This window comes from uncultured Aquimarina sp. (assembly GCF_947495315.1).
GTDB lineage: Bacteria > Bacteroidota > Bacteroidia > Flavobacteriales > Flavobacteriaceae > Aquimarina.
In genome coordinates this window covers 115,344-346,029 of the sequence record NZ_CANLYD010000003.1, presented here as the reverse complement: position 1 = coordinate 346,029, position 230,686 = coordinate 115,344, and the positions used below count along the sequence as shown (strand labels likewise).

General features: G+C 33.2%; 205 protein-coding genes and 1 pseudogene (1 of these 206 running past the window's edge). 75 read left to right on the top strand and 131 right to left on the bottom strand.

The window, feature by feature from the left end:
* Nucleotides 1-233: 233 nt before the first annotated feature.
* The 14 genes from Q0910_RS07370 to Q0910_RS07305 all read right to left on the bottom strand — a co-directional run bounded on the left by Q0910_RS07370 (nucleotide 234) and on the right by Q0910_RS07305 (nucleotide 13,179).
* Entirely contained in the window at nucleotides 234-2,078 is a 1,845-nt protein-coding gene (locus Q0910_RS07370) for a PLP-dependent transferase (RefSeq protein WP_299214250.1), read from the bottom strand.
* Nucleotides 2,079-2,236: 158 nt separating this feature from the next.
* Nucleotides 2,237-2,713 (bottom strand): nucleoside deaminase, encoded by a 477-nt coding sequence (locus tag Q0910_RS07365; protein WP_299214247.1) that lies wholly within the window; start codon nucleotides 2,711-2,713, stop codon nucleotides 2,237-2,239.
* A gap of 93 nt (nucleotides 2,714-2,806) precedes the next feature.
* Complete coding sequence (locus Q0910_RS07360; protein WP_299214245.1) at nucleotides 2,807-3,757, bottom strand: XdhC/CoxI family protein; 951 nt, start codon at nucleotides 3,755-3,757, stop codon at nucleotides 2,807-2,809.
* 28 nt (nucleotides 3,758-3,785) lie between these two features.
* Complete coding sequence (locus Q0910_RS07355; RefSeq protein ID WP_299214242.1) at nucleotides 3,786-4,286, bottom strand: hypothetical protein; 501 nt, start codon at nucleotides 4,284-4,286, stop codon at nucleotides 3,786-3,788.
* A 5-nt stretch (nucleotides 4,287-4,291) separates the two neighbouring features.
* Complete coding sequence (locus Q0910_RS07350; protein ID WP_299214239.1) at nucleotides 4,292-6,553, bottom strand: molybdopterin cofactor-binding domain-containing protein; 2,262 nt, start codon at nucleotides 6,551-6,553, stop codon at nucleotides 4,292-4,294.
* Nucleotides 6,550-7,956 (bottom strand): FAD binding domain-containing protein, encoded by a 1,407-nt coding sequence (locus Q0910_RS07345; protein ID WP_299214236.1) that lies wholly within the window; start codon nucleotides 7,954-7,956, stop codon nucleotides 6,550-6,552. Before Q0910_RS07345 ends, Q0910_RS07350 begins: the two co-directional genes overlap by 4 nt.
* 51 nt (nucleotides 7,957-8,007) lie before the next feature.
* Nucleotides 8,008-8,661 (bottom strand): toxin-antitoxin system YwqK family antitoxin, encoded by a 654-nt coding sequence (locus tag Q0910_RS07340; protein ID WP_299214234.1) that lies wholly within the window; start codon nucleotides 8,659-8,661, stop codon nucleotides 8,008-8,010.
* 101 nt (nucleotides 8,662-8,762) lie between these two features.
* Nucleotides 8,763-8,927 carry a hypothetical protein gene (locus Q0910_RS07335; RefSeq protein WP_299214231.1) on the bottom strand — a complete coding sequence of 55 codons (165 nt, stop codon included), beginning with the start codon at nucleotides 8,925-8,927 and terminating at the stop codon, nucleotides 8,763-8,765.
* 153 nt (nucleotides 8,928-9,080) lie between these two features.
* The gene (locus tag Q0910_RS07330; protein WP_299214228.1) at nucleotides 9,081-9,437 is read right to left on the bottom strand and encodes a hypothetical protein; all 357 of its coding nucleotides are present in this window, start codon (nucleotides 9,435-9,437) and stop codon (nucleotides 9,081-9,083) included.
* A gap of 104 nt (nucleotides 9,438-9,541) precedes the next feature.
* On the bottom strand, nucleotides 9,542-9,700 hold the full coding sequence (locus tag Q0910_RS07325; protein ID WP_299214226.1) for a hypothetical protein: 159 nt from the start codon (nucleotides 9,698-9,700) through the stop codon (nucleotides 9,542-9,544).
* A gap of 207 nt (nucleotides 9,701-9,907) precedes the next feature.
* Nucleotides 9,908-10,375, bottom strand: a complete 468-nt coding sequence (locus Q0910_RS07320; protein WP_299214223.1) for a hypothetical protein — start codon at nucleotides 10,373-10,375, stop codon at nucleotides 9,908-9,910.
* A 157-nt stretch (nucleotides 10,376-10,532) separates the two neighbouring features.
* On the bottom strand, nucleotides 10,533-11,537 hold the full coding sequence (locus Q0910_RS07315) for a hypothetical protein (RefSeq protein WP_299214220.1): 1,005 nt from the start codon (nucleotides 11,535-11,537) through the stop codon (nucleotides 10,533-10,535).
* Between the two features lie 198 nt (nucleotides 11,538-11,735).
* The gene (locus Q0910_RS07310) at nucleotides 11,736-12,467 is read right to left on the bottom strand and encodes a hypothetical protein (protein WP_299214217.1); all 732 of its coding nucleotides are present in this window, start codon (nucleotides 12,465-12,467) and stop codon (nucleotides 11,736-11,738) included.
* Nucleotides 12,468-12,666: 199 nt separating this feature from the next.
* On the bottom strand, nucleotides 12,667-13,179 hold the full coding sequence (locus tag Q0910_RS07305; RefSeq protein ID WP_299214214.1) for a VOC family protein: 513 nt from the start codon (nucleotides 13,177-13,179) through the stop codon (nucleotides 12,667-12,669).
* 154 nt (nucleotides 13,180-13,333) lie between these two features.
* On the opposite strand from Q0910_RS07305, the pseudogene Q0910_RS07300 reads away from it, so the two are divergent.
* Nucleotides 13,334-13,504 (top strand): annotated as a pseudogene (locus Q0910_RS07300) (winged helix-turn-helix transcriptional regulator); the annotation flags it as partial.
* A gap of 111 nt (nucleotides 13,505-13,615) precedes the next feature.
* On the opposite strand, the gene Q0910_RS07295 reads toward Q0910_RS07300, so the two are convergent.
* From Q0910_RS07295 to Q0910_RS07185, 23 genes are all read right to left on the bottom strand, one after another.
* Entirely contained in the window at nucleotides 13,616-13,924 is a 309-nt protein-coding gene (locus Q0910_RS07295; RefSeq protein ID WP_299214211.1) for a hypothetical protein, read from the bottom strand.
* Between the two features lie 85 nt (nucleotides 13,925-14,009).
* The gene (locus Q0910_RS07290) at nucleotides 14,010-15,320 is read right to left on the bottom strand and encodes an MFS transporter (RefSeq protein WP_299214208.1); all 1,311 of its coding nucleotides are present in this window, start codon (nucleotides 15,318-15,320) and stop codon (nucleotides 14,010-14,012) included.
* 65 nt (nucleotides 15,321-15,385) lie between these two features.
* Nucleotides 15,386-16,387 (bottom strand): LacI family DNA-binding transcriptional regulator, encoded by a 1,002-nt coding sequence (locus Q0910_RS07285; protein ID WP_299214206.1) that lies wholly within the window; start codon nucleotides 16,385-16,387, stop codon nucleotides 15,386-15,388.
* A gap of 362 nt (nucleotides 16,388-16,749) precedes the next feature.
* Complete coding sequence (locus Q0910_RS07280) at nucleotides 16,750-17,076, bottom strand: hypothetical protein (RefSeq protein ID WP_299214204.1); 327 nt, start codon at nucleotides 17,074-17,076, stop codon at nucleotides 16,750-16,752.
* A gap of 251 nt (nucleotides 17,077-17,327) precedes the next feature.
* Nucleotides 17,328-18,461 (bottom strand): glycosyl hydrolase, encoded by a 1,134-nt coding sequence (locus Q0910_RS07275; RefSeq protein ID WP_299214201.1) that lies wholly within the window; start codon nucleotides 18,459-18,461, stop codon nucleotides 17,328-17,330.
* Between the two features lie 114 nt (nucleotides 18,462-18,575).
* On the bottom strand, nucleotides 18,576-18,950 hold the full coding sequence (locus tag Q0910_RS07270; RefSeq protein WP_299214198.1) for a hypothetical protein: 375 nt from the start codon (nucleotides 18,948-18,950) through the stop codon (nucleotides 18,576-18,578).
* Nucleotides 18,951-18,969: 19 nt separating this feature from the next.
* Entirely contained in the window at nucleotides 18,970-19,395 is a 426-nt protein-coding gene (locus Q0910_RS07265) for a DUF2262 domain-containing protein (RefSeq protein ID WP_299214195.1), read from the bottom strand.
* 209 nt (nucleotides 19,396-19,604) lie between these two features.
* Nucleotides 19,605-20,276, bottom strand: a complete 672-nt coding sequence (locus tag Q0910_RS07260; protein WP_299214192.1) for a hypothetical protein — start codon at nucleotides 20,274-20,276, stop codon at nucleotides 19,605-19,607.
* A 290-nt stretch (nucleotides 20,277-20,566) separates the two neighbouring features.
* Entirely contained in the window at nucleotides 20,567-21,247 is a 681-nt protein-coding gene (locus Q0910_RS07255; protein WP_299214188.1) for a hypothetical protein, read from the bottom strand.
* 385 nt (nucleotides 21,248-21,632) lie between these two features.
* Nucleotides 21,633-22,910: a sigma-70 family RNA polymerase sigma factor gene (locus Q0910_RS07250; RefSeq protein WP_299214185.1), complete on the bottom strand. Its 1,278-nt coding sequence runs from the start codon at nucleotides 22,908-22,910 to the stop codon at nucleotides 21,633-21,635.
* Between the two features lie 9 nt (nucleotides 22,911-22,919).
* Entirely contained in the window at nucleotides 22,920-23,264 is a 345-nt protein-coding gene (locus Q0910_RS07245) for a YciI family protein (protein ID WP_299214182.1), read from the bottom strand.
* Between the two features lie 28 nt (nucleotides 23,265-23,292).
* Nucleotides 23,293-23,640, bottom strand: a complete 348-nt coding sequence (locus tag Q0910_RS07240) for a YciI family protein (RefSeq protein WP_299214180.1) — start codon at nucleotides 23,638-23,640, stop codon at nucleotides 23,293-23,295.
* 118 nt (nucleotides 23,641-23,758) lie between these two features.
* Nucleotides 23,759-24,991, bottom strand: a complete 1,233-nt coding sequence (locus Q0910_RS07235; RefSeq protein WP_299214177.1) for a DUF3999 family protein — start codon at nucleotides 24,989-24,991, stop codon at nucleotides 23,759-23,761.
* Nucleotides 24,975-27,293: a DUF2339 domain-containing protein gene (locus Q0910_RS07230; protein ID WP_299214174.1), complete on the bottom strand. Its 2,319-nt coding sequence runs from the start codon at nucleotides 27,291-27,293 to the stop codon at nucleotides 24,975-24,977. The genes Q0910_RS07235 and Q0910_RS07230 overlap by 17 nt, the downstream gene beginning before the upstream one ends.
* A gap of 188 nt (nucleotides 27,294-27,481) precedes the next feature.
* The gene (locus tag Q0910_RS07225; protein WP_299214171.1) at nucleotides 27,482-28,243 is read right to left on the bottom strand and encodes a hypothetical protein; all 762 of its coding nucleotides are present in this window, start codon (nucleotides 28,241-28,243) and stop codon (nucleotides 27,482-27,484) included.
* Nucleotides 28,240-29,004, bottom strand: a complete 765-nt coding sequence (locus Q0910_RS07220; RefSeq protein ID WP_299214168.1) for a YARHG domain-containing protein — start codon at nucleotides 29,002-29,004, stop codon at nucleotides 28,240-28,242. The genes Q0910_RS07225 and Q0910_RS07220 overlap by 4 nt, the downstream gene beginning before the upstream one ends.
* A gap of 178 nt (nucleotides 29,005-29,182) precedes the next feature.
* Nucleotides 29,183-30,064 (bottom strand): hypothetical protein, encoded by an 882-nt coding sequence (locus tag Q0910_RS07215; protein WP_299214165.1) that lies wholly within the window; start codon nucleotides 30,062-30,064, stop codon nucleotides 29,183-29,185.
* Nucleotides 30,065-30,297: 233 nt separating this feature from the next.
* The gene (locus Q0910_RS07210; RefSeq protein WP_299214162.1) at nucleotides 30,298-30,714 is read right to left on the bottom strand and encodes a nuclear transport factor 2 family protein; all 417 of its coding nucleotides are present in this window, start codon (nucleotides 30,712-30,714) and stop codon (nucleotides 30,298-30,300) included.
* A 68-nt stretch (nucleotides 30,715-30,782) separates the two neighbouring features.
* The gene (locus tag Q0910_RS07205) at nucleotides 30,783-31,535 is read right to left on the bottom strand and encodes a DUF6503 family protein (RefSeq protein ID WP_299214160.1); all 753 of its coding nucleotides are present in this window, start codon (nucleotides 31,533-31,535) and stop codon (nucleotides 30,783-30,785) included.
* A gap of 489 nt (nucleotides 31,536-32,024) precedes the next feature.
* Complete coding sequence (locus Q0910_RS07200; protein ID WP_299214158.1) at nucleotides 32,025-32,531, bottom strand: ferritin; 507 nt, start codon at nucleotides 32,529-32,531, stop codon at nucleotides 32,025-32,027.
* A gap of 234 nt (nucleotides 32,532-32,765) precedes the next feature.
* Nucleotides 32,766-33,272 carry a cupin domain-containing protein gene (locus tag Q0910_RS07195; protein ID WP_299214156.1) on the bottom strand — a complete coding sequence of 169 codons (507 nt, stop codon included), beginning with the start codon at nucleotides 33,270-33,272 and terminating at the stop codon, nucleotides 32,766-32,768.
* 80 nt (nucleotides 33,273-33,352) lie between these two features.
* Nucleotides 33,353-34,546: an ADP-forming succinate--CoA ligase subunit beta gene (sucC, locus tag Q0910_RS07190; RefSeq protein WP_299214153.1), complete on the bottom strand. Its 1,194-nt coding sequence runs from the start codon at nucleotides 34,544-34,546 to the stop codon at nucleotides 33,353-33,355.
* Nucleotides 34,547-34,701: 155 nt separating this feature from the next.
* Nucleotides 34,702-35,337, bottom strand: coding sequence for an LON peptidase substrate-binding domain-containing protein (locus tag Q0910_RS07185; protein ID WP_299214150.1), 636 nt, complete (start codon nucleotides 35,335-35,337; stop codon nucleotides 34,702-34,704).
* 180 nt (nucleotides 35,338-35,517) lie between these two features.
* Here Q0910_RS07185 and lysA point away from each other — a divergent pair, with 180 nt between their 5' ends.
* On the top strand, nucleotides 35,518-36,750 hold the full coding sequence (gene lysA, locus Q0910_RS07180; RefSeq protein WP_299214147.1) for a diaminopimelate decarboxylase: 1,233 nt from the start codon (nucleotides 35,518-35,520) through the stop codon (nucleotides 36,748-36,750).
* An 81-nt stretch (nucleotides 36,751-36,831) separates the two neighbouring features.
* Here the strand turns inward: lysA and Q0910_RS07175 are convergent, their stop codons facing one another.
* A complete protein-coding gene (locus tag Q0910_RS07175) occupies nucleotides 36,832-38,403 on the bottom strand; it encodes an amidohydrolase family protein (RefSeq protein ID WP_299214144.1) in 1,572 nt (523 codons plus the stop codon).
* A gap of 391 nt (nucleotides 38,404-38,794) precedes the next feature.
* Between Q0910_RS07175 and Q0910_RS07170 the strand changes: the two genes are divergently transcribed.
* On the top strand, nucleotides 38,795-39,307 hold the full coding sequence (locus Q0910_RS07170; protein WP_299214142.1) for an SRPBCC domain-containing protein: 513 nt from the start codon (nucleotides 38,795-38,797) through the stop codon (nucleotides 39,305-39,307).
* On the opposite strand, the gene Q0910_RS07165 is transcribed toward Q0910_RS07170, so the two are convergent.
* From Q0910_RS07165 to guaA, 4 genes are all read right to left on the bottom strand, one after another.
* Nucleotides 39,308-39,532 carry a DUF3820 family protein gene (locus Q0910_RS07165; protein ID WP_298313270.1) on the bottom strand — a complete coding sequence of 75 codons (225 nt, stop codon included), beginning with the start codon at nucleotides 39,530-39,532 and terminating at the stop codon, nucleotides 39,308-39,310.
* A 24-nt stretch (nucleotides 39,533-39,556) separates the two neighbouring features.
* Nucleotides 39,557-40,090 (bottom strand): DUF922 domain-containing protein, encoded by a 534-nt coding sequence (locus Q0910_RS07160; protein ID WP_299214139.1) that lies wholly within the window; start codon nucleotides 40,088-40,090, stop codon nucleotides 39,557-39,559.
* 362 nt (nucleotides 40,091-40,452) lie between these two features.
* On the bottom strand, nucleotides 40,453-42,621 hold the full coding sequence (locus tag Q0910_RS07155) for a LysM peptidoglycan-binding domain-containing protein (protein ID WP_299214136.1): 2,169 nt from the start codon (nucleotides 42,619-42,621) through the stop codon (nucleotides 40,453-40,455).
* Between the two features lie 59 nt (nucleotides 42,622-42,680).
* A complete protein-coding gene (gene guaA / locus Q0910_RS07150) occupies nucleotides 42,681-44,213 on the bottom strand; it encodes a glutamine-hydrolyzing GMP synthase (protein ID WP_299214133.1) in 1,533 nt (510 codons plus the stop codon).
* A gap of 134 nt (nucleotides 44,214-44,347) precedes the next feature.
* Here guaA and Q0910_RS07145 point away from each other — a divergent pair, with 134 nt between their 5' ends.
* Nucleotides 44,348-45,124 carry an alpha/beta fold hydrolase gene (locus tag Q0910_RS07145; RefSeq protein ID WP_299214130.1) on the top strand — a complete coding sequence of 259 codons (777 nt, stop codon included), beginning with the start codon at nucleotides 44,348-44,350 and terminating at the stop codon, nucleotides 45,122-45,124.
* Nucleotides 45,125-45,210: 86 nt separating this feature from the next.
* Nucleotides 45,211-45,756 (top strand): pyridoxamine 5'-phosphate oxidase family protein, encoded by a 546-nt coding sequence (locus Q0910_RS07140; RefSeq protein ID WP_299214127.1) that lies wholly within the window; start codon nucleotides 45,211-45,213, stop codon nucleotides 45,754-45,756.
* Here Q0910_RS07140 and Q0910_RS07135 read toward each other — a convergent pair.
* The gene (locus tag Q0910_RS07135) at nucleotides 45,753-46,763 is read right to left on the bottom strand and encodes a ThuA domain-containing protein (RefSeq protein ID WP_299214124.1); all 1,011 of its coding nucleotides are present in this window, start codon (nucleotides 46,761-46,763) and stop codon (nucleotides 45,753-45,755) included. The two genes, Q0910_RS07140 and Q0910_RS07135, sit on opposite strands and share 4 nt — an antisense overlap.
* 318 nt (nucleotides 46,764-47,081) lie before the next feature.
* On the opposite strand from Q0910_RS07135, the gene Q0910_RS07130 reads away from it, so the two are divergent.
* From Q0910_RS07130 to Q0910_RS07085, 10 genes are all read left to right on the top strand, one after another.
* Nucleotides 47,082-47,519: a hypothetical protein gene (locus tag Q0910_RS07130; RefSeq protein WP_299214121.1), complete on the top strand. Its 438-nt coding sequence runs from the start codon at nucleotides 47,082-47,084 to the stop codon at nucleotides 47,517-47,519.
* Between the two features lie 217 nt (nucleotides 47,520-47,736).
* On the top strand, nucleotides 47,737-48,198 hold the full coding sequence (locus Q0910_RS07125; protein ID WP_299214119.1) for an SMI1/KNR4 family protein: 462 nt from the start codon (nucleotides 47,737-47,739) through the stop codon (nucleotides 48,196-48,198).
* A 228-nt stretch (nucleotides 48,199-48,426) separates the two neighbouring features.
* Nucleotides 48,427-48,879, top strand: a complete 453-nt coding sequence (locus Q0910_RS07120; protein ID WP_299214116.1) for a MarR family transcriptional regulator — start codon at nucleotides 48,427-48,429, stop codon at nucleotides 48,877-48,879.
* Nucleotides 48,880-48,945: 66 nt separating this feature from the next.
* Nucleotides 48,946-49,686 (top strand): SDR family oxidoreductase, encoded by a 741-nt coding sequence (locus Q0910_RS07115; protein WP_299214113.1) that lies wholly within the window; start codon nucleotides 48,946-48,948, stop codon nucleotides 49,684-49,686.
* Between the two features lie 59 nt (nucleotides 49,687-49,745).
* Nucleotides 49,746-50,135, top strand: a complete 390-nt coding sequence (locus Q0910_RS07110) for a DoxX family protein (RefSeq protein ID WP_299214110.1) — start codon at nucleotides 49,746-49,748, stop codon at nucleotides 50,133-50,135.
* Nucleotides 50,136-50,138: 3 nt separating this feature from the next.
* Nucleotides 50,139-50,924 (top strand): class III extradiol ring-cleavage dioxygenase, encoded by a 786-nt coding sequence (locus Q0910_RS07105; protein WP_299214107.1) that lies wholly within the window; start codon nucleotides 50,139-50,141, stop codon nucleotides 50,922-50,924.
* 112 nt (nucleotides 50,925-51,036) lie between these two features.
* A complete protein-coding gene (locus Q0910_RS07100) occupies nucleotides 51,037-52,179 on the top strand; it encodes a helix-turn-helix domain-containing protein (protein ID WP_299214104.1) in 1,143 nt (380 codons plus the stop codon).
* A gap of 96 nt (nucleotides 52,180-52,275) precedes the next feature.
* Entirely contained in the window at nucleotides 52,276-53,481 is a 1,206-nt protein-coding gene (locus tag Q0910_RS07095; protein ID WP_299214101.1) for a serine hydrolase domain-containing protein, read from the top strand.
* A 241-nt stretch (nucleotides 53,482-53,722) separates the two neighbouring features.
* Entirely contained in the window at nucleotides 53,723-54,274 is a 552-nt protein-coding gene (locus Q0910_RS07090) for a DinB family protein (RefSeq protein ID WP_299214098.1), read from the top strand.
* A gap of 231 nt (nucleotides 54,275-54,505) precedes the next feature.
* Nucleotides 54,506-54,964, top strand: coding sequence for a DUF1801 domain-containing protein (locus Q0910_RS07085; RefSeq protein ID WP_299214095.1), 459 nt, complete (start codon nucleotides 54,506-54,508; stop codon nucleotides 54,962-54,964).
* Between the two features lie 96 nt (nucleotides 54,965-55,060).
* On the opposite strand, the gene bshC is transcribed toward Q0910_RS07085, so the two are convergent.
* Nucleotides 55,061-56,656, bottom strand: coding sequence for a bacillithiol biosynthesis cysteine-adding enzyme BshC (bshC, locus tag Q0910_RS07080; protein WP_299214092.1), 1,596 nt, complete (start codon nucleotides 56,654-56,656; stop codon nucleotides 55,061-55,063).
* A gap of 212 nt (nucleotides 56,657-56,868) precedes the next feature.
* Here bshC and Q0910_RS07075 point away from each other — a divergent pair, with 212 nt between their 5' ends.
* The 15 genes from Q0910_RS07075 to Q0910_RS07005 all read left to right on the top strand — a co-directional run bounded on the left by Q0910_RS07075 (nucleotide 56,869) and on the right by Q0910_RS07005 (nucleotide 71,451).
* The gene (locus tag Q0910_RS07075) at nucleotides 56,869-59,349 is read left to right on the top strand and encodes a M14 family metallopeptidase (protein ID WP_299214089.1); all 2,481 of its coding nucleotides are present in this window, start codon (nucleotides 56,869-56,871) and stop codon (nucleotides 59,347-59,349) included.
* Nucleotides 59,350-59,525: 176 nt separating this feature from the next.
* On the top strand, nucleotides 59,526-61,694 hold the full coding sequence (locus Q0910_RS07070) for a M3 family metallopeptidase (RefSeq protein WP_299214087.1): 2,169 nt from the start codon (nucleotides 59,526-59,528) through the stop codon (nucleotides 61,692-61,694).
* A 45-nt stretch (nucleotides 61,695-61,739) separates the two neighbouring features.
* Complete coding sequence (locus Q0910_RS07065; protein WP_299214084.1) at nucleotides 61,740-62,390, top strand: DinB family protein; 651 nt, start codon at nucleotides 61,740-61,742, stop codon at nucleotides 62,388-62,390.
* 8 nt (nucleotides 62,391-62,398) lie between these two features.
* Nucleotides 62,399-63,121 (top strand): hypothetical protein, encoded by a 723-nt coding sequence (locus Q0910_RS07060; protein WP_299214082.1) that lies wholly within the window; start codon nucleotides 62,399-62,401, stop codon nucleotides 63,119-63,121.
* Nucleotides 63,122-63,129: 8 nt separating this feature from the next.
* Complete coding sequence (locus tag Q0910_RS07055) at nucleotides 63,130-63,585, top strand: tRNA (cytidine(34)-2'-O)-methyltransferase (protein ID WP_299214079.1); 456 nt, start codon at nucleotides 63,130-63,132, stop codon at nucleotides 63,583-63,585.
* 85 nt (nucleotides 63,586-63,670) lie between these two features.
* Nucleotides 63,671-64,183 (top strand): GTP cyclohydrolase, encoded by a 513-nt coding sequence (locus tag Q0910_RS07050; protein ID WP_299214076.1) that lies wholly within the window; start codon nucleotides 63,671-63,673, stop codon nucleotides 64,181-64,183.
* A 625-nt stretch (nucleotides 64,184-64,808) separates the two neighbouring features.
* Nucleotides 64,809-64,961, top strand: coding sequence for a hypothetical protein (locus Q0910_RS07045; protein ID WP_299214073.1), 153 nt, complete (start codon nucleotides 64,809-64,811; stop codon nucleotides 64,959-64,961).
* A 47-nt stretch (nucleotides 64,962-65,008) separates the two neighbouring features.
* The gene (locus Q0910_RS07040; RefSeq protein WP_299214071.1) at nucleotides 65,009-65,173 is read left to right on the top strand and encodes a hypothetical protein; all 165 of its coding nucleotides are present in this window, start codon (nucleotides 65,009-65,011) and stop codon (nucleotides 65,171-65,173) included.
* A gap of 153 nt (nucleotides 65,174-65,326) precedes the next feature.
* Complete coding sequence (locus Q0910_RS07035; RefSeq protein WP_299214069.1) at nucleotides 65,327-65,950, top strand: hypothetical protein; 624 nt, start codon at nucleotides 65,327-65,329, stop codon at nucleotides 65,948-65,950.
* Nucleotides 65,951-65,979: 29 nt separating this feature from the next.
* Nucleotides 65,980-66,846, top strand: coding sequence for an AraC family transcriptional regulator (locus tag Q0910_RS07030; RefSeq protein WP_299214067.1), 867 nt, complete (start codon nucleotides 65,980-65,982; stop codon nucleotides 66,844-66,846).
* Nucleotides 66,847-66,940: 94 nt separating this feature from the next.
* Nucleotides 66,941-67,654: a pirin family protein gene (locus tag Q0910_RS07025; protein WP_299214064.1), complete on the top strand. Its 714-nt coding sequence runs from the start codon at nucleotides 66,941-66,943 to the stop codon at nucleotides 67,652-67,654.
* A gap of 11 nt (nucleotides 67,655-67,665) precedes the next feature.
* Nucleotides 67,666-68,295 carry an NAD(P)H-dependent oxidoreductase gene (locus Q0910_RS07020; RefSeq protein ID WP_299214062.1) on the top strand — a complete coding sequence of 210 codons (630 nt, stop codon included), beginning with the start codon at nucleotides 67,666-67,668 and terminating at the stop codon, nucleotides 68,293-68,295.
* A 623-nt stretch (nucleotides 68,296-68,918) separates the two neighbouring features.
* On the top strand, nucleotides 68,919-69,410 hold the full coding sequence (locus Q0910_RS07015; RefSeq protein WP_299214059.1) for a hypothetical protein: 492 nt from the start codon (nucleotides 68,919-68,921) through the stop codon (nucleotides 69,408-69,410).
* A 131-nt stretch (nucleotides 69,411-69,541) separates the two neighbouring features.
* The gene (locus tag Q0910_RS07010) at nucleotides 69,542-71,023 is read left to right on the top strand and encodes a PAS domain-containing sensor histidine kinase (protein ID WP_299214057.1); all 1,482 of its coding nucleotides are present in this window, start codon (nucleotides 69,542-69,544) and stop codon (nucleotides 71,021-71,023) included.
* Entirely contained in the window at nucleotides 71,023-71,451 is a 429-nt protein-coding gene (locus Q0910_RS07005; RefSeq protein WP_299214054.1) for a response regulator, read from the top strand. Before Q0910_RS07010 ends, Q0910_RS07005 begins: the two co-directional genes overlap by 1 nt.
* A gap of 21 nt (nucleotides 71,452-71,472) precedes the next feature.
* On the opposite strand, the gene rimO is transcribed toward Q0910_RS07005, so the two are convergent.
* Nucleotides 71,473-72,774, bottom strand: a complete 1,302-nt coding sequence (rimO, locus tag Q0910_RS07000; RefSeq protein WP_299214052.1) for a 30S ribosomal protein S12 methylthiotransferase RimO — start codon at nucleotides 72,772-72,774, stop codon at nucleotides 71,473-71,475.
* A 141-nt stretch (nucleotides 72,775-72,915) separates the two neighbouring features.
* Here rimO and Q0910_RS06995 point away from each other — a divergent pair, with 141 nt between their 5' ends.
* Nucleotides 72,916-74,013 carry a serine hydrolase domain-containing protein gene (locus Q0910_RS06995; RefSeq protein WP_299214049.1) on the top strand — a complete coding sequence of 366 codons (1,098 nt, stop codon included), beginning with the start codon at nucleotides 72,916-72,918 and terminating at the stop codon, nucleotides 74,011-74,013.
* 9 nt (nucleotides 74,014-74,022) lie between these two features.
* Here Q0910_RS06995 and Q0910_RS06990 read toward each other — a convergent pair whose 3' ends face one another.
* The 3 genes from Q0910_RS06990 to Q0910_RS06980 are packed head-to-tail and all read right to left on the bottom strand — an operon-like array spanning nucleotide 74,023 to nucleotide 78,009.
* Entirely contained in the window at nucleotides 74,023-76,566 is a 2,544-nt protein-coding gene (locus Q0910_RS06990; RefSeq protein ID WP_299214046.1) for a TonB-dependent receptor plug domain-containing protein, read from the bottom strand.
* Nucleotides 76,526-77,440, bottom strand: a complete 915-nt coding sequence (locus Q0910_RS06985; RefSeq protein WP_299214044.1) for a FecR family protein — start codon at nucleotides 77,438-77,440, stop codon at nucleotides 76,526-76,528. The genes Q0910_RS06990 and Q0910_RS06985 overlap by 41 nt, the downstream gene beginning before the upstream one ends.
* A gap of 50 nt (nucleotides 77,441-77,490) precedes the next feature.
* Entirely contained in the window at nucleotides 77,491-78,009 is a 519-nt protein-coding gene (locus tag Q0910_RS06980; RefSeq protein ID WP_299214041.1) for a sigma-70 family RNA polymerase sigma factor, read from the bottom strand.
* Nucleotides 78,010-78,120: 111 nt separating this feature from the next.
* Here Q0910_RS06980 and Q0910_RS06975 point away from each other — a divergent pair, with 111 nt between their 5' ends.
* The 4 genes from Q0910_RS06975 to Q0910_RS06960 all read left to right on the top strand — a co-directional run bounded on the left by Q0910_RS06975 (nucleotide 78,121) and on the right by Q0910_RS06960 (nucleotide 82,545).
* Nucleotides 78,121-79,194 carry a hypothetical protein gene (locus tag Q0910_RS06975; RefSeq protein ID WP_299214039.1) on the top strand — a complete coding sequence of 358 codons (1,074 nt, stop codon included), beginning with the start codon at nucleotides 78,121-78,123 and terminating at the stop codon, nucleotides 79,192-79,194.
* 19 nt (nucleotides 79,195-79,213) lie between these two features.
* Nucleotides 79,214-79,948 carry a hypothetical protein gene (locus Q0910_RS06970; protein WP_299214036.1) on the top strand — a complete coding sequence of 245 codons (735 nt, stop codon included), beginning with the start codon at nucleotides 79,214-79,216 and terminating at the stop codon, nucleotides 79,946-79,948.
* A 643-nt stretch (nucleotides 79,949-80,591) separates the two neighbouring features.
* Nucleotides 80,592-81,620: a zinc metalloprotease gene (locus Q0910_RS06965; RefSeq protein ID WP_299214034.1), complete on the top strand. Its 1,029-nt coding sequence runs from the start codon at nucleotides 80,592-80,594 to the stop codon at nucleotides 81,618-81,620.
* Nucleotides 81,621-81,714: 94 nt separating this feature from the next.
* Nucleotides 81,715-82,545: a M57 family metalloprotease gene (locus Q0910_RS06960; RefSeq protein ID WP_299214031.1), complete on the top strand. Its 831-nt coding sequence runs from the start codon at nucleotides 81,715-81,717 to the stop codon at nucleotides 82,543-82,545.
* A gap of 61 nt (nucleotides 82,546-82,606) precedes the next feature.
* Here the strand turns inward: Q0910_RS06960 and Q0910_RS06955 are convergent, their stop codons facing one another.
* From Q0910_RS06955 to rpmB, 5 genes are all read right to left on the bottom strand, one after another.
* Complete coding sequence (locus Q0910_RS06955; RefSeq protein WP_299214028.1) at nucleotides 82,607-84,277, bottom strand: amidase family protein; 1,671 nt, start codon at nucleotides 84,275-84,277, stop codon at nucleotides 82,607-82,609.
* A gap of 101 nt (nucleotides 84,278-84,378) precedes the next feature.
* Nucleotides 84,379-85,332 (bottom strand): signal recognition particle-docking protein FtsY, encoded by a 954-nt coding sequence (ftsY, locus tag Q0910_RS06950; RefSeq protein WP_299214025.1) that lies wholly within the window; start codon nucleotides 85,330-85,332, stop codon nucleotides 84,379-84,381.
* Between the two features lie 127 nt (nucleotides 85,333-85,459).
* On the bottom strand, nucleotides 85,460-85,612 hold the full coding sequence (locus Q0910_RS06945; protein ID WP_081415706.1) for a DUF4295 domain-containing protein: 153 nt from the start codon (nucleotides 85,610-85,612) through the stop codon (nucleotides 85,460-85,462).
* A gap of 4 nt (nucleotides 85,613-85,616) precedes the next feature.
* Complete coding sequence (rpmG, locus tag Q0910_RS06940) at nucleotides 85,617-85,799, bottom strand: 50S ribosomal protein L33 (protein WP_118461813.1); 183 nt, start codon at nucleotides 85,797-85,799, stop codon at nucleotides 85,617-85,619.
* 24 nt (nucleotides 85,800-85,823) lie between these two features.
* A complete protein-coding gene (gene rpmB / locus Q0910_RS06935) occupies nucleotides 85,824-86,063 on the bottom strand; it encodes a 50S ribosomal protein L28 (RefSeq protein WP_118461811.1) in 240 nt (79 codons plus the stop codon).
* A gap of 499 nt (nucleotides 86,064-86,562) precedes the next feature.
* Here rpmB and Q0910_RS06930 point away from each other — a divergent pair, with 499 nt between their 5' ends.
* The 4 genes from Q0910_RS06930 to Q0910_RS06915 all read left to right on the top strand — a co-directional run bounded on the left by Q0910_RS06930 (nucleotide 86,563) and on the right by Q0910_RS06915 (nucleotide 88,608).
* The gene (locus Q0910_RS06930; protein ID WP_299214021.1) at nucleotides 86,563-86,964 is read left to right on the top strand and encodes a hypothetical protein; all 402 of its coding nucleotides are present in this window, start codon (nucleotides 86,563-86,565) and stop codon (nucleotides 86,962-86,964) included.
* Nucleotides 86,965-87,099: 135 nt separating this feature from the next.
* Complete coding sequence (locus Q0910_RS06925; RefSeq protein ID WP_299214019.1) at nucleotides 87,100-87,513, top strand: hypothetical protein; 414 nt, start codon at nucleotides 87,100-87,102, stop codon at nucleotides 87,511-87,513.
* A gap of 169 nt (nucleotides 87,514-87,682) precedes the next feature.
* Nucleotides 87,683-88,006, top strand: a complete 324-nt coding sequence (locus tag Q0910_RS06920) for a hypothetical protein (protein WP_299214016.1) — start codon at nucleotides 87,683-87,685, stop codon at nucleotides 88,004-88,006.
* A gap of 200 nt (nucleotides 88,007-88,206) precedes the next feature.
* Complete coding sequence (locus Q0910_RS06915) at nucleotides 88,207-88,608, top strand: hypothetical protein (protein WP_299214013.1); 402 nt, start codon at nucleotides 88,207-88,209, stop codon at nucleotides 88,606-88,608.
* A 5-nt stretch (nucleotides 88,609-88,613) separates the two neighbouring features.
* Here Q0910_RS06915 and Q0910_RS06910 read toward each other — a convergent pair whose 3' ends face one another.
* The 5 genes from Q0910_RS06910 to Q0910_RS06890 all read right to left on the bottom strand — a co-directional run bounded on the left by Q0910_RS06910 (nucleotide 88,614) and on the right by Q0910_RS06890 (nucleotide 92,371).
* Nucleotides 88,614-89,855: a CinA family nicotinamide mononucleotide deamidase-related protein gene (locus tag Q0910_RS06910; protein ID WP_299214010.1), complete on the bottom strand. Its 1,242-nt coding sequence runs from the start codon at nucleotides 89,853-89,855 to the stop codon at nucleotides 88,614-88,616.
* Between the two features lie 2 nt (nucleotides 89,856-89,857).
* A complete protein-coding gene (locus Q0910_RS06905) occupies nucleotides 89,858-90,196 on the bottom strand; it encodes an Hpt domain-containing protein (protein ID WP_299214007.1) in 339 nt (112 codons plus the stop codon).
* Nucleotides 90,197-90,808, bottom strand: coding sequence for a fumarylacetoacetate hydrolase family protein (locus tag Q0910_RS06900; protein WP_299214004.1), 612 nt, complete (start codon nucleotides 90,806-90,808; stop codon nucleotides 90,197-90,199).
* Nucleotides 90,809-90,826: 18 nt separating this feature from the next.
* Nucleotides 90,827-91,606, bottom strand: coding sequence for a 3'-5' exonuclease (locus tag Q0910_RS06895; protein WP_299214001.1), 780 nt, complete (start codon nucleotides 91,604-91,606; stop codon nucleotides 90,827-90,829).
* An 81-nt stretch (nucleotides 91,607-91,687) separates the two neighbouring features.
* Nucleotides 91,688-92,371 carry a metal-dependent transcriptional regulator gene (locus tag Q0910_RS06890; RefSeq protein WP_299213998.1) on the bottom strand — a complete coding sequence of 228 codons (684 nt, stop codon included), beginning with the start codon at nucleotides 92,369-92,371 and terminating at the stop codon, nucleotides 91,688-91,690.
* A 51-nt stretch (nucleotides 92,372-92,422) separates the two neighbouring features.
* Between Q0910_RS06890 and Q0910_RS06885 the strand changes: the two genes are divergently transcribed.
* The 6 genes from Q0910_RS06885 (at nucleotide 92,423) to Q0910_RS06860 (ending at nucleotide 98,105) form a co-directional block, all read left to right on the top strand.
* Nucleotides 92,423-93,217 (top strand): transporter, encoded by a 795-nt coding sequence (locus Q0910_RS06885; RefSeq protein ID WP_299213995.1) that lies wholly within the window; start codon nucleotides 92,423-92,425, stop codon nucleotides 93,215-93,217.
* A 40-nt stretch (nucleotides 93,218-93,257) separates the two neighbouring features.
* Nucleotides 93,258-94,172, top strand: coding sequence for a zinc ABC transporter substrate-binding protein (locus Q0910_RS06880; RefSeq protein WP_299213992.1), 915 nt, complete (start codon nucleotides 93,258-93,260; stop codon nucleotides 94,170-94,172).
* On the top strand, nucleotides 94,172-94,909 hold the full coding sequence (locus Q0910_RS06875) for a metal ABC transporter ATP-binding protein (protein ID WP_299213990.1): 738 nt from the start codon (nucleotides 94,172-94,174) through the stop codon (nucleotides 94,907-94,909). The genes Q0910_RS06880 and Q0910_RS06875 overlap by 1 nt, the downstream gene beginning before the upstream one ends.
* Nucleotides 94,910-95,072: 163 nt before the next feature.
* Nucleotides 95,073-96,203 carry a metal ABC transporter permease gene (locus Q0910_RS06870; RefSeq protein ID WP_299213987.1) on the top strand — a complete coding sequence of 377 codons (1,131 nt, stop codon included), beginning with the start codon at nucleotides 95,073-95,075 and terminating at the stop codon, nucleotides 96,201-96,203.
* The gene (locus Q0910_RS06865; RefSeq protein ID WP_299213984.1) at nucleotides 96,196-97,359 is read left to right on the top strand and encodes a metal ABC transporter permease; all 1,164 of its coding nucleotides are present in this window, start codon (nucleotides 96,196-96,198) and stop codon (nucleotides 97,357-97,359) included. The genes Q0910_RS06870 and Q0910_RS06865 overlap by 8 nt, the downstream gene beginning before the upstream one ends.
* A gap of 74 nt (nucleotides 97,360-97,433) precedes the next feature.
* Entirely contained in the window at nucleotides 97,434-98,105 is a 672-nt protein-coding gene (locus tag Q0910_RS06860; protein ID WP_299213981.1) for a hypothetical protein, read from the top strand.
* A 490-nt stretch (nucleotides 98,106-98,595) separates the two neighbouring features.
* Here Q0910_RS06860 and Q0910_RS06855 read toward each other — a convergent pair whose 3' ends face one another.
* The 7 genes from Q0910_RS06855 to Q0910_RS06825 form a co-directional block, all read right to left on the bottom strand.
* On the bottom strand, nucleotides 98,596-99,426 hold the full coding sequence (locus Q0910_RS06855; RefSeq protein WP_299213978.1) for a DUF2306 domain-containing protein: 831 nt from the start codon (nucleotides 99,424-99,426) through the stop codon (nucleotides 98,596-98,598).
* Between the two features lie 107 nt (nucleotides 99,427-99,533).
* The gene (locus tag Q0910_RS06850; RefSeq protein WP_299213975.1) at nucleotides 99,534-100,013 is read right to left on the bottom strand and encodes a hypothetical protein; all 480 of its coding nucleotides are present in this window, start codon (nucleotides 100,011-100,013) and stop codon (nucleotides 99,534-99,536) included.
* A 56-nt stretch (nucleotides 100,014-100,069) separates the two neighbouring features.
* The gene (locus tag Q0910_RS06845) at nucleotides 100,070-100,747 is read right to left on the bottom strand and encodes a DUF4386 domain-containing protein (RefSeq protein WP_299213972.1); all 678 of its coding nucleotides are present in this window, start codon (nucleotides 100,745-100,747) and stop codon (nucleotides 100,070-100,072) included.
* 95 nt (nucleotides 100,748-100,842) lie between these two features.
* Nucleotides 100,843-101,385, bottom strand: coding sequence for a DUF2807 domain-containing protein (locus Q0910_RS06840; RefSeq protein WP_299213969.1), 543 nt, complete (start codon nucleotides 101,383-101,385; stop codon nucleotides 100,843-100,845).
* Complete coding sequence (locus Q0910_RS06835) at nucleotides 101,372-101,752, bottom strand: GntR family transcriptional regulator (protein ID WP_299213966.1); 381 nt, start codon at nucleotides 101,750-101,752, stop codon at nucleotides 101,372-101,374. The genes Q0910_RS06840 and Q0910_RS06835 overlap by 14 nt, the downstream gene beginning before the upstream one ends.
* Nucleotides 101,753-101,754: 2 nt before the next feature.
* Nucleotides 101,755-102,507: a hypothetical protein gene (locus tag Q0910_RS06830; RefSeq protein ID WP_299213963.1), complete on the bottom strand. Its 753-nt coding sequence runs from the start codon at nucleotides 102,505-102,507 to the stop codon at nucleotides 101,755-101,757.
* Nucleotides 102,491-103,342, bottom strand: coding sequence for an ABC transporter ATP-binding protein (locus tag Q0910_RS06825; protein ID WP_299213960.1), 852 nt, complete (start codon nucleotides 103,340-103,342; stop codon nucleotides 102,491-102,493). Before Q0910_RS06825 ends, Q0910_RS06830 begins: the two co-directional genes overlap by 17 nt.
* A 327-nt stretch (nucleotides 103,343-103,669) precedes the next feature.
* On the opposite strand from Q0910_RS06825, the gene Q0910_RS06820 reads away from it, so the two are divergent.
* Nucleotides 103,670-104,752 carry a serine hydrolase domain-containing protein gene (locus Q0910_RS06820; RefSeq protein WP_299213957.1) on the top strand — a complete coding sequence of 361 codons (1,083 nt, stop codon included), beginning with the start codon at nucleotides 103,670-103,672 and terminating at the stop codon, nucleotides 104,750-104,752.
* A 155-nt stretch (nucleotides 104,753-104,907) separates the two neighbouring features.
* Here Q0910_RS06820 and Q0910_RS06815 read toward each other — a convergent pair whose 3' ends face one another.
* The 10 genes from Q0910_RS06815 to recR all read right to left on the bottom strand — a co-directional run bounded on the left by Q0910_RS06815 (nucleotide 104,908) and on the right by recR (nucleotide 113,710).
* The gene (locus Q0910_RS06815; protein ID WP_299213954.1) at nucleotides 104,908-105,618 is read right to left on the bottom strand and encodes a metallophosphoesterase; all 711 of its coding nucleotides are present in this window, start codon (nucleotides 105,616-105,618) and stop codon (nucleotides 104,908-104,910) included.
* 59 nt (nucleotides 105,619-105,677) lie between these two features.
* The gene (locus tag Q0910_RS06810; protein ID WP_299213951.1) at nucleotides 105,678-106,157 is read right to left on the bottom strand and encodes a hypothetical protein; all 480 of its coding nucleotides are present in this window, start codon (nucleotides 106,155-106,157) and stop codon (nucleotides 105,678-105,680) included.
* Between the two features lie 100 nt (nucleotides 106,158-106,257).
* Nucleotides 106,258-106,470, bottom strand: a complete 213-nt coding sequence (locus tag Q0910_RS06805) for a hypothetical protein (protein WP_299213948.1) — start codon at nucleotides 106,468-106,470, stop codon at nucleotides 106,258-106,260.
* 77 nt (nucleotides 106,471-106,547) lie between these two features.
* Complete coding sequence (locus Q0910_RS06800) at nucleotides 106,548-107,489, bottom strand: peptidase (RefSeq protein WP_299213945.1); 942 nt, start codon at nucleotides 107,487-107,489, stop codon at nucleotides 106,548-106,550.
* 44 nt (nucleotides 107,490-107,533) lie between these two features.
* Nucleotides 107,534-108,076: an HD domain-containing protein gene (locus Q0910_RS06795; protein ID WP_299213942.1), complete on the bottom strand. Its 543-nt coding sequence runs from the start codon at nucleotides 108,074-108,076 to the stop codon at nucleotides 107,534-107,536.
* 5 nt (nucleotides 108,077-108,081) lie between these two features.
* On the bottom strand, nucleotides 108,082-108,639 hold the full coding sequence (locus Q0910_RS06790) for a hypothetical protein (RefSeq protein WP_299213939.1): 558 nt from the start codon (nucleotides 108,637-108,639) through the stop codon (nucleotides 108,082-108,084).
* Between the two features lie 394 nt (nucleotides 108,640-109,033).
* Nucleotides 109,034-110,131 carry a T9SS type A sorting domain-containing protein gene (locus Q0910_RS06785; RefSeq protein WP_299213936.1) on the bottom strand — a complete coding sequence of 366 codons (1,098 nt, stop codon included), beginning with the start codon at nucleotides 110,129-110,131 and terminating at the stop codon, nucleotides 109,034-109,036.
* Nucleotides 110,132-110,509: 378 nt separating this feature from the next.
* On the bottom strand, nucleotides 110,510-111,844 hold the full coding sequence (locus tag Q0910_RS06780; RefSeq protein ID WP_299213933.1) for a dihydrolipoamide acetyltransferase family protein: 1,335 nt from the start codon (nucleotides 111,842-111,844) through the stop codon (nucleotides 110,510-110,512).
* Between the two features lie 90 nt (nucleotides 111,845-111,934).
* On the bottom strand, nucleotides 111,935-113,044 hold the full coding sequence (locus tag Q0910_RS06775; protein WP_366142648.1) for a glycosyltransferase family 2 protein: 1,110 nt from the start codon (nucleotides 113,042-113,044) through the stop codon (nucleotides 111,935-111,937).
* 45 nt (nucleotides 113,045-113,089) lie between these two features.
* Entirely contained in the window at nucleotides 113,090-113,710 is a 621-nt protein-coding gene (gene recR, locus Q0910_RS06770) for a recombination mediator RecR (RefSeq protein ID WP_299213930.1), read from the bottom strand.
* Nucleotides 113,711-114,201: 491 nt separating this feature from the next.
* On the opposite strand from recR, the gene Q0910_RS06765 reads away from it, so the two are divergent.
* From Q0910_RS06765 to secA, 3 genes are all read left to right on the top strand, one after another.
* Nucleotides 114,202-114,777, top strand: coding sequence for a cob(I)yrinic acid a,c-diamide adenosyltransferase (locus Q0910_RS06765; protein WP_299213928.1), 576 nt, complete (start codon nucleotides 114,202-114,204; stop codon nucleotides 114,775-114,777).
* A 141-nt stretch (nucleotides 114,778-114,918) separates the two neighbouring features.
* A complete protein-coding gene (locus Q0910_RS06760) occupies nucleotides 114,919-115,140 on the top strand; it encodes a DUF2795 domain-containing protein (protein WP_006989959.1) in 222 nt (73 codons plus the stop codon).
* 236 nt (nucleotides 115,141-115,376) lie between these two features.
* The gene (secA, locus tag Q0910_RS06755) at nucleotides 115,377-118,733 is read left to right on the top strand and encodes a preprotein translocase subunit SecA (RefSeq protein WP_299213923.1); all 3,357 of its coding nucleotides are present in this window, start codon (nucleotides 115,377-115,379) and stop codon (nucleotides 118,731-118,733) included.
* An 81-nt stretch (nucleotides 118,734-118,814) separates the two neighbouring features.
* Here secA and Q0910_RS06750 read toward each other — a convergent pair whose 3' ends face one another.
* Nucleotides 118,815-119,423: a hypothetical protein gene (locus Q0910_RS06750; RefSeq protein ID WP_299213920.1), complete on the bottom strand. Its 609-nt coding sequence runs from the start codon at nucleotides 119,421-119,423 to the stop codon at nucleotides 118,815-118,817.
* A complete protein-coding gene (locus tag Q0910_RS06745) occupies nucleotides 119,420-119,758 on the bottom strand; it encodes a PadR family transcriptional regulator (protein ID WP_299213918.1) in 339 nt (112 codons plus the stop codon). The genes Q0910_RS06750 and Q0910_RS06745 overlap by 4 nt, the downstream gene beginning before the upstream one ends.
* Before the next feature lie 117 nt (nucleotides 119,759-119,875).
* Between Q0910_RS06745 and Q0910_RS06740 the strand changes: the two genes are divergently transcribed.
* Nucleotides 119,876-120,454: a DUF4377 domain-containing protein gene (locus Q0910_RS06740; protein WP_299213916.1), complete on the top strand. Its 579-nt coding sequence runs from the start codon at nucleotides 119,876-119,878 to the stop codon at nucleotides 120,452-120,454.
* A gap of 84 nt (nucleotides 120,455-120,538) precedes the next feature.
* On the opposite strand, the gene Q0910_RS06735 is transcribed toward Q0910_RS06740, so the two are convergent.
* The 5 genes from Q0910_RS06735 to Q0910_RS06715 all read right to left on the bottom strand — a co-directional run bounded on the left by Q0910_RS06735 (nucleotide 120,539) and on the right by Q0910_RS06715 (nucleotide 124,601).
* Nucleotides 120,539-121,180 (bottom strand): hypothetical protein, encoded by a 642-nt coding sequence (locus Q0910_RS06735; protein ID WP_299213914.1) that lies wholly within the window; start codon nucleotides 121,178-121,180, stop codon nucleotides 120,539-120,541.
* 356 nt (nucleotides 121,181-121,536) lie between these two features.
* Nucleotides 121,537-122,226: a peptidoglycan DD-metalloendopeptidase family protein gene (locus Q0910_RS06730; RefSeq protein ID WP_299213911.1), complete on the bottom strand. Its 690-nt coding sequence runs from the start codon at nucleotides 122,224-122,226 to the stop codon at nucleotides 121,537-121,539.
* Nucleotides 122,226-123,554: an NAD(P)-binding domain-containing protein gene (locus Q0910_RS06725; RefSeq protein WP_299213907.1), complete on the bottom strand. Its 1,329-nt coding sequence runs from the start codon at nucleotides 123,552-123,554 to the stop codon at nucleotides 122,226-122,228. Before Q0910_RS06725 ends, Q0910_RS06730 begins: the two co-directional genes overlap by 1 nt.
* 89 nt (nucleotides 123,555-123,643) lie before the next feature.
* A complete protein-coding gene (locus Q0910_RS06720) occupies nucleotides 123,644-124,030 on the bottom strand; it encodes a hypothetical protein (RefSeq protein ID WP_299213905.1) in 387 nt (128 codons plus the stop codon).
* A complete protein-coding gene (locus Q0910_RS06715) occupies nucleotides 124,014-124,601 on the bottom strand; it encodes an RNA polymerase sigma factor (protein ID WP_299213903.1) in 588 nt (195 codons plus the stop codon). The genes Q0910_RS06720 and Q0910_RS06715 overlap by 17 nt, the downstream gene beginning before the upstream one ends.
* A gap of 148 nt (nucleotides 124,602-124,749) precedes the next feature.
* On the opposite strand from Q0910_RS06715, the gene Q0910_RS06710 reads away from it, so the two are divergent.
* Nucleotides 124,750-125,100 carry a DUF6249 domain-containing protein gene (locus Q0910_RS06710; RefSeq protein WP_299213901.1) on the top strand — a complete coding sequence of 117 codons (351 nt, stop codon included), beginning with the start codon at nucleotides 124,750-124,752 and terminating at the stop codon, nucleotides 125,098-125,100.
* 100 nt (nucleotides 125,101-125,200) lie between these two features.
* Here Q0910_RS06710 and Q0910_RS06705 read toward each other — a convergent pair whose 3' ends face one another.
* The 5 genes from Q0910_RS06705 to Q0910_RS06685 form a co-directional block, all read right to left on the bottom strand.
* The gene (locus Q0910_RS06705) at nucleotides 125,201-125,839 is read right to left on the bottom strand and encodes a hypothetical protein (RefSeq protein ID WP_299213899.1); all 639 of its coding nucleotides are present in this window, start codon (nucleotides 125,837-125,839) and stop codon (nucleotides 125,201-125,203) included.
* A 363-nt stretch (nucleotides 125,840-126,202) separates the two neighbouring features.
* Complete coding sequence (locus Q0910_RS06700) at nucleotides 126,203-126,502, bottom strand: hypothetical protein (protein WP_299213896.1); 300 nt, start codon at nucleotides 126,500-126,502, stop codon at nucleotides 126,203-126,205.
* 264 nt (nucleotides 126,503-126,766) lie between these two features.
* Nucleotides 126,767-128,146: a hypothetical protein gene (locus tag Q0910_RS06695; protein ID WP_299213893.1), complete on the bottom strand. Its 1,380-nt coding sequence runs from the start codon at nucleotides 128,144-128,146 to the stop codon at nucleotides 126,767-126,769.
* The gene (locus tag Q0910_RS06690; protein WP_299213890.1) at nucleotides 128,118-128,729 is read right to left on the bottom strand and encodes a hypothetical protein; all 612 of its coding nucleotides are present in this window, start codon (nucleotides 128,727-128,729) and stop codon (nucleotides 128,118-128,120) included. The genes Q0910_RS06695 and Q0910_RS06690 overlap by 29 nt, the downstream gene beginning before the upstream one ends.
* On the bottom strand, nucleotides 128,713-129,204 hold the full coding sequence (locus Q0910_RS06685; RefSeq protein WP_118464003.1) for a sigma-70 family RNA polymerase sigma factor: 492 nt from the start codon (nucleotides 129,202-129,204) through the stop codon (nucleotides 128,713-128,715). The genes Q0910_RS06690 and Q0910_RS06685 overlap by 17 nt, the downstream gene beginning before the upstream one ends.
* A 279-nt stretch (nucleotides 129,205-129,483) precedes the next feature.
* On the opposite strand from Q0910_RS06685, the gene Q0910_RS06680 reads away from it, so the two are divergent.
* Nucleotides 129,484-129,708 (top strand): hypothetical protein, encoded by a 225-nt coding sequence (locus Q0910_RS06680; RefSeq protein WP_299213887.1) that lies wholly within the window; start codon nucleotides 129,484-129,486, stop codon nucleotides 129,706-129,708.
* A gap of 5 nt (nucleotides 129,709-129,713) precedes the next feature.
* On the opposite strand, the gene Q0910_RS06675 is transcribed toward Q0910_RS06680, so the two are convergent.
* Nucleotides 129,714-131,312 carry an NAD(P)/FAD-dependent oxidoreductase gene (locus Q0910_RS06675; RefSeq protein WP_299213884.1) on the bottom strand — a complete coding sequence of 533 codons (1,599 nt, stop codon included), beginning with the start codon at nucleotides 131,310-131,312 and terminating at the stop codon, nucleotides 129,714-129,716.
* Nucleotides 131,313-131,398: 86 nt separating this feature from the next.
* On the opposite strand from Q0910_RS06675, the gene Q0910_RS06670 reads away from it, so the two are divergent.
* Together Q0910_RS06670 and meaB are read left to right on the top strand one after the other, a co-directional pair.
* Nucleotides 131,399-131,959, top strand: coding sequence for a DUF2911 domain-containing protein (locus Q0910_RS06670; protein WP_299213882.1), 561 nt, complete (start codon nucleotides 131,399-131,401; stop codon nucleotides 131,957-131,959).
* Nucleotides 131,960-132,037: 78 nt separating this feature from the next.
* A complete protein-coding gene (gene meaB / locus Q0910_RS06665; protein ID WP_299213879.1) occupies nucleotides 132,038-133,108 on the top strand; it encodes a methylmalonyl Co-A mutase-associated GTPase MeaB in 1,071 nt (356 codons plus the stop codon).
* Between the two features lie 123 nt (nucleotides 133,109-133,231).
* Here the strand turns inward: meaB and Q0910_RS06660 are convergent, their stop codons facing one another.
* Complete coding sequence (locus tag Q0910_RS06660; RefSeq protein ID WP_299213825.1) at nucleotides 133,232-135,805, bottom strand: M4 family metallopeptidase; 2,574 nt, start codon at nucleotides 135,803-135,805, stop codon at nucleotides 133,232-133,234.
* 344 nt (nucleotides 135,806-136,149) lie between these two features.
* A complete protein-coding gene (locus Q0910_RS06655; protein WP_299213822.1) occupies nucleotides 136,150-136,440 on the bottom strand; it encodes a hypothetical protein in 291 nt (96 codons plus the stop codon).
* A gap of 294 nt (nucleotides 136,441-136,734) precedes the next feature.
* On the opposite strand from Q0910_RS06655, the gene Q0910_RS06650 reads away from it, so the two are divergent.
* Together Q0910_RS06650 and Q0910_RS06645 are read left to right on the top strand one after the other, a co-directional pair.
* Nucleotides 136,735-138,996: a transglycosylase domain-containing protein gene (locus Q0910_RS06650; protein ID WP_299213819.1), complete on the top strand. Its 2,262-nt coding sequence runs from the start codon at nucleotides 136,735-136,737 to the stop codon at nucleotides 138,994-138,996.
* A gap of 56 nt (nucleotides 138,997-139,052) precedes the next feature.
* The gene (locus tag Q0910_RS06645) at nucleotides 139,053-140,003 is read left to right on the top strand and encodes an expansin EXLX1 family cellulose-binding protein (RefSeq protein WP_299213816.1); all 951 of its coding nucleotides are present in this window, start codon (nucleotides 139,053-139,055) and stop codon (nucleotides 140,001-140,003) included.
* Between the two features lie 21 nt (nucleotides 140,004-140,024).
* On the opposite strand, the gene Q0910_RS06640 is transcribed toward Q0910_RS06645, so the two are convergent.
* The 21 genes from Q0910_RS06640 to Q0910_RS06540 form a co-directional block, all read right to left on the bottom strand.
* Nucleotides 140,025-140,591 (bottom strand): phosphatase PAP2 family protein, encoded by a 567-nt coding sequence (locus Q0910_RS06640; RefSeq protein ID WP_299213814.1) that lies wholly within the window; start codon nucleotides 140,589-140,591, stop codon nucleotides 140,025-140,027.
* 41 nt (nucleotides 140,592-140,632) lie between these two features.
* Complete coding sequence (locus Q0910_RS06635; protein ID WP_299213811.1) at nucleotides 140,633-140,860, bottom strand: hypothetical protein; 228 nt, start codon at nucleotides 140,858-140,860, stop codon at nucleotides 140,633-140,635.
* 117 nt (nucleotides 140,861-140,977) lie between these two features.
* Nucleotides 140,978-142,048 carry an OmpA family protein gene (locus Q0910_RS06630; protein WP_299213808.1) on the bottom strand — a complete coding sequence of 357 codons (1,071 nt, stop codon included), beginning with the start codon at nucleotides 142,046-142,048 and terminating at the stop codon, nucleotides 140,978-140,980.
* A gap of 142 nt (nucleotides 142,049-142,190) precedes the next feature.
* The gene (locus Q0910_RS06625) at nucleotides 142,191-143,582 is read right to left on the bottom strand and encodes an MATE family efflux transporter (RefSeq protein WP_299214599.1); all 1,392 of its coding nucleotides are present in this window, start codon (nucleotides 143,580-143,582) and stop codon (nucleotides 142,191-142,193) included.
* A gap of 418 nt (nucleotides 143,583-144,000) precedes the next feature.
* The gene (locus Q0910_RS06620; RefSeq protein WP_299213806.1) at nucleotides 144,001-146,172 is read right to left on the bottom strand and encodes a glycoside hydrolase family 9 protein; all 2,172 of its coding nucleotides are present in this window, start codon (nucleotides 146,170-146,172) and stop codon (nucleotides 144,001-144,003) included.
* A 357-nt stretch (nucleotides 146,173-146,529) separates the two neighbouring features.
* A complete protein-coding gene (locus tag Q0910_RS06615; protein WP_299213804.1) occupies nucleotides 146,530-148,800 on the bottom strand; it encodes a carbohydrate-binding protein in 2,271 nt (756 codons plus the stop codon).
* Between the two features lie 220 nt (nucleotides 148,801-149,020).
* Nucleotides 149,021-152,911: a carbohydrate-binding protein gene (locus tag Q0910_RS06610; RefSeq protein ID WP_299213802.1), complete on the bottom strand. Its 3,891-nt coding sequence runs from the start codon at nucleotides 152,909-152,911 to the stop codon at nucleotides 149,021-149,023.
* A gap of 341 nt (nucleotides 152,912-153,252) precedes the next feature.
* On the bottom strand, nucleotides 153,253-156,654 hold the full coding sequence (locus Q0910_RS06605) for a PKD domain-containing protein (protein WP_299213800.1): 3,402 nt from the start codon (nucleotides 156,652-156,654) through the stop codon (nucleotides 153,253-153,255).
* A 205-nt stretch (nucleotides 156,655-156,859) separates the two neighbouring features.
* Nucleotides 156,860-163,807: a PKD domain-containing protein gene (locus Q0910_RS06600; RefSeq protein ID WP_299213798.1), complete on the bottom strand. Its 6,948-nt coding sequence runs from the start codon at nucleotides 163,805-163,807 to the stop codon at nucleotides 156,860-156,862.
* Nucleotides 163,808-163,937: 130 nt separating this feature from the next.
* Nucleotides 163,938-166,325, bottom strand: coding sequence for a cellulase family glycosylhydrolase (locus tag Q0910_RS06595; protein WP_299213797.1), 2,388 nt, complete (start codon nucleotides 166,323-166,325; stop codon nucleotides 163,938-163,940).
* 198 nt (nucleotides 166,326-166,523) lie between these two features.
* A complete protein-coding gene (locus Q0910_RS06590) occupies nucleotides 166,524-173,147 on the bottom strand; it encodes a glycoside hydrolase family 48 protein (RefSeq protein WP_299213795.1) in 6,624 nt (2,207 codons plus the stop codon).
* 1,078 nt (nucleotides 173,148-174,225) lie between these two features.
* On the bottom strand, nucleotides 174,226-175,614 hold the full coding sequence (locus Q0910_RS06585; protein WP_299213793.1) for a M20/M25/M40 family metallo-hydrolase: 1,389 nt from the start codon (nucleotides 175,612-175,614) through the stop codon (nucleotides 174,226-174,228).
* A 47-nt stretch (nucleotides 175,615-175,661) separates the two neighbouring features.
* Nucleotides 175,662-176,540, bottom strand: a complete 879-nt coding sequence (locus Q0910_RS06580; RefSeq protein ID WP_299213791.1) for a PPK2 family polyphosphate kinase — start codon at nucleotides 176,538-176,540, stop codon at nucleotides 175,662-175,664.
* A gap of 230 nt (nucleotides 176,541-176,770) precedes the next feature.
* Nucleotides 176,771-177,292 carry a hypothetical protein gene (locus Q0910_RS06575; protein WP_299213787.1) on the bottom strand — a complete coding sequence of 174 codons (522 nt, stop codon included), beginning with the start codon at nucleotides 177,290-177,292 and terminating at the stop codon, nucleotides 176,771-176,773.
* 48 nt (nucleotides 177,293-177,340) lie between these two features.
* A complete protein-coding gene (locus Q0910_RS06570; protein ID WP_299213785.1) occupies nucleotides 177,341-178,504 on the bottom strand; it encodes a sigma-54 dependent transcriptional regulator in 1,164 nt (387 codons plus the stop codon).
* Nucleotides 178,504-179,406, bottom strand: a complete 903-nt coding sequence (locus Q0910_RS06565; protein ID WP_299213783.1) for a DUF6268 family outer membrane beta-barrel protein — start codon at nucleotides 179,404-179,406, stop codon at nucleotides 178,504-178,506. The genes Q0910_RS06570 and Q0910_RS06565 overlap by 1 nt, the downstream gene beginning before the upstream one ends.
* A gap of 34 nt (nucleotides 179,407-179,440) precedes the next feature.
* Nucleotides 179,441-180,337 (bottom strand): mechanosensitive ion channel domain-containing protein, encoded by an 897-nt coding sequence (locus tag Q0910_RS06560; RefSeq protein WP_299213781.1) that lies wholly within the window; start codon nucleotides 180,335-180,337, stop codon nucleotides 179,441-179,443.
* Between the two features lies 1 nt (nucleotide 180,338).
* The gene (locus tag Q0910_RS06555) at nucleotides 180,339-181,640 is read right to left on the bottom strand and encodes an ABC transporter permease (protein WP_299213779.1); all 1,302 of its coding nucleotides are present in this window, start codon (nucleotides 181,638-181,640) and stop codon (nucleotides 180,339-180,341) included.
* A complete protein-coding gene (locus Q0910_RS06550) occupies nucleotides 181,633-182,562 on the bottom strand; it encodes an ATP-binding cassette domain-containing protein (RefSeq protein ID WP_299213777.1) in 930 nt (309 codons plus the stop codon). The genes Q0910_RS06555 and Q0910_RS06550 overlap by 8 nt, the downstream gene beginning before the upstream one ends.
* A gap of 340 nt (nucleotides 182,563-182,902) precedes the next feature.
* A complete protein-coding gene (gene dnaJ, locus Q0910_RS06545) occupies nucleotides 182,903-184,021 on the bottom strand; it encodes a molecular chaperone DnaJ (protein WP_299213775.1) in 1,119 nt (372 codons plus the stop codon).
* Between the two features lie 9 nt (nucleotides 184,022-184,030).
* Nucleotides 184,031-184,573, bottom strand: coding sequence for a nucleotide exchange factor GrpE (locus tag Q0910_RS06540; protein ID WP_299213773.1), 543 nt, complete (start codon nucleotides 184,571-184,573; stop codon nucleotides 184,031-184,033).
* 161 nt (nucleotides 184,574-184,734) lie between these two features.
* Here Q0910_RS06540 and Q0910_RS06535 point away from each other — a divergent pair, with 161 nt between their 5' ends.
* Complete coding sequence (locus Q0910_RS06535; protein ID WP_299213771.1) at nucleotides 184,735-185,406, top strand: YceI family protein; 672 nt, start codon at nucleotides 184,735-184,737, stop codon at nucleotides 185,404-185,406.
* A gap of 77 nt (nucleotides 185,407-185,483) precedes the next feature.
* Here the strand turns inward: Q0910_RS06535 and Q0910_RS06530 are convergent, their stop codons facing one another.
* The 3 genes from Q0910_RS06530 to Q0910_RS06520 all read right to left on the bottom strand — a co-directional run bounded on the left by Q0910_RS06530 (nucleotide 185,484) and on the right by Q0910_RS06520 (nucleotide 187,687).
* Nucleotides 185,484-186,386 carry a TIGR01777 family oxidoreductase gene (locus tag Q0910_RS06530; RefSeq protein WP_299213769.1) on the bottom strand — a complete coding sequence of 301 codons (903 nt, stop codon included), beginning with the start codon at nucleotides 186,384-186,386 and terminating at the stop codon, nucleotides 185,484-185,486.
* A 108-nt stretch (nucleotides 186,387-186,494) separates the two neighbouring features.
* Entirely contained in the window at nucleotides 186,495-187,181 is a 687-nt protein-coding gene (mnmD, locus tag Q0910_RS06525; protein ID WP_299213767.1) for a tRNA (5-methylaminomethyl-2-thiouridine)(34)-methyltransferase MnmD, read from the bottom strand.
* Complete coding sequence (locus Q0910_RS06520; RefSeq protein WP_299213765.1) at nucleotides 187,181-187,687, bottom strand: DUF4920 domain-containing protein; 507 nt, start codon at nucleotides 187,685-187,687, stop codon at nucleotides 187,181-187,183. The genes mnmD and Q0910_RS06520 overlap by 1 nt, the downstream gene beginning before the upstream one ends.
* Nucleotides 187,688-187,870: 183 nt before the next feature.
* Here Q0910_RS06520 and Q0910_RS06515 point away from each other — a divergent pair, with 183 nt between their 5' ends.
* Nucleotides 187,871-188,938 carry a branched-chain amino acid aminotransferase gene (locus tag Q0910_RS06515; protein ID WP_299213763.1) on the top strand — a complete coding sequence of 356 codons (1,068 nt, stop codon included), beginning with the start codon at nucleotides 187,871-187,873 and terminating at the stop codon, nucleotides 188,936-188,938.
* Nucleotides 188,939-189,081: 143 nt separating this feature from the next.
* Here Q0910_RS06515 and Q0910_RS06510 read toward each other — a convergent pair whose 3' ends face one another.
* Entirely contained in the window at nucleotides 189,082-189,468 is a 387-nt protein-coding gene (locus Q0910_RS06510) for a nucleoside triphosphate pyrophosphohydrolase family protein (protein ID WP_299213761.1), read from the bottom strand.
* A 186-nt stretch (nucleotides 189,469-189,654) separates the two neighbouring features.
* On the opposite strand from Q0910_RS06510, the gene Q0910_RS06505 reads away from it, so the two are divergent.
* The 4 genes from Q0910_RS06505 (at nucleotide 189,655) to Q0910_RS06490 (ending at nucleotide 193,053) form a co-directional block, all read left to right on the top strand.
* Nucleotides 189,655-189,846 carry a hypothetical protein gene (locus Q0910_RS06505; protein WP_118461629.1) on the top strand — a complete coding sequence of 64 codons (192 nt, stop codon included), beginning with the start codon at nucleotides 189,655-189,657 and terminating at the stop codon, nucleotides 189,844-189,846.
* A gap of 191 nt (nucleotides 189,847-190,037) precedes the next feature.
* A complete protein-coding gene (locus tag Q0910_RS06500) occupies nucleotides 190,038-190,526 on the top strand; it encodes a hypothetical protein (protein WP_299213758.1) in 489 nt (162 codons plus the stop codon).
* A gap of 95 nt (nucleotides 190,527-190,621) precedes the next feature.
* Nucleotides 190,622-192,430: a sensor histidine kinase gene (locus Q0910_RS06495; protein ID WP_299213757.1), complete on the top strand. Its 1,809-nt coding sequence runs from the start codon at nucleotides 190,622-190,624 to the stop codon at nucleotides 192,428-192,430.
* Nucleotides 192,427-193,053, top strand: a complete 627-nt coding sequence (locus Q0910_RS06490) for a response regulator transcription factor (protein ID WP_299213755.1) — start codon at nucleotides 192,427-192,429, stop codon at nucleotides 193,051-193,053. Before Q0910_RS06495 ends, Q0910_RS06490 begins: the two co-directional genes overlap by 4 nt.
* 175 nt (nucleotides 193,054-193,228) lie before the next feature.
* Here Q0910_RS06490 and Q0910_RS06485 read toward each other — a convergent pair whose 3' ends face one another.
* Nucleotides 193,229-195,280: a dihydrofolate reductase gene (locus Q0910_RS06485; RefSeq protein ID WP_299213753.1), complete on the bottom strand. Its 2,052-nt coding sequence runs from the start codon at nucleotides 195,278-195,280 to the stop codon at nucleotides 193,229-193,231.
* A gap of 186 nt (nucleotides 195,281-195,466) precedes the next feature.
* On the opposite strand from Q0910_RS06485, the gene Q0910_RS06480 reads away from it, so the two are divergent.
* The 4 genes from Q0910_RS06480 (at nucleotide 195,467) to Q0910_RS06465 (ending at nucleotide 198,932) form a co-directional block, all read left to right on the top strand.
* Nucleotides 195,467-196,501 (top strand): GyrI-like domain-containing protein, encoded by a 1,035-nt coding sequence (locus tag Q0910_RS06480; protein WP_299213751.1) that lies wholly within the window; start codon nucleotides 195,467-195,469, stop codon nucleotides 196,499-196,501.
* A gap of 85 nt (nucleotides 196,502-196,586) precedes the next feature.
* The gene (crcB, locus tag Q0910_RS06475; RefSeq protein ID WP_298543795.1) at nucleotides 196,587-196,952 is read left to right on the top strand and encodes a fluoride efflux transporter CrcB; all 366 of its coding nucleotides are present in this window, start codon (nucleotides 196,587-196,589) and stop codon (nucleotides 196,950-196,952) included.
* A 193-nt stretch (nucleotides 196,953-197,145) separates the two neighbouring features.
* Nucleotides 197,146-197,484 (top strand): P-II family nitrogen regulator, encoded by a 339-nt coding sequence (locus tag Q0910_RS06470; RefSeq protein WP_299213749.1) that lies wholly within the window; start codon nucleotides 197,146-197,148, stop codon nucleotides 197,482-197,484.
* A gap of 323 nt (nucleotides 197,485-197,807) precedes the next feature.
* Nucleotides 197,808-198,932: a porin gene (locus Q0910_RS06465; RefSeq protein WP_299213747.1), complete on the top strand. Its 1,125-nt coding sequence runs from the start codon at nucleotides 197,808-197,810 to the stop codon at nucleotides 198,930-198,932.
* Between the two features lie 66 nt (nucleotides 198,933-198,998).
* Here the strand turns inward: Q0910_RS06465 and Q0910_RS06460 are convergent, their stop codons facing one another.
* A complete protein-coding gene (locus Q0910_RS06460; protein ID WP_299213745.1) occupies nucleotides 198,999-199,613 on the bottom strand; it encodes a DUF1684 domain-containing protein in 615 nt (204 codons plus the stop codon).
* A gap of 126 nt (nucleotides 199,614-199,739) precedes the next feature.
* Between Q0910_RS06460 and Q0910_RS06455 the strand changes: the two genes are divergently transcribed.
* The gene (locus Q0910_RS06455; RefSeq protein ID WP_299213743.1) at nucleotides 199,740-200,969 is read left to right on the top strand and encodes an MFS transporter; all 1,230 of its coding nucleotides are present in this window, start codon (nucleotides 199,740-199,742) and stop codon (nucleotides 200,967-200,969) included.
* Between the two features lie 11 nt (nucleotides 200,970-200,980).
* Nucleotides 200,981-201,742 carry a DJ-1/PfpI family protein gene (locus tag Q0910_RS06450; RefSeq protein ID WP_299213741.1) on the top strand — a complete coding sequence of 254 codons (762 nt, stop codon included), beginning with the start codon at nucleotides 200,981-200,983 and terminating at the stop codon, nucleotides 201,740-201,742.
* A 725-nt stretch (nucleotides 201,743-202,467) separates the two neighbouring features.
* On the opposite strand, the gene Q0910_RS06445 is transcribed toward Q0910_RS06450, so the two are convergent.
* The 5 genes from Q0910_RS06445 to Q0910_RS06425 form a co-directional block, all read right to left on the bottom strand.
* The gene (locus tag Q0910_RS06445; protein ID WP_299213739.1) at nucleotides 202,468-203,853 is read right to left on the bottom strand and encodes a hypothetical protein; all 1,386 of its coding nucleotides are present in this window, start codon (nucleotides 203,851-203,853) and stop codon (nucleotides 202,468-202,470) included.
* Between the two features lie 115 nt (nucleotides 203,854-203,968).
* Nucleotides 203,969-204,787, bottom strand: a complete 819-nt coding sequence (locus tag Q0910_RS06440) for a mechanosensitive ion channel family protein (protein WP_299213737.1) — start codon at nucleotides 204,785-204,787, stop codon at nucleotides 203,969-203,971.
* A 214-nt stretch (nucleotides 204,788-205,001) separates the two neighbouring features.
* Nucleotides 205,002-206,600, bottom strand: coding sequence for an alanine/glycine:cation symporter family protein (locus tag Q0910_RS06435; RefSeq protein WP_299213735.1), 1,599 nt, complete (start codon nucleotides 206,598-206,600; stop codon nucleotides 205,002-205,004).
* 104 nt (nucleotides 206,601-206,704) lie between these two features.
* Nucleotides 206,705-207,850, bottom strand: a complete 1,146-nt coding sequence (locus Q0910_RS06430; RefSeq protein WP_299213733.1) for a hypothetical protein — start codon at nucleotides 207,848-207,850, stop codon at nucleotides 206,705-206,707.
* A 50-nt stretch (nucleotides 207,851-207,900) separates the two neighbouring features.
* The gene (locus tag Q0910_RS06425; RefSeq protein WP_118461594.1) at nucleotides 207,901-208,347 is read right to left on the bottom strand and encodes an Lrp/AsnC family transcriptional regulator; all 447 of its coding nucleotides are present in this window, start codon (nucleotides 208,345-208,347) and stop codon (nucleotides 207,901-207,903) included.
* Between the two features lie 105 nt (nucleotides 208,348-208,452).
* Here Q0910_RS06425 and Q0910_RS06420 point away from each other — a divergent pair, with 105 nt between their 5' ends.
* Entirely contained in the window at nucleotides 208,453-208,836 is a 384-nt protein-coding gene (locus Q0910_RS06420; RefSeq protein WP_299213731.1) for a hypothetical protein, read from the top strand.
* Nucleotides 208,837-208,839: 3 nt separating this feature from the next.
* Here Q0910_RS06420 and Q0910_RS06415 read toward each other — a convergent pair whose 3' ends face one another.
* The 3 genes from Q0910_RS06415 to Q0910_RS06405 form a co-directional block, all read right to left on the bottom strand.
* Complete coding sequence (locus tag Q0910_RS06415) at nucleotides 208,840-210,018, bottom strand: hypothetical protein (protein ID WP_299213729.1); 1,179 nt, start codon at nucleotides 210,016-210,018, stop codon at nucleotides 208,840-208,842.
* Nucleotides 210,015-211,343, bottom strand: coding sequence for an amidohydrolase family protein (locus tag Q0910_RS06410; RefSeq protein WP_299213727.1), 1,329 nt, complete (start codon nucleotides 211,341-211,343; stop codon nucleotides 210,015-210,017). Before Q0910_RS06410 ends, Q0910_RS06415 begins: the two co-directional genes overlap by 4 nt.
* Nucleotides 211,344-211,723: 380 nt before the next feature.
* The gene (locus tag Q0910_RS06405) at nucleotides 211,724-215,158 is read right to left on the bottom strand and encodes a methylmalonyl-CoA mutase family protein (protein ID WP_299213725.1); all 3,435 of its coding nucleotides are present in this window, start codon (nucleotides 215,156-215,158) and stop codon (nucleotides 211,724-211,726) included.
* A 275-nt stretch (nucleotides 215,159-215,433) separates the two neighbouring features.
* Here Q0910_RS06405 and Q0910_RS06400 point away from each other — a divergent pair, with 275 nt between their 5' ends.
* Both Q0910_RS06400 and purU read left to right on the top strand, forming a co-directional pair.
* Nucleotides 215,434-218,046 (top strand): zinc-dependent metalloprotease, encoded by a 2,613-nt coding sequence (locus Q0910_RS06400; RefSeq protein WP_299213723.1) that lies wholly within the window; start codon nucleotides 215,434-215,436, stop codon nucleotides 218,044-218,046.
* Between the two features lie 207 nt (nucleotides 218,047-218,253).
* Nucleotides 218,254-219,108: a formyltetrahydrofolate deformylase gene (purU, locus tag Q0910_RS06395; RefSeq protein WP_299213721.1), complete on the top strand. Its 855-nt coding sequence runs from the start codon at nucleotides 218,254-218,256 to the stop codon at nucleotides 219,106-219,108.
* Between the two features lie 146 nt (nucleotides 219,109-219,254).
* On the opposite strand, the gene Q0910_RS06390 is transcribed toward purU, so the two are convergent.
* Together Q0910_RS06390 and Q0910_RS06385 are read right to left on the bottom strand one after the other, a co-directional pair.
* A complete protein-coding gene (locus Q0910_RS06390) occupies nucleotides 219,255-220,718 on the bottom strand; it encodes an ankyrin repeat domain-containing protein (protein WP_299213719.1) in 1,464 nt (487 codons plus the stop codon).
* Nucleotides 220,719-220,922: 204 nt separating this feature from the next.
* Nucleotides 220,923-221,879, bottom strand: coding sequence for an MBL fold metallo-hydrolase (locus tag Q0910_RS06385; RefSeq protein WP_299213717.1), 957 nt, complete (start codon nucleotides 221,877-221,879; stop codon nucleotides 220,923-220,925).
* A gap of 36 nt (nucleotides 221,880-221,915) precedes the next feature.
* Here Q0910_RS06385 and Q0910_RS06380 point away from each other — a divergent pair, with 36 nt between their 5' ends.
* From Q0910_RS06380 to Q0910_RS06365, 4 genes are all read left to right on the top strand, one after another.
* Nucleotides 221,916-222,635 (top strand): DUF4197 domain-containing protein, encoded by a 720-nt coding sequence (locus tag Q0910_RS06380; RefSeq protein ID WP_299213715.1) that lies wholly within the window; start codon nucleotides 221,916-221,918, stop codon nucleotides 222,633-222,635.
* Between the two features lie 275 nt (nucleotides 222,636-222,910).
* The gene (locus Q0910_RS06375; protein ID WP_299213713.1) at nucleotides 222,911-225,925 is read left to right on the top strand and encodes a TonB-dependent receptor; all 3,015 of its coding nucleotides are present in this window, start codon (nucleotides 222,911-222,913) and stop codon (nucleotides 225,923-225,925) included.
* 46 nt (nucleotides 225,926-225,971) lie between these two features.
* On the top strand, nucleotides 225,972-227,336 hold the full coding sequence (locus Q0910_RS06370; RefSeq protein ID WP_299213712.1) for a RagB/SusD family nutrient uptake outer membrane protein: 1,365 nt from the start codon (nucleotides 225,972-225,974) through the stop codon (nucleotides 227,334-227,336).
* Between the two features lie 146 nt (nucleotides 227,337-227,482).
* Nucleotides 227,483-227,659, top strand: a complete 177-nt coding sequence (locus Q0910_RS06365; protein ID WP_299213710.1) for a Lacal_2735 family protein — start codon at nucleotides 227,483-227,485, stop codon at nucleotides 227,657-227,659.
* A gap of 6 nt (nucleotides 227,660-227,665) precedes the next feature.
* Here the strand turns inward: Q0910_RS06365 and Q0910_RS06360 are convergent, their stop codons facing one another.
* From Q0910_RS06360 to Q0910_RS06345, 4 genes are all read right to left on the bottom strand, one after another.
* Nucleotides 227,666-228,451: an alpha/beta hydrolase gene (locus Q0910_RS06360; protein WP_299213707.1), complete on the bottom strand. Its 786-nt coding sequence runs from the start codon at nucleotides 228,449-228,451 to the stop codon at nucleotides 227,666-227,668.
* A gap of 91 nt (nucleotides 228,452-228,542) precedes the next feature.
* Complete coding sequence (locus Q0910_RS06355; protein ID WP_299213705.1) at nucleotides 228,543-229,325, bottom strand: helical backbone metal receptor; 783 nt, start codon at nucleotides 229,323-229,325, stop codon at nucleotides 228,543-228,545.
* Nucleotides 229,326-229,675: 350 nt separating this feature from the next.
* A complete protein-coding gene (pyrF, locus tag Q0910_RS06350) occupies nucleotides 229,676-230,497 on the bottom strand; it encodes an orotidine-5'-phosphate decarboxylase (RefSeq protein WP_299213703.1) in 822 nt (273 codons plus the stop codon).
* 29 nt (nucleotides 230,498-230,526) lie between these two features.
* A protein-coding gene (locus tag Q0910_RS06345) for an NAD(P)-dependent oxidoreductase (RefSeq protein ID WP_299214595.1) crosses the window boundary here: on the bottom strand, nucleotides 230,527-230,686 show its final stretch. 1,049 nt of this gene lie beyond the right edge of the window; only the last 160 of its 1,209 coding nucleotides appear in the window; its start codon lies off the right edge, out of view; its stop codon occupies nucleotides 230,527-230,529.

Here is a 230,686-nt window from a genome sequence, read left to right as displayed (position 1 = left end):
TACTAAATAATCGACTAATCTGTCAACACTTTCCTTTGATAAAAATTTAAAAGCTCCTCCGATAAAGACATGTATGTCTAATAACCAAAACTTGTGCAATCGAAACTAAAGCAACAACTAGTAGCTCATAAGTTTCCGAAAAATATAGTTGTAAAAAAGTCCAATAATTGAAAACATAGAAAAACACTCAATAATATGAATACCTTGGAAAGCTCTCACCGCCTTCATTATAATTAAATTTTTCCGACAAAATCTAAAAAAACTTTTTTATGAAGTTCAAGATCCATATTTGGTGAAAGTGCTACGCGGGCAATATAATCTTTGTCACCTTCTTTAGTTGTCCCTTGAGTAGATGTTGCTGGTATCGTCCAGTAACATCCTTTTAACTGGCCATAGCTCACACAGTATTTACTTTCATTGGGAATCTCTGTAATCATTAAATTGATTAATTTATGATTTAGCGCTCGTTTATAAGATTCTTTTTCTTCATCAGTAGTGCCTTTAGTTGGAAGATCTAATGAAAATACTGATGGGGTAAATCCTTGCTGTGCCAATGCTGACGAAACAAAATTAATTTTCGCCTCTGGTAAAGTATCATTGATGAAGTTTACAAATTCGCGTGTATTCTTGTAGGCATCACTAATTCTTTGATTCATTGAAGGCAGCTGTTTGGCTAATATCTCATATTGTAGCGCTGTTGCTTCGTTATCACAAAGATTAAGATGCAATTCTATTTTCTCCATTAAAGAGTTCGCTTTTTCATTACCTACAATATAACCAGCTGTACATTGTCCACCACTTGGAAATTTCGATCCACTAGCGTACGAAATAGCACGAACGGTTGAGAGTATTTCACCTTCTCCCAGAAATAGCACATTAGGACAAAATGTTTGATCCAAAATAAAAACGGGATCGACAGCAATTTCACCAGCTGCAGTTTTACGTACTTTACTTAAAGCATCTTTTAACTGTATTAGATCAGGAACTTCGACTCTAGGATTCGTTGGAATTTCAGCAATGATATAAGGGATAGCATCTTCCTTAGCAATTTTATCTAAAACTAAATCTATACTTTGTACCATATCATTATCACCATCCACTGGTAAGTCCACCACTTCCACATTATCAATACAAGCAGCAACTCGTCTTGCCTGATCATTTGTACCACCGTAACAATTTGGTGGAACAACAAATTTGATAGCCTTTCCTTTATGTTTTTCTTGTGCATCGTGAACTAACCCCATCATAATCGCATATTGAATAGATAGGCCGCTAGAACCAACTAGTGGTTTTGTGTTTGTACCGGTAATTGCTACAATTGAATCTAGGACACTTGTTTTGTTTGTCTCGACATTATTTTTCTTACTATCAAAAGAAGACTTCTTTATTAGAGCACGCAATGCAATAAGACAATTGGCTGGTGTCATAGCAATGGTCTCTCTTCTTCTTACATGTTGAATTTCTGAAATGTAACTTTGATTTTGTTCGCCATTTACTAATAAAATACTTCCTAAATCAGAATAAACACTTATAAAAAAGTCGACATTTGGAATAAGACCAATAGTTTTAATTTCATCTTCTTCAGAAATTAAAATGGTACTTCCGTTAAAGTCAGGAATGGCTGACACATCCTCAACATGCTTTAAATCAAACTTATAACCATAAACATTCTTTAATACTTCAGCATCAAAAAAATGAGGTAATTCATCTGTATAAATGATTTGGGTGTTTTTATCATCTAACAAATTTTTCCTTAGAATTGCCAAAATAGGAATCGTCTTTGATGAAAAACTGATTACATTTTCTGGTTTTAAACTATTTAAGTTAGCGATCCCCCATTCTAGTACACAAGATAATGGGTGACCTAATCGAATATAGTCATAAGCCGTTGGTAATTCAGCTAGTATTGATGTTTCAGAATTATTGTCATTAAATAAGGTTTCAAACTGTTCTAAGAATTGAGTTTTTGCCAGTTTTTCATTATAAATATCTAGTCGATGCGTAGTTAGATTCAACCAGTCAGTTGGCATATTATCTAATACATCTTTAATATAATTTAGCATTTTATTTACTCCCATAAATTTGACCTTTGGATAGGCTATCAATATACATTAATTAGATTTTTTCTTAAAGTGTTACCGAACGTTTTGTCAGTGTCTCATACAGTAAGATCCCTAACAATACATCTGTCGGTTTCGAAAATCTTTCTTACACGATTCCTTGATTTAAATTTTTATTAATATTCGGTTCTGTCAGTTTTCGAATCCCATTTTTGAAAAACTTTTATTGCTTCATCACGTAGTCCGTTGGTAAACTCTATTTGTCTATTACCAATGCCTACTGCAATCTCATCATAAATTAATTGATCATCAAATTCGATATCCGCAGCATCTTCACGGGTACAACCATAAAAAACTTTTTTAGGTCTAGCCCAATAGATAGCTCCCAAACACATTGGGCAAGGTTCACAAGAAGTATAAATTATACAATCTTCTAACTGAAAAGTATTTAATTTTTTGCAAGCTGTACGAATGGCATCTACTTCTGCATGCGCAGTAGGATCATTCTGCGAGGTAACCTTGTTACATCCTTCCGCTATTATTTCTCCATTTTTTACAATCACCGCCCCAAATGGACCTCCTGTATTAGAATCCATGCCATTTTCTGCAAGTTCAATTGCACGCCTCATAAATTTCTTATCCTCTTCTGTCATTTCTATATAATTTAATGTTTTTAGTCTATCTCTTCAACCACGAATTAAAATCGGATGGAAATGTATCTTTTTTAGGTTAAGAAACAAAATATATTATTGGTTCATGTTTTTGATTTTAATAACCTGAGCAGCAATACTTACTGCAATTTCATTTGGGGTTTGACTTTTTATAGCAAGCCCTATAGGTGCGTGAATCTTGTTTAATTGAGACGTTGTAATACCTTCTTTTTGTAAAACCTCCCACATTGTTTCTAATTTTGCGGTACTCCCAAGTACACCTATGTACGAATAGTTATTTCTAATAAGTTTACTCAGCACTAATTTATCATAAGTGTATTTGTTGGTCATAATTGCGACATAACTCTCTGAACCTTCTGAAATGTAATCCGCTATTTCGTTGAAGTCTATTATTAGCTTTTGATGTGCACTTGTGTTTAGCTCAATCGTATTTAGATGTTCTCGATTATCAAAAACCACAACATGAAATCCAAGAGTGACAAACAATTCAGAAACGGCCACACTTACATGTCCTCCACCAACAATATATAATGTACTTCTAAATCCTATATATTCTTTATAAAACCAATCTTGAGATGACGTTATCTTGTATTCAAATTTATCTTCTTGCTGTTCATTAGAAAAATTGATTGATCTAGGTGTTAGTGTTAGTGTTCCTTTAGCATTAGCCTGCAAACAATCCAGAACTCCTTCAATAACCGAAACGTGATTTGTATCTAAAGGATGAAAGACCACCGTCTGCTCTCCTGAGCAAATCATTCCTGAGCCATCTTGTTTGTGGCCTTGATGTATTTGTTTTTTCAAGAATATTTTCAAATCCCCATCTTGTAGCATTTTTTTGGTTTCTTCAACCAATGAAAATTCCATAACGCCTCCTCCAATAGAACCAAAAATAAAACCGTCTTCAGCAACCAGCATTTTAAATCCTTTTCTGCCAGGAGAACTACCAATGTTTTCTATAACAGTTAGTACATATACGTTTTGGGTATCTCGTAATTTTGATAAAAGATGTTGCCAGAATTTCATACGTTTTATTAAAAAATATAACCCACTTTTAATTAAAAATCACTTCACTTAATGCATAATAAATAGCCATTAATGCAGAGAATATAGCACTAGCCAAAAATCGCCAAGGTAAGTTTACTTTATTTTGAATTAAATAATTAGCCACAAACGATATAGGGATATTGACCAAAAATGATAACCATGCTATTTTCAGTAAATTTAAGTCGATTTGATTAAAATTTCCTAAGAAAAGTTTGATAAACAACAAATGACGAGCGATCCATAAAGGATTAAAATACAGTATCGCTAATCCTGTTTTAACAAGCGTTTTTTTAGTTCCAGTTATATCCCTTGTTTTAACCTCTATCCAGGCAAAATAATTCGGGATTTCTAAAGCATATAGTGTTGCTCCCAATACGATCATACCTAATAATCGATAAACAGAAAATTCTCCTAGTAGTATTGAAGCGATTAAATCACCAGAACTATAGATAATAGCCCCTCTTAGAATATTAGCTTTAGTGTATTGTAGTTTTATGGTTTTGCTCAAGGTTATTACTTTTCGTACAATCCCATTAATACCTTTTCTGGTGTAAACGGCGAATCAAACTTTAGTTTATAATTTTTATTGAATGCTTTTACGGCTTGCTGAATGGCAAAGTATGTTCCAATTCCATACATTAATGGAGGTTCACCAACCGCTTTAGATTTGTGGATCGCCATATCGTTCCCATCGGTTTCTACAGCTATAGTTTCTATTGTTTTTGGAGCAGAAAATATGTCTGGTACTTTGTAGGTCGACAATGCATTCGACAATAATCGTCCATCGTTATTATAAGAGATTTCTTCCATAGTCATCCAACCAATTCCTTGTGCGAGCGCACCTTCTACCTGTCCTATATCTACACCAAAATTCATGCTTTCTCCGAAGTCATGTACAATTTTCACATAGTCAACTTCATAGATTCCTCTCACACAATCCACGGTAACTGATGTAATTGCAGTACCATAAACGTGGTATGCAAATGGATGCCCTTTTTCTTTTGTTTTATCAAAATGAATAATGGGTGTTGCATAATGTGCATTTTCTGACAAGGCAATTCGTTCAGCCATGGCCTGAGCAATGATTGCTTCCCAAGTTATATTTGATTTTTTGCCATCTACGAAAACATAATCCTCATTAAAAGAAATTTTAGCTACCTCTTCAGTCATCATTTTAGCAGCTACTTTTGTTAATCTTTCTAGTAATGCAGTACAAGCTTTTTGCACAGCTTTTCCGTTTAAATCTGCTGTCGAACTTGCCGCAGAAGGTGAAGTATTGGCGACACGAGTGGTATTGGTTGTTTCTAATTTTACTTTATTAGCGGAAATACCCAACGCATTCTGAGCGACTTGTAACATCTTCGTATTAACGCTTTGCCCCATTTCTACCGCTCCTGTACTCACGCCAACGCTACCATCCTGATAGATATGAATCAATGCTCTTGCATGATTCATCATCGTATTCGTAAATGAAATCCCGAAGGTAACAGGCATTAACGAAATTCCTTTTTTGAAATGATCATTATTAGCGTTAAAATCAGTAATCTCTTTCTCTAGTATATCAAGTTCAAACTTTTCTTTTGCGGTAAACCAAGTATTTTGGGCTTCAACGTTGGTCGCGATTTGTCCGTAAGAGAACTCATCATTTTCTGCCAGTAAATTAGCTTCCTGAATTTTTCGCCTGTCAATACCTATTTCATCTGCTGCTTTGGCAATAGCAGATTCAATGACAAACATTCCCTGAGGACCACCAAAACCCCTAAATGCTGTATTAGGAGGTAGGTTTGTTTTACAGCTATACACCGTTGTACTGACATTAGGAACAAAATAACTGTTAGTGGCATGAAATAATGTTCTCTCGGCTATTGCAGGTGATAAATCTGCTGCTGCACCAGAGTTTTGTAGAAACTCAGCTTCAAAGGCAATTATTTTTAAGTTCTTATTGAGTCCAATTTTAAAAAAAGAGGAATACGGATGACGCTTTCCGGTCATACGCAGATCATCATGACGATTAAGAATGTATTTTACAGGTTTGTTTAAATGTTGTACGGCAACTGCTGCCATAACAGACCAAGGTGTGGCTTGATCTTCTTTACCTCCAAACCCTCCACCTAGTCGAATGACATCTATTTCAATCTTATGCATGGGTACTCCCAAAACTTTAGCAGCCGTTTTTTGAACTGCTGTTGGGCCTTGTGTAGACGATGTGATCTTGATACTTCCATTTTCTTGCGGAACAGCATAACAACCTTGTGTTTCTAAGTAAAGATGCTCCTGACCGTTAGAAAATGTTTCACCTTCGATTACATAATCACAACCTGAAAAAGTAGCATTGGTATCTCCTAGTGTAAAGGAACGTGGCGCATTGATAAAGCTTTTTTTCTCTTTAGCTTCTTTTGCCGTTGTAATTAGAGGTAGTTCTTCAATTTCTATGTCAATAAGCAGACGTGCTTTTTTCGCAATAGCTTCAGATTCTGCAACGATAAATGCAATCGGTTGTCCCCAAAAATGAACTTCGTCTTCAGCCCATAAAGGTTCATCTGGAATAATCCCACCGATTTGATTTTCACCCAAAACATCTTTGTATGTAAATATTTTTACAACGCCATCTACTTGTTCTGCCTTCGTATAATCTATGTGTTTTATTTTTCCGTGCGCCTTTGGTGAATCAAACACCAATCCATACAACGTATCTTGTCTGGTAATCAAATCATCTACAAATAGTGATTCTCCACGAACATGAGTAAAACTGTCAATATTTTTCATCGTCTTCATCGTGCTGTCAGTTTTTGAAGTTCAACCTTTGTTGGAAATAATTCAATGAAATGTGCAAAGAACAACTGTTTGGCTAATAAACGCTTATACTCTGATGATCCTCTTACATCGCTAATTGGTGCAATTTCAGATTGTAAAAGTGTTTCTGCTTCTTTTACGGTTTCCGAATCAATTGTTTTTCCGATTAAGAAATTACTGGTATTGAATGCATATTTTGGGATTGGAGCGGTTCCTCCTATAGAGAAATGTGCGGTTTTTATCACATCGTTTTCCAAAGTGATTCTTGTAGCGGTATTTACACTTGCTATATCTAAATGTGTTCGTTTACTTACCTTTTCAAAATTATAAAAGTCTCCGTCCTTAAGGATGTCAAAAGAAATACTTTTTAAAATTTCTCCTTTTTGTAAATCATACACTTTATAATCTTTATAAAATTCTTGAAAAGCTAGTTGTCGTTCTGATCCTGTTTTGGTTTGAATCGTTAAGGTTGCGTTGAGTGCCAAAAAGAAAATTGTCATATCTCCAATAGGAGAAGCATTGACAAAATTCCCTCCCAAAGTTCCCATATTGCGTATGGGTTCAGAAGAAACTAGTGTAAGAAATGAGGTTAACTTCGGAAATAGGATTTGTAATTTCTCGTTTTCTAAAAGTTCTGTAACCGTGGTATTAGCACCTATAGTACAAGTTGAATCTGTAAACTCAATCCCTGTCAAAGTTTTATGACCTGCAATTAAATGAACTTGTTCTTCAGCAAGTTGATCTGCATTATGCACGTATAGGTCCGTTCCACTAGCAACTATTTTTCCTTCGCTAGCAATAGATTTTTGCTCTAGGCCTTTCAATTTTTGTGGAATGGTTTCAAAATAATCAGGAATAAACTCCTCTTTGATCAACCAAGCCATGGTGTCATTAGTGTCTTTTTCTTGCAGTTTCTCTTCTATAAGCAACCCTGCTTTCTCAATAGATTTATATCCGGTGCATCTACAAATATTACCACTTATGGCATCGTTACAAGAATTTGAGGTTGCTTGGCTTTTTCCTATGGCATACCCAGTCATAGAAACCACAAAACCAGGCGTACAAAACCCACATTGCGTAGCATAGTTATCAGTCATTGCTTGTTGTACTGTATTCAATGCTGTCGGCAAATTAATCCCTTCGATCGTAACAATATGTTTTCCGTTGGCATTTCCCAAAGGTGAAATGCAGGATGTAATACTTTGATAAGAGATCTTGTCCTCATTTAGTTCTCCAACCAAAACTGTACAAGCACCACAATCTCCTTCACGACAACCAATTTTTGTTCCTTTTAATTGCTTGTGTTCTCTAATAAAATCTAGAAGCGTTATTCCTGCATTTGCAGTTGTGCGAATAATCTTATTATTTAAAATAAATTGAATCATATGTAAAAGGCAAGGTACTAAAAAGTTATACCAAATTTTACAAATTAAAAATCAATTATCAGCTTCACTAGCGCGAACTGCTTGTATTTTTTTTCCATTTTCATAGGTCTCAGTTAACAACAAAACTCCTTTATCATCATAGATTTTCCATATTCCATCTTGTCTACCTTCTATTTTCTCTCCAGTCTTATAGATCTGACCATTTTTATAAAAATCGGTCCACAAACCGTGTGGTTTGCCTTTTTGATAGTTTTCTACAGAAGCTAATTCACCAGAATCATAATAGCTTTTCCATTCTCCTATACTTCCCTCTGTATCATAATGCTTAATATATTTAAGGGTTCCATCATCCAAATAGTGCTTCCAAGTTCCTATTTTGGCGTTTTGTTGATGTGCTCCGTCCATATATAATTTCCCCGTTGGGTAAAATACCTTCCAAGTGCCTTCCAATTTTCCATCTTGGTAGTTTTCTATTTTTGACGGCTCTCCGTTTTTGAAATAGCTTATCCACTCCCCTACTTTTTTATCATCTTCATACTGCCCTGACACAAGTAGTTCTCCACTTTCATAATAATCCTTAAAGACTTTTACACTTTTTTCATAACTGATATTTATACCATTGTCATTTGACTGATTAGAATTTTGCTTACAAGCTAAAAGCAAACACATCATCATGAGAAATAATATGTAGGTTCTTTTTTTCATGTTTTGTAGTATTTTATTAATGGTAATGGTTTATATAGGATCAGTTACGGAAAATCAGCTGTGATTTTCAGACGTAGAGACAAGTTAATTAATTCAAATGACTATGTATTTTTATCTTCTGAGTTCTTCAATTCTTTCAAATCCTTATATCCTTTATATGCAAGTCCGGCACTAGCAATAGAGCCAAAACTTCCAATGAGTATATTCCCACCTAATAATAGTCCAATTCCAGCAAGAAATCCAATAATTCCAAATGTTAAGGTCATTTTAGCCGGACTTTTTTCTTTTTTATCCATTTATAATCAATTTTCTAAATATTTTATTTTGGAACCTTCTGAGGTTTTAGTTAATATGTTTGCTAACTGTGAGTATAAAATGTGTTTCAATGCATCTTTAAAAGCACAGTGTTTAGTTAGTTTTTATTTTCCGTCATATCGCTGAGGAACTTGAGGATCATAAAGCGGACAATCGTATTTATCCATTACATCAATAATTCGATTCATATCTTCCCCTTCCATTCCATAGCAGTCAAATCGAACAAATTGCTTTGTAGTAAATATTTGAAAGGCTCCTTTTCCTTTTGGATTTTCATAATCAATATTACTTTCTTCTATTTTCCAATCAGTAAATTCAGTTTGAATGTCTTTTAGAATTAAATCAATTGGTAAATCTTCTAAACCATTAACAATTTCTTCTTCAGAACATTTTTCATATACTTCTTGGTTATTTAAATATGTATCTTTTTTGTATTTCCAAAAATCCAAATCGTAACTCATTTCTTTTTTACTTTAATTAACTAAACAGTTAGTATACCATGAAGCATAGTCTACTGATAAGTGACTATGATTTCATATACAATGGTAATGGTTGGTATTTTTATTTACCAAAACTTCCACCAAGGTTTTGATAATTGTTTTTCATTTTGTTCTTTTTGCGTTTCTTCTTCTAACCGCCAAAAATTTTCGGATTTAACAAGATGCCATCCGTTACAGTTATTTCCCCAATTATAATGTTCGCTATTTTCTTTAGATTTCTTCATTTCGGGTATTAATACTAACGCCAAATATATGAATCGGAGCAACTCAAACACACCTAAAACAATCGATTTATCTGCGTTTTTTATTTCTTATTCAATTTACAAAAGCTTGTACCCAGCTTCAATAGGTATTTAGTACCATTGCAAAAAGGAAATAACTTCTTAATCTAGCACTAAAGTGCTCTGATATCATATGATGTTATCTACGGCTTAATTTATTTCTTTCATTGTTATCTTATATAATAACTCATCAAAACTTTTACATAAAAACTTATAACTAGTATTTTTTTTCTCTGAGCTTTCTTTTATGTAAATATCCATCGCTTTTTTTGTATTAAAAACAAAGTCGTAAAATTTATTTTGCTCAGGTAATGATAAATGACCAAATAAGAAATAACCTTTAGAATCAAGAAAAGGTTCATTAAAATAATCTTTATCGCTAAATTCAATTCCACTATTGTTAAAACCATATAAAGTAAGATCTTCATCCGTTTTATCATCAAAATATGATAGCCCAGAGTATATCAGAAGAAAATTAACATAAGAGATATTAGTTTTAAGAAAGGAATTTTCATCAATGAACGAGTCAATTTCTCTCTGTTTATTTTCGGATAAAATTATTTTATCACTAATACAGTTTGGAAATCTTGAACTTATTTTTTCAATTAATTCATTCAATAGTTTTATTATTTTGAAGTTACACACGACGTTTAGTATCTGAACAGGAGGTGGTTAAAAAGCACAGAACTTGCAATTTTGCACAAAGTTTGACAAGAACTAAAAGCCCTAATTTCAATGACATTTCGCCTATCTTTATTACATTGTTGGCAGTTCGTCATTTTGTTTTATCTGTCCATTTAATAAATTTCATAAACTGCTCATTCCAATGTGATTTTTGTCCATCTGCTGTTTTCTCCTTATATGAATGATCGCAACTAATACAAACTTCAAAAGTCAAATTCTCTTTCCTATTCTCAATAAATTTCACAGGAAGTAAGTAAGCAGTTTCAATAGGTGTGCTTTCATCTTCAGTTCTAAACAGTGCATATATCGGAATAGTCAGTTCAGTTAAATAATCTATAGGAGCCTTTTCATAAGAAGACCAGCGTTTGTTAGTGAATCCAAAATGGTCAATTTCGGTTGAATTTGGGTTTTTAACCACTGATTCGTACCATTCTAGAATACCCATTGCATTTTCATGAGCAGCCTTATCAGAGATATCACCTTTTAACGATTCAATTCTAGTGAAAAGTGAAAATTCATAAAAATTATTTAGAACATTTCCTGACCAAAACCCTAAATGAGTTATTTTTTCGTTCATTGTAGCAAGTGCAGCTCCAATTACAGCACCTTCTGAATGACCATAAACGATTATCTTTTCAGGCTTGACAAGATGATTCGTGATTATATGATTAATTGATGCATCTATTTGTTTTACTCTATAATCAAGGTAGTTTTTTTCATAGTAGCTTTCTGGAATAATTATCTCACCATCTTTGTAAATCCCATCCATTCCTGGCTTTGGAATGATAGCATACGTATAGGTTGAATCTAAATTTTTATAATCATCTCCAAACCAACGGTAAAAAGTAGTTTTATCGTTTTCTAAGGAATAGGAAAAAATCGGATTGGCATCTGTACCCTGAATGAAAACAACTAAATTTTTAGGGCTTACTTTGTAATTCTTAAGATAATAAGTAATGGTATCTTTATTTTTAACCAGTTGTTCTTGAATAAAATCATATTTCAAAAGAGCGTCATTAATAGTTGGGGTATCATTTTTTTGAGCTAAACAAATCGAGAAAATGGAAGAAAAGAAAAGAGCGAAAAATATTTTCATTGATTTAAGTTTAATATTTGACGATTCATAAGCTATGATGTTACAGTTTGATCACAAAGATTACCAACAGTCTCGACTATAAGTAGTTGCTTAGTTTAGTACTTGTTTGCAAGTATACACCAAACTGAAAATCCGCTAGAATTTTCAGAATTAGACCAGAAGAAACAATTACTTGTAGCCATCTTTGTTGTGCGTTCATTATTCAATTTCCGTTTCTAATGACTCCAAAATTGAATTAAGTTCTTTCATTAGTGGTTTATAGTGTGATGTTTCAGTTGCCTTACTGGTCAAATGAAACATTAAGATATTGTTTTCAAATTCTAGCGATTCTAATAAATTCAAATTGCTAACACTACTTTTCGTCTTCTGAAAATTTATTTCGGAATTAGGATGCGTTTGTTCAAAAATAGTTTTAATACTGTTTTTATTTGTTCTAAACATATCTAGCACTTTTACTCTTTGATTAGCGAGTTCTTTCTCTTGTCTAGCTATATCTTCTAAGGTAGCTTCCCAATTTGTTAATCGTATTCTAAGTTTAATGTTTCTAATATCTTTTAGACTACCGGAGTTAATAATCTCATTTAAAAGCGAATTATTAGCGTTAAAATAAATATCTGAAGAAAAAGAACGAAATAATAATTCTGAGAATTGTTTTTCATTTAATGACTTATTTGGATTAGAAATGTTTTCCATTATCGTTTTAGCACCCAAATAGTTTTGTTTATTAACTTCTAATAGCTCATTTAGTTTTAGTTTACTCGTTTTGAATTCTTCCTGTAATCCTTTAAGGTACGTTTGTTCTTTTTTTAGTATTATTTTATTCTGCTGACTATTGTTGATAGTAACAGCTATTAAAATTCCAATTACAACTAGTATTATTTCTCCAAGTGCATATAGTAGATATTTGCCGAATTTAGTTTCAGTCAGCATTTTTTGGCGAATTTTTCTAAAGAATTTTATCATTGGTTAATGGCTAATGATAATGAAACACAAGGTGTTTTGTATGATATGTTGCGTTGGCTAGCTTAAAAATAATAAAAGAAAACGAACCTGTGGAAAATTCCTGCGGATTTTTCCAAGTAGACAATGACTACAGCAATTAGTTACATACCTTATTACCCACTAGTTTTTATTTTGAATATGCACCTGAAGAATATGTCAGTTCATAACTATGCGTGTAGATTTCAAAAACAATTCCAAATGGGTCTTCTACATAACACATTTTGAAAGGTTTTTCATTCGGATAGTATTCTCTGATTGGCATTCTCTGTTTTCCGCCATAAGACAAAATTTTATCTATGAGTTCCTCAATATTTGGGTCTTGTACACAAAAATGAAATAGACCCGTATTAAAAGGATTAAATTCAGGTGCTTCTTTAATTCCATTCGGAAAGGAAAATAATTCAATTCCAATTCCGTCTGAAGTTGCTAAATGAGCAATTTCAAATTCTGTCCAATCGTTTCCGAAAACATCAATACACATTTGACCTATAGCGGTTTCCTTTTCCTTTTTGACTTTTGAAGGTTCCATAATTATGTACCAGCCCATTACCTCCGAATAGAATTTTACTGCCTCCTTTATATTTGGAACTGTTATTCCGATATGTGAAAATGATTTTGGATAATTGTTACTAGTCGTCATAAGTTATATTTTAGATTTCTAAATTAATCTATATTTCATTTACTGATTGTCAATAACTTAATAAAAAGTAGTATCGTTATTAAAAACTAGTAAAACATGGAAAATCAATAACATAAATTTGAATAAAGAAAATAGTTATCCATTAAATTATATAATGAATTTTATAGGGACAAAATGGAATCCTTTGATTTTGTTTTATTTATTAGAAGACGATTTGCGTTCAGGAATATTATAAAAGAAAATTCCTGAGATTTCAAGTAAAATGTTTATTCAATTGGTAAGGGATTTAGAAAAAGACAGGCTTATTTCCAGAAAATTTTTCCAATAGAGTTTCTCCTAAGTGGAATACAAATTAACTAAAAAAGAGGAATCTTTGAGGATATTTTAAGAAGTGGGTTAACTTAAAAAGACTTGTTTTTCTATTCAAGTTCATTGCTCATTCCACCAATTTTAGAAATTCACTCGGAACATCCAATAATTCTTGATAGCACCAACTATTTGGACAATCATCATTTAATTCTGAATGTTCTGCAATTCTTATTATTATCATACCATTACCTTGGTCAGTTCCAGTATAAATTTCTCCAATTTCAAAAGTTCGTTCAGATATTCCAACTATACCACCAACAGTAACAGCGGTTGAATATTCCGTTATAAATTCATATCCATTATTTTCGATTTCATCGTCGGAACTACAAGAAATTATTCCGAAAGCTAGGACGAGAAGATAAATCAGTTTTTTCATGAATCTATTTTTAAGTAGATGTCCAAATTCCCATTTGGTTGCGTTAAATTACACACAACGGTTAATGTAAAAATGCATTTTCACATTAACCAAGAGTATCAACCGTTTTGGAAATGCGCAAGGCCAAAGGGGCTGCAATAATCCATAATATTCCCGCAAGGAGCAATGCATTGCGTGGGTCTCCACCTAATCCAGGCTCATAATAAAGAGGAATTGTCAACATACTTATAATCTGCGGAATACATATGAAAGCATTTAATAGTCCCATGTAAACACCAACCCGCTCTTTTGGGACTGTACGCGTCAGCATCAAATATGGGAGTGTACAAACGCCCGAAAACCCTATTCCTATTAGGAAACAGAATACAAAAAGCCAAGGTAGAGAATTGGTAAATTGAAACGCGATAAATCCAAATCCACCAATGACCTGAAATAAAGCCCAAAGTTTACGCGTTCCGTATTTTGAAATCAACCGATTAAAAATAAAAGACATAAAAATTGGTGCTGAACAATAAATAGCCATACCTACTCCACCCATAGCTACTCCATCGGAAAACCCCTCTACTTCAGGGTTAGGAGCATCATAGACATGTCTTGCAAATGATAAGGACATATATTGCCACATCAATGGAAACCCGTACCAAATTGTCAACTTCACCCACCAAATTTGTCTCAAGACTAAAGGCATTTCTTTTACGGCTTGAAAAATTTCTTTAAAAGTATTGAGTAAACCACCACGTTCTGTTTTCCTTTTTTTGAAGGCTTCCATATCTTCTGGTGGATATTCTTTCGTGGTATAACCTGTCCAAAGAATAGAACTCAAAATAATGAATGCTCCTGCCATAAAAGCATATTTTACAAAATCCGGGACGGTATTAGATTCGGCCATAATTGCTACGCCAATAAGGGTCAACAAATAGGGCATTACAGCAGAAAATAATTGACCTACTCCGATCATAAATGTTTGGACAGAAAACGTAATAGATTGCTGCTTCTTTGGTACCATGTCACCTACCATAGCTCTAAAAGACTCCATTGACGTATTAACTGCGCCATCTAAAAACCACAATAACCCTGCGGCAACCCATACTGTTGATGAATGTGGCATAGCTATAAGACAAATACTTGCTATGATAGCACCAATAGTATAATAAGGTCGGCGACGTCCCCATTTACCCCAAGTATTATCACCCATAGCTCCAATAATTGGTTGAATTACCAACCCCGTAATAGGTCCAGCTAACCAAAGAATAGGAAGGCTCGCTTCATCTGCTCCAAGATATCTGTAAATGGGGCTCATATTGGCTAAAGTCAAGCCCATTCCAAATTGAACACCTAAAAACCCGAAACACATATTCCAGATTTGTCCAAAGGTTAATGTTGGTTTTTTATTCATTTTATTTTGTTTAAACGATTAAACGTATTATTAAAAAAATATTTATGACCCAAAGCAGCTTTTTCTCAACCGACTAATTTTCCTTTTACTATTTCTTGGATAGTCTGAGATTTATTCCCTTCAATTTTTGACATTAGAAACTGAACTGCTTTTTGTCCCATTTCGGCCAGTGGTTGCTTATAATATTGAATAGGAGAAGGGTAAATATTATAAAACCTAGCCTCATCAACTGCCATTAATTCAATTCTATTCTCTACATATAACTTATACTTTATGGCATATTGTAAACCACATAGCATCAAGTTATCTGTTGAAAACAATAACGCATCTAAGTTGGAATATTTTTGTTTTATGTTATTTATTCCGGCTCTCACTTCCTTGTCTAACTGCTCTAATGTAGCTTCTACAATACAATCTGTTATGTCTATTCCTGCTTCCTCACAGGCTTCAATAAACCCACGTTTTCTTTCAGAAATATGAAAGAGATTAGTTTTTAAAGTAATAAAACCAATTTTTCTCTTACCTCTTTTTATCAATCGCTTAGTTGCTGAAAAAGTCGTAAAATAATTATCATTAACTACAAAATTGAAAGCAGTATCTCTAAAATATCTGTCTATCAATACATATGGAAAACCAGATTCGTGAAGTTCGGTAATTACTTTCTCGGAATTTTCAGTAGGTAAAATAATTAATCCATCTACCTGACGGCTTCTAAAAACGTCTATCAAATTTCTCAACTTATCTCCATTTTCATCTGTACTCCCTATTAGTATATTGTACTGATGATTGTTCAGTTCATTTTCAATCGCTCGTGTGATTTGAGTCGAAAATGGATTCGTTAAATCTGCCAAAACAAGTCCTATGGTATAACTCTTTTGTGTTTTTAACCCTTTAGCAAAATAATTAGGCTGATAATTCAACCGCATAGCGGCTTCTTTTATACGTTCGGCAGTTTCTGGTTTAATTCTGTTAGTATGTCGTCCGTTCAACACATAAGATACCAATGCTACAGAAACATTTGCTTCTTGTGCTATATCTTTTAATTGAACTTTTTTCTTTTTATACATACTACTATTTTTATGGAAATTTTCATAAAAGTAAACAAGTTTAAACGTTTAAACAAATTATTAAATTGAATAACTCAGTAATATATTTGTCATTTTTTAATAAACAAGATGATGCTTTTAGGTTTTTACTGAAGAATAATGGCAAATATATGAACCGTAGCAGGGCAAAATGTTACCAAACTATCGACAAATCCGCATTGATTTTATAACTTTTTAATCCTAAAATTTTTGCGTCTTAGCAAATACATAAAAAACTTTGGTTTGGTCGAATTACTACCAACATCTAGATCCAGTATAAGCGGTCCTTTTAATTCCGCCTAACATTGTTGTGTGTAGCTTTATTTTTTCTATTTAGAAGTTTTTTATGCATCATTAATACAATAATTTAGTAATATTTCAGCAAGTTTTATGTCAGTCATATTTTCATTCTTTTTCTTTTTAGAGTCTTCTATAAAGTCAATAAAATAATAGAAATCTATAAGATTAAAGTATTTGACATTATCTATTTCATATTCAACCTTACCTCTGGATTTTTCTATTTCGAAAAACTTTATTTCATTTTCAAGAGAGAAAGGTTTTTGCATATAAATTTCAACAACTTCAGATTCAGTATCTAGAGAATTGTTTTTAAAGAATTCGTCTTGATTTCCGTTTGTCCTAAAATAATGTATTAGTTCTATTAGAGTCATTTTTGATAATTACGGGTAACAGTACAGTGTATGAAACGTAGCGTGTAAAAAGATACTACATTTTGGGTTTATCACAGAGCCAAATTTTTATATTTTGTTTTTACTTTTTAGTTCTAAAGCCAAATTAAAAATTTGGCGGTTTTTGAAAATAAGTACAAGTCTTTCGATTTAGTACTTATTAGCTATGTTTTATACTCGTTGTCCGCACTAGTATTTCTATAGCGTATAAAACCAATACATCGAATGATTAACTATTTTTGTTTTTTATATCCTAATTGTTCATAGAGTTCAGGCGATTGTTTTAAATACATATTTTTATTGGTTTCCATAAACCACGCCCTTGATATTTTTTCATTATTAAAAAGGCGAGAATCTTTCCAATTAGAAATTCCTTGAATGTAGAGTCTTTTCCAATCTTCGTTTATGAAACTAACGGCTTTGACATTCTTATTATAAATGAAGCTGAAAAAATTAACAAACCACTGATCCCAAACATCAATATTGTCATTATAAATACCTTTGATTGGATTAGATTCAGCAATCATTACAGGTTTTTTCTTTAGTTTGGCAAATTGTAGAACGTCATTACAATATGTACCAAAATCAGAATTACCGTATGCCTGACCAAAAACTGAGATGCCTATCCAATCCACATAATCATCACCAGGATACCAATCAGATAGTTTGTAGTTTTTGAAAGGTACAGAAGCGTAAGAGTGCCAAACAAATGCAATATTATTCACATCTTCTTCTCGTAAAAGGTCAACGATATGCCTGTATGCTTTTATATATTTCTTGGGTTCTAGTTCGTTATGAGGTCCATCAAATTCGTAGCCTATTCTTAGGTAAATAGGTCGATTAGTAGATTTTGCCCAAGCACCATATTTTTTGATAACCTTATCATAGTCTCCTTTGCCAGCTTTTTTTGCGACATCCCATTTGCCTACCATCCACATTGCACTTTGTATAACTGTATTAGGAAAGCTATCAATTAACATTTGATGATTTTGTGTACTGCCAGTATCGTTTTTATGAGACTTAGTAATACCTTTAAATTCAGTTACTCCCCAATAAGCTGACCAACCACTTGGAACTGGTTCATTTTGAAAGTTATCTTTATACTCTTTTATACTTTCAACAGTTTGTCCCATGATAAGTAATTTTCTTCCCTGTTGAGGAACAAATTTTGTCTTGTCATAATCGTAAACAAATTTAGGATTAACTTCAGTATTAATTTTTGATACCATCTTTTCAATTTCTGGTTCAGCTAATTCTGAACCTTTAGGCTTTTTTTCTTGAGACATAACAAATGATGATAAAAATAACATTATGGAAGTCATGAAATATAAAGCATTAGGTGTAAATAATTTTTTACTAAAAATCATATCTATGGATTTTTTATTTTATTAACACTTTTACTGTATTAGTGCCAACGTATCGTGTATGAATCGTTGTGGCAAAGTCACAATGCTTTCATAAAACTTGTTAGCTAACATTTTTTAAGGTTTTTCATATTCAATTAAGTTCGACAACCTTTTTGGCATTTCCTTCACTGTTTTCAATTCCACATTACCAAATTGTGTAGATAGAGGTTTTTTAAAGTCCACAAAATGAAGAAAAAAGACAATTCTGGTAAAATCAGAATTGTCAATTGGTGAATTTATCCAGTCTCCAATTATTTTTATCCCGCTATCGTTCAGAAACTTTTCGTCCCAAGGAGTTTGCCAGTTCAATCGGTCAATTCTGTGCTGCTCTTGCGTAAATTCCCCAATATCTATATTCTTATGATTAGTTTTAATTCCTAATTCAATAAGGTGAACATCTTTTCCCGATTCCACCTTGTAAATTCCGATTAAATCAATTTCCGTAGTCATTTTGTTAGCTGACGTGTTTTTATCCATACATTGTTGAATCATCAAAATTTTCTCCATCAAATGATTGCGCAATCAAGGAGTGATTTCCAAACATTCCATTTTCATTATAAAATATATCTATTGAATCTTTTGATAAGAAATTGATAGTATTTAACTCTAAATTATTCCGAAATCCTTGTTCATCTAGTTGCGAAAATCCATCTTCATCATCTGCCCAATTCTCGTTATAATTATCTAAAAAATCTCTTATAATAATATCCATCGCTTTTTTCTCATAGTACTCAAAATTATCTAAGAATTTGTTAGCTAATGATATAGTTTCTTCGATTGATGCATCATCAGGATCTAGCCTCAAATCGATTTTTTTAGTTTTGAGTTTTACAGTTATTTTATAAGAACCTTCAATATGTAAATCTTTTTCAAGTTTTTCTTTTGTTATTACCATTTAGTTTTTTGTATGACAGCTAACGGTTAATGTAAACGTCTGTGCGCGTAGAAAGTAACTAACTTTCGGCAGCCCAAAAGGCATTGCACTTTTTAGTTTTTAAATTTAGGAATTAAAATAATAAAATTTGTGACGCCGACTTTCCAAATACACAACTAACTTTGGGTAAAGCACTAAAAAGTATTGAGTTTACATCGTGTTAGCAATTGTTATTTTTTTACTCGTTTCAATGCAGACATTTCTATATCTAAATCGTCAATATGATATATTACTCTAATCGTATTAATATTATTAAATTCTTTTTTAGACGGAATTTTAATTTTATTAGGTATTGATTTATTTATCAATTTTATTATTCTCTTCAGGTTTTCATATCTTTCATTTTTTGTAGTGGGATTTTTTTTTGAAATATCAGCTTCTATTATGGCCTTTTTAAAATCATAAGATAGATATTTAACATTTCTCGATTTACTTTTAATTATTGATTTTTGAGAGTCTTCTTCTAAAAAATCTTTGATTAGAGAAAATTGCTTTTCCGAAAAATCAGATAACCAATATAAAAAGCTTTGATTAGGGTTATTATGACCACTTCTCAGATATATTTGTCTTGGAGTAATCACTAGCATATAAAATCCATCAATATAGTAGCTTCCCCATTCTATTTTGATTACATTTTTATTTTCCCCCTTAGTTAAGTCAGAATTAAACCCTGTAATTAGAAGGTTATACTCATCCGAAAAGGCTTTTTCAGGTAATACTTTAACATTATGTATTGTGTCATTTACAGCTCTTATAATTTTAAATTGATCATTATTATTTGATTGGGCATAAAGCCTAAACATTGAAATAATAGAAAAGATTAGTAAAAGTTTTATTTTCATTTAATAATTGCTAACGTCTCGGCTATGATTAGTACAGGAATTAAAAGTAGTGAACTTTCGAATTTGCACTTAGCCAAAGTTTATATTTTGTTTTATATTCTTTGTTATAAAGTCATACTTCGACAAGCTCAGCAAAGGCTTTAAAGATTTACGGACTTGGGTTAAAGCTATAAACATTGGGTTAAACACCAAAACCCGTATTAATTATAGCATTGTTATGTTTTCGATATTTCCTCTTTTTTAGTTCTGTTTCTATCAGTAATATCATTTATTTTAGTTCCTCAATTAAATTACTCTCTATCTTCTGGTAAAGGAGAAATCATAATGTGTGCTCTATGTGTTCCGGGATTCATAATCCAAGGATGGTTTGGAGCCATTGGGACTTCTGGCAAACCAGTAGATTCTGATGTGGCCCATGGCATATATACCACATAACGGAGTTGAGCACCTTCAACTTTTAAGGTTTCAAGGTCATACACTGTTTTTTCCCCGTAGTAGATGTGTAAAGTCGATCCAGGAGTTATTTTAATTTGACCTGATTTCATTTCTGCTTCACGGATAGCAAAGATTTCTTCTCCTGTCTTTCCTTCTGCTCTCAAGGCTCTTCCTCTTGCCATAAAGGGTTCAAGGTCTTTGTGATAACATGCGGCACTAAATCCATCTTTATTAGGATTATCTGCTAGAACAATAAACTCATTATCTCCTTCTCTCAGCGTCACAAATTCACCAGCCATATTATATCCAATAACTTTACATCCCGATCTGCTTTCCTTGGGAGCAGCCATTAATGCTGTTGCAATTAAAGCTTCATCAGTATCAATAGCGCTTAATTGTTTCTTGACATCATTTGATGTACTATCTGTTACAGTTTCTATTGTAAAGGATTCCTGTATTGCGTTTTTAGTTTTGTCTGATGAATTACAAGAAATCAAAATTCCTGTAAAAACAAATGCTATAATAATACGTTTCATTTTTTGACGAATTTTTCTAATGAATTTTATCATTAGAGGTTAGTTTCTCTAAATGTATGATTTTAAATTTAATAGGTGGGTTTCTGAATAATGAAGCACAACAATTGTATATATTCTATTGGGTATATTTATATTATACATTCAATTGTAATCGTTTGTAAGTCTATAATTACATATTTACAAACAAGCATTTTCTTACAATTCTTAAAATAACGGAATATTCCCTAAATAAAAAAGTAAAATGTATACGGATGAACTATTTATTGATCAAAAAACAGCTTATCTTCGATGCACCACGTAAAAAAGCGTACCACTCAGACAGGCCCTATTTTCTTAGAAACTCTGAATTCCAAATCAGGTCTGGAATGACAATTCAGAACATTCTTTAATTAAGAATACGGGATATTTTTTGTTGTAAGCAATGTTGCTCTGGTTTCGATTGGGTAAGTTGTATTGCTTGTTGATAATACTCCACTGCTTTATTAGGTTGCATCAAACGTTCATGGATCTCCCCCAGAATCGCATGATATAGATAATACTTGTTTAGTAATTTATGATCTTTGATCTCTTGTATCGCCAGTAATGCCTTTTCAGGGCCGTTTAACTCTAATAATACTAAGCATCGGTTCAAAAACACAATAGGATCATTTTCTATTCTTAATAAAAGATCATAATACGTAAGAATTTCTTTCCAATCTGTAGTTGCATAGCTAGAGGCGGTACAATGCTTATAGGCAATCGCAGCTTCTAAATGATATGTAGTTAGTGCATCGCCAAATGCAGCTTGATTAAGATAGTTACCTCCCAATCGAATCAGTTCTGTATTCCAGGTACTTCTGTCCTGATCTGGTAATAGTATGAGCGCTCCTTGTTTGGTAATTCGACTATCTACTCTAGCGGTATGAAAACACATCAACGCCATCAATGCGTATGCTTCTGGCAATTGGGTACGCTCACTATCTAACAATGATTTGCATAACCACATGGCTTGTGAGATCAGATCTTTTCGTATTAATTGATCATCATGGGTAGAATTATATCCTTCATTAAACATCAAATAGATCGTACTTAATACAACAGAAGTTCTAGTGCCAATTTCTTCCGGAAATGGTATGCTTGGTCGTATCTTATGTTTTCTGAAATATTCTTTAGTACGATATAATCGTTTAGAGATGGTATCTTCTGAGGTAAGAAAAGATTTAGCAACTTCTTTGGTACTAAATCCGCAAAGAGATTTAAGAATAAATGTAATCTGGTTTTCCTGCGAAATATCCGGATGACAACATGCATACATCATTGCCAAAAAATCATCTTGTATATGTTGTTCTTTCCAGAAATCATTCATGGTACTGGCTAATGTATATTCTGAGGTCAGTAGTTTACGTTCGGGATCAGAGAAGTCAATGGTTTTACTGTGCTTTTTTCTTCTGATAATATCTATTGCTTTGTTGCGGGCTGTACGATATAACCATGCTCTTGGGTTATCCGGCATTCCTCTATACTTCCAGGTTTCTAATGCACTCACCAATGCATCTTGCACTACATCTTCTGCAAGTTCTATGTTTTCTGTACCGAAGATTTTGATCAAAACAGCAACCATCTTTCCGGACTCTTGTCTAAAAAGATGGTTTATTGTATTGTCTATGTGATCTTTTGATTCCAATATGATCGTTTAATCCATCGGAGCTATTTCACGAACTTCTACACTACAATCATACTCAAAACTAGGGCAGTCTTTTGCGATCTCTGTAGCATGCGCTAGAGAATCTGCTTTAATAAGCAGGTATCCTCCTACCAATTCTTTTCCTTCTGCAAATGGGCGATCAATGACTTTCTTTCCTCCTTCTGTCATGGTACTTCCTTCATTCATTAAAGGTTGTCCTCCTACTAATTTATCTTCTTGTGCCAAGCTTCCCATCCATTGTTGCCAATGTTCCATATGCTTTTGCATACCTTCTGGAGATACCGAATTATATTTTTCCTGTCCTCCTCGTATCAACATTAAAAATTCTTTCATCGTTTATGATTTTTAATTACACTTGCGATTAAGCCTCATCTGGCCAAACTTCTCTAACTTCTACAGAAGATTCCCATTGTAATCCAGGGCATCCTTTTGCCATTTCGGTTGCTTCTTCTATTGTTTCTGCCATTACGGTGATATAACCTCCTACTAATTCTTTAGCTTCAGCAAAAGATCTGTCCGTAACTTTCGTGCCTCCAGGGTGAATGGTTTTTATGGTTGGATAAAGACGTTCACCTCCAACATATTTTTCTTGTTCTGCCATTTGCCCAATCCATTGCATCCACTTTTCCATGTGTGCACTTTGTTCTTCCTCGGATTTTGCATCCCAAACGTCGTCTCCACCTTTAAAAAGGAACATAAATTGTTTCATAAGTCTATTTATTTATTGGTTTATATGGTTCTATGACGAAGTAGTTTTTAGTATTTGGACAGCCATCCATTTTTTTTCGACGCACGTCCTCCTAATGGTTCTTATATAGCTGGAAGCCTTACTTCTTTTTCATCATCATCAGTGTAAACCCTCCAAGTAATGCGATAATAACACCCATCACTGCCCACAACCAGATTTTGTTTTCAAAAAGTGGTGCAACAACCTTCTCGCCTTTCTTTTCAATACCTTCTTCTGTTCCTAATTGTATTGTTTTCAGTTTCTCCGGAACTATATTAGACATATATTGTAGATCATACGAAGGTTTACCAATCCTAGCATTTCCGTAGACAAGATAATAGGTGGCAGGTGTTGTAAATCGCGTGATTAGTTCATGCGTATATCCTTTTATCTGGATAGCACCGATTGTGAGTGGTTCATTATCTTGATTGTTAATAATTACTCTTAATTTTTTTGTAATCGTACTATTACATCTAAATTCATTTTCCTCTATAGAATTTAGAATTCCAGAGCTAAGATTTTGATAGTTATAACGCCATCCTTTTTCTCTTTGTATACTATCCCTAAGATATTCTATACGTACCGATCGATAATAATCAAAATTGTTACCACCCTCTATTTTTATATAACTTACTGGAACCGCTGTTTGCAAATCGATATCTATTACGGTACTTCGATTTTGTTTTTTCTCCTGTGTACGCATCGATTTAATCGCATGCATCTTATAATCACCTTCTGTTGTTTCCTTTAAAGTTATCTGAGCATTCTTTAGTTCTGGTGCGGTAGTCCCTTTGATAAAAAGGCGATAATATTGATATTTAGAATCAGGAAGCTTAAGACTTGTGAATGTATACGCCGTTAGTTCATTTCTAATCGAAAGAATACGATAGCTATCTACAATCGAATACCATTCCTTAAGATTTTGGCTTCCTTCTAGGTTAACTAATCTATCAAAATTATCTTCTTTAAAGAATAGTTTGATCTGATTAATTGCCTGGTCAGATGATATTTTGAAGGTTATAAAAGATCCTTTGCTGGTTGTTGCTTTATTTATAATTTCGAAATTAACTTGTTTACTAGATCTTTTCTCCTGATTTTTTTTCAAAATATAAGGAGCTTCTACCGTATCATTTTCTTTTGTAATCCCATAAATTCTAATATCCGAAAGATCAGATGATACGTTTTTAAATAGTTCATCGGGCAACATAATACGATGCCAACTATCGGTAATGCCTTTTAGCTCTCTTTTATACTCATATTTATCGATCTGTCCATATATAGTAGAACAGATTAAAAAAAGTACACAACCTAGTATATTAATCTTTGACCTCATCTGTAATGATATGTTTGTATTTATTATATAAGAAAGAAATAACCAATAATAACAACCCTAAGGACACAAATACGATGGTCTTAGAAATCGTATTAAGGTGCGAAATATCATAGAGGAATAGTTTTATCAATGTAACTCCAAAAAGTGTAAAAGCGATAATCCGTATATGCTTTATCTTTTTCCAAAACCCTAAAATAATCAATAGCAATGAGTACAGACCCCAAAGAATACTTAATCCCAGCTTATCCGAAGATGCGTAGCCAGCCATATCCAACCAATGAATCAACTCACTGCTAATCATCCAAAGAATAGCAATTTGTAATATAATATCAAAGGCTATCTTAAATGTTCTTCCTAGAAACTCTTGTCTCACATATTGATAACAAGCTATCAATAAACCAATACCAAAAGCTAATGAAATATACCGGATACCAATGTGATAAAAACCTGCTTCACCAGATTCGAGAAGCGTTGGACTCAAATAACTTTCTCGTAACTCACTCAATATATAAAGTCCTCTCGTCAAGAAAATAAGTAAAGTAAATAGATTAAGGAATATATTAATATACCCAAAAACCATATTTTTAAACTTCTTGATATTTACAAAAGACAAGACTGTTAAGAAAATTAGCGTATAATTTATTAACCAAATTCCTCGAAACTCTGATCTATTACCCTCAAAAGTATTCCAATATTCTATGATTTCTAAGAAAAAGGCCATGTATAAAATGAACAAAAACATAGCCGAAATCCATAAAGAGATTAATTGATACCAGGTTTTGTAATTCGACCAAGGAAATGGATGTTTATCACTACGATGTACATACAAAATATATCCAAATGAAACTGCACATAGTAAAGATGTGAGCATAGAAATATTAAAAAACGGGATCATTCCGGTTTCTGGTTCTAATGAAGCATGCGAGTATTCTACATAATAAAACCACCAATCCTGAATCAGACTAAAAAAGGTTAATGCAATAATTGGATATGCTAATTTTTCATAAATAGGAACTTTTTTAGTTCTACCTATCCAAAATAATAAAGCAGCTTCTGTAGCCCACAATAGTGTTACCCAATTACCATCTAATTGCACGGGGAATGCAATACTGATAAAGACCAATACCATTCCTGACGTAAAGTAAAATAGATTGCGATCTGCTAACTTTAATCTGTAAATAACAACGCTTACCACAAAATGTATGATCGCATTCACCAAAGTAAATATTCCTAATAATTGTTCTCCTATAGGATGATCATTTAGTATAGAAAAACCAATTCCATAAAAAACAAACGCATTAATCAACTGAAGTATAACATCTCCTGTACCAAACTTCTCTTTTTTCCTGAGTTTATATACTAAGAATATAGAGTAGAATGTAGCAAAAAACACTAGTAAAAAGATAGATGCCAGCTCAAAATGAATGTCAATTTCATAATCTGAAGCATACCACCCAAAATAAATCAACCAAGTAAGGAAAAAAGAGGAATAATACAATGGTTTCCAATATCGCTGCAACGCTATGAATAGAATCCCCAAATTAATGATCGTCATATAACCGAATAGCACTGCTACTTGTCCCGATCCATCGCTTAATAAAAACGGAACTGCATACGCTCCTACTAATCCTATATGAGCAATTACCTGTTTATTATATTGGATTGCTGCAAATACTGTGAAAATGGTAAACAAGACCATTAATACAAATGCGAATAATTGTGGAAAGAGATCATATAAACTATACGCTAAAAAGGTAATAAAATATAATATCGCAATGGCACCACTGACCAAAACCGAGCTAAAATTATGATACTTCTTTTTTAGCTTCATCCCAACTGCTATCAGACCAATACCAGTAAGATATCCTAGTATAATCCTAGTTAACGGGCTTATTAAATCATTATCAATAGAATATTTGGCTCCTATGGCTACCCCAATTATTAAAATAATTACTCCTATTTTACTAATCAGATTTTCACCTATGAATTTTTCTAGATTGGATTTCCCTTTTGGTTTAACAACTTTTTTAACCACAGGTTTCGAAGCTGGTATAACAGGTTGTTTCTGTACTATAGGTTCAATGGGTTTAGATGTATCTTCTGTTGTTTTTAGAGCTGGTTCTGCAATGGGTAAAATTGTTTTTTCTTCTACAATTGGTTTCTCTTTTTGCTCTTCAGAAGTCTTTAACTGATAAATTTCGTGTTTTAAGTCTAGTATTTCTCTATGAAAAACTTCCTGTTTTTTCGAAAGAATCTCCAGCTTTTGAAGGAGCTCATTGATGTACTGTTGATTGTCGGCCATTATTTTTTCAATATAAAAATGAATACACGATTTCGATATTCATCATAGAAATATAGGTAAAAAAAAGAGTCTTCTTAAAATATAAGAACATCTTCTACCTTTTTGATACTCAAAAATATCATTAAAAGAAATCAATTAGCCCCCTGAAAAAAGGGTATTATCCGAATGGTTTGCAGTGTTTATGAATCCTAAAAACCTGTAGTAAATAAATTTCTAGCTCCTCTAATACCACATTTTTGATATTTATGGTATGATTGAGCAGCTCTTTCATCAATCTGACTTCCTGATTCTTTCCTAACCCATCCATCGATTGCAGCCTTTAACGTATATGCTTCAGGAGCCATAAGATGTGTTGTCCACAATATCGGATTAGCTTTTGCTTTTTTAACCTCAGGAGAAAAATAACTTTTACTATAACAAGCCAGAATAATGACATCTCTTGTTTTAGTAACGGATTCTTGATAAGAAACATTCACATCAAAATCCATTAAACCATCATGCCCAACATATGCTAATAAATCTGATCCACCTCCAAAATCTAATACACTCTCTTTTTCTTTTATCTGTATCGGAATCTGACCATTAGATGATTTCAAAAAATCTTCTATACTTGTTTTGATTTTAGCTCCATCATATGCATCTGCTAACATGTAAACGTCTTTAGTAGCGTGTTTAAACAATAATCTTTCTAAAACATTAGAATCTTTAGAAGGAATGCTTCTTAGCAGTGTCCAGTCTCTGGTTTTAACTTTAAAAAACGTCTTTACACCATATCCAGCTCCCCAATATAAATTATTTTTAGGATCCTGACCGTTTCCAATGCTCTTCGGAACGGGAACAATACCTTGATTTATATTATCACACAAAGCAACAAAAACGTGAATGGTTTTTGTCTGACCAAAACATGCTTTTGAAAATAATATAAATATAAGTATCCCTATTATCCTCATTCTTTTATACTTAAAATCAATTCTATATTCTTTTTTTCTATTTCTGTCAACTTGCTGATAGCATCATCATCTGAAGGCATATACCAGGATTTTGATTCGAAATAATCTTGCCACTTTTCTGTTGTAAACATATACCCGTGCGAAGCGAAAATCTCATTTTTAATAATCGCTAATTCTTCTACAGTCTTCTGATTAAGTTCGCCCAGCGTAAAAACTCTATGAGAAAATATATAATTATCTCGTTCAATTGCTTTTAGATCTGTATACGGTTTTGAGAATGTACCATTTTCTTTTATTGGCTGAAACTCCAACCACTCCTTTATCCCAATCTGCTTGCCGTCTCCTAAACAATCCAATTTTTCTCTTGTCTCTTTAAAAACCAATAAATCACTGGAGATAAAAATGGATTCTCTTTTATCATCAAAAGAGCAATCGGCCATTTCTCTTTCATAAGCTATAGTATCAATTCTTTCACCATTATTACTAAATGAAGTTATGGAAGATTGTTCGCAACGGCCTCCTGCACTACATTCTAAAACGGTAGATACAATGATATATTCGTCCGTTTTTGCAACTATTTTTCCTGCAAATAATTTCTCAGATCTTTCCGTAGGACTAAAATCAAAATACTTCTTTGCTAACGCTAACGGAATTTCTTTTTTGGACGAATCAAAAAACAAGAGAAGCCCATTAAAATCATTTTTCTGGGCATAGTTTTTAGAAGAAAGGAAAACAACTATGATTAACAAATATCTTATCATAAACGATATTACTTTTTTAAAAATTAATATAACAGGTTAATCATCAGAAAAAGGGAGGGTAAAGTACAAATCTAAAAAAAAGCCTATCGAAAATTAACAGGCTTTATGATTTTTTTGGAATAATATTTAATTATCATCTCTATCTCACAGTAATAAACAACAAAACTACTTATTATTTCTATCGATATTGATCAATAATGGAAGCATCAACCCAATAAATATCTTGATTACTAGTATAGAAAAAGTATTTCTCATCTTTGGTAACAAATGGACATAATTCATGTCCTTTGGTGTTAATAGAAGCCCCCATATTCTTAGATGTAGTCCAGCTACCATCTTCATTCTTAAAACTGATATACAAATCTCCTCTACCCAATCCTTCTTTGCGTCTCGCGCAAAAAATAACATAAGATTCATCTGGAGCTACAAATACATCTGCTTCGTAATTTTTCGTATTTATAGCATCACTCAATTTCTCTGGTTTCTGAAATTCGCCATTTACTTTTTTTGAAGCATATATATCAAAATTACTATTTTCTGAGATCCCATTTGAACTAAAATACATAGTACCACTATCCGTAAAGGAAATATAATATTCCTCCCCTTTAGAATTAATATTAGATCCGGCATTTATAGGGTCAGACCATCCATTTTCTTCTTTCTTCACATACCAGATATCTATATCTTTTTTATTCCCTTTTCCTGTTAAGGGTCTATCTGATATAAAATAGAGCTCTGTTTCATCAGGCGAAAGAAATGGGTCATTACCACTATATACCGGGTGCGATATAATAGTTTTTGGTACGGTCCAAGAATCTTTTTCTAATTTAGTATACCTGATCTCGGGTCTTCCATTAATATCTACTCCGTAAAAAAATTCTTTTCCATCTTTAGAGAAGATAGATCCAAATTCTGATTCTGAAGGTTTAGAAATTATATTAGGAGCAAATATTTCTGGTTGTAATCCAGGAGGTTTTTGATTTAAGTATAAAATAGATTCTTCATTGTTTTGAGCATATCCTAATATAGGTAGTATAACAAAGAAAAAGAGTGTTCTCATAATTTTTAATTTCATCATTGTTAAATCTTGACAGTTTTTAAAACGTGATTAATACTACTTCTTAATCGCACTAAAATCTTTGCTTCAATTATTCCATAATATTTTGACCATGAAATTCATTAAAATCAAACAGAGTTTTTCATTTAATGCAATTTAAAACTAATGTACATCTATATATACTATACCTGTTTAAACGTATAATGTTACATAATACCTCGATTTTTCTTTATAAATTACTTTTTATCGTGTGGTTTTCTGTAGAAAATTTTACTAACTATTTTCCATTCACCATCAATTTTCAATAAATTCATGTAATCAATGAATGAAAAAGTAGCATACTCTATTTCTAATCTGGCACTGGCAGCATGACCAGAAATATCAATATTTGTAATTTTAGTTTTTCGATTCTGCTTAGGTCCGGGTTTCATCCCTTTCTTAAAAAACTCAATCGCATTAACTTCCTGATAACCATTACTAATATATTTCATGGTAGCATTCTTATGAAATGCTTTTTTAAGGGTTTCAAAATCGTTTTTTGTGCCTCCTTCTAAATAATAGTTTACCGTTTGCTCTACCAGTTTGCGATCTGATTCTTGAGCAACTGTAATGGAAATTGTGAGTAATAAAAATAATGTTAGAAAATTTTTCATGATGCCTGATTTTAAAGGTATAATTTATTTAAATCCGATTATGATTTTAATTAGATTCTACTGAATTATCACTCAATACTTTTAATAATTATATCTGATCCAGAATAGCTATCATCATGATATTCATGCCAGTGTCTAATTCTTGGTATAATAACTCCTTTGTAATTAAAATCTTTTTCAAAATATAATCGTTCTCCTTTTTTAGATTCATTCGGAAATATAATCTCTAACCCTACCAATTTGTAATCTGAAGTTCTTATATATAACTTCCAAAATTTAGAAAATATCGCTTTCTTTAATTCTAATTCAACTCCATAACTCTTTTCATTATTAAAATCTACAACTGTAGTAGTATCAATACTTTTTAAGGTTTGATCATTCAATGTCATTGGTAAGCCATACATTATTTGATAAAATTCCTGATACACACTACTTCTTTCTGATTGTAATCGATATTTAGCAACCAATACAGAATCTATAGTTTCAGAATTATTTAGTAATACCCTGGTAAGTCCATTCTCTTCTACGATATGGGTAGACACATATTGATCTCTATTCCGCTGAAGTTCAAATGAACCAGTAGTGTTATTCATTTTTATAATAGAATATCGAACCGGATTTGCTATTCTAGGTTCTTGGATATGAACTTCAAAACTTATTTCCCCCCAAACATTCGAAGGATCATGATATTTTTTACTTTTTTGTAAAATTTCTCTTCCGTTTAACTCTTCTACAGGTACAGAACATCTAATTAAAAAGAACAGTGACCCTAAAAAAATACTTTGAAAAAATATTGTCTTTATTGTTTTCCTAGCAATCATTCTAAAGGATTAGTTATTTACACACTACTAATCTATAAAATCATTTTTGCAATCTATCCTAATAAACTCTTAATCCATTACAAAATTAAATTCATCAGGTGCGGTATTTCTAGTCTTATTTATTTAAAAAATGAGTAAAAAAAATAAGCATGCGATCACATGCTTATTTAGGAGTTTATTCTATAATTCTAATACTCGATAATCGAGATTTGAATCGTTCGAGCTGGTTTACCTAACTTATAACTTAGGGCATCTTTTACAATTACTTTTACCCTTCTTCTTATATTTCTTGCAACATTTTTTCTTTTTCCCACCACAACTAACTTCGCAATTCATTGCTGCACAAGGTGAATATAATGAGGTCATTCCGGAATTCTGCACTAGTATTTAATTTTTATTGAATCTAAATAAAGCGCAAAAATATAAAAAAAAGACTCTCAAAAAAAGAATCTTTTAATTTTATTTAGTTACTTATTAACAACCAGTTACCTACTCCTGTTGTGAATTACTTATCTGAAAGGTATTAATATCTCTATCGAATAAATAATGTCCTGATTTATCATCACCGATAATTTTTAATTTATCTAATAAAGTTCTCGCTACTGCTTCTTCTTCTAATTGTTCTGCTACATACCACTGCATAAAATTATGCACATTATAATCTTTATGTTCTAGACATTGAAAAATAACATTATTGATCTGCGCAGTTACAAACTCTTCACTTTCTAAGAAAATTTCGAATAATTCTCTTAATGAATTAAAATCATTTCTTGGTTTTTCGATAGCAGGTATTACTGCTTGTCCATTTCTTTCATTAATGAATTTGACTAGCTTAGTCATATGAACACGTTCTTCTTCAGATTGCGTATAAAAAAAGTCGGCTATCCCATTATAGCCGTTTACATCAGCCCAACATGCCATAGAAAGATATTGTGCAGACGCCGTAGCTTCATATCGTACTTGTTCATTTAATGATTTCTCTATTTCAGGTATCATATTTCTTTAATTTCTTGTAATTTATAATATTATTTAAATGTGAAAAGGAACTCGCCAATAATCATCTCCGATGTGTATCAAAAGTTTTGTTGCGGCTCGTTTCATTTTAATGAACTAAAAGTACATAATTTATAGTCTTTTCAATAGTTTTGACTAGTGTTTTCAGCTAATTTAAAATAAGACTATTTAATAATCCAAGAATCATAAACAGTTCTCTCCTTTTTCTTTATAAAACTATTGGCGAGTATATTGTGTAATTATCTCCGAATGATCAGGATATTGATTTACCAAAACATCCCTACCAGCCAGCTCAAAATCGGCAAAATCAAAACCAGGTGATACCGTGCAGCCCACAAAAGAATAGCCTTCTGCGTCTTTTACACTAGAAGCAAACCAACAACCCGCAGGCACTACCAACTGAGGAGATTCTCCTTGATCCAGATTCATTCCTACGGCATATCTAGTATACACTCCTTCTGGAGTAATCACATGTACATACAACGAATTTCCTCCATAAAAATGCCACATCTCATCTTGTTTAATACGATGAAAAGCTGAAAAATTTTCTGAAGTAAGTAGAAAATAAATTCCTGTACAATAATTACGATCTCCAGAGAATTGATCTTTTAAAACTGCTTTCGGAATAACACCATCACTTCTATAAGTCTCCTTATAAAACCCACCTTCGGGATGTGGTGTCATATTGAGCATAGTAACTATTTGTTCTACTTTTTTATCCATATTACTAATCTTTCGCAAAAAAAAAGAAGCGACCCAACGTATGAATCGCTTCAAAATATATTATAAATCTTTGTTAGATATTATGCTAATACTGCTTGCACTTTATCTGCAGCCTCCTGGAACTGTACAGCACTCTGTACATCCAATCCACTGTTATCGATTAATTCTTTAGCAATATCTGCATTGGTACCTTGTAAACGAACAATAATAGGAACATTAATAGCATCTCCCATATTTTTATACGCATCCACTACACCTTGAGCTACTCGATCACAACGAACAATTCCTCCAAAAATATTGATTAAAATTGCTTTTACGTTCTCATCTTTAAGGATAATTCTAAACGCTTCTTCCACACGTTTAGCATCCGCTGTTCCTCCAACATCAAGGAAGTTAGCCGGTTCTCCACCAGCTTGTTTGATCAAATCCATTGTTGCCATCGCAAGACCAGCACCATTTACCATACATCCCACATTACCATCAAGATCTACATAGTTAAGTCCTACTTCATTCGCTTCAACCTCAATTGGGTTTTCCTCGCGAATATCTCGCATATCCACATAATTCTTATGACGGTATAATGCGTTATCATCAATTGTCACTTTAGCATCAACTGCCATGATCTTATCATCACTTGTTTTTAAAACAGGATTGATCTCAAACATAGAAGAATCTGATTTTACATAAGCAGTATATAATGCCATTACGAATTTAGTCATCTCTTTAAACGCACCACCGCTTAATCCTAAGTTAAAAGCAACACGTCTAGCCTGAAATGGTAATAATCCTACTGAAGGATCTACTTCTTCAGTAAATATTAAGTGTGGAGTTTCTTCTGCAACAGTTTCGATATCCATTCCACCTTCTGTAGAATACATAACCATATTTCGTCCAGTAGTACGATTTAATAATACAGAAATATAAAATTCGTCTGGTTCACTATCTCCAGGATAATATACATCTTCTGCAACTAACACTTGATGTACTTTCTTTCCTTCTGCTGATGTCTGAGGAGTTATTAAATTCATCCCGATGATCTGTCCTGCTATATCCTCAACTTCCTGAAGATTCTTAGCAAGTTTTACTCCACCACCTTTTCCTCGACCACCTGCGTGTACTTGTGCTTTGATCACGTGCCATCCAGTACCTGTTTCTGCAGTTAATTGTTTTGCAGCAGCAACTGCTTCTTTTGCATTCTGTGCAACAATACCGCGCTGGATACGCACACCAAAGCTGCTTAATATCTCTTTACCTTGATATTCGTGTAAGTTCATAGTCTTATTTTTTGCCTTTTGAATAGGAGTCCCAAAAATAGGAAAAGTGAAGTTACTGTGCCAATCTTTTGTGGTAAAAAAAGTTATATTAAAATAGGAGTCTTCTAATCTAAAAAGTAACCCTATAAATTATCTGAAATTGAAGGATCACTTAATTATAGTTCGAAATCCTCGAAATCCAGTGGGTCAAAATTTTTAAAGTGGCCATTCATTTTAATTACTTCCTTAGCACGATTCATTTCTCTAACTACAGGAATCGTAATTTTAAGATGACCAATCAGGTAGTTCAGTCGCTCCAGTTCACTTCTTAACTTTAGTAGATGATATTCCTGATGTAACGCTAACCCAACCTTATGTGCTACTTGATAACTCACAAATGGAATATTAAAAATAGGAGGTTTTTCGATGGTTAGTTCCACATACAAAATAGCAATATTTTTCAACAATTCTTCCTGGAGTTCTTCTGCTCCATTCTCCCTATCTTCTAAATATTCAACATCTCCTCCTGCATATAGTTTACCTGGTAATTGTTTATGAAAACTCTTGATTCTAAAAACTCTCGTACCCACACAAATCACATCACTGGCGCCATTAGGATGTCTTTTTTCTACTTTTTGCAGGGTAACCTCGGTACCGTATTCCAATTTTTTGTCAATATAGGCTGGTACCCCAAACGAGATCCCCTCAGTTTCGCAATCAGAAATCAACTGCTGATATCTCTTTTCGAAAATATGAAGAGGTAATCGCTCACCTGGATACACTACTAATTGTAAAGGAAAAAGTGCTAACATTTTTTATTTTAAAAATACTAAATAAAACGCCTACTCTGTGTATAATATCTGTTCAAAAATTAAAAATTCGTTATTTAAAGCCAATTTTTTTCAAGTTTAGATAATTTTATACTAATTACGCGGCGCTTAGAGGTAATCTATAGTAAAAACAGTAATTTCGTACCCTTAATTTTAATTAAAATGGAAAACGCAAATTTATTAGCAATCGCAAAAGAGTTTGGGAGTCCTGTATATGTCTATGACTCCGAAAAAATTGTTTCACAGTACGAACGCCTAACCAGTGCTTTTAAACAGGTGAAACATGTAAAACTTAACTATGCTGTCAAGGCATTGTCTAATCTTGCGATATTAAAGCTAATGAATTCATTAGGTGCCGGATTAGACACCGTATCCATCCAGGAAGTTAAATTAGGATTATTGGCCGGTGTAGAACCCACTAATATCATTTTTACTCCAAACGGAGTTTCCTTAAAAGAAATTGAAAAGGTTTCTGAAATGGGTGTACAAATAAACATCGACAACCTATCTATTCTTGAGCAGTTTGGAACAAAACATCCTGATGTACCTGTTTGCATTAGAATTAATCCACACGTTATGGCTGGAGGAAATAGTAAAATTTCTGTAGGTCATATCGATAGTAAATTTGGTATTTCTATTCATCAGATTCCACATATTCTCAGGATTGTGGAAAATACAGGAATGAATATTAATGGTATCCACATGCATACGGGTAGTGATATTTTGGATATTGATGTATTTCTATATGCCAGTGAGATATTATTCGAAACTGCCAAAAACTTTAAAAATCTGGATTTTATAGATTTCGGAAGTGGCTTTAAAGTTCCTTATAAAGAAGGAGATATTGAAACTAATATTGAAGAGTTTGGTGAAAAACTCACAAAACGTTTTAATGATTTTTGTAAAGAGTACGGAAAAGAATTAACCCTTGGTTTCGAACCAGGTAAATTCTTAGTGAGCGAAGCTGGATATTTTCTAGCAGAAGTAAATGTTGTAAAACAGACAACTTCTACTGTTTTTGCAGGAATTGATAGTGGTTTCAACCATTTGATAAGACCAATGTTTTATGACTCTTATCATGAAATCATAAACATATCGAACCCTAAAGGTAGAGAGCGTTTTTATTCTATCGTAGGATACATCTGTGAAACCGACACTTTTGCTACTAACAGAAGAATTTTAGAAATTACGGAAGGTGATATTCTAGCTTTTAAAAATGCCGGAGCTTACTGTTTTTCTATGGCTAGCAATTACAATTCTCGTTTTCGTCCTGCAGAGGTACTTTGGCACAATAACGAAGCACACCTGATCCGTAAACGTGAAACTTTTGAAGATTTAACCAAGAATCAGGTAGGTGTAGATATATTTAACAAAGTTGAAGTGTCCGCTTCATAAAGCAATGCAATTTTTTATATAAAAAATGCATCTGGTCAATTCCAGATGCATTTTCATTTTCGTTCAATAGTAGAAATAAGTCTACTCTTTTATACCTGGTTGAATTATAGAAAAGTTTTCAGTTTTTTTAGCCTCATCAACTATTCTTTTTACATCAGCAAGCAATTCTTTCGCATTATAAATAATACCATCTTTAATAGTATATTGAACACCTCCCGCTCTAATCACTTCATTTTCTTTTGTTAATCTAATCGCACCAGTACCATATAGTACTTTTAGGTTTTTAAGAGGGTTTTCTTTTACCAATACAAAATCAGCTAATTTACCGACTTCAACAGATCCAATTTTATCCGAAACTCCTAAAGCTTCAGCACCATTTAATGTAGCAGCTCTAATTACTTCCATAGGATGAAAACCTGCCTCTCTTAAAAGCTCCAATTCTCTGACATAGGCAAAACCATACAACTGAAATATAAATCCAGAATCCGAACCGGTAGTAACTCTTCCACCACGATTCTTATATTCATTTATAAAAGTCATCCATAAACGATAATTCTCTTTCCAAGCTACTTCTTGTTCGGTTCCCCAATCATGCCAATACGAACCATGTGAAATCTTACTAGGTTGATAGAATTTCCATAGAGAAGGTAATGTATAGGTTTCGTGCCACTCTGCTCTTCTAGCTCTTTGTAAATCTCTACTGGCTTCATAAATATTAAAAGTAGGATCTAATGTAAAATCCAATTCAAGAAGTTCATTCATCACCTTATTCCAATGATCGGAATATGGTTTTGCAGCTTGTTTCCATAGTTTTCCAGCTTCCTCAAATCTATTTTGTTCATTCTGGTAATTATAATCTAAAGGATAATGCTGAATGGTTTTATCTTCAAACAGCGCTTCGGGCAATCCATACCAATGTTCCATGGTTGTTAATCCGGCTCTGGCAGAATTAAGGACATTCCAGCGAGCAACATCGGTTTGGGCATGATGGCAAGCAGAGCCTAATCCTAATTTTTTATTCTCATCTAATGCAGCTTTCATAATTTCTGGAGCAGCACCAAAAAACTTTATTCCATCGGCTCCTTTTTCAGCATTTTCTCGAACCCAATTTCTAGCCATTTCTGCCGTGCTTATGGGTTGCTTACTTCCTTGTCCAAAACCAGTATATGCATAAATACGTGGCGCTATAATTTCATTTCTTTCGCCAGCTTTTTTGAGTTTCAATGTCCAATCAATTCCTCTTCCGCTTGGCTCCCTAACTGTTGTGATTCCGTGAGCCATCCATAATTTAAACACATAGTCTGAATCAGCTCCTTGTGCAACTCCTCCAATATGACCGTGCATATCTATAAAACCAGGTAAAAGATACATTCCCTGAACATCTAGCTCTTTACCTCCTGGTTTCAGTTTTGGTCGTTTAGCATCATCTATATCGACTCCAGGATACCCTACCACTATAATATCTTTAATGATATTTTTTTCTACAACAATATCTACAGGACCTCTTGGAGGTGAACCATTACCATTAATCAAGGTGACACCTCTAATAATAAGTTGAGAAAATGGTCCTTCACTAAATTCTTGTGAGTAAACCTGTCCTTGAAAAACGATACAACAAATAAAAATTCCGATAGTTAGTTTATATATTTTCATGTAATCAATGATTTATGAGATGTCAAATAGATAATAATTCTCCTTTAGAAAATAAACTACCTCGATGCAAGCATACGAGGTATTCAATGGAAAATAGTTTTTAAGGTTCCGAAGCAAGCTTCGAGGTATTAGACCTGAGATCCCGCTGAAAAAGCGGGATTAGTTCAACTATCTATTTTGAATGCATTGCTATGCAACTTTTCAAAACAGAGTTTCACTAATAAAATTACCCAATTCTTTATGGAATCAAAGAATTTCTAATTAAAGTTTACTTAAACTCGCATAAAACAAATCATAACCTTCTAAAAAACAATACTTTTAGCATGTTATCATTAACAAGATTTAAGATGAATTTTTCTTATTTTTATCAACACATCAAATCATCTGTATCATGAAAAAGCTACAATGGAACTCGTTTACAAAAAAGATTTACATCCATACTTCCGCAGAGAAACTATATGATTTATGGACAACCACAGAAGGAATCACATCCTGGTTCTTAAGAGAAGCTGAATACATTTCTTTAAAAGGTAAAAAAAGAGCGCCCTCAGAACATTTTCAGAAAGGAGACTCATATTCATGGTACTGGCATAACTGGGACGACAAAGAAGAAGGAAAGATTCTTGAGGCTAATGGACAGGATTATATTGAATTGTTATTTGGTGGCTGTAAAGTATCAGTGAAACTTGAAGAAAAAAATAACATAACCATCGTAGTACTTACTCAATTTGAAATTCCGGAGGATGACGATAGTAAACTAAAATTACATTTCGGTTGCAGCAATGGATGGACCTTTTGGCTTACCAACTTAAAAGCCTATGTAGAACACGGAATTTTACTAAACGAAAAAGAGATTGATTTACGAGAATACGAACTTGGAGAATATCAATTTGTAAATATGTAGCTATAGCTTTCTAATATTTCTTATCAAATACTCAAGACCATTTAGTTTTAGTTCGTAAACAGTTTGCATTTGCTGACCAAGAGTTCCTTTTGGAAATCCTTTGTTATGGTACCAAACAATATAATGTTCTGGTAAGTCGATAAGATATCTGTCCTTATATTTACCAAAAGGCATTTTGGTATTGGCGAGTTTGACTAAAAAATCCTTTTGGGATTGTTGATCCATAAATTCTTAGGGGATGAAATGAACCTATTTGGTATAAGCTTTATAGTATCGCATTAAACTCTTGACCTTCTTTTCCCATTTTTTCTGACTAGTTTTATTTTTGGAATGGTCCGTTTCTAAATCATACTGTTCCTGCATATTAATTCTCATTCGCTCCACCCTTTTATACATCTTATTAAGATCCTTACGAACGTTCTTACCGGGTTTGTACTCTTTTAATTTCTTACGCATGATTCTTGCGTGCAATTCGGAAATATCAAAATGGAGTTGTTCGTGCAATAGCAGGTATTTAGTAGACTGCCCTTTTTTAACCCATGATAATGACGGGTAACAAAAGCTGTCCACTTCGTACTTCAATTCAGTTTTTCCGTAATCCTTACTTATAGACCATTGATAAGTTATACCTGTATTGACACTAGCATCAAAATCACTGTCTGTTTTAGGTTCTCCTCTAAAATCTGACCAATCTAACTTACTCTTTTCTGCATAAGAAAAACGCTCTACATATCCGTGATTAGCAAAAACTAAAACTAAGAGAATAGTAAAAAATTTACCCATAATTGCAATAATTATGCCCGGCTAAAAGTTGTTGTTTTCTATTTCAGCATCCAAATATATAATACGGGGCTAAGTATTAATAATCTTTACTAAAATAGATTTTATTTATATTCAGATATAAAAATTTATATCTATCCCAATCTAAACAATTTTTCCAAAATTCAGTAATTACTTTAGTTTATCAAAATCGTCTTTTAAACTCTATATCAATTTCCATACCACGAGTTTAAAATTAACTGAAAATCTAAACCAAAGTTTACCTCTGTTTTATTTTCGTATTAAAAACAAAACAATTCAGCATCTAAAAATAAAAAAAATGATTTTAAAATCAGCTGTAAAATTGATTATTGATGAAATAAATTTTATTCTATCACAGTGAGCTTCAATTCATCATCAAATTTAATAATATAGGATGCTTTGTTATAATAGCCTCCCAAGAGCTTTTTAGCATAATTAAATTTATTTTCCACATACTCTGTTGTTCCTTCAAAAGTTGCTGCGTGATACAAATCATCTGCTGAACCTAATCGCATTAAAATATCATACGTAATATCAAAACCTCTTACTGCATACTTACTCGGAATAGTTCCATATTCCTTTTTATATCTTGCTACAAAAGGAGTCATATTATTCTCATCGTAGTTATCAAATTCTTTATCTATTGACGGATAATGTAAATGTAAATTAGATAAATATTCATTTTTTATATTGTCGTCATCAAATGCATCATCTTTATCTGTAGTAAATAATGTAATCTTATGGCTCTCTGCTTTAGCATTGAGCAAAGGAGTTACATTACTAATCATTGCTACATCATCCGACTCCAGAAAAACCCAATTTGGTTTGTTTTTGTCTAAAACTTTATTCAAATGTAGTTCATATAAATAATTACCTTCTTCTATCCTTGCAATTTTAGCATCTGGAAATTTGGCAATCAACTTATTCTTTATATCCTCGTGTTTCTTTTTTCCTTGCTGCACAACAATAATGATATTCTTATCAGTAGAATCCTTTTCTACATAATTAATCAATTTATCCTGAAGCATTATGTCTGTCGGTATCGTCTGAAAGAAATTACTATAGAGTTTAGATTCTTTATTAGACAAAGGAGAAAGCACTGGCGTTTCATACTTTTTTAATTCTGCAGTTGCAGCTTCTACATTTGTCTGATACAAAGGTCCAATCACGACATCCATTTCATCAAAATTATTTTGATCAATTAGTTGTTTTATATAACCCGCATTATTATTTCTTTGGGTATCAAAAACGGTAAGATCGACACTAAGTCCTTTTGTCTTCGCCGAATCAACAGCCATCTGAACTCCTTTGTAAAAATCAAGAGCAACTCTTACTCCTCTCGCTTTTCTGCTTTTTAAGAACTCTTCTGTCTCTTTTCTGGCATTAAGATCCAATGTATCCAACCCAAAAGGTAACATTATTGCTAGTTTCTTTGTCTTAAAATTATATAACATATTCTCAAGCGGCACTACTTTTCTTTCTGGAAAATCAATAGCCAATGAATCAGCTTGATCTCTTTTAGGGATTGTTATTACCATACCTGCTTTAAGACCGTCTCTTAAGTATGGATTCATATTAAACAAAGAATCCGATGAAATTTCGGTTCGTTTAAGAATACTGTATATAGTTTCTTTTGGTTGAACTTCATACAATTCGAACTCAGGGTCTATAACTTCTCGTAATGGAACGAAAATAGTAGTTGGCACAATAATTTCCATACCTATAGGAAAATTAGGGTCCAATTCCGGATTGAGTTGATTTAATTCTCCAACAGTAATACCGTGTCTTCTAGCGATACTATATCTTGTATCCTTTGGTTTTACAATATATTTTGTGGTGGTAGAAACTCTGCTACTTAAAGTATCTTTAGGAGTTTCTGTTTCCGCAACGGCTTCTTCTGCGTATATTGGAATTCGGAGCTTATCACGTTTTCGAATTTGTTCAGAGTACAATCTTTTATTATGCTTTTTGATGTCATCTACAGTGATATCATACTTCTTTGAAATACTGTATAAGGTTTCTTTTCTTCTTACCTTATGTGTTTTAAATCGAACAATTTGTCGTATTTCTTCTAATGGCTTGATACTATCTAAGATTGGATCACTCACATTTTCCGTAGCAATATTCTTATCAGCCTCATCTGTTTTTTCCAGTTTAGCTACGCGTAAAATTTGTCCAAGATTAATTCCGTTAACGGCATCTGGATTTAAATTGTAAATCGCCTCTGGAGTTGTGTTGTACTTCTTAGATAAACTATACACAGTATCATCTTCTACAACGACATGAATTTGATATTCTTGATCATCAATCACAGGAATAGCCAGAATTTGTCCTTCTTTAATTCCTTCTTTTGCTGTTGGGTTTATTTTATAAATTGCTTCTGGAGTTGTATTATATCGTTTTGCAATTCTATATACATTTTCTCCTTGAGCAACTTTATGACTTTTATACTGCTGAGCAAAACCAATATTGGTTAGAAGAAGCACAAAAAAGAACAACAATACTTTTTTCATTCGATTTAATTTTTATGGATCTGATTCTTAAAGAACCAAAGCGTTAATACCTTGCTAAATTACTCCCATTCTATGGTTGCAGGTGGCTTTGAGCTGATATCATACACTACTCTATTAACGCCTTTTACCTTATTTATTATTTCATTAGAGGTTTTTTGTAAAAACTCATATGGAAGATTTACCCAATCAGCAGTCATTCCGTCTGTACTTTCTACAGCTCTTAATGCCACACATTTTTCATAGGTTCTTTCGTCTCCCATTACTCCAACACTTTGCACAGGTAACAACATAGCTCCTGCTTGCCATACTTTATCATAGAGACCATTATCTTTTAGTCCATTGATAAATATAGCATCAACTTCTTGCAAAATACTAACTTTTTCTGGAGTAATATCTCCCAATATACGAATTGCTAGTCCAGGTCCAGGAAATGGGTGTCTTCCTAACAACTCAGGATCAAGTCCCATAGACCTTCCTACTCTCCTTACTTCGTCTTTAAATAACATTTTTAAAGGTTCCACTACTTTCAATTTCATAAAATCAGGTAATCCACCTACATTATGATGTGATTTAATCGTAGCCGATGGACCTCCATTTACAGAAACAGATTCGATTACATCTGGATAAATAGTTCCTTGCGCTAACCACTTAGCATCTTCTATTTGGTGAGCTTCATCATCAAAAACTTCTATAAATACTCTTCCTATTATTTTTCGTTTTCCTTCAGGGTCACTTTCTCCAGCTAAGGCATCCAAAAAACGTGCCGAAGCATCCACACCTTTTACATTAAGTCCCATTCCTTCGTATTGATCCAATACAGAAGAGAACTCATTTTTACGAAGTAATCCGTTGTTTACAAAAATACAGTGAAGATTACTTCCTATTGCCTTATGAAGTAATACTGCAGCTACAGTAGAATCAACTCCACCACTCAATCCTAAAACAACTTTATCATTTCCTAGTTTTTCTTTCAGCTCTGCTACCGTAGTATCTACAAAAGAACTTGGTGTCCAATCGGGTTGAATACCTGCAATACCAATTAGAAAATTATCTAATAATTGTTTACCGTCGGTAGAGTGATATACTTCTGGGTGAAACTGAATCGCATAAGTTTCTTCATTTTCAATTTTATAGGCTGCATTTGCTACATCTCCAGTACTTGCTAATAATACTCCTCCTGCAGGTAATGACTTTATAGTATCGCTATGGCTCATCCAAACTTGTGAACCTAAAGATATATTTTTAAAGAATTCCTCATCAGGTTTTATAAAGGATAGATTTGCCCTTCCGTATTCACGTGTATTAGATGGAGCAACCTCACCTCCACTGAAATGAGCTAAATATTGAGCTCCATAACAAACCGCTAAGAGTGGCTTTTTTCCTCTTATCTCTGACAAATCAGGATGTGGTGCATCCTCACCTCTTACAGAAAATGGAGATCCAGAAAGTATAACTGCTTTAAAATCTGATAAATTACCTGGTAATTTATTGAAAGGATGGATTTCACAATAAATATTTAATTCTCTTACTCTTCTTGCAATTAGTTGAGTATACTGTGATCCAAAATCTAAAATGAGTACGTTATTTTGCATAGGCAAAAATAAAATTAAATTACAACCCTCGAAATCCTGACTGATATAATTTTCAACTTCATTGATTATTTTACAAACACCTTGTTAATTGTCCCAAAAAACAACCACTTACTTAGTATATTTATAGAAAAACTATGAAATATTCATTTTCATACCTCTTATGTTTTGGTATTCTCACTATTATCACTTCGTGTAAAAGCGGATTGGATACAAGAGGCTCTAAAGATTACATAAGTAGCATAAATGCAGAATCTTTTAAAGCAATCCCACTAACTCCTGGCAATAGAATTAGTACTATCAAAGTCAATGATAAAGAATCAGAATGGAAATACGATCTTACCATTCCAAAAATTAAAGAAGGCGAGAAAGTACCACTATTTGTTTTACTACATGGAGGCGTAGGTAGCAAGAATTACATGAAGTTCAGCAATTGTCTTGTCGCTCCTGCATTACAGAATGCTGGAGGTATCATTTTTAGCCCATCTGGAGCCTGGCGCAACTGGACATTAGATTATCTCGAGAAAAGAATTTTGGATTTTATTGATCTGGCTAAAGAACACTGGCCAATAGATCCTAACAAGGTTGTACTGGTAGGTTATAGCAATGGAGCAATTGCAGGATGGCAATATGCTAAAGATTATGAAGGGGTTTTTTCTGGAATGGTACTCATGGGATCTAATTGTAAGGTAGAAGAAAAATTAAATATCCCAATTTATGTAATCCAGGGAACAGAAGATAAATTTTTTCCTATTAAAAAAGTAAGAAAACGGGTTACTGAAGCCAAAGCATTAGGTTGTAATATAACTTTTGTGGAAGCTGAAGGAAATACCCATTTAAAAGCTTGTGAATATCAAGAAGTATTAAAAACAACTATTCCGTGGATGGAAAAAGAGGTATGGAAAACTAAGTAAACCTTGCCTAAGATTAGCATCTGCTTTTTTGAGGTTGGTCTATAAATTGATTAACTTTATAATATTCTTAATAAACCTAACGACCAATGACCGATATTATATTTTCATCTATTAAAGTTGACCTAAAAACAGCTATTGAAACTAAGACACATCCGTTTCGATATTTCACACTAGCCACTTCTGATTTCAATAGTATCCCTAGATTAAGAACTGTCGTTCTAAGAGATGTGGATGATGATTTAAATATGATGGTATACACCGATGAAAGGTCCAAAAAAATTGCAAATATCCAAGCAAATAATCGAGTAAGCCTTTTGTTTTATGATCAAGAACGGTTATTACAAGTCACTATAAAAGCCAAAGCAGAAATTGTTACAGATGATAAAACTATACAACAAATATGGAAACAAATTCCGGAACAATATAGAAAAGACTATTCAACAGAATTATCACCTGGAATAGAAATCAAAAACCCTGATAACGTTGATTACTTAGAAGGAACACATTTTTTTTCTGCAATTAGGATTATTCCTATGCGTATAGAATATTTACGTTTAAAAAGACCTAATCATATTCGAGTTGTCTTTAAAAAAGAAACCGGTAATTGGAAAGGAACTTATATCGTACCTTAATTCTTTTTTACCAATTTGAAATTACTTTGTTGATTCCCTGATATTATACTTCCTATGTATAATCCATTCGATAAGTTCTCGATATTAATATCAATAGAAGCAACTGCGGACGGAATTTCGTCCTTGTATACTAATTGTCCATTAATGTCATAAATCCTTAAAGATTTTGTTCTAACCACATCAGAAGTAGAAAATCTAAAAACATCACTTACCGGATTGGGAGTAATCTGAAAAGGTATTTCTTGATCTAAATCTCCTATACTCAGCGTATTTCCAATAACATATTTTATACCTTCTTCTACATGTTTTATAAAATCAGTATCATTTGTATAATCGTTAGAATTATGACCTAAAGCTGTATAAAAAGAGCGTCCACCTCCGTATTCTTTATACCATGAAATAGGTCTGGCTTCATCATAATCATTAGATCCGGTCGACTCTACCATCAATAGATCTATATTGCCCGAAAATAATTGGCCTCCGTTATTTTTCCAATAATAATATTCTTCTGATTTATTCCAGGTAGTTCCAAGGAAATCAACAGATGGATGAGAATTTACAACGGTCATATCTGCATTAAAATTATTACTGGTATGATTAGGACTAGTCTGAACAATTCCTCCTACAAGTTCATTGTAGAATGGCCAACTTCGATCTCTGTAGGTATCCGTAGCCGCGTGGATACCTAAAAAACCACCGCCAGCGGTAATAAAATCTTCAAAAGCCTGACGTTGTGAAGCATTTAATAAATTATTACCACTAGTATTACACCAAATTACAGCACTATATTGTGCTAAATTATTTGCGTTAAAATCATTAGCATTATCCGTTTGATCCGTTGTCCAAAGCCCATTGGTATTTCCAAGATTCGTTATCATGGTAACACCCGCTCCGATGGAAGGATGTGTAAAACCATTAGTTTTGGTAAATACTAATACTTTATCCTGAGCAGAAAGATAAAAGATCGAAAAAAGAAATAGGGTTGTTAAGAGAGTTTTTAATTGCATGACGTTAAGAGTTTGTTAGTCAATAACGTTAGGTATTGCTATAAAATTATAAACTCTTCTAATTAGTTTTATGATAAGACCTGACACCCCTAAAATTAGCAGTTATAAATCCCAGGTTCACTGATAATCTTGTTTATTAATCACCACCTACTTTTTGTGTAGTCGCTTTTATATCTGGGTAATTTTATCTTTCTTTAAGAAAAATAATTGTAGCCGTAGAATTAAACGTTTATAAACAGTTGTTATAAAAGAAATAAGCACAATTGCTGTTATATAGTAGTTAGCAAACATTATTATTACGTATTCAAAAACATCCTCATGAAACCATTAAAAATAATCGCATTAATATTCATAATTTTGGCTCTTACGCTCGGAGTTTTATTTTATTTAGAAATTGAATTTCCTGTGGGTATAGAAGCCTATTTAAAAAAAGAATATTATACCCAATTCGGCCCTTTAGCCATTAGCATTGAGCTTTTGATTGCGGGCATTTATCTCTTTAAAAGACATGTAAACGCTAATTTTACATTAGCATTATTTGGGTTTACCGTTCTATTAGATTCTATTTTTAATTTACTAGGACTTTTTTCAAGCATGTTACCAATCTACGCAATGATACTCTTTATTTGCTGTGCTTTATTATCACTTTGGTTAGCTTTTACGGATACTTTTAAACTTGGACGGATTTCAATTATTGGAGCTTTGATGAGTTTCATTATTGGAAATACTATAGAACTCTTTTTTAATTATTGGTAAAAACGGATTTTACCAATATCTTGAATCTCTGTAAACCGGAAACAATTAAACGTTTGCTAACAACGTGTCCTATAAGTAATTGCTGGTTCTCGCCTACTTCTGAAAATCCTGCTGATTTTCCTAAGGTTCAGTTTCCTTTTGCTATTTTAGTTGCGCGAGCCACGCAATTAACCATACACAAACCGTTAGGGATAATTGAATAAAATAAGACTCAAAAATGATTGACGATCTAATTCAAAAATTTAAAGAGCAGGACGAAATAATCTACACTTCGGACCCCGCAACGAACACGAGATTGGAAAAAATTTCTAATGACCTGAATATTGAACTTCCCGAAGATTTTAAAAACTATCTTGCCAAGTTTGGTTCTCTTTCAGTAAAATCTGTAGAAATAAATGGATTAATAAACATTCCAGATGATTTTGATCCTGTTCATCAAAATTTTGTTGGTTTAAGTCTTGAAAGTCAACAAGAATATGGCTTGTTTAAAAAATATGTCCAACTAGGTGATGCAGGACTAGGAGATCAATGGGTTTTATGTTGTGATCCTGAATCAGATAGATTTGGAAAAATGTTTTACTGGAATCCTGGTATTGAGGAAATATCAGATATGGAGCAATGTTATTCAAACTTCAAGGAATTTCTTAGAGATAGATTAACCAGAGTATTGGATGATTAATCCGCTATATAAAAAATAAAAACAATCCCTAACACTATGTAAAAATGCATTAAAACGCATTTTGCATTAAACGTTGTAGTACATTAGACAAACCAACGAACTTGAAATCTAAAAACGAATTTTCTTCCTTCATATTGACTTGATTTTTAACAGTTTTGGTTATTATTCTTAATAATATTTTCAGATTTATTTGGAGAATCAAATAATTGTTGTATATTTGCAACAGTTATGAATAACAACAATCATATTAATTACAACAGAACAACCTCTTTAGGTCAGTTATCTGGTTCTATTTTCAACTTGCTTAAAAAAGAGTTACAACTTCAATTTGATAATAGAAGTATTCCTTTAAAAGTTGAATATTTCCCTATTATAAATAGGTTGTTAGAACAAGATCAAGTTCCACAACAAACAATTGCCGAATGGTTTGGATATGATCGTCCAAGAACCTCAAGAATTATTGACGAGTTGGAAAAGTCTGGTTTTGTAACTAGAAAAGACGACCCAGAAAGTCGAAGAACAAAGTTGGTATGTTTATCAGATTATACAAAAAGGAATGAAAAATTAATCATTCAAGCAATAGAATCTTCCTTTGAGACTGCGTATAAAGGAATGTCAAAAGTTGAAATTATTAATAGTATTGAAAGTATGAAAAAAATTAAAAATAACTTAAATAGATAGAAAAAAATTTAACCATATTGTTGTAAAAAACAACAGTTGCAATTAACAATTATAAAAATAGAAATCATGAAAAATTTATTAGAAGGAAAAAGAGTATTAGTCGCAGGCGGAAGTAGAGGAATTGGAAAAGCGATTGTCATTGAATTAGCCAAACAAGGTGCGCATGTATTATTTACCTACCGTAGTAATGAGAAAGAAGCTAAGGTTACAGAAACCGAGGCCAAAGAGTTTAGTCCTTACATTTTAGGAATGCAGGCAGACATTACCAAAAGAAAGGATATGAATAAAGTATTTGACTACGTGCCAGAGAATTTTGGAGGTAAACTGGATATTTATATTGGTGTAGCATTCTCACAAAGTATTTTTATGCCAACGGCTATAATGACAGAAGAAGGTTATGATAGCATGTTTGCAGCGGTAAAAGGGCATTTTTTTTCCCTCCAAAAAGCAGCTCAAAGCCTAAGTAATGGCGGGAAAATTATTGTTTTTAGTAGTGGCGCAGCGGCTATGCCAACACCTGCCAGTGGTGCTTATGGAGGTGCTAAATCTGCAATTGAAAAGTTCGCCTTGTCATTATCTAAAGAAACCGGTGATCAACAAATTACAGTAAATGTAGTTTCACCAGGCGTAACACAAACAGATGGACTGGTAGCACCACAAGAAATGATTGATATGTTGGTTCAACAAACACCTTTAAATCGTTTAGGGACCACTCAGGACGTTGCAAAGGCGACAGTAAATTTAGTTACCCCTCAAATGGATTGGATAAATGGACAAGTCATTCAAATAAACGGAGGGATTCTTTAAAAAATTAACCACTTAAAATTTTTAATCAGTAAATAATAATCATTTTAAAATTTAAAATTATGAGCATAGTAAAAAACATTCTCGTTTACCTCTTAGCTATTCAATTTGCTGGAATTGGTTTGATGAAAGTAGTAATGCCTTTTTTTGGGATAGATATGTTTCTAGAAAGTATGGCAGCTATAAATTATGATCACACTTGGACAATAATTATAGGACTAATTGATCTTATAGGAGGTATTGCTTTAATCATTCCGAAATTAAGAGGATATGGTGCATTAGGGTTAATTTTCTTAATGCACGGAGCAATAGGTTCCCACATTACAAATAATGATAGTTTTATGACGATTGCTGGTGGCGCTGGTTTATCGATAGTTCTTTTGGTAATACTTTTGCTAATAGATAAACCTTTCTCAGTAAAAAATAATAAGACTGGTAAACAAATAGTTTAAATTATGAAAACCAGACAACCATCACTTTTTATATCTCACGGAACAATTTATGAAGCATTTAAAAGTGAACAATTAAAAAGAGATTTTGAAAAACTTCGAAAAAAATATCTTACAGTTTTACCCGATGCCATAGTAATCTTATCAGGTCATTGGCAAACTAAAAACATTAGAGTTACTGCAAATTCAACAATGGTGCAACTAGATGAAGGATTTCCACAAGAGTTTCAGTCCAATTATAAAACTATTGGGAATCCTGATTTGTCAAATCGTATTATTAGTTTGCTTAATACTTCGGGTATAGAAGCATCGATCGAGCCCAAACGTGGGCTTGACCACGGTGCATTAATTCCTCTGATGTTATTGTTCCCAAAAGACAATATACCCGTAATACAAATTTCACAAAACTCTAGTCTTGACCCTATCTATCATAAAGAAATGGGTGAAGTATTGAGAGAATTACGTAATGAGCATATTTTATTTATTGGAAGCGGTGGATTGGTTCACAACACAAACCGAATAGAAAAGTTTGGTGGACATCATTTAATTCCTGACCATTGGGCGAAGACCTTTGATAACCTAGTTACTAAGGAATTATTGGAAAAGACATTTAGTGGACATTCCCAAAAGATGATTGATGTCTACAAAAATGAATTATTTGATATATCACATCCTACTACTGAGCACTTTTTACCTTTAGTTTTTGCTAGTGCTTTAGGAGATAAACCTACTAAAATATACGAAGGGTTTCAATGGAAAAACATTTCAATGAGTGCCTTTATGTTTGAATAAATATAACGTAGTATAACATACTCTGAAAAACATAAAGCGTAATAAAAATGTTTATGAGAGAATGTTAAAAATCAAACTCTGAATTAAATTATATTTGCTTGTATACATTTAAATGGATTTTTCAATCTTAGGAATAACAACAATATTTATACTATTCATTTCTCTTTTGTTAGCATTATTTGTTTTAACGGTTAAAACGGCTAACAAAAAAGCAAATACATTTTTAGGTATTTATTTTTTAATTTTTGCAATTCATATAAGTGTTTTCTTTTATTCTAAATATATCAGTTTACCGCATGCAACCGAAATGTTACGAAACCATATCGCATACTTTACAAGTCCTTTATTATTTTTATATATAATATCATCTATTTATTCAGATTTCAAACTAACGTATAGACATCTTTTACACACTATTCCTTTTATTATTATAATTTTAATATTTGCACCTAGATTTTACCTTGTTGACGATTTCAATCAGTCCCAATTCTTAAATAATTTCAATGCAACTCTTGAACGAAAAGCAGATATATTTTTCAGTCTAGTTGCGCAATTATTTTATTTAACTCTATCCTTCTTAGAATTAAGAAAATACAAAATATTATTATTAGAAAATTATTCGGAAAAATCTACTTTTAACTATAAATGGCTTTATCAACTACTGGTTTTATTAAGTGTTATTTTCTGTATTTCTTTTTTTAAACAGATGTATAAGGTTTTTGGAACAGATGTAGATATTTTAAACTCATTAAGAGTGCTAATTACATTAATTTTAGTATTGTTTTTAACTTGGATTGTTTTAAAAAGCATGTATTATCCAAGGCTTTTTAGAAATATAAATTCAGAACATTTATTAGTGAAAAAAATATTAGAAGAAGAGGATATAATTAATCAGCAAAGTAAAAGTAAAGAAGAGATCAATCAATTGTTACAGTTTATGAAAAAAGAAGAACCTTATCTTGACGCTTCTTTAACTTTAAATAAACTAGCTGATAAAATAGGTTTGCCACATCGTGATGTCTCCATCTTAATTAATAGTAATTTAAATCAACATTTCTTTGATTTTGTTAATCAATTTAGAATTGATAAAGCAAAAGAAATGCTTCTAAACTCAAAAGACAAAAAATTGACTATCCAACAAATCATGTACGATGTTGGGTTTAATTCTAAATCGTCTTTTTACACTGTATTTAAAAAGCAAACAGGTGTAACACCTTCCGAATATAGAAAAAGAGGAATTTCAGATAATAAATAATCAATACCTAAGAATAATAAAGGGTTCGACTTTATGTAATCGAACTAATCTTTTGTGGAATATATTTTCATTTGTATAAATCAAAATTATTATAAAATGAAAAACCTTTTTGCAAAAACATTAGCCTTATTTCTTATCTGTTTAAGTTGTATATCTCAAGAAAAAAAAGTAAAAAGTATTGTTGCTAGTCACAATCAACCTGTTGAAATCACTTATAGTGATAAATCTGTCGAAATCATCTATAGCGATTCGATGGGCAAGAATGTTAAGCAAATTATAGATAAAAATGCAAAAGAAACATTAAAAGATTCTTTGATAAATTCTTTGTCTATTGGGATCTATATAAATAATGTTTCCTATAATTTTCATTATGGTGAACTAACGAAAGGAAAAGGAAACGTTGCAACAAATGAAACTATATATGAAATTGCCTCAGTTACAAAAACATTTACAGGCACATTAGCATCCAAGGCCGTTTTAGAAGGAAAATTGAGTTTAGAAGATGATATACGCGAGTATTTACCTAAAACATATCCTAATTTAGAATATAATGGTCAACCAATAAAAATTAAGCATCTATTAACGCATACAAGTGGGCTACCAGGAGAGGTAATAATTCTGAATAATAAAATAGATCAAAACTTAAATGAAATAGAATTTAATAAAATAGTTGTTGAGCACGAAAACAAAAAGACAAAACCCATTTTTTTTGAAAGCCTTTCCGAAATTAATTTAACGGAAAAACCTGGAACAACATTTAACTACTCAAATGCTGGTACAAATTTAATGGGGTACATTTTAGAAAAAGTATATAAAGAACCTTTTCAAAAATTAATAATGAATGAAGTAGTTGCAAAGGCACAAATGAAAGACACCTATTTCCATACTCCCAAAAACAAACAGTATAGACTAGCGAATGGTTATTTATTAGGAACACCAATGCCTGAATCTAAGCTAGCCAATACGCTTTGGGGCGCAGAAGGTGCATTAAAATCTACAATACCAGATATGCTAAAATATATCCATTATCAGCTTAAAAATAATTCCATTGTTGAAGAATCTCATAAAAAATTATTCGAAATTGGTCCCGATTATTGGATAGGTTATTTATGGTGGAGTATAGAAGATCAAAATTACGATTTACATTATAGACACGATGGAGGTATATCTAGAGTAAAAAACGTATTAGCTATTTTTCCTAAAAAGAAAATAGGGATTTCAATTTTCACTAATGAATCTTCAATAAAAGTGAATCAAAAACTTAATGACTTAACTCATAAAATATATAATGATCTTAATTAATAAAAATAAAATTGAATATCCGTAATCTGTCATAACCCATTGTCTCCTCGAGCGCAGTCGAGAGGTCATTAAACCTAAAGTGTTAAAAATAAGGTCTCGACTGCGCTCGACCCGACATTCATGTTATTATTATGAGACATTACGGACAATCAAAAAATAAACAAGAAGAATTTAGTTTAATTGCTTGAATTGAGCAGAATATTATAATTTCGAAAACAACAGAAATTTAAAATCTGAAGAAATGAGAATAAAAAGAAGTATATTAATTCTGACATCTATAATGCTATTATCCTTATTTGTATCGCCTCTGATTGCTCAACAGAATGATTTTGTTAATGAATATTTGGAACGATTAGAAAATTCAAGAAAGTATTTAATTCTTGTTGCGGAAACCATGCCAGAGAACAAATACGGATTCAAAGCAACACCTGAATCATTGAGTTTTGCCGAAAATTTAATGCATATTAGTTGGGCTATGGATTGGCATAGTCAATCATTAATGGGTGGACGTGAAGCAAGAGATTGGAATACCGACACAGAACTTAAAGTTGATAAGAAATCGAAAAAAGAAATGATTGCTACACTAGACAAGACTTTCGAAAAAACCATAGAATTTATCACAAAATTTGACACAAATAAACTTGAAGATAGATTAGACTATTTCGACTTAAATAGAACAAAAAGACAAATTTTATTATTGCTTGCGGACCACATAACACATCACAGAGCACAAATGCTAGTTTATATGCGACTTAACGGACTTATTCCTCCAAGATATGTTTTGTTTCAATAATTTACTCTACCCTAATAGAATAAAAAAATAATAAACAAAGATGTAACTCTGGAAGTGGAAGAATAAAGCAGTTACAACAATACCTATATAATAAATTGCTAGTTCTCTGTGTACTCGGAAAATCCTACAGATTCTCCTCTACTTTTTATTTTTCTATTTATTACCTTAGTTCTAGCCTCTGCAATTAACCATACATGAGCACTTTACCTAAAAGCTTCAAAAAAACATAAAATGAAAGCAAATCCACAACTAAAAAAATTCATAGAACCCTACGATCAGGGAATTCAAAAGTTGACATTAGAATTGCGGAATTTTATAACAGAGTTAGTACCGCAAGCCAATGAGTTGATTTGGGATGATTACAATGCCGTTGCAATAGGGTATTCAAAATCAGAAAAACTTAAAGACGCATTTTGTCATATTGCACTTTACTCACAACACGTAAATTTCGGGTTTAATCGGGGAGTAGAATTAACAAATACTAGTATTAAGCTGAATGGAAAAGGAAAACTAATAAGACACATTAAGGTAAAAGACTTCGAATTTTTCCCTAAAGAGGATATTAAAAAAATGATTTGGGAAGCTGTTGGGATTTCTGAGAAAATGAATACTAAATTGATCGAGAAAAATACACCTCCCAGAAGTATCGTTATGTCCATTTCTGAAAAGAAAATAAGACCAAATAAATGAGCTAGTAAGTAAAATAGTAATAATTCTATTTTCTTGCATTAAAAATCATAATAGATAGCTAGTTTATATAAAACATCAGATATCTGTAACTATGCCCTACTGTTTTAAAACCATAAACTCCCCACATAAAGGATCGAGCTGTTTTATCAATTCCGAAATCAATTCCTCCCCATATTCCAGATACATTTCAGAGAAATTGGTGTTTCGTTCTTGTAAACTTTGATTAGGAAATAGTTCGTTTTGGATTGTAGTCAATCGCTGTACCTGATCACTAAGTTTTATTCTTTGGGCTTTTAGCAATCGTTTTTCTAACATATCTAATCCTTTGATTTGCTTTACTTCTTGAGCCTTCACAGCATTTACAAAAGTAACATCCGTTTGCTCAGCTAACTCATACATTCCTTCAAACTGTTCTTTTAGAAGTTTACGCTGAGGATCAAAATTAATATCAATATTGGATATTTGTCGCACCTTTCGATTAATCAGCTCATATTGTTTTAAAAACAATTCTGTATCCGTAATAGCTAACTTCTTGATTTTATCTGCTTGTTTTTCGGTTTGAATTAAAACAGAATTACGCAATAACAACATCGGAAATGGAATCTCCACAGCTTCAAAATAATCTTTTAACTCTAACCAATATGCTAATTCTCCTCCTCCACCGATGTAGCAAAGATTTGGTAAAATCACCTCTTGATACAAAGGCCTCATCATTACATTAGGACTAAACCGCTCCGGGAACTCAGAGAGTTCTTTTAGTAGTTCACTCTTGCTCCAGGAAATCTCTGTATCATTAACAAAATAACTACCTTCCTTTTCTATAATGCGTTCTCGTAATCCTTCAGAAAGATAAAACAGATTAATTTCTCTGGGATTAACTTGTACCTTATATCCTTTTGCTTCTAATTTTTCTGCTTTTGGCAATACACTATTATAAGAAACTTGTTCCTCTAATTCTTTCTTTACATATGGAATAAAAAGACTTTTCAGCTCTTTATCATCCCCATCTACAACCACCAAACCATATTCTCTAAATAACTCATTAGCCAAGTACCTGGTAGCATCAGCCAATGTATTATGTTTCAAATAAGCTTCTTTGAAAAGAGACTTTAATCGTTCTGCATTTCGTCCAGATCCAATTTCTGAAGAAAAAATCTCAAAAACTTTATCTAATCCTTCGGTATCAAAAACTCCTACTGCACCACCATCTTTGCGATTCCAATGAATTTTTTTTCCTTTAAAATTAAAATAGTTGATTTCATCAAAATCATGATCCTCCGTTGCCATCCAATATATCGGAACAAAATCATATTCTGGATGCTTTTCTTTTAATATACTCGTAAGATTAATCGTAGAAACTATTTTATATAAAAAATATAAAGGACCTGTAAATAGATTCAATTGATGTCCAGTAGTGATGGTAAAAGTGGTATCCTTATCCAGAAGATCGAGATTCTTTTGAGTAGCTTCAGAAATATCGACATTTCCATATTGAGAAGACAAAGACGCTTTCAATACAAGACGGTTTTCCATCGGAAAAGATTGTTGTTTTTCCTGGAGTTGATCCTTAAAATTATCCAGCTTTGGAAATCGATGATAAAATTCTTTTAGTTCTGGTTTTTCGTCTAAATAATCACAAATAAAAGATGAAAAGTAATTTGTTTCTCTAAACGGAATACAGTCACTAGGCATAGGGTGGTCTTTTTAGGTCGATAAATATACGGTAGATTGTGATTGCATCTATTTTTTTATATTTTTTTTAATAGTCACTCGATTAACTTTATTTGATAATATTCGATAAACCTAAATTTATAAATATAGGTTATCACAAATCCTAAAATTTAGTTAATACGATTTATATCCTAAATTTAAGGCGGTATTTTACCGAAATTAAAAGTTCATCAATGAAAAAAATTCTCTTAACGCTCCTTGTTGTATTCACAACTTGGGTATCTGCACAAAACAGTGTTCAATCTCCGGCTTCATTTTTAGGATATGAAATTGGCAGTCAGTTTACACGTCACGCAAATGTAGTAAACTATTTTAATCACGTTGCTGCCAACTCTGATTTAGTTACTTATCAAACCTATGGAAAAACAAATGAGCGAAGACCATTAACTTATGCTATCATCACTAGTGCTGAGAATCAAAAAAACATTGAAAACATTCGTCTTGATCACCTTAAAAATACTGGTATCGTAGTCGGAAGTAGTAATGCACAAATTGCGGTAGTATGGCTTAGTTATAATGTTCATGGTAATGAAGCTTCGAGTACTGAAGCTTCTATGAAAACTATTTACGAGCTTATTACTACAAAAAAAGAATGGTTAAACAATACGGTAGTTATTATGGATCCTTGTGTAAATCCTGATGGAAGAGATCGTTACGCCAATTGGTACAACCAAACCAAAGCTACACCTTATAATGTAGATCAGAATGCTACAGAACATAACGAACCTTGGCCGGGAGGAAGACCTAATCATTATCTTTTTGATCTTAATAGAGATTGGGCTTGGGCAACACAAGTAGAATCCTATAGTCGCTTAACCGCTTATAATAAATGGATGCCACACGTTCATGTAGATTTTCATGAGCAAGGTATTAATGAGCCTTATTATTTTGCGCCAGCAGCAGAGCCATTTCATGAAATTATTACACCTTGGCAAAGAGATTTTCAAACTCAAATTGGTAAAAATCATGCCAGATACTTTGATGCAGAAGGTTGGTTATTTTTTACCAAAGAACGTTTTGACCTACTATATCCTAGTTATGGAGACACATACCCTACTTTTATGGGAGCAATCGGTATGACTTATGAACAAGCAGGTCACGGACGTGCAGGATTGGGTATTCAAACTGATGAAGGATATGTATTGACATTAAAAGATCGTGCTTTACATCATACAACAACAGGATTATCCACTGTAGAAATATCTTCAAAAAATGCTACAAAGTTAAACTCAGAATTCAAAAAATTCTTTAATAACTCATCCTTAAAGTATAAAAGTTACGTGCTTAACGGTCATGAAGACAAAATCAAGGCCCTAACAGAACTATTGGACAAGCACGAGATAAAATATGGATACACCAATAGTGCTAAGATATCCGGTTTTAATTTTAGAGAAAATAAGCAAGGTAGTATCAATGCTAATGGAGCATTAGTTGTAAGTACAGACCAACCTAAAGGTAAAATGGTGAAAGTACTATTCGAACCAGATGCAAAATTAAGCGAACCTCTCACCTATGATATTACTGCCTGGAGTATTCCGCATGCATATGGATTAGAAGCTATCGCCTCTACTTCTTTAATACCTGCGAATGGAAGTAAAAAAAGCAATCAAATTACTAATACTGCCAATCCATCTGGAGCAGGATATATTGCAAAATGGAATAGTCTGGATGATGCTGCTTTTCTGGCTGATCTTCTAAATAATAAAATCAGAGTGCGATTTAGTGAAAAAAACTTCGAGAATAATGGAGAAAAGTTCAAAAAAGGGAGCCTGATTATAACCAAAAGTGATAATCGTAAAACAAAGGATTATAACAAAACTGTAATTGATATTGCTAACAAGCATGATCGTAAACTATATACTACAACCTCTAGTTTTGCTTCAAATGGAGTTGACTTTGGATCACCTGATGTAAAATTGATTAATAATCAGCGTATAGCGGTATTAAAAGGAAACTATACCTCATCGCTAAGTTATGGAGAAATCTGGCATTTCTTTGAGCAACAACTACAATACCCAATCTCTTCTATTGATACAGATTATTTCAAAAGAGTTAATCTTGATAAGTACGATGTATTAATACTTCCTAATGGATATTATGGTGGATATTTGGATAAAAACTCACTCGATAAGTTAAAGGAATGGATTCGAAGCGGAGGAAAAGTAATCGCAATTGCTAATGCAGTAAACGCCTTTGCTAACAAAGACGGTTTTGACTTAAAAAGTAACAAACCTGAAGAAGAGAAAAAAGATTCCATTGGAAATCTAATACCTTATGACAAACGTGAACGTGAAAGAGTTAAAGACTTTATTACTGGAAGTATTTACAAAACTAAAGTAGACACTTCGCATCCATTAGCCTTTGGATATGAGGACATCTATTTTAGTTTGAAATTAGGAAGCAGTTCTTATAAGTTTTTACAAGATGGATATAACGTAGCCTATATCGAAGAGCCAACAAGTGTTTCAGGTTTTTCTGGCAAAGATGCTTTTAAAGGACTTAAAAATTCATTGGTTTTTGGTGAAGCCAGAATGGGTAGTGGAAGCGTAATTTACTTGGTAGACAATCCATTATTCAGATCTTTCTGGGAAAACGGAAAACTGTTTTTTGTAAATGCAATTTTCCTTACTAATAACAATAAGTTTAGATTGTAGATTAGTTGATAGTAGAATACTTATAATGACGTTCCTGCTTCAGGCAGGTCGGGCTATTCGTTATATCTTTTTACTTGTTCTCGATACATCCGCCTAAGGCGGACACTCGAACTGACATAAAAAGGATGCCACTGCTATCCCTAACGCAAAAGAATTAAAGAATTAAATATAACAACATGAATACTCAGCACATCTCAAAAACACTCCAAACTATAGTGATCTTCTCCTTGATCGCTATGACCAGTTGTAATAAAAAGAAAGAAACCGTGGAAAACACACATCCAAAAGAAAAGATCTCAAATACATTATTAGCGGAATGGACAGGACCTTATAGTGGCACTCCTGCTTTTGACAAAATGAATATTGCCGATATCAAGCCTGCTTTAGAAAAAGGTATGGAATTGAACCTAGCGGATATTGATGTTATTACAAGTAATAACGAAGCTCCAACTTTTGAAAACACTATTGTTCCGTTAGAAAAGTCAGGACAAGAACTGAACAGAGTTTTTACATATTATGGAATTCTAAGTAGCAATATGTCATCTCCTGAGTTTAGAGAGATTCAAAAGGAAATGGCTCCGAAATTATCTGATTTTCGTTCTAAAATATCTCAAAACGAAATTTTATTCCAAAGAATTAAGACAGTATATGATAATGCTCAGAAACAACCCTTGGAAGCAGATCAACAACGCGTAGTGCAATTGACCTATGAACAATTTGCTATGAATGGTGCTGAATTAGACACAGAAAAAAAGAAACGCTACGCAGAAATAAATAAAGAATTATCCGAATTATACACCAATTTTTCGAATAACATTTTAGCAGACGAGGAAGGATATGTAATCTACCTTACTAAAGATCAATTAGGAGGATTATCGGAACCTTTGATCAACGCATATGGTAAAGCAGCTGCAGACAAAGGACAAGAAGGTAAATACGCCGTAACCAATACAAGATCTTCTATGGATCCGTTCCTCAAGTATTCTACGGAGAGAGAACTACGAGAAAAAGTCTGGAAAAACTATTACTCCAGAGGTGATAACGGAGATGACAAAGATAACAATGAGAATATTGCTAAAATTCTAAAGTTAAGAAAAGAGCGCGTAGCCTTATTAGGATATGATAATTATGCAGATTGGCGATTACAGAATAGAATGGCGAAGAATCCTGAGAATGCTATGAAATTAATGAATGCTGTGTGGCCAGCTGCTATTGCCCGAGTAAAAGAAGAAGTAGCCGATATGCAAGCTGTAGCGGATGCTAATAAAGATAATATTACTATTGAACCTTGGGATTATAGATATTATGCAGAAAAAGTTAGAAAGAAAAAGTATGATCTCGATTCTGACGAGGTAAAGCAATATTTACAATTAGATAAGCTTAGAGAAGCTATGTTTTTTGTTGCTGGAGAATTGTTTAATTATGAATTTACTCCAGTAGCAAAAGGAATCGTTCCTGTATTCCACGAAGATGTTAATGTTTGGGAAGTAAAGGATAAAACTTCTGGAGAACATATAGGTTTATGGTATTTGGACCCTTTTGCCAGAACAGGAAAACGTTCTGGAGCCTGGGCAACAACCTATAGAAGTCATACCACTTTTGATGGTAAAAAAACAGTATTGGCATCTAATAATTCAAATTTTGTAAAACCGGCTCCAGGAGAACCGATTTTAGTATCCTGGGATGATGCAACAACATTTTTTCATGAATTCGGTCACGCACTACATTTTTTCTCTTCAGAAGTACGATATCCAACTCTTAATGGTGGTGTTAGAGATTACACTGAGTTTCAATCTCAATTATTAGAACGTTGGTTATCTACAGATAAAGTAATTGATACTTATTTAGTTCATTATAAGACAGGAGAACCTATGCCAAAAGCATTAGTTGCTAAAGTGAAGAAAGCAGCTACTTTTAATCAAGGGTTTGCTACTACGGAGTATTTAGCATCTGCATTGATGGACATGAAATTTCATTTAGCAGATCCATCAAATATTGATGTGGATGCATTTGAAAAAGAAACCTTAGCAGCACTAGATATGCCGAAAGAATTAGTAATGCGTCATCGTACTCCTCATTTTGGACATGTATTTTCTGGAGAAGGATATGCAACTGCCTATTATGGATATATGTGGGCAGATGTATTAACATCGGATGCAGCAGAAGCCTTTGCTGAAGCTCCTGATGGATTCTATGACAAAGAAGTTGCAGCCAAATTAGTTAAGTATCTCTTTGCTCCTAGAAATGCAATGGATCCAGCAGAAGCCTATAGATTGTTTCGTGGTCGTGATGCTAAAATAGAAGCCTTAATGAAAGATCGCGGGTTTCCTGTTACAGTTAAATAAAAACAAGGGTATCAGCTTAATTATTCATTCTAAAATATTTTAACGATGAAAAAAGAATCCAACAAAACAAGTAGAAGAAAATTCATCAAAGGTTCGGCAATACTTACAGCAGGACTTGCAGCTACTCCTTTGATCAGTTTTACAGATGAAACTGCTTCTATAGACACTTCAGATAACATCTATTTAGTCGGCCCTCAAAAAGGATATTCTCCACAAATTGGCACATTATTATCTACGATGACCATGATGAGAGCTTGGGTTGTTAGAACCGTTAAAGGTCTTACGGTAGCGCAATTAGATTTTCAAATTGATGAGCAATCCAATTCAATTGGTGCAATGCTATTACATCTAGCAGCAACAGAAAGATATTATCAGCTTAACACCTTTGACGAAATAGAATGGGGCAAGTGGGATGAAGACATAAAAAAAGAATGGGATATTGCCAGTGGTTTAGGTAAAAAAGGAAGAGAAATAATTAAAGGAAACTCTATTGATTATTATCTTCAAACACTTGAGGAGGTTAGAGAAGTAACAAAAAAAGAATTTGCCAAAAGAGACGACGAATGGATCATGAAGTCTGAGCCGTTTTTTGGCAATCAACCTACCAATAATTATGCTAAGTGGTTTCACGTATGTGAGCACGAATCCAATCATCGTGGGCAGATGAAGTTTATTGTTAAAAGGCTTCCTGTATAATTAAGAATATGAGTAACCCTTTAAAACTGGATCCCGAAAAAATCATTGATACGATCTCTTTATTAGAGAAACGAATCTCTGATAGATTTCCTGATTCGGGACTTAAAAAAGTATGCCATAATTTTTTGCAAACCGCTCAAGATAGTAAACAAAATATAGATTGGATTTCCAAACCAAACCTATCTTTGAGAATTTTCGCATACTTGGTGATATTAATTGGATTAGGTGGATTAATCTATAGTATTACTTATATTGACTTACGAATAGAAAACACGACACTTAGCAATATTGTTTCTATATCAGAAGCTATATTTAATGATATCATCCTATTAGGTGCAGCTATTTTCTTTTTAGTTTCATTAGAGTCCAGGTTAAAGACAAAACGTGCGCTTAAATCTCTCAATGAACTTAGAGTTATTGCTCATGTGATTGATATGCATCAGTTGACCAAAGATCCTAATCTAACCGATTTACCAGAATCTGCCACAGAAAATTCACCTAAACGAACGTTTACCAGATTCGAACTGCAGAGATATCTGGATTATTGTTCTGAAGCTACCGCTCTCGTTGGCAAAGTAGCTGCTTTATATTCTCAAAGTTTACCGGATGAAGCAGTTGTACGAGCAGTAAATGAGATTGAGGTGCTTACAACAGGCCTAAGCAGAAAAATATGGCAAAAACTTATTATTTTAAATGAATCAAATACAAATAAAAGTAAAGGGATAAAATAATATAATCAATGGCATATAACATAGTTCTTATAGAACCAGAAATACATACAAACACCGGAAACATTGGAAGATTAAGTCTAGCATCAGGATCAAATTTACATCTGGTAAAACCGTTTGGTTTTGAATTAAGTGATAAAAGATTAAAACGTGCCGGACTGGATTATTGGAAACATATTTCTTTAAAAACTTATGAAAGTTTAGATGAATTCTTATTGATACATAAAGGAAAGAAAATGGCTTTTTTCTCTAGCCACGGAAAGACAGATCATTGGTCCGTTGATTATGAAGATGATATGTTTCTTATTTTCGGAAAAGAATCAGTGGGTTTACCCACAGAGATCACTGAAGCTAATCCGGATAAAACATACAAAATACCAATACTTAACGAACACATTAGAAGTTTAAACCTGGCCAATGCAGTTAGTATAGTGGTGTATGAAGGGCTGAGAAATCTGAATAGATGAAATATTTTTAAAACCATTATAATTATACTATAAAACGAAATAGTTATAGTTAACACACTTAAAAAAGGATATTAAAAATAGGATTATGATAGTTAAACTAGCCGAAACTAATCTAAAAACCAAGTTTGGTGAGTATCGTGAAATTCTGTTTTACGATGGTCAGAAAGAATCCTTTGCACTGGTTATGGGCGATGTAAAAGATGAAGAAAATGTATTATGTAGAGTACATTCTTCTTGCATTTTCGCCCATCATTTTAATAGTATAGAATGTGACTGCAGGGAACAAATGGAAATCTCACAACAACTTATACAAAAAGAAGGTAAAGGAATTATTATTTGGTTAGATCAGGAAGGCAAGTCTAATGGGCATCTTGCTTTACTTAAAAGTATTGAATATAAAAACAAAGGATTCTCGCAAGCGGAAGCTTATGAAGCTGCTGGTTTTAAAAAAGATGCTAGAGACTTTTCTCCGGCTGCAAAAATTTTAAATGAATTAGGGGCAATATCTATTCGAATGCTAACTAATAACCCTAAAAAAGTAACCACTTTAAATGAACTTGGTATTAAAGTTACTAGCACACAACCAACAGTTTTATGATTTAAAATATCCCAATATCAAAACTGTTGCAAGTACAAATTCTAATAATTACCCTACAAAACTGTGATGGACACCGTTAATAAAACAAAAGCTAACCATAAGAGAAAGTAAGAAAATCTAAATAAAACTTATGACTCCAAATGCAATAAATATCCAGTCATAAAAGGCTCTTATTCTCAAATCACAACTTTTACTCAACATCAAGATTAAGAACTACATAAACAGTTGTTTCTTTCACTGAACAAAACAGTGTCTCACACAACTTATTATTAAGTTATTCTCACAAAAAACATAATTTTATAAAAAAATCATCAAAACAAACATTGATAACGGCTCTAATGTTATCAAATTGTTAATTTGAATCATATACTATTTTTATTCAATTTCTAACATTTCCCTCAAAAGACTGCACATAATTTATCAATCTGTTTAAATATGATATCATATATGTAAACTTCTCTCTTATTTATTAAAGACTAAGCACCACTCATGTTGTCAAAACCCCCATACACCAAGAGTTGTTAAGATATTTTTAAGAGTTTGGATTCTTTTTTTAGATACATTTGCACCCGTTTTGAAAAAATAAGAACATTTAAAAGTAAACACATAATTAATTTTTATTAAAATGATCAAAAGAATCCCATTTCTATTTATGCTTGTTATTGCTTTAGCATCTTGCGAAAGCACATCTGTAGAAGACGAAACATTCAATGCAGAAAATGATAAGCCAGAAATCATCGATATTTATGAAGATGACAGTCATGGTTTAGGAAACTAAAAAATAAAATATCCCAAAATAAAATTAAAATAATAAAACAAAACAAAATGAAAAAAATTACATTATTATTAGTATTAGTATTAGCTACAGTATTCGTTTCTTGTGAAAACGAAACTATTGAAAGTCAAGTTTTCAACGAAGAAAATAACGATAACAATACAGAAGACGAAAACACCGAAGATGACGAAATCATAATAGGTGGTAATGAATAATTACAACAAATCTCTTTTATAGATTAGAATTAGCAAATAAGAAGAGTAAATCTTATTTTGAAGGGAAAGTCCAAACGACTTTCCCTTTTTTATTTGTATTATTATTAACTAATTAAAGAAAACGATTAGATAAATGAACTGAAAAAAAGAATTATGAAACTGGTTTCTTTTTATGGCAATCTTCTTTACCAGACAGATCAATATTCATTGATCAAAACTCACTTGTCCAAAATTGCAGATCGCATGCTAGAAGGTGTACAGGATAACCAGGATTTTATTTTTCGAGAAATAAATAATTACCATATAGATTATTTAGGAACACCTGCAGAGGAGTTGAAAAAGATCAAGTTTACTGGAGAAGATTGTCGAACAACCATTCCTAATGAATATGGTTTTAAGAATTGGCAAATCGTTGAACAACTAGAAGATCATTATGACCATAATTTTGAGAAAGCTGTCAATTTTCTTGTTCATGGTGATTTTAAAGAGCTCAAAAAAATAGTCGAGCTTGATCCTAAATTAGTTACCAAAAAGTCAAAATATGGTCATCAAGCTACATTACTACATTATACCGCTAGTAATGGTGTAGAAATGTGGAGACAAAAAGCACCACTTAATCTTCCTGAAATAACAAATTTTTTAATCGAGCAAGGTGCAGACCTTAATGCAACCATGAAGGTATATGGTGGTAGTTTTAATACATTGACTTTATTAAAATCAAGTATACACCCTTTTAATGCAGGTATTGCAGAAGAAATGATCAATATATTACAATAAAAAGAAATCGCATATATTTAAATCAACAAATGACTTCCATCAAAACATACAAACTAACAGATGAAACGGAAAAACAGATCGTTTTTGATATAAAAAAAATGCAAGATATTTATGATAAAAATGGAGGTAAAATTGACACCCCACATCGACACGATTTTTATATTATTCTCTTAGTATCTAAAGCCAAAGGAAGTCATATTATTGATTTTAATGAATTCTTACTTAAAGATGGTCAAGCCTTTTTTCTTAGTCCCGGACAAGTACATCAAATCAAGGAAGAACAGAAATCCTATGGTTGGGTAATTACATTTTCTAGACAATTTCTTGCTAAAAACAACATTGATTATCGTTTTATCGAAGACATCAACTTATTTCAAGATTATGGTTACACTCCACCCCTTCCTTTAAATGAAATACAATTGAAAAAGTTGAATACATATAGTACCCAAATTTTTGAAACCTATCACGCTGATTCGAAATTTAAATTGGAAGCCATTGGAGCTTTATTAAAGCTTCTTCTAATTTATAGCAATAATGTTTGTGACATTGATAAAAAAGATCCTCAACAACTACACGTGGGGTCAATTATACTCAAAGAATATAAAAACCTTGTAGAAGATCATTTTTCGGATTGGCATAAAGTACAGCAATATGCCGAAGCATTGCACGTCACACCGGATCATCTAAACAGAACTATCAAATCACTTATCGGAAAAACCGCCAAAGAGTATTTACAATCCAGAATTATTGTCGCTGCAAAAAGGCTTTTAAGCTTTTCGGACAAAACCACAAAGGAAATCGGGTATGATTTAGGGTTTTCCGAACCTGCTAATTTCAGCAACTTTTTTAAGAAATGTACCGGCTTCCCACCTTCTCAGTTTAGACAACAACACTAACATCGGATTTTTATAACTTTCTTCCGTATTCTCATATTTTAGATCATTGTCTAAAAATCGAACTTTGTATTCAATTATAAAGAAAGGATATATTATGAAAACGATAATGCATAAATCAGACACCAGAGGGAAAGCTAATTTTGGATGGCTAAACTCCTATCATACTTTTAGTTTCGGAAATTATTACAATCCAGAAAGAATGAGTTTTGGCGCTCTAAGAGTTCTTAATGATGATACGGTATCATCTGGAATGGGATTTGGTAAACATCCTCATGACAACATGGAGATTATATCTATTCCTTTGGAAGGAGATTTAGAACACAAGGATAGTATGGGTAATACAACCGTAATAAAACAGGGGGACATTCAAGTAATGAGTGCTGGAACAGGTGTCTTTCATAGCGAGTATAACAAAAATTCGGATAAGGAGGTAAAGTTTCTACAAATATGGATAACTCCCAATAAGAAAAATGTAGCTCCCAGATATGATCAGATTGTGATAGAGAACAAAAACATCAAAAATGAATTGTACCAAATTCTGTCTCCTAATCCAAATGACAATGGAGTTTGGATTCATCAAGATGCTTGGTTTCATCTTGGCGAGCTAGAAACTGAACACCCACAAACCTATACTTTGAAAAATAAGAAAAATGGTGTCTACGCCTTTGTTTTAGAAGGAAGTGTTACTATCGAAGATAACGTACTAGAAAAAAGAGATGGGTTAGGAATCTGGGATGTAGAACGAATTAAAATTAAATCAAACGGTTCTTCTAAAATATTACTTATGGAAGTTCCTATTACACTATAAATCATATACATATGCAACTATCAAAAAATTTAGAGTGGCGTTATGCCACTAAAAAGTTTGACCCCAGAAAAAAGATTTCTGAATCTGACCTTGAAAAAATTAAGCAAGCTATTTCACTATCTGCCTCATCCTATGGATTGCAGGCGTACAAAGTTTTGATTATAGAAGATCCTGAGATTCGCAAACAATTACAACCAAAATCTTGGGGTCAATCTCAAATTGTAGATGCATCACAATTGATTGTCTTTTGTAATTACATAAAAGTGGATGAAGAAGTAATTGATGACTATTTAAAATTAAAAGCGACTATACAAGATTTAAATTTTGATGATTTAAAAGGATATGGTGATTTTATGAAGTCCAAAATCAGCGAGTTCAGCGATGAAGCTGCAAAATCTTGGACCGCTAAACAAACCTATATAGGTTTAGGAAACCTACTTGCTGCCTGTGCAGAACTTAAGATTGACGCATGCCCTATGGAAGGTTTTGAACCAAAAGCCTATAATGACATATTAGGATTATCCGAAAAAGGATTATCCGCTGCAGTAATTGCAACAATAGGATACCGATCCGAAGAAGATTTGACTCAACATAATAAAAAGGTTCGAAAACCTATCAATGAGTTATTCGAAACTATATAAAATATTAACTTTAAGTATAAGTATAAAGAGGTTTGAAACTATTAAAATTCAAGCCTCTTTTTTTATTATAATAATAGATCTAACCAAAATAGACCCAATTAAATATCTCAAACTCACTTATTAGATTATAATGAACTTATCAGTATTTTTTTTTAGAAAAATTATCACAATAGAGTTTTTAACCTCTAATATTACCAAATTGTTAAGTTTATACTGTATTAGATAAAAATAGCAATGAATATATTTCAATAAAAACCTAAAAATAATACATTCAAACAACTCATTATTTCATAACACTATTAATATCTCAACCCCTGCCTTTCCTGAGTTACGAAAATCTCAAGTTATCATTTCTCTTAATTATAGAACCGGAATAAACACCCCCTTACATTAAGAATTTCGTATCTCTTTTTTAAATACTTTTGCGCCCGAATAAAATTAAATTAAAAATAAAGCGTTTAACATAAAACTTTGTCCCTTAACAAAATAAAGAAATAAAGTTCTCTCTTATATTAGAATTAGCCAAAAAATCTAAAGAGTATTACGCAACAGAATCGAGGATTATAATAATCCTCGATTTTTTTTTTATCTTTAAAATCATTCCATATTCAACAATTCTAAACATGACTAAACTCAGTGTATTTTTTCTATTAGTATTTATGACAACTATGTTGTCTGCACAAAAAAATATTGATCATAAATATGCGGAATTTAATTTTTGGATTGGAGAATGGAATGTCTATAAACATGATACTGACACAATCGTTGGTAAAAGTAAAATTGAATCGATTGTTGATCATACAGTAATAAAAGAAACCTATCGTTCTACCACATCTAAATATCACGGAACAAGTTTAAATAAATACAATCCCAGAACAGATCAATGGGAACAGTTTTGGGTAGATAATTCTGGACTAACATTACATATTCAAGGAAACCTTAAAGATGATAAAATGGTATTACAGAATCAGATCGATACTGAAAAAGGTACATTATCTAATAAAATATCCTGGCAGAAAAATCCTGATAATACTGTTAGACAAACTTGGTCACAAAGTACCGATCAAGGTAAAACATGGAAAGTAGTATTTGATGGTGATTACCGAAAAAAATAAAGCCTTTAAAGTCAAATTTATTCAGCAGGGAAATCTCTCCACTATTATAAATAATTATTATATTTGAAATACGATTACTTTGATCTATTCAAAATAATTTTTAGTCAGTCTTCATATAAAACAAAGCTATTTTGAAGGACAATTTAGAGAGCCCTTATAAGTTCAACGAACTTACTTTTCAGGTAATGGTGGATGCTTCACCCAGTGCGTTAATACTCGTAAACGATGAGGGTAAAATTGCATATGTAAATCATTATACCGAAAAACTTTTTCAATATTCACGATCCGAAATTATTGGTCAAAAAGTTGAAGTATTAATGCCTGCAAGATTCGAAAGATACCATCCAGGTTTTGTTCAATCTTTTTTTCAAACTCCTCAGTTTAGAAGAATGGGAGAAGGCCGTGAATTATTTGCACTAAAAAAAGATAAGTCAGAGTTTCCTGTAGAAATTGGTCTAAACCCTATTGTTACCATGAATGGTAATATGGTATTAGCTTCAATTATCGATATTTCAGAAAGAAAAAAAGCAGAAGAGCGATTCCGACTTGTGGTGGAATCCGCACCAAGTGCCATGGTGCTAGTTAATAAAAAAGGGGAAATCGTATTGGTAAATACACAAACGGAAAAGTTATTTGGATATCATAGAGGAGACCTTATTGGTCAAAAAATTGAATTACTGATTCCGGATGAAATAAAAAAACAACATCCAAAATATCGCAAAGAGTTTAACAAAAACCCTCAAACCAGAGCAATGGGTGCTAGTAGAGATTTATTTGCTATAAATAGAGATGGTAAAAAGTTTCAGGTAGAAATAGGCCTCAATCCGTTGGATACTTTTGATGGTAAAATGGTACTTGCTTCTATAATAGATATAACCGAAAGAAAAAACAATGAAGAAAATACACGGAGATATACTAAAAAACTAGAAGCAAAGAATAAAGAATTAGAGCAATTCTCATATATAGCTTCACATGATCTTCAAGAACCTCTTAGATCAATCACTGGTCTAACACAAATTCTCAAAGAAGACCATCAAGGTCAATTAGATGCTGAAGCTCAAAATATCTTATCTTATCTTCAGGAATCTACAAACCGGATGAATGAATTAATCAAAGGATTATTGGATTACGGTAGATTAGGAAAAAAATCAGTAGTTGAGGAAATAAATTGCAATGAACTAATTGATACTGTATTAAAGGATATGAAAATATCTATTGAAGAATCAAACACATCTATAGAGGTAGAACAGCTTCCTGTTTTATTTGGATATAAATTAGAGCTTAGGTTACTTTTTCAAAATTTAATCAGTAATGCTATTAAATTTAAACGGAATACTACAAATCCCAATATCACTATTTCCGCAAAAAAGAAAACGCCTGGATGGTTGTTTTCAATTGCCGACAATGGAATCGGAATCGATATGAAGTTTAAGGAAAAGATTTTTACAATCTTTCAGCAACTAAACCCAAAAGAACTATACAAAGGTACAGGAATTGGATTATCTCACTGTAAAAAAATAGTGGATCTTCATGATGGAGATATTTGGGTAGAATCCCAATTAGATGAAGGTAGTACCTTTTATTTCACCATAAATACAAAAGTCCCAAAATAATGAAAAAAATAGCTGGCTTGGATTGTATTATATTGGTTGATGACGATAAGATTACTAATTATATTCATCAAAGAGTTATCAAACGTTCTGATATTGATGTATCTATAAAAATTAACAAAACAGGTTCTGAAGCCTTGAGTTATTTAAAAAACATGAGTAATTATCCCAATGATGTATACCCAAAACCAGGCATTATTTTTTTGGATATCAATATGCCAGGTATGAATGGATGGGATTTTATAAATGAATACAGAAAGCTTCCTGATGAACAAAAAAGAAGGATTATAATTGCTATGCTTACAACAAGTACGAATCCGGATGATGAATATGCAGCAAAGCAGACACCGGAAATTAACATGTTTCTGAAAAAACCACTTACTGCAGAAAAATTAGAAACTACTATAAACTCTTATTTTCCTATAGTATAATATGTTATACTTTTTTTTTGGCTAAATAACCTCACCATACAGATCAAAATCCTCTGCTTCATAAATTTTAACGGTAGTATATTCTCCAGTTTTCAAATAAAACTTAGATGCGTCTATTAACACCTCGTTATCTACATCAGGAGAATCAAATTCTGTTCTACCTATAAAATACGGTCCTTCTTTTCGATCAATAACAACCTTAAACTCCTGTCCTATTTTCTGTTGGTTCAATTCCCAGGAGATTTGTGATTGTATTTCCATGATTTCATTGGCACGATCCATTTTCACCTCTTCCGGGACATCATCTTCTAGATTGAAAGCGTGTGTATTTTCTTCATGAGAATAGGTAAAACATCCAAGACGTTCAAAACGCATTTCTTTTACCCAATCTCTTAGTGTTTCAAAATCTTCCTGTGTTTCACCTGGATACCCAACAATTAATGTAGTACGTATTGTCATTTCCGGTACTGCTGCTCTAAACTCATTAAGAAGCTTAGTAGTTTTAGCTTTGGTTGTACCACGACGCATTGACTTAAGAATTGGATCTGCTATGTGCTGTAATGGTATATCAATATAATTACAGATTTTAGGTTCTTTTCGCATTACCTCTAATACTTCCATTGGAAATCCTGTAGGAAATGCATAATGTAAACGTATCCACTCTATACCATCTACTTTCACCAATTCACGTAATAAATCTGCTAACTTTCTTTCTTTATAAAGATCAAGTCCGTAATAGGTTAAATCCTGAGCAATTAACACTAATTCTTTCACTCCGTTAGCTGCTAACTTTTCCGCTTCAGTGACTAATTCTTCAATTGGTGTTGACTTATGTTTACCACGCATCAATGGAATTGCACAAAAAGAACAAGGGCGATCACAACCTTCTGCTATTTTTAAGTACGCATAGTTTTTAGGAGTCGTAGTTAATCTTTCTCCTATTAATTCGTGTTTATAATCAGCTCCCAATGCTTTTAACAAGCCGGGAAGTTCTGTAGTACCAAAATATTGATCTACATCTGGAATTTCTTTCTCTAAATCTGGTTTATATCGCTCAGACAAACAACCAGTAACAAAAACTTTATCTACTATGCCTTGATCCTTTTTCTGCACATACTCTAAAATAGTATTTACAGACTCTTCTTTTGCATTGGCAATAAAACCACAAGTATTAATAACCACAACATTTCCTTCTTCTTCATGAACAACCTCCTTGTTATTTGCTTTCAGTTGTCCCATAAGAACCTCACTATCATACACGTTCTTACTACAACCTAATGTAACTACATTGATCTTATTCTTTTTTAAAGTCTTTGTTCTCATATCTTCTGGATAAAGGTTTGCAAAGATACAATGAATAACTAAAGTTTAGCGTATTATTATTAATAACTCTGTATGCTAAAAAAATCAATTATTTAAACCTTTTGTATATTGTATTGTCTAAATCTACATAACCCCCAACTTATGAAAAATATAATGACTTTATTTTATTCTTTACTACTTAGCTTTACCCTTTCGTGTTCTGATGATTCTAATGAAATAATAGATGAAGTTATTATCGAGAATCCAGATGAAATATATTTCCCTCCAGTTAATTCTGATGATTGGGAAACCACTGCTATTAAGGGTCTAGGATGGAATACTGAGGCGGAACAACCTCTTTATGATTTTCTTGAAGAAAAAGACACCAAGGCTTTTATTATTTTGAAAAACGGGAAAATTGCGGTCGAGAAATACTTTAATGGAAGTTCAGCTTATGATAACAATCCTTGGTATTCTGCAGGAAAAACATTGACTGCCTTTACTGTTGGACTAGCTCAACAAGAAGGTTTATTAGATATTGACGAACCTTCTACAACATACCTAGGAACTCAATGGGCGGATATCACAACGGATCAAGAACAAGCAATTACAGTCAGAAACCATTTAACGATGACATCAGGTTTAGATTATAATGTATCTAATCAAAACTGTAACGATTTTGATTGCCTTACGTATCTTAATGAACCAGGAAATTTCTGGTATTATCATAATGCTACGTATACACTACTAACAGATATCGTTACTGGAGCTACAAACATAGATTACAATACTTATTTTGATACTAAACTAAAAAACAAAATTGGGATGAATGGAACATGGGTGAGTATTGGATACGCCAATATATACTATAGCACAGCCAGAAGCATGGCTCGTTTTGGACTATTAAATCTTAATAAAGGCACTTGGGATAACACTAAAATTTTCACAGATCAAAACTACTTTACCGAAATGACTACTACTTCACAAAACCTAAATCAATCTTATGGATATTTATGGTGGCTAAATGGTAAATCAAGCTTTAGAGCGCCAGCATTCGAAAATGAATTTCCTGGAGAATTAATGCCGGATGGGCCAGATGATCTTATCGCCGGTTTAGGTAAAGATGATCAAAAACTCTATGTAGTTCCTAGTCAGAATTTGGTAATTGTTAGAATGGGTGATGATACTGGCCAAGCTTTATTAGGCCCATCAAGTTTTGACAATGATCTATGGATAAAAATTAATGCGCTTATTGACTGAAAACAGATACTAAAATGACACTCTAAATGTTACATTAGGAGTAACTCCTAATGAAGACTTGAGAACTTCTTGTGGCCTATTTTCTTGATTAACCCGATAATAATTATTGATTGTATTGTTCTGATCAGAAAGATTCCAAACAGAAATACCGGTATGAGCTTTTACTCCCTTAGCTATTACAAAATCATACGTAGCAGAAATATCCAATCGTAAATACTCATTTAGTCTATCACTATTTGCCAGATCATAATTAATTTCATCACCTTCTACTTCATTCATAAAAACCGGTCTCGTTGTAGGTAAACCAGAGTGCCAATTTAAACCCGCAGATATTCTTAAGTCTTTCATTGTGTATGCAACTCCTAATGTTAGAGAATGTGCTATATCCACATTATTAGGAAATTGTTTCTCATCGAAGTCCTCAAAAGTATATTCATTATTCACGTACGAATAACTCAGCCAGGTGCTGACTTCACTAAATCGTTTATTTACTAGAAAATCTACCCCACTTACTACATAACCTCCTATCGATTGTATGAATTCATATTGATTCTGAAATCCTTGGCTACGTGCGGTAATTCCTTCCACCATTTTATAATATCCTTCAGAACTAATAAGCCATCCTTTTCTATTGTATTGTAATCCTAAAGAAACTTGTTTGCTTTTAATAACTGGAATGTCATCATTATTTGCCAAAATCCATCTTCGCTTTTCTATTCCCAAAAAGTCATTCTGAAAATTGATGATCTGAGATGTATTCTGATGTTTAAATTCTCCTAATACTTCAAAATTAAAATAGTCAAGAAACTTTTGATTATAACTTAATCTTGGCTCTATTAAATGTGTTCTAAATTTTTCGTTATAGCTATATTTTACGCCAAAATTGACTGAATTCTTTGCTTTCAAACCTTTATAGCCTATTTGCGAAAAGAGGCTATGATTGCGAATTACCCTTACTCGATTTTCCCGAAAAACAGGATTATCAATATCATTAAGATTAGATACACCCGTTTCTGTAAGTTGATACCCATTAAGCCAGTTAATATTCGCTCTGGGCATATAATGAGTATTTAACTTTATTCCTGTTTCGGACACTATATTTTCTTGCAAAAACCGTTGCTGATCCTGAAGATTGGCGTTCACGGATTGTAACTTATAATCTGTTTCATATACCTGGAGCGATGTTGTAAACTGATTACTCCAATGCCTCTGATACCAAATTCCCCCTGCAATGCTATTCTGAACCAAATTACTTTGTTTGGAACTATTGATATTTCCGATCATTTCATTTTCTGTAAAAACCAATTCGTTATTTATTCCTAAAAAATTTATTCTAAGCTTATCTTTTTCAGAAATTTTCCAGTTCCATCGAAGATTAATATCATAAAAATCAAATTCTATATCCGTTTCATCATTACTACCTATCTCACTATCCTGAGAAATTCTATCAAAATATTGTTTGTAGGTAGGTGTTTTTACAAAATCACTTATTGACTTTCTGGCAGAAAGCTGTAACGATGATTTTTTTCCAATCGGAATATCTGTAAAGGCGTCTGCATTGATAAGATTAAACCCAATACTACCCCTAAAATCTGTATTAATTTCAGTATCCGTATTCATTAAAATTGTACCTGAAACTCCATCCATAAACTCAGCCCCGGTTCCATTTTTAATCAAAACTGCTTTTCCTGTAATCGACGGATTAAAGATTGATATTAGTCCGAAAAAATGTCCTGATTGATACATTTTGATACCATCCCAAAGAATTAAGTTTTGATCGTGAGTACCACCTCTGATGTTAATATTAGAAACTGTTTCATCAACACTTTGTATACCCGGAAGTGCCTGTATAGTTTGTAGCACATCTGCTTCAATTAAACCCGGAAGTATTCCAAAATTATCATATTCTATCTGAAAAGCTCCATCATCTGTTTTGCTAATTCCTTGGGTTAGATAGTCTTTAAGAATAACTTCTGCTAAAATTTCAGTTTTGGGCTCCAGATAAATAGGAGCGCAATTTTCTTTTGTAAAAGAGTTAGAAAGTCGATAGGTAGTTCTAAACCCAAGATGACCAATGATTATGGTTTCTTTATCACTAAAAACCTCTAATTGAAAATATCCGTCTTTATCACTTATCATTGATGATTTCTTTCCTCGAATAGTGGCTCCATAAAGAGGTTTTTTTGTTTTTATTTCCTTGATAAATCCACAGAGTAACAGAGATGTATCTCCCTTGTTTATAGAAACAAAGTTATTGTTAATAACAGTAAAGACAAGACTAGTTTTTTGTCTTAAAAAATCAAGAACTTGATCAAATGAAAATTCCTGTGGAACACTACTGACAAAAACATTTTCTATGGTATCATCAGCATAGGTAAACTTATATGGAAATTTCGCTTCTAGCTGAACTAATTGATCAACTAAGAGAGTTGAATCCTTTTCCTCTTTGGTTTGGCCAATTAGAGGAACATAAAAAATAGTAAATAAGAGAAGTAAAAGTACTTTACATATCTTATTTATTATAACGCAAGGTGATGTTATTATTGATATCAATGCTATAAGTCAGATCTAGAGGTAAAGTTATAGATTTTAAGCCTTCTTGAAGGTTATTATGAACAAAACCTCCTGTAAAAAGACGTTTAGTATCGATACCATTCATCATAGTCACTTTGATATCATATTGTCTTTCGAACTCATTTATAACCTCATAGAATGGAACACTTTTAAAACTACTAATATTACTTATCCATTGGGGGCGATTCAAATTAACCGTTTCAAAAGTAAGATTCCCATCTATAACTCTTAAAGTATTACCTGCTGGCAAGTTCTGTGTATACTCTCCATGTTTGACTCTTACAAGGCCTTCATAGCATTTAACTTCGAAATAATTTTCCCTGTTTTTTACATTAAATTGAGTACCTAAAACAGTTACCTTACCATCCTGTGTAATTACATCAAAGGCAGATCCTTTTTTTACTTTAAAAAAAGCTTCTCCAGTAAGATTCACTTCCCTTTTAGTCTCCCATTTGTTTTCATTAAAAACGACTATGGATTTTGAGTTAACCACAACCTCTGAAGCGTCAGGAAGTTCAACAGTTAGCTTTTGATTAGCTAGTGTCTTAATTGTACTATCATTATTGGTAAAGAAAAAGAAAGAAACACCTAATAACACAACAAATATAGCGGCTAATTTTAATAATGGTCGATACCAATTAGTTTTTTTAGAAACAGCATTAGGAGCGTTTTCCATTCTGGCATACATATCATTTATATCGCTAATTTGGAAAACGTCAGAAGCTTTAAAATACTGAGCACTTTCAAGAATTTTGGTATGCATATCGTAATCATCCAATTTCTTAAAAGCCTCAAGTTCAGCATCCGTTAATTCGTCTGCCAACCATTTCTTTATTAAATATTCTTTATCCATTTTCATTCTTTCTTCTATATATAGAACAACTAAGTTTTAAAAACTCCTTTTTATTTAAATCCTTCCAGTTCACTTTTTAGCTTATTATAAGCAGTATAAATTCTATTCTCAGCAGCTTTTCTGGTAATTCCAAGCATCTCTGCAATCTCAGCATGTTTTTTTCCTTCTACCTTATTTAGTAAAAAAGCGGTTCGTTGGTCTTCTGTCAATTTACTCAGTGCCTGCTGGTATCTTTTCAAAAATTGCTGATGTTCTAAAATAAATTCAGGAGATTCGTTTGTATAATCTTTTGGTTTTATTTCTCTGTGTTTGAGCACCACTTTTTTATGTTTGATAGCATTAAGCATCATATTCTTTGCTACTTTAAATAAAAAACCTTTCGCCTTATCAGGAGTCACCTCTTTACAATGAGACAGTAGTTTGATAAACACATCCTGCATCTTATCATTTGACTCTAATGTCTCTCCATATTTATAATAAAGAAAATTATATATGTCCTTAGAATACTTTCGGTAAATCATCGAAAATATCTTTTCTTCACAAACGTTTTCCTGCAATTCTTTTGACATATTCAAAGAAGATTTGGCGGTAAATGTAGAAAAAAAGAAAAATAATAAAGGAGTTTTTAAAACTTAGTTGTTTTAGTATTCAGAAGACCAACTTAAAAAACCTGAAATATCATGAAAACACAAATCAAATCAATAATTAGTTTTTTAATGCTTTCTTCAATCATTCTTGTTACTGGTTGTAGATCTGAACTTGATGAAGAAATTGGATCCCCACAAGATCAAACGCTGGAAGCAAATTCTAAGGTCGCCGATCTTATATTAAAAACAGTCATGAATGATGGTTCTGGAGATAATATATTAGATGGCTCCAGTTGTTTTGATATTGAATTACCTGTTACTGTGAATGTAAATGGTATCGATGTATATATTGATTCTGAAGAAGATTTCGAACTTATTGAAGAAATTTTTAACCAACTGGAAGATGATATTGATGATCTGGATTTCATTTTTCCAATAACCATAATTTCAAGTGATTTTTCTGAAATGATCATCGAAAATGAGGATCAGCTAGAACAATTAATTGAAGATTGTGAAGAAGAAGATGAAGACGACGATATAGAATGTCTAGATTTTCAATATCCATTTTCTGTTTCTGTATTTGATTCTAATAGTGAACTGTTAGAAACCATTACATTTAATAGTGATAGAGAACTACACGATTTCATTAGAGATCTTGACGAGGATGACATTGTAAATGTTAATTTTCCTATTACGGTAGTACTTTCAGACAACACTGAAATCGTTATAAACAATCTGGACGATCTCGAGGATACTATTGAAGATGCTATAGATGACTGTGATGAAAACGATTTGAGCGAAGAACGTTTCAATCAAGTGATCACCAGTAAACTTTTAGAAGTTCAGAAATACAAAGACAACGAAAGTAACGAGACTAATAATTACAGAGACTACACTTTTGATTTTTCTGAAGACGGCACTGTGCTAATTACATTAGAAGACAATGATGGAGATGACAGCAATAATATCATAACCAATGGAACTTGGTCAGTTAACACAAGGTCTGATGGTGGATTAAATGCTACGCTTGATTTTGGAACAGAAGAACCATTAAATAAATTAAGTAACGAATGGAACGTTAAGAAAATAAAAGAAAAAAGAATAATGCTGGATGACAAAGATGATGAAGGAAACAGTAAAGATGAATTATTCTTTGATGAAGCTTAAACCCCCTAACCAATAAATTATGAAAAGTTTATTTAAAACCATTGCTAGTTCACTTTTTATCGTATGCATCATTTCATTAGTAGCTATATTATTAATAGGCTGCGAAAACGAAGCATTCACATCTTTTGAACAATCAAATGAGATTAAAACAGGTGTAAATGTAAAAATGCTCAAGGTATCTGTAGATGGAACAGCACTTCCTTTTACGAGCAATCTAATAGCTGGACAACATCATGTTGTTGGCACTGTTACTGCTACTTCTGATGGAACTAACTTATATGTAACTTATAAAACTGATTGTAGTGATACAGACACAGATGATGAAGATTCTTTTACAGAAAAATCTTCAGGAGGAAGCTGGACATTAAAAGCAACACATCTATATGTTGGTAATTGTGCTGATATGCCTATAACCAATAAAGGAAATCCTAAAATCGGTAAGTTCCCCTACAAATCAGAACATCCAGAAGGAGTAAGTGAATACACGTACACTATTCCTTTATCTTTAGTTGGAGAATGCTTTTGTCTTGCTGCTCATGCAGAAGTTGATTGCGGAGAGTGTACTGAAGATGACAATGACGATGATACAGATAGTCTACAAATTACAACATTAAAATCAAACGACGATGGTGATAATTATTGTAGTGAAGAGACAGCTTGGGCTGAAGGAGATGGGTTTCCTGGAAACAGCTGGGCTATGTACGTTGAATTCTGTTTGGATGATGACACTGACGATGATGATGGCGACACATGATACCATAACAATAATGGTAAATAAAGGTTGTTATAACCACGAACCACTACAATAACAGATCATCGTTAAATGAAGTACACCTTATGTTCATAAATACTCCAATAAAACAATTATCGAACATAAGTAGGGGCTTATCGAACTAAACTTAATAATATCATTACCCAATGTTTAAATTAAAAATAATTAAAAAACACGGAATACTAATTTACGGGGCATCTATGATTATATATTGTATTTTACTACTGATAATTGCTTTAAGATTATCATTCGCATAATCAAAGAAGAGAAGGAAAAAAAGTAAGTTGAGTTTGTGTAGTAGTAATTCAACTTAAAAACCCTCTGCTAATAGAGTTAATTTTTCATACGTAAGACCAATTTATCTATCCCAGCAGAGGTTTGAATTATTTTTTATTTTGGTAGAAAGGGAGTTATTCGAAAGAATATCTCCTTTTTTTTATTAACAATTTATTAATAGTAAAAATACTACATTTTTTTAATAATATAAATATCTTATTTTCAAGTAATTATACTTATAAAATTAAATTAAATATTGAATAATTAGCAAGTTTTTAATAAATTAATTGTGTATTTTATATTCTTTTATTTACATTTGAACGAATCATTCAATTCAATTTATATTTTTATGAAAAAAGTATTTTTGGGCTTTACAGCCCTTGCACTAATCGTTACGGCTTGTTCTAAAGATGAAATTTCTGAACAAGAGATCACACAACAACAAATCATCAAAGAAAATGGGGAGAAAACAGGCGAATCCAGAATGTGTCATTCTGATTACAACCTAAAAAAACAACTGGAAGAAAACCCCGAACTTGCTAATAAATTAGCAACTATCGAATCTAAAACAAAACGTTTTATAGATTCCAAAAGACCTGGAAATGGAAATGGAAATGGAAATGGTGGCGGAGACACCGACGAACCAGCAACTGATTTTCCTGTAGTTAACATCCCAGTGTATATCCACGTAATCTACAATACTAATCAGGAAAACATTAGTGATGCTCAGATTAATTCTCAGATCGCAGTTCTAAATGAAGACTTTAGAATGACTAATTCTGATGCTAATCAAATTCCTAGCGAGTTTACTGATAATGCTGCTGATACTCAAATCAACTTTACACTTGCCGGAGTTACAAGAACATTCTCTACCAGAACTTCCTGGGGAACCAGAGATGATATGAAAAAATCCAGTCAAGGCGGAGTAGATCCAATAGATCCTGCTAACTACCTTAACATTTGGGTATGTAACATTGGCGGTGGGATCTTAGGATACGCCCAATTTCCAGGTGGTAGCGCAGCTACTGACGGAGTTGTGGTTGGTCCTCAATATTTTGGAAGCACAGGATACCTAACTGCTCCTTTTGACGGTGGTAGAACAACCACTCACGAAGTAGGCCACTACCTAAACCTAAGACATATTTGGGGTGACGGCCGTTGCAGACAAGATGACTTCGTAGTTGATACTCCATCTTCAGACAGAGCAAATTACGGATGCCCAGCATACCCTACAACACATTGTAAATCTACTGACATGACCATGAACTATATGGATTATGTAGATGATACTTGTATGTACATGTTCTCTAACGGTCAAAAATTAAGAATGAGAGCCGTACTTGAAGCTGGTGGTGCCAGAGAATCCTTGGCCAACTAACAAAACCTCCTAAAAAGGCGTCAGTCAGGCGCCTTTTAACACTAAAACAATTTGCTACCATAGCAAACTTTTTATAACTCAAAACACTCAACTTATGAAAAAAAGTAGATTATTACCAATGTTCGGAGCTGCATTACTAACAGCATCCTTATTCGTTTCTTGTGATTCTGATTCTACAGAAGAAATACAATCAATAGATCCATTAGTAAAAGCTAAATTAGAAACCTTAGGTTTTGATACAGAAACTGCTTTTGAGGACACTTTTGACGGCAAACAAGGTATCGCAGTAGAAGATGTTTTTTTGACCGAAAAACAAATCGAACAAATGCTACCAACTGTTGACTTTGGAAACGAAAACAACAAACACTACAGAACAACTAATATCGTAAGTACTCCAAGAGTAGTAAATGTATACATGGATTCAAAATTCAACTCCACAATGCAAGCTGCTTTTGATGATGCTTTAAATCGCTATAACTCTTTAGGACTAGATATTTCTTTCCAAAGAGCCAATAGCGCTGGTGCTGATATTGACATTTTATCTCAAAAACTAAAAAGAGCACCCGGCGGAGGCATCATCCTTGGTCGTAGCGCAGGCTTCCCAGATGCAAATGGAGATCCAGCTACCCCTATTGTTTTAAATTCTGATATATACAATCCACGTAGAGGAGGAATTCCTGCAGATGCCGCTACAGTAGTTGCGCATGAAATTGGACATGCCATTGGATTTCGCCACACAGATTATGCAGATCGCTCTTTTAGTTGTGGAAGAGGTGGTGACGAAGGTGATGGAGGAGTTGGCGCTATCTATATTCCTGGCACCCCTGAAGGGCCAGAAAATGGTTCGTGGATGCTAGCTTGTAGCGGCGGAACAGACCGCCCTTTCACTTCTGGAGACAGAACAGCTTTACAGGCAGTGTACTAAAAAACTCTATCATTGCTTAAAAAAACCAAAGGTCGCTGAATTGGCGGCCTTTTTCATACACTCAATCTACATATTTAACAGGCATCTTGCGCTCTTTGGATATCGATTCATAGCCATACCCTAATTGCAACAACTTATCTTCCAACAAAGGCTTTGTGATAAAAGTCAGACCTTTAGGCTCACCTTTATCCGTATACCCCATTGGCACTGTTAAAGCGGGATATTTAGCCACTGCAGCATAACCAGCATGATAATTATTTATAGACAACACAACATCTAGACTATGTTCGTCAATTTGAGAATCAAAATACTTACGAGCAGTAATTTTAAGATCTTCTTTTATTTTTTCCAGATCTTCTGTAGTAGTGCTATCTTTTACAATTCCTTCAAATATTCCTTGTCCATATGGAATCCTGACAAGTGTATCTTGTAAATTAAATGCAATTGCATCTTCTATTGTTTTTATATTGACATTATCACTGGCGTTCAAATCAATATATTTAGGAAGATCATTTTTCATATCTATATTCAAAATACTTAAAAAACCTGGCAAACCAGTTTGCTCTGGTTCCACCTCTACAATCTCTCCACCAGCTGTTTTGATCTTATTAATCGCTTTCACATACAAAGAATCTTCCAAAAAAGCTTTAATAACTCCAAAACGCTTTCCTTTGATAATTGAATCTTTTATAGACATTACAAAATCTGTTTCAGTAGAAACAGAAGTAACATCATCGGTATCTTTACCGATCATCGCATTTAACAAAATAGCATTATCAACTACGCTTTTTGTCATAGGTCCTGGTGTATCTAGCGTACTAGAAATTGGAACAATCCCAGATCTACTTAACAAACCAATTGTAGGCTTCAGTCCTACAACAGAATTCTGACTCGAAGGCGACAAAATAGATCCACTTGTCTCGGTTCCCACAGCCGCTACGCAAAAATTCGCAGCAACAACTGCACCGCTACCTGAACTAGAACCGCCACTTTCAAAAACCATTCTACCATATGGATTGAGAGTTTGACCACCAATTGCACTGTACCCAACAGGGCAACCGACACAAAGAAAATATGCCCATTCACTAAGATTAGCCTTACCTAAAATCAATGCGTTCTGATCTAATAAACGCTGAGTTATAAAAGCATTATTTGTTTTGTTGTTTTGTAATACAATAGCTCCCGCAGTTGTAAACATATCTTTGGCACCAATGTTATCCTTAAGCATAATTGGCATTCCAAAGACCGAATTAACATCAATGGTATTTTTATCCACTTTATCCAATGCTCTTGCTTGTTTCACAACCTTCGGATTTAAGGATATCACTGAATTAAGAGATAAGGAATTATCACTCTCATATTTTCGGATTCTATAAATATAAAACTTGATCAACTCTTCGTATGACAGCTTACCTTCTTTTACACTTTGTTGGATAGTCGGTATATCTTTTTCAAGGATAAATTGTTTTAATCTAACATAATCTTCTTCCGAAAAATAATCCAGTTCTGATTCCAAAGACCTCCATATATCATTCTTATCTAAAACTCTAGAATTAACAAGTTTTAAATGCATTCTTTCCTGGCTGAGTTTTTTCGTCGACTCTAAATCTTCATCTTCATCATAAGGATCCCAAACTACTTTAGGCTGTAGGCCTTTTTGTTGTTCTTCTTTCTCTTTTTTACAAGAACTAAAAATCAAAAGTGATATAAAAATATATACTAATTTTCTCATAGAATGACGGTTATGAAGATGTTTTAAAAACTGAAAGTATAAAAAAAAGGTGCTATGATTATAACATAACACCTTTTTAACTATTCCGTAACAGTATATTATTACTTAAAAAAAGAATCTACAAATTCGTATTTATTAAATACCTGAAGATCTTCAATCCCTTCTCCTACTCCAATATATTTAACTGGAATCTGGAATTGATCACTAATCCCTATAACAACACCTCCTTTTGCAGTTCCATCTAATTTTGTAACTGCTAACGAGGTTACCTCTGTTGCAGCGGTAAACTGTTTAGCCTGTTCAAAGGCATTTTGACCCGTAGAACCATCCAAAACCAATAAGACATCGTGTGGAGCATCTCCAATCACTTTTTGCATAACACGCTTTACCTTGGTCAGCTCATTCATCAAATTTACCTTATTATGTAATCTTCCGGCTGTATCAATGATAATAACATCTGCATTCTGATTCACTCCAGATTTTAAGGTATCAAAAGCTACAGACGCAGGATCACTACCCATATCTTGCTTTACGATAGGCACATCTACACGATCAGCCCAAACTTGCAACTGATCTATTGCCGCAGCTCTGAACGTATCAGCAGCTCCTAAAACCACTTTCAAACCTTTTTTATTAAATTGATAAGCTAGTTTACCAATGGTAGTTGTTTTTCCAACTCCGTTTACTCCTACCACCATTAAAACATATGGTTTTTTATCTGCTGGAATCTCGAAATCTGTAGCTTCACCAGAATTCGTTTCAGAAAGTAAACCCGCTATCTCTTCTCTTAGAATTTGATTCAACTCATCTGTCCCTAGATATTTATCTCTAGAAACTCGACCTTCTATTCTTTCTATAACCTTTATTGTAGTTTTTACACCTACATCACTAGTTACTAAGACCTCTTCTAGGTTATCCAGTACATCATCATCTACTTTGGATTTACCAGCAACCGCTTTACCTAATTTAGAAAAGAAGCTAGTTTTAGACTTCTCTAATCCTTTATCTAAGGTTTCTTTTTTCTCCGAAGAGAATATTTTTTTAAACAAACTCATGTATTATATTCAGAATGCTAATAAGTTAAAATTTAAACACTAACATAAAATCGCATAAATATATAAAAAGAAAGAGCCATTCCAATTAAATTGAAACGGCTTCTTTCTAAAATATTTTTATTGCTAATTACTTTTTCTTAAAAAAGTCATTTACTGCATCTGGTTGCATAATTGACTCTACGAAAGTATATGCTCCTGTTTTAGGAGATTTCACCATTTTAATAGCCTTGGTCAATCTCTTTGATCCTGTCTGTAACGATGCTACTGATTTCTTTGCCATTGTCTTATTTTATTTCTTTATGAACAGTCATTTTCTTAAGAATAGGATTAAATTTCTTTATTTCCATTCTATCAGGAGTGTTCTTCTTATTTTTTGTTGTAATATATCTAGAAGTACCTGGTTTACCAGTAGCTTTATGCTCTGTACATTCTAAGATTACCTGAACTCTATTACCTCTCTTTGCCATTATAGTATCTTTTTAAAAGCTGATTTATTTTGTTAAGAAACCTTTAGCTCTTGCTTCTTTTAAAACAGCAGCAATACCGTTTTTATTTATATTTTTTAAAGCCGCAGTAGACACCTTAAGTGTTACCCAACGATCTTCTTCTGGAATATAAAAACGCTTTTTTATTAAATTCGCGTTGAATTTACGTTTTGTTTTATTCATCGCGTGAGAAACGTTATTTCCCACCATCGCTTTTTTACCTGTAAGCTCGCAAACTCTTGACATCTCTTCTTAATTTTGGTATTATTTCAAAACAGGGTGCAAATTAACGAATTATTTACCGAACCACCAATAATAGTTTTGTATTTTTTTCTCTTTTTAAACATTTTATTTCAATACTACCGCAAATACTAAAACTAAAGGCATTCATCTATCAAAATTGCCCAATGATTCACTCATTATATATAGACACCAAAGATAAAGCAATTCTATCCATCTTGACTAAAACAGGTATTTATACCTATATAACAAGTGGTGTATACCAATTACTTTTACACCAGTTAGTTTTCATAACTGTAACTAACTACTTGATATGGGGTAATTGAGTAGTAAACAAGCGGATCTTAGGGTCCGCTTTTTTTATTTATTCTGTTTACAGTACTATCTAAACAAAAAAACTCTTACAATAAAAATTTTGTCCTACTAAAAAAAACTTAAAATAACTTATGCCAAATGATTGATTTTTAGAACCCTAAATTGTATCTTAGAGAAAAAAACGATTGTTATGCGCCAAAATAAGACTGATGACTTCATTAGGAAGCACGAACTTGATATAGGATCTTTCTTTTTTTACAAAAACTTTATGGTTTCAGAAATGAATGAAGGAGCCTCCTTAAATTATGATAAAGCCACTAAATTGTTTTTGTTAACCAAAGAATATTACGGAAACAACATACCATTTGTTTATATAACAAATAGAAAAAATTCCTACTCTTTTGAACCTACTACTCATTTTAAATCAGCAAAATTATTTCCTAATTTAAAAGGTTATGGCGTAGTTACATATAACTCCATAAACAATAAAATAGCTACATTAGAACAATCCTTTCTTAATGTTCCTACAAAAATTTTTGAAAATCTAGACGATGCTAAACTCTGGGTAGAAGAACTAATTATGCACGATTAAACAAATAAAATATGGTTATTTTTTAATAAATTAACTATAAACATGTGTTATTTATATTTTAAACATACATATACTATATTTTTGATAAAAAAAAGAAGTATCTTACCAATGTAATTGGAAACACCTCATTAAAAAATGGTTCATAATTTTAACAAGAAGCTTATCCATAAGCATGAGCTTGGTATTGGGTTATTTTATTTTTATAAAAATCATATAATTTCGGAAATAAAAGAAGGCGTCATTCTTACTTTTGAAAATTGCTCAGACTTGTTTGAATTGATTCATTCCTATTACGGAACTACTATTCCATTTGTATATATATCTAATAGAAAAAATTCCTATTCTTTTGTACCCACTGGACATTTCAAATCCTCAAAGTTGTTCCCTAATTTTACTGGATATGGCGTAGTAACCTATGACGCCATCAATAATAAAGTAGCTACCTTAGAACAATCCTTTCTTGAAACTTCAACTGAAATTTTTAATTGTTTAGATGATGCTTTGCTATGGGTAGATGAATTAATTACACCATTAAACAATACTAATTAAAATTATCCGACAATAATAATAAGCTACAAAACACTCCTTAAAAAACCTATTTATAATTTATTGAACTTAATAAAACTATACTCAATTAAGAATGACTTTCACTTTTAATAAAAAACTCACTCATAAACATGAACTTAGTATTGGAATATTTTATTTCCACAAAAACTTCGTGATATCAGAAATAAACCAAGGAGTCATTCTTACTTATGGAAATGCTTCAGAGCTTATAAAATTAGGAAAAACTTACTATGGAGACAAAACACCATTTGTTTATATCGCCAACAGGATCAACTCATATTCTTTTGAGCCTACAAATCATTTTAAAACAAATGAACAATTTCCTAACGTAAAAGGATACGCAGTGGTTACATATAACGCTATCGGTTCAAAAATTGCAGCGTTAGAAAAATCGTTTTTAAAAATTCCGACACGTACATTCCATAAGCTTGATGATGCAATTAAATGGGTAGATGAATTAGTGACACCGGATTAATTAAAAGTTTGTTTTAGATTTCCTTCTGAGCAAAAGAATAGCAATCCAAAATCCATTTATATTAATGTTTTCATAATTTTCTAAAAAGTAAAGCCAACTATAACGTTTGAAACAGTTTAAAATACTGAATAACAACTATCAATAAGAAATAATCACCTTAGTTTTTCGACTTATTCATAACTAACAAAAAAATAAAAGTTATGAAAACCATACTTAATGACACCTTGATCCAAAAATACGATCTCAATCTTGGGACTTATTACTTTTATGATCAATATATCATTGCAGAGATCAAAGAAGGTGAAATAATTACATCGGAAAAGCTTTATGATCTTATACCTATCGTACAAAAACACTACGGAAATGGTCAACCATTCACTTATATCTCTGACAGAATTAATTCACACTCGATTATACCTACGGATTATCTGGATTGCCCTCTGATATACATGGATAATTTTAAAGGATATGGAGTAGTTACCTACAACTCAATAAGTACAATGTCTACAGACATTGAAAAACATTTTGCTAAAAAGCCTTTTAATAATTTCCAAGACCTGAAAGATGCTATTGAGTGGACAAAAAAAGAAGCTATCAAATAACCAGATTAGGTAATCTCGTTAAAAAGCATTTCAAAGGATTTATTTACAGCCTTCCCTATTGTTCGTTCACGTAAATTACTAAACACGAATTTCTCTGAAAAAACACGATCTGGAGTAGCAATTGCTATAAAAACTGTACCTACCTCAACATCTCCATCTCCTTTAGAAGGTCCGGCATTTCCGGTTGTAGCGATTGCATAATCAGATTTAAACTTATTTTTCACTCCTAATGCCATAGCTTTAGCAACTTCATTACTGGTCACTGTATACTGTTTAATCAAATCCCTATCAACACCCAAAAGATCTGTTTTAGATTGAGTAGCATAAGTAACTGCACCTCCTTTAAAGAATGATGAAGATCCTGCATAAGCCGTTATAGATTGAGAAATTTTTCCACCGGTACAACTCTCTGCAACTGCCAGAAATTGTCCTCGAGAAGCAAGTATCTTACCGATCATTAACTCTATCGACTCATCTTCTTCATAACCTACGATGATATCACCTATAAACGCATGTAAATCAGCTATCTTATTCTCAATAGTATCTATCAATAATTTTTCATCAATTCCACGCGCGGAAAGACGTAATCTAACCCTACCTAAATTTGGTAGATATGCTAGTTTGATAAAAGAAGGTAAATCATCCTCCCATTGTTCTATTTTCTTTGCTATTGCGCTTTCTCCTAAACCATAGGTTAATACGGTCTTATGAATAATAAATGGTCTATCAAATTTTTCCTGAAGTCTAGGCAACACCTCATCCTTCATTAGGTTTTTCATCTCAAAAGGTACTCCTGGCATAGATACAAAAACAGTATTATCTTTTTCTAACCACATTCCGGGAGCGGTACCAAAATTATTCATAAGAACGGTTGATGTACTTGGCACAAGCGCTTGCATTCTGTTAATATCCGTAACCGGTGTATGTATATATTTTGCAAAAAGCGCTTCGATATGTTGCAACACTTTATCATTTTGGATTAATGTATCACCAAAGAATTCACAGATAGTGTGCTTCGTTATATCGTCTTTTGTAGGACCTAATCCACCAGTCAAAAGAACAATATCTACTCTATTCTTCGCCTCTTCCAGCGCATCTAGAATATGTTGCTTATCATCTTGTATGGAAGTGATCTGATAAACATCGACGCCTATTTTATTAAGCTCTTTTCCTATAAAAGCAGAATTGGAATCTACAATTTGACCAATAAGAATTTCATCTCCAATGGTAATTATTTCCGCAAGCATAATTATTGAAAGTCGGCTTTCAGGTCTTCGATAGCACCATTAACTGTAGTAACGATATGATTTAATATAGGCTCTATTTCCGATTGCTTTTTACCAGATTTAGACCAGGCTTCTACTTGTTTTATCTCTTTTAAAAGATCAATACCAAACAACTGAAGATTAGGTTTCATTTTATGCGCAAATTGGTATGCAGTTTTGGGATCATTGTTTCTAACCGCCTGTCCCATACTATCCAAATCGGGAGGTATCTCTTCTAAAAATGTTTGCACTAATACTGTTATAAATTCATCGTCTCCACCGGACAATTCATTCACACTTTCTAAGCTATACCCTTTGCTCATCTATTTAATTCTTATTGAAAAAATTTGTTGCTTCTCTATAAAACCAGTTAGTGTATCCTCTGCCTCTACAGCTCCAACTCCAGCCGGTGTTCCCGTAAAGATAACATCTCCTATCTTTAAAGTAAAATATTTTGACACATATTCTATCAATTCATCAATTTTCCAAAGCATAAACCTTGTGTTCCCTTTTTGAACGGTCTCTGCATTTTTTTCTAAATGAAAATTAATATTATTCACATCCGGAAAATCTTCTTTGGACATCCAATTCCCTATAACAGCGGCTCCATCAAAAGCTTTAGCCTTTTCCCACGGCAATCCTTTAGACTTCAGTTTGCTCTGTAAATCTCGTGCTGTAAAATCAATTCCAAGCCCAATTTCATTATAATATTTATGTGCAAATTTTCGATCAATATGCTTTCCAACCTTTTTGATTTTGACTAAAATTTCCACCTCATGATGTACATCATCAGAAAAATCCGGAATAAAAAAAGGCTGCTTTTTTAACAGAATCGCTGTATCCGGTTTCATGAAAACCACAGGATCTGTTGGTTTCTCGTTTTCTAATTCTTCGATATGATCCGTATAATTGCGACCTATACAAATAAGCTTCATAATAAGTAATAAAAAGAATTAAAGTTTAAGACTATTATTTAATTTACGTAGCCTTACAGCCGTAAGAACTTTCTTTGTATATAAAGGAAAATCTGCATTCTGAAGCCATCCGAAATATCCTGGTTCGTCCTCCATGATCTTTTCTACCAATTTACCTTTATGTTTTCCAAAAGAGAAGATTTCTCTTCCTTCTTCATCATACGCTATAAAACCAGCAAAATCTGCAAATTGTTTTCTGGAACTAAATTCAGCAAGAAACTTAGTATCATTCTCTAACTCAGGATACCTATCCAATTGTGCTTTGAGAACTTCATATGTTGCATTCGTATCGGCCTCTGCAGAATGTGCATTCTCTAAATCTTTATCACAATAAAATTTATAGGCAGCAGCTAAGGTTCTCTTTTCCATTTTATGAAAAATAGTTTGCACATCTACTGCCACGGTACTTTTCATATCAAAATCTAAATCAGCTCTTAACAATTCTTCTGCCAACAAAGGAATATCGAAACGATTAGAATTAAATCCTCCCAGATCACATCCTTTAATCATTTCACTAACCTTACTTGCTAATTGCTTAAAAGTAGGCTCATTAGCTACTTTTTCATTCGTAATTCCGTGTACCTCGGTAGTCTCTGGTGGAATTGGCATCTCTGGATTGACTAGCCATGTTTTGCTTTCCTTGTTTCCATTAGGAAAAACTTTAAGGATAGAGATTTCTACGATTCGATCTTTAGAAATATTAATACCGGTTGTTTCCAGATCAAAAAAACAGATCGGTCTTTTTAAATTAAGCTCCATAAATTGATTGTGTGATTCAAAGATAACAGGTATATCTTATAAACCCTTATAGTGTTACTTTTTTTAACATTTATTCGTGCATTATATTACCTTCACAAAAACATTATCAGCAAATTTCCTGGTCACTGTTTCTTCTATATTATTAAACTGAATTTTTATAGAACTATCGAACTCTCTTACTTCCAGCACTTTTATCTCACTACTTAATGCCAAACCAATTTCGGATACATATTTAAGAAATGTTACGGAAGCATCATTTACAGAAACTAACTGACAAACGGCTCCTTCTTCTAATGAAGATAATGTAATTTTTGGTAATACAGAATATTCCCCATCTGCATTTGGAATTACTTCTCCATGAGGATCTTTAGTAGGAAAATCCATAAAACGATCCAACTCATTAATTAATTTATGAGATTTTATATGTTCTAATTGTTCAGCAACCTCATGAACTTCATCCCAACTGAAATTTAAATAATTACAAAGAAATGTTTCCCACAATCTATGTTTTCTTATGAGACGAACTGCTATAGACTTTCCTTCTTCTGTAAGTTCTAACTTACCATATTTCTCACTAGCAACATACTTCTTAGCTTTTAGCTTTTTAATCATGTTATTTGTTGAGGCAGGAGAAACTTTTAGATAATCCGCCAGTTGATTGTTCCCTACTTTAGCAGACCCACCTTCTACAAGTAACTGAAAAAGAGCTTTTAAATAATCTTCTTCGCTTTTTGTTAAATTATTCAAATTTAATTTGTTAGTCATAACTAACTTTTTTAGTTTTGCATCATTAATAAAACAAAAGTACTAAACCTAATGCAAATACGCAGAATCATCTTACTTACTTTTTTGAGTTGTCTAAGCTTCAACTCTATTTTTTCTCAGGAAACCAACAAACCTGGAACCTTAGTTACCGATCGACCTGATCAAACTGAATCTCCTACTTTAGTGCCAAAAGGATATTTACAAATAGAAACTGGGGCTTTTTATGAAGATGCTGGAGAAGATGCTTTCAAACAAAAAACCACTACCTTTAATACAACATTACTCAGATACGGATTATTAGACAATCTAGAACTAAGAGTAGGATGGGATTTTGCAGAAACTAAAACCGAAATTAATGGTACAGATCTAGATGATATAGAAAGTGGATTATCACCATTACTATTGGGAGCAAAAGTAGGAATTACTGAAGAAAAAGGGTGGTTACCAGAAATAGGAATTCTTGGACACCTATATTTACCATTTACAGCTGGGAATGATTTTAGACCGGAAACTACAGGAGTAGATTTTAGATTTTCGTTTGCACACACACTTAGTGAAAAATCAAGTTTTTCTTATAATCTAGGAGCGGCTTGGGGTAATGATTCACCAGAAGCAGCATATGTGTACACAGTTGTTTATGGATACAGCATCACAGATAACTTAGGTGTATATGCAGAACTATATGGAGATTTTCCAGAAGATAGCAGTGCTAATCACCTTTGGGATGCAGGTTTTACTTATTTATTAAGTGATTCAATACAATTAGATGCTACTGTTGGATCTGGAATTACCGATGGACAAAATTTATTACTGAGCGCAGGTATTAGCGTAAGATTACCAAACTAATTACTTTTCAATTTTTGAAAGTGAAAAACAAAATAATAGAATGAAAAAGATAGTATTAATACTGATAGTTTCAACATTTCTTTTTTCTTGTAAACAAGAACCAAAAGATCCTAACAAAAAACTGAATGTAGTTACTACTACAACAATGATCACAGATCTTGTAGAAAATATTGGAGGTGATTTAATTACAGTACAAGGATTAATGGGTTCTGGAGTAGATCCTCATTTATACAAAGCCAGTGAAGGAGATGTTACAAAATTAGTAAATGCTGACGTTATCTTCTACAATGGACTGCATCTGGAAGGCAAACTGGTAGAGGTATTTGAAAAAATGGGGAGTCAAAATATAAAAACTGTTGCGGTTGGAGAAGTTTTAGACAAAAGTATCCTTATCGGTTCTGATTACTTTGCTTCTAACTATGATCCCCATATCTGGTTTAGCGTTAAAAACTGGAAACAAGTTGCAGCCTTTACTATCGAAAAACTAAAGGAATTAGATCCTAAAAACGCGATAGCTTTTGAAACCAATGGGAAAGCATATCTAGAAAAACTAGACATACTTGAAGCAAAACTTAAAGGAATCATAGAAACATTACCTAAAGAAAAAAGAATATTAGTAACGGCTCACGATGCTTTTAGTTATTTTGGGAAAGAATATGAGTTTAACGTAGTTGGCCTACAAGGACTATCTACAGCTACAGAAGCTGGCGTACAAGACGTACAGAAGTTAGCAACTTTCATTATAGAAAACGAAGTAAAAGCTATTTTTGTTGAGACATCAGTTCCTAAACGCACCATTGAAGCGTTACAGGCGGCTGTAAAATCAAAAGATCACGAGGTAATTATCGGAGGAACTTTATATTCTGACGCACTTGGAAATCCAGGAACTATAGAAGGAACATATATCGGAATGTTTGAATACAATGTTAATACAATTGTAAATGCTTTGAAGTAATGAAAAACAAAATCGCTGTACAGATAGATGACCTTACTGTTGCTTATAACTATAAACCGGTATTATGGGATATTGACCTTGCCATTCCGGAAGGTGTTCTAATGGCTATTGTTGGGCCCAATGGTGCTGGGAAATCTACCTTAATCAAATCGGTTTTAGACATCATTAAACCTATTGCAGGAAGCGTAAAAATATATGATAAGCCATATAGGAAGCAACGATCTCTTGTCGCATATGTACCACAGAAAGGGAGTGTGGATTGGGATTTCCCTACCACAGCTCTGGATGTAGTAATGATGGGGACTTATGGAAGTTTAGGCTGGATTAAAAGACCCGGACAAAAGCAAAAAAAGGAAGCTCTTGAAGCTTTAGAAAAAGTAGGTATGCTTGCCTTTAAAAGTCGACAAATTAGTCAGCTTTCCGGAGGACAACAGCAACGTATTTTCTTAGCCAGAGCATTGGTCCAAAATGCATCTATTTATTTTATGGATGAACCGTTTCAAGGAGTAGATGCTACCACAGAAAAAGCAATAATAAACATTCTAAAAGAATTAAGAAAAGCGGGAAAAACAGTAATCGTAGTGCATCACGACCTACAGACAGTCCCGGAATATTTTGATTGGGTAACTTTTCTCAATGTAAAAAAGATAGCAACCGGACCTGTCAAAGATATTTTTAATGATGACAACCTTACCAAAACTTATGGTATTAATTATAAGGTAAGTGTACAACAGTAATAGTTGTTAGTTGTTAGTTGTTAGTTGTTAGTTGTTAGTTGTTAGTTGTTAGTTGTTAGTAAAAACTACAAAAAATTATTTTAATGGAAGATGTGAAAATTAATTTTGAAAATTTAACCGTATATCAAAAAGCACTGGACTCTAAAGACTAAAGACTTTTATTATGGATATTCTAGAATACATAGAACTTGTTTTTACAGATTACACCCTTCGCACAATTACGTTAGGAACCGCTGTTTTGGGAGCAATCTGTGGTATGTTAGGCAGTTTTGCTGTACTAAGAAAACAAAGCCTTCTAGGAGACGCAATTTCACATGCTGCTTTACCGGGTATCGCAATTGCTTTTTTAATCATTGGAGCAAAAAACAGTAATGCTTTTTTATTAGGCGCTCTGATTAGCGGTTTAATTGGGAGTTTTTGGATTAGAGGAATCATTAGAAAAACACACCTCAAATCTGATACCGCATTAGGATTAATTCTTTCCTTATTTTTTGGTTTTGGGATGCTTTTACTTACTTATATTCAAAAACTACCAAATGCTAATCAAGCTGGTTTAGAAAACTATCTTTTCGGGCAGGCAGCGACACTTTTAGAGAGTGATGTTTGGATGATGTCTCTGGTAACAGGAATATGCCTTATCGTTTTACTACTCTTTTGGAAAGAACTTAAGATATCACTTTTTGATTCTGATTACACCAAAACTTTAGGCTTTAATATTAAATTTCTAGACATTCTGATCACTACATTTATCGTTGTTGCTATCGTGTTAGGTTTACAAACAGTTGGTGTTGTTCTAATGAGTGCTATGATTCTGGCTCCTGCCGCGGCAGCGCGTCAATGGACTAATAGCTTATCAATAATGGTTATTCTTGCAGCGATCTTTGGTGCCTTTTCTGGAGTTATTGGAACAGCCATAAGCGCTAGTCATAACAACCTTTCTACAGGACCCGTGATTGTATTGGTTGCAGCTGTCTTTGTATTGGTTTCCTTTATATTTTCTCCAGGTCGTGGATTATTATTTAGGGAAATTCGCTTTAGAAAAAACAGAAATGATCTACAACTACATAAAACACTTTCTTTCATGTATAATATAGTTAAAGATCATGAAGATATTTCACATCCACATGCTATTAAAATATTGAATAATTTTCAAGGGTTTACCAAAAAGTCTTTACAAAAACTAGAAGATAAAGATTATGTCACAATCGAAGGTAATATGTGGTCTCTAACAACATCAGGATATGAAACTGCGGCTAATCTATATAATCAATTAACACAGACAGAAGATGAGTAGTGCACAGATAGAAATACAGTTGATTGCAAGCTTAGTAGCGATTGCCTGTGCTATTCCTGGTACATTTTTAGTACTGCGAAAGATGGCTTTGATTACAGATGCTATTAGTCATTCTATTTTACCAGGAATTGTGATTGGATTTTTTATCACACATGATCTTTCTTCTCCCCTACTGATTCTTCTTGCCGCCTTTAGCGGAGTGCTTACAGTAGTGTTGGTGGAATTCATTCAAAAAACCGGATTAGTCAAAGAGGATACAGCGATTGGACTAGTTTTTCCAGCTATGTTTAGTATCGGAGTTATTATGATTGCGCAGAATGCTAATGATATACATCTTGATATAGATGCAGTGCTATTGGGAGAACTTGCTTTTGCACCATTCGACAGACTTATTATAGGTGGTACAGATATGGGTCCAAAATCCTTGTGGATTATTGGCACCATATTATTAGTTACTCTAGGATTGCTTTTTGCTTTTTTTAAAGAATTAAAAGTTAGTACATTCGATGCGGGTCTTGCAGCTGCCTTAGGATTATCGCCTGTTGTGATGCATTATGGGTTAATGACTGTAGCATCTATCACTACTGTTGGAGCTTTTGATGCGGTTGGAGCTATTTTAGTCATTGCTTTTATGATTGCGCCGGCTGCTATCGCATATCTACTAACCAATAATCTTAAAAAGATGTTACTGTTAGCCTGTATATTTGGCGTAATCGCTGCTATAGCAGGATATTGGTTAGCACACGGTTTAGATACTTCTATTTCGGGATCAATGACTAGTGTACTAGGCATTCTATTTCTGGCAGTATACTTATTTGCTCCTAGTAAAGGATATTTTTCTGTATTATATCGTCAAAGACAACAACGTATCGAAGTTTCATTGCTTACATTTCTATTACACTTAGGAAATCATGCAGATGACGAAACAGAAAGACATGTAAAACATCTAAATGAGCATATTAATTGGCAAAAAGTAAAATCGAAATCAGTTTTAGATCTAGCCTTAAAAAATAATATGATCGAAATTGATAATAATGTCGTGTCATTAACCGAAAAAGGGCAACATTTCACTACAGAAGCTATTGATTATATTGTAACTAACAAAAACTCTGAAATTGAAAACATGAAGGATCGATTTTTCCTATTTAGAGGATAGAATAAAAGTTTACATCGTGTATTTTCAATTCTAAGTTAAGAAAAACAAATTCTTTACCTTTAAGCAAAAAGAAGATGATATCAATTCTTAAAACCTATTGCAATATTACTGTATGTACAATATTGCTATTTGGTATCACAACAGTTTGTGCACAAGAAAAACCAGTACGCTTGATTGAGGATGTTCAAAAAAAACGTACAATTATTTATGTACAAAATGACACAGACTCAGACAAAAGTGTTTTTCTAAAAATAAACCCTATAGGTTATCGCAGAAGTGCACAACGACCAATCATCAAAAACATTCCCGCTAACAGTAAAGTACAAATGATTATTTTAATTCCGCTTACGGATGTAGCATCTTCTTATACTTATAATCTTATTGTTAATGAAGAATTAGAAAACATGGAGGTTGATAGAGCAAAAGGACCAAAAAAGGAAGCTCCTCTTTCTTCCATACTAAAATCTGAAATTATAATATTTACCAAAGAAGGTTGTGAAAAATGTCAATTACTTATAACCAAATTGCAGCTAGATCACGTAAAATTCAGAGAAATTAACATTAATAGTAAGAGTAGATATGTAGATTATCTCTGGAAATTATTAAACGATAAAGGATATAACAAAACAACTGCCCAACTCCCTTTATCACTAAAACAAGGTGAATTAATTCATCCAATTGGTAATATTGATGATTTCGTTTCTTCAGTCTCTAAAAAACACATAGATAGCAACATTAAAATATAGCTGGGTCTACATAATTTTAAAAATATAAATTCTACTAAAAAAAAGAGCGCAAGGCAGATTTCTATTTTTGCGTGAAGGGTTATTGTGAAAATCCCCTAGCATGACCTTTTTTATGGCAAAGTTTTAGAAATTACAGGGAAAAGCCTGGCCCTTGTCGTCACATCCAAATCCAGAAAAGGGAATTATGTCATACACCCGATTAAACCTTTCTTGATTATTCTAAATCTAACAAGCAAGAAAGGCTTATTATTTAGCACATAACCTGAGTTCGATATAAAGAAAGGTGTAGGTAGCACCTAATTGCTTTTAATTATGAATTTTATATTTCCTCTCCTTCTGAGAGAGCCTGCCTGACAGCATAGGCAGGGATTAAGTTGAGGGCTTTTATTATGAAAACCCCTCATCCTAACCTTCTCCCCAAGGAGAAGGAACTCCTTTAGATAGTAAAGCACTGAACAACATTAATATCGAACTCAGATTAATATATTTGTTACAATCGAGGCAACCACATTCCCATAGTTGCAGCAAAAACTCCGATTCCTGTGAGTACGGCAAGTATTAGAAGAAAAGCAGACATGATAGCCTTAACCGGAGTACTCTTTTTTTCTTTCGCATAGAGATACATTTCTAGGATAATAAGAGGTATTACGTATTGTCCAATCCCAAGAAAAGTAAGAAATGGTCCTCTAAATGTTTCTGGATCAAAGCCTACTGGTTCGCCATGAATAAAAAGCCACAACATTAATCCAATTCTAAAGAACCAAACTCCATTCACTACCAAGAATAAACGTAATGCCCAACGACGATGCGAATCAAATTTACGTGCAACTGCAGTACGCCAGGCTAGCGCCGCAAAAAGCATAATAAGAACTCCATTAAAACTCACACTGATATCACCAACAAGTCCGCTAATCGTTCCTTTTGTAATCACCATATAAACACCGCTAAAACTTATCACAAAAGCAGTTAGGATATACAATCGTCCATTCCAGCGATGAAATGAGCGAGCCCGATTTCTGATTTGAGGAACAAACTGAAGTGGCCCGCCGACCATCATAATAACCGCCAGCAAAAGATGTATCGCAACTGCTACATTTCCCATAGTTTCACCAGGAGTGTATCCATGAGGTAGCACACGATTCCATTTCATAAAGTCGCCATCTATAGCAGCGCCTCCATAAAAAGCAGTGACATAATATGCAAAGATCCATTGCCCTATTACTGCGATTATAAACCAAAATTGAACTGAGATGTTCAAGGTTTTATTGGCCCATACATTAGAGTTTTTTAAAGTGCTCACGGCACTGGTAGTAGAATTCATAACTGTTCGTTTTTTGATCCTGATTACTCAGGATGAATTGATGATTGATTTTGATTGATGATGAATTGATTTTTTACACTGTTATAGCAAAAAATCAGATGATATTATTAATCCAGACTTTGGATGTGTTCTATAGATTTAAACTTGAAAAGTGCTTTTATATAGCTCCTCCAGACGTACACCCACGGAATAACAATAAGATCGATGGGAATTGCTATCAAAAATGGTTTTAGAAGTCCTTCTGAAATTGGATCTAATGTATCCATAGACCACATAGGATATGCAATCCCTATCAGCCAAACAGATTTATAAAATAGCTGTAATAATAGTAAGGGAAACATTTTTAGAGGAAATCTAACTCCTAATCCCATTAATACTGAATAAGCCGCCCAAAAACTATAGGTTACTCCATCGTAGGCTCCCCAGGTTTCACTGGGATTGATGATTTCTGACCAGGTGGAATACCCTAACGAAAGAAAAGTCAATAGATACAATGCTCTCATAAGTAATAATTGAAGTTTCGAAACTTCTCTACCTGCATTAAGATCTCGTTTCACAAAGTCTTTAATGAAATGTTTTAGATTCATAACTGTTCGTTTTTTAGTCCACCTTAGACGGACTGATTGATGATAATTTATTTGATTTAAACCGTTTCTTGAAGTTTGTAAGATCCATTAAAACCCCTGATGATGAGCCAGGTTATAAACATCAATTGACTGATTGCCATTGGCATGTACAAATACATAGACCCTGCACCAAAAATTGTCCATAGTACATTTACAAAAATTAAGATGGCTGAAAAAAAGCATAAGACTGACAAAATTCTAGGAACAAATTTTGACATATACATTAAATAATAAAAGATAGAAAGTGGAATACTGGCAACGAGTAAATCCATCATATGAACCCATCCTCTGGTTCCTTTTAATATATTTCCTATAGCTTCAAGATTATTCGTGTCCTGTACTCCTAATTTTAAATATTGTTCACTAAAAGATACTAATGAAAGTATGATGGTATTGTCTAAAATACTTATCACGAAAAGAATAACACTAAAGCTTAGGTACCAAAACGCAAATCCTCTGTGAAGTTTTTTAAAAGTTGAAAAAAGCATAATTGCTACACCAACACCTATTGTTTTAGTAATGATAAGAAGAAGTACCGAAACTAATACTTGATTGGTGTTTTCTGAAATTTTTGTAATAAAATCTGACGTAAATATTAAAGGTCCTAACAAAGAAACATTAATCAGGATTCCTATAGCCATTTGTACCAGAAGTAAAATACCTGTGGTTCTTCCGAGTTTTTTGATTGAATACATAACTGTTCGTTTTTTAGTTCACCTTAAGCGAACTGATTGATGATTGATTTGATTGATAATGAATTATTGGTGTTTTATACGCTATTTTTATATGATTAGTTTGAAAAATTAATTTCTTTAGAATTGCCTTTTAGTTTTATGTTAGCATCAGAGGTAGTTTTGCATTTTACCAACTCATACGTCACTTCTAAATCACCTGTACTTTCTCCTCTAAATTCAAGTATTAATTCTTTTCCGGTTACTATTCCTATAGTTTTAAAATGTGCTGTGGACCTAACTTTTACAGAATCCAAATGATGATTAGAAATAAATACTTTGATGGTATCATCTGTATTGATACTTTTTATTTTCTCAATCATTAAGGTTCCCTGATTCACTTTTGTTTTGATATGAGGTATAAAGTTTTCCGGAGCTTCAATAGTAACTTGTGTTATACTATCCTGTTTAAAATACACCCTCATGTTGTCCCGTACATCTATACTTATAAAATCAGAAATCTTTCTTGTTTCGGATATGACAGAACCGGCTTCTTCAATTACTCCATTTCTCACATAATTATGCGTAGAAAACTGAAGTACCGTAAAATAAAGAAAGATAGCTCCCAGCGCACCTAACAGAATCAGATTACTTCTTTTCATCATCTATATTGTTTATATTTTGATCATATGTGTTTTTAAACTCTTCAAACTTTATATCTAGTAATCTCATTTTTTTAACCACATCTGGTAATATCTCCTCCATAAATTCTTTTCTTTTAATATCAAGTACTGTTTGATATCCATTTTCGGAAACGAAATACCCTATTCCTCTTTTATTATAAATCACCTTTTCATCCTGAAGATGATTAAAAGCCCGTATGGCCGTATTTGGATTTACTTCTACCATAACAGCAATTTCTCTTACAGACGGTATCCTTTCATCTTCTTTCCACTTTCTGGCAAGAATATTTTCATAAAAGAAATCCACGATTTGTAGATAAATAGGTTTGCTGTTATCAAAATCCATACTTACACCTCTTTTTCTACCATCTTACAATAGGCTACAAAAAGCATTACCGGTCCTAAAAGTCCAACAAAAAATAGCATCCCAAATACCGAAAAATCACTTTGAGCCAAACCAAAGGCTTCAGAAGCTAATGCACTTCCTGGCAGCACATCATACCTAAAATTAAGCATTGTAAATAGTATGAGATTATAGATAATTACTCCAAAAAACACCAAGACAAAAACCAATAATGTTTTACCTATTCTATTCTTTTTAAATGCCAAAGCACCCACAAGAAAAACTGGTTGAATGATGCAATAGAACATCGCAAACCCCAGATACTCTCCAGAAAATATTGGAAGCAGGTGAAAATCAGTACCAAAAAGAATGCCTCCAGTTAGTATAGCAAATTGTCCTACCAAAAAGCTAAGAATTGAAAACACTATTGTATACAAAATAGTCGTTGAAAACCAAATGGCAGCCATCCTCTCGTACACAGAAACCGGCAGCACAAAATATAAATGATTGGCTTTAGGATCGTGGGATTCTTTACAAATAGAAAATGTAAGCAATACACCTAACGGAATATAAAACAACCCAAAAACATTGGTAAACTCTCCTACAGATATGCGATAATCTTCTCTTAGATTAATTAAGAAAAAAACAAAAAGAATAGCACTGACCACCATCAAAGCAGTACTTATACTACTCTTCCTGATGGTTAGATCTCTGCGAATAAAATGATAGATCCTTCTATAATTAAATTGATGCATCATGATACCTCTTTTTTAGCACTTGGTTTATTCTATCTGATTCATTAAGCACAGCATTAAATAACAACTCCAGATCTACATCTGTTTCATCTTTATCTAGCTTTGGCAAAACCGCCTTTCCTCCTAATGATGGTTCATCATAGATAATAGCATGCTTATCTTTTTCTGTAGGTTTACCAAACCAAAGATGTTCTGAAACTTCAAAAAGTGATTCATCAAAGACTATTTTAGATTGATCCAGTATCATTAAGTGATTGATCAGGCTGTGTAAATCCCTAACTTGATGCGTGGCTATCACAATGCACTTCCCTTGATCCGCAACCCTAGCTATTATTTTTCTGAACTGACTTTTGGATGGAATATCAAGTCCATTGGTAGGCTCATCCATTAATAATAATTTTGTATTGGTTGCAATCCCAAAAGCTATTAATACTTTTTTCTTTTGACCAAACGACAAGGTTGCGATATTCTCATCTGGAGAAAGATGAAATTCTTTTATCAACTCATAAAATTGCTCTTTGGAAAACTGCGGATAAAAAACAGAATTCACTTCTTCATACTTAGAAATTTTTAACGCTGCTAACTCAAAATCCTCCGGAATGAAGAACACTTCTTGAAGACATCTAATATGTTTCCGAGATACATTCTCTCCAAAAACCTGACAAGATCCACTTTTTGGAAATAGTAATCCTGTCATGATTTTCATTAGAGTACTTTTTCCTTCACCATTTCTACCAAACAACCCATAAATATTTCCTGAATCAAAGTTCAGTGATACATCATTAAGGATTGTTTTACTTTTTGGATAGTAAAATTTTAGGTTCTGAATTTTAATCATAACTAGTGTATTAGTTATCTAGTACACCTCAAAATTAACTAAATCAACTTATTAAACAAATTTTTTGATGATTTTTTTTGACTTAAATGAAAACATGCCTAATGACATGGTTATTGAGAAAGACTTTGCACCGAGATATTTATTCTTGAAATAGATTAAATTAATAACACTTCAGATCTTTCATAATTAGAAAGTGGATCACTATTCGTCGTGTTTAATCTGAACTTGTATAAACTAAAAATAATGTAATTCGACCTCATTTTGTAACTCAATCCCTTTTTTCATCGTCCAAGTAAATAATTGAACAATTATTTATACAGAAAAAAAATGAAACTTACATCCTTTTTGAATTACCTGCTAATAACGCTGATCATATTAGCTTCAGGACATCAGTCCACCAACGCACAAACACTTGAAGCTAAGATTGATAGCTTACTTTATACAAAATATGAAACAATGGCTCCAGGAGCAGTTTTTTTGGTAGCAAAGAATGGAAATATAATCTATCGAAAAGCATTTGGTAAATCAAATCTTGAACTAAATACTCGTATGCAACCAGAAAATGTTTTCGAAATAGGTTCTATGACAAAACAATTTACAGCGATAGCTATTTTAATGCTAATGGAAAAAGGCAAATTGAGCTTGGATGATGATATTACAAAATACATTCCGGATTATCCTACTAATGGAAAAACGATAACAATTCATCATTTATTAAATCATACTTCTGGTATTAAAAGTTTCACTCGAATAAAAGCTTTAAAGGATATTGCTAGAAAAGACTTGACACCGATCGAACTCATAGACTTCTTTAAAAATGAACCTATGGATTTTAATCCGGGAGAACAGTACAAATACAATAATTCTGGCTATATCATTTTAGGGTATATTATAGAATCCATATCCAAACAAAGTTACGCCAGTTTCATTGAAGAACATATATTCAAAAAACTAGGTATGAATGCATCTTTATTTGCAAGTCATAACAAAGTTGTGAAAAATCGGGCTTACGGATATCATAAAAAAGAAGAATATATTAACGCAAAATACATAAGCTTTACATTACCATATGCCGCTGGTTCTTTACTATCTAATGTAGATGATATGTTAACATGGCAAGAAGCTCTTAATCACAATCTATTGGTTAGCAAAAATACAGTTGATAAAGCATTTACTAACTATACATTAAACAATGGAAATCCTATAAACTATGGGTATGGGTGGCATATTAAAGAAATAAACGGAACCCTAAGCAGGGAACATGGAGGAAGCATATTTGGATTTAAATCAATGGGAGTGTATCTTCCTCTTGAAGACATATATGTTATAGGGCTAAACAATTGCGATTGTAATTCGCCTACAAAAATTACAAGGGAAATTGCTGGATTAGCTGTTGATACATTTAAATAAATGAACAATAATAAAAATTAAACATCGAAAACTCGAAGCAAAAAACGCATATAAAACAACTTATTAAGCGAAGGTGATAAAAGCTTGTGCTTTTCTTTAACACACTCATAGTATACCAATAAGATTGTCCTAATCCGCTTTTATATAATAACTGGTTAGAATAATACAACTTCTGTATGCATTTGGTCTTTATCTAGTTCAATAATTCTGTAACCGAAAGTGCTACTGTGTACTTTAATTTCATCTGGATCTTTTTCTACTTGATAGGATCCTGCAGGTGTAATGTATTGTGTTATGTTTTTATCACTGCGACGATCTTTCATATGATAATGCCCACAGAAAATGGTAATAGTATTAGGAATTTCCTGTAATAAAGTTTGAATCTTTTCTCTTCCTTTTAATGAAAACCTCTTATCTATGACGGCTGGTATTTCCAAAATAGGGTGATGAATACATAGCAGTATTTTTTTCTGAGTAATCAACTCTGCTTGCAACCATTTCAACTGTTTCTCACTTATGACCTCAGCACTAGAGTCCAAAAAAATGAATTTAAAAAAATCATATTCCTGACAATAAGAAAGCTCTTTAAGATCTTCAGGGAAATCATTTTTGTAATGTTTTATTACTTCAGAAAAATCATCGTGATTACCTAAGGAAATTGATAATTGATAATTTTGTAGAGATTCAAAAAACCAGGCGTTCGATGATTTTTCGCCGATGTCACCTCCATAGATAATATCATTAATATTTCTTGAAGCTACATCTTTTAGAATCGTTTCCCAGTTTTGTCTAGCATCAACCCCAACGCTCTTCGGAAATTCTTCATCTATATGAATATCGGTGATATAAGCTATCTTTTTGATCATACAAGAAATGTAAGCATTTTATATGAAGTTGTTCTACACTAGCTTATTCCCATAAAGTATTAGGCACACTTCGTGCTTAAAACTTTACCTTCCTTTTTAGCTTTAGCATCCATAGCAGCACCGATCGCCAATCCTATAGATATTCCTGTCGTCATTCCGAAAGTCATCCCATAAATCAATCCGTTAGATCCTCCAAAAACTACTCCAAAGGTCATTCCTAAACTCATTCCGATAGACATACCGACACTCATATAAATAGCCATGTAATACCCTTCTGATACCAAAGAGAGTTCTTTTTTTATGTAGTTTGTAAATTCTGTAAGCCTTTTCCCGTAGTATTTTTTTCTGTTTTCTCTTGGTATATCTATATCAAATGCATCCAATTTATCTTCTATAGCTCGCAATTGCTCATCAGACAAATCTCTATTTGCTAACTGCGATAGCATAGTAATGAATTTTTTATACACCCGTACTTCAGATTTCTCATCCGTTTCAGTAACGAGGTTCTTAAAAAATTTAGATGCTTCATTAATAGTCATAGGTGTTCAATTTAGTGTTTAAAATTGTCTGCTACCCAATTAGTATCCAAACCATTCAATTTGTTACAGACGTGATAATAAGAACTGTAGTAAATGATGTTTAGGAAAAACAAAAAAGAATGACTACTACCAACACCCAAAATAAGATTCCAGCATAATAAAATATAATTCCCTGACGTTTTTGTTTTTCAGTTCCTGGTAAATTATACAAATATTGATAACCAACAAACATAACGAATAGTACTCCGAAAAAGAAAATTAAAATTTTATCGGTAAGTGTAAGCTCTGTTTTAGAATCTTTGGAATTATTCACTTCGTTAATTATTTAATTTTCCTAAATAATAGACTTATCCTTCTTTTATCAGTATTAATAACAGTCATCTAGTATTTTTATTTTCTTGCTTTATTAAACTGTTCCACTAATTCTAGTATATCTTGTTCTTCGTATTTACGCGAAAAATGTACCGGAATTGCATTTTCTATGTCACAAGCTTTCATGATTTTACCAGATTTTGAGGCATAAGAATGATAGTTTTTTTCTGCAAATTCCTTGTCCTCATCTTTATAAAAACATTCGATATATACCTCATCACATCCTGAGAATGTTCTTTTAATTTTAGAGTGATTTTCTTCATTAGCTGTGTGATCCAGAATAACTCCCAGCTTCTTACCCTTCTCTACATGAATCAGATGAAATAATTCTTTGGACTTATAAATTTTGCCTTCTATTTCTATTCGCATTTCTTCATCCGTGGTCTCATAAGCATCTTTTAGTTCTCGTACCCACTTTCCTCCTTTTAAACCATCACTTAGCTGAATTTTAGTTTTATCATGAGCTTTAAACAGGTATGCAATCGTATCAGTTTTATGATCGAGAATTTCATACTCGACTACAAACTGTTTTTCCTCAAATACCACAGATGATTTTACTACTTTTTCTTCTTCTTTTCCCCAAATCGGAGGACGTAAAATTGCGGATTTATATTCACCGTCTTTTAGAATCTCTCTTATTTCATATGTTATTGCATCTTTATCAATCAGATTCCAGCAATAACTCTTGATTCTGTTTTGAACTTGATCTATGATTCCTATAGGTCCTGTAATAACCACTTTTCTCTGAATACCAATCTGATGTCTCAGAATCGTATCAAAATTCACAAAATGGTCGATATGGGTATGACTTATAAAGATTGCATTAGTGTTCATACATTCTTTTACACTCAAGTTTTTTGCCTCACCACAATCAATTATATAACTAAAGGGATGGTTATCGACTTTTATAAGGATACAGATATCCTCATCTGGCGCGCTTTTAATTTCTGCATTGAACATCTTTTACTTTTTATTATTTTAATTGGAACTTATTTCGCTTTCAATTAAACCAAGTCAATATTCTTTTCGTACGCTGAAATTTTTTGATTTAATCGATGATGGAGATATTCATTTTTACCTTGAAGAAATGCCGATATCAATTTTGCCTCTTCACAGTATTTGCTAATTTTTTCTTTAGTCCAGTGTTTTGGGGGTATTTGTAGATTGGTGATTCGATCAGCTATTTTAACGAGTCCTACTTCTTTCTGCAAGGCATTAATTCTAGCTAAGCTGTCCTTCATTCTTTCTTCTTTGGTTGACAAGCTTTCATTTTTAGTTAAAGCTTGTACAGCAACAGCTATTTTATGATTAAACTCATTTTTTATTTCTTCAAAATCTGCTGTTGTATCTTCAATGGCATCATGTAAAACAGCTACCTGAACTGCAAAATCAAGGTCAAAATTACCATCAGCTTGATACGCCATCAATACCTCCATAGCTACATTGGATATATGTAACAAATAATTGGCATTCGTGCCAGGTACTTTTTGATCACTATGTTTTTCTCCGGCAAATTTCATTGCTTTTTGATAGAGTTCTTGTGTCATGTTTTTTATCGTTTCAAATATTCAGTCACACTTCTTGATCTTACTTTTTTTATTAGTGTAAATATTGTAATAGCCAGAAGAATTAAATACCCAGTTATGATTTTAAAAGTTCCCAGATTTGCAATTACAAGAATAACTCCTGCTATTCCAGGTTTTCTACCTCCAACAAGTTCATATTCAATTCCACTTTCTATTTGAATCGCTAAATACAATGACCAAATAAAAATTCCTGTAATTGACACTAAAGCGAAAAGTTGGGCTTTCGTGTATTTTACAAAGCTAGGAAGTTCAGAACTATATGTAAAATCCTTATGGTCAGTTTTTATAAATTCAAAAACTTCGTTTTTAATAGTCTCGTCATCAATATACAATTCTTCTTCAGAGTCTTTTGCGAAGAATATTTTGATATAGTTTTTTCCACTTTGATTTTCTATCTTCTTAATATAAGCATATGGAATACTGAACATATCCTTTAAAATGGCAACATCAGTAGTTTCCGAATTTATTTTATTTAAATCACTTTCTTTCTGGTTTCCCTTATAAATTATTTTGTCTTTAATCAAAATCAGTTTATTCGACTTTGATTTTTTTAACTTCCAAATTTTATGCATTCAGCTTGATATTAATGATAATATTATAATTAAGTGTTGTTTTATCATAAAATGTTACTCTGCTTTTCGATTTTTCTGAGTATTGGTTGCTAACTTTACCTTTTCACAAGGATTCCGTCTTTATAAAAACACAACAACCATTCGACTAAGTTTCTAACCGCTATGATGATGTATATATTTTATTAGCTTTTGTTTTATTCGATTTTTTTTAAAACCGGTTAATAATATTAAACATATATTCTTGTTCGGCAACTATCGTCCAAATACCTATATCGAAAATAATCTTTTTTGCCAAATGGAATCATATAATAAAGCATCAAAGAACTTTACCTATAAGTTACCCTAATTATTTTTTGACTAACCTTACTATTTTACTTTTTGAACCTGAAGTGATATTCATAAAATACAAACCTTTGGAAAGCAAGCTTACATCAATAGTATTTGAAACTACATTAGACAAGCTCAAAACTTTTTCACCATTTACATCATAGACTACAACCTCATTTTTAGTGTCAGGAAAATTATTCAGATATACATAATCGCCAACTGGATTGGGATAAACATTAATTTTACTTTCATTTAAAACATCTTCTACTTCTAAAGTTTCATCTTCGAAAGTGATTATCAATTGAGTCCCAATGGTAGCATAGAAAGTATTATTTTGATTCGCTAGACCAAGCGAACCAGCTGCCAACCCTGGTATCACTAAGGTAAAATCAATTGGAAATACTGTTTCTGTTAAATCAATTTTAGCAATTGCATGATTAGACTGTCCCTCTACAGATATATATAAAAGGTCATCTACAACATGTATTTTCTGAATAGTGCCTGGAAATCCGGTTGCAATTAACACCTGACTTGGATTAGATGTTTCTAAATCCAACTTATAAATTGAACTCCTTATTCCTGATCCATCTGAATCACTAGCATAATATAACTCATTGTTATAAAAAGTTATATCTCCGATATTATTAGTCGTATCCGTATATACCGAACTATAACTGCTTGGACCAACACTTAAGTCAATAGTATATAAAGAACCAGTTGTTGCCTTATACAATATATTATTATGCAGGGTTAAACCATCCGAAATACCTGTTACAGAAAAATCCTCGGATACGATAGGTAAAGATAAATCTAAATCTACTTTACGCACTTCTGTAAAAGTACCAACATAAAGATCATTATTTACATCATCATATGTCATCTTCCAAGGACCAGTACCTGGGGCCCAACCTGTTGCTACTGTTACTGGGACTGGATTACTATCCCTTATATCTATTTTAGATACTTCGCCAGTATTAAATTCTCCCACATATAATGTGTTACCAACCAACACTATTGTAGTTGGGAAGTCACCTGCAAATGCATTCGTATATACTGTTTGAGCTTCTGATATTACCGAAATGCATAAAAAAAATAGTAAGTAAAATGTATATTTCATAAAGTAAAAAATTAATTAATCAGAATCAAATTAGTGACATTATCTAAAAAGTTATCTTGAATTAAAACTTCTAATCTCAACCCTTGATAATTTAGAAAATTATTTTCCAAAAATAGCAAATAACACATAGATCCATTCAACCAAAAAAGATAGTAAACGAATAATAACTTTCACTACTCTAAAAGGGTGGTTTTTTTATAAAAGAAACCACGACAGGTTTGTCGTGGTTTCTTGATAATCTTATTGAAAATTGTTTCTTCGTCTGTTCGAGTACTCCCGATTATAATTGGGAATGTATCGAAAACCATTTTATTACTAAAATCATTATTCTCGATACATCACACTTCGACAAGCTCAGTGTTCGGTATAGTGTAAATTTTAAAATTCTCTATTTACATCAAAAGCTTCCAGGTAGTCTTTTACGCGTTGTACAAACTGCCCTCCTAATGCTCCGTTTACTACTCGATGATCGTAAGAGTGTGATAAGAACATTTTATAACGGATACCAATAAAATCTCCGTCTGGCGTTTCGATCACGGCAGGTACTTTACGGATCGCTCCTAATGCTAAAATTGCAACCTGTGGTTGGTTGATAATCGGTGTCCCCATAATGCTACCAAAAGTACCTACATTTGTTACTGTATAGGTTCCGCTCTGGATATCATCTGGTTTTAATGCATTGGTACGTGCTCTGCCTGCTAAATCATTTACTGCTTTAGTCATCCCAACCAGGTTTAACTGATCTGCATTTTTGATTACCGGCACAATCAGATTACCATCTGCTAAAGCTGCTGCCATGCCCAGATTGATATTTTTCTTTTTGATCACAGTATCTCCAGAAACAGAAATATTGATCATCGGAAAATCTCTGATGGCTTTTGCCACAGCTTCCATAAATATCGGAGTGAATGTTAGATTCTCTCCTTCTCTCTTCATGAAATCTCCTTTTACCTTCTTTCTCCAGTTCCAGATATTGGTTACATCGGCTTCGATAAAAGACTGTACGTGAGCAGAAGTCTGTACAGATTCTACCATATGATGTGCAATCAATTTGCCCATTCTGGTCATTTCTATAATCTCATCCTCTCCAGATGCAACTACTGGTGCTGCTTTTGGAGCTTCTGCTTTCTTAGCAGGAGCTGTTTTTTGCTCCGTTACTGCTGGTGCAGCAGGAGTTGCTGCAGTTTTACCGGCTTTACGATCTTCTACAAACTGTAGGATATCATTTTTGGTAACTCTACCGTCTTTTCCGCTTCCAAATATATTTTCTAGTTCTGCTACAGAAATTCCTTCTGCGGCAGCGATATTTTTTACTAATGGAGAATAAAACTTAGAACTCTCTGAGAAATCTGCTTTGGCAGTCACGGTTTCTGTTACCGCAGCCATATTGTTTTCGATTACTGCTGCTGCTTCAGGAGCTGAAGCTACTGTTTTATTTTCTTCTGATACTGCTGCTTCTACAACACCTTCTCCTTCTGTTTCGATAATAGCGATCGTTTGGCCAACTTTTACAACATCATCAACTTCAAAAAGTTTTTCGACCAATACACCTTCTACTTCACAAGGAACTTCACTATCTACCTTGTCCGTAGCAATTTCTAATACTGCATCGTCCATCTCGATAGTTTCTCCAACTTCTTTTAACCAAGTTGTTATTGTTGCTTCTGCAACACTCTCACCCATCTTCGGAAGTTTAAGCTCAAATTTTGCCATATTCTTAATCAAAGGTATTTATTAGTTATATTTTTTGCGAAATTAATAAAAGTTAAGATCTTAAATTAATTTTTCTTTATTAAAGTTTCTTTAAAAAGTAATCACTTCGCCTTTTCCATCACTAAAATCACTTCCTAATATAAAATTACATCCTGCAGGCCTGATCTTAAAGGTCATATTCGATTTTTTTAATCGCTGCATGGAACTTATTATCTCATTAAAACTTAATAACTCATTGTCAAAGATAAGTTCGTTATTAGTATATCCCAAATTCTCCACGGATTCTAAAGAAGTAAATTGCACTTCTTTTTGTAATACATCGATAAGCTTCTGTTTTAATTCTTCATTTTCTGAAACCAGATAATACTGATCAATCACTCGTTTTTCTTTATGATTATTTTTGAATGATTGTATCAAAGATGTAAGTCGTATTCCAACCGATACGATAAAATCTAAAAACAAGTTACTTTTAAAATGTTTTTGATAAAACAATCGCATCGCGCCATAAAAGCGTTTGATATACTCTGCATTGCGATCGGTACTTTCGCCTTTATAATGGATTACAGGTATCGTACCGATGTAATAGTTTTCTAATCCTTTCTTTTTCATTTTATAAGAGAGATCGATATCCTCTCCATACATAAAATAGTCTTCATCAAAACCTCCTACGGATTTATAATTCTCTTTTTTTACCAAAATAAAAGCACCCACAAGAATGTCAACATTACCTATACCGTTAATAGGAATGTGATCTGAGTAATAATTTTTCACCTTACCTATTCTTATCCTAAAGAGTCTTCCGAATGATGTTAAAGGTGATGGAATATTTCTTTTACTTTCAGGATGAAAAATACCAACTCCGCTTATTAATTTTGGCCCTGCCATGCCTATACTTGGTAATTCCTTAAAAATTTCAAGTATATTAATAAAAGTCTCTTCTGCAACTACAGTATCAGGATTAAGAATACAGATATATTCTCCTTTGGCCATAGCAACTCCTTGATTATTGGCTTTAGCGAAGCCAACATTCTCTTTATTTTCGATCAATATACTATCAGGGAAACGTTCTCTGACCATTGCGCAACTATCATCAGGCGAGTTATTATCAATTACGATAATTTCTGCGTCCAAGGTAGCTACAGCTTTCTGAACGCTAAGGATACATAGCTCTAAAAAGTAACGTACATTATAATTAAGGATGACGACGGATAGTTTCAGAAGATCAAGTTTTAAAAGTGATACATATTACGAGTTCTTCAATGCATTTTCAAACGGAATTCTATTGATGATACTTCTTCCTAAAGTTACCTCATCGGCATACTCTAATTCGTCATTTACACCAATTCCTCTGGCAATAGTAGAAGTTTTTATCTCTATACCTTCTAATTGTTTATAGATATAAAAATTAGTGGTATCTCCTTCCATCGTAGCACTTAAGGCAAAAATCAACTCTCTCACTTCACCAGATTTTGCTTTTTCAATTAGTGTATCGATTTTAAGATTATGAGGCCCAATACCATCCATTGGACTTATTTTCCCTCCTAAAACGTGATATAAACCTCGGTATTGACTTGTACTCTCAATCGCCATAACATCTCTAATATCTTCTACTACACAAATGATATCCTGAATTCTATTAGGATTACTACAGATATCACAAACTTCTACATCACTAATGCTGTTGCATTTTTTGCAAAACTTCACCTCTTCTCTCAAAGTACCTAATGCTTTTACTAAATGCTGTGTCTGTGTTTCTGGCTGTCTTAATAGATGTAATACCAATCGTAATGCCGTTCGTTTACCAATACCTGGCAACTGTGACATCTCATATACTGCGTTTTCTAATAACTTTGAAGAAAATTCCATAGCGGTACAAATGTAGTAAAATAGTATTTGAGTTTGTTAGTTTTTGAAGCTATGAGTTTATGAGTTGATTTAGGAAAAGAAATATCTCCAATACTCCAGTACTCAGCTACTCAAAATACTCATCACTATTTACTACATTTACCGCAAAAGAAGAAATCATGTTTGATACACTTTCTGAAGAAACGCAATTGGTATTAGTCGTTATAGGAATAGCGCTCCTATTTTTTGTTGTGCGTTGGAATTCAGGACGAAACAAAAAAAAATTATACAATAGAGACAAAAGAGATTTTAGAAAGAATTATTTTAAAAAGAGGAAAAAATGACCCTTGAGTGGTTATTTGCCATAAAACACAATTAGCATTGAATATACAACTGAACTAATACCCTCTCTGTCCGCTCACGCGGACATCTCTCCCAAAGGGAGAGAAGCTTGAATTATTCTTTAATCAAAATTTATAACTTACTTGATATTACATACCTAAATAAAACAGATGAAGATATATACAAAAACAGGAGATAAAGGTACTACGGCATTATTTGGCGGCACCAGAGTCCCTAAACATCATATTCGCATAGACAGCTATGGTACCGTAGATGAATTAAATTCTCATATCGGTCTAGTTCGGGATCAACAAATAGATGAGTTAAGTAAAAAAGTATTAATTAACATCCAGGATAAATTATTTACTGTTGGAGCAGTCTTAGCAACCGATCCTGAAAAAGCAATACTAAAGAGTGGACAGAAACGACTTAATATCCCAACTATTTCTGCAGAAGACATAACACTTTTAGAAACCGAAATGGATCGTATGAATGAGTCTTTACCACCCATGACACATTTTGTGTTACCTGGAGGACACCAAACAGTGTCATTCTGTCACATTGCCCGCTGTGTATGCAGAAGAGCCGAGCGTTTAGCAACAGCGTTATATGAATTAGAGCCTTTTGAAGAGACCACTTTACAGTACTTAAACCGACTATCTGACTATCTATTTGTACTGGCACGAAAGTTGTCCAACGATTTGCAGGCAGATGAAATACAATGGATTCCTAAGAAGAATTCTTAACACTTTTGAAAGCCTAAAAATAAGTTAAGGGTAATACCCGAAAAATCACGTTCTTATAATTATTGTGTAAATAATTAATTTTTTACTTGACTTTTTAAACTAAAAAATTATTTTTGCAAAAAAAATTAAACCAGTAAGCATATGTATTGGACTTTAGAATTAGCATCTTATTTAAGTGATGCACCTTGGCCAGCAACCAAAGATGAGTTAATTGACTATGCAATTCGTACGGGAGCACCGCTAGAGGTTGTGGAAAACCTACAATCTATTGAAGATGAGGGAGATTCGTATGATTCTATAGAAGAGATATGGCCAGATTATCCTACTGACGAAGATTATCTTTGGAATGAGGATGAATATTAAAAAAATATTTAAATAGTATTAAAAGTCTCGCAAGAGGCTTTTTTTTTGCGTAAATTACGCCACTTTTTCAAGCTATTATATAGCCTGTAAAGTATTGTATAATATTGCCCTTAAGGCGTTGAGATTACACTATATTCCAAGAATTGGAGTTTAACTTAAAAAAAACCTTCACAGGATCAATAAGTTAGTTTCATTTTAAAATTAAAATCTCATAAAAAAACACATAACCATAAACCATGGGAGTTTTAGATTCTGTATTAAAAGTATTTGTTGGAGATAAATCCAAAAAAGATATAAAAGAAATCCAACCAAAGGTTGAATTGATCAAAAAGGAAGAACAAGCTATCGCAGCACTTTCTGATAATGAACTACGAGCCAAAACCGTAGAGTTCAAAAATTTCATTAACGAAGCTCGTGCCGATATCAATGCAAAAATAGACACACTTGCTGAAGAAGCGGATGCAACAGAAGATATTGACAGAAAAGAAGATATCTATGGAGAGATTGATAAGCTAAAAAAGGATGCATATGAAGCTACAGAGAAAGCATTAAATGAAATCCTACCGCAAGCTTTTGCTTTAATAAAAGAAACTGCTAAAAGGTTTGCCGAAAACGATGCGATTACTGTAGAAGCTACTACTTATGATCGTGAGCTTTCTGGCGACAGAGAACATATCACTCTAGATGGAGATCAGGCTATCTGGTCAACAAGCTGGGATGCTGCCGGTAAAGAGGTGAAATGGGATATGGTACACTATGACGTACAATTGATTGGTGGTATTGCACTGCACGAAGGAAAAGTAGCAGAGATGCAAACGGGAGAAGGTAAAACCTTAGTAGCAACGCTTCCTGTATATCTTAATGCATTATCTGGTAATGGTGTTCACTTAGTAACCGTAAATGATTATCTGGCACGTCGTGATAGCGAATGGATGGCACCAATTTTCCAATTTCACGGATTAACAGTGGATTGTATCGACAACCATAGACCTAACTCTGCAGAACGTAGAGCTGCTTATAATGCTGATATCACCTACGGAACTAATAACGAATTTGGTTTTGATTATTTAAGAGATAACATGTCTCACGCTCCAGAAGATCTGGTACAACGTCCGCATAACTATGCCATCATAGATGAGGTAGATTCTGTATTAATTGATGATGCGAGAACACCTTTAATTATTTCCGGACCAATTCCAAAAGGAGATATTCACGAATTTGATGAGTTAAAACCAAAAATCGCTGATATTGTTGGTGTACAACAAAAATATTTAACTACACTTCTTGCTGAAGCAAAGAAACTAATCAAAGAGGGTAACACTAAAGATGGTGGTTTTAAACTATTACAAGTATATAGAGGTATTCCTAAAAACAAAGCATTAATTAAATTCTTAAGTGAAGAAGGAGTAAAAATGTTACTTCAGAAAACTGAGAATTTCTACATGCAGGATAATAACCGTGAGATGCATAAGATTGATGCAGACCTCTATTATGTGATCGAAGAAAAGAACAATCAAATCGATCTTACAGATAAGGGTGTAGATTATCTTTCTGGTAAAGAAAACCCTGATTTCTTTGTACTACCGCAAATTGGGATGGAAATTGCTAAAATTGAAGACCTTGGACTATCCAAAACAGATGAAGCTGAAAAGAAAGAAGATCTTTTTAGAGAATATAGTGTAAAGAGTGAGCGTATCCATACCTTACGTCAGTTATTAAAAGCATATTCATTATTCGAAAAAGATGTGGAATATGTGGTAATGGATAACAAAGTAAAAATCGTTGATGAGCAAACCGGACGTATTATGGATGGCCGTCGTTATAGCGATGGATTACACCAGGCAATTGAAGCAAAAGAAAATGTAAAGATCGAAGATGCCACCCAGACATTTGCTACAGTAACACTACAGAACTACTTCCGTATGTATGGCAAACTATCTGGTATGACAGGTACGGCAGTTACCGAGGCAGGAGAACTTTGGGAAATCTACAAATTAGATGTAGTAGAAATCCCTACCAACAGACCTATTGCCAGAAAAGACAAAGAAGATTTAGTTTACAAAACCAAGCGTGAAAAGTATAATGCGGTTATCGAAGAAGTAACTGAATTATCGCGAGCAGGAAGACCTGTACTAATCGGTACCACTTCTGTAGAAATTTCAGAATTACTAGGTAGAATGCTTACTATCCGTAAAGTTCCTCATAATGTACTGAATGCAAAGCTTCATAAAAAAGAAGCTGATATTGTTGCCGAAGCTGGTAATCCTGGAGTTGTAACGATTGCAACCAATATGGCAGGTCGTGGAACGGATATCAAATTAAGTGACGAAGTAAAAGCTGCTGGTGGCTTAGCAATTATAGGTACTGAACGTCATGATTCTAGACGTGTAGACAGACAGTTACGTGGTCGTGCAGGTCGTCAGGGAGATCCAGGAAGTTCTAACTTCTATGTATCCTTAGAAGATAACCTGATGCGTTTATTTGGATCAGAGCGTATCGCTAAGATGATGGATAGAATGGGGCTGAAAGAAGGTGAAGTGATCCAGCATTCTATGATCTCTAAATCTATCGAAAGAGCTCAGAAAAAAGTAGAAGAAAATAACTTTGGTGTTCGTAAACGATTACTGGAGTATGATGACGTAATGAATGCACAACGTGAAGTAGTATACAAGCGTAGATATCACGCCTTATATGGTGAGCGTCTTCGTGTAGATCTTGCCAATATGATCTATGATACTGCAGAGGTGATTACCGAAGGAAATAAAAATGCGCAAGATTTTAAAAACTTTGAGTTTGAATTAATTCGTTATTTCTCTATGAGCAGCCCAATTACTGCCGAGGAATTCGAAAAAATGGATGCTCAGAAAATTGCTGGAGAAGTTTATAAAGCTGCTTACGAGCATTATCAGGATAAAATGAAGCGCAATGCTGAAGCTGCATATCCTGTGATTAAGCAAGTATATGAAGACCCTTCTAGTAAATATGAGCGTATTTTAGTTCCTTTTACAGATGGAGTAAAAAGCCTGAATGTTGCCACCAACCTTGAGAAAGCATATGAAAGTCAAGGAAAGCAATTAATTACAGATTTCGAAAAGAATATTACATTAGCTATCATTGATGATGCCTGGAAAACACACCTTCGTAAGATGGATGAGTTAAAACAGAGTGTACAGTTAGCTGTTCACGAGCAGAAAGATCCATTATTAATCTATAAATTCGAAGCTTTTGAATTGTTTAAATCGATGATCGAAGAAGTAAACAAAGATGTTATTTCTTTCTTATTCAAAGGAGAGCTACCAACTGGAAATACTCAGGACATCTCTGAAGCTCGTCAGGTAAAAAGAAAAGAAAATCTGGAAACTTCTAAAGAAGAAATCCCTAATATGGATGAGCGTGCTGCGCAAAGCAGAGCTGCAGGGCAAACGCAACAACGACAACAAGTAACCGAGACTATCGTTCGTGAGCAACCTAAAATTGGTCGTAATGATAAAGTTACTATCAAACACGTAATGAGCGGAGAGAGCAAAACCGTTAAATACAAGCAAGCTATTCCTCTAATTGAAAAGGGAGAATGGGTACTTGTGAGTGAATAGGCCTCAAAAACATCTATATAGAAACGAAAAAACCCTGAAGTGATACTTCAGGGTTTTTTCGTTTTATTTTACATTATTCCTCTAGGCAAGCGCTCGCTTATACATTGTAAAGAATAAAAATGGCAAATATCCAATAGCAAAAATAAAAGCTCCTGCTAATAATAATACCTCTGCACCCATCCAGTGCATCAGCTTAAACAATCCGGACAAACCTACAATAACACCAGAGATACAACCCAGAATAATTTTTAATCGCTCTGAAAGTGTTTTAGCAATTGCAACTTTATATCTATCAAAAGCTAACATTGGTACAAAAACCAACAATAATAATAGAAAACCAATTATAAAAAGCTTGTTGGCTCCAGGATACCATAATAGCTTAAAAGTAATTCCTGTAGTTAAGGTTAATGCACCAACAAATCCAATAAAATACATCAGTTTTTTCATCATAATAATTCGTTTTGAGTTTAATAAAAAAAATGTTTTACGTTCTAAATCGATCAAACCATTCGGTGCAAGTTCCGATATAGCATCCTGTAATGATTGATCAAATGTTTTACCAGCTTTTAGCTCACTTTCTACAACACAACATAAATGATCTAATATGTCATCTCGTAAAGCCGGTATTGTTAGGCCTTGCTTATTAACAAAATCCTTAATCCTTTCTTCTTGTTCAGTACTTAACTTCATATAACATCCAACTTTGGAAAAATAACGTTGTTAAGAGTTATCATAAAATCTTTGAGTTCTTCTACATAAGTCACCTTTTCCTCCTTTCCTTTTAATGTTAGTAAATAATACTTTCTAACCCTTTTTCCGATGTACTCCTCTTCGCAAGTCAACAAGCCATCTTTCTTCATTTTTTGTAATGCAGGGTATAAAGAACCATCCTTTAATAAGATTTTACCTTCAGAGCGTTCTTTTACTTGCTGAAAAATCTCATACCCATACATTCTACCCTTCTCCGATAATAGATTAAGAATAATCACAGATAAGGTTCCTTTAAGTAGTTCTTTTGAATACATAGTTCAAATATACATAAAAATACAATACATCATAATTCTATGTATTTTTTTTAACATCATCTATTATAAAACTGAAGCAACCTTTTAGCATTTTTTTGATCTTATAATAAAACTACAATGAAAAAAATATTGTTTTTACTAGTTGTATCACTTATTCTAAGTTCTTGTAGTGATGATGATGAAGTCTTTGAAATCACTACTATTAGAGTTAATCACTATAAAACCACTACCAATGGATTCTTTTTTGGAGGCCTAGGAACTGTGTTATTGATTGAAGAAGGCAATCAGATCGGGCAAGACAACTTTACACATACTTTTAATGGAATTAATGGTTTCGACTATGAATTAGGCTTTATTTACGATCTAAAAGTAAGTAAAACCAAGCTTGCAAATCCTCCTGAAGATTCTTCTAACATCAGAATCGACTTATTGGAAATTATCTCTAAAATGCCAGTTTCATCGGATACCGAGTTTAATGTTCGCTTGACCTTAAATCAGACTGATGGAATATTTAACAATTGGGTATTTGTAGATCAAGACAATAATTATTCAATACTAAATTCTTCGATACGTATTGATTGTGAAAATTTATGCAATGAATTATCTGCTAAGATTAGCAATCAAGAACAACTTACTGGTGTATTTACACACGGTGAAGACAATGAATATATTCTGAAAGAAATTCTGAATGAATAATATCCTACATTTTATCAAAAAAAAAAAAGCGGATTCAAATGAATCCGCTTTCGTTTTGTTTCCCCTTTAATATATTTTAGTATACTATAAATCTGTAACACTGTTTTGAGCTTCAGTAAACTTCTCTACAATCACAGAATCACCTTTACTATTTTCAAGAAGGTATACACCTACAGGTAATTGACTAAGATCTATAATATTAGTTGTTTTTGATAAAACGTGAATTGTATCCTTAACTTCGAATAACTTTAACTTATCTCCTTCTTCAAAATCTAATACTATAATAAGACTACCTTCTCTCTGAATTGCTAATTGATTTTCATTAGGACTGATATAATTTTCTATGGTTACTTCTTCTGCATTTATTTCTTCATTCTCATCCAAAACGATTTCATTATCCCCTTCAACAGTAAACTCTTCTTCTTGTAAGATAACAGCTCCCTCAATCATAAGCTCTTCTTCCAGACGATCAATCACTACAGACTGTCCTTGATTGTTCTCTAATAAATAAGAACCAATTGGTAATTGACTTAAATCTATACGTGAATAAGATTTTGACAATATATGATCTCCAGTTTCTAGTTCGAATAATTTTAACTTGTCGCCTTCTACAAAATCAACCACTTCAACAGTTAAACCATCTTGGTATACTGCAAGTGCATTATTAGCATTAGCAAAAATTGAAATAGATAAAAATAAACTGAATATTAGGGCTGTAACTTTCATAATTTTGGGGGCTTTGAAGTTAAAGTATTACGGTTTTACCTTACAAGTATACTACTAAAAACCTACCACACCAACTAGTAATCAGACTTTTAGATGAAATAGTCGGTATTTTCGTTAAACTACCAAAAATATGTTAAAATAAACACAAAACAACTGATTATTAGCTATTTAAAAAAATAAAGTGCATAAAAAAACGGATGAAATAATTATTTTTACCGCCAAAAAACACATGTCACCTGTTCTGAAGTGCTTTTTTTCTTAAAATTGAAATAACATTCATCGTATAAAAAAGGACGAAATTACTTTAATGATTGTGATGAATACAATCTATCACTAAACCAATTCCAGTAATTAGATCAAATCTTCAATAGTAAATTCGGATCCGGGCAATTCTCTAAATAATATATCAAATCTCTTTTATTAGACACTCCTGGATAATCTCCTATATTTCCCTGCAAATCTTTCATAATCTGAAAGTGTAAATGTGGTGCATAATCACCATTTACGGATGCATCGCCAAGTGTGGCCAAAACATCTCCAATTTCAAAACGCTGACCTATTTCTAAATTCTCGATAGACTTGATGGTTAAATGTCCGTACAAAGTATAAAAACTAACATCCTGAATTATATGTTTCAGAATAATCGTAGGACCATAGTCTCCAAAATTCTTATTATTCTGAAAACTATGAACAGTTCCTGCTATTGGAGCAAGCACTGCGGTTCGCGCATCGCACCAAACATCCAATCCTAAATGGATATTACGTTCGGTTTCTGGGTCTTGTTGATTAAAATGTTTACTTCTATTATAGATTCCACGTATTTCGTTATACCCCCCATAAGCTACCTTTGACTCATTTAAGGCTAAATATCCGCTTATATACTCTTCAAAAGCTTTAGAGGAAGATACATCTATTGCTTCCAATCTTTTGTTATCTATTGACAAGTCAATAGCAACATAATCTTCCTTAGAATAAATTGCATCAACAACAGGAATAAAACTTTGAGATAAACTCTGGATAAACTGGGAGAATGATGTATCTGTCATTAGGCGCTTTTTGAAATCTTTTTAGGTTCTTTAGAAACCCAATTTTTAGGTAATTGTTTTAATAATGCTTTTCTAAACTTATGATAATCCACTGTTATCGTATGTCTGGGAGTATCGATTTGTTTATAATGAGGATGTGTTACTTCTCGTTCACATAGTTTCTTAATATTTGTTGGCATTTTCCATTCGTTAGTTAAGTAATTTGCCAATACTTTACTTTGCAGTTCTGATCCAGGCCAAATGCATCCCAAAGGCTGAAACATTCCAACAAAAAACAAATTATGATATTCTTTGTGAAACATTTTAAGATATAACGGAACCGGGCCTTTACTATAATCAATTAAAGATGTATCAAAGAATGAATGCTTCAGCACATAACCCGTACACGCAATAATTACATCAAAATCATCTTTTGTTCCATCCTTAAAATATACTGTTGTATCATCCAGTTTTTCAATATCAACTTTTGGATGTGCTTTTCCGTGTCGGACTTTATATAAAAGCTCATCATTTATAGTTGGATGCGTTTCTCCAAACTTTGTTTTTACTTCCTGTAGACCATATAACCTGTTCTTGCCTAACATAATATTTAGCAACCTATCATTAAACCAGCTTCGGATTCTCACGGGAAGCCAGGAAGATCGAGCTCCAACAACATCTGAAGGCAACCCAAAAAAGAATTTAGGAATAATTCTATATCCTCTTCTCCAACTGATTGCAGTTTTCTTACTTACCCTACTGGTTTCTACAGCAACGTCACAGGCGGAATTACCTCCACCAATTACCAATACTCTTTTATCTGCAAACGGTGCTGCTTTTTTATAGGTATGAGAATGCATAAATTCTCCAGAAAACCGACCTGGATATTGAGGTATTCTAGGAACAGAATGATGACCATTACAAACTACTAAATCTGTAAATGATTCTGTTCTTTCTTTTCCATTTTGTAAAATTGTAATACACCATTCTTCACTACTAATTCGTTCACAATGCTTTACTGTAGTTTCAAATTCTATATGCGGATAGAGTCCAAAGTGCCTGGCATACGCCTGAAAATATCTTCTTAGCTCATCGTGAGATGGATAATCTGCTACTGTAGTATCAAAATCATCAAAGGTAAAATCCTCATACTGAGACAAGGTTTTGGAACTAATGATATGAGTGGTTTCGAATACACTGGAATGGCTGATATCTTCAGAAAAAATCCAGTTACCACCAACTTCCTGATTACGGTCATACACAACAACCTCTAAGTTTTTATCTTTTAGATTTTTAAGTGCGGTAATACCACTAGGTCCTGCTCCAATAATACATATTCTTTTTTTCATACCGTATACAACCAAATGAAGTATGTAAAATAAAGAATGTATTGAAGTTTAAAAAATGTTTTATGATTTCGATTGAAAAACAAATCAATTTAGACGGAGTATATCTTATCGATCCTCCTTTTAATTACTGTAATTTGTACCATAAATAAAATTGCAAGGAATATGATTCCGTACATTGTGGCACTATGAAGCTTAAAACCAGCAAATGGATTCTTAACACCATTTAAAAATGAAAAATCCATTTTATCTAAGATCGATGTTCCTTCTGATAAGAATGGCAAAGAAATTAGTATCCCAATAATTAATACACCCATCACCAACCAAGCTTTTTTAGAGATTAATGGTTGATAGGTGATAGATCTATCCACTGAAGTGATCTTTATCTCACTCATTACATTTTGCAAAAAATCCACAGATGGATGTTCTGCACCTGCTTCTTTTACTAATCTCTTAATGTCTTTATATTGCTCTTCCATTATTAGCATTAATTTCTGGTGAAATATGATACTTAAGTATCGAATATAGTTTTTTTCTACTGCGATATAACTTTATTTTTATATTATCTTCTGTCAAACCGACAATTTCTTTGATCTCTTTTACGCTTTTCTCTTCAAAATAATATAAGGTTATAATCGCCGACTCTTCCTCTGGGAGCTTAAGTATACTATCTGATATAACCCGTTTTCTTTCTACATCTTGCAAATAACTTAATGCGTCATTAACTACACCTACTTCTCCCTCACTTATTTCTTCTATAAGCTCCGTAGCTACAAAACGCTTATTTTTCTTTATTGCATCCAAGCTTTTACGATATGCAATGGTGTATAACCAAGTCGAAAATTTAGCTTCTCCCCTATACTTAGACAAAGACTTATACGCCTTAATAAAAGTATCTTGAGCTATTTCTTCGGCTTCTTCTTTATTTCTAATCATTCTGAACACTATCGTATACACCAAGCTTTGATAGCGTTCTACCAAGCTAGAAAAAGCATTTACCTCTCCTTTTAGTACCTGCTTGATATAATATTGATCTGTTTGATGGTTCATTTACACATTAGACGACACAATTTTGTTTATGGTTACATCCTACTACGAAAAAGATACAAAATAATTTTTTTAAGATTTTTGTAACCAAGTTCTGATCTATGACGTCATAGTTAAAAACGAACAGTTAAATTTTTTAAATCTAAAAATTATGAGTTTTATCGAAGCACTAATACCATTATCAATATTCGGATGCATTTTTGGTATTTTTTATTTATTTTTTACTGCCAGAAACAAGGAACGTATGGCTCTTATTGATAAGGGAGCCGATGCCTCTATCTTTTATAGCAGTAAGGAGAAAAGAGTAACTCCCATTTGGAAAGTTTTTATTCTTAACTTTTCATTACTATTAATGGGTATTGGTTTAGGTATTTTTATAGCTGGAATACTCCACTACACACTAGGAGTAGATGGAGAAGTAGCATATCCAGGAACCATCTTTTTAATGGCTGGCGCAGGATTATTTACTGGTTTTAAAATGACTAGTAATTTGGACAAATAAGCTATCTAATAGTTTATAAAATTATAAAGACCTATCATTTCTGATAGGTCTTTTCCCCAAATTCCACTTATTCTATGATTAATAAAATAAATTTAATCTTCTAGTTATATGCTACTGTATCTTCATATTGAAGTTCTACATCAAATTTCTCTATCATTACAGCTTGTCCTCTATCATTTTCTAATATATATTTTCCAGTAGGCAACTGCGTAAGATCAACTAATTTTGTTGTTTTGGATAAAATGTGAACCTTATCTACAACTTCAAATAATTTAATTTTATCTCCTTCTTCAAAATCAACAACAGTAATAAGATCTCCATCTCTCGTTATTGCCAAAGGATTTACTTCTGAAGTTAAATAGTACTCTTCTAACTCTTCTTCTACACTCATATCATTAACAGGCATTGAATCACTGTCAACTTCAACTATATACTCTGTTCCTAATTCTTCTTCGATAACAATATCAAAATCTGTTTTCTCTATTACTACAGACTTACCTTCATTATTTTCTAATAAGTATTTTCCTGATGGCAATTGACTAAGGTCAATTTGACCTCTTGTTTTAGATAGAATATGATCACCCGTTTCTACTTCAAACAATTTGATCTTATCACCTTCTTTAAAATCAACTACAACCACAACCAATCCTTCTCTAGCAATTTCCAAATTATTATCTTCAATCCTTGCATTAAGGTTTGTGAAGAAAAGTAAGCTGAAAATAAATGCTAAAGTTCTCATTGTCTGTAATTTTTAGTTGTAATATTATTACGTGATTACCATACAATAATATTGCTAAATAATCGTTTCCCGAAAAAAATAGCTAACTTTTAGATCAAACGTTTTTGATTTTCGACCAATGACACAAAAAAGTTAATTTCTGCAGTTTTAAATTGCTAAAACACTGGTTATCAATATTTTATTTTTTATAAAATTGTTAAAACATAGATTAAACGCACAATATTTAGGTGAACAAACCAAAAAGCGCTGTTCTTACAATTATAATTTTCTTAAAAAAACATTAATAACCAGCATTATATGTAAAGAAATTTAACAATTGTAGTGGTAATTTACTTACAGAAGTATGTATTCTTTGGTTTCTAATCATTTAACAAAGAACTCTGAATCGATTCGTTTCTCGACAACTACTTTTCGTCCATTTTTATCAATTAAAAGGTATTTTCCAGCCGGAAGTTGGCTTAGATCGAAGATTCCCCTCTTGGTTTTGTAGGTAATAATCTTACCTGTTCTTAACTCGAATAATTTGACTTTGTCCCCATCTTTAAAATCCACTACAGTAATAATGTTTCCATTACGGCTGACGATGAGGCTTTCGTCATTCCCATTATTTCCAAACAAAACTGTAGCACATATTAAAGAAAAAATTAGTAATAATTTTTTCATAAGCTACTTAAAATTAGATTGATATGATTTGTATTTTCCCACTTTAAATTTACTACAAAAAGAGAATCACAAAAAGAGTCTTGAAGATTTTTAGCTTAAGTTTTTCTATACCCGATGAAATGCACAAATAGACACTGTGAAAATTAAAAATGTAATCTTATATTTACAAGAAAAAACGTTTATACAGGTAAAATCAACCAATAAAAAAAGCTCTACTAAACTGATTAGTAGAGCTTTTCAACAATTAACACATTATTATAAAAATTATTGTAGTATGATATCGCTATACTTAGCGTTTATTGTAATTACCTTATCTGTATCTCTGGTTTTGTTAAATCCATTTACAAATACATTGCCAAAATTTCTTCTTGCATTTGCTTCTATGGTCTTAGGTATAGAGATCCTACTTTGTACTCCACTGAAGGCAATGTTAAAAGCAGCCTCAGGAAGGTTTAACTTGAAATCACTATTCTCTATCGCCAAATCCAGGGTAGAAAATGATTCTGAAAGATTTGCAACTGTAATTGCTCCAAAACTTCCGGAGATAGCTGCATTCTCTTCTAATTCCTGAATAAAAATATTACTAGAGTCTGCATTTATTCTAAGATTCTTAGCATTCTGAATTCTGCAATTTTTCACATAATTAACAGCCAATCTACCATTATTCCATTGTTTGATAAGTACTGGAGAATAAGAAGTTCTGATAAATGTACGATCCCCATCAATGACATTAGCTTCTAAACTGGTGTGAGATAAAGAGGCTATCATATTCGTTGTTTTTTCTGCTAACTTGACATTACCATGTCTAATATTCAGTTTAAGCAACGCCTCTTTTGGTAATCTAACCTTTACGATTCTATTTATGGCACCTGAATTATTCATTCTAGAACTGTATCTATATACCGTAACATTAGATCCATTTGTTTGGGTTATTTCTAAATCTCCAGAAAATTGAGAAGCCCAGGCTTGCATTCTTCGAGCAAATTCTTCTCCTGCCCAATCCTGAGAAGTAATCGATCCATTTGATTGGATTTGCGAAGTATTCTTATTTAATTCTTTTGTCCAATTTTTTACAACACTTTCGTAATTATCACCAAATTTTTCCTTAATCTGATCCCCCCACTGCTGGATATATTTTTCCTCATTTTCCTTAAACTTATTCGTATCAAAATTCATACTTGCCAAGTTTTCAGACAATGCACTTGGCATTGGGTTGTTTTTCATATTCTTTAGAATAGGCCTTAACATATCCGAAATAACAGGCTCTAACCTTCTGAATTCTGGTAAATCAGCGTTCTTTGTATTAGCGGCGGATACATTTCCCGACCAAAAATTACCAGTAATAGAATTTATGGTAATTTCGCGACTATTACCCAATGCTTCTATTCGCCAGTTTTGCAAGAAACGTTCTTTGTTGTCTTCTGTAATATCATCACCTTCAATATATGCTTCTATCGCTACGGAATTTTTATTCCAAGTTTCGAATACAACTTCTGTATGACTGGTATTTAGATGAACTGTAACATCCTTATTTACTACAAACTTCTCACTTAATTTATCTTGTCTATTCTGCGCAAATACCCCAGAAAAACATACTAAACTAAGTGTAATAATATTAAGCTTGTATATCAATGTAATTTTCATTTTCAATTTTTTCTAATTCTTTTAGTTTGTCTTTTAGTCTTTTTAAAAGAGAGAGTCTAAGCGTCAAATTTTCTATCATAGCTTCAGCACTTTGCACATTAGGCCCCACTTCTATCAATTCTTTATTAAGATCTAGATATTCTTTATTTAGATTCTCTAATCGTTTCATAAAGCTTTCTACCAAATCTCTATTAGAGTCATCTACATTAATCTGAGATAATTGAAATTTTATACCCGTTAATAAATAGTTCTCTGCTTCTTCGTACTCCGGAAACATCTCAGCCAATGATGAAGTCTGCTTAGTTAGTACAACAGTAGCATTCTTTGCATCTTGCGTATCCACATCAACAACTTCTGTTCCGTCTATACCATTATTTCCAAACTCATTAAAAGCTAACATGGAAACAGACAGTATTATAACTACACTCGCAGCTATTCTTAACCAACCGTAGTTAAATTTTCTCGCTTTTTTAGGAAGCTCTTCTTCCAACCTAGCCATAAAACGGTTTTGGTGACCTTCTGTTAATCGCTCTGTAGGAATCTTGTTATCCTGTTTCAGTAACTCTCTAATATCCTGTCCCATCTCTCAAATGTTTTAGTTGATCCTGAAGCTGTTTCTTTCCTCTATGCACTAAAGTTCTCGAAGCAACCGGTGTAATATCTAATATCTCACTAATCTCTTTATGATCGTATCCTTCTATTAAAAATAGCATTACAGCATATTTATATTTTTCTGGTAATCTTTCTATAGCACTTTTCACCTCATCCACAGTAGTTGAGTCAGACACGGACCAATCATCCATTTCCTCTACTGTACCCATTACTTGTTCATTAATAGCAACCATATTCATTTTTTTTGCTTTGAGCATATCAATACTCTTATTAATCACTATACGTTTAAGCCATGCACCAAAAGTAACATCGCCGGTAAATTGATGGAGTTTCATAAAGGCTTTTATAAAAGACTCTTGCATAGCCTCTTCTGCCTCAAAAGGGTCCTTAAGAAATCGTAATGCAACATAATACATACCATCACAGTATTTATTATAAAGCTTCATCTGTGCTTTACGATCATTAGTCCTACATTGTTCTATTAGCTCGCTCTGTAACAAACTTATCCGAATTTTGGTTAGTGATTACTTCTTTAAAACTGCTCTAATTACTATTCTCTTCTAAAGACGACTTTCAATACTTACTTGTTGCAAAATTAAAGATAAAAATATTCAAAATAACTGAAACCATTGAATATCAAAATATTAATAAAAAATTAACGCCCTATCAAGTAAGTAATTTTTGTTAATAGGTACTAATAATCAATTAATCAACACCTTTATAAAATGTATAGACCATATAAAAATGACAATCAGAATCCAAAGGAGTTAGAGAAGATGATTAACCTTATAAAAAACAATGTAGACTGCTCCAAAGACATCATCAATCGTATCGATAATTTTATGGAAACAAAACAATTACCGAAATCCATACTCGATGCACTAGTAACTCAAAGAAATGCCTGTGCAGTAACCGTAATGAATTTTAATAGAGTAATTAATCGAATATAACCAAGCTAATATTTTGCTGCTATTTCCTTAAATTGTTTACTCATATTCCACTTTATTATGGTCGTGGCTGTTAATATACCGCTTCCCATAGCACCTCCTACTCCAACCAGCGTAATATCCTGACCCGTGAGATATAATCCTTTGATATGAGTTCTAGGGCGCAAGACTCTGGTTTCATAACGTTCTGGAGCATGAGTAACTCCATAAATTTCTCCTTGACTATAATTACTAAATTTTCGAGTGGAAACCGGCGTAGAGACCTCAGCGTGAATAATATGCTCATCTAAATGTGGATATAACTCTTTTAACAAAGACAATCCTTTAGTTTTAAACCTTTCTTTGATCTTATTATATTCTTCTCCTCTATTTAGCCAAGGTTTATCTTCATATTCACTAAAATCCTTATACCATGCTCTACCTATTAATTGTATAGTTGCTCTATCTGGATGTTCTGATGACCAAAGACTATCTTTAGCAGATGGAAATGATATGTAAGCAAATGATAATTTATCATTTGACAAATTCTCTTTATCATTAAGAATACTATCTGTATCCTTATCCGTATACCACCATATATTATATTTTGGTAGTTTTAACGCTGAATCACTTTTATTGAGTCCTATATATAGACAAAGGTGACAGGTAGAAGGGCTAATTTTCTTAAAATCTAAATGCTTTTTATTATTTACAGATGGGTCAAGTAATTTTTGAAACGTATTACGAGCTCCTGCATTACTTATGATTCTTCTGCAAGCATACTCATTACCGTTAATTAATAATCCTTTTACAGATCTTCCTTTGGTAATAATTTTTTCTACTCTTGCCTTTATAAACACCTTAACTCCTAGTGATTCTAAATTATCAACAATAGTTTCATGGATACGACTAGCACCTCCTCTTGGGTAGTAACCTCCTTCCATAAAATGATTAATCACAATACAGTGTGAGGCAAAACTACTTTCTTTAGGAGACAATCCATAGTTCCCACATTGAGCGCATAATACTGCTATCAACTCCTGGTTATCTGTTATACTACTAAGAACTTCATACGTTGTTTTACTAGCAAGTGGTTTTTGTATCCTTCTGAATAATGGTCCTAATAATATACTTAATAAACCCGGAAAAGCCTTTTGCATAAAATACAGGAGGTTTTTTTTAGTTGACTTTTGCAGCAACTCCAGATATTTATCAATTGCTATTTTATCATTTGGAAAATACTCGTAAAACTTCTTCTTAAAATTTTCCTTACCACCAACAAATTCAAATTTACGACCTTCGATATACGCTACATCATAAGGATCTCCCATTGGATCCCATTCTAGTTTGTTGTCTGACAAATAATTAAAGATCCTTCTTAATCCCGAACTCTCTTTCATATTTCCCACATAATGCACTCCAACGTCCCAAACCAAACCTTTACGCCTTTTGAAGGTATGTGTAAACCCACCAGGAGTATAATGCTGTTCTAACACTACAACTTTCTTTCCTGCTTTGGCTAAAAAAACTGCAGTACACAGGCCTCCAACTCCTGAACCGATGATCACATAAGTATCATCTGTAAATACAATATCTGAAGTGAATTTTTTATAGGATTTTTCGACCATAAACCAGTAGTAAGAGCCCAAAAGTAAGCAATTATATGTACTTTCATAACCAAAATAAGTTATCTTTAATCATCAAATCTCAAGATATGTCAAAGCTTCTAAAAAGATCACTCATCATTATTATCGGAATAGTAATTATTGGTATTGTAGGCAGATCTATATTAAGATCCAACACTAAGAAGCACAGTCCCGAACAGACAATAACCCATAAGAGTAAAGAAGCTAATTTTACCGTTTTTTACAATAGGCCTTTAAAAAAAGAAAGAGTAATTTTTGGAGATTTAGTCCCTTTTGATCAAGTATGGAGAACAGGAGCCAATGAGGCTACAACCTTTACAATTGATAAGGATATTCTTGTGGATGGCACCGTATTAGAGGCAGGCACTTATAGTTTATGGACAATTCCGGGTGAGAATTCGTGGAAAGTTATTTTTAATAGTGGTGAATATGATTGGGGCGTAAATTTCACGGATGGAAATCCTTCTCATAATCCCAAATATGATGTCTTAACTATAGAAGTTCCAGTTCAGCGATTACTTAATATAGTAGAACAATTTTCTATTTATTTTCAGGAAGCCAATGACTTTACGATTATGTATCTAGCGTGGGATCAAACAGCAATTGCAGTTCCAATAAAATTAAAGTAAACTATTTTCTCTTTGTATTACCTCAAATAATAACAAGTTTACTCAAATGAATTTATAAATTTGTTATAAAGCTACATTGTGAATAAAAATAGTATGGAACATCAGGATCAATCTTCTAAAATACCTTCTGGAACTAATCAGAATGCTATTGATCGATTTAAAAAACTACAACAGAAAGAGGTGTCCATACCTGATATATTCAAAGGAATTATTTCACAAAATACCACATCTCTAAGCAAAGGAATAACTTTAGTAGAAAGTACACAGGAAAAGCATAGTAAAAAAGCGCAAGAGCTCATCGAAAAATGTTTGCCTCACGCAAATAACTCTATAAGAATAGGAATTACAGGAGTTCCAGGTGTAGGTAAAAGCACCTTTATTGAAGCTATAGGTAATCTCCTCATAGAAAAAGGTAAAAAGGTAGCTGTATTAGCTGTAGATCCCAGTAGTACTATTTCTGGAGGTAGTATCTTAGGTGATAAAACCAGAATGGAATCATTGGTAAGATCACCTAAAGCCTTTATCCGGCCTTCGCCTTCAGGAAATTCTTTGGGTGGTGTAGCTCAAAAAACTCGTGAATCCATTATTCTCTGTGAAGCGGCAGGATATGATGTGATTATTATTGAAACAGTGGGTGTTGGTCAAAGTGAAACTGCTGTGCACGGAATGGTTGACTTCTTTCTTTTACTAAAATTAGCTGGAGCAGGTGATGAATTGCAGGGAATAAAAAGAGGTATTATCGAAATGGCCGATGCGATCGTTATCAACAAAGCTGATGGAGACAACCTAAAACCCGCACGAGAAGCTAAAAACCAATTTAGAAAAGCATTACACCTATATCCTTTGGCAGAAAGCAGTTGGTCGCCAGAAGTACTCATGTGCAGTGCACTTAAAAATACTGGTATAGAAGAAGTGTGGGAGTTAATCTTACGATATTTAGAAGTTTCGTCTAACAATGGTTATTTTGAAAAAAATAGAATCCAACAAAATAAATTTTGGCTATTACAAACTATTGAAGAACAGCTAAAAAACTCTTTTTACAATCACCCTACAATCAAAAAAGCCTTATCGGATCAAATCGAAGCTGTACAACAACATAAAATTACTCCTTTTGCAGCTGCTAGGCATTTATTATCACTTAATAAATAAGTTTCGTAAAGAAGCTTTATCCATGGTAAAATTGTATCTAGTTTTTGTAAAAAGTGAAACACGACATAATAACTTAAGTTACTATGCCGTGTTTCAGCAACTATATATAATACACTATATACTTTACTCTTTTACTATTCTTATTACTCCGTTAACATTTTCTGTAGCAACAGACATAAAGTAAACTCCTCTTGTTAAATCGGAGATATCGATTGCTTTTTCGATAGTAATATCTGAAAGATCAATTGTCTTTAACATTCTTCCGTTAATATCGTATATCTCAGCTTTTATTAAATTGATATTTGTGAGTTTTCTTAAATTAACAATTCCATCTGAAGGAATTGGATATACGCTGATATTTTTTGATATAAACTCATTATCCGCAACCGATAATGTTGTTTGGGCACAATTAAACACCATTATTTCATCGATATACCAACCAAACAATCCATTACAACCATCAGTTCCCATTTCAAATCGAAATTGGATAGTGGAATTATCGTTTACTCCAATAGAAGACAAATCAATCAAACTTCTTCCCCAGCTTCCTGTATTCGAACCTTCATCAGCGCCAGTAAAAGCATTTTCACTCTGAAGCGGATTATCATTTCCTTCAGCAGCAGTTCTTAATGTATTATTATAAGGATTCTCACTAAATGCTTCGGATGGTATTAGCGTCCAAGGACCTCCATCTAAACTATATTTTATGTTACCACCATCCCAAGTAGCTTCTGTAGCTACTAAATGGTTAAATGCCAACTCAAAAACACCTCCTTCAGCCACTGCAGGAATATTTATAACTGGACTCTGTAGGCGTATAATACCGTTTTGAAAGTTGATTCTACAATCGCCATTAATAGGATCCGAACCAAATATACCTTGTCCTTCGCGTTCGTTTGGAAGAGAAGATTCTAAAACCCAATCTCTTGATTCCCAATCACTAGCGTTTTCAGGAAGTTGTTCCATTGTCCATCCATCAGTTCCTGTCTCCCAATCTTCAAAAAAGATAGCATTCGTTGATGCATTATCACAAAGAACAGTCCCTGTATTAGATAATAATGGTTGGTAACCACAGTTATTTGGTGTTCTCAATTCTACTGCCAATATGGCTTTCTCTACTTCCAACACATCCGCAGCAGTAATAATTTCTCCAGAAGCTCCAACTGGAGCAGTAGTAGAAAGACCTTCTAGATTAGTACCTATAAGATCTATAGCAGAGGCTTCAATAGCATCAGCTAAGTTTGCAAAATTACTTACAAGTGTTAAATAATTACTTTGAGCTCTCCAAAATATATGCGCAGCTTTTGTTAATCCAATAGCGTTAATTGTCTGTCCATTAAACGTCCCTCCATCAACTAACAATGCATACATATGATTAGGGATACCAGAATTGATATGAACACCTCCACTATCTGCAGTACCACATAAATAATTGAAATCAATTACTTTTCCAGGGTCACCTTCACAATTAGGATTCCACATATCTCTAATCGCTCCTCCAAAAGCAGAAGCATCCTCTCCCATCATCCATCTAAGTGAAGTATCACAACCTGTACGAAGTGAAACATCTTCTCCTTCGTCTTGGTAGTCATTTAACAAATCAATAGTTTCTCCCCAGATATCAGAAAAAGATTCATTAATCGCACCAGATTCATATGCATAAATAAGATTACTGGTATATTCAGTATAAGCGTGTCCCCACTCGTGCGCGACTACATCATCCGCTGCAGTACCTGTACAATAATTAGCAGATACGCCATTCCAATTTGCATTAGGACAACTTATATTCGGATTATTATTAATAGTTATCATCTGTGCATCTTGTCCATCATAAGAAAGATACCCGAAAGCATTTTTAAAAAAATTATAGGTATGTTCTGCTGCTGCTAATTCAGTTTGTTGCCACTGATCTAATATGCCAGGAAAAGCATCTCCCTCTTGCCAAACAAGATTGCTTGTATTTTCTTCATACAACACTCTATCAAGAGCATGTGCCATTCCGGTTATTTGTTCAACTATTTCACCTGTATGTGCATTTATAAAAACATACTCTCTTACATCATTATCATTTCTTACTTCTATATGATATACCAGATAAAGTGCTCCGGCATCTCCTTTGATCAAACCTTTTTGATAGATATAAAGTGTATTTTTATTTACTTTTAATTCTGCTCCCGATTTATTTAAACCTTGACTTCTTATAGCAGAAAGTGCAATTGAATTTGATTCGGATATACTCAAAGTGGGAGTCGTATTCAATTTAATATTAGGTACAACTTTTCCATTTATTGAAGTAATATTTTTGTTTAAGTCAAAATGAAATCTTAGCTCTCCTCCGTAAACAGGAACTCCATTATATTGTTGTTTTAAGATCACATGGTCTAATCCATAATTATCTTTCTTCGTTTTCTCTATAACCAATGAATTTTCAATGGATTCAATATTATAAAGAGATTTAAAGTCTTTCAAAAAATTTATAGTCTTCTGCTCAAGAGTTGCTCCCTTTACTTGCATAGTTTTTCCTGCAGGGAATCTTACAAATTCTGTTAATCCAGAATTCTCGTTGATTGTTAAGACAGCATTGGATTGCTCTTGTAATTTTGCAATTGATTTTTGGGTATTCTGTGCATTTACTAATGCATAACTAAATACCAAAACCATTGACAAAACAGTTTTTACAGTAATTTTAAATTTCATAGTTCGCTTGTTATTGTTGAGTTTATATTATATAAAGAAGTTAATTAACATACTCTATAAACAAGTAAAAATAGATAAACCCTAAAAACAATTTCACGAACCTTCTTTTACTTAATGATTTTTGTTCCTTTTCTATATGTGTGTTGTCCTAAAAAAGGCTAAAGATTTTTGGCAAAACTCTATTTCGAGAAGCATTACATGCTTATCCGCTTACATACAGCTATTAGTGAACAGAAGTACTGATTGATAGTGAATTTTAAAAATACTGTCATAAATAAAGTTCGAGGATAATTTTACGATATTTAGAAATGTCCTCGGACACATTTTTAAAACAAAAAAAGCTGTTAATCATCAAAATTGACGTCATCGTTAACTTGCTCTTTCATAATAGCAACAGGAACATCAGTATCTGACGTATTATCATCATAATCTTGCATTACACCAGCAAGACGCTCACTTATTTTTACTAAATAAATAGTATCATCGGTTTTTACCTCTACCGCTTCAATACTGTCATTATGATGGTTTTTAAAATAAATAATATCCCTGTCTGAGTAGCCATCAGGAAATTTTTCTACTAAAAGATTCAAAATATCTTTGTTCAATTTTTTGTAGTCAACAATTACTCTTTTCATAGTGTGCAGATTTAGTTGGTTACTTCACTAATAAATAGTAAAAAAGATTTTATTATATGTTATTTTATACAATACACTTTGAAGCTATTTTTCTATGGTATGCCTCAAATAATTTTCTTTAATATTATGATACATTATTAACTACTACAATTTAAAATAAAAAAATCAAAGTTTTAAGAAATAAGCTTCAAAAAAAGTAAGCATTTCCCTCATACGCTACGAACGTAAAAATTAAAAGTAAATTCTAAAATCATATCATGGCTATCCACTCAATAATCAGCTATTTTTTACGTTATGACTAGTCATATAACTATGATGCGTCAATTATTACAGAAAAGATGGATTAAGTGGCCATTAATAGCCTTAGGAAGCTTTTTTTTAGTCTTCATTATTTTTTATGGAAGTATTTATTTTGGGTTTTGGGGAAAAATTCCAAGTAAGAATGAATTAAGTTCTCTAAAACAAGCTGAAGCAACTCAAGTGTTAGATAAAGATAGCCGCCTGATTGGCAAATATTTTGTATACGACAGACAGCCTATTATCTATGAAGATCTTCCGAAACACCTAATCGACGCATTGATTGCTACTGAAGATATCCGTTTTTATGAACATGATGGTGTAGATAATGTAAGTCTACTCAGAGTATTTTTTAAAACCATTTTGTTTAGGGATAAATCTTCTGGTGGTGGAAGTACGATTACACTTCAGTTAGTAAAAAACATTTTTGGAAGAAAAGACTATGGATCTTTTAGTATTGTAGTTAATAAACTTAAAGAGTCTATTATAGCCAAACGTATTGAAGATATATATAGTAAAGAAGATGTTCTTACTCAATACTTCAACACAGTTCCGTTTCCTGATAATACGTATGGAATCGAGAGTGCTTCACAAAAGTTTTTTAATAAATCTGCTAAAGAACTGACATTATCAGAAGCCAGTACATTAATTGGCAGTTTAAAGGCTAATCATAGTTACAACCCCAGACTTTTTCCAGAACGTAGCCAGCTAAGAAGAGATGTTGTTTTGCAACAAATGGCAAAATATAAATACATTACTCAAAATGTTGCAAATCGAATAATGAACCAAAACATCGTTCTGGATTATCAATATTTTAATCATGACCTTGGGTTAGCTCCTTACTTTAGAGAAGAAGTAAAAAAAGAACTTAATGAGATCTTAAAAAAACATAAGAAAGCGGATAGCAGCGGGTACGACATTTACAAAGACGGATTAATCATCCATACCACCTTGGATTATAAAATGCAATCATTAGCGGAAGAAGTAATGAAAGGTCATTTACAAAGTTTACAAAAGACATATGAAAAAGAATATGGTAAAGAAGCACCCTGGAAGGTAGGTACGAATCTTATTGATAACGCACTGAAACAATTACCGATTTACCAAAAATATAAAGAACAAGGTCTTAACCAAAAACAGATTACAGATTCTTTTTCAGTCAAACGAGAGATGGAGCTATTCGAATGGGAAGGAAATACAACCAAAAAAGTTTCTATCCGAGATAGTTTACAACATTATCTGAAGTTCCTGAATGCTGGAATGATTGCTATTGACCCATCTAGTGGAGCAGTTAGAACATACTTGGGAGGTATTGATTATAGATATTTTAAATATGATCACGTATCCCAAAGTAAAAGGCAAGTAGGTTCTACTTTTAAACCATTCGTATACACTGCGGCCATAGAAAATGGTATGAAACCTTGTACATATTTCCCATTAAAAGAAGTGACCTATACCAACCTAAAAGATTGGACACCAAAAAACGCATCTGAAGAAAAAGATCCTTATCTAAATTATAACTTGGAAACGGCTTTAAGTAGTTCTGTAAACACAATTGCGGTAAAAGTGATAGGTGAAGTAGGCATTACTAAAGTATTTGATCAGATAAAGAAAATGGGAATTACTGAAGAGCTTCCAGAGCAACCATCAATAGCACTAGGGACAGCAGGAATCAAAATAAAAGAACTGGCAGGAGCTTATGCGAGTTATGTTAACAATTCTAAAGGGGTACAACCATTTTATATTACAAAAATAGAAGATAGACACGGTAATCTTATCGCCTCATTTGAGCCCAAAATTATAGAAAAACCTGCTTTTAGTGATTATACAAGGCAAGTGTTATTAGAAATGATGAAATCTACGGTCGATAAAGGTACAGCAACCAGATTAAGAACTACCTATCGACTTAAAAATGAAATTGCAGGAAAAACCGGTACTACTCAGGATAATAAAGATGGTTGGTTTGTAGGAATTACACCTAAACTTGTTACAGTAACTTGGGTAGGTAATGATAATTATGCTATTGGATTTAAAACAACAGCACAAGGACAAGGCGCCAATTCTGCTTTGCCTATTTTTGGTAAGCTTTATCAAAAGATGAATGAAGACCCAGATTTTGATTCTTTTACTAAAAGTAGCTTCGAAAAAACCCCAAATAATGTTTTAGAGGATCTCGATTGTCAACCAGAAAAACGTGATAACTTCTTAAAAAGACTTTTTAGTAAAAAGAAAAAAAAGAAGAAATTTAAAAATAAGTAAAACTCAAAAAATGAATTAAGGACATCCTAGTTAAGCCATTATAAACAATTGTATTAATGAAATCTGACCAAATAAAAATGAAATCACACACCTACACTTTCTGTTTTTTATTAGTTATTTCTGTTATAAAAATTTCTGCTCAGGAGTGCAATAATTCTTTACATACTGGTGAAGGGACATTTTATGGTGGTGTAGCAGGGGGTACTTTTGGTAATTGTTCTTTACCTGTAGCAGCGGGAGATTATATGCATTGTGCTTTAAATAATATTGATTACGATGGTAGTAATGCTTGCGGAGCTTGTATCGAAGTAACTGGAGCTAAAGGAAGTGTTATTCTAAATGTAGTAGATCGTTGTCCAGAGTGTGCTTCTGGTGATGTAGATATGACCAAGGAAGCCTTTGCTATGATTGCTGATATTATTGACGGTAGAGTACCAATATCATGGAAGTTTGTACCCTGCGAAACAATGTCTACTAGTGAAACTATCAAAATTAATTTTAAAGAAGGTTCCAGTGAATTCTGGACAGCTATCCAATTTAGAGAAATCAACCACACAATCTCTAAAATGGAGTATCAATTACCCGACAACACATGGAAAAACACGAATAGAGAGTTGTATAATTTTTTTATAGAAACTTCTGGAATTCCATCACCAATGAATCTAAGAATAACTTCAATTTTGGGAGAAGAGCTGATTTTTGAAAACATCGTATTGAATCTAAACGAAGATTTTGATACTGGACTTCAATTCTCTACCCCTGAAGAATGTAATCAAGTACTTTCAATACCAGAATTGGATATTACTGAAGCAATGATGTTATATCCCAATCCTACATCAAGCATTATACATCTCACAGAAAATGTTAATAAATGGAAATTGGTAAACAGTTCTGGAAAAACATTAGATCAAGGCTCTGGCAAAGAAATAGACATGTCATCTTATAGTAATGGTATATATTATCTTTTATTAGAAGAGAAAAAGACTATGAAAATAGTCAAACAGTAATAAAAGAGGTAATTACCAACCTTAAGTTACATATTTTTTTATTAAAAAAGTGTGCAACTTATACGCTCCTACTCCCAGAAGAATACCTATAGCCATACCAGTAATGATATCTCCAGGATAATGAACACCTATGTAAATCCTGCTGTAACTTACAACAACTGACCAAATTACCATCAATGGAAAGATGTACTTTAATCTTTTTTGTAATACTAATCCTGTAAAAAATGCAATCCCCATTGTTGTAGATGCATGAGCTGAAAAATATCCATGTCGACCACATCGTTCTGCTATAAATCTAGTTAATTCTCCAACCCCTTCTATTTGACAAGGTCTAGGACGCATAAATAGTACATTTTTAAACAAATTAGATAATTGATCTGATACAGTAATAAGTGCCGCTACAACAACAAGTGTCATAATGGTTCCTTTTAGTCCAAAATATTTATAAAAAAAATACAATAGAATCAGTACCAAAGGAGCTTGATTAATTTTTTCGGTCATAAATAACCAAAAACCATCCCAGAAAGGGGAACCCAAATTATTAAGATATAAAAACAGGTCTTTATCTAACTGTATAAGTTCTTCCATAAAGTAAAAATAATCAATACTTGTATTAAAAAAAACGATGGTTATTCATCGTAACGCTCTATCTCGCGATCATAAAAATCATTTGCCGCTTGAAATAGATTTTCAGCTTCACTTTCTAATTCTTTTTCATCACTTTTATCAAACTCTTCCATCCATTCTACTTCATCATTTTCTAAATTAATAACAAATCTGGGGAACTCTGTATGAATTACAAAGATGGCGTTTGGATGATCTGTATTATCTCCTAATAAGAATTTTGGAAAACTCATATGCTAAAAATTATAAGTAACAAAGCTACGAAGTTTACAATCAAAGTAGCAAAAACAACAAGAGGTAAATTTTAATTTAAAATTTACCTCTTCAATATATCTATTATTTTCTAATCTCTATTCTATAATAATCTGTACTCTAGCGTTAGAACCCAATTCTGTATTATCAATACCTTCTCCCTCTTTAGGTTCTGTATTACTAATTCCAATATGCTCGATTAAGGTTTCATCTATTCCATTTTCCACCAAATATTCTCTAACAAAACCTGCTCTTGCGGATGAAAGAATTTCATTTTCAAACTCAATTTCAGAATCATTAGCGTGTCCGACTATCTTGATACTATCAAATTTGAATACTTTAAGGTATTGTAAATATGAATCTAATGCAGCTTTGATTTCTTCATATACTTCACTTTCACCTATTAAATATTCAATATCAGAAAAGTCTAAAGCCATATTACAAATATTATCTACAGCTACACCTTGCACATCTTGCATTTCTCTTAATTCTACATCGTCTATATAATAATATGCATCGCTAAATGGTCCACCTTTTAAGGATTTTCCATTCGGATTATCCGAAAAATAACCAAGCGAAATATACTTCTCTGTTCCTTTGGCTCTATAAACACCACAAACCTTAGTCCATTCTTTGGTATCACAAATCATCTCTGATGATTCTATATGCAATTTATATTTAGATGTTTCGGTAAATCTAGGAACTCTAGCTGTAAAATAAGATCCAATTGAAGAAGTACAAGAATTACTTACTCTTCCTTCTCCTAGAGAGACATACATATGAAAATAATAGTATTTTCCAGCCTTTAAAGGACTAACCAGTTTGGCTACAATGGATTCTTTTGTATTATTACCAGTCACATATAATCCTACTTTTGATTCTCCTGTTCTTGGTTCTTGAGAACCAAATTGTTTTAAAAAACCTGGAGCTTTATGATCGAACTTTACTTCACTTACTCCTGGATGATGTGCATCTGGAGAATTAGTCAATGCTTTCCAATTGGCCATAACACCAAAATTTCGCATCTCATGTTTTAGTTTTTTGACTGCTGCATTTGTGTTTTCAAAACTTGGATTTGGAATTAAATTCTGTGATAAGGCTTTATTGCTAAGGCCTATAGAAAAAATTACAATAAGTAAAAGGTAAAGGTTAGATTTTGGGCTATTCATCTCTTTTCTTTTCGGTTTTAGTTATATTCGAAATATAGTTAAATATTTCTTAATATGAAATATACTTTGACAAGTAACAAAAACTAGTCCAAAAAAAGAAACGGAGTAAAACTCTCTATATTGTAACTATTAAAAAAGATTATTACAATGAAGTTACATTACCTTTTTTTAGCACTAAATCTTTACTCAAATAATTAAATCTAATATACAGTAATATTGCTGATGCTGTTAAGCCTGCCAATAACCCTATCCATATCCCTGAACTCTTGTATTCTGTATGTAAACCTAAATAATAACTTATTGGAAAACCTATAATCCAATATGCAAAAAAAGTGATTACAGTAGGTATTTTCACATCCTGCAAACCTCTAAGCGCACCAAGAACGACCACTTGTATACCATCAGATATCTGAAACAAAGCAGCAATTATCAAAAGTTTAGCTGCAATACCGATTACCTCTGTATTGTCCGCAAAATTCTCCACATCATTAACGTCTAGATAAATCTCAGGTAATATGTTATTAAAAATAATAAAACATAAAGCGAATACGATTTCGATCAAAAATGTTAGTAAAAAAATTGAAAATGCAATTCTTCTTAATTCCTTATACTGTAATAGTCCTTTTTGATTCCCTACACGCACCATCGCCGCCACACTCAATCCCATAGCTACCATAAAGGTCATTGCTGATAGATTTAAAGCTATTTGATTAGCTGCTTGTGGATTTTTACCTAAAATTCCTGAAATCCAAATAGCCGAAGTAAAAATAGCAACTTCAAAAAACATCTGTAATGCAGAAGGAAAACCTAGTGTTACTATTTTTTTTAGCATACTACTCTGAAGAATGAAGAATTTAATGTTGGTAACGTATGCTTTTGACTTTTCTTTGTATTTGAGAAAAATCCATAAAAATAACACCATAATCAACCTAGACACTAATGTACCAACTGCGGCTCCAACAATACCCATCTCAGGAAAACCAAATTTTCCAAAAATCAATAAATAATTTAAAACCACATTTACAATATTAGCAACCAGAGTTGCATACATTGGATACCTTGTCATAGATAATCCATCAGAAAACTGTTTAAAAGCCTGAAAAACTATTAAAGGAATTAAAGAAACAGCGACTAAATCAAGATAAGGAATTGCCAACTCTACAACCTCAACCGGTTGTTTCATTAAATACATAAGCGGTTTCGCAACTAATACTCCAAGGAATAAAATTACTCCTAATGTAGTACATAAAAACAATCCATGTTTAAATGCGGATTTACCCTTATTAAAATTATCCTCTCCGTCTGCCTCTGCTACAAGAGGGGTAATTGCTGTAGAAAATCCAATCCCTAATGACATGGCAATAAACATAAAACTATTTCCAAGAGATACCGCTGCTAATTCTGCGGTACCCAACTGTCCAACCATAATGTTATCAATTAATCCCACAAAAGTATGCCCTAACATTCCCAGCATAACGGGTGCTGCCAACCTTAGATTGTAATTAAATTCTTTTGTGTATTGTTGTAACATTATTTCTTTTTAGAGCTGCCAAAGATAAGGAGATTCAATTTTGATATATCTAATCATTAACTCAACTTTATAGCAAAAGAAAAGGCTGTCCATTATAAGAACAGCCTTTTCTATAGTTGAGTTTGTTTATAATTTAGTTAGTTTTACTAAATCCTATCTATCAAAACGCTAAAATAGTTCGCTAACTAGCCAACTTATGATTTAAAGTTATTATTTGAAGTCTTAAAACTAGAATACGCGCCTAATCAAAAAGAATTCGTTTCACAATTTAATATGGAATATCAAATCTATACACACAAAATTTTCATATCAAAAATGGCAACGGAATTATCCTTAAACTTAAAAAAGCTGAACAATGATATCATTGTTCAGCTTTAATTCTTATTATACGGTTTATCGATTAATTGGGGCTAGATCTTTTTCATTTCTTTATAAATCTAGAAGTCAAACGCTTACCTTCTTCTGTAGTCACATTAAGAAAATAAATCCCAGACGCAAAATCAGATGTATTGATAGTCACCACACCGGCAATGGTATTTGTTAACGATCTATTATAAATTGTATTACCTAGAATTCCGGAGATTACAATTTTTCCGTTTTGCAATACTGAAGTATTACCAGCTACATTTAATATATCTTCTGATGGATTTGGGTATACTACAAGTCCAGATTTATTGAATTCATCAACAGATAATGAGGCTGAGGGTTCTGACCCCCATACCAATACTCCATCTGCATAAATAGGAACTTGTTCAGATTCAGTAAGCGCATTGCTTAAACCTTCGTAAGAAAAATCATTAGAAGGATCCCAGGCGCTTTCAGGGGCATTATTCGGAACAGAAACTCTCACTTGAATCTCTTTCCTATGCTCTCCTTGACCACCAGGGAAAGGCATATTATTTTGATCAATAGCTACTTCAACATAATAAATATTATTCTCAGGATTCCAAGGTTGTAATCCTCCTGTAGCACTTCCATTACCTCTAGCTGTAATTTCATAATCATCAGGAGCGTATCCTGCATCTACTCCTTCTGTAATATCAATAAAATAGCGAGCTGTAAGACTACCAGGTATTCTTGCAGGCCAAGCCGATCTATTATTCAACCAGATTGCTAATTCCGTAAATCTTCCGGACTCACTATTGATCTTTGTTTCATTTAAAAACTCAACCCCGGCAGTTTCTTCTTGTGGAAAATTACTTAACGCTGTTCCTCCAAATTCCATAACCATTCTTGCCAATACCCCCTGATAGCAGGCATTGTAATCACAAGCCACTTCGTTTGCTTGAAAATCAGAACGATTTTCGACAAATACATCGTCAGGGCTTCCTGGTCCACCCATAAGAGCTCCCCATAAGGTATGTCTGGACTCTTCCGGAATACTCTCACTTCTCGTCCAACTAGAATGTTGTCCTCTATGGTGTGGTTTTGTTGGTGGATTTACCCCAAAACCAGTAACCAAACTTCTATTATTAGGGTTATCTCCCAGTGCATATTTAATTTGATCTACTGCGAAATCGTGGTATACTTCCTTATTAGGAGAATCGATATTATCACTATAGATCAAGGCTGTTAAAGCTGCATTCATTGAATGACGTAATGATCCCCATTGGGTTAGGTGCGCTTGTCCTCCTGGAGAATATGTCACTCCATTTCCATTATCAACCCAAAATTGAAGATGTCTTTCTACGTTATCTATATAGTTTTGTTTGCCTGTAATTTGGGCCAATAAAACCATATTTCCATATCGTTTATCATCCCAAACAAAGCTCCATAAATAGTCTGGTTCAGAATAATTTGTTTCTGCTTTTTGAAGGTATGTATTATCACCGGTTGCCTTATATAGCCATAACGCGCCCCAAGATAATTCATCTTCATATCCACCCGAAGAATACGTACCTACAGCAGGGATTCCTCCTTCTTCTGTATATTTTCCTTTATAAGTTTCGCCAAATTCATATAAATCTTTAGCGTGTTGTAATAAGGTAGCGCTATAAGCAGGATCGGTATCTTTAAAAATAATACTAGCAGACGCTAATGCAGCTGCCGTTTCACAAACCACCTCTGTTCCCGGATGACTCGTATCTAATTTAAAAGACTCTCTTTCTCCATACTGAGGATGAACATCAATCATTTCTGCTGGCATCCAAAAACTATGATCCTGTCCTTTTTTAGAAACTTGAGCATAAAATTCGAACTTAGTAGGGTGACATTTAATAAAATAATCAGTTACCCATTTAATGTTTCGCTTAAAGTGTTCCGTCTGATTTACGGCATCATAACCATCTTTGTATTCTAGAAAACCCCAGTTTAATGCAGTTACAGAAAATGCCATAGGAAAACCAAATTTGATATGGTCTCCTGCGTCAAACCATCCTCCAGTTAAGTCCAGTCCTACATCTTGACCATCATTTACACCAGCATCACTTCGCCAGCTAATTCTATTCCAATCTGGCAATACCCCTGATTGTTGAGCCTCATAAAATAAGATTGATTTTTGTAATGCTTCTCCGTAATTGTGTTGTGCAATAATGTATTGTCCAAGGCATAATGCGAAAAACAATAAAAATAAGTTTTGTTGACTTTTTTTCATTTCAAAAGTGATTTGTGTTTACAATTTGTTAGTTAAATATTTGCTTTGTTAGTATAATAGCCCTCAAACGACAGCGATAAATTGATTATTGTAAAGTTTCTTACTTAATATTTCATTGTTAAGATAGTTATAAGAATATCCTACTATTTCTTTATACAAATTCCTACAATTAACTATAACATTTATGCGGTAAGCTTATCCTAATTATAGCTATGTAATATTTATTTTATGTGTATAAGTAAAAAAAACTTTCATCTTCAAGACAAAACATAATTGGGGTATTACGCATTAATTAAATGTAAAGAAAAGGCTGCCCTATTCAGACAGCCCTTTCCCAAAGTTGAGTTTGTGGTTAAATTATTGTTTAATCACTTTTTTAGAAGCGATTACTTTATTCGTTTTTCCTGCTTCTAAAACGTTGATAATATAATACCCTGAAGACAGATCACTTATATCTATAGTATTTTGACTATCTTTTAAGACAACTTCCTTCATCAATACTCCTGTAACATTAAATACTTTAATAATTTTATCTTTCATATCATTTCCAGAAAAACTAATTGTATTTATCACAGGATTGGGATACAACTTAATATTATTGGCATTATCAACATTAGCTCTATTAGTAGTATATGTAATTACCAATGTAGGTTTTGACACAGATCCGTTTTCTTTGGATGCAAATGCAAAGTCATTACCTGAAAGTGCATCAATAATTAATGAAAGTCTATTTTCTGAAATCTGAGCTGTTTTCAATGGTATTGTTTTAGCACTACCTATTGGGAAATTAGAGTTTAACGTTCCTAATTGAGTTCCTTTTCCAGGTTTATTAGAATTAGATAAATTAGTTTCCATCCAATTATTATTGTTTCCTTTATGGACAGTAACGTTACCGTTTCCTGCGTCAGAATATACTGTAAATTTAAGATCTGCTTTTGTTATGCTTCCATTGATTGAAGAAAGATCGAACATCAAATATCCCGAACGATTATTTTTTTCAATACGAAGCATATCAGAATTATACCGAGTTGACCCTTGTAGATAAGCATCATGGATTGGAGATAAAGTAATCGTTTGTTCTACAGGTTGAATCTTTGTTGTTACTACTTTATCAATATTATATAAATAACCTGATCTTCCTTTAAACGATAATCTAAGCATTTTTTCTCCTGAAGATAGAGAAACCATAGTAGAATATTTCTTATAACTATGCCATTGTCCTGTAACTGGAATATTTATTGAACCTACAACAGAACCTGATTCCAGAATATCTACTTTTCCTCCAGTTCCTTGACTAGAAGCGTATACATCTACTCTATATTGACCAGTTGAAGCTGCATTTACAATGTAATTGGTAAAATCTCCATTTTTAATATATCCTAAATTTTTACTAGAAGTTGTTCCTGGAGTGTTTTCGATACGAACACTTCCTCCTTTTGACTCAAAATCTTCTGCTTCAAATGATCCGGGAATGCTAATAACGTCCACTGGTGGAACTGAGTCATCCTTAATAGTAATGTTCACCGATTGTGATGTGGTAACTGCACCATTATTATCTGTAGCTTTAGCCGTTATTACATAACTACCAGGATTAGCTATCGAGGTAGAGGTTTCATAAGGTATGATTTGCTCCGTGGCTACCAGGTTGTTATTCATAAAAAATTCAACTTTAGTAATTGTTCCATCAGTATCAGATGCATTCGCAATTAAAGGAATGCTTTGACCTATTTCGAAATTAGCTCCGTTTACAGGAGATGTAAGTCTTACCGATGGTGGATTATTAGGGTTATTATCTTCCACTAATCTGTACGAACGAACCCAATCATAATATGTAGTACGATTATTAAGGGAGTTATTCATTCCATCTTGTCCGTCTTTTGGAGGATTCCAATCATATGTTTCTACTACCATGCGCAAGTACATAGGAAGATTAAAGTCTGCTGGCGGTTTAATTTGCCCAACAAATTCATTATCCAAATAGAATAAAATTTCACTTTTACTTTTCCACCAAACCCCATAGGTATGATAATTCTTCCATGATTCTTCTCCAAGAGGAGCTTTGTTTCCTTGTTGACCTACTGGTGTACTATTACAATTAGTCCCTCTACTATGTGTATTAGAGTTCATATTTATGATCATATTATTCACCCAATTTGCTCCATTAGAATTAACCCCTACCGTCTCGGTAATATCTAATTCTGTGGTTCTAATATCACAACCAGTACCTTCATTACGTTTATTGATTAACCAAAAAGTAGAAGACATAAAGGTTTTATTACCTTTCATACGTGCTTCATAATATCCATAGGTATTCCTTGTTGTAGACCTAACAAGACCACCATTGTGTGTCCATCCATTAAATGGGTTTGTTTTTTTTGAAGCTGAAATTTTTAGATTTCCATCTGAAACAGATACAGAAGACGTTTCAAATCTAGCAGGTCGTCTACCTTCCCATTGAGGACTATTTATTGCCCATTTAGAGCTGTTAAGAGAGGAACCGTTAAATTCATCAGACATCACGTCTATTTTTTCCCACTTTTTTCCAGTTGGGGGAGTTGGTTGTGCAAAAACGCTTATCGTTACAAAACATAACAACAAGATTAATAATAGATTTGTATTATTTTTCATGATTAAAAACATATTTGTTTTATCAATTCGAATAAAATCTAAAGAGTTTTAAGAATCTATAATAAGAAATAATAACACAATCCCAGAAATGATTATTAATCATTCCGAATTGTGTTATTATCTCCTAGGTTGATAATAAGCGATATCAAATATAAATCGTTTATTACTCTTCTATCCCTAAAATTTTATCATCGATTTGATAATGATTAAAGGGGTTTACTTAACGTTTCAATACCTTCTTAGCAGAAAGAATTTTATTCGTTTTACCGGCTTCCAAAATATTGACGATATAGATTCCTGATGATAAATCACTCATATCGATGGTGTTTTGACTTTCTTGTAGTACTACTTCTTTGACAAGAACTCCAATAGCATTATACATTTTGATAGTCTTACCGGCAGTTTCTCCAGAAATATTAATTACATCGACTACAGGATTTGGATAAAAAGTAATATCATTAGAATTATCAAGATTATCATCTCTATTAGTATCATAAGTAATAACTAATTGAGCTTGAGTAACCGATCCATTTTCCTTAGATGCAAATGCAAAATCATTACCTGAAAGCGCATCTATAATTAATGAAAGTTTATTACCCGAAATCTGAGCTGTCTTTAACGGTATCGTCTTAGTACTACCAACTGGGAAATTAGCATTTAATGTTCCTAATTGAACACCTTTACCCGGTTTATTGGAGCTAGATAAATTAGTCTCTGTCCAATTATTACTATTACCTTTATTGACACTTATGTTTCCGTTTCCTGCATCTGAGTATACCGTAAACTTAAGATCAGCCTTGGTAATCGTTCCGTTGATAGAAGAAAGATCAAACATCAAGTATCCTGTTCTTTTGTTTAACTCTACACGAACCATATCAGAATTGTTTCTTGTAGATCCTTGTAAAAATGCGTCGTGTATTGGAGATAAAGTAACTATTTGTTCTACAGGTTGAATCTTTGTAGTTACTACTTTATCTATATTGTATAAATATCCTAATCCTCCATTAAATGATAATCTAAGTATTTTCTCTCCTGATGATAAAGAAACTGTAGTAGAATACTTCTTATAACTATGCCATTGTCCTGTTACAGGAATATCTATAGAACCAACAACAGTTCCTGATTCAACAATATCCACTTTTCCTCCTACACCTTTACTCGAAGCATAAATATCAAATGTATACTCACTACTTGAATCAACATTGACCGTATAATCTACAAAATCTCCATTTTTGATATATCCTAAGTTTTTACCAGAGGTTGTTCCTGGAGTGTTTTCTATACGAACACTTCCTGATTTTAACTCAAATTCCTCAGCTTCAAAAGATCCTGGAATATCAATAACATCAGTTGGTGGAACTGAATCATCTTCAACAGTAATATTTACAGATTGAGACGTAGTTACAGCACCATCGTTATCTGTTGCTTTAGCGGTTATCGTATAATTTCCTGGATTAGCAATCGTAGTCGAGGTTTCATACGGTATCACTTGCTCTGTAGCGGCCAAGTTATTGTTGATAAAAAATTCAACCTTAGAAACGGTTCCATCAGTATCGGATGCATTTGCTACTAAAGGAATAGTTTGACCAATTTGGAAACTAGCTCCATTTGTTGGAGAAGTTATTGAAACTTGAGGAGGCTTGTTTTCATCACCACAATCTACCAATACCTCATCAGGGCCATTTCCTGTTGGTTTTGTATAACTTTTAGACAATACGAATTTATCCATTTCGAATCCATCTTCTCTCATAGAGAAAGAAATCGTATGGACACCTGCAGAAGGTACGTCTATGTATATTTTTTCTGCCTCTCCGCAATGATTGGCATTAGTTCGTTGCTTACTCTCCCAGGTCCATTGGTTTTTACCTGCACACCATTGCATTCTAGCTCCTGATGCTGGCCAATTTCCATCGATACCTACGTGGATTCCGTTATCCTCTGATCCGGTAGAATGTGCTCGTACCCATACAAAGTATTTTCCAGGAGTCGTAAATTTCACTTTATAATTAATGATTGCAACCTGTCCTGGAGTATTGCTAAAACTAACTCCATTAACAAGTGGGTCACTATGTGTTACTCTTGTATCCGGTAAGATTTCTAAATATCCTCCACTACTCGCACCAGAAGAATGATCCGGATCCGGATCTGGAGTTGGTGTAGCTGCACTACCATCCTGAGCATACCACTTTCTATCATTTACTTTGGATTGATCTACAAAGTGTTCGGCCTCTACTGCTACAATTCCGTTTTGCTCTAAAGCCACACACTGATCAGGATCCGTGCCACCACCATCTTTTTTCTTGATTAATGCAACCCAGTCATTATTATCCGGCGCTACCAGGTTTCCACCCAGCGTCGCTGCATTGGTTAAACCGCTACCACCACGTGGATTATACCATTGTACATTGTATTCTGCGTTTCCAGAAGGTAAACTAAGGCCCGTAGCACCTCCATTCGGTCTATATACTGCATAAATTTCTCCTGCTTTAGCCAAAACATAATCATTGTTATCAGATGTTACTCCATCGGAGGAAACCATATTTACTAATCCATCCTGCAAGTAATTATTAAAAAATTGCAATGCTCTAGCCGCATCAGAATATTTACCATCTCTAGATCGATGATTTTGCGCTGTTAAGTCAGTTTGTCCTGTACTATATCCATAATAGTATTCTACACCAGCTCCACCAGCCATTAACGTACCCCATAAAACTTGGTGACGTACTAACTTGTCATCTTTACCATCTTGATCTACTCCAATCTGTGCATTTCCTTGTTCATCGTTAGCTACAACCCATTTTTTACCTGCATTTCTAGATTTTTCTAACCAACGTTTCACATCATTATGGACTTTGCTCTTATCCGTTTGGATAGACGCTCCTGTAAGCTCTGAATTATTTCCTAATAAAGGATTATATCTTTGGTCTTGCTGTCCTGGATATGTGTGTATTACAATATTATGATCATAAGGATCCTGTTGCTTTATATAGCTAGCAGTACTTTTTACCACATTATCTGGTATAGTTGTTTCTTCTGTAAGGTTCCAGTTAAGGGCTAAATGATGACCGAAACGAGCTATTAACTCTCGATAATACAATTTACGTTGTCTTCCGAAATTATCATTATCCATGATATTATCGTTTTCGGTTTCCATTGTTTTAAAATGAAGATACATTCCTTTCTTATCAGCATATTCAAATATTTTCTCCCATTGAGCTAATTTTGAAACATCAAATCTATCCTTATGTACTCCCTGATTCCATTGCTGTCCATCATTGTAACCGTTATATGTAGAAACGGGCACTTTTAATAAATGCGGAAATACATTTTCATCATCACCGTGTAAACTTAATGTCAAAAACGAAAATGCATTTACTCCTTTATCTGACAAATACTTTACTACTCCTAATAATTCAGTTCCTTTTCCACCATCCCAAGTGTATCCACTTGCATCACTTGCAACATAATCTTGCTGATGAGGGTTCCAGTTTTTTCTTCTATTACCTCTATTAGGTGTATTATCAAAATCTTCATAAGCAAGTGTGTTTTCTGGAGCATCAGCGCCTGCTTTTACGAACCAGTTCCCATTAGGATTGTTAGGGTTTGTACCAATATGTCTTAAATAGTGTTCTCCAACATATTTTAGTCTACCCAGATCTTTACTTCTAAAATCTCTACCGGATTTATCTGATTCTGCTATACTAAAAGATCCAGTATCTCCATTCATAAATCCAGCATTAGATCCTCCACCATTAATGGCCACATTAGATCCTGACTTAAATGAAGCTGACCAGTTCCAGGTTCCTGTTTGATCTGGTGTAAAGTGCACTCTCCATTTATTTCCGGAGGCACAACTATTGTTCTCCGCATTTCCGCAAGCAGCAAAATAGCCAGGAACTTTGTAATTCCTGTTACTTCCTGAGTGTGTAAAAGTTACCTCTAATAGATAATCCGAAAACGGATTTGGGTTCGCGGTCTCTGATGTGTTTGGACCATTAAAGGTTAAAGTGACCTTGTGCCATCTTTTTAATTCTCCTTCTGGAGTCTGTGCTTGGAGCAAAAACCCAAGAAACAAGAATGTTAATAAAACGTTGAGTTTAGTTAGTTTCATGATTTGAATTGTTTTTGTGTGTGTTTGGTTTTAAGGTATTTATTTTGTTAGTGTAAGTATTCAAAGAACGTTATATATTATGTTTAATTTTATGTTAAAAAATTCAATAACTAGCTAGTTAACAGCTTTTAACACGTATAAAATAATTTAAAACTTCTCGAAGTTAAGATTTCATAAGCTTGTTGTTTTTCACAAAACTATTAAGTGACCTTTATGAAATAGAATTCGTTCAAATGCATATAGAATTCGATTTATAGCTGATCAATTAACCACAGTGACTTTTGGCATCTTATTGGATCAAATGGACTTATGTCCTACTGTTGGTGGTTATTTTTTAACTTTTAATTAACTATAATTTTTCTTCTCGAAATTATGTTTTGAATTACATCTTTAATCTCCAAAATATAGATCCCTCTGTCCAGGTTATCTAATGAGAATGTTATCATAGATTGTGTTGCTTTTGGATTAGCGCTACGAATTACATTCCCGACAAGGTTTGTCAATCTCACTTCGGTTTTTTCAAGAACTTCAAAACCTGAAATATTAATATGGTTTTTAGTCGGATTCGGATAAACTTTTACGCTTTCTATCAAATCCATTGATCTTAAGGAAGTGGCAGGTTCTATACCCCAAACCAAGTTTCCTTCTACATACAAAGTCATTTCGTTATTAAACTGATAATCGGCAAGTAATGATTTATAAGAGTAGTCATCATTTTCATTAAAATTGCTCCAATTAGCTTTGGCGAATCTTGTTTGTATAGGTCCTGAATTCTGTCCGGGAGCCAGTGCGCCTGAAGCCGAATCAAATGAAACTTCTAGATAATCTAGGCCATTTTGTTGACCAAAGACTCCATTGACAAATCCTGTTCCTAATTGTGCCCAATCGCACCAGAAGTTAAGGTTATTGTTATCTTCTGAAGTGAACCAATATCGAACAGTTATATTCTGATAAGGAACAGTGAGATCACTATTATTAGAGATTCTAAAGTGAGGATTGATCATATTATCCAAAGAATTGCCATTGCCACCATCTTTATATTCTACTGATATATCTGAAACTGGCAGTATTTCTTGTACTTGAATGGTTATTGCGTTTGTATCTATTCCTCCTTGTCCGTTATTTACCTCAAGGGTTACTATATAAGATCCAACTGTATCAAAGGTATGTACTACTATTTGACCTGTTTCTGTCGTGCCGTCTCCAAAATTCCAGGAGTAGTTTAATATATTATTAGAAGGATCTACAGAGCCGGAACCATCGAATGTAACTTCTAAAGGAGCAGGACCTGAAATTGCATTAGCCACAATATTTGCGATAGGATTTCCATCAGAAATTGTTATTTTTTTTGTTATTGAATCTTCAATTTTACCATCGCTCACAGTAAGCTTTACATCGAATTCTCCAACTGTTTCAAATTGATACGCAACAAGTACTCCTGTTGCAGTATCACCATTGCCGAAATCCCAAGAATATGATAATACATCATTATTTACATCTGTCGATGTTGAAGCATCAAAAGTTATAAGTACTGGTGCAATTCCTGTTTCGATATCGCTTGTAAAAACAGCTACTGGAGCTACATTTGGATCTGTAACCGCAATCGTAATTGTTTCGGTATCCGAATTTCCGTTTCCATCATCTACAGTTAGCGTAACATTAGCTTCTCCAAATTCTGTAAATTCATATGATGTTATTGCATCAGTAGCAGTATCTCCATTTCCAAAATCCCAACTATACGTGAGAATATCTCCATTTGGGTCTGTTGATCCTGATCCGTCGAATGTCACAGATAAAGGTCCATCTCCACTGATGGTAGATGCATTAATTACTGCTGTTGGAGTATCGACACTTGTTTCTGGCTCTAGGCCACTTACCAATTTTCCATTAAGATATAAGGCAACTCTTTCCCATTCTGCAAATTCTTTCTTGGTACCATCGTAGGAGTAATCATTTGTTTGATCTGTTTCGGACCAATTGCTATTGGCTATTTTGGGTTCCATTCTACCAGAACCCGCATTTCTTCCTAACATTCCTGTTGCAGGATCAAATGTAATTTCTAGATAATGTTTATTCCCTTCCGTATTAACAATTTGTCCATTAACGTTACTACTTCCTATCATTGCATAGTCTATAAAGAAATTGAGAGGTAAATTAACTTCTGTCTCAAACCAATAACGAATGCTAAGATCTGAATATGCGACATCCTGTGATGAGTTATTGAAAAGTCTAAAGTGTGGTTTAATGACATTGGTAAGCGCTTCTGTAGAAGCATCTTTATATTCTAAGGACAATACACCGTCTCCTCCTATCTGAATATTTCTAGGTGTTGATGTTTTGGTTATTCCATTAATTCCTGTTGCTACAGAAGTAATTGTATAATTTCCATCTGATAACCCAGATACGTCTAACTCATAGGGAGCTGTAATATCTTCTCCAACCAATTCTCCATTACTAAAAAATTCTACTTTTTGAATAGTATTATTTTCATTTAACAAATTTGCTTCTATATGCACGATACTTCCAGTTACATATGTATCTCCCGACTTAGGAGATAATAACGATAGATAAATGGCTTCTCCTCCTGACATTGTTTCCATTCTCAGCGCGTGTTCTTTGTAAATTGCCACTTCGACATCACCTTCGAATACTCCAAATTTATCTCTAGGCGTATTGTTATCAGGAAACCACCAAAAGCCACTCGCACCAATTTTATTTTCCTCAATAAAAGTGTACATTTCTTCCCACCATTCATAACGTTCTTGGATCTCCACATTAAATTCACCTATATACAGGGGTTTTTTTATGATGTTATGGGATTCATTCGACCATTGTTCCATCAATTTCATTGTTTGTTCCAATGTGAAATTGGACCAACTTTCTCTAATGTAAGGATGAGCAGAAGTAAAATCGACGTATGGAGACTCATGGATTTTTATGAAGTCATTCCCCTCGTCTCCACCAAAATTATATTTTGTTCCGTGAGCTTCTAAACCAGTTCCCAATAAATGATTGGGATCAATCGCTTTAATAAAGGCTCCCATATCATCAACCCAGGCTCTGAGAACATCAGAAGTAACATCATCACCAAATCCCTGGTATCTAGGCTCATTCATTAATTCCCAAGCCAAAATCGTAGGATCATTTCTATATTCTACATTATCATAATGATTGACACGAGTAAGAAAATATTCTACGTAATCTTTATACCCTTGTAAAGCAGCTGCATTGGTAAAAAACTGTCCCTGATCGTGTTCTCCAGCACCTTGTACATCGATCCCTTCCCATTTAAGACGATCTTTGATACCTCCGTAATCATTCCAATAGTTTTCTAACGCAACTATCAGTTTTATTCCGTTAGCTTCAGCGGACTTAATGATATAATCAAATAACGAAAATTGAGCTTCACTATATACTCCTTTCTGAGGTTCAAAACCATGCCAATCCTCGTGACTAAACCCCCATAATCTTACAACCCTAATTCCATTTTTATACAATCTTCGCATATGCTCATCGATACGATCTTTATCCATGAATTGTGTTTCAATATCTCCGCTAGAAGATCCATATGTGAAAAAATCATATACATTGGCTCCAGAAAAATAATAAGGCCTGCCGTCCAACATGAATTTTTCTTCTTCTGCATATACAAAACCCATGGGAGCAGCTTTTTGTTTTTGAGCGAATAGATGCGTACAAAAAAGCAAGCTCGCTATTAATAAAATTTTAATGTTAGTTTTCATTTTTAAAAGAGTTAGTTGTGTGTGTTAATCAAAATTTGAATTGATAATTATTATTCCAACTAATCTTACTTGTGAATCCCCCGATTCTAAAATCACTCTATTTTGAGTGTTAAAAATTATTTCTTTTTTGAAAGTTTATTTTTTAGATTCTTATTTTGTAACCACCGTTAGATCTATAAAGGAAATAGATCTAACGGTGGTTTTTTTATTTAGTAATTCGTTTAATTACTGTTCTTTTATTGTGCTTAATCTGTATAAAGTACATCCCTGATTTGAACATATTCATATCCAATCGTATTGTTTTTAAGCTTTTTTGAATGTTTCTTGATGATAAGATCTTTCCATTTATATCTACAATCCTAATCAAACTTCCTTTTAAATCTTGTTCGCTTTGAATAGTGAGATACTCTGTAACAGGATTTGGAAATGCTTTCACTTTGTCCAAACCATCCTCTATAAATGGATCCTTTAATAGGCTTTCACAATTTGGAGCACTATTTTCGTTACTAAAGTATATCGTATATGCTCCGCTTTTAGAAACCAGTACTAAATTATTCCCATCCATCGTTACATCATAAGATCCATCAAAATTTGATATTCCTATTCCAGAAAAAGTTATTGTCGGTCCTACTTGGTGGAATGTCTGACTGACTATACTTGCTGTCAAGTCAATCCACCAACCGGGATTACCATTATTGGTATTCATAGAGCATTGCCATAAACCATTATTTTGTAAATCCCAATTAATTGTAAAATTGGTTACATTACTCAAATCTGGTCCTCCTGTTCCTAAAACATATACATGATCATAGGAGAAATTTGGTAATGCAGGTAATGGAGTACTCATAGGGGCACCAAAACTACAGTCAGTAGTACCTGTTGATTCATTTACAATAATAGTACGCGATTGACTATCTGATAAAATTCCATCACTAACAGTTAGAGAAATAATATATTCTCCAATAGCGGTATATTCATGATTTATATTTACTCCATCCCCTGTTGTTCCATCTCCAAAATCCCAGATATATTCTAAATTGTCACCATTGGCATCAGAAGATGCGGAAGCATCAAAATTCACTAATAGTGGTACCGTTCCAGAAGTGACAGACATGACGAAACTGGCTTCTGGAGCTATGTTACTTTCTAAAACTGTAATTGTAACAGGGTCTGAAGTATTAGAAAGGATTCCATCACTAATAGTTAGGGTTGCTGCGTATGATCCTGATACGGTATACGTATGCGAAGGATTCGCTAAATCACTAGTGTTTCCATCTCCAAAATCCCAGATATATGTAATGCTAGATCCATCTGGGTACAAGGAACTCGATGCATCGAAATCCACAACTAAAGGAACATTTCCTGAAACTGGAGTTGCAGTAAAGTTAGAAATCAATATAGGAGTTTCATCGCTTACATTGATGATAACAGATGTTATATCAGATTCACCATTTCCGTCATCTACAGTTAGCAATACTTCGTAGTCACCTGGAGTATCAAAGGTAAATTGACCCGTAACTCCTGTAGCTGTATTACCATTACCAAAATTCCACGAATAACTTAATGAATCACCATCTGGATCACTAGAAGATGACCCGTCAAAATCAACTAATAGCGGTGCTATTCCAGATGTGACACTTGGATTAATAATCGCATTAGGTTTTCTATTAGATATTTCATTACCATCTGGCTCTAATCCCCAAACCAATGCTCCTTTATAATACAATGTAGTTAACACATGTGGTTTCAAAGAAGTTTTACCAGGATCATACGAATAATCATTCCCTTGATTATGAGTCTGAAAACCTGAATGATGTAACCTGGTTTGAATTTGACCAGACTTGCTATTGGCATTTAAATTTCCGGAAGATGCAGTAAAACCGATCTCTAGATAACTATTTTCTGGATTGTTTTCAAAAGTACCAACAGTTCCTTCTACAGCAGAATAATCTATATTGAAATCCATAGCAGTAGTATGTTCTGGAGTATACCAATACCTAATCTTAAAATCACTTAGCGCATGACTTTCTGATGATTCACTTACAATCTGAAATACGGGTTTCAATTCTGGTGTAGACACTCCGGAACTATTATCTCTATATTCTAAGCTAAAATCAGTATCAGGAAGATTATTAAATCTCTCATCAACAGTTATTGTAATCTCGGCTGAATCTCCAGTGATTTCACCATTTTCTGTAGCCAGCGATAATATAATTGTATGCACACCTTCTGACAAGCCTGAAACTGGTATTGGCGCTATCTCAAACATCGAACCTTGCTCTACTCCATCAATAAAATACTTGACATGTTGTCCGCCAGGAGTAATATCCCATTTATAAGTAGAAAATTCTATTTCGAAATCAGGTCCTACTAATCCACCATCTGATGGTGACTGAATAATCGCAGTTGGATTTTCGGGTAATGGATCATTGGTTACAATAACCGTGATTGTTTCGCCTAAATCTGTTAGAGAATTATCACTGCGTTCCATTTGCAAAGTCAATTCGTGAGGTCCTTCTGACAATGCTGTACCATCCATAAACTCTCCTTCTGTGGTAATTAAACCTCGATCTTGTCCATCAATTTTAAATCTTAGTTTATATTGCTGTGATGGTAAATCCCAACCTTCTGTATCAAAATCTATTTTTAAAGGAGCATTCACCAACTCTCCATCTATCGGAGATTTAAAAAACACATCTGGCAATGGACCTATAGGCGTATCTGAATCTCCACCATGAAGTGTCCATAATACAGCAGCATCAAACATATCCAATCCATCCTCTGTTAATAAATGCATGAACTGATCTCTAAGAGGAAATGCAACTCTTCTTGAAGGAATAGACAAACTTGCTTCATATCCAAACAAAATCGGTAATGTTCCCGCTTTAGCGATTACAATTGCTTCTTCTGTAGGATTTCCGAAAGGCAGACTTTGCGTAATCGAATACAAAGCTGTACTTGCTTCTGCACCTGCTGCCATAGGGTGTGTTGGATCAGAAACTGTAATTGTAGAGAATCCATCTTGTGTGATACCAAAGCCCGTATTTAATTCTCCAGAAGTCATTCTTAGTTTTCCATACATAAATGGATTCCAAGTCATTAATGGAACTCTGGCTCCTTCTAAATCATTACCTAGTTCTCTAGGGTCCACAGTCGAAGAAATTAATACCATATCAAATGGATTAGCAGATTGAGGACTTGTAGCTTCTTCATCAGAAAAGAGCGTAATGGTAAATCCTAATTTTTGTTCTAAACGAGATTTAATCCTCTGATCTTCTGATGTTAGGTTATTTTTATCTCCAACAACAAACATCACCTTAATTATGTTTTTATACTTAATGTTGGCTTCTGGAGTAATAGAAGCTGTATTTCCATTATTGTAAAACACCTTGGCAGAGATTGAATAGGTTTTCCAAATTATAGGAGTCCAGGTTGACTCAAAAGGTGCAGCGGTTACCTCATCAATTATACTATTGTCTACAAAATATTGAACTTTAGTAATTCCATCAATATTGGTTTCTACACTCAATTTTATCGGATCTGCCTTATCTATATTCATACCATCTTCAGGCGAAGATATTTTTAGTATTTGTTGAGATTCCTGAGCTACTTCTGATCCATCAATCTGTTTAATATATGCTTCTAACTGTTTTATTTGATTAGTATTTAAGGAGGAAGTTGCTCCATGTGCATCATTCAGGTTATTAGCTGTAAACACTTCTGCTAGGGTTTTAGCAACTCCATTATGCAAATAAGGTGCTGTTGCCCATACATCTTTTAATGTGGGGACATCTATACCCACTAATTCTTTTTCCAGACGATTTCCACTTGTGGCGGAAATAGTTCCAACATCGTGTAGTTTTCCTGTTTTACTATCTGTAAAAGCTTCTCCGCTATGACAAGAGGCACATTTTAAATCTTCAAATAAAGATTTTCCTGCAACGCCATCTGTTGTTAAACCTCCATCATTATTTCGATATGGACTTGGACTAAAACTATTTAGAGATTCTATATAAGCTGCTAATGCATCCAGATCTGCTGATTTTCCTTTCTTAACATCTCCCAGAGTAAGTGCAGTAGTACCTTCATTAAAATCTGTATCACTCATAAAACCTTGTCCATTAAAATGAGAGCGCATATCATTTTCAAAATCTTGTATTTCATCAAAATTAGCACTCCAGTGGACTCTTCCGTGACCAGTTCCTGCTCTACCGATAAGAGAGATGGTGTTACGTAATCCTTCTCCTCGATCTGTAAAATCCCAGGTTCGACCATCCTGAGTTCCGTCTATATGACAGGTAGCACAACTGACGTATCCATCAGTTCCCATTTTTAAATCTGAAGCGTCATAAAATATTTGTTTCCCTTTTAGTATAACAGAACTTAATGTTTCATTACCAACTGTAGAAACAGTAGCTAGCTCTTCTAAAGTACTGCTACCAGTTTTGATCATATCTGCTGCATCAAAAACCGTTATACTACGATCCATAAAGTTTTTTACAAAAACACGATTTGTGGTTGGATCAATTGCTAGACCTTGAGGTGCTTTACCCACATCTTTTTTTAGTAACTCCAGCCCTTTTTTAGGATCTATCACTACGATTCTATTGTTTCCTTGCATGGTAACTAACAAATAATTACCAGTAGGAGTATATAATGCAGATGATGGTTGGCCATGATTGTCAATATCCAATCTTTTCGAAACATCTTCTTGACCATTTATAAGATTAATAGGAGAAATTGCTGTACGAACTACATTATCGAAAACCAATGGTTTTCCATCTCTGTTTAATCCTCTTAGAATATTATCTTTTTTGGCTACGGACCAAGCAGATTTATTATTAGGATGAATGGCTATACCTGATATATAATTTGGTAAGCCTCTTCCTTCATTTCCATTATCTTGTGTAAAATCATCTATAGGAAGTGAAATCGTAGTATTTATGGTAAATGTATCTAGATTCACTTCCCAAATTTGACCTTCTTCATCCGGTGAAATGAATTTTGTAACTAATAGCTTAGCTCCATCACCACTGACGGCTAATGCGCGAGGAGTTGTTCCTATTTGCAACGTGCTTTTTATAGTATTAGTAACAGGAGATACTTCTAAAATTTTTCCTGACCCAAAAGCGGATATAAAACCACGACTGCCATCTGGTGTAAATACAACTCCATATGGATTAGATCCTCTATCTAACGCTATTTTTGTTTCCAAAGAACCATCTTTCTTAATTATATATACCTCATCAGAGTCTCTACAGGTAATCCAAGCTTTCCCTTCAGAATCCAATGCTATGCTTACCGGGTCTTCACCCACAGTTACTTCTCTGATTACGGATAAGTCATCTGCGTTGACCATCGTAACAGAATTATTATCCGGATTGACAGACCATACTACTCTATTATCAGCATCTATAGCTATTGGGCTTGATTGAGTAGGTAAATCTGCCGATACAGATGTAACTACTACAATTGATTGGGAACCTACTACAAAACCACCATTATTATCAGATACTTGCACTTGCAATAAATAATTCCCAGCTTCTGTGTATGTATGAGAAGTATTTTTTCCTATCCACTCTGTTTTTGGAGAACCATCTCCAAAATCCCATCGATAACTCAGCGGGTTTCCATCTGGATCACTTGCATCTGCGGTAAAGTCTATTACAGACCCAATAGTCACAGGAGAAGCAATACTTAAATCTATTCCTGCAATTTTTGGCGATTGATTAGAAGAATCGCCTCCAGTAGTAAAGTAGAAGATATACTCTTCCATTCCGTTACCTACTGCATCTTTTATACCTCCTTCTACTAACTTTACTTCATACGTGGTGTTAGGCAAGAGGTTTTGTTTTGGTGCGTAATTAATCACCTGATACGAAGTAGTTGTGACATCTCCTTCTATCGGTGATCCTCCCAAAGGACTTACCTGTATTGTTTCATCATTAATAGTAAGATCATCTAAAGTTTCATTTATTACAAAACCTATTGTAGATGTTACCGGTTGATTGATAGCTCCAGAAATAGGAAAGTGATGACCCATAGTTGGAGGTGTTTCATCCAGACCATCTTGATGCGCAAAAATCGAAGTTTTATCATCTCCACTAGCAATCAAAATATGACCAATTGGCATCCACTGATTATCTATAAACTGTAAAGTTTCATCACTTGAAGGTGGAAAAAACTCTTGTTCAATTTCCATCGTTTCAAAATTGAATTTTACACCTCTATCAAACCTACCAGAAAATCCGTATTCATCCTGAAATATCATATAACGTCCTAACGTAACCTGATCAGAATGTAAACTAAACCCCAGTTTTACATCTGTAGGGTCACTAATATCAAATGCTACCAGTGCATTAGGACCTTCATTACCACTCATAAAGACTAAGTGATTTCTCCATAGTTGAAAACCTGTACTATACTGTTCATGAGGTATATCTCCTCCAAAAGATCCTAGAAATTTTATATTTTCAGGATCTCCAAAATCAAATACATTAATATCTCCAGTTTGTGGCGCATAAAAAACGTAATTCCCGATTCGAACCACTACATCTGGCAAAGAAACAGTAGTTGGTATATCATCTACCTGAGCTCCTGTTCTCATATCGAATACTCTGTTTCCATCTATAGTGTGAGGAAATGTTTCCAGATTATCATAATTAGATTGCCCATCTTGTACGGTATATAAAATATCAGAGGAAGTGATCGGTTTCCTTTCTAACATATTAGAAAGATCCAAATATTTATATCCCGTTCCTTCTACTTCTGGAACTGAATACTCACGATAAAACAAATCTCCTTCTAATTTCCACCACCGATGTCCATTATTGGCGGCTTCACTAAATTGCACTCTTTTAGGAGCAGTTGGGTTAGATACATCCCAAACACCTGTTCCCGCTTGCCCATTAATCATTAAATAGTTACGATGGTATGTATTGATTCTATCTCCTTCAGGAAAATTAGAAAGAAAAGTTCCTGCTGGCCAGGTTTGTGTCGTCATTATTGGTCCTGCTGTTCCATCATATACATCTAGTACGGATATGACGGCAAGACCAAATGAGATTGATATTGCTAGTATACAAAAAAGGATCTGATGTATATTTTTTACATATACACGCCATCCCTTCTTATTTCTTGGTGTTGGTACCATGATTAAGTAGTGAGTTTTTGAAAAGTTATTTGCTGTACTTTTCTCTTTAAAGAAAAGTCATGGTTTTAAAAGATTGTCTAGTTCTAAACAATCAATACAGATTATTCAGAACTAGACACTTAATTATTAATTATTGTTTTATAATTTGCTTTGTTATGGTTTCTTTTTGATTGAAGATTTTAATAAAATATACTCCAGGTTCTAATTCTGAAACATTTAATTCTACCATATTTGTCTCAGTGATAGAAGAAACTCTTTTAATGACTTTTCCCGATACATCCAGTATATCTAATCTTGCACTTTTAAGAACCTCAGCGTGTCTAATCGTCAGTTTATCTGATACAGGATTTGGGTATGCTTTAACTTCTAACTCATCATTCTCGATAAACGGATCTTTTAATTGCTGTTCGCAATTAGGAGCTATGTTACTGTTACTAAAGTAAATGGTAAAAGCCCCACTTTTGGAAACTAATGCAAAGTTATCTCCATCTATAGTGACATTATAAGCTCCATCAAGGTTAGGAAACCCTGTACCGGACAACGTTACACTTGGTTGTGCAGCGTTAAAGTTTTGACTGGTAACATTAGTTTTAAGATCATTCCACCAGCTTGGCACACCATTATTGGTATTCATAGAAAATTGCCACAATCCATTATTTTGTAAATCCCAGTTAATTGTAAAATTAGTTACGTTACTTAGGTCCGGACCTCCTGACCCTAGGACATAGATATTACTATAAGAAGCATTTGCAATGGTTGGTAATGCATTAGATAAAGGTGCTCCAAAAGTACAATCTCCTCCATTATTAGGTTCTGTAATAATTATAGCAATAGTCGCTGTATCAGAAATCCCATCCACATTAGAAACTGTTAATACAACATTATAACTACCTGCATTAATGAATTCATGATTTATTGTCATTCCAGAACCTGCCGTTCCATCTCCAAAATCCCAACTATACGTTAACGTACTTCCATCAGATACCGTAGAACCAGAACCGTCAAAATTAATAATAGCTGGTGCTATACCTCCAGTAACATCAGTAGAAATGTTTGCCGTTACTACTGGTATATTAGTATCTGGATCATTAACCGTGATAGTAAGAGTTTCCGTATCGCTAAGCGTTCCATCGCTTACAGTTAATACTACTTGATACTCTCCGAAATCTGTAAATAAGTGAGAAATACTTTCTCCTGTAGCTGTTGTTCCATCTCCAAAATTCCAATTAAATGTTAGAGTATCACCATCTGGATCTGAAGAAGTTGATCCATCAAATGAAACAGTTAATGGTGCATCTCCAGAAATTATATTACTTGTAAATCTTGCTGTAGGAGGAAGATTTCCTGTTCCCCCTACAACATTTGGAATAAATGGTGCTAAATGGGGAGTTAACACATCTAATTTCCATTGATTCACACTCGTCCAATCATCTTGTAAAATACCACCTGTATCACCAGAATTAGGATTCATTGTCCAAAAAGTCCAAGAATATATACCTCCCATGAAATCTGTAAACTCTGTAAACCAAGTATAAGAAATACCTCCAAAGGCATCTTGGTCTTTAATTCCAAATTCTCCAACAAATAATGGAGAAGTACCTTCTTCATATAAATAATGAAAGTTATCTGACCATATACTAGGCATATTTTGTGGAAAATTGCTTGCTGTAAACCAGTCTTGTTGCGCTACTTCTGGACCATATTCATGTGCAGAATACATTAGCTTACTTGGATCTGACAATTGAATAGGATATTGCTTTGCTCCCATTAATTGTCCTCCCCACCAATATGAACTCCCTTCAAACTCTCCTACTCCTTCTACAATAATCAAAACATTTGGATTTACTGCTAGAACAGCATTACCACATCTTTCTGCTGCCTTGTTCCAATCCGTAGCCGGATTGCTATCTCCCCAAGTAGATCCATGAGGTTCATTATTTAAATCCATTGCCACTACTGCCGAAAAATCTTTGTATCGATCGGCCATAAAAATCCAGTCGTTAATCCATCGTTCTTCAGAATACTCTGGTGTATACCAAACAGCTTCGTTTAAGAACCCATCAGCTGCTCTAGAATGATTATCTAAAACAATTTTTATATCATTTTCCTGACACCAGCGCACAAAAATATCTAATAGTTCAATTGGTGTACTCACTGTAGTTTCTTCTTCATTCATCGGAGAAATACCAGTGTATGGATCTGTTCCGTAAGAATTAATATTTATGCTCGCTCCTGGATTTAGCATTTCATTACACCAAGGAACTCTAATTGTATTAAAACCTAAATCTTTGATTTGTTGTAGAACACTTTTCATGTCTCTACTCCAAACTCCGTGTGGTTGATATAATGAAGTTTCAAAACCAAACCAGTTCACACCTGTCAAGCGGACTTCTTTTCCGGTTGAATCATAGAGCTTATTTCCAGATGTTGTTAGAAAATTTTGTTGTTGCCCTAAAACTTCTGATATATTGCCGAAAAGCAATAACAGAATCACTAAATAATTTATGAATCGTTTCATGTATTTATTTTTTTCACTTTTATGAATTGCGGTGATATATTAAATCAAAAGTTTATGTAGAAATACGATCTAATGGAAAGTGCGGTTAATCGCTTCTCACGATTTTAAAAATAACGATCGCAAAGTTTTCTATCTACTAAACTTGAAAGAGCTAAAAAATAAGAGAGAGGTTATATAACCTCTCTCTTTATTTTACAATTAATTTTTGATAATCTTATTTCTGAATTTTCCTCCAGTAGTTATATCAAAAATTTCTAAGATATACATACCAGAAGGTAATCCATTTACAGAAATTCTGGTAGACTTTTGTTTATTCAACATTGGTTCTGCTCTAACCACATTTCCTGCAATATCTATTATTCTAATTCTGGTATTATTCATATCAAAATTAGTAGAGATAGTAACGTAATCTGATGCTGGATTTGGCGAAGCTGTTACTTTAAATTGATCTTCTGGAGCTTTGATACCAGGTTCTTGATCTCCAAAAAAGAATCCAAATTCTGCATTTGCCAAAGCAACTTCTATCTGAGCCCAACTTCTATGATAACGTTGTGTATAGTCTTCTCCGGCATTGTATGCAGCCTCCAATCTATCAAATTCAGGATCATTTTTATAATCAGATCTTATATCTAAGAATGTCACTCCTGGTTTTATCTGATCTCCATTAGGCATTGTACCGCTAAATCCATTAGGAATGTATACTTCTTCTTCAAAGATTCTTGTAAAATCTCCTCTGTCTTCTGGAGAAGAAACTCCTTTATCATCTCTGTAGGTATTCCACATTCTGTCTAACACCTCTTTAGCAAGATCACGAGCATCTGTATCTAGTGTAGCATGCTTTTGAGTTGCAGCAGCATAATAAATAAGTGCTTTTGCCATAGAAGCTGCAACACCTAGATCTTTTCCGTAATCTGTAACAACTACACTAAGATTATCATTACTTCCTGGACTATTAGGATCCCAGGTATCTGGTTCTCCTGTCCATTCTAGAGTTGCAGGAATTTCGAAATCATCAGTTCCAATAAGTTTTACTTCACTCTTAACCCAAGTTGCCCATTTGTCCATTAGATTTTTTGCCATCGGATCATTAGTTATATAGTAATACTCCGCAACTCGCTCCATAGACCAAGCTTGCCATCCGAACCAAGTACCACTTCCTGGATCGTGATATACAGGATCTGTATCAAAAGCCATATCGTAGAATGTAGATTTACCAGCAGGATATGGACTGTAATCACCATTCCAACTATTAGTAGCTCCACCAGCTATAGCTCCTTCTTTAGACTGTAACCAGGTATAGAATTCCATTTGTCTTTTTAGACTTTCGTTCCAATCTCTTTCTCCATTTTGAGATATTGGTTTCAATTCATCTACCTGCGTTAAAGCATAAGCAGCCATGGGGTTTTGATACCCGAAATGACAATGACTAGAACTTATTCTAAAGGCCCATTGCGAAGCAGGATCTGCCGAACCACCCCAAGACATGTACCACGACATTAAGTAATGTGCACTGTCATATCCAGATCCCGCTCCACTGGTCGCACTTTGTACTCCCATGGGCTTAAAATATTTATCAAACATCGATAACCTTAAGAAATCACCCATTTTAGATGCTTTATCCAAATCCAAACTTCCTAAGCTTGCGCCTTGTTCTTTAGCATACACTTGTGCCCAGTACATTGCTTGTACTGCTCTGGCATCTGCATCAGGAGCACTCGTATATCTCCACTGCTTTGCATAACTCTGATCTTCTATAAACAATGGAAGGAATCCGTCTGTTCCTCCCCATTCAAAGCTTTCCCACGATGGATGAGGAACTGTTTCATACACCGACTCCTGTTCTCCTCTCTGAAAAGTATTGATATAGGATGGTGTACTAACTCCATCTCCTCTATTACCATATCCATAAAAGTTATCATTATCTAATAACCAATGCATTTGATAAATATCAGCACCATAGGTAGCTGTTAAATCCGGAGAAACCGGATCAGATCCTACAGGAGCACTAAAATTAAGTGGTGCAGGATAATCACTTGGTAAAGGGAACTCACTTGCATATGCGGCAGGAGAAGAGGCATTATATGCTCCATTCGTTGGCTGATCCGCTGTTGTTGGAATTATAAATTCTTCAATTTTATTCCACACATTGTTAAGAGGTGCCCAATCTTGTGTGATTCTTCCATTCATAACTTCTAACCACAACCAATAAGAATATAACTCACTCGTGGACTCGTGACCATAATCAGGAGCTTCTACTATCAATGTTTCTACAGAATGATGAGGAGATCCATCTGCACTAAAGTATCCATTAGCAGGATCGTAAAATTCATTTCGCATTTCTATAAAGCGATTGATATATGCGTTATCACCAGTTGGAGGGTTAATAATAATATCTCCATCAGTAACTGTAATAGTAATGACTGCTTGATCTACGCCTCCGTTTCCATCATCAACTGTTAAAGTAGCAGAATATGTTCCTATAGAGGTAAATGTATGTTCTACTGTTACTCCACTAGCAGTATTTCCATCTCCAAAATCCCAACTATAACTTAATGCATCTCCATCGGCATCTGTAGAAGCAACTGCGTCAAAAGTTACTACTAATGGGGCTTCTCCAGAAATAGGAGTTGCAGAAATATCTGCTACCGGATCTGTATTTCCTCCACCAGTATTACCACAATCAGGTTCTGTAGAAGTTAAACTGAAATAAAGCGTAAATCCTCCATTTTTAGAAGCCATGACAAAATTATCTCCATCAACATTTACCCAATAAGCTCCATCTAATCCGGTAACCTGAGTACCAGATAAAACCGCTTCGGGTTGTGGAGCATTAAAATTATGTGTTAAACTTCCTCTAAGATCAATATACCAATCCGGAGTTCCATTATTCGTATTGATTGCAAATTGATACAATCCATTGTTTTCTAAATTCCAATTGATGGTAAACTCGCGAATATTACTAGGATCTGGACCTCCAGTTCCTAAAACAAATATGTTATTATATCGATTATCAATAGATGGTAATGCTGAAGCTATAGGTGTATCAAAAGAACAATCACCTCCACCATCGGTAACTGGATTTCTTATTACCGAAATTGAATTAGAGAAATCAAAATCTCCTACTAAAACCGAAACATTATTGTTTGCTGCTAATCCTTGTAAACCATCTTCATAACTTAGATGCCAGATTAAACAAGTACCTGTTCCTGCTTCATCAAAATCTACATCTTCTATATTAGCAGGTAGTCCTAAAATATTATTTTGATCATCTGTTACTAACCATTGAGAGTTTGTACCAGTATTTCCTGATAACGTAATTCCAGAAACATTATCTGCGATGCCATCGCCAACAGTAAATGTAAATGGTCCTCCAGAAATGCTACCTCCATCTGGTCCTGGTTGATCAACTGGATTTCTAACCACCGCTATTGAATTGGAGAAGTCAAAATCTCCTGTTAAAGCGGAAACATTATTATTTGCTGCTAAGCCTTGTAGTCCATCTTCATAACTTAAGTGCCAAATTAAACAAGTACCCGTTCCTGCTCCATCAAAATCTACATCTTCTATATTAGCAGGCAGTCCTAAAATATTATTCTGATCATCGGTTACGACCCATTGAGAGTTTGTACCCGTATTTCCTGATAGCGTAATTCCAGAAACATTATCTGCAATACCATCACCAACAGTAAATGTAAATGGACCTCCAGTTATAGTTCCCCCTTCAGTTATTATTGGATTAGAGATACCTCCATCACAATCAGGTGTTGTAGCAGATATACTAAAATAAATAGTAAATCCGGCTGTTTTAGAAACCAATACAAAATTACCTTCATCAATAGCTACATAATATGAACCATCAAATCCCGGAAATCCAGAACCTGTAATTGTAATTTCTGGCTGCGAAGCATTAAAGTTTTGCGTAACATTTGGTAAGAAATCATTCCACCAATTAGGAGTACCATTATTAGTATTCATGGAAAATTGATATAATCCATTATTAGCTAAATCCCAGTTTATGTTAAATTTTGCTACATTATCTAAATTAGGACCTCCATCACCTAACACGAATATATTTTGAAATTCTTCATTGATAGAAGGTAATGCATTGTCTATTGGAGTTCCAAAAGCGCAACTTACACTGCCATCCGTAACACTAATCGTTTTTGTTTCAGAATCTGTATCTCCTACTGCATTTGTTACTGTAAGTGTAACAGTCACCTGTCCTACTTCAGTGTATGTAGCAGATGTAGTCACCGTAGAAGCTACTTCACCATTACCTAAATCCCAACTGTATGTAAGATTTCCTCCTGCCGGATCTGAAGATGCAGAAGCATCAAAGGTTACGTCTAATGGAGCTACTCCCGAATCTGTACTCACTGTAAAAGAAGCAACCGGACTTCCGTCGGTAACAGTAATTGTTACTGTTTTAGAATCTTCTTTGCTTCCATCGCTTACTGTAAGTTTGGCGTCATACTCCCCTATTGCTGTATACTCATGAGTTATTGTTACTCCTGAACCAGTTTCTCCATCACCAAAATCCCAAACATAGGTTAAAGAGTCTCCATTCTCATCAGATGATGCGGATGCATCAAAACTTACTGTTACTGGAGCAATTCCTGTAGTTGGAGTTGCTGTAAATTCTGCTATCGGTGCTATATTACCGTCAAGTACAGTAATCGTTTTCGTAAATTCTGAAGAAGTATTAGTTCCATCACTTACTGTAAGTGTTACTAAATACGATCCAATATCTGTATACGTAATTAATGGATCAACTACCGATGATGTTTGTCCATTACCAAAATCCCAATTGTAACTTAATGAATCTCCGTTAGGATCCGAAGAAGCTGATGCATCAAATGATACTTCTAAAGGTGCAGTTCCTGATTCTGGAGTTGCAGTAAAAGAAGCGGTTGGTACTTCTCCGCCATTTGGTTCTTTACCTCCTACCAATACACCATCTGCATAAATAGGAACATTATCAGAAATTTGTAATCCACTAGTTAATCCTTGATACGAAAAATCATTAGATGCATCCCAAGCGGATTCTGGAGCACTCGTAGGTAGGGAAACTCTTAGTTGTATTTCACTTCTATATTCTCCTTGACCTCCTGGAAAAGGCATATTAGCCTGATCTACTTCTATTTCTGCATAATAAATATTACTAGAAGCATCCCATTCCTGTAAACTATTAATTGTAGTATTTCCTGCTCCTCTGGCTGTTAATTCATAGTCACTAGCACTAAATCCAGCTGCAATACCTTCTGAAATATCAATAAAATATCGAGCTTTTAACGTGTTAGGCACTCTTGCCGGCCAACCAGAACGGTTATTTAACCATATCGCTACTTCTGTAAATTTTGATTGATCATTATTCAGTTTAACCTCATTCGCAAATTCTAACCCAGGAGTTTCCGGTTGTGGAAAATTAGGTAACGGTGATCCCCCAAATTCCATGACCATTCTGGCTAGTACTCCTTGGTAACAGGCATTATAATCTGTCGCTACCTCATTCGCTTGAAAATCATCTCGATCTTCAATAAAGAAATCATCCGGTTTAGCAGGACCTCCCATCAAGGCTCCCCACATCGTATGTCTTGATTCTACTGGATTTGCACTACTTCTGGACCAGCTAGAATGTTGTCCTCTATGATGTGGCTTAGTTGGTGGATTAACTCCAAATCCTGTTACTAAACTTCTGTTATTAGGATTATCACCTAATGCATAGTTCACTTGATTTATTGCAAAATTACGATATTGACTACTTTTAGGAGTATTAACATTATCGCTATAAATAAGGGCTGTTAAAGAAGCATTCATTGCATGTCTTAAAGATCCCCATTGTGTTAAATGAGCCTGACCTCCTGGAGAATAATTAACTCCTCCATTTCCTTCTTGCCACCAATCCAAATGGCGCTCAGCATCTGTCTTATATGTATCTTTTCCCGTGATGATTGATAACAAAACCATATTTCCATAGGATTTATCTTCCCATACAAGGCTCCATAAAAAATCTGGTTGTGTATATTCTGCTTCAGCTTTATCTAAATATTTTTGATCTCCTGTAGCCTTATACAACCAAAGTGCTCCCCAAGTAAGTTCATCCTGAAAGTTACCTGATGTATAAGTTCCTACTGCTGGTATATTTCCATCGGAAGTATACAACCCTCGGTGATTATCACCAAATTCATATAATTCAATTGCATGACTTAGTAATGTAGCGCTATAAGCAGGATCACTATCTTTAAAAATAATACTAGCAGAAGCCAAAGCTGCCGCTGTTTCACAGGCCACATCTGTACCCGGATTACTAGTTGTTAGTGCATACGATTTACGCTGTCCATACATTGGATGTACATCAACCATCTCTGCTGGCATCCAAAAATTATGATCCTGTGATTTACTATCTGCTACTTGTGCATAAAAAACATTAGGTGAAGGATGACATTTAATGAAGTAATCTGTTACCCATTTAATATTCCTTTTAAAGTGTTCGGTCTGATTTGCCGTATCATAGCCATCTTTATATTCTAAAAAACCCCAATTAAGGGCGGTTACAGAAAAAGCCATTGGAAAACCAAATTTAACATGGTCTCCGGCATCATTCCAACCACCGGTAAGATCAAGCCCTACATCTGCCCCATCATTTATTCCAGAATCAGATCGCCAACTTATTCTATTCCAATCCGGCAACTTTCCTGATTGCTGTGTTTCATAGAAAAGCAAAGACTTTTGCAGAGCTTCTCCGTAATTATATTGTGCTGATGATTTAGCACAAAATAAGCACCATAACATCATCATGCTTATTTTAATTAAATTTTTCATTGTTAGTTTAGTTTTAAGATTTGTGTTTTTTTGAATTGTTTTGAATTGTTTTAGGTTTTAGTTCATATGATTGTTTTAAGGTTTATCAAAGGATGAAATTAGTTCTATGCAGAGTAGCACAACAGCTTAAATTATTAAGTGATACTATTTTGATAGAATCCGTATTAAACTCTTTAGTATTCGTCATGTAAATTGGTTGACCAATTTACAGAATGTCATTATACCATGCATGCTTTTCAGATTCGTTCCTTTATTATATTTCTTTTGGAATGGATACTTAAAAGAGATGAAAAGCAGTTTTATATCTCCAGTTTCCGTTTGAAATGTGCAGTTTGTTTTTCATTAGGTAACTTACTTAATATTGATGGGGTATTTGTAAGATCATTCATAGTTAGTATAGTTTTGAGTTCATGTATTTTAAATAAAACCATATCCTGCATAAATTGGGAAAATGCTTGATATGACGAAAGTTACGTTTATGTTTTTTTCGTTCATCGATATACTACTTTGCCTAACTCGGTTATTTAATCCTTGTACTATTGTAGTACTATCTCTTAGAACGATGAATAAAGTTATAACAACTTCGATGTAAAAATGCAGTACTCAACACCTTAACTACGTCTTAACAATTTCCATTTACAGTTTGACAGCTTTAAATATTAACTTGAGAGGGTACTGTTTCAGTGGATTGAAAAGGAAACAGAATTTATGATTCTTAATTATACCAAAAAGAAAAATTACTACGTTGTTAAGAAGATACTAAGAAAAAAAGGAAGAAAAAAAGATAAGAAATTCTTGATTTTATACAAAAAGAAAACTTTGTCAATGGTTAAACCATAAACAAATTTAACAAAAAATCATTTTTAAAGAATATTTCTTACGAAAATATTGTTAAAAAAGTTAAAAAATTAAACAAGAAACAACTTACATTGTTTTTGTATTTTTATACAATAGTTAGATAAAAGACGTAAAATTCTCTTAATTATGAGATTGAATAATAAATTATAAACCTGCTAAACACCAATTTATACTGAGTAGATTTAATGATGAAGCTGATCAACACTTTTTTACCTGGTTATTATTTCACTCCATATTTATCGAAAAGATAAACCAAACTTGCCATGGTAGCCGCACCGAGCTCTAACTCACGTTTATTAATAGCATCAAAGGTGTCGTTCTTAGCATGATGATAATCAAAATAGCGTTGAGAATCAGGACGTAATCCTACCAAAACTATTCCATCCTTTTTAAGAGGACCAATATCGGCCCCACTCCCTCCTTTAGCAAAATAGTGAATTAAATAAGGTTCGAACAGTGATTTCCAATTTTGAACTTGAGTGAAGTTTTTATCATTACAATCAAAAGAAAAACCTCTAGGTGTAAAACCGCCTGCATCACTCTCTAAAGCAAAAACATGATTTTCTCCTTTATTTTTAGCCACCTCAGCATATTTTTTACCTCCTCGTAATCCGTTTTCTTCATTCATAAATAAGACGACCCGAATTGATCTTTTTGGTTTATATCCTGTTTCTTTAAACAATCTTAAAACTTCCATGGATTGAACTACTCCTGCACCATCATCGTGTGAACCATCGCCTAAATCCCATGAATCGAGATGCCCGCCAACTACCATATATTCATCTGGAAATTCACTTCCTGTAATTTCACCTATTACATTAAAGGATTCCACATCTTTCCAGCTACGACAATTCATATTCATTAGAAACTTAATCTTTGGATTCAATGTTAACATGGAATGCAGTAATTCTGCACCATTTGTACTGATTGCAGCTGCTGGGATTTTCTCTAGATTAGTTAAATTTCCGTAACTCATAGTTCCCGTATGTGGAAAATCGTCTAACCTTAAGTTCATAGAACGCACAATGACACCAACCGCTCCAAATTTAGCGGCCTCTGCAGCTCCCGAATATCTTTGATCCACACATCCTCCATACGCTTCAAAAGTATTTATAAGATCTGCTTGCATCGGGCGATTGTAAAATACAATTTTACCTTCTATCTTACTGGTTCCCAATTTACGAAGGTCTTCTAACCCTTTCACTTCTACGATTTCTGCTTTCACTCCACCAATTGAGGTTGGAACTGAACCTCCGAGTGCACAGATAGGTACATTGGTTGTTTCACCTGGTTCTGTTTCAATATAAGCAAACTCGGTTACTCCTCTAGTCCACTTTGGTACCATAACGGACTGCAACCAAACTTTATCTATTCCGACTTCTTTTAATTCTTGTTCTGTCCATTCTACAGCTTTCTGAGCATTTAATGAGCCAGATAATCTAGCTCCAATTTGATTAGATAAATGATCTAACCAAGCATAACTTTTACCTTTTAATAATGAAGTATTGTAAAAATTTCTAATCGCTATAGAATCTTCTTTAACAGTATCTTTCTGGCTAAGAGAGATAAAAGAAAAGAACAAGCAGATAATAAGGGTTACGTTTTTCACAGAAGTATTTTTATATAATATTATTTAATTACCAATACAGGTACTCTTTATTCGTTTTCTAGCTGTTGTTTATACATTTCTATACTTGATTTTGTTTCCTCATCTAATTCCGGCTCTCTGATATCATCATACTCCTTTAAGGTATCATATAATGTTTTCGCCACAATATATCTGGCAGCAGGTTTATTATCTGCAGGAATTATATACCACGGCGCGTGTGGTAATGATGTTTTATTGATCGCATCTTGATAACACGATTGATATTTATCCCACAATTTTCTTTCTTTAAGATCTCCTGAAGAAAACTTCCAGTTTTTTTCTTTTTTTTCTAATCTACGAAGCAACCTATTCTTTTGCTCATCTTTAGACAAATGCAAATAAAACTTATAAATTAAGGTTCCGTTTTCCGCAATATGCTTTTCAAAATTTCTAATTTGTTCAAAACGTTTTTCCCAAAATGCATCATCAATATCTTCAACTGAATTAACACTTGGAAGCTTTTCGCCCATAATATATTGTGGATGTACTCTTGTTACCAAAACATTTTCATAATGTGTTCTATTAAAGACAGAAAATCTACCTCGTTGTGGCAACGCAATATAATGCCTCCACAAGTAATCATGTCCAAGTTCTAACTCCGTAGGTACTTTAAAACTATGAACTACAATACCTCTAGTATTAAAATCTTTAAAGACCTCACGAATAAGACTATCTTTTCCTGCGGTATCCATTCCTTGTAAACAGATCAGAATTGCATACTTATCGTGCGCATATATTGTATCCTGAAATTTACCCAATTTTTCTCTTACCTTTTCCAGTTCTTTTTCAACTTTTTTCTCATTCTCGCCAAGATCATATGTAGTAGGAATCTTTGATAATTCTATTGGTTGAGAAACTCTGAAATCTTCGTGATTTATTTTATTCATAGTGCGATGTGTATTATCTCTCTGGTAAGATACTAAAGTTTTAGATTGGTGAAAAAAGAAATGTGTTAAGGAAGATTAAATACTCTAAGAATATGTAATGCCTAAACTGATAAGAGTTACTAAACCAAAAATCTATTGTTCCTCTTTTATAATTTTGGAAAGACATTATTAAATGAATTAGTAAAACTATTACACATATTGCCTTTTTAAAGATTGGTACAATAGGCTATTTATCTTGCATCAAAATCATAACTAAATCCAATAAGGAATGTATCATATTGTCTACCTAAACTTTTAATATTTAATTCAGCAAAAATATGAACAGGAACAGAAATCTGATGTAAAGCTCTTATTTTGATCTGAGCTCCGTGATTAAAATCACCTGTCCTAAAAGCAATTAATGCATCATCCTCAATTTCCTCAAAAATACTTGAATCATTTCCAATGTAACCAAATCCAGCAGTTATTGTCGTGGGATACCAATTAAACAAAATTAAATTTACTCCTAGGGCGAGCTCATTATATCCCTCTACTTCTTCATCTACTCCTATAGAAAATAGTCGATTATATTCTCCTATAAAAGTTGTGTAGCAATTGGATGCATATTCGATTCTAGCTCCTAAACCAATCTCCTCAACTGTACCAAAACTCTTGATAGCTACTAAACCATAATTTATAGCACTTGGTTCATATTGTGCATTCGCTGTAAACGAAAGGCAGAATGAAATTATGACAAATAGTATTCTCTTCATTTTGGGGCAAACATATTTTAGAGATAGGTCGCAAGATAAGGATTCTTCTTACTTAGCCGCAAAAAGTTTAACATCCTCTTCGCTCACCTCTTTACCACCAAGGATAATAAGTCGTTCCACAACATTGCGCAATTCTCTAATATTACCAGTCCAATCATATTGTTGTAATTGTTTAACCGCTTTATCCGAAAATGTCTTTACTGGTGAACCTTGTTCACCGGATATCTTCTTTGTAAAATAGTCAATCAATAAAGGAATATCTTCTCTACGGTCGTTTAATGCTGGTACTTTAATCAAAATAACTGCAAGTCTATGGTACAAATCTTCTCTAAATTTGTTATCAGCTATTTCCTTTTTAAGATCTTTATTAGTTGCGGCAACTACTCGAACATTTACCTTAATATCCTTATCACTACCTACTCGTTGGATTTTATTCTCTTGCAATGCTCTTAATACTTTAGCTTGTGCAGAAAGACTCATATCTCCTATCTCATCCAGAAATATTGTACCTCCATTAGCTGCTTCAAACTTACCTGCACGATCTTTATTTGCTGATGTAAACGCTCCTTTTACATGTCCAAATAGTTCGCTTTCGATTAATTCTCCTGGAATCGCTGCACAGTTCACTTCTATCATCGGACCTTTAGAGCGATCACTTTTTTGATGTATCCAGTGAGCTACTAACTCTTTTCCGGTTCCATTTGGTCCTGTAATTAGAACCCTGGCATCTGTAGCTGCCACTTTTTCTATAATATTTTTTATATCTGAAATCGCATCAGATTCACCGATCATCTCATAATTTTTAGAGACTTTCTTCTTTAGCATTTTGTTTTCTACTACGAGTTCTTTTCTGTCCAAAGCATTACGAACTGTATTTAATAAACGATTAAGATCGGGTGGCTTCGAAATATAATCAAAGGCCCCTAATCGCATTGTATTGACCGCTGTATCTAAATCTCCATGTCCAGAAATCATAACCATAGGTATTTCGGGTTTGATTTTTTTTGCAGCCTCTAATACTTCTACTCCATCCATTTTGGGCATTTTGATATCACATAATACCAAATCATAATCATCATTCTTGATTTTTTCAATTCCAACCAACCCATCCTCAGCCTCAAAAACTTCATACTTATCACTTTCTTCTGATAATATTTTAACCAGCACTCTCCTGATTGCTGCTTCGTCCTCTATAACTAATATTTTTGCCATTATAATTTTAATTTAATTCCACCTCGCAGATAAAATGTGTTTCTATCATTGAGAATTAGAACATTTTCTTGATTTTTGTCTCTCAAACGGATTTCATTACTTAATGTATATCCTGCGTATGTAAAGAACAATAAGTGTTCCGTAAAATAATATTCGTATCCCAAAGCACTATTAATCGTCAACATAGATGCATTTTCAGCTACTATAGTATCTCCGTTTTCATCAATAAATACCCTATTATTCTGTATATTCCCATAAAAACGGTCCAATCCTATAAACGCTTGTAAAGTGTTGGTTTCGTTAAAAAAATACTTAATACTGGTTTTAGGTGTACCTAAACCATACGACCAACTAGGATGAAATCTTTTAGAATAATTAATGATAGGCAACGGAAAATTAATACTTGCTGGAGAAGCATATCGCAATCCTAAAACCAATCTTGCGGTTTTAGGCGATGTTTTTTTACCATAACTTTTTACAAAATATATCGATCCTACATACCTAAAATCATCTCCATCTATTCCAGAAGCTTCCAAATTAGAAGAGAGCCTTGCACCTAATTTAGCTCCAAATCTCCAATTGTTTTTCATCTTGTACGTATACCCTAATTCAAATCCAATTGTATGAAATTCTTCTAGACCTTTTTTTTCAATAATAATCAAATCATCATTAAGCTGTAAATTGTTTAATCTATATTGAAAAGACATGACAAGATACGTTCCGCGGTCATTCATTTTAATAGGATAATTTCCTGAAAATCTAAAACCACTATACACATTATCACTTTTTGATTGAGGTATATACACGTATTCTGCCCTTGCTAAATTCGTATCCTGTGATCTTACTGTGTTGACAACACAACAGATCGAAATACAAATCATCAGCAGGTTCTTATTATTCATTTCTTATTATCTAGGGCTTTGATACAATACTATACTATTCTTTTGGATTTAAGATAGTAACTTCTCGTTGAGGGAATGGTATATTTATCTTATTCTCTCTAAACAAACGATCAATCTCAAATCTTATTTCACTTTTTGGAATTCCAGCCTGAAAACTATCGTTCATCGTAAAAACGAGCTTAAAATTTAACGAACTGTCTCCGAAATTTGTAAACAATACTAATGGTTCAGGAGTTTTTAGAATCTTCTCATTATCCATTGCTATTTTGATAAGTAAATCTTTAACGAGATTCACATCACTACCATATGCTACTCCAATCTCAACTGACTCTCTTGTAATAGATCCGTTTTGAGTCCAATTATACAAAGTAGAAGTAAGATATTTATGATTAGGTATGATCAGTACTTTATTATCTATAGTTACAGCGCGGGTAGTTCTTAATTTAATTTCTTCTACTCTACCGACTTTACCTTCTAACTCTATGATATCACCAACATGCACAGTTTGGTCTATAAAAATAAATATTCCAGATATTATATCCTGTATTAACGTTTGTAATGCTAAACCAACACCCACAAGTAACGCAGCAGATGCTGCAAAAATCGCAGTAATATTGAAACCAATACTATCCAAAGTAACCAGAACTATAATAATATAAACAAAGTATTTAGCGAAAGAAAATACAGAAACAAATTTCACCTTATCCTCATGAGGAAGTTTTCTGGTAACGACTTTTCTTATAAATTTTAGAAACAAGGATGTAACAAAAAGAACAAAGATTACAAACAAAAACAGTCCTACGGTAAGCACTATAGGATCTTTATCTGGTCCTAAATTGAAGATTTCAAAGTCCAAAAACTTTTTGATGTTACCCCAAACATCTTCCTGGATCACTTCTTTAACCTGTTCTGTAATCTCCTCTTGAATCATATTAATACTTTAACCACTTAAATAGTTCTTTATAGCTAGGTTTTTTGCCATACATCAAGATACCAATTCTATAAATTTTACCAGCAAACCATACCATAAAAATAATACTCCCTATCAGTAATACTATGGAAATTAAAATCTCCCACCAAGGTACTCCAAAAGGTATTCGCATTAACATAACAATAGGGGACGTAAGAGGAATCATAGAAAACACTGTAGATACAGTTCCGTGTGGGTTTTCTATCACAGCAAAAAAACCAACATAAATCCCTAACATTAATGGTAACAAAATAGGTAACATAAATTGTTGAGAATCTGTTTCACTGTCAACCGCTGCCCCTATAGCCGCATATATCGAACTATATAAAAAGTATCCTCCGATAAAATACACAAAGAAAGAAAGCACTAAAGTTAGTAATGGAAGTTTCAGTATATCCTGAATTAGAAGTTGAATCTCTTCTTGATTATTTTCTTGCAACGCAATAGATGGATCTACTCCTACAGGTTGTGGATCCATTCCAAATAAAGATGTAGCTATCAAAAGAAGAACACCTCCTAAAAGTACCCAAATAAGAAACTGTAGAATTCCAGCAAAAGAAGTCCCTAGAATTTTGCCCATCATCAATTGCATAGGTTTTACAGAGGAAATAATGATCTCTATAATACGGTTTGTCTTTTCCTCTATTACCGATCGCATCACCATATTCCCATAAATAATGATAAACATCATCAATAAATATCCTGCGAACCCTCCAAATGCCATTTTTACATAATTAGACATTTTAGAAGTTTTCTCTCCAGAAAAATTTTCTATCTGAATATTTATTCTTGCTTTAGAGTTTTCTATCGCTTCTAAATTGAGCCCTTCAGCTTTATAGTTTTGATTTGTTAGTTTATTTGCTATAATCCCTTCTATGGTATTCAGTACCGAAAAATTTGGTGATTCTTCTGCATAAAACTGAATAGATTCCGAAAGTTCTTTATTGGAAGATTTCTTAGGTATATATAATAATCCATATAGTTTTTTAGAAATCACAGAATCCTTTGCTACCTCAATATCATAATTGCTGTAATTAACATATTGTACCTCATTAGTATCTTTAAGATCTGAGGTAAACAATTCTGTTTCATCAATAAAAGCAACTTTCTTAACTTCATCATTATTAATAGTAGTTAGCCAAGTAATCAATGCAATCATTCCGACGACAATTAATGGACTAAGAAACGTCATCACCACAAAAGTTCTATTACGTACACGAGATATAAACTCTCTCTTTATGATTAATTGTAAATTACTACTCATTTTCTGTAATGGTTTTAATGAATATTTCGTTTACACTTGGTATTACCTCGTTAAATCGTACAACTTGCGATCTTTCGGATAAATATCGTAGCAGGTCATTTGGAGAAGCATCCTTATTCAATGATATTTTTAGCTTAAGTTGATCTTCTATAGTTTTAAAATTCGCAGGCTCTGTTATAAACTTGTTTTGTAAGATTTCATTCAATTGATTATTGTCTTCTGACAACAGTCCTACTTCAAATGTATTTGATTTATATTCCTTCTTGATATCAGAAACTTTTCCTTCTAATATTTTATTGGATTTATTAATCAAAGCCATATGGTCACATAACTCCTCTACGCTTTCCATACGATGGGTAGAGAAAATTACAGTAGCACCTTCATCTCGTAACTGAAGAATTTCGTCTTTAATTACATTCGCATTTATAGGATCAAACCCACTAAAAGGCTCATCAAATATCAATAGCTTAGGTTTATGCAATACTGTCACAATAAATTGCACCTTCTGTGCCATTCCTTTAGAGAGCTCTTGTATTTTCTTATCCCACCAATGTGATATATCAAATTTATCAAACCAATACTTTAGTCGATCTTTAGCATCTCTTTTGCTTAATCCCTTAAGTTGGGCAAGGTATAATGCTTGTTCACCTACTCTCATAGATTTATACAACCCCCTTTCTTCGGGCAGATATCCAATATCCTTAATATGGTGTGATTGTAATGGCTCTCCATCCAGAAATACACTTCCTGTATCGGGAAGTGTGATTTGATTAATAATTCTAATCAAGGTCGTTTTACCAGCTCCATTAGGGCCTAGTAATCCAAAAATACTCCCTTTTGGCACTTTAATAGAAACATTGTTTAGAGCGATAAAGTCTCCAAACTGTTTTGTTGCTTGTTGTACCTCCAAAAGATTGGTCATATAGAAAAATGTGATTTGTTCTGAAATTAAAAAAACTATGCTAAGTAAGTCAAAATATTAATGAAATGAAATAAATAGCACTACTTAAACAGATCAACGGATACTATGAACATTTAATCGATATAATCATAGAGCACCAAATTCAACCTACTCACATAACTTTTATCATATAAAAAAACAAAACCCACCCTAAATACAAGTATTAAGGATGGGAAAAAAATTGCTATGAAAAAGAAAAATTATCACTAAATGCGCTAGTGATGTTTCAAATATACGAATTTTTATTAAACAAAAATCAGCATTTAAAAATGATTATACTTATAGTAGTATCATTCTTATTTTATGAAAACATGTCTTTTACTTTTTCAAAAAATGATTTGTCTTTACTATCTGGACTAGGTTTAAAATGATCGTCCTGAGCCATTCTTTCAAAAAACTCTCTTTGTTCTTTATTTAATGTTTTGGGTGTCCATACATTTACGTGTACTAAAAGATCTCCTTTTCCATAGCCATTAATACTAGGGATTCCTTTACCTCTCAATCTAAGTATTTTACCACTCTGTACGCCTTCTTCTATCTTAATACGTACTTTACCTGATACGGTATCAATCTCTCTTGATGCACCTAGTGCTGCTTCAGAAAAACTAATATACAGATCATAATGCAGGTTATCTCCTTCACGTTGTAGTTCTGGATGATCTTGTTCTTCTATTGCCACTAAAAGATCACCTGGAACACCATTACCTGGTGCTTCATTTCCTTTTCCAGAAACTTTAAGCTGCATACCATCTTCTACACCAGCTGGTATTTTTATACTTACTGTTTCTTCAGATACTTTTAAACCTTGTCCATCTGCGTCTGCAGGCTTTTTATCTATACTCTGTCCGGCTCCTCCACAAGTAGAACACGTGGTAGATGTCTGCATTCTCCCCAGAATAGTGTTGGTAATTCTAGTCATCTGACCACTACCATTACAGGTCGAACACGTTTTATAAGTAGTCCCGGGAGCCTGGATCTTACGTTTTACTTTGATTTTTTTCTCTACTCCGTTAGCAATCTCTTCTAATGTAAGTTTGACACGTATACGCAGATTACTTCCTTTTACACGACGTTGTCTTCCGCCACCGCCGAAACCGCCGCCAAAACCACCGCCGCCAAAAATATCTCCAAACTGACTAAATATGTCGTCCATATTCATTCCGCCGCCGCCGAAACCGCCGCCAAAACCACCACCGCCTTCAAAAGCTTGATGTCCAAATTGATCGTATCGGGATTTTTTATCAGGATCACTTAATACTTCGTATGCTTCTGCTGCCTTCTTAAATTTCTCCTCTGCCGAAGCATCTCCTGGATTTTTATCTGGATGATACTCTATCGCTTTTTTACGATATGCTTTTTTTATTTCGGCTTCTGTGGCGTTTTTACTAAGGCCTAAAATATCATAAAAATCTTCTTTCATCTATTTATCTTATTGTCCGGTTACCACCTTAGGAAAACGAATTACTTTATCTCCTAATTTATATCCTTTTTCTATAACATCTACGATCTTCCCTTTTAACTCATCACTAGGTGCAGGAATCTGGGTTATTGCTTCATGATCATCTGCATTAAACACATCGCCTGCAACTACTTCTACTTCAGACAACCCTTTAGTCTTTAATGTTTCTCTTAATTTGTTATGAATTAGCTCAACACCTTTCAACAAATCCTTATCCGCAGATTTTTCGATCTCTTTCATAGCACGATCAAAATCATCTAATACCGGCAACATAGATTGCATAACATCCTGACCCGCCGTCTTAAATAACTCTATTCTTTCTTTAGAAGTACGCTTTTTGTAATTCTCGAATTCTGCAAAAAGTCTTAAAAACTTATCTTTTTCCTTTTCTAAGTCTTCTTTTAGTTGTGTTTCAATATCCACTTCTTCTACTTCAGTTTCCTCTACAGTTTTGTCAAGTACCTCTTCTACTTGATCCTTTACATCTTCTGTATTTTTATTTTTCTTACTCATGTAACTAGTACCTTTTATAAGTTTCTTTTTTGAAGATGCAAAAGTACTGCCATTTTTGAATAAATGTCATAATGTCACAGGAATATTTTAGTATATATTTAAGAGTATTCATTTTCTAAAAAAATAATTTTGGCTTTTTAAAATTATAAACTAGAATTATTATGAAAACCAAATTGATAAACCTATTTGCTATTACTGCAATTATAGTATCGGCAACTTCTTGTAAAGGTGAGAAAAAAAATGAAACCGAAGCTACTGCTGCAGAAGAGGTAGTAGAAGCACCTGCAGAAGCAATAACTTATATTGTGGATAATGCATCTAGTACTATTGAATGGGTTGGTAAAAAACCAACAGAAAACCATACAGGAACTATTAACATTGCTAAAGGTAAAGTAAAAACACAGGATGGAAAAATCCAAAGTGGATCTTTTGTAATTGATATGGCTTCAATTAATGTAACCGATTTAGAAGGTGATCAAAAAGCAGGTCTTGAAGGACATCTTAAAGGAGAAGGAGAAGGTAAAGAAGACCATTTTTTTAATGTAGCTAAATTTCCTAATGCTTCTTTTGAAGTGACAGGGGTTTCGGAAAAGGAAGGCAAAACGATTATTGAAGGTAATCTTACGATCAAAGGGGTTAAGAAAAATATTTCTTTTCCAGCAGCATCTTCTGTAGAAGGGGATACGATGACTTTAAATAGCGAAGTATTTACAATTAATCGTACAGATTGGGGTGTGAATTATGGATCTAAATCTGTTTTCGAAAACTTAGGTGATAAGTTTATTATGGATGATATCGAACTAAAGATAAGTCTAAAAGCTAATAAAGCTTAAATCAAAAAAACTTTTATATAAAAAGGTCAACATTCTAGAATGTTGACCTTTTTATATAACATCATTTATCTATTCTATCAAATAAGATCTTCAATTGCTTGAGTAATATTATCATGTTTAAATCGAAAACCTGTTTCTAAAATTTTATCACTACACACTCTCTGGCTACTAAACAACAATACATGCATATCTCCAAGAATAAGCTTCATCATAAATTTAGGTACACTTGGTAATACTATTTTTTTAGCTAAATGATCAGCAATAACATGAGTCAGTTTATGATTAGAAATAGGATTAGGTGCTACTGCATTATACAAACCTGTTAACTCTTCCTCAACAACATACATAAACATTTGCGCCAAGTCTTCTACATGTATCCAACTCTGCCACTGTTTTCCGTTACCAAAAACAGCGCCCATTCCTTGTTTTATAGGATTAGCTATCTTAGGAAATGCTCCACCTTTATTGGAAAGTACTAATCCAATTCTCAGAAGACTCACTTCAATATTTAGAATTTTAAATTCCTCAACCGCCGTTTCCCATTTTTTTACCACTTTTCCTAAGAACCCAGTATCTTCCATAGAGGAATCCTCCATATAATAATTCTGAAAGGAGTTAGGATAAATCCCAATAGCACTTGCAGATACTATATGTCGAACAGAATGTTTTACTTTTTTAAGTGATTCTAAAATAAGTGAAGCAGTATCAACACGGCTATCAATAATCTCTTGTTTATATTTCTTCGTCCAGCGTTTGGCAACAGTAGCACCAACAAGATTAATAATTACCTCTACATCTTCGAAACATCTCGAATCTATTTCATCAGCTGAAGGGTTCCAGTAAAACCCTCTATAATTTTTTTCTGAAGTAAGTTTATTTTTACTGGTTGTAAGATAATGTACATCAATTTTTGATTGATGACATAGTCTAACAATTTCCTGACCAATAAGTCCGGTCGCCCCAGTAATTAACACTTTCATTGTTGAGTTATTTCGTGCAAAATACCAACCACTTTTAACATAACCTACCTCTTTATTATAGGTTTAACAAATATTAAAATCATTGATCAAGAAAAGTATAAATACCCTTTAATTCTTTGTTGCTCTTAGCATTTCTCTCTTGCCTGGTGGACCAGGAAGTCTTTCTACAACAAAACCGACTTCTTGCATTGCTCGTCTTACACTTCCTTTTGCGGAATACGTAACTAAAACTCCTTTATCCATTAGTGCTTCATACATTTTTTTGAAAACATCTACGCTCCATAACTCTGGCTGCACTCTTGCGCCAAAAGCATCAAAGTAAATTAAATCAAAGCAATTTTCATCCCTGATATCTGTAAAAAACTGTTTACGTTTTGTAAGGAGAAAAGAAGAAGATATCGTACTCTGATCTTCCCATGAGGATTCATGCATTTCATTAAAAACTGTCTGATAGTTTAGTGCAGATAATTGATCAACATAATTCAAAAGCTTTACCTCATCCAAAGTAACTGGATACGCTTCTACTCCAACGTAATTAATGTTTTGATTAATTTTCAAAGCTTGTAGATAGGTGATAAAAGCGTTTAAACCTGTTCCAAAGCCAATCTCCAGAATATTCAATTCAGGAAATTTTCCCGAAGCTAAAATATGATCAAAACCATTTTTGATAAAGACGTGTTTAGCTTCATTAATGGCTCCATGTTTAGAATGATAATGTTCATCTAACTCAGGAAAGTGAATGGTTGTAGAACCATCGGAAGTGGTGATAATCTCACGTTTTAAATTTCCTTTCATTATTGCTTTACTAAAACTCCATTTGCCATAAAAGAATAGGTTTTCTTTGGAGTAGTAATAGCAGCTATTTCATCCTCAGATTTTCCGGCATCTTGAGCCAAATGACGCAATTCGTCGACAGAGGTTTCAGAAACATATGCTTTTCCTTGAACAATTATAGTATCATTCTCAATATCTTTTGGAACAAAAAAACCATAGTCTTTAAACTTCACCATAGTTTCTTCTTCTTCATTCAAAGCAACTTTCATCCAACAACCTTTAGCTTTACAAACATCATTTACTGTACTGGAAAAAGCAATATCGATCGTATCACCTTCATTTAGATTTTTATACTTTTCTGCTATTGCATTCTTATAAAACACAATATCCGATGAAACTTCTCCTCCAAAATTATCATATTCGCTTAGCGCTATATCTTTAACTGAAAAGGATTCTTTTTCTTTCTGAACAGAATTACAACTTACTATACATGACAATCCCGCAAAAAACAGTGCTATTTTTTTCATAATACATTATTATTATTGATGTTTCGCAAAATTAAACATTTTTAAAATTCTTAATTTATCAGAAAAGGGTATTTTTGTTTAAAATATTAACTATTGTAAGCATCTTATTAATTTTATGACATAATTAATTAAAAAGCAATAGTTGATAACAAAAAATTTCACAACCTTATAAATAACTATCGGATGAGAAATGCAGTTCCGCAAGAGATTGAAATAACCAGAGTACATGAATCCAAAATTGGACAAGTAGATTTTGAAAACTTAGCTTTTGGTAAAGTTTTTACAGATCATATGTTTATATGTGATTATGTCAATGGCGAATGGCAGACACCAAAAATTGTCCCATACGGACCTCTTACGCTCGATCCGTCTGCTCGAGTATTTCATTACGGACAAGCAGTTTTTGAAGGAATGAAGGCATATAAGGATGATCAGGGAGATACTTTCTTATTCAGACCTGATGAAAATTTCAAAAGAATCAACAAATCTGCAGAACGTTTGGCAATGCCAGAATTTCCTGAGGAGTATTTTTTTGATGGACTCAATAATCTATTAAAATTAGATAATGAATGGATTAAATCAGGTTTTGGAAATTCATTATACATACGTCCATTTGTGATTGCTACACAACCTAGTGTTTCGGCATCAGAGGCGGATGAATATCGTTTTATGATTATTTGTTCACCAGCACAATCCTATTATAGTGGAGATGTCAGTGTATTAGTTGCAGAACAATTTAGTCGTTCGGCTAGTGGAGGTTTTGGATATGCTAAAGCAGCTGGTAATTATGCTGGTCAATTTTACCCAACTAAACTTGCCAAAGAACAAGGGTATCAACAAATTATCTGGACAGATTCTGAATCTCACGAATATGTAGAAGAGGCTGGTACCATGAATGTTTTTTTTAGAGTAAATGACACTTTACTAACAGCTCCAATTAGTGATCGAATCCTAGATGGGATAACCCGTAAAAGTCTTATTGCATTAGCAGAAAGGCAAGGATATACTGTAGAAGTAAGACCTATAAAAGTAAGTGAAATCGTAGAAGCATTTAAAAATGGTAGCTTAAAAGAAATTTTTGGAGCGGGTACAGCTGCTGTGGTGAGTCCTGTAAAAGCTTTTGGCTATAAAGAAGAACATTATGAGCTAGACAAACAAGAGAACTCTTATGCCTCTCATTTTAAGAAGGAGCTAATGAATATACAATATAATAAAGCCGAAGATCCTTTTGGATGGAGAGTGAAGGTGTAAAATAGGTTTGAGGTTTGAGGTTTGAGGTTTGAGGTTTGAGGTTTGAGGTTTGAGAAAATTAAACTAAAAAAACAATAGCTCAAAACGTCTACATTATAATTTAAAACAAAAATTCCGGAAAGAGTATTTTCCGGAATTTTTGTTTATCGATCAAGAATCTCTTTGATGTTCGGTTTAAAATAATTAGGCCCTTTTAGTACTTTACCATCTTCGCGATAAATAGGCTTACCGTTTTCTCCCAGTTTACTCATATTACTACGCTGGATCTCTGTAAACACTTCTTCTATTTTATGTTGCATCCCATGTTCTATGATGGTTCCGCATAAAATATATAGCATATCGCCTAACGCATCCGCCACCTCTACCAAATCATTATTCTGAGCGGCTTCTAGATATTCTTCATTTTCTTCTTTCATTAAATTAAAACGAAGTGTGTTTTTAGATGCTCCTAAATCTGCAATAGGTTGATTCTTATATCCAATCTCAAAAGCTGTATGAAATTCTTGTACAGCAGCAATTTTATCTTTCATGTATTTATTCTTTTTGACACCAATTAAAATATGCTTCATCAAAAATTAATTAAACATTTCTTTTACATCCCTCATTCCCGTTTCTCCCAAAGGTAGAAATGATTGAAAGTATGTATAATTAATTTTATTTAAGGAGTAATATTATACTAATTGGTATGATTATCTTTGCCGTAAAAATAACAAAATATGTTTAGTACGGGTCAGTTGATATTTGCAGGATGTTTTGTAGTAGCTTTTATCATTTTAATGATATTTAGTTACCGTAAAGATCTTAAACTACATCGCAAATATTACAAAGGCAGTATTTTTATTCTCATCGGTTTTATTATCTTTATTTTGTTGCTTTTTGTCTTAAAGACGTATTTAAGGCCGGAGTAATTAAACTATACCCCTAGTTTTCAATCAAGTAATTGTTTTTATTGCTAGTGTCATACGATAACTAGCATAGTATCTTTTTGGGTTTTAGCACCTAAAAAAGAGAAAAATACCTTGTATTGGGTATGGAGTGATGTTGCTTTTTTGGGGAGATTTGATGTGACTAAATAATTAAACAGTAAAAAAATAATATTATGAGATTAAATGATCAAATGTACCTAATTATTGATTCAAATTATGGAGGGTATCAACCTATACATGTAGGACTGAATAGAAGTTTTATTATTGCTTGTAAATTTAAGTTTCATAGCGACACCTCGTTTGAAATAACTCATTCAAAACTTATCATTGCAAGAAAAGAAAAAGAAAATAATGAAGAACCTAATTATGACGAATACTCTATAAATATGGTGCATCCAACTGAAATTGAAAATAATACCAAGGAGCCATATTCCAGAAAAATAAAGATAGATATTCCTGACGAGCCAACAAGAAATCCTAATGTGGATAATGATGAATTCTACAAAATACAACAATCAAATTTGAGTTCTTGTGAAAAAAAATCTGGTAATTATCCAACAAGAAACCATATAATAGATATAGAAAATCCTGATGAAAAAATTAAAATATTGCTTCCTTTCCTTGATTTCGGAAATCACATATGTAGATCTTATATAATTTAAAGAATCAGTTCTAATATATTTAAATGCAGAGACTATACTTTTTAGTGTTTTTTAACCTAATATTTTGTAAGTGCTTTTCTCAAGAACAAGTTTTTTTGAGAGAAGTACTATACAATATTAAAGATTATCAAATTGATATAGCTGAAGAAAAAATGATTAAACTTCCTAATTCAATTGATAAAAAAATAGTACAATGGAACATTGATTATTTAAAAAAAAATACGAGTTTTAATTTATCTCCCATCAGGAAGAATTCAAAATCACGCTTAAGTAAAACTTTATATTTACTGGCTGAAGGTGATATACTCTCTTCACAAAACATTCCTAAAGATTCTATAGCATTTGACAAATATCAAAAAGCCCTTAAACTATCAATCTCATCTAATGATTCATTATTAACTTGTATCTCTTTAAGAAAAATTCTAAAATTTCTTTATAAAAATAGAACCGTAAAAGAGTTATTTCCAAAATATATAGAAATTTACCGTAAATATGCCTTTGATAATAGTGAGAAGGCTACTCTATTATTTTACAAAACTACAATTGATGCCAGTATTCTTCAAAAAGAGCATATTAAAGAGTACAAAAACACATTAACCATTGCATCACAAAGTAATAATCGGTTTATTCAAGGGAGAATACATCAACTTATAGGGGTAAATTTTTCTTATTTTCTAGAGCAGAAAGACAGTGCTTTATATCATTATAAAAAAGCAGAAAAATTATACAATAAGCTTCCTTATTATTTTGCAACGAAGGAATTATTCGGAATTTACACAAACATTGGAATTATACATTCCGAAAACAAAGAACATGAAAAGGCTAATACATACTACCAAAGAGCGAAAAAAATAAAGCTACCAAAAAACAATTTTTTAAAACTAACAAAGCTTTCATCTTTAATATCCAATAACTACAGAAGTTTAAAAAAATACGATAGCGCATTCTTTTATAATGATAAATTTAATAGGTATTCAGATTCTCTAAACGAATATAAAAAGGCAATAGCACTTAACGATATAGAAACAAAATACCAAACAGTCGAAAAAGAAAAAAAAATAGTTCAACTTCTAAATACCAATCTTAAAAGCGAAGCACAACGGATTAAAAACAGAAACTGGCTTATTGGTTCCTCTTCGGCATTAGTCATTGGTCTTATTATCGCGATATTAGTTTATAAAAACACCAAACGCAAACAACGCATCGCAGAACAGGAACGAGAAATAGAGATCCAAAAAACAGAAAAACTACTGAAAGAGCAAGAACTTACCGCTATAGATGCTATGATTTCGGGACAGGAAAAAGAACGACAGCGATTGGCTAATGATCTGCACGATAATCTAGGTAGTACATTAGCTACAGTAAAACTTCATTTTGATCACTTAAAAAATAATCGAGACAATCCAAAAGTGGAGAATATCGAAGAATTGTATAGTAAAACCAATAATCTACTCGATGAAGCCTACCAGAAAGTGAGAACCATAGCCCACGAAAAAAACAGTGGAGTTATGGCGAAACAGGGATTATTACCAGCGGTAAAAAATCTAGCAAAAAAAGCATCTAATGGGGATGGATTACTAATCGAAGTACAAGATTATGGTTTAGATGAAAGATTAGATAACGCCTTAGAGATTTCTATCTTTAGGATTATACAAGAACTGATCACCAATACTATTAAACATGCCAATGCATCCGAAATCCACATCTCATTAACCAATCACGATTCGCTGCTTAACATTATTGTAGAAGACAATGGAAAAGGGTTTAATGCCAAGATACTTCCAGAAAAAGATGGAATGGGACTAAAAAGTATTGAAAAACGCATAGAACATATGGAAGGAACTTTTGAGATTGACTCTACCATAGGGAAAGGAACTAATATTATCATAAATATACCAATATGATTACAGTAGCTATTGCCGAAGATCATCAGTCATTGATCGATGGAATACATTTATTACTAAAATATGAAGAAGATATTAGTATTGTCGGTATGGCTAATGATGGCGAAGAATTATTAGCCATTGTAAGAAGGAAACAACCCAAAATAGTACTAATGGATATTCGTATGCCAAAAATTGATGGCATTGCCGCTACCAAGATCATCAAAAAAGAGTTACCTCATACTAAGATTATTGCTTTTTCTATGTTTGATCAAGAGGATGCGGTAAGACAAATGGTAGCGGCTGGCGCTTCCGGTTATTTACTTAAAAACTCTCCGCTGGAAGAAGTACTTGCAGCTATTCAGGAAGTGATGAAAGGAAATACCTATTTTGACGCCACGATTGATCCTTCTTTTTTCTCTGAAGAGACCGAACAACGAGCAAAAAAAACAGTTTTATCTAAAAGCGAAAGAGAAATACTAACCCTCATCGGACAAGGAAAAACCTCTTCAGAAATTGCCGCCATTAGATTTAACTCTGTATCTACTATAGAAACACATCGTAAAAACATTATTCGTAAACTAGGGCTTCACGGAAAAGGAGAACTACTTCGGTATGCGATCGAGAAAAAGTATGATTTTTAAAGACTAAAATCATTTATTACTAATATGAAAACATCCTATTTTGGGTGTTTTTTGTGCTTGCTTGTAGGGTAGTTTTAAGAAAATTAACAAGCAATTGAACAGAGCATTTTGCATAAAAAAAACCAGGACTTTATTTTATAAAATCCTGGTTACATAATGTTGTTTTTAATTCTGCCTAATTCACTTCAGGTAAAAATCCATAGGTCTTACTATACTCAAGCATTTGAGTAACAAAATCTTTAGGCTGTGTTACGTTGATCTTAGTAATTTCACCATTCTCATCCGTTTCAGGAACCAAAACAGGATTTACAAAACCACTGTAAGGAGCAGATGTAAACTGTTCATTCCTTTTTAGAACTTCTGCGTGAACTGCCTGATCAACTTTCACTCCATATCCTTCTACTAACGCTTCAGCAGCTTTAAAATCTCCTTCAGATTTGATACGCTGCGTTTCACGCAATAAACGACCAAAGATTTCACGAAGCTTCGCATAATCATTGATATTATAATATGTTTTCCCTTCTCTGGTAACTTTCTCGATTACATTGTCTTTTGCCCCTTGCTCGAAAGCCCAAGCACTTACCCACTGACGATTACGCATATGTGCTTCTTCTACATCATCACCTAGATTAAGACGGATTAACTGGGTCATCAATCCATTTCTGATGTAACCATCATAGGCAGCTTTTCCAACTTTTTCCCAGTCTTCTACCAAACCTAATTCTTGTAATTTTGGATCCATTAAGTAATATAATCCAACTAAATCTGCACGCCCTTCTTCCATCGTAGAAGCATAATTCTTTAATGTCTCTTTAGTTTCTCCTACTCCTGGGTTTAACTGACCCGATGCGTGTCCTACAACCTCGTGTAAAGCAGTATGTAACTTATCTCCTAATTGGCCATACTTTTTTTCTAATTCATATTCTTCATCGTCGTGAACAAATTCTTTAAGACGACCAGAACTACCTGCATTATTATAGGCTCCAATAATATTACCTAATGACACTGACTTTGATCCTACAGCTGCTCTAATCCAGTTTGCATTCGGGAGGTTCACTCCTATTGGTGTACTAGGTGAAGCATCTCCAGCTTCTCCGGCTACCGTTACAACCTTGTATGTCACTCCTACTACACTATCTTTTTTGTGTTCATCCATTAATGGAGAATTGTCTTCAAACCATTGCGCATTTTCTGATAAAACCGCCATTTTCTTGGACATATCAAAATCTTTAATCTGCACGATTGTCTCATAAGAACCTCTATACCCAAGAGGATCGTTATATACTTCTATAAAACTATTGATATAATCAATATTCCCTTCTGTTGCTTTAGTCCAAGCTACATTATAATCATCCCAAGTTTTTAGATCACCTGTTTTATAATATTGTATTAATAATACCAATGCGTCTCCTTGCGCCTTATTTTCTGCAACGCCTTGTGCTTTTTCTAACCATTTGATGATTTCATCAATTGCTGCGCCATATAACCCTCCTGATTTATACACTCTTTCTTTAAGCACACCATTCTCTTTTACTAGTTGAGAATTTAAACCGTAGGATAATGGTTTTTTAGGATCAGGAGATTTCATTTCACCATAAAAAGACTCAACATCTTTATTAGTTACACCAGGTCCGTAAAAATTAACTGCTGACATCGCTACATTATCAATACCTTTCGCCTGGTTTACTTTTTTAGCATCTTCCTCATTAAAGATAACATTGATCGCATCTTCTGATAACTCAGTTTTAGTTTCTGTTAAAAGCGTAGCCAAGTATTCTCTCGTAAATTCTGGTTTGATTTTATCATTACTATAATGGTGGTGAATTCCATTAGAAAACCATACTCTTTTAAGGTATGTATCAAAAGATTTCCAATCATTACTAGTTTTATCTCCCGCATATGAGGTATACACTTTTTCTAACGCCTTACGAATCTGAAGATTATGACGATAATTTTGATCCCACATAATATCTCTTCCGCTTAGACCGGCTTGTGTAAGATAGTATACTAACTTTTGTTCTTTTAAGGAAAGATTTTCCCATCCTGGAATTTGATATCTCAGCACTTTAATATCCGCAAACTGCTCTACATTGTAGTCGAATTTTTCTTCTACTATTTCTTGCTTTGCTTCCTGTTGATTGATTTGATCCTGTATACTAGGATCTTTTTTACAAGCTATTAGCATCGTACTAACAGCCATAAAAAATATTATACGATTAAGTTTCATTTGTTTATGTTTATTGTTCTCAGCAAATGTAACGAAATAAAAAAAATCAAGATTTTAGATTTATATTTCGTTGTAATGCTATGAAATTTTAAAACCAAAACAGTCAACACCCTGAAAATCTTTAAACTAAAAAACCATCTCAAAAATTGACTATATTAGCTACAGAAACAATCTAAACTAACTAACATGAAAATTATAAAATATTTATTTTTTCTTTTACTTATTATTGTTATCGGTGGTGGTGTTTATATAGCCATAGCAGATGGCAAGTATCAAGCAGAAGAAAGCAGAGTAATTGATGCTCCTGATGAATTACTTTTTAACACAATCAATGAATATAAGACTTGGGAGAAATGGGGTCCCTGGATGGATGATTCTGATGACATGATCATGGAATACGCAAGCCAAACCAGTGGTGATGGCGCTTCTTATAGCTGGAAAAGTGAAACTCAAGGAGATGGAAGCATGAAAACTATAAAGGCTGCACCATTTACTAGTATCGATCAAAAAATCACTTTTATTACTCCAATGGGAGAAAGTATTAGTGATGTATACTGGAAATTTGAGAAATTAGAAGGTAAAAAAACGAAGGTAACTTGGGGAATGAAGGGAGAACAATCTTTTATGGAAAAAGCATTCTGGATGACTCAAGACAGCACTTTATCTCAAAGCATCAAACCAATGTATCAAAAGGGTCTCGAAAAACTAGATACTTTTGTAAACGAAAAAATGAAAGAACATTCTGTAAGTGTAGACGGAATAACAGAACATAGTGGTGGTTACTATATGTACAGCGCTACTGCATCTTCTATTGCCGATATTTCTCAAAAAATGGCACAAATGTTACCAGCAGTAATGGCATATGTAAGACAAAACAATCTACCTCAAACCGGAATGCCTTTAACCATTTACAATGAATTTAATGAGGAGCAAGGAACCGCTATTTATTCAACCGGAATACCAGTGCGAGATGAAGTAATCACTCCTGCTGATAGTAATATACGCTGTGATTTTTTACCTAAACAAAAAGTAGTAAAAACAACATTAAAAGGGGATTATATAAATCTAAAAGAAGCTTGGGAAGCAGGTTATAAATACATTAATGATAATGGTTTAGAACTTAGCGAAACATCTCCTGCTTTTGAAATATATAGAGTAGATCCAGGTCTACAACCGAATCCAGCTGAATGGATTACAGAAATTTTCATCCCTATAAAGTAAAAATCAAAAATTTGAAAAACTAAAATTTTGATAACACAATCATCAAAATTTTAGTTTTTCATCTAGTTGCCAACTACATTCCCAAATGAAACAGTTAATACTAGTATTTATTGGAGGCGGTACCGGTAGCGTTGCCAGATTCCTTATCAGTAAGTATTTAAATAATGATACTAACGGAATTCCTTATGGAACTTTTACTGCTAATATTCTCGGTAGCTTTCTGATAGGTATTATTCTGGGACTAGCACTTAAAAACAATGTCTTGTCTCAAAATACGGTTTTACTACTTGCTACAGGGTTTTGCGGAGGATTCACTACCTTTTCTACTTTTGCATATGAAAACCATATGCTTTTACGATCAGGCGATTTTGTAAGCTTTAGTATCTATACTATTAGTTCTTTCGTTATAGGATTTCTTTTAGTATTTTTAGGTATGTGGATTGTAAAATAAAAGAAGTCAACTAAAAAGTCATAAAAAATTGTCAGTCAGAACTTGTTGAAGATAATTTGAAAATCAAAAATATTAAAAACTTCGATACCTGTCCGTACATATTGAGGAGACTCAGTTTGACATTAATATATTGCTTTTTAGGCGACTCTTCAATTTTTTAAATTTTTTCAACCTCTAAAACAACCAACATTAAATGAAAAAAATAGAAGCTATTATACGTAAATCAAGATTTAAAGCAGTTAAAGATGCATTGCATGAGATAGAAGTAAACTTCTTTACATACTGGGACGTAACAGGTGTAGGTAATGAAAAAAAAGGACAGGTATATAGAGGAATTAGCTATAGTACATCTGATATACAACGTAGATATCTTTCTATAGTCGTATCCGATGAATTCGAAGAAAAAACCGTACAAACAATTATTGACGCAGCTAAAACTGGAGAAGTCGGTGATGGGAAAATTTTTGTATCTGAAGTACAGAACACCTTTAGAATACGAACAGGAGAGCACGGTAATCAGGCTGTGAACTAAACTTAAATTATATATATCAAAAAGCTTGCTTTATATCAGCAAGCTTTTTTTTTGAAATTTTTAACATAAAAAGCTGTTTTTTTCTGACAATACTCCACACTTTTTACATACTTATCATATCCAAAACCTGTAAAGTATCAAAAAGACACTTTCAAATTCTCAAAAAACCACTAAATAAACATTAATGTCTAATTTTTATGGGGTATAAAATTAAAAATATACAAAAATAACACTTCGCACCCTTTTTTTTATTGGGGTAAAAATGTTTTAACATAGTTTTACAGCTCCAATTAAAAACAAATTAATACCAATTAATGTTTATTATGAAAACAAAAACCGTAACAAAACTTTTTAACAAAGTATGTCTTTTTTCTTTAGCGCTAATTAGCTTTACGTCAATTGCACAAGAGGAGGAAGAAAAAAAATGGTTCGATAACTTTTCTGTTAACGGATCCGTAGATGGATATTTTAGATATAATTTTGGAGCGCAAAATGACAATTCTACAGCACCAGCAACTTCTTTTGCTAATGAATCTGGATTTGCCTTAGGTATGGCTAATATAATTCTTGGTTATGAAGGAGAAAAAGTAGGATTTGTAGCTGATCTTGTTTATGGTCAAAGAGGAGAAGATGCAGTATTTAATTCTGAGGATTCTGCGCAAATTGTTAACCAATTATATGCATACTGGAACGTAACTGAAAAATTCAAGCTTACTTTTGGTAATTTCAATACGTTTCTTGGATATGAAGTAATCTCTCCAACTGGAAACTTTAACTATTCTACTTCTTATATGTTCTCTTATGGACCTTTCTCTCATACAGGACTGAAGGCTGATTTTGCAATTAATGATAATTGGTCGGCAATGGTAGCAGTTATGAATCCAACAGATTATACAGAAAACAATCCGTTCGACACTTATATTTTTGGAGCTCAGGTAGGATATTCTGCTGATAATGGTAGTGCTTACCTGAACTTCAGATATGGAAACGAAGGAGAACCGGGAGAAGTAGGACCTACATTTCAAGCTGATTTAACTACAGGATGGGATCTTGCAGAAAAATTTTATTTAGGAGTTAATGCAACATATTTAACCACAGAAGATCAAGGAGATGCCGATGCATCTGGATTTTATGGTGTTGCATTATACCCACAATTTAAGGTTGCCGAAAAATTCACTTTAGGATTGAGAGGAGAGTATTTTGCTCAATTTAACGGTGGGTTAATTGTTGTCGATGGTGCTGATATCTCAACTCCTTTTGGCGTAGATTCAGAACTAGATGGTAGTGTTATTGCTGCTACCTTAACAGGAAGTTACGATATTGGAAATCTTACACTAAAACCTGAGTTAAGATTGGATTCAACATCGGAAGATACCTTTTTAGATAATGATGGAGAATTGACAAAAAGTCTTTCGTCTTTTGTTCTTGGAGCCATCTATAAGTTTTAATATATTATAGTTTAATATATTGTTTGTTTATGCTAAAAGCGCTCTGATGATTTCAGAGCGCTTTTTTTATTTATTTGCTTCTTGTTTATTATACTTTTTAACACCTACAGGAATCTCTAATTCTAAGTGGTTTTCTTCTGGAGGAATGGGACAAGAATATCTGGCACTATAAGCACAATATGGATTATAAGCAGTATTAAAATCAATTAGAATCATATCATCTTCTGGGATTTTAAGATCTATAAAACGTCCTCCTCCGTAACTAGTTTCTCCATTACTTAAATCGGTAAAAGGAAGAAAAAGATAATCCTCATACTCAGGTTGGGTTTTTAACCCTTGACTTTGATATATATTCAATATCCATTCTTTTTCCTGGAGCACAAAATGAGCTTCGCCATATTTTACATACACCGGTTCTCTATTTGTAGTTGTTTTCATAATAAAAGGAGTTTCGTATGGTGTACGAATGAACTTAGCCAAAATACTATACGAAGTATCAACATCAAAAAAGTCTAACTCCTTAAATGTTTTAAAATCTTTTGGTGTTAACGGCGATTTTTCTTCAGAAGCGAACTCTTTATTAAGCTCTTCCTGAAATGCCAATATTTTTTTAATGGTTGTAGAATCCTGAGCCCCTATATGACTAAAGAATAGCATTAGTAAAAAAGATAATCTGTACACTGTCCCCTATTTTTTGCAAAAATACAAAGCATTAGTAATAAACACGTTAATATTCTCTAAAATTGTATATAGTTTTTCGACAAAAAGTTACTTTTATCTGTTATTAATAAACCAACCACTAATACATTGAATAAACTTTTACTAAATTATATAGATACTTTTTCGGGTTTATCAAAAGAAGTTTGGTGGTTAGCACTTATTACTTTAATTAACAGAATGGGGGCTATGGTGATACCTTTTTTATCATTGTATCTTTCTGATGACTTATGCTTTTCATTCGGTCAGATAGGCTGGGTAATGACGAGCTATGGTTTAGGTTCTTTATTAGGTGCGTGGATCGGTGGTAAATTAAGTGATCATATTGGGTATTATAAAGTAATTTTGGGATCTCTTTTATTAACAGGTATTTCATTTTTTATTGTCCAATATTTTTCCAGTTTCTGGAGTATCTGTATCAGTTTTTTTGTTCTTATCGCGATCGCGGATGCTGCACGTCCGGCATTTTTTGTTGCATTAAGTGCATATAGTAAACCTGAAAACAAAACAAGATCATTAACTTTTATAAGGTTAGCCATAAACCTAGGATTCTCAATGGGCCCCGCTTTGGGAGGTTTAATCATTGCTACCGTAGGTTATTCTGGGTTATTTTGGATAGATGGAATTACGTGTATTCTTGCCGGTTTTATTATGATTAAAACATTACATCCCAAAAAAGCCAGAATACTAGATAAAGAAGTTGTAGTAGACAATCCCACTCCTGCTTATAGAGATGGAATTTATATCCTTTTTCTTATCGCATTAACTTTATTTGGATTTATATTTGTGCAATATTTCTCGACGATTCCTCTGTATTATAAAGAAGTGCACTTTTTATCCGAAAGGAATATAGGATTAATATTAGCATTAAACGGAGCATTAATTTTTATTTTTGAAATGCCTTTAATAGCATATCTAGAGTCTACCTCATTTTCCAAAATCGGTAGTGTAATTAGTGGATTTATCCTTACTGGAATTAGTTTTATATTGTTATTAGTTACTCCTTGGGTAGGTATTGTTGTTATTGGTATGATCATAGCAACGATCGGAGAAATGATTTCGTTTCCTTTCGGAAATGCATTCGCCTTAGATAGGTCTAAGAGAGGAAGACAAGGTGCTTATATGGGTATGTATAGCATGTCTTTTTCTTTAGCTCATATATTTGGACATAACTCAGGTATGCAATTTATTAATCAATATGGTTACAATAATGCTTGGTTATTAATGGCTGGAATTGCAGCAATTGGTACATTTTTATTGTTTATTGTAAAACTAAAAGTGAGTAAAGAAGATACTAAGCATACATTAAAACCTATTTAAGAAACAATATTATGAAGCGCATATTATATATTATTATATCAATAACATTTATTGGCTGTCAAGAAAAAAGCCAAGAAAAACCTATCCAAAATCCAGAAAAGTCTATTGAAATCGTCGAAAACAAAAAGACATTCCCTAAACTAGAACCTAACCGTTATAATGTAGCTTTCCTAATAATGAATGGCACGTATAACACCGAATTTACTGCGCCTTTTGATATTTTTCAGCATACACAATATCGCAAAAATATTAAGCAGATGAATGTTTTTACAGTAGCAAACACTGATGCTCCTATTACAACTTTTGAAGGTGTGAAGATCATACCTGATTATAATTATTTAAAAGATTCTTTACCAAAAATTGATATTCTGGTTGTACCCTCTGCAGAACATCATCTAGATACAGATTTAGAAGATACAGCTATGATTAATTTCGTAAAAAAAGTAGATCAAACTGCTATCTATATGACTTCACATTGTGATGGAGCTTTTGTCTTAGCTAAAGCCGGAATACTAAACAATGTAGTTTCTACAACCTTTCCGAGTGATATAGATAAAATGCGTGATATGTTTCCTGATCTGGACGTAAGAAAAGATGTTTTATTTGTTCATGATGGAAAATACATTACTTCTGCTGGTGGTGCCAAAAGTTTTGAGGCGGCTTTATATTTGTGTGAATATCTGTACGGAGCAGAAATTGCAAGATCATTAGCCGGAGGACTTGTAATTGACTGGAAATTAGAACAAGTACCGCATTTAGTAATTTCGAAATAGGTGATAAGCTGATTAGAAATATAAAAGCGCTCCTTTTACAGAACGCTTTCATCAATTTTAGGGCAAATTACGCACTCTCTTTAGCTTCCAGATTTGGGGTCTTTCAGACTAATGTCCTCACACCTAACAGGCCCTGACGTATTCCAAACTAAAATTTTAAATCCGTACCGTCATACAGTTTAAAATGTTAATTCTGGCCATACATCATAGTGTTTTTAAGTTGATGTAAATATATTGTAAAAAAATTGTTAATACAAAAAAAATAGCGATAAAAAACATAAATATTCGATGAAATACACAAAAATCCTGTTTTTTTACTTTTCACAGCCTTCAGAAAGAAGTCATCACTTTGTTTTTCGTTTACTAATTCCCTGATTTAGCATGAAATAAAAAAAGAAGGTATCAAAAAAAAAGCAACCTTATGCAAAGGTCGCTTTCTGTTATCGGGTAAATTATGTACTCTCTTTAGTTTTTAGATTTGGGGTCTTTAGACTAATGTCCTCACACTTAATTTATCCCAATGTGCATTCCAAATTAAAATTTCAAATCCATATCGTCATATTTCTTGATATGTTAATTTGTATAATACACATCATGTATATTTTACGTGTTATAAAGATATATTAATTTTTACACGAAAACCGTAACAAATTAAAAAGTTATTAACAAAATAACGATTAAGTGTTTATTAATATCGCTGAAATACACAATTACTTATTAAACCATTAATCGAACATAAAGTATTTTGAAGTTCCTAAATACTTTTTGATAACATTATTATACTCTTTGGATATTCTTAAAGCTAAGGTGCCTTCTATGTTATAAAGTGGTTCTAGTTCCTTATATCCATTCTGAAGCATTTTTTCTAAATAAAAAAGTGCAGTTGTATTATCTTGATCTATAGCGCTTAGAGAAATAATTTTTCGATAGGATTCAAAATCATTTTTATCAACTATAGTGCTTAAAATATTTACAAATATTTTTCTGTCTATTTCTTTTTCTTCTTTAACTGTATCCTTTTTATAATCTATTAATACATTCTTTAGGAAATCTTTTATTCTCAGTACCATAGTACTTGCATATTTTTCTTTGTTTTTTGTTAACTTATCAAGCTCACTCATCCTATACTGCCACCAACCTAAATTATCATATTGATTAAGTTCTATATCTTCTTCTAACGACAAGATAAATGTCTGTCGCAATAATTTTTCTTTAGTATGATATTTAGATCTAAGTCTTTTCTCTTTTTTGTAGCTATCTACCTTTCTTATCACCTTCTGTTCTTCTTTAAGTTGATCAACATCAAAAAACAAACGGTATTTACTTCTCATTCTGGTTAACTCATCATAGGCCTCTACATATTTACCTTGCGTTTTCAATAAAGCTACCTCATCAAAATCCTTTTTAAAAATGTTCTTAACCCAAATAGAATCTGTCTGTATTTTACCTTTTAGCATATCTTGTAATGTAAAAGAAGTCAATGCTTTTACCATTAAATCTTCTGAAGGGAGTTCTTCATTTCCCTGATACGTATAAACATCTGAGGTTATAGCTTTCCTTCTTAAGTACTTTTTCGTATTAAAAAAGTCTTGATACCTAAAATTTTTATTACCCACCATTCCGATATAAGAAAAATCCCTTCGTACTTTGACAGACTCATTATAGTAATAACTATTCCCCACCGCTATCACTCCATTAAATTCCTTATATACAAGTGGCAATAGACTATTTAAAGGTCCATCATTACCAATCCCTAAGACATAAACTCTTCTTTTTTGAATTGGAAAAAGACTAAAAATATGTTCCATAAAAAAGGCAACATACTTTGATTTGTCATTAATACTTGACTTTTTGGAAAAATTAGTTACCACTACCACAAAACCCAACTCCTCTGCAGCTTTACTAAAAAGAGTTGTTATATTATTAGCATTATTATTAGAGTCAAATCCAAAAAGTATTGGCCAACTTTTATTAAGGTCAAAAGATTTGGGTAGATATATACTATAATAACTTCCTTCACTAGAAGGAACGCTAAGAGAATCAATTACTTTTCCTTTTTTTAGTTTTAATGCGCTTTGACCATACATAAGTGCGCCTGAGCACAGAAACATGCAAAACAGAGTAGTTTTAATAAAATACGATTTCACTTTATAATGTTTTTACTAAACAGAAAGCACAAAAAAAGTGCCATTTGTTTTATTAGCTATAAAAAATTGTGAATTTAAACTAAACTCCAATGCTTCCTAATTCCACACCTTCTGAGTATGCCACTTTGATATTATGCTCACTGAACGCTCTTTTGATCTCCTGATGTGCTATAAAGGTCACTTCCCAAAAGTCATCCGGTTTTACATAAGGTCTTACTGCTATTAAAACACTATGCGAGTCAAAGTTTTCTATTCCTATCTCAGGAATAGGAGTATCTAGTATTTTCTCTATAGGTTTTAATGCCTCCTCGATAATCTTTTTTATTTTAGGAAAATCCTCGCTATACGGCATGGTTACTACTATCTCTAATCGTATCACTCCTTCTTTAGAATAGTTTGTCACCACATCATCTGTGATTTTAGAATTAGGAATAATTAGAATTTTATTACCTGGTGTTTTTACTGTAGTACTAAAAATACCTATCTCTTGTACTTTTCCAAACTTATCATCCACCTCTATCCAATCCATTATTTGATATGGTTTTAGAAACATAATAAGTATACCTGATGCAAAATTACCTAAACTTCCCTGAAGAGAAAGTCCGATTGCAAAACTAACTGCAGCTAAAATTGCTACAAAACCAGAGAGATCAGCACCCAAAATAGAGATGACAATAAAAAGAATAGCGATTTTTAGAATTACTGATATGATAGCGTTAAGAAACGGGCGCATTGTATCTGATATATTCATCCGTTTCAATGCAGCTTCTATCAACTTTAGTATTTTCTTAATAATTTTGAATCCTATCCAAAGTACCAATGCAGCTCCTATAATTCTAGGTGCAAAAAACACGATTTTATCTATAGCAATCTCCAGGTATTCTTGTATTCTCTCCATGAAAGTTTTTAATTATATCTAAAAATAGGAAAAGAAATTCAGTCTTAATTAATATTCATAAAAAAACGCTCGGAGTTTTACTCGAGCGTTTTTCTTATCTTTTTTCCCGTACTATCTTTAGTTCTTTGAACCAATGTCCTCACACAAGATCTTGATAAATTCCATACACTTAAATATTATCAAATCTTATGCCAAAACCCACGAAATAAATATTTCATAAAATTTTATTCTTAGAGATGGCTAGTTTATACTTCTTAAGTTCTTTAGCTACTCTTGGAGCCATTAAAAACAGTCCTATCATATTAGGAACTAACATCGAAAAGATCATAGCATCAGAAAAATCAGTTACAGCGGTCAAACTTGCTGCGGAACCAATAATTACACAGATACAGAATATACTTTTGTAGATATACTCCACATATTTTTTCCTCCCGAATAAATAAGACCAAGCCTGATATCCATAATAAGACCAGGAAATCATAGATGAAAAGGCGAAAAGAATCACCGCCAAGCTTAGGATATATGGGAACCATGAGATCCCGCTTTCTAGTGCATTAGCGGTTAGCAATACTCCTTGTTCATCTGAAATTTCTGTTCCTACCTGAATTTGTCCTGTGATGATCAATACAATAGCGGTCATTGTACAAATCACTACGGTATCAATAAAAGGTTCTAGTAATGCCACTAACCCTTCGCTTGCTGCGTATTTGGTTTTAACAGCTGAATGTGCAATGGAAGCTGATCCGATTCCGGCTTCATTAGAAAAAGCAGCTCTTCTAAATCCCTGTATCATTACCCCAATCATTCCCCCTGTTATTCCTTCTGCACTAAAAGCCCCATCAATAATTGCATAAATCGCATCAGAGATTACTTTATAATTAATAGCTATTACCGTAATAACTGCTACTATATACACCACAACCATAGAAGGCACAATTTTATCGGTAACCTTAGCTATTTTTTTAATACCACCTATAATTACTATTCCTACAAAAATTGCCATTACTAATCCAAACAGCCATCCTTTTCCATAGATAAAACTATTTTCGGCACCTGTTACGTGTTCAAATAGTTTAAATGCCTGATTGGCCTGAAACATATTACCGCCTCCAAAAGATCCACCTACACACATGATTGCAAAAATCACAGCTAATACTTTTCCTAATGTGGTTAATCCTTTCTCTTTTAAACCTTTACTTAAATAATACATCGGACCGCCATAAACGGTTCCGTTTTCGTCAATTTCTCTGTAAGCAACACCAAGTGTACATTCTACAAACTTAGATGCCATGCCTAAAAGTCCAACTAGAATCATCCAAAATGTCGCTCCAGCACCACCGATGGACAATGCAATAGCAACGCCCGCTACATTTCCTAAACCCACTGTAGCTGATAATGCCGCAGTTAATGCTTGAAAATGACTTACTTCTCCATCTTTACCTTCTACCCTAACAGTATCAGGCTGATCTCCTTCTATAGTATGAACTGATTCTGAAACTTCTAAAGTATTCGACGTTTCCAGATCATCATATTTACCTCTAACAATATTTATAGAAGTCCAAAAATTTCTGAAATTAATCCCTTTAAAATAAATAGTAAAATAAGAAGCTCCAAATAACAAAACAATCAATACCCAAGGAATACCAACATGAGAAGTTATAGGGATTTCTGCAAAAATTGCATCTACAAACCAATCTGTAGCATTTTTAAATCCATCATTAATACGTTGATCTAATGATTCTGTATGTACTTCTTGTGCTTTAACATTTGCGTACGCAAAAAGAGAGACGCACATGGCTATGATTTTCTTCATCTGTTTTTAAGTCTTATGATTTCAGACGAAGATTGAATAAAAGAGGGTATTACAAAAGGTTACGCAATGATGAATTTAGAAAATTAGAATGATTAAGCATATACTTAATCAGTGTCTCTATCAGTGATGCTTGCATATTTCAGCAATTGATTGGCTTTTGCAAATGCTATCAATTGTTCCTTACCATCCGCTCCACTAATCTTTAGCACTTTTTTGATTTGATAGATATGGGTTTGAAATCCATCCAAACTAATATTCATCTCCTCTGCAATTTCGGTATATGACTTATTAATACCACAAACTCCAAGATTTCCTAATACTTCTTTTTGTCTATCAGATAGTATTACTCTTGTTGATTCTTCTAGAGAGTTAATTTTTAAATCACTTTCTCTTAGACGTTTTTGTAATGAAGCAATAGTATCCAAATGACTTTCATTTGCCAATTCAAGTTTTGCCTGCTGACCTAGCAGTTGTTCTTTTTCTTTAGTTAGAATTTCTAATTCAGTCTGTTTCACCTCTTTTTCCGAAAGAAATTTCCAACTATACAATAAAATAGAAAATAACAAAATGAACAAAAACTTGAAGGATACACCTGTAATTACACCTAATAGACTCCAAAATTCTTGATCAATAAACGCTATCGCTCTATCCTGAGGTATAATTCTATGTGTAACTGCGATAACTATAAGTACAAATAATATGAAACAAGGAAACACCATAAACTTCATGTTTCGGTTTGCAAAGGCTTTATTAAGTTCATTTAATAGGGCAAATGCTACAATTAATGAAATTGGAATATCTATAAGCCAAATAAAATTATTACTGATTTCTGTATTACTATAAGAAGTAACTATAAAGACAAAGGCAATCATCATGAGTACTCCACTAAAAAGGGTAACAAACTCTTTCTCTGAAAATCGCTGTACTAATCTAACAATAATATTGCGTTCTTTCTGATGCTCTATTGAGGGTAAAGAAAGTAATATACTAAGAGAATTAGCCAAAGAGATTAATACACCTAAATAAATAACAACTTTATGGGTAGTTCTAATTTCGATTAATTGAACTAGCACAATATTAATGAGAGCACCCAATCCCCATAAAAAAATTGCAAAACCAAACCATTTAATACCACTTATAGATATTGAAGATTGGCTTTTGATTTTTTCATTGTAGTAAATCCTATGAATTACAAAAGCAGTAATCAAGCACACGATTGCAGTAACATAATATTCTAAGGTAACGTACATAACATTCTAAAGATAGTATATATTTTATTTGTCTAGTGGTTTAGATTACTTTAGTCCTTTCTATTAAGAATCGGATTATTTTCTACTACATTAGATAAAATAATATGAGTTTTAGCCTCTCCATAGGTTATCAATCTATCGATAAAACCCTGGAGATGAACTTGATCTTCTAAAACTACTTCCATAATTATATTTTCGTTACCCGTAATTCGATAACAATTAAGTACTTCACTAAATTCCGATATTTTGGACAAAAACGGTTTTAGACGTCCCATAAAAGCTCGCAAAGTAATAATCGCCTTTAGCTGATATCCAGTTTTAGCATATGAGACTTTGGTTGTATATCCTTCTATAATGCCATAATCTTCCATTTTTTTTATTCGTTCTGCAACAGCGGGTGAACTTAGTCCGACGTTCCTACCAATTTCAGCATTAGTTAACCTTGCATTTTTCTGTAATAAGTGAAGGATTTTCCAGTTTGTAATGTCCATTATTATTTAAATCAAAAAACTTAATTTACTTTATTTTCTAAAGCAAATTAACCATTTTACCTTAAAGTAAAAAGCAATATCTCCTCAAATACTCTTAATTTTGGATTAACCATGGAATCAAACCCTAAAAATATAAGACTTTATAAAAAAGCTCTCGAAATACTCATATTATCTAAGAGTGTTTCTAAATATCTTGTTCATGATTTGGCTCCATTAGAAAAAAACGGAAACGAAAATCAATTTATTTATTTTACCGGAGACATTGTCAAAGATTCTGATTCCTTAGTTCCTGAAATCATTAAAGCAGAGAATCAGACTTTTCAGGATGATCGTTTAAAACACGCTATTTCTCTTGAAAGTCTTACAAACAAACTTTACAAAAATTGCGAAAGACTAGAGCGTTCAGAAAGTAATGGTAAGGATTTTGTTAGACTGCTACGCAAAGAGCTAAAAAAATTCAAAAGACTTCAGCATAACTGGATGATGTCTTTATAACCTTTAATGGTAGATCAACTTTCTAATTTTATCAGCAAGTTCTTTCTGTTTCTTATTGGATTGATATAGATTAGGATTGCTCATGGAGTACGCTACAGCAAAAATCTGAAACCTTAATCTTTCTAACATTTCTTTTGTTTGTGGGTCTTCTTTTTCGTCTAGTTTTTCTAATTCCCCTAGTTCCTTCTCCCACCAGGAGAGATCAATTTTATCTGGGTTTTTATAATCTTCAAAAAGACGTGTAGTAAACTTTTTTGTTAAAATAACTTCTTTCTCAAATGCCTTAGAGACCGATTTTAATAATTTTTTATACACTTTACTTTTGTGGATTGCTTTTAGAGTATTCACGATACTATCCAACTTATAAAACGAATTATAAGTAGTTAAGGCTCTTTCATAATTTTCTACCGCTATTATCAACTTACCTTCTTTTTGAGCTTCTAATGCAATATCATAGACTTTTTGATAGCTTTTGTAAATTTCCGGAGCTTCTTTTTTCTTAATTCTCTGCAGATGTGCCTGAATTTCCAACCAATCAAATGCTTTTAAAACTTGATCAGCCGGTGGCCAACTATGATTACCATCATAGGTAATCAAGGTATTTGTGAAATTTAAATGTTTCAGATATCCTTTTGCACGAATCATTTCCTGATAATTCATATCCTTATTACCACAAACTCCAACATATGCAAAATTCTCAGTACTTGGAACATGAGATGATTCTTGTGAAAAACCGGCTCCACAACCAATAACACCTGCTACTTGGTTTGTTAATACTGCAATCGCAGAAGCTAAACGAGATCCGCCAGAGAAACCTGATAAATACACTTCATTTTGTTTAATTTTGAAGTTCCCAAGCATAAATTCGAACAAACGATTGGTGATATCAAAATTACGATCATATGGACCATTCCTCGTATTATTAGAACAAACTAATATATACCCATAGGTCTCGGAAGCTTCAATAAATGGTTGTATTCCTCTCTGACCTTCTGCTCCAGGATCAAAAATAAAAACGACTGGAGATTCTAAACCAGGATTAAACGATTTAGGAAGATACATAGCAAAAGTTTCATTTGTCTTGTCTGAAACCAAAACGGAGTCTATAAGCTTTCCGGTTTCATAAGTTTGGGCAAAAGTAGTTACACCAATACAGAACATAACTATTTGTTTGAAAATCATTTATATCTTTTACCGTGTTTAATCACAATATCTACATCTTGTAATAGATTAATATGCCTTATAACATCTCCTTTTACTGCTATAATATCAGCATATTTACCTTCGGTAATAGTACCCACCTTATCAGAGACTCCCATCCAAACGGATGGCCAATAGGTAGCCGCTTTTATAGCATACATAGGGTCAATTCCAAATTCATTTACCCACACATCCAATTCATTCCAAGTAGATTGACTATGAAACTTCATAGGAATACCACTATCAGTACCAATCATGAGTACAACTCCGGCATCCATTAATTGTTTGATTTTAGTTTCTAATGTAGGTTTGCGTAAAGGTGTTAACTGAAAATACGGTAAACGGTCCTTATGAGTAAAGCTATTTTTTATATCGGCTACTATCGTATCGTGCAATCCTCGATGCCATGAATCATTATCCAGATGTTCTCCGTTATCTCTTACATACTCATAATTATATAAACCCTCTACAGTTGGACACCAAAACAATGGACCAAGATTCATCTGTGCTGTTCGTTCTTTTATAGCCTCCATTACATCATCAGGATATCTAGGAGCAGATGATAAACCTGTATGTTCGAAACAATCCACATTAGCTTGAAGTCCAGCTCTTATCTCTTGAGGTCGATGTCCGTGAGCAACAACCTTCAGATTATATTTATGAGCAGTGTCTACTACAGCTTTCAATTCTGCAGTAGTCATTTGATCCTGATCAATTAGTTTTACACAATCCACACCTGCATCAGCCAATTTCTTAATTTTCTTTTTAGCATCCTCTACTCCATTAATTCCCCAACGAAAAGCTTCAGTTCCCGGATAGGGTTTCTTTTGGATAAACGGTCCTGAAACATATAACGTAGCTCCCGGAATTTCTCCTTTATTAATTCGATCTCTAACAGAAATACTTTCTTTAAGAGGAGCTCCAAGATCTCTAGCGCTGGTTACTCCGGCCATTAATAATTGCTCTGCGGAAGAAGGCATAATCACATTTTCTAGTAATGGAGGATATGTTTTATCCCAATATGAATAATCTGCATGACCATTAATCATCGTATGTACATGCATATCCCAAAGACCAGGTAGCACAGACATCCCTTCTGTAGAAATTACTTCTGCATTCTTAGGTACTTTTAAGTTGGCTACTGTACCTATAGCTTTGATTTTATCATTCTCTATAATAATGACACTATTTTTTATAGGAGTGGCTCCAAAACCGTCGATTAATGTTCCTCCAACTAATGCTTTTAATGAATTTTGTTGTGCAAAGGTACTACCGCAGATAAGTAGCATTATGAGTATTCTTTTCATGATGAGTTGTGTTTCTCTAAAGATAGGAAAACTAAGAGAAAAGAAAAATCCCGTTTTAGAACGGGATTTTAATAATTTTTAGTTTCAATTAAATTTTCTAAGTAAATAGATCGCGCAATCTCAAAGTTCTGAGGGGTAAGCTATTCACATAATATAGATCCCAAAACAAGTCTGGGATAAGCGATTCACACATCCCATAATCTAGCCTTCGAGACTAAATTAGATCCCGCAATCTCTTCGTTCTGCGGGATAAGCGATTCACACACCCCATAATCTAGCCTTCGAGACTAAATTAGATCCCGCAATCTCTTCGTTCTGCGGGATAAGCGATTCACACAACATCTACTGCGCTTTGCAGCTTGCAGATGTTGGTTCTCTGCTTACATATTTCTACGATACTGTCCTCCTACTTCGAATAATGAAGAGGTAATCTGACCTAAAGAGCATTTTTTACATACTTCCATTAACGCTTCAAAAATATTTTGATTCGTAATTGCTCTTTCTTGTAAATCTTTTAGCAATTCTGAAGTTTTGTCCACATTCCCTTTCTGTAATTCATTAAGCATTGTAATTTGATACTGCTTTTCTTCTTCTGTTGCACGAATTACTTCTCCTGGAGTTACCGTTGGAGAACCTTTAGAACTTAAAAATGTATTTACTCCAATTATCGGAAACTCTCCGTTATGCTTTAAGGTTTCGTAATACAAACTTTCTTCTTGTATTTTGCTACGCTGGTACATCGTTTCCATCGCTCCTAGCACTCCACCGCGTTCTGTAATCCTATCAAATTCTGTTAATACTGCTTCTTCAACTAAATCAGTTAATTCTTCTATAATAAAAGATCCCTGAATTGGGTTTTCGTTTTTGGCTAACCCTAATTCTTTATTGATAATCAACTGTATAGCCATCGCTCTACGCACAGATTCTTCTGTAGGTGTAGTAATAGCCTCATCATAGGCATTGGTATGTAATGAATTACAGTTGTCATAGATTGCGTATAACGCTTGTAATGTTGTACGTATGTCATTGAAATCAATTTCTTGCGCATGTAATGAACGACCAGATGTCTGAATATGGTACTTAAGCATCTGTGCCCTTGCATTAGCTCCATACTTATCCTTTAAAGCTTTTGCCCAAATTTTACGAGCAACTCTACCAATCACAGCATATTCCGGATCAATACCATTAGAGAAAAAGAAGGATAAGTTTGGTCCAAACTTATTAATATCCATACCTCTACTTAGGTAATATTCTACATACGTAAATCCGTTAGCTAATGTTAGCGCTAACTGAGTAATTGGATTTGCTCCCGCTTCGGCAATATGATATCCTGAAATAGAAACAGAATAAAAGTTACGAACTTGCTTTTCTATAAAATATTCTTGTACATCTCCCATTAATCGCAGTGCAAATTCCGTAGAGAATATACAAGTATTCTGTGCCTGGTCTTCTTTTAAGATATCCGCTTGTACCGTTCCACGAACAGTATTCAAGGTTGTTGCCTTAATTTCTGCATATACATCAGCTGGTAACACCTGATCACCGGTTACTCCTAACAGCATTAACCCTAATCCGTCATTACCTTCAGGAAGTTCTCCCTGATACGCTGGACGTGCCACGCCTTTGTCTTTATATATTTTCTCGATTTTAGCTTGTACCTCAGCTTCAAGGTCATTTTCCTTGATGTATTTTTCACAGTTCTGATCGATTGCAGCATTCATAAAAAATCCTAGCAACATCGGAGCAGGACCATTAATAGTCATACTAACAGATGTCATTGCATGGGTAAGATCAAAACCAGAGTATAGTTTTTTAGCATCATCCAAACAACAAATCGAAACTCCAGCATTCCCAATTTTACCATAAATATCTGGTCTATGATCAGGATCATTCCCATAAAGTGTAACCGAGTCAAAAGCTGTTGACAAACGTTTTGCCGGCATTCCTAAACTCACATAATGAAAACGTCTGTTGGTTCTCTCTGGACCACCTTCTCCAGCAAACATACGTGTAGGATCTTCTCCAGTACGCTTAAAAGGATATAATCCAGATGCAAAAGGAAACTCACCAGGAACATTCTCTTGCAAACACCATTTTAAGATATCACCCCAAGCTTGATATTTTGGCAATGCCACTTTAGGAATCTGACTATGTGATAAAGATTCGGTATGTGTTTCTATTTTAATTTCTTTATCTCTTACCTTAAAGGAGTAAATAGGATCTTTGTATTTCTGCACTTTTGCTGCCCAGCCAGTTATTACCTCCCAATTATGAGGATCAAGGTTTAGTTTTACCCGATCGAACTCGGCTAATAATAATTTTAAGAAATCTGTATTTTCATTGTTCTTAACTTTTCTAAGGCTTTCTTCATCAATACCATTTTTAGATAAGTCTAAGAAATCTAAATTCGCAACACTACAAATGGTTTTATAAATTCCATATAATCTCTGTGCAACTTCTACTTGTTTATCCGCAGTTTTATCGTAGGCTCTATTATTTTCTGAAATTTCAGATAAGTATCGTGTCCTACTTGGTGGTATTACAAATATCTTCTCAGACATTTCTTTAGAGATATGGAAATCGGATTTTAGATCAGCTCCTGTTTTCTCTACCACCTTATCCATGATCGCTTTATAAAGCGTATTCATTCCAGGATCATTGAACTGTGAAGCTATAGTTCCGTACACAGGCAAATCATCTTGCGGAACATCCCATAACTGATGATTACGCATGTATTGTTTTTTCACATCTCTTAGCGCATCTAGAGAACCTCTTTTATCGAATTTATTGATTGCTACTAAATCTGCAAAATCAAGCATATCAATCTTCTCTAACTGAGTAGCCGCTCCAAACTCTGGAGTCATTACATAAAGCGACGTATCACTATGTTCTAAAATTTCGGTATCAGATTGTCCGATACCCGAAGTTTCTAGAATAATAATATCAAACTCTGCCGCTTTTAACACTTCAATAGCCTCTGCAACATATTTAGATAATGCCAAATTAGATTGCCTCGTAGCTAGTGAACGCATATATACTCTAGGCGAGTTTATAGCATTCATGCGAATACGATCTCCTAACAAAGCCCCTCCTGTTTTACGTTTAGATGGATCGACAGAAATCAATCCTATTGTTTTATTAGGAAAATCGATTAGAAACCTTCGTACTAACTCATCTACTAAAGAAGATTTTCCTGCTCCACCCGTTCCTGTAATACCTAAAACTGGTGTTTTTGATGTTTTATTTTTTTCATGGATTTGATCCAGCGTGTCTTTAGCAATGTCAGGAAAATTCTCCGCAGCAGAAATTACACGAGCAATAGACCCAATTTCTTTATCAGCTAAATGATCCACCTCTCCATTAAGGTTATCTCCAATAGGAAAATCCGATTGTTTAACCAAATCATTAATCATACCCTGTAATCCCAATGCTCTTCCATCGTCAGGAGAATAGATACGAGTGATTCCGTAATCCATTAAATCCTTAATCTCTTCCGGTAGGATTACTCCTCCTCCTCCACCGAATATTTTAATATGCGTTGCTCCCTTTTCTTTAAGCAAATCATACATATATTTAAAATACTCATTATGACCTCCTTGATACGAAGTCATCGCAATAGCATTAGCATCTTCTTGAATTGCACAATTCACTACCTCTTCTACACTTCTATCATGACCCAAGTGTATGACTTCTACTCCAGTAGATTGGATAATACGACGCATAATATTAATGGCCGCGTCATGCCCATCAAATAATGATGCTGCAGTTACAATTCTAACTTTATTTTTTGGCTTATAAGGTGCTATTTGTTCCATTGACAATAAAAAGTGTTTTTAGAGGTGCTAATTTACGAAATACGCACCAAAAACGATTATTTTTTTAGAATTATATAATTTATTTAACCTGATTAGTTATTTCATTATTTATAGTTCAAAGTTAACACTTATTCTTTTCTAAATCTTGTAACAAAACACAATTACACTGCGTAAATAGCTGCTAATAATATGTTAACACATTTGTTAAACACTTTTTTACTATATAAGGAAAATGATATCTTCCGAAATTATTGAAAACAAATACATTTTAAAAAATGAAAATTACATCATCAAAAAACAAATTATTTCTCTTATCGCTTGTGTTCGTTTTAGGATTTGGAATCCAGAATGCGGAAGCACAACGTAAGAAAAAGAAAAAATCAAAAAAGGGAGAAACTGAACAGGTGGATGCACCTAAAAAGGACTCCAAAGAAAAATCTATTGAAGATCTTACCAAAAAGAGTGAGAAAATTGAGGGTTTATTTACAATGTACCGAGATACTATTGATGGTACGACCAAAATGCTGATTAAAAAAGATCAAATTGGAAAAGAATTTATTTATTTCAGTCAGATTGCAGATGGAGTGCTAGAAGCAGGTGCTTTTAGAGGAGCTTATATGAATAATAAAGTTTTTAAAATCGAAAAACATTACAATAAGATTGAATTTGTAACTCAAAACGTTTCTTATTACTTTGATGAAAACAATGCCTTATCTAAAGCCTCTAATGCCAATATTAGTGAAGGAATCATGGCAAGTTTAAAAATCGAAGCTTTAGATGAAGAAAAAGGATTATATCTAATAAAATCAGATGATCTTTTTCTAAAGGAGACTTTTGAACAAATTAAGATGCCTAATTTCCCAGGGCAATCACCATTTGCTTTTAAAATAGGTTCTCTGAGTAAAGAAAAAACTAAAATTAAGACTATTAAAAATTATCCAGAAAATCTGAATATTAATAGTCACTATGTATATTCAAAATCTAATATACTTAATGGGGGTTCTGAAGCAGTAACTGACGGTAGAAATGTTACTATTAAAGTAGAGCATAGTTTAATTGCAATGCCTGAGAATGATTACAAACCAAGATTTGATGACCCAAGAATTGGTTATTTCTTTACACAAGTAACCGATATGACTTCTACAAGTCCAACTCCTTATAGAGATCTGGTACATCGCTGGAATTTAGTTAAGAAAGATCCAAGTCAAGCAATTTCTGAACCTGTACAACCAATCGTATGGTGGATGGAAAATACAACTCCTGTAGAGTTTAGAGAAACCATTAAAGAAGCTGTATTAGAATGGAACAAAGCATTCGAAAAAGCCGGTTTTAAAAATGCAATGGTCGTAAAATTACAACCGGACGATGCTACTTGGGATGCAGGAGATATTAGATACAATGTATTAAGGTGGACATCTTCCCCAAGACCACCATTTGGTGGATATGGACCTAGTTTTGTAAATCCTAGAACAGGAGAAATTATGGGTGCAGATATTATGCTAGAGTATGTATTTCATACCAACCGTGTAAAATATGACAGATTGTTTAATCTTACTGCCAATGATCAATTAGAAACGGATAACTACCCGACAATGATCAAAGACAAACATTTATATTGCTCATATGGTCATGTAATGCAAGAGAACTCTTTATTCGGACAAGCTGCTCTTACCGCTTATGGAGCAAATGATAACGAAATGAAAGGCATGAAAATGGAAGCTATGAAAGAGCTTATCATGCATGAAGTGGGTCATACATTAGGACTAAATCACAATATGAAGGCAAGTCAGTTATTCTCACCAGAACAATTAAATAATCCAGAATTTATCAAAGACAAATGTCTTACTGGGTCTGTAATGGACTATACTGCAATTAATGTTACAAACGACAAATTAAATCAAGGACATTATTTTTCTACAACTGTAGGACCTTATGATAAATGGGCAATTCAATTTGGATATACTCCAGTAAATTCTGAAAGCGAACTGGAAAAAATCGCCAGTCAATCTACTAAACCTGAATTAATTTTTGGTAATGACGCAGATGATATGCGTGCTCCAGGAAAGGCAATTGACCCAAGAGTAATGATTGGTGATATGTCTAACGATCAAATAACATATTCTATCAATAGAATGGAGTTAGTGAATGATATGATGGGAGAAATCAAACTAAAATTCAGTAAAAAAGGAGAATCTTATCAGGAGTTAAGACAAGCCTATTATATCTTAAGAAGTCAATATGGTCAAGCAGGAAATGTGATTTCTAGATTTATTGGCGGAGTTTATGTAGATAGAAGTATGGTAGGACAAGATGCTGCAGCTAAGCCATACACTCCTGTTAGCTATGAGGATCAAAAAAGAGCGATGGGTGCCTTAAAAAAGTACGTATTTGCACCAGATGCATATAAAGCTCCAAATGATTTATATAATTATATCGCTATGCAACGAAGAGGATATAATTTCTTTGGTGGTCCCGAAGATCCGAAGATCCATGATCTTGTGCTTGCTTATCAAAAAAGAGTATTGGATCACATCATACACCCTAATACTTTGCAACGTATTACTGACTCAGAATTATATGGTAATGAGTACAAATTATCAGAATTTATGACAGATCTAAACAATGCTATTTTCCAAGCGGATGCTGCAGGTTCGATAAATACATTTAGACAAAACCTTCAATTAGAATATACAAATAGACTTATCAATGTAGTCTCTAAGTCAAGCCCTAAAGGACCAAAATATACGTATGCTTCTAAATCTATGGCATTGTATAACTTAAAAAGAATAAGATCTATGGTTTCTAATGGTACAGGAAACAAATTATCTAAAGCACATAAAGATCATTTAAGAACATTGATAAACAATGTGATCGAGGACATCAAATAATTTCCACCAAATATTAAATTCGTAAAGGCTGATTATTACTAAAATCAGCCTTTATTTTTTGCAAATAATTTAGAAAAATCAAGCTTATGCTTTAAATTATTTAAAAACGATGAATCCACTCCATCTTTGTAAGAAATTATTACAATATTTACCTTCTTATATAGTAAGTTTATATCCGGAAAACAGAACCCACAATCTAATTAACCTATGAAAAAAACAACCTTACTCATCAACTGTTTGGATAAAAAGGGAATCATAGCCACGGTAACCAATTTTATTTTAGCTAAAAAAGGAAACACAGTGTATATCGAACAACACGTGGACAGAGAATTAGGTGAGTTTTTTATGAGATTAGAATGTGAGTTTGACCAGGATGAAGAAAAACTAGCATTGTTTAAAGAATCTTTTAATAAAGTAGTTGCCGATAATTATAATATGCATTGGGAGATGTATAACGCCGAAAAGAAGTCGAAAATGGCGCTTTTTGTTTCTAAGTATGATCATTGCTTATACGACATCTTAGGAAGACATGCTTCTGGAGAACTTCCAGTGAAAATTCCAATCATTATTAGTAATCATCTGGATCTAAAACCGATTGCAGATAATTTTAACATCCCTTTTAAACACATATCTGTTAATAAATCTAATAAAGAACAGGCTGAAGCTGAACAAATAGCATTATTAAAAGAACACAAAGTAGATTTCATTGTTTTAGCCAGATATATGCAAATTCTTTCTGAAAAATTTGTGGATCAGTTTCCTAATAAAATTATCAACATCCATCATTCGTTTTTACCAGCTTTTCCAGGTGCAAAACCATATCACTCTGCGTATGAGCGAGGTGTAAAAATAATTGGTGCAACCAGTCATTATGTTACCACTGACCTTGATGAAGGACCAATCATAGAACAAGAAATAGTGCGAGTCTCCCATATACATAATGTACACGATTTTATTCTGAAAGGTCGTGATCTGGAAAAGATCGTTTTATCACGAGCCATAAAGCATCATGTAGAAAGAAAGGTATTAGTCTATAATAACAAAACAGTTATTTTCTCTTAACTCAAATATGTCATCAGTATTTGTGAACTGATATCCTTCATTTTGCAAACGAATACTTTCCATATTATTTTTATAAAATAAGTGAATAAGTTGCCTGTATTTTTGTTTTTGAATTCCTAAAATATTAAAACCAGGTATACTAATTTTTATAAATATTTATGTTGTTTTAACCATTTCACCATTTTGGGATGTATCTCATGTCGTGGCAATTTTCTAAGCGGTTTTGTCTTTGCGCCTTTCTGAATAAGCAGGGTAACCATCTCTGTATGGTTCTTTAAAACAGCTACACATAACGGTGTTTCTAAATATACGCCTCTGCGCGATCCTAGCTCAATAGGTGTTTTGTTCTCTAATAATATTTTTGCTGCTTCTATCGCATTCTCTTCCGCAGCTATCATCAAAGGTGTCTTATGAAAATAATTTGATATAGTAGGATCTGCACCGTGATTTAACAATAACTTTATAATAGTTTCATTATTTTCCTTAATAGCAGATATAAGAGGTGTTACTCCAAAACCAAATACTTCAGTATTCTGAAAATTAATATCTGCTCCAGCTTCAAGAAGTATTTTTATTAAGCTGATATTATTTCTAATAATTGCCATATTCAAAGCAGAGAAACCTAATTCAGAAGTAGTATTTACTTCCTCTCCTATTTGAAGTAAATGTTTTACTAATGGAATATCTTCTTGAGAACAAGCTTCTACTATAGATACCCTTTCTAACCCTTCGATATCATCAATTTTAAATTCTCTGGAATCTGTTGATTTTTCTTGTAGCTTCTCTTCTAAAATATTTTCCTTAAAACTTGTAGGTATCTCCACAGCTTCTTGTGAAGTAATACTTTCTTTTACCGAATCTGAAGCAACAGATTTAAAATCTTTCTTTTTAAGATACTTTATACTTTGTTTAAAATACTTTGCAATAGTTTTATCTAAAAATGTAACATAGTTAATAGATTCTCCACGCTTTAAAGATAAATACGCCATAGCATACGCAATAACTTGATCTGGCAAATATCCCTGCTTACTCATTTTCCAGATATTATTAAATCCTATTTGCTCCGAAGAAAAATTAAATTTTGAGTTCCCTATAAAAATCTCAAAACCATATACGATAGCCAAAAGATCTGTTAGATACTCATCATTATCCTTAATCCAATGTTCTCCCAAAAGTAATTGATGTGACAATTCATGAGCAATTGTAGCGATTAGGGATTCTGGTTTATTAAGTTGATCATTAGCTATAAAAATGGTAGTTATACCATCTACGTTTTGATACATTCCTGTAGCACTTTTCCATCTCCCATTGATATCAGCTGGTGTTGTAAGAATTCTTCCATCTTTCGTTTTTACAGATCCCGAATTAAATAATTCCACCTGAATATTAACATTTTCTATATTCATCAGTTTCATGATCATATTCAGTAAAAGCCTCACATCCGATATAGTACCTTCAAACTCCCTTTGAAAATAAGGATGAGTTGGTAATACAGTTCTTATTTTAGCTTCCCTTTCTCCTATTTTATCTTCAAGAAATGTAATACTTTCTTCAACCCATTTTTTATCTTCTAGAGTAATAGGTAATTTCAAGTCTTTTTTCCAAAACATATGTAATCCTCTATGTTATTTTATCACAACCCTAAAGATAAGTCGAAACATCATAGTACTACACCCTGTTTTCGGTGATTTTATGTTTCAAATCTTACTGTTAGAACTTATAGCTTTAAGTCACTTCAAAGTACTTTAAGAAAATGGACTAAATGAATAGTAAAGTCTTTATAGAATACATAGATAATCAAGTTTATAGTTTTCTCATAATGGAAAAATATCACCGGTATTTGCAAACTGATATCCTTCTTTTTCTAGTTGCATTCTTTTTTTGTTATTCTTATGAATCAAAGGGTTCGAGTGATTAAAATGAATAAAGACAATCTTAGATTTTATCTCTTTTAATTCATTTTTGAACAATTCAATAGTTTCCTGAACAAACGGATGAGGAACCTCTAACATAGGTCTTGGAATCTCCCCATCTTTAAAAAAAGTGGCATCAATAAATGCATAATCCACCTTTTTGATTTCATCAATAATATTTTTATTCCATAATGACCATTTATTAATATCAGGAATAAATAGTGCTGATTTATTTTTGCCTTTGATTCTATAACCAACGGTCTCAGAAAATTCATCTCGATGTGGAACAAGAAATGGTGTTATTTCTATATTTTCAGTAATGGCAACAGAAATTTCATTTTCTAATGAATTGATTTTAATGTTTTGCAAATCCACTAATTGAGACCAAGGCCCATTATTTTCCAAAAACCATTTCATTTTTGGCATTGCGAATACATTAATATCTTTTGATCCCATGGCTTCTCTCCCAAAATATATAAGACCTGTATAATGACCAATATGTGCATGGGTTAAGAATACTCCGTCAATAATTTTCTCGTGATGTAAATATCCTTCATCTAGCATAGCTAATTGTTCAGGTAAATCTGGAGTAGCTTCTATTAAAAACTTCTTTTTTTTCTGTTGGTCTATGATCCCTAAAGAAACAACGAGTTCCTTTGCGAATTCACCTTCTTTAACACCTTTAAACTCCTCCGTATTATTAATATGAGGATAGCCTCCATCCTGAGCAATTCCTAAAACAGTTATGTATTGATCAAAATTATCAGATACCTTTACCTCTACTTTTGCTAGATCTTCTCTATTTTTACAGGAAATGATTAAGATAGATAGTATGAAAAAAATTAACTTTGAATTCATATTAAATGATTATCATCTCAAATCTAATAAGAAATTATGAAAAGAATTTTTTTAGTACTAGTTATATTTCAACTATCAAGTTGCGCAGAACTTCAACAAGTAATAGAGAGTCTTCCTCAGGAAACCACTGGAGCAATAGGACTTAGTAATATTGATATAGGTAATGGTCTTAGACAAGCATTAGATAAAGGGATCGATAAGCAAGTAACTAAGCTTACTCAAAAAGACGGATTTTTTAGAAATGAATTGGTAAAAATTGTATTACCTGATGAATTACGAAAAGTAGATAAAGCATTAAGGGATATCGGTCTTGATAATCTAGCAGATGAAGGTCTTAAAGTTCTTAATAGAGCAGCTGAAGATGCAGTAAAAGAAGCTACACCTATTTTTGTAAATGCTGTAAAGCAAATAACATTTAATGATGCTAAACAAATCTTACTAGGTAATAATAATGCCGCAACGGAATATCTAAAAGGTACTACTAAGACAGCTCTGTATTCAAAATTTAATCCTGTTATTAAAAACTCACTATCTAAGGTAGGAGCCGATCGTGTTTGGTCAAATATCATTAATAAATACAACGCTATTCCTTTTACCAGCAACGTAAATCCAGATCTTACAGACTACGTAACTAGTGAGGCCTTAGATGGAGTATACACTATGATTGCAGTAGAAGAAGGAGAAATCAGAACTAAACTTAGTTCTAGAACTACGGATTTATTACGTAAGGTTTTTGCACTTCAGGATGGAAAATAATTGATGAAAGAATAGACGTACAACACCTGCTTTTTATCGAATCAAATGTTAATTTTAACGATTTTTTAATTTTTCACAGAAACTCACACTTTTGTCTGTTTTGCTATTATAATAACAAATAATTTTACGATTCATTAAGAATAAGGGAATTTACCTCTTGAATACATTTTGATATTCTCAAGACAAACCCATCATTTATAGGAGGTTATTCTGATGTAGGGGTGTTTTTACTACGGGATTAACGTAATTTCGTGCCCGATTTAAAAACGCCCTCAATGAAAAACTTAATCAAACTTAGCATAGCTATGCTTATGCTTCTGTGCTCTGGACTTATTGAAGCCCAAGAGAAAACAATAACGGGAACGGTTATTGACGAATCAGGAATCCCACTTCCGGGGACAAACGTTCTAGTAAAAAATACCAGTAACGGAGTTCAAACAGATTTTGATGGAAACTATTCTATCGAAGCGAACTCAGGAGATACCCTAATATTTTCCTATGTTGGTTTTGAAACAAAAGAAATTGTTATTACCGGATCAACAGTAATAAATATTACATTAAAAGACAATATTGAAGGCTTAGACCAGGTAGTCCTTATTGGATATGGTAGTTCTTCTAGAAAAGAAATAACGGCTAGTATATCTAGTATCCGCGCTAATGATATAGCAGATGTCAATACTCCTGGTATTCAATCATTAATGACAAGTAAAGTTACTGGGGTTCAAATTACTCAACTTTCCGGAAGAGTAGAATCTGGTATTAAAGTTAGGATTAGAGGTATTTCTACTATTGGTGCATCTCAGGAACCTTTATATGTATTAGATGGAGTGCCGTTGATTAACGACGACGAATCTATAAACAACTCTCCTATCAACCCTTTGATAGGTCTTAACCCTAACGATATTGATTCTATCGATTTTCTAAAAGATGCTTCTTCAGCGGCGATCTATGGTGCCAGAGGAACAAATGGTGTTATTATCATCACCACAAAAAAAGGAAAAGCAGGAAAAACCAAGGTTACTTTAAATACAGCATCGGGATGGAACTTTGCTACGAATAAAAGAGAATTCTTGGATTCTGAGGAGTATGTAGAATTTTACACAGAAGCTGCACTAAACAGTGGTCTTTCTTTAAGTGAAATCGAAACACAATTTGATCAATTATCACTAGGTCGTGATTGGAGAAATAATGAAGTAGATACTGATTGGCAGGACTTAGCATTGGTAGAAGGTATTACTCAAGATATAGACCTATCCGCATCTGGAGGAGGTGAAAAAATAAAATACTTTCTTTCTACCTCGTATAACAAAACCGAAGGTATCATCTTAGGAAATGAGTTGGATCGTTATACTTTAAGAGGTAAAGTAGATGCTGATATTACTGAAAAATCTACCATTGGAGTAAACATTAACCTATCTAAGGTAACCATCGATCGATTATCTAATGATAATGCTTTTATCTCTCCGCTTCAATCTATAGCACAGTCTCCATTAACACCAGCTTTGCTAGAAGATGGCACAGCGAATGTAGATGGTAATTCTACGTTATTTCAAAACTTTCTTGGACAAGAACAAACGGGAAGATTTGTTACGGATATTTGGAGAACTACAGCTAACATTTATGGTGATTTTTATATAAATGATTACCTACAATATAAATCTGAAATTGGATATGATGCTAATAACCAAAATGCAGAAAGATTCTCAGGAAGCTTAACCGAATTCGCATCTGCAGGAGGAGTTGGTACTGTTAGTAATGCTATAACAGAACGTTACATTTTAACCAATTATTTAAGTTATAAGCGAACTTTTGGAGATTCTGTAGACTTTTCTGCCACTCTGGGAGGAAGTTTTGAGGAAACTAATCGTAAAAGTCAATTCACAATTGGACAAGGATTTCCATCAGATGATCTACAAACATTAGACAATGCAGTTTTAATCACAAATGGTGGATCTAATAAAACCAAGTACAACTTTTTATCATACTTTGCTAGGTCACGTTTTTCTATAGCAGAAAAATACCTTTTCAATCTAAGTATTCGTCGTGATGGTTCTTCTAGATTCGGTGAGGATTCACAATTTGGTTGGTTCCCTGCAGCATCAGCGGCTTGGGTAGTTAGTAATGAACGATTTTTAGTTAATTCTAACTTCTTAAATAAGTTCAAACTTAGAGGTAGTTGGGGTATTACAGGAAATGCAGAAATAGGAAATTTTGCCAGTAAAGATCTTTACGGAGTAACAACTTATAATGAGCGACTTGGAGTATCACCAATTCAATTAGGAGATAACGAATTACGTTGGGAAAAAACTACTCAATATGACTTAGGGGTAGATTTTGGATTGTTCAACAATACTATTTCAGGAGAATTTGATTATTATAACAAAACCACTAATGATTTATTATTTAACCAACCACTACCTGGTACATCTGGTTTTACATCGATTGTTAGAAACATTGGTGAAATAGTAAATAAAGGATTTGAGGTGAATATTAATGCAAGAATTATCTCTAAACCATCTTTAACTTGGAATGTTGGTGCGTTATTTACTAAAAACGATAATGAAGTTACTGATCTACCAAGTGGAGATATTATAGATGGTGTGAATATCATCAGAAAAGGTGAGGCTGTTTCTTCTTTTTATCTATATGAATACGCAGGTGTTGATCCAGCTAATGGAGACGCGTTATTCTATACCAATACAGTAAATGAAGATGGTTCACTAGATAAAACGTTAACTAACAGTGTAGCTAAAGCTAATAAAATTGTTACAGGAGACCCTTTTCCTGATTATCAAATTGGATTTACAAATACTTTAAAAATAAAAGGCTTAGATTTTCAATTTATTTTTCAAGGAGAGTTTGGAGCTTCAATTTTTGATCAAGCAGGTAAATTCACTTCCGGAAATGGTAAATTCCTTGACAATCAAACGGCAGATCAACTAGATAGATGGCAAAATCCTGGAGATATAACTGATGTGCCTCAGGCAAGATTAAATCAAGACAATGGCCAAGCGGATTCTACGCGTTACCTAGAAGAAGCGGATTTTATAAGACTAAGAAATATCACATTAGGATACACAATCAACCCTACGTACTCTAAAAAGTTTTATATGGAAAAAGTAAGATTCTATTTTAGCGGTCTTAACTTATTAACGATTACTGATTATGAAGGATACGATCCAGAATCTACAGCAGATTTTAATGGGAATTCTGGCGTGCGAACTGGTACTTCCTTTTACTCAGCTCCTCCTGCAAAAACATATACACTAGGAATAAATATTGAATTCTAAAAATTCGATTTTTAAAATTTAATACTAAAATCTTAAAGTAAAAAAAATGAAAACATATATAAAAATAATAATAGTATTCACTCTTTCGATAATCTCAGTAAGTTGTGAAAACCAGTTAGACATTGACCCAAATCAAGCGCTAACCACCGAGGATGCTTTTGATACACCAGCAAAAGTGACCAATATTCTTGTTGGAGCATATGCTCAAGCCGGGCAAGCAGCAAGTTATGGTGGCCAGATTTATACAATCGCAGAACTATTAGCTAACGATCAAGAACTAAAATGGAACGGAACATTTTCTGATCCAGGTGAGTTTAATACTAAAGTGATCAACACTAATAATACCTTTGTAGCTAACTTATGGTTAAACGGATATAACATCAGTAATCAAGCAAACATAGTTCTTGACAATCTAGACGTTTTTGAAAATCTCGATAGTAAAAACTCTGTAGAAGGTCAAGCCAAATTTTTAAGAGCTCTTACTTATTTTGATTTGTTGCGTTTTTTCTCTAAACATAATAATAATAGAATCAATGATGGAGAGTCAGGTGTTCCCATTATCAGAACTCCAGTAATTACATTAGATGATGTCACTTATCCATCTAGAAATACGATTGGTGAAGTATATGATTTTATAATCAATGATTTACAAGATGCAATTGTATTATTACCTGAAACAAATGGTGTTTTTGCTTCTAATAACGCGGCTAAAGCTTTACTAGCCAGAGTACAACTACAAATAGGTAATTATGAAGCTGCAAGAGATTTATCTAATGAAGTAATACAATCAGGAAGATTCTTAATAACAGATTCACTTGATGATGCTTACAACAATGATGATAACTCTACAGAAGATATTTTTGCTTGGCAAGTAACAGATTCAGACGGAGCTAACAGTATGAATACATTTTGGGCTACCGACAGATTCGGAGGAAGACCAGGAAATCCTGATATATCGATCGAAGACGCTTTTTTCGGGATTTTTGATGATTTTAATGATTCGAGAGCGGGTTATTTTTATATCGATAACGAAACAGGATCTGGTATTGCATCATTCAAATGGATTTTTGGTAATGCAAACATCCCATTCCTCAGGTTGCCAGAAATGCATCTTATCCGTGCTGAGTCTAATTTTATCTTAGGCACAGCAATAGGAACAGATCCTATAAACGATGTTAATACAGTACGATTTAGATCTAATGCTTTTCTATTAACTGATTTAACATATGTAGATATCATTCTGGAAAGATTAAAAGAATTCGCATTTGAAGGACATAAACTGCATGATTTCAAAAGATTAGAAATTCCTATTGGAGCTTTAACTTTTGATGATAGTCGATTGGTTTTACCGATTCCACAAAGAGAAATCAACGTAAATCCAAATCTTTTACCACAAAACGACGGATACTAAAACATAATATCATTTAATTAAAGTTATAAAAGGGTAGTATGAATGAAAATCATACTACCCTTTTTAGTATACTATTAGATAACCTTAACTACCTCTTAAGAACATAATTAAATCACATCTAATACTTTTGTATAAAAAGAAAGGAAATGTTTTATTGGTGGTCTAAAGACAAAACTGATCTTCAAAAACTGCAAAAGCGATACTGCAGATTAATAAAAAATGCGTATAATCTTGCTATTAAGGATAAAGAAAAAAGCGATCTTTTGCATGAGGAAGCAAATAAAATTTTGACCGAAATCAAAAAAATGGAACATCGTGCTTAACTATTATTAAACGGAAAATTGATTCAAAAACAAAAGCGATTCTTCATTAAAAATTTCTGGTTGTTCTACATTAACTACATGCCCTGAATTCTTGACTACGAAAAGATTAGAAAACTCGTGGATGGATACTATTTTTTCTATAGATGGTAAAAACAAATAATCTTCTTCTCCCATCACATAAAGTGTCGGTATCTTAATATCTTTATCCCTAAAAAAACGTAATAGAGGATTAATTTCTGATGTTAGCCTAAACCATCTAATAAACTCTTTTTGATATAGCTTTTTAGCCTCATTGGCAAATAGTAGCCTAGACTGTTTATGGTTCTTTTTTGGCATAATAATAAAAGCGAAAAGCTTATATAGAAACATATAAGGAACTACTGACTTAAAAACTACACCTAATTTCATCAATACTTGAGATCTTAGGTTTAATTTCATAATAGCACCGCCCATAATCATACTTTGCACTCTTGTTGGATGTTTCTCCGCTAAATTTCTGATTAATATTGTACCAAGTGAAATTCCTACAAAATGGGATTTAGCGATATTTTCTTTATCAATCACTTCGACAATATCTTCAGTAATAAAATCAAATGTATATTTAAAATTAAATGCATCCTTAAAAGCTAGTTTAGATTTCCCGTGACCTCGAAGATCTAGTAACAGCACATTATAATGCCTTCTAAATTCCCTAACCTGTTTAAACCAAATTGAAGAACTACCTCCTGCTCCGTGAACAAAAGTTACCCAATTGGTATTTTCTGGATGATGATATATAGAGTAGTTAAGCATAACGTATCTTGCTGGGTAAAGATAATGACTTATTATTCACTATAAGTAGCGTTAACAGTAATTAATGTATTGTTCAACTCTTTCAATAAGGCTAGTGAAGCGTTCTGAAGTAGGTAAATGCTTCTACTAATCTGGAACCGTACCAAGAAAAATACTCTCCATCTACTAAAATCACATTAGTATCTGGAAGCATTTTTAGTATTTCATCCTTATGCTCTTCAGAAAAAGGAAACGGTTCTGATGATAATAAGATAAGATCAAGATCATTTAATTTTGAGAATTGCTCTTCAAGAATCTCGGGATAACGATCCTGATGACCAAACATATTTATAAATCCATTAATCCCTAACAAATGATGAATAAATGTTCCTTTGCCTGCTACCATCCAAGGTTTACACCAAATGAAATAAGCAACTTTTTTTTGAGGTTTATCCTTCATGAATTCTGAAAAACTCTTCAATTCTGATCTAATTTCAGAAATTAGTGCTGCAGCTTGATTAGTCTTGTTAAAAATCTCACCATACTGACCTATCAACTCCAAAGATTCTTCTATAGTACTTATATCCGAAACATGAACAGGATACTCTTCTTGTAATGTTTCAACGATCTCTCTTGTGTTTTCTTCTTTATTACATAAAATAATATCCGGATTTAATTCATGGATTTTATCCAGATGAATATTCTTAGTTCCACCAACGACACTCTTTTCTTTTCTTATGCTATCCGGATGTACGCAAAACTTGGTAACACCTACTATATAATTTGATAAACCTAATGCAACCAGGAGTTCGGTTTGAGATGGAACTAAGGAGATAATACGCACAGGAGTTGAAGTTAACCTAATATCTCTACCTAATTGATCTGTGTATACCATACTTTTTTCTTAAGCGTATTTCTGAAGTCATTCAGTAATCATAAAAAAATCATAAACCCTTAATAATTAACCTTTTAAAATTAGGAATTCCTACAAATACTCTTTATATTGTAGGAAAGAATATTAATTTAAAAATCTTGGGGCTATGGATTCAGTATTACTTAACATTATTGTTTACAGTTTTTTGGCATTTTTTGTAATTTTTATCACATATGGACTTGTGGGATATGCAAAACAAGTATTTAAAGCCAATAGACGTTAATTTTTTTAATCCCTCATCGAAGGTTATTTCCTCGAAGTTGTTGATTTAAAAGAAAAAGGAAATTGAATATACATTCAGTTTCCTTTTTTTACTTTCTAGCCTCTAATATTTCTTTCATTTGTTGCTGAAGCTCCTTAGCTTTTTCTGCCGCAACTGTATCAAAATCTAATCCGTTTGAAGCATATATAATTCCTCGAGATGAATTGATTAATAATCCAATCTGATCATTAATTCCGTATTTGCATACATCTTGCAGATTTCCGCCTTGAGCGCCAACTCCGGGTACCAATAAAAAACTATCGGGAATAATCTTTCTGATATCTGCTAGGTATTCTGCTTTAGTAGCTCCTACTACGTACATCAAATTCTCAGAATTCTGCCATTCTTTAGAAGTTTCTAATACCTGCTTATATAACTCTCTTCCATCAACATTTTTAGTTTGAAAATCAAAAGCACCTTGATTAGAAGTAAGTGCCAACATAATGGTATGCTTCCCCTGGAATCCTAAAAACGGTTCTATAGAATCCTTACCCATATAAGGAGCTACCGTAACCGAATCAAACTCCAGATCTTCAAAAAACGCCTTGGCATACATCGCACTTGTATTACCAATATCTCCTCGTTTTGCATCCGCGATCGTAAAAACATCAGGATAATTAGTATTTAGATATTGGATCGTCTTTTCTAAAGACCTCCATCCTTTTAGTCCATATGCCTCATAAAAAGCGGTATTAGGCTTATACGCTACCGCCAAATGGTGCGTAGCATCTATGATTTTTTTATTAAACTCAAAAATTGGATCTTCTGCTTCTAATAAATGTTTCGGAATTTTAGTTAGATCCACATCCAGACCTACACATAAAAAGGATTTTTTTTTCCATATTTGATCAACAAGTTCCTGAGTCGTCATTTTTTAATATAATTTGTGTTTTATAAAACTTATTCTTTTCCATCCACATAATCCTGCAAATAGGAATATCTAGCCGTCAATTTACCATCTTGTGTCATTCTTGCACGTTCTAAAACTCCATCTGCATCGTTATTAAAAAATGCAGGGATCACATGTTCCAAAAACATGTCTCCAAAACCTTCACTCGCA

Excerpts from the sequence above, each read along its gene's own strand:
- Q0910_RS06870 (WP_299213987.1), top strand. The coding sequence starts at position 95,073 with ATGGATATTCTAGAATACATAGAACTTGTTTTTACAGATTACACCCTT.
- Q0910_RS06980 (WP_299214041.1), bottom strand. The coding sequence starts at position 78,009 with ATGTCAAAAGAATTGCAGGAAAACGTTTGTGAAGAAAAGATATTTTCG.
- Q0910_RS06955 (WP_299214028.1), bottom strand. The coding sequence starts at position 84,277 with ATGAGAAAATTAGTATATATTTTTATATCACTTTTGATTTTTAGTTCT.
- rpmG (WP_118461813.1), bottom strand. The coding sequence starts at position 85,799 with ATGGCAAAGAGAGGTAATAGAGTTCAGGTAATCTTAGAATGTACAGAG.
- Q0910_RS06530 (WP_299213769.1), bottom strand. The coding sequence starts at position 186,386 with ATGAAAGTGTTAATTACTGGGGCGACCGGACTTATTGGTCAGGAAATT.
- dnaJ (WP_299213775.1), bottom strand. The coding sequence starts at position 184,021 with ATGAAAGAAGATTTTTATGATATTTTAGGCCTTAGTAAAAACGCCACA.
- Q0910_RS06605 (WP_299213800.1), bottom strand. The coding sequence starts at position 156,654 with ATGAAAACTAACATTAAAATTTTATTAATAGCGAGCTTGCTTTTTTGT.
- Q0910_RS07120 (WP_299214116.1), top strand. The coding sequence starts at position 48,427 with ATGAATAACAACAATCATATTAATTACAACAGAACAACCTCTTTAGGT.
- rpmB (WP_118461811.1), bottom strand. The coding sequence starts at position 86,063 with ATGTCAAGAGTTTGCGAGCTTACAGGTAAAAAAGCGATGGTGGGAAAT.
- Q0910_RS07100 (WP_299214104.1), top strand. The coding sequence starts at position 51,037 with ATGGATTTTTCAATCTTAGGAATAACAACAATATTTATACTATTCATT.
- Q0910_RS06370 (WP_299213712.1), top strand. The coding sequence starts at position 225,972 with ATGAAAACATATATAAAAATAATAATAGTATTCACTCTTTCGATAATC.
- Q0910_RS07040 (WP_299214071.1), top strand. The coding sequence starts at position 65,009 with ATGAAAAAAATTACATTATTATTAGTATTAGTATTAGCTACAGTATTC.
- Q0910_RS06655 (WP_299213822.1), bottom strand. The coding sequence starts at position 136,440 with ATGAAAAGAGTAATTGTTGACTACAAAAAATTGAACAAAGATATTTTG.
- Q0910_RS06960 (WP_299214031.1), top strand. The coding sequence starts at position 81,715 with ATGAAAAAAAGTAGATTATTACCAATGTTCGGAGCTGCATTACTAACA.
- Q0910_RS07215 (WP_299214165.1), bottom strand. The coding sequence starts at position 30,064 with ATGAGAACACTCTTTTTCTTTGTTATACTACCTATATTAGGATATGCT.
- Q0910_RS07095 (WP_299214101.1), top strand. The coding sequence starts at position 52,276 with ATGAAAAACCTTTTTGCAAAAACATTAGCCTTATTTCTTATCTGTTTA.
- Q0910_RS07205 (WP_299214160.1), bottom strand. The coding sequence starts at position 31,535 with ATGATTGCTAGGAAAACAATAAAGACAATATTTTTTCAAAGTATTTTT.
- Q0910_RS06765 (WP_299213928.1), top strand. The coding sequence starts at position 114,202 with ATGAAGATATATACAAAAACAGGAGATAAAGGTACTACGGCATTATTT.
- Q0910_RS06825 (WP_299213960.1), bottom strand. The coding sequence starts at position 103,342 with ATGATTAAAATTCAGAACCTAAAATTTTACTATCCAAAAAGTAAAACA.
- Q0910_RS07020 (WP_299214062.1), top strand. The coding sequence starts at position 67,666 with ATGCAACTATCAAAAAATTTAGAGTGGCGTTATGCCACTAAAAAGTTT.
- Q0910_RS06875 (WP_299213990.1), top strand. The coding sequence starts at position 94,172 with ATGAAAAACAAAATCGCTGTACAGATAGATGACCTTACTGTTGCTTAT.
- Q0910_RS06865 (WP_299213984.1), top strand. The coding sequence starts at position 96,196 with ATGAGTAGTGCACAGATAGAAATACAGTTGATTGCAAGCTTAGTAGCG.
- Q0910_RS06975 (WP_299214039.1), top strand. The coding sequence starts at position 78,121 with ATGAAAACACAAATCAAATCAATAATTAGTTTTTTAATGCTTTCTTCA.
- Q0910_RS07305 (WP_299214214.1), bottom strand. The coding sequence starts at position 13,179 with ATGACGACTAGTAACAATTATCCAAAATCATTTTCACATATCGGAATA.
- Q0910_RS06735 (WP_299213914.1), bottom strand. The coding sequence starts at position 121,180 with ATGAAAGTTACAGCCCTAATATTCAGTTTATTTTTATCTATTTCAATT.
- Q0910_RS06555 (WP_299213779.1), bottom strand. The coding sequence starts at position 181,640 with ATGAGTAGTAATTTACAATTAATCATAAAGAGAGAGTTTATATCTCGT.
- Q0910_RS07290 (WP_299214208.1), bottom strand. The coding sequence starts at position 15,320 with ATGAATAAAAAACCAACATTAACCTTTGGACAAATCTGGAATATGTGT.
- Q0910_RS06575 (WP_299213787.1), bottom strand. The coding sequence starts at position 177,292 with ATGAAGAGAATACTATTTGTCATAATTTCATTCTGCCTTTCGTTTACA.
- Q0910_RS06560 (WP_299213781.1), bottom strand. The coding sequence starts at position 180,337 with ATGATTCAAGAGGAGATTACAGAACAGGTTAAAGAAGTGATCCAGGAA.
- Q0910_RS06435 (WP_299213735.1), bottom strand. The coding sequence starts at position 206,600 with ATGAAGAAAATCATAGCCATGTGCGTCTCTCTTTTTGCGTACGCAAAT.
- Q0910_RS07130 (WP_299214121.1), top strand. The coding sequence starts at position 47,082 with ATGAAACCATTAAAAATAATCGCATTAATATTCATAATTTTGGCTCTT.
- Q0910_RS07155 (WP_299214136.1), bottom strand. The coding sequence starts at position 42,621 with ATGAAAAAAGTATTGTTGTTCTTTTTTGTGCTTCTTCTAACCAATATT.
- Q0910_RS06725 (WP_299213907.1), bottom strand. The coding sequence starts at position 123,554 with ATGAAAAAAAGAATATGTATTATTGGAGCAGGACCTAGTGGTATTACC.
- Q0910_RS07075 (WP_299214089.1), top strand. The coding sequence starts at position 56,869 with ATGAAAAAAATTCTCTTAACGCTCCTTGTTGTATTCACAACTTGGGTA.
- Q0910_RS06675 (WP_299213884.1), bottom strand. The coding sequence starts at position 131,312 with ATGGTCGAAAAATCCTATAAAAAATTCACTTCAGATATTGTATTTACA.
- Q0910_RS07200 (WP_299214158.1), bottom strand. The coding sequence starts at position 32,531 with ATGATACCTGAAATAGAGAAATCATTAAATGAACAAGTACGATATGAA.
- Q0910_RS07335 (WP_299214231.1), bottom strand. The coding sequence starts at position 8,927 with ATGACCTTAACATTTGGAATTATTGGATTTCTTGCTGGAATTGGACTA.
- Q0910_RS06580 (WP_299213791.1), bottom strand. The coding sequence starts at position 176,540 with ATGAATAAAATAAATCACGAAGATTTCAGAGTTTCTCAACCAATAGAA.
- Q0910_RS06810 (WP_299213951.1), bottom strand. The coding sequence starts at position 106,157 with ATGACTATTAATGAAGCATCTAAATTTTTTAAGAACCTCGTTACTGAA.
- pyrF (WP_299213703.1), bottom strand. The coding sequence starts at position 230,497 with ATGACGACTCAGGAACTTGTTGATCAAATATGGAAAAAAAAATCCTTT.
- Q0910_RS07055 (WP_299214079.1), top strand. The coding sequence starts at position 63,130 with ATGGCATATAACATAGTTCTTATAGAACCAGAAATACATACAAACACC.
- Q0910_RS06615 (WP_299213804.1), bottom strand. The coding sequence starts at position 148,800 with ATGAAAAATAATACAAATCTATTATTAATCTTGTTGTTATGTTTTGTA.
- Q0910_RS06465 (WP_299213747.1), top strand. The coding sequence starts at position 197,808 with ATGAAAACAAAAACCGTAACAAAACTTTTTAACAAAGTATGTCTTTTT.
- Q0910_RS06670 (WP_299213882.1), top strand. The coding sequence starts at position 131,399 with ATGTCAAAGCTTCTAAAAAGATCACTCATCATTATTATCGGAATAGTA.
- Q0910_RS07325 (WP_299214226.1), bottom strand. The coding sequence starts at position 9,700 with ATGAAGAAATCTAAAGAAAATAGCGAACATTATAATTGGGGAAATAAC.
- Q0910_RS07140 (WP_299214127.1), top strand. The coding sequence starts at position 45,211 with ATGACCGATATTATATTTTCATCTATTAAAGTTGACCTAAAAACAGCT.
- Q0910_RS06880 (WP_299213992.1), top strand. The coding sequence starts at position 93,258 with ATGAAAAAGATAGTATTAATACTGATAGTTTCAACATTTCTTTTTTCT.
- Q0910_RS07015 (WP_299214059.1), top strand. The coding sequence starts at position 68,919 with ATGACTAAACTCAGTGTATTTTTTCTATTAGTATTTATGACAACTATG.
- Q0910_RS06590 (WP_299213795.1), bottom strand. The coding sequence starts at position 173,147 with ATGAAAAATTTAATTAAAATAAGCATGATGATGTTATGGTGCTTATTT.
- Q0910_RS07025 (WP_299214064.1), top strand. The coding sequence starts at position 66,941 with ATGAAAACGATAATGCATAAATCAGACACCAGAGGGAAAGCTAATTTT.
- Q0910_RS06885 (WP_299213995.1), top strand. The coding sequence starts at position 92,423 with ATGCAAATACGCAGAATCATCTTACTTACTTTTTTGAGTTGTCTAAGC.
- Q0910_RS06890 (WP_299213998.1), bottom strand. The coding sequence starts at position 92,371 with ATGACTAACAAATTAAATTTGAATAATTTAACAAAAAGCGAAGAAGAT.
- Q0910_RS06470 (WP_299213749.1), top strand. The coding sequence starts at position 197,146 with ATGAAAAAAATAGAAGCTATTATACGTAAATCAAGATTTAAAGCAGTT.
- Q0910_RS07270 (WP_299214198.1), bottom strand. The coding sequence starts at position 18,950 with ATGACTACGGAAATTGATTTAATCGGAATTTACAAGGTGGAATCGGGA.
- Q0910_RS06700 (WP_299213896.1), bottom strand. The coding sequence starts at position 126,502 with ATGAAAAAATTATTACTAATTTTTTCTTTAATATGTGCTACAGTTTTG.
- Q0910_RS06520 (WP_299213765.1), bottom strand. The coding sequence starts at position 187,687 with ATGAAAAAAATAGCACTGTTTTTTGCGGGATTGTCATGTATAGTAAGT.
- Q0910_RS07135 (WP_299214124.1), bottom strand. The coding sequence starts at position 46,763 with ATGCAATTAAAAACTCTCTTAACAACCCTATTTCTTTTTTCGATCTTT.
- Q0910_RS06650 (WP_299213819.1), top strand. The coding sequence starts at position 136,735 with ATGACTAGTCATATAACTATGATGCGTCAATTATTACAGAAAAGATGG.
- Q0910_RS06540 (WP_299213773.1), bottom strand. The coding sequence starts at position 184,573 with ATGAGTAAGAAAAATAAAAATACAGAAGATGTAAAGGATCAAGTAGAA.
- Q0910_RS07070 (WP_299214087.1), top strand. The coding sequence starts at position 59,526 with ATGAATACTCAGCACATCTCAAAAACACTCCAAACTATAGTGATCTTC.
- Q0910_RS06840 (WP_299213969.1), bottom strand. The coding sequence starts at position 101,385 with ATGAAAAGAAGTAATCTGATTCTGTTAGGTGCGCTGGGAGCTATCTTT.
- Q0910_RS07035 (WP_299214069.1), top strand. The coding sequence starts at position 65,327 with ATGAAACTGGTTTCTTTTTATGGCAATCTTCTTTACCAGACAGATCAA.
- Q0910_RS07220 (WP_299214168.1), bottom strand. The coding sequence starts at position 29,004 with ATGATAAGATATTTGTTAATCATAGTTGTTTTCCTTTCTTCTAAAAAC.
- Q0910_RS07360 (WP_299214245.1), bottom strand. The coding sequence starts at position 3,757 with ATGAAATTCTGGCAACATCTTTTATCAAAATTACGAGATACCCAAAAC.
- Q0910_RS06695 (WP_299213893.1), bottom strand. The coding sequence starts at position 128,146 with ATGAAAATTACATTGATATACAAGCTTAATATTATTACACTTAGTTTA.
- Q0910_RS06445 (WP_299213739.1), bottom strand. The coding sequence starts at position 203,853 with ATGTTTCTGTGCTCAGGCGCACTTATGTATGGTCAAAGCGCATTAAAA.
- Q0910_RS06705 (WP_299213899.1), bottom strand. The coding sequence starts at position 125,839 with ATGAGAACTTTAGCATTTATTTTCAGCTTACTTTTCTTCACAAACCTT.
- Q0910_RS06680 (WP_299213887.1), top strand. The coding sequence starts at position 129,484 with ATGTATAGACCATATAAAAATGACAATCAGAATCCAAAGGAGTTAGAG.
- Q0910_RS06600 (WP_299213798.1), bottom strand. The coding sequence starts at position 163,807 with ATGGTACCAACACCAAGAAATAAGAAGGGATGGCGTGTATATGTAAAA.
- Q0910_RS06415 (WP_299213729.1), bottom strand. The coding sequence starts at position 210,018 with ATGATTTTCAAACAAATAGTTATGTTCTGTATTGGTGTAACTACTTTT.
- Q0910_RS06905 (WP_299214007.1), bottom strand. The coding sequence starts at position 90,196 with ATGAGCAAAGGGTATAGCTTAGAAAGTGTGAATGAATTGTCCGGTGGA.
- Q0910_RS07260 (WP_299214192.1), bottom strand. The coding sequence starts at position 20,276 with ATGAAAATAAAACTTTTACTAATCTTTTCTATTATTTCAATGTTTAGG.
- Q0910_RS07315 (WP_299214220.1), bottom strand. The coding sequence starts at position 11,537 with ATGAAAATATTTTTCGCTCTTTTCTTTTCTTCCATTTTCTCGATTTGT.
- Q0910_RS07330 (WP_299214228.1), bottom strand. The coding sequence starts at position 9,437 with ATGAGTTACGATTTGGATTTTTGGAAATACAAAAAAGATACATATTTA.
- Q0910_RS06505 (WP_118461629.1), top strand. The coding sequence starts at position 189,655 with ATGTTTAGTACGGGTCAGTTGATATTTGCAGGATGTTTTGTAGTAGCT.
- Q0910_RS07365 (WP_299214247.1), bottom strand. The coding sequence starts at position 2,713 with ATGACAGAAGAGGATAAGAAATTTATGAGGCGTGCAATTGAACTTGCA.
- Q0910_RS06390 (WP_299213719.1), bottom strand. The coding sequence starts at position 220,718 with ATGTTTTGGAAAAAAGACTTGAAATTACCTATTACTCTAGAAGATAAA.
- Q0910_RS06365 (WP_299213710.1), top strand. The coding sequence starts at position 227,483 with ATGTTTTATTGGTGGTCTAAAGACAAAACTGATCTTCAAAAACTGCAA.
- Q0910_RS07090 (WP_299214098.1), top strand. The coding sequence starts at position 53,723 with ATGAGAATAAAAAGAAGTATATTAATTCTGACATCTATAATGCTATTA.
- Q0910_RS06720 (WP_299213905.1), bottom strand. The coding sequence starts at position 124,030 with ATGGAAGAGCAATATAAAGACATTAAGAGATTAGTAAAAGAAGCAGGT.
- Q0910_RS07115 (WP_299214113.1), top strand. The coding sequence starts at position 48,946 with ATGAAAAATTTATTAGAAGGAAAAAGAGTATTAGTCGCAGGCGGAAGT.
- Q0910_RS06385 (WP_299213717.1), bottom strand. The coding sequence starts at position 221,879 with ATGAATTCAAAGTTAATTTTTTTCATACTATCTATCTTAATCATTTCC.
- Q0910_RS07195 (WP_299214156.1), bottom strand. The coding sequence starts at position 33,272 with ATGGATAAAAAAGTAGAACAAATAGTTACTATGCTCAATATGACACCA.
- Q0910_RS07160 (WP_299214139.1), bottom strand. The coding sequence starts at position 40,090 with ATGGGTAAATTTTTTACTATTCTCTTAGTTTTAGTTTTTGCTAATCAC.
- Q0910_RS06800 (WP_299213945.1), bottom strand. The coding sequence starts at position 107,489 with ATGTTCAATGCAGAAATTAAAAGCGCGCCAGATGAGGATATCTGTATC.
- Q0910_RS06795 (WP_299213942.1), bottom strand. The coding sequence starts at position 108,076 with ATGACACAAGAACTCTATCAAAAAGCAATGAAATTTGCCGGAGAAAAA.
- recR (WP_299213930.1), bottom strand. The coding sequence starts at position 113,710 with ATGGAATTTTCTTCAAAGTTATTAGAAAACGCAGTATATGAGATGTCA.
- Q0910_RS06375 (WP_299213713.1), top strand. The coding sequence starts at position 222,911 with ATGAAAAACTTAATCAAACTTAGCATAGCTATGCTTATGCTTCTGTGC.
- Q0910_RS07165 (WP_298313270.1), bottom strand. The coding sequence starts at position 39,532 with ATGGATCAACAATCCCAAAAGGATTTTTTAGTCAAACTCGCCAATACC.
- bshC (WP_299214092.1), bottom strand. The coding sequence starts at position 56,656 with ATGCCTAGTGACTGTATTCCGTTTAGAGAAACAAATTACTTTTCATCT.
- sucC (WP_299214153.1), bottom strand. The coding sequence starts at position 34,546 with ATGAACTTACACGAATATCAAGGTAAAGAGATATTAAGCAGCTTTGGT.
- Q0910_RS06970 (WP_299214036.1), top strand. The coding sequence starts at position 79,214 with ATGAAAAGTTTATTTAAAACCATTGCTAGTTCACTTTTTATCGTATGC.
- Q0910_RS07255 (WP_299214188.1), bottom strand. The coding sequence starts at position 21,247 with ATGAAACGTATTATTATAGCATTTGTTTTTACAGGAATTTTGATTTCT.
- Q0910_RS06565 (WP_299213783.1), bottom strand. The coding sequence starts at position 179,406 with ATGAATAATAAGAACCTGCTGATGATTTGTATTTCGATCTGTTGTGTT.
- Q0910_RS06685 (WP_118464003.1), bottom strand. The coding sequence starts at position 129,204 with ATGAAGCTTTATAATAAATACTGTGATGGTATGTATTATGTTGCATTA.
- Q0910_RS06645 (WP_299213816.1), top strand. The coding sequence starts at position 139,053 with ATGAAATCTGACCAAATAAAAATGAAATCACACACCTACACTTTCTGT.
- Q0910_RS06490 (WP_299213755.1), top strand. The coding sequence starts at position 192,427 with ATGATTACAGTAGCTATTGCCGAAGATCATCAGTCATTGATCGATGGA.
- Q0910_RS06660 (WP_299213825.1), bottom strand. The coding sequence starts at position 135,805 with ATGAAATTTAAAATTACTGTAAAAACTGTTTTGTCAATGGTTTTGGTA.
- Q0910_RS06745 (WP_299213918.1), bottom strand. The coding sequence starts at position 119,758 with ATGTATTCAAAAGAACTACTTAAAGGAACCTTATCTGTGATTATTCTT.
- Q0910_RS06780 (WP_299213933.1), bottom strand. The coding sequence starts at position 111,844 with ATGGCAAAATTTGAGCTTAAACTTCCGAAGATGGGTGAGAGTGTTGCA.
- Q0910_RS07235 (WP_299214177.1), bottom strand. The coding sequence starts at position 24,991 with ATGAGGTCAAAGATTAATATACTAGGTTGTGTACTTTTTTTAATCTGT.
- Q0910_RS06830 (WP_299213963.1), bottom strand. The coding sequence starts at position 102,507 with ATGATGCATCAATTTAATTATAGAAGGATCTATCATTTTATTCGCAGA.
- Q0910_RS07185 (WP_299214150.1), bottom strand. The coding sequence starts at position 35,337 with ATGTTAGCACTTTTTCCTTTACAATTAGTAGTGTATCCAGGTGAGCGA.
- Q0910_RS06850 (WP_299213975.1), bottom strand. The coding sequence starts at position 100,013 with ATGAATCTAAAACATTTCATTAAAGACTTTGTGAAACGAGATCTTAAT.
- Q0910_RS06550 (WP_299213777.1), bottom strand. The coding sequence starts at position 182,562 with ATGACCAATCTTTTGGAGGTACAACAAGCAACAAAACAGTTTGGAGAC.
- Q0910_RS06740 (WP_299213916.1), top strand. The coding sequence starts at position 119,876 with ATGAAAAAAATATTGTTTTTACTAGTTGTATCACTTATTCTAAGTTCT.
- Q0910_RS06610 (WP_299213802.1), bottom strand. The coding sequence starts at position 152,911 with ATGAAACTAACTAAACTCAACGTTTTATTAACATTCTTGTTTCTTGGG.
- Q0910_RS07110 (WP_299214110.1), top strand. The coding sequence starts at position 49,746 with ATGAGCATAGTAAAAAACATTCTCGTTTACCTCTTAGCTATTCAATTT.
- Q0910_RS07105 (WP_299214107.1), top strand. The coding sequence starts at position 50,139 with ATGAAAACCAGACAACCATCACTTTTTATATCTCACGGAACAATTTAT.
- secA (WP_299213923.1), top strand. The coding sequence starts at position 115,377 with ATGGGAGTTTTAGATTCTGTATTAAAAGTATTTGTTGGAGATAAATCC.
- Q0910_RS06440 (WP_299213737.1), bottom strand. The coding sequence starts at position 204,787 with ATGGAGAGAATACAAGAATACCTGGAGATTGCTATAGATAAAATCGTG.
- Q0910_RS06835 (WP_299213966.1), bottom strand. The coding sequence starts at position 101,752 with ATGGATTTTGATAACAGCAAACCTATTTATCTACAAATCGTGGATTTC.
- Q0910_RS06595 (WP_299213797.1), bottom strand. The coding sequence starts at position 166,325 with ATGAAACGATTCATAAATTATTTAGTGATTCTGTTATTGCTTTTCGGC.
- Q0910_RS06480 (WP_299213751.1), top strand. The coding sequence starts at position 195,467 with ATGAAAATTATAAAATATTTATTTTTTCTTTTACTTATTATTGTTATC.
- Q0910_RS06400 (WP_299213723.1), top strand. The coding sequence starts at position 215,434 with ATGAAAATTACATCATCAAAAAACAAATTATTTCTCTTATCGCTTGTG.
- Q0910_RS06785 (WP_299213936.1), bottom strand. The coding sequence starts at position 110,131 with ATGAAATATACATTTTACTTACTATTTTTTTTATGCATTTCGGTAATA.
- Q0910_RS06845 (WP_299213972.1), bottom strand. The coding sequence starts at position 100,747 with ATGTATTCAATCAAAAAACTCGGAAGAACCACAGGTATTTTACTTCTG.
- crcB (WP_298543795.1), top strand. The coding sequence starts at position 196,587 with ATGAAACAGTTAATACTAGTATTTATTGGAGGCGGTACCGGTAGCGTT.
- Q0910_RS06900 (WP_299214004.1), bottom strand. The coding sequence starts at position 90,808 with ATGAAGCTTATTTGTATAGGTCGCAATTATACGGATCATATCGAAGAA.
- Q0910_RS06820 (WP_299213957.1), top strand. The coding sequence starts at position 103,670 with ATGAAACTTACATCCTTTTTGAATTACCTGCTAATAACGCTGATCATA.
- Q0910_RS06750 (WP_299213920.1), bottom strand. The coding sequence starts at position 119,423 with ATGAAGTTAAGTACTGAACAAGAAGAAAGGATTAAGGATTTTGTTAAT.
- Q0910_RS07340 (WP_299214234.1), bottom strand. The coding sequence starts at position 8,661 with ATGAAAAAAAGAACCTACATATTATTTCTCATGATGATGTGTTTGCTT.
- Q0910_RS06760 (WP_006989959.1), top strand. The coding sequence starts at position 114,919 with ATGTATTGGACTTTAGAATTAGCATCTTATTTAAGTGATGCACCTTGG.
- Q0910_RS06620 (WP_299213806.1), bottom strand. The coding sequence starts at position 146,172 with ATGAAAAAAAGTCAACAAAACTTATTTTTATTGTTTTTCGCATTATGC.
- Q0910_RS06690 (WP_299213890.1), bottom strand. The coding sequence starts at position 128,729 with ATGGGACAGGATATTAGAGAGTTACTGAAACAGGATAACAAGATTCCT.
- Q0910_RS06450 (WP_299213741.1), top strand. The coding sequence starts at position 200,981 with ATGAAGCGCATATTATATATTATTATATCAATAACATTTATTGGCTGT.
- Q0910_RS07350 (WP_299214239.1), bottom strand. The coding sequence starts at position 6,553 with ATGAAGACGATGAAAAATATTGACAGTTTTACTCATGTTCGTGGAGAA.
- Q0910_RS06925 (WP_299214019.1), top strand. The coding sequence starts at position 87,100 with ATGGTTCATAATTTTAACAAGAAGCTTATCCATAAGCATGAGCTTGGT.
- Q0910_RS07285 (WP_299214206.1), bottom strand. The coding sequence starts at position 16,387 with ATGTATAAAAAGAAAAAAGTTCAATTAAAAGATATAGCACAAGAAGCA.
- Q0910_RS06430 (WP_299213733.1), bottom strand. The coding sequence starts at position 207,850 with ATGTACGTTACCTTAGAATATTATGTTACTGCAATCGTGTGCTTGATT.
- Q0910_RS07125 (WP_299214119.1), top strand. The coding sequence starts at position 47,737 with ATGATTGACGATCTAATTCAAAAATTTAAAGAGCAGGACGAAATAATC.
- Q0910_RS06930 (WP_299214021.1), top strand. The coding sequence starts at position 86,563 with ATGCGCCAAAATAAGACTGATGACTTCATTAGGAAGCACGAACTTGAT.
- Q0910_RS06895 (WP_299214001.1), bottom strand. The coding sequence starts at position 91,606 with ATGGAGCTTAATTTAAAAAGACCGATCTGTTTTTTTGATCTGGAAACA.
- guaA (WP_299214133.1), bottom strand. The coding sequence starts at position 44,213 with ATGCAAAATAACGTACTCATTTTAGATTTTGGATCACAGTATACTCAA.
- Q0910_RS07085 (WP_299214095.1), top strand. The coding sequence starts at position 54,506 with ATGAAAGCAAATCCACAACTAAAAAAATTCATAGAACCCTACGATCAG.
- Q0910_RS07310 (WP_299214217.1), bottom strand. The coding sequence starts at position 12,467 with ATGCTGACTGAAACTAAATTCGGCAAATATCTACTATATGCACTTGGA.
- Q0910_RS06360 (WP_299213707.1), bottom strand. The coding sequence starts at position 228,451 with ATGCTTAACTACTCTATATATCATCATCCAGAAAATACCAATTGGGTA.
- Q0910_RS07245 (WP_299214182.1), bottom strand. The coding sequence starts at position 23,264 with ATGAAAGAATTTTTAATGTTGATACGAGGAGGACAGGAAAAATATAAT.
- Q0910_RS06995 (WP_299214049.1), top strand. The coding sequence starts at position 72,916 with ATGAAAAATATAATGACTTTATTTTATTCTTTACTACTTAGCTTTACC.
- Q0910_RS06965 (WP_299214034.1), top strand. The coding sequence starts at position 80,592 with ATGAAAAAAGTATTTTTGGGCTTTACAGCCCTTGCACTAATCGTTACG.
- Q0910_RS07065 (WP_299214084.1), top strand. The coding sequence starts at position 61,740 with ATGAAAAAAGAATCCAACAAAACAAGTAGAAGAAAATTCATCAAAGGT.
- Q0910_RS06910 (WP_299214010.1), bottom strand. The coding sequence starts at position 89,855 with ATGCTTGCGGAAATAATTACCATTGGAGATGAAATTCTTATTGGTCAA.
- Q0910_RS07060 (WP_299214082.1), top strand. The coding sequence starts at position 62,399 with ATGAGTAACCCTTTAAAACTGGATCCCGAAAAAATCATTGATACGATC.
- Q0910_RS07170 (WP_299214142.1), top strand. The coding sequence starts at position 38,795 with ATGAAAAAGCTACAATGGAACTCGTTTACAAAAAAGATTTACATCCAT.
- Q0910_RS07145 (WP_299214130.1), top strand. The coding sequence starts at position 44,348 with ATGAAATATTCATTTTCATACCTCTTATGTTTTGGTATTCTCACTATT.
- Q0910_RS06515 (WP_299213763.1), top strand. The coding sequence starts at position 187,871 with ATGAGAAATGCAGTTCCGCAAGAGATTGAAATAACCAGAGTACATGAA.
- Q0910_RS06730 (WP_299213911.1), bottom strand. The coding sequence starts at position 122,226 with ATGACAGATACATCATTCTCCCAGTTTATCCAGAGTTTATCTCAAAGT.
- Q0910_RS06355 (WP_299213705.1), bottom strand. The coding sequence starts at position 229,325 with ATGGTATACACAGATCAATTAGGTAGAGATATTAGGTTAACTTCAACT.
- Q0910_RS07370 (WP_299214250.1), bottom strand. The coding sequence starts at position 2,078 with ATGGGAGTAAATAAAATGCTAAATTATATTAAAGATGTATTAGATAAT.
- Q0910_RS07210 (WP_299214162.1), bottom strand. The coding sequence starts at position 30,714 with ATGAAAAATTTTCTAACATTATTTTTATTACTCACAATTTCCATTACA.
- Q0910_RS07005 (WP_299214054.1), top strand. The coding sequence starts at position 71,023 with ATGAAAAAAATAGCTGGCTTGGATTGTATTATATTGGTTGATGACGAT.
- Q0910_RS06985 (WP_299214044.1), bottom strand. The coding sequence starts at position 77,440 with ATGGATAAAGAATATTTAATAAAGAAATGGTTGGCAGACGAATTAACG.
- Q0910_RS06485 (WP_299213753.1), bottom strand. The coding sequence starts at position 195,280 with ATGAAACTTAATCGTATAATATTTTTTATGGCTGTTAGTACGATGCTA.
- ftsY (WP_299214025.1), bottom strand. The coding sequence starts at position 85,332 with ATGAGTTTGTTTAAAAAAATATTCTCTTCGGAGAAAAAAGAAACCTTA.
- Q0910_RS06510 (WP_299213761.1), bottom strand. The coding sequence starts at position 189,468 with ATGAAAGATAAAATTGCTGCTGTACAAGAATTTCATACAGCTTTTGAG.
- Q0910_RS07280 (WP_299214204.1), bottom strand. The coding sequence starts at position 17,076 with ATGACTCTAATAGAACTAATACATTATTTTAGGACAAACGGAAATCAA.
- Q0910_RS06640 (WP_299213814.1), bottom strand. The coding sequence starts at position 140,591 with ATGGAAGAACTTATACAGTTAGATAAAGACCTGTTTTTATATCTTAAT.
- Q0910_RS06535 (WP_299213771.1), top strand. The coding sequence starts at position 184,735 with ATGAAAACCAAATTGATAAACCTATTTGCTATTACTGCAATTATAGTA.
- Q0910_RS06860 (WP_299213981.1), top strand. The coding sequence starts at position 97,434 with ATGATATCAATTCTTAAAACCTATTGCAATATTACTGTATGTACAATA.
- Q0910_RS07050 (WP_299214076.1), top strand. The coding sequence starts at position 63,671 with ATGATAGTTAAACTAGCCGAAACTAATCTAAAAACCAAGTTTGGTGAG.
- rimO (WP_299214052.1), bottom strand. The coding sequence starts at position 72,774 with ATGAGAACAAAGACTTTAAAAAAGAATAAGATCAATGTAGTTACATTA.
- Q0910_RS07295 (WP_299214211.1), bottom strand. The coding sequence starts at position 13,924 with ATGAAAAAACTGATTTATCTTCTCGTCCTAGCTTTCGGAATAATTTCT.
- Q0910_RS06855 (WP_299213978.1), bottom strand. The coding sequence starts at position 99,426 with ATGAATTCTACTACCAGTGCCGTGAGCACTTTAAAAAACTCTAATGTA.
- mnmD (WP_299213767.1), bottom strand. The coding sequence starts at position 187,181 with ATGAAAGGAAATTTAAAACGTGAGATTATCACCACTTCCGATGGTTCT.
- Q0910_RS07345 (WP_299214236.1), bottom strand. The coding sequence starts at position 7,956 with ATGATTCAATTTATTTTAAATAATAAGATTATTCGCACAACTGCAAAT.
- Q0910_RS07030 (WP_299214067.1), top strand. The coding sequence starts at position 65,980 with ATGACTTCCATCAAAACATACAAACTAACAGATGAAACGGAAAAACAG.
- Q0910_RS06420 (WP_299213731.1), top strand. The coding sequence starts at position 208,453 with ATGGAATCAAACCCTAAAAATATAAGACTTTATAAAAAAGCTCTCGAA.
- Q0910_RS06815 (WP_299213954.1), bottom strand. The coding sequence starts at position 105,618 with ATGATCAAAAAGATAGCTTATATCACCGATATTCATATAGATGAAGAA.
- Q0910_RS06715 (WP_299213903.1), bottom strand. The coding sequence starts at position 124,601 with ATGAACCATCAAACAGATCAATATTATATCAAGCAGGTACTAAAAGGA.
- Q0910_RS07265 (WP_299214195.1), bottom strand. The coding sequence starts at position 19,395 with ATGGTAATAACAAAAGAAAAACTTGAAAAAGATTTACATATTGAAGGT.
- Q0910_RS06410 (WP_299213727.1), bottom strand. The coding sequence starts at position 211,343 with ATGAAAAGAATACTCATAATGCTACTTATCTGCGGTAGTACCTTTGCA.
- Q0910_RS06570 (WP_299213785.1), bottom strand. The coding sequence starts at position 178,504 with ATGGCAAAAATATTAGTTATAGAGGACGAAGCAGCAATCAGGAGAGTG.
- Q0910_RS06500 (WP_299213758.1), top strand. The coding sequence starts at position 190,038 with ATGAGATTAAATGATCAAATGTACCTAATTATTGATTCAAATTATGGA.
- purU (WP_299213721.1), top strand. The coding sequence starts at position 218,254 with ATGAAAAAAACAACCTTACTCATCAACTGTTTGGATAAAAAGGGAATC.
- Q0910_RS07275 (WP_299214201.1), bottom strand. The coding sequence starts at position 18,461 with ATGATTTTTAGTAAAAAATTATTTACACCTAATGCTTTATATTTCATG.
- Q0910_RS07240 (WP_299214180.1), bottom strand. The coding sequence starts at position 23,640 with ATGAAACAATTTATGTTCCTTTTTAAAGGTGGAGACGACGTTTGGGAT.
- Q0910_RS07230 (WP_299214174.1), bottom strand. The coding sequence starts at position 27,293 with ATGGCCGACAATCAACAGTACATCAATGAGCTCCTTCAAAAGCTGGAG.
- Q0910_RS06380 (WP_299213715.1), top strand. The coding sequence starts at position 221,916 with ATGAAAAGAATTTTTTTAGTACTAGTTATATTTCAACTATCAAGTTGC.
- Q0910_RS07045 (WP_299214073.1), top strand. The coding sequence starts at position 64,809 with ATGATCAAAAGAATCCCATTTCTATTTATGCTTGTTATTGCTTTAGCA.
- Q0910_RS06915 (WP_299214013.1), top strand. The coding sequence starts at position 88,207 with ATGAAAACCATACTTAATGACACCTTGATCCAAAAATACGATCTCAAT.
- Q0910_RS06635 (WP_299213811.1), bottom strand. The coding sequence starts at position 140,860 with ATGAGTTTTCCAAAATTCTTATTAGGAGATAATACAGATCATCCAAAC.
- Q0910_RS06945 (WP_081415706.1), bottom strand. The coding sequence starts at position 85,612 with ATGGCAAAGAAATCAGTAGCATCGTTACAGACAGGATCAAAGAGATTG.
- Q0910_RS06630 (WP_299213808.1), bottom strand. The coding sequence starts at position 142,048 with ATGAATAGCCCAAAATCTAACCTTTACCTTTTACTTATTGTAATTTTT.
- lysA (WP_299214147.1), top strand. The coding sequence starts at position 35,518 with ATGGAAAACGCAAATTTATTAGCAATCGCAAAAGAGTTTGGGAGTCCT.
- Q0910_RS07225 (WP_299214171.1), bottom strand. The coding sequence starts at position 28,243 with ATGAGGATAATAGGGATACTTATATTTATATTATTTTCAAAAGCATGT.
- Q0910_RS06405 (WP_299213725.1), bottom strand. The coding sequence starts at position 215,158 with ATGGAACAAATAGCACCTTATAAGCCAAAAAATAAAGTTAGAATTGTA.
- Q0910_RS06710 (WP_299213901.1), top strand. The coding sequence starts at position 124,750 with ATGAGTTTTATCGAAGCACTAATACCATTATCAATATTCGGATGCATT.
- Q0910_RS07175 (WP_299214144.1), bottom strand. The coding sequence starts at position 38,403 with ATGAAAATATATAAACTAACTATCGGAATTTTTATTTGTTGTATCGTT.